At 64.3% G+C, this 200,558-nt stretch carries 187 protein-coding genes, 1 pseudogene and 1 riboswitch; of the genes and pseudogenes, 96 read left to right on the forward strand and 92 right to left on the reverse strand.

Annotated features, from left to right (window positions below; genetic code table 11):
- Positions 1-96: 96 nt before the first annotated feature.
- Positions 97-435 carry a hypothetical protein gene (locus CT676_RS44005; protein WP_167768048.1) on the reverse strand — a complete coding sequence of 113 codons (339 nt, stop codon included), beginning with the start codon at positions 433-435 and terminating at the stop codon, positions 97-99.
- Positions 436-478: 43 nt separating this feature from the next.
- Positions 479-1,237 (reverse strand): hypothetical protein, encoded by a 759-nt coding sequence (locus CT676_RS13965; RefSeq protein ID WP_135214815.1) that lies wholly within the window; start codon positions 1,235-1,237, stop codon positions 479-481.
- Positions 1,238-1,742: 505 nt separating this feature from the next.
- Here CT676_RS13965 and CT676_RS13970 point away from each other — a divergent pair.
- Positions 1,743-2,954: an ABC transporter substrate-binding protein gene (locus CT676_RS13970; RefSeq protein WP_085405136.1), complete on the forward strand. Its 1,212-nt coding sequence runs from the start codon at positions 1,743-1,745 to the stop codon at positions 2,952-2,954.
- Between the two features lie 108 nt (positions 2,955-3,062).
- On the opposite strand, the gene CT676_RS13975 is transcribed toward CT676_RS13970, so the two are convergent.
- A complete protein-coding gene (locus tag CT676_RS13975; protein WP_135214816.1) occupies positions 3,063-3,599 on the reverse strand; it encodes a PRC-barrel domain-containing protein in 537 nt (178 codons plus the stop codon).
- Between the two features lie 237 nt (positions 3,600-3,836).
- A complete protein-coding gene (locus tag CT676_RS13980) occupies positions 3,837-4,415 on the reverse strand; it encodes a hypothetical protein (RefSeq protein WP_085405138.1) in 579 nt (192 codons plus the stop codon).
- Positions 4,416-4,595: 180 nt separating this feature from the next.
- Between CT676_RS13980 and CT676_RS13985 the strand changes: the two genes are divergently transcribed.
- Both CT676_RS13985 and CT676_RS13990 read left to right on the forward strand, forming a co-directional pair.
- The gene (locus CT676_RS13985) at positions 4,596-5,360 is read left to right on the forward strand and encodes a response regulator (RefSeq protein WP_085405139.1); all 765 of its coding nucleotides are present in this window, start codon (positions 4,596-4,598) and stop codon (positions 5,358-5,360) included.
- 13 nt (positions 5,361-5,373) lie between these two features.
- Positions 5,374-6,702 carry an ATP-binding protein gene (locus CT676_RS13990; RefSeq protein WP_085405140.1) on the forward strand — a complete coding sequence of 443 codons (1,329 nt, stop codon included), beginning with the start codon at positions 5,374-5,376 and terminating at the stop codon, positions 6,700-6,702.
- An 8-nt stretch (positions 6,703-6,710) separates the two neighbouring features.
- On the opposite strand, the gene CT676_RS13995 is transcribed toward CT676_RS13990, so the two are convergent.
- Positions 6,711-6,911, reverse strand: coding sequence for a hypothetical protein (locus CT676_RS13995; RefSeq protein WP_028153771.1), 201 nt, complete (start codon positions 6,909-6,911; stop codon positions 6,711-6,713).
- 224 nt (positions 6,912-7,135) lie between these two features.
- On the opposite strand from CT676_RS13995, the gene CT676_RS14000 reads away from it, so the two are divergent.
- The 6 genes from CT676_RS14000 (at position 7,136) to thiC (ending at position 12,616) form a co-directional block, all read left to right on the forward strand.
- Positions 7,136-7,672 (forward strand): lytic transglycosylase domain-containing protein, encoded by a 537-nt coding sequence (locus CT676_RS14000; RefSeq protein WP_085405141.1) that lies wholly within the window; start codon positions 7,136-7,138, stop codon positions 7,670-7,672.
- A 156-nt stretch (positions 7,673-7,828) separates the two neighbouring features.
- A riboswitch (TPP riboswitch) is annotated at positions 7,829-7,957 on the forward strand.
- Complete coding sequence (locus CT676_RS14005; RefSeq protein WP_085405142.1) at positions 7,945-8,955, forward strand: FAD-dependent oxidoreductase; 1,011 nt, start codon at positions 7,945-7,947, stop codon at positions 8,953-8,955. (Overlaps the previous riboswitch by 13 nt.)
- Positions 8,946-9,143, forward strand: a complete 198-nt coding sequence (gene thiS / locus CT676_RS14010; protein WP_028153774.1) for a sulfur carrier protein ThiS — start codon at positions 8,946-8,948, stop codon at positions 9,141-9,143. Before CT676_RS14005 ends, thiS begins: the two co-directional genes overlap by 10 nt.
- A gap of 172 nt (positions 9,144-9,315) precedes the next feature.
- Entirely contained in the window at positions 9,316-10,098 is a 783-nt protein-coding gene (locus CT676_RS14015; RefSeq protein ID WP_135214817.1) for a thiazole synthase, read from the forward strand.
- On the forward strand, positions 10,085-10,693 hold the full coding sequence (locus tag CT676_RS14020) for a thiamine phosphate synthase (RefSeq protein ID WP_085405144.1): 609 nt from the start codon (positions 10,085-10,087) through the stop codon (positions 10,691-10,693). Before CT676_RS14015 ends, CT676_RS14020 begins: the two co-directional genes overlap by 14 nt.
- 24 nt (positions 10,694-10,717) lie before the next feature.
- Entirely contained in the window at positions 10,718-12,616 is a 1,899-nt protein-coding gene (gene thiC, locus CT676_RS14025) for a phosphomethylpyrimidine synthase ThiC (RefSeq protein WP_085405145.1), read from the forward strand.
- 138 nt (positions 12,617-12,754) lie between these two features.
- Here thiC and CT676_RS14030 read toward each other — a convergent pair whose 3' ends face one another.
- The gene (locus tag CT676_RS14030) at positions 12,755-13,246 is read right to left on the reverse strand and encodes a hypothetical protein (protein WP_135214818.1); all 492 of its coding nucleotides are present in this window, start codon (positions 13,244-13,246) and stop codon (positions 12,755-12,757) included.
- A gap of 463 nt (positions 13,247-13,709) precedes the next feature.
- On the opposite strand from CT676_RS14030, the gene CT676_RS14040 reads away from it, so the two are divergent.
- Entirely contained in the window at positions 13,710-14,249 is a 540-nt protein-coding gene (locus CT676_RS14040; RefSeq protein WP_085405316.1) for a mismatch-specific DNA-glycosylase, read from the forward strand.
- Between the two features lie 116 nt (positions 14,250-14,365).
- On the opposite strand, the gene CT676_RS14045 is transcribed toward CT676_RS14040, so the two are convergent.
- Both CT676_RS14045 and CT676_RS14050 read right to left on the reverse strand, forming a co-directional pair.
- On the reverse strand, positions 14,366-15,094 hold the full coding sequence (locus CT676_RS14045) for an SDR family oxidoreductase (RefSeq protein WP_085405317.1): 729 nt from the start codon (positions 15,092-15,094) through the stop codon (positions 14,366-14,368).
- A gap of 182 nt (positions 15,095-15,276) precedes the next feature.
- The gene (locus CT676_RS14050) at positions 15,277-15,714 is read right to left on the reverse strand and encodes a VOC family protein (protein ID WP_085405148.1); all 438 of its coding nucleotides are present in this window, start codon (positions 15,712-15,714) and stop codon (positions 15,277-15,279) included.
- A 166-nt stretch (positions 15,715-15,880) separates the two neighbouring features.
- Here CT676_RS14050 and CT676_RS14055 point away from each other — a divergent pair, with 166 nt between their 5' ends.
- From CT676_RS14055 to CT676_RS14065, 3 genes are all read left to right on the forward strand, one after another.
- Positions 15,881-16,531: a glutathione S-transferase family protein gene (locus tag CT676_RS14055; protein WP_085405149.1), complete on the forward strand. Its 651-nt coding sequence runs from the start codon at positions 15,881-15,883 to the stop codon at positions 16,529-16,531.
- Between the two features lie 185 nt (positions 16,532-16,716).
- Entirely contained in the window at positions 16,717-17,109 is a 393-nt protein-coding gene (locus CT676_RS14060; protein WP_085405150.1) for a hypothetical protein, read from the forward strand.
- Positions 17,110-17,120: 11 nt separating this feature from the next.
- On the forward strand, positions 17,121-17,813 hold the full coding sequence (locus tag CT676_RS14065; protein ID WP_085405151.1) for a glutathione S-transferase family protein: 693 nt from the start codon (positions 17,121-17,123) through the stop codon (positions 17,811-17,813).
- A gap of 110 nt (positions 17,814-17,923) precedes the next feature.
- On the opposite strand, the gene CT676_RS14070 is transcribed toward CT676_RS14065, so the two are convergent.
- A complete protein-coding gene (locus tag CT676_RS14070; protein ID WP_085405152.1) occupies positions 17,924-18,358 on the reverse strand; it encodes a hypothetical protein in 435 nt (144 codons plus the stop codon).
- A 529-nt stretch (positions 18,359-18,887) separates the two neighbouring features.
- Here CT676_RS14070 and CT676_RS14075 point away from each other — a divergent pair.
- The 3 genes from CT676_RS14075 to CT676_RS14085 all read left to right on the forward strand — a co-directional run bounded on the left by CT676_RS14075 (position 18,888) and on the right by CT676_RS14085 (position 20,220).
- Positions 18,888-19,271: a RidA family protein gene (locus tag CT676_RS14075; RefSeq protein WP_085405153.1), complete on the forward strand. Its 384-nt coding sequence runs from the start codon at positions 18,888-18,890 to the stop codon at positions 19,269-19,271.
- A 197-nt stretch (positions 19,272-19,468) separates the two neighbouring features.
- A complete protein-coding gene (locus tag CT676_RS44010) occupies positions 19,469-19,729 on the forward strand; it encodes a hypothetical protein (protein ID WP_085405154.1) in 261 nt (86 codons plus the stop codon).
- A 239-nt stretch (positions 19,730-19,968) separates the two neighbouring features.
- A complete protein-coding gene (locus CT676_RS14085; protein WP_085405155.1) occupies positions 19,969-20,220 on the forward strand; it encodes a hypothetical protein in 252 nt (83 codons plus the stop codon).
- A gap of 106 nt (positions 20,221-20,326) precedes the next feature.
- On the opposite strand, the gene CT676_RS14090 is transcribed toward CT676_RS14085, so the two are convergent.
- Positions 20,327-20,812, reverse strand: coding sequence for a molecular chaperone DnaJ (locus CT676_RS14090; protein ID WP_085405156.1), 486 nt, complete (start codon positions 20,810-20,812; stop codon positions 20,327-20,329).
- A 111-nt stretch (positions 20,813-20,923) separates the two neighbouring features.
- Between CT676_RS14090 and fabG the strand changes: the two genes are divergently transcribed.
- The 3 genes from fabG to CT676_RS14105 all read left to right on the forward strand — a co-directional run bounded on the left by fabG (position 20,924) and on the right by CT676_RS14105 (position 22,756).
- Positions 20,924-21,691 carry a 3-oxoacyl-ACP reductase FabG gene (gene fabG / locus CT676_RS14095; protein WP_085405157.1) on the forward strand — a complete coding sequence of 256 codons (768 nt, stop codon included), beginning with the start codon at positions 20,924-20,926 and terminating at the stop codon, positions 21,689-21,691.
- 204 nt (positions 21,692-21,895) lie between these two features.
- Positions 21,896-22,144, forward strand: coding sequence for a helix-turn-helix domain-containing protein (locus tag CT676_RS14100; protein ID WP_071910270.1), 249 nt, complete (start codon positions 21,896-21,898; stop codon positions 22,142-22,144).
- 108 nt (positions 22,145-22,252) lie between these two features.
- Positions 22,253-22,756, forward strand: a complete 504-nt coding sequence (locus CT676_RS14105; RefSeq protein WP_085405158.1) for a collagen-like protein — start codon at positions 22,253-22,255, stop codon at positions 22,754-22,756.
- Here the strand turns inward: CT676_RS14105 and CT676_RS14110 are convergent.
- Complete coding sequence (locus tag CT676_RS14110; protein ID WP_028152311.1) at positions 22,753-22,992, reverse strand: hypothetical protein; 240 nt, start codon at positions 22,990-22,992, stop codon at positions 22,753-22,755. The two genes, CT676_RS14105 and CT676_RS14110, sit on opposite strands and share 4 nt — an antisense overlap.
- Positions 22,993-23,087: 95 nt before the next feature.
- The gene (locus CT676_RS14115; RefSeq protein WP_085405159.1) at positions 23,088-23,354 is read right to left on the reverse strand and encodes a DUF2277 domain-containing protein; all 267 of its coding nucleotides are present in this window, start codon (positions 23,352-23,354) and stop codon (positions 23,088-23,090) included.
- A gap of 242 nt (positions 23,355-23,596) precedes the next feature.
- Here CT676_RS14115 and CT676_RS14120 point away from each other — a divergent pair, with 242 nt between their 5' ends.
- The 3 genes from CT676_RS14120 (at position 23,597) to CT676_RS14130 (ending at position 25,569) form a co-directional block, all read left to right on the forward strand.
- The gene (locus CT676_RS14120; RefSeq protein ID WP_085405160.1) at positions 23,597-24,658 is read left to right on the forward strand and encodes an alpha/beta fold hydrolase; all 1,062 of its coding nucleotides are present in this window, start codon (positions 23,597-23,599) and stop codon (positions 24,656-24,658) included.
- Between the two features lie 18 nt (positions 24,659-24,676).
- Positions 24,677-25,018 carry an MmcQ/YjbR family DNA-binding protein gene (locus CT676_RS14125; protein WP_085405161.1) on the forward strand — a complete coding sequence of 114 codons (342 nt, stop codon included), beginning with the start codon at positions 24,677-24,679 and terminating at the stop codon, positions 25,016-25,018.
- A gap of 197 nt (positions 25,019-25,215) precedes the next feature.
- Positions 25,216-25,569, forward strand: a complete 354-nt coding sequence (locus CT676_RS14130) for a hypothetical protein (RefSeq protein WP_028152315.1) — start codon at positions 25,216-25,218, stop codon at positions 25,567-25,569.
- Positions 25,570-25,574: 5 nt separating this feature from the next.
- Here CT676_RS14130 and CT676_RS14135 read toward each other — a convergent pair whose 3' ends face one another.
- Positions 25,575-25,817, reverse strand: coding sequence for a hypothetical protein (locus CT676_RS14135; protein WP_085405162.1), 243 nt, complete (start codon positions 25,815-25,817; stop codon positions 25,575-25,577).
- 45 nt (positions 25,818-25,862) lie between these two features.
- Positions 25,863-27,287, reverse strand: a complete 1,425-nt coding sequence (locus CT676_RS14140; RefSeq protein WP_085405163.1) for a S8 family serine peptidase — start codon at positions 27,285-27,287, stop codon at positions 25,863-25,865.
- A 170-nt stretch (positions 27,288-27,457) separates the two neighbouring features.
- On the opposite strand from CT676_RS14140, the gene CT676_RS14145 reads away from it, so the two are divergent.
- The gene (locus CT676_RS14145) at positions 27,458-28,060 is read left to right on the forward strand and encodes a pyridoxamine 5'-phosphate oxidase family protein (protein ID WP_028156299.1); all 603 of its coding nucleotides are present in this window, start codon (positions 27,458-27,460) and stop codon (positions 28,058-28,060) included.
- A gap of 172 nt (positions 28,061-28,232) precedes the next feature.
- On the opposite strand, the gene bfr is transcribed toward CT676_RS14145, so the two are convergent.
- The 3 genes from bfr to CT676_RS14160 all read right to left on the reverse strand — a co-directional run bounded on the left by bfr (position 28,233) and on the right by CT676_RS14160 (position 29,583).
- Complete coding sequence (gene bfr / locus CT676_RS14150) at positions 28,233-28,721, reverse strand: bacterioferritin (RefSeq protein WP_014492874.1); 489 nt, start codon at positions 28,719-28,721, stop codon at positions 28,233-28,235.
- 131 nt (positions 28,722-28,852) lie between these two features.
- Complete coding sequence (locus CT676_RS14155) at positions 28,853-29,125, reverse strand: (2Fe-2S)-binding protein (RefSeq protein WP_063981474.1); 273 nt, start codon at positions 29,123-29,125, stop codon at positions 28,853-28,855.
- Positions 29,126-29,286: 161 nt separating this feature from the next.
- On the reverse strand, positions 29,287-29,583 hold the full coding sequence (locus CT676_RS14160; protein ID WP_085405318.1) for a hypothetical protein: 297 nt from the start codon (positions 29,581-29,583) through the stop codon (positions 29,287-29,289).
- 134 nt (positions 29,584-29,717) lie between these two features.
- On the opposite strand from CT676_RS14160, the gene CT676_RS14165 reads away from it, so the two are divergent.
- Both CT676_RS14165 and CT676_RS14170 read left to right on the forward strand, forming a co-directional pair.
- On the forward strand, positions 29,718-30,044 hold the full coding sequence (locus CT676_RS14165; protein WP_063981473.1) for a hypothetical protein: 327 nt from the start codon (positions 29,718-29,720) through the stop codon (positions 30,042-30,044).
- Positions 30,045-30,255: 211 nt separating this feature from the next.
- Positions 30,256-30,537 (forward strand): hypothetical protein, encoded by a 282-nt coding sequence (locus tag CT676_RS14170; RefSeq protein ID WP_071910256.1) that lies wholly within the window; start codon positions 30,256-30,258, stop codon positions 30,535-30,537.
- A gap of 99 nt (positions 30,538-30,636) precedes the next feature.
- On the opposite strand, the gene CT676_RS14175 is transcribed toward CT676_RS14170, so the two are convergent.
- Together CT676_RS14175 and ettA are read right to left on the reverse strand one after the other, a co-directional pair.
- Positions 30,637-31,863, reverse strand: a complete 1,227-nt coding sequence (locus tag CT676_RS14175) for a lytic murein transglycosylase (RefSeq protein WP_085405164.1) — start codon at positions 31,861-31,863, stop codon at positions 30,637-30,639.
- 7 nt (positions 31,864-31,870) lie between these two features.
- Positions 31,871-33,520, reverse strand: a complete 1,650-nt coding sequence (gene ettA / locus CT676_RS14180) for an energy-dependent translational throttle protein EttA (protein WP_085405165.1) — start codon at positions 33,518-33,520, stop codon at positions 31,871-31,873.
- 236 nt (positions 33,521-33,756) lie between these two features.
- Here ettA and CT676_RS14185 point away from each other — a divergent pair, with 236 nt between their 5' ends.
- Together CT676_RS14185 and CT676_RS14190 are read left to right on the forward strand one after the other, a co-directional pair.
- Complete coding sequence (locus CT676_RS14185) at positions 33,757-33,972, forward strand: hypothetical protein (RefSeq protein ID WP_085405166.1); 216 nt, start codon at positions 33,757-33,759, stop codon at positions 33,970-33,972.
- A 145-nt stretch (positions 33,973-34,117) separates the two neighbouring features.
- Positions 34,118-35,080, forward strand: coding sequence for a D-2-hydroxyacid dehydrogenase family protein (locus CT676_RS14190; RefSeq protein WP_085405167.1), 963 nt, complete (start codon positions 34,118-34,120; stop codon positions 35,078-35,080).
- Between the two features lie 57 nt (positions 35,081-35,137).
- Here the strand turns inward: CT676_RS14190 and CT676_RS14195 are convergent, their stop codons facing one another.
- Positions 35,138-36,334, reverse strand: coding sequence for a L,D-transpeptidase (locus CT676_RS14195; RefSeq protein WP_063986134.1), 1,197 nt, complete (start codon positions 36,332-36,334; stop codon positions 35,138-35,140).
- A gap of 362 nt (positions 36,335-36,696) precedes the next feature.
- Here CT676_RS14195 and CT676_RS14200 point away from each other — a divergent pair, with 362 nt between their 5' ends.
- Entirely contained in the window at positions 36,697-37,467 is a 771-nt protein-coding gene (locus CT676_RS14200; RefSeq protein WP_085405168.1) for a hypothetical protein, read from the forward strand.
- A 2-nt stretch (positions 37,468-37,469) separates the two neighbouring features.
- Here the strand turns inward: CT676_RS14200 and sseA are convergent, their stop codons facing one another.
- The 3 genes from sseA to CT676_RS14215 all read right to left on the reverse strand — a co-directional run bounded on the left by sseA (position 37,470) and on the right by CT676_RS14215 (position 40,156).
- On the reverse strand, positions 37,470-38,324 hold the full coding sequence (gene sseA / locus CT676_RS14205; RefSeq protein WP_085405169.1) for a 3-mercaptopyruvate sulfurtransferase: 855 nt from the start codon (positions 38,322-38,324) through the stop codon (positions 37,470-37,472).
- Positions 38,325-38,510: 186 nt separating this feature from the next.
- A complete protein-coding gene (locus tag CT676_RS14210) occupies positions 38,511-38,924 on the reverse strand; it encodes a rhodanese-like domain-containing protein (protein ID WP_085405170.1) in 414 nt (137 codons plus the stop codon).
- 56 nt (positions 38,925-38,980) lie between these two features.
- The gene (locus CT676_RS14215; protein ID WP_028156289.1) at positions 38,981-40,156 is read right to left on the reverse strand and encodes a VWA domain-containing protein; all 1,176 of its coding nucleotides are present in this window, start codon (positions 40,154-40,156) and stop codon (positions 38,981-38,983) included.
- A gap of 123 nt (positions 40,157-40,279) precedes the next feature.
- On the opposite strand from CT676_RS14215, the gene CT676_RS14220 reads away from it, so the two are divergent.
- Positions 40,280-40,525 (forward strand): GlsB/YeaQ/YmgE family stress response membrane protein, encoded by a 246-nt coding sequence (locus CT676_RS14220; protein ID WP_028152331.1) that lies wholly within the window; start codon positions 40,280-40,282, stop codon positions 40,523-40,525.
- A 92-nt stretch (positions 40,526-40,617) separates the two neighbouring features.
- Positions 40,618-41,460, forward strand: a complete 843-nt coding sequence (locus CT676_RS14225) for a MoxR family ATPase (RefSeq protein WP_085405171.1) — start codon at positions 40,618-40,620, stop codon at positions 41,458-41,460.
- A 66-nt stretch (positions 41,461-41,526) separates the two neighbouring features.
- On the opposite strand, the gene CT676_RS14230 is transcribed toward CT676_RS14225, so the two are convergent.
- From CT676_RS14230 to CT676_RS14260, 5 genes are all read right to left on the reverse strand, one after another.
- Positions 41,527-43,617 carry a hypothetical protein gene (locus CT676_RS14230; protein WP_135214820.1) on the reverse strand — a complete coding sequence of 697 codons (2,091 nt, stop codon included), beginning with the start codon at positions 43,615-43,617 and terminating at the stop codon, positions 41,527-41,529.
- 993 nt (positions 43,618-44,610) lie between these two features.
- Positions 44,611-46,257, reverse strand: coding sequence for a GMC family oxidoreductase N-terminal domain-containing protein (locus CT676_RS14245; protein WP_085405174.1), 1,647 nt, complete (start codon positions 46,255-46,257; stop codon positions 44,611-44,613).
- Between the two features lie 14 nt (positions 46,258-46,271).
- Positions 46,272-46,865: a GNAT family protein gene (locus tag CT676_RS14250; RefSeq protein WP_028147003.1), complete on the reverse strand. Its 594-nt coding sequence runs from the start codon at positions 46,863-46,865 to the stop codon at positions 46,272-46,274.
- A 157-nt stretch (positions 46,866-47,022) separates the two neighbouring features.
- Positions 47,023-47,949 carry an SMP-30/gluconolactonase/LRE family protein gene (locus tag CT676_RS14255; protein ID WP_085405175.1) on the reverse strand — a complete coding sequence of 309 codons (927 nt, stop codon included), beginning with the start codon at positions 47,947-47,949 and terminating at the stop codon, positions 47,023-47,025.
- 240 nt (positions 47,950-48,189) lie between these two features.
- Positions 48,190-49,035, reverse strand: a complete 846-nt coding sequence (locus tag CT676_RS14260) for an AraC family transcriptional regulator (protein WP_085405176.1) — start codon at positions 49,033-49,035, stop codon at positions 48,190-48,192.
- A gap of 170 nt (positions 49,036-49,205) precedes the next feature.
- On the opposite strand from CT676_RS14260, the gene CT676_RS14265 reads away from it, so the two are divergent.
- Positions 49,206-50,309: a mandelate racemase/muconate lactonizing enzyme family protein gene (locus CT676_RS14265; protein WP_085405177.1), complete on the forward strand. Its 1,104-nt coding sequence runs from the start codon at positions 49,206-49,208 to the stop codon at positions 50,307-50,309.
- A gap of 9 nt (positions 50,310-50,318) precedes the next feature.
- Here CT676_RS14265 and CT676_RS14270 read toward each other — a convergent pair whose 3' ends face one another.
- The gene (locus CT676_RS14270) at positions 50,319-50,675 is read right to left on the reverse strand and encodes a hypothetical protein (protein WP_085405178.1); all 357 of its coding nucleotides are present in this window, start codon (positions 50,673-50,675) and stop codon (positions 50,319-50,321) included.
- 185 nt (positions 50,676-50,860) lie between these two features.
- On the opposite strand from CT676_RS14270, the gene CT676_RS14275 reads away from it, so the two are divergent.
- A complete protein-coding gene (locus CT676_RS14275) occupies positions 50,861-51,085 on the forward strand; it encodes a hypothetical protein (RefSeq protein ID WP_041953164.1) in 225 nt (74 codons plus the stop codon).
- Between the two features lie 280 nt (positions 51,086-51,365).
- Here CT676_RS14275 and CT676_RS14280 read toward each other — a convergent pair whose 3' ends face one another.
- Positions 51,366-52,022 (reverse strand): glutathione S-transferase family protein, encoded by a 657-nt coding sequence (locus tag CT676_RS14280; protein WP_085405179.1) that lies wholly within the window; start codon positions 52,020-52,022, stop codon positions 51,366-51,368.
- 169 nt (positions 52,023-52,191) lie between these two features.
- On the opposite strand from CT676_RS14280, the gene phaZ reads away from it, so the two are divergent.
- Entirely contained in the window at positions 52,192-53,415 is a 1,224-nt protein-coding gene (gene phaZ / locus CT676_RS14285) for a polyhydroxyalkanoate depolymerase (RefSeq protein ID WP_094184518.1), read from the forward strand.
- A 42-nt stretch (positions 53,416-53,457) separates the two neighbouring features.
- Here phaZ and CT676_RS14290 read toward each other — a convergent pair whose 3' ends face one another.
- From CT676_RS14290 to CT676_RS14335, 10 genes are all read right to left on the reverse strand, one after another.
- Complete coding sequence (locus CT676_RS14290; RefSeq protein WP_085405180.1) at positions 53,458-56,787, reverse strand: adenylate/guanylate cyclase domain-containing protein; 3,330 nt, start codon at positions 56,785-56,787, stop codon at positions 53,458-53,460.
- Between the two features lie 314 nt (positions 56,788-57,101).
- Complete coding sequence (locus tag CT676_RS14295; RefSeq protein ID WP_063981455.1) at positions 57,102-57,617, reverse strand: hypothetical protein; 516 nt, start codon at positions 57,615-57,617, stop codon at positions 57,102-57,104.
- Positions 57,618-57,814: 197 nt separating this feature from the next.
- Complete coding sequence (locus tag CT676_RS45220) at positions 57,815-58,252, reverse strand: hypothetical protein (protein WP_244623163.1); 438 nt, start codon at positions 58,250-58,252, stop codon at positions 57,815-57,817.
- A 160-nt stretch (positions 58,253-58,412) separates the two neighbouring features.
- Positions 58,413-59,336, reverse strand: a complete 924-nt coding sequence (locus CT676_RS14305; RefSeq protein ID WP_085405181.1) for a helix-turn-helix domain-containing protein — start codon at positions 59,334-59,336, stop codon at positions 58,413-58,415.
- Between the two features lie 272 nt (positions 59,337-59,608).
- A complete protein-coding gene (locus tag CT676_RS14310) occupies positions 59,609-61,477 on the reverse strand; it encodes an ABC transporter ATP-binding protein (protein WP_135214821.1) in 1,869 nt (622 codons plus the stop codon).
- Between the two features lie 9 nt (positions 61,478-61,486).
- Positions 61,487-62,413, reverse strand: coding sequence for a glyoxylate/hydroxypyruvate reductase A (locus tag CT676_RS14315; RefSeq protein ID WP_085405182.1), 927 nt, complete (start codon positions 62,411-62,413; stop codon positions 61,487-61,489).
- 13 nt (positions 62,414-62,426) lie between these two features.
- The gene (locus CT676_RS14320) at positions 62,427-63,755 is read right to left on the reverse strand and encodes an FAD-binding oxidoreductase (protein WP_085405183.1); all 1,329 of its coding nucleotides are present in this window, start codon (positions 63,753-63,755) and stop codon (positions 62,427-62,429) included.
- Positions 63,756-63,798: 43 nt separating this feature from the next.
- The gene (locus CT676_RS14325; protein ID WP_135214822.1) at positions 63,799-64,674 is read right to left on the reverse strand and encodes an ABC transporter permease; all 876 of its coding nucleotides are present in this window, start codon (positions 64,672-64,674) and stop codon (positions 63,799-63,801) included.
- 2 nt (positions 64,675-64,676) lie between these two features.
- Entirely contained in the window at positions 64,677-65,627 is a 951-nt protein-coding gene (locus CT676_RS14330) for an ABC transporter permease (protein ID WP_028147015.1), read from the reverse strand.
- Positions 65,628-65,654: 27 nt separating this feature from the next.
- Positions 65,655-67,346: a peptide ABC transporter substrate-binding protein gene (locus CT676_RS14335; RefSeq protein WP_085405185.1), complete on the reverse strand. Its 1,692-nt coding sequence runs from the start codon at positions 67,344-67,346 to the stop codon at positions 65,655-65,657.
- A gap of 203 nt (positions 67,347-67,549) precedes the next feature.
- Here CT676_RS14335 and CT676_RS14340 point away from each other — a divergent pair, with 203 nt between their 5' ends.
- Entirely contained in the window at positions 67,550-68,182 is a 633-nt protein-coding gene (locus CT676_RS14340; RefSeq protein ID WP_135214823.1) for a cupin domain-containing protein, read from the forward strand.
- 134 nt (positions 68,183-68,316) lie between these two features.
- On the forward strand, positions 68,317-70,173 hold the full coding sequence (locus CT676_RS14345) for an ATP-binding protein (protein WP_135214824.1): 1,857 nt from the start codon (positions 68,317-68,319) through the stop codon (positions 70,171-70,173).
- 11 nt (positions 70,174-70,184) lie between these two features.
- On the opposite strand, the gene CT676_RS14350 is transcribed toward CT676_RS14345, so the two are convergent.
- Positions 70,185-71,210, reverse strand: coding sequence for an AraC family transcriptional regulator (locus CT676_RS14350; protein WP_085405319.1), 1,026 nt, complete (start codon positions 71,208-71,210; stop codon positions 70,185-70,187).
- A gap of 186 nt (positions 71,211-71,396) precedes the next feature.
- On the opposite strand from CT676_RS14350, the gene CT676_RS14355 reads away from it, so the two are divergent.
- The 4 genes from CT676_RS14355 (at position 71,397) to CT676_RS14370 (ending at position 75,725) form a co-directional block, all read left to right on the forward strand.
- The gene (locus tag CT676_RS14355; RefSeq protein ID WP_085405188.1) at positions 71,397-71,846 is read left to right on the forward strand and encodes a cupin domain-containing protein; all 450 of its coding nucleotides are present in this window, start codon (positions 71,397-71,399) and stop codon (positions 71,844-71,846) included.
- A gap of 107 nt (positions 71,847-71,953) precedes the next feature.
- Complete coding sequence (locus CT676_RS14360; protein ID WP_085405189.1) at positions 71,954-73,447, forward strand: NAD(P)/FAD-dependent oxidoreductase; 1,494 nt, start codon at positions 71,954-71,956, stop codon at positions 73,445-73,447.
- 102 nt (positions 73,448-73,549) lie between these two features.
- Positions 73,550-74,623: a hypothetical protein gene (locus CT676_RS14365; RefSeq protein ID WP_085405190.1), complete on the forward strand. Its 1,074-nt coding sequence runs from the start codon at positions 73,550-73,552 to the stop codon at positions 74,621-74,623.
- A gap of 319 nt (positions 74,624-74,942) precedes the next feature.
- Positions 74,943-75,725, forward strand: coding sequence for a hypothetical protein (locus CT676_RS14370; protein WP_085405191.1), 783 nt, complete (start codon positions 74,943-74,945; stop codon positions 75,723-75,725).
- A gap of 116 nt (positions 75,726-75,841) precedes the next feature.
- Here CT676_RS14370 and CT676_RS14375 read toward each other — a convergent pair whose 3' ends face one another.
- The gene (locus CT676_RS14375; RefSeq protein ID WP_085405192.1) at positions 75,842-77,185 is read right to left on the reverse strand and encodes a cytochrome c peroxidase; all 1,344 of its coding nucleotides are present in this window, start codon (positions 77,183-77,185) and stop codon (positions 75,842-75,844) included.
- A 16-nt stretch (positions 77,186-77,201) separates the two neighbouring features.
- Complete coding sequence (locus tag CT676_RS14380; RefSeq protein ID WP_085405193.1) at positions 77,202-78,941, reverse strand: alkaline phosphatase family protein; 1,740 nt, start codon at positions 78,939-78,941, stop codon at positions 77,202-77,204.
- Between the two features lie 268 nt (positions 78,942-79,209).
- Here CT676_RS14380 and CT676_RS14385 point away from each other — a divergent pair, with 268 nt between their 5' ends.
- On the forward strand, positions 79,210-80,385 hold the full coding sequence (locus tag CT676_RS14385; protein WP_085405194.1) for a mandelate racemase: 1,176 nt from the start codon (positions 79,210-79,212) through the stop codon (positions 80,383-80,385).
- Between the two features lie 38 nt (positions 80,386-80,423).
- Here CT676_RS14385 and CT676_RS14390 read toward each other — a convergent pair whose 3' ends face one another.
- The gene (locus tag CT676_RS14390; protein ID WP_085405195.1) at positions 80,424-80,942 is read right to left on the reverse strand and encodes a GNAT family N-acetyltransferase; all 519 of its coding nucleotides are present in this window, start codon (positions 80,940-80,942) and stop codon (positions 80,424-80,426) included.
- A 13-nt stretch (positions 80,943-80,955) separates the two neighbouring features.
- Entirely contained in the window at positions 80,956-81,747 is a 792-nt protein-coding gene (locus CT676_RS14395; protein WP_085405196.1) for an ABC transporter substrate-binding protein, read from the reverse strand.
- A 238-nt stretch (positions 81,748-81,985) separates the two neighbouring features.
- Between CT676_RS14395 and CT676_RS14400 the strand changes: the two genes are divergently transcribed.
- Positions 81,986-83,179: an efflux RND transporter periplasmic adaptor subunit gene (locus CT676_RS14400; RefSeq protein WP_085405197.1), complete on the forward strand. Its 1,194-nt coding sequence runs from the start codon at positions 81,986-81,988 to the stop codon at positions 83,177-83,179.
- Positions 83,180-83,192: 13 nt separating this feature from the next.
- Positions 83,193-86,351, forward strand: coding sequence for a multidrug efflux RND transporter permease subunit (locus CT676_RS14405; protein WP_085405198.1), 3,159 nt, complete (start codon positions 83,193-83,195; stop codon positions 86,349-86,351).
- Positions 86,352-86,631: 280 nt separating this feature from the next.
- Here CT676_RS14405 and CT676_RS14410 read toward each other — a convergent pair whose 3' ends face one another.
- The gene (locus CT676_RS14410; protein WP_085405199.1) at positions 86,632-87,804 is read right to left on the reverse strand and encodes an MFS transporter; all 1,173 of its coding nucleotides are present in this window, start codon (positions 87,802-87,804) and stop codon (positions 86,632-86,634) included.
- Positions 87,805-87,864: 60 nt separating this feature from the next.
- On the opposite strand from CT676_RS14410, the gene CT676_RS14415 reads away from it, so the two are divergent.
- The 4 genes from CT676_RS14415 to CT676_RS14430 all read left to right on the forward strand — a co-directional run bounded on the left by CT676_RS14415 (position 87,865) and on the right by CT676_RS14430 (position 93,285).
- Positions 87,865-88,662 (forward strand): helix-turn-helix transcriptional regulator, encoded by a 798-nt coding sequence (locus CT676_RS14415; protein ID WP_167768049.1) that lies wholly within the window; start codon positions 87,865-87,867, stop codon positions 88,660-88,662.
- A 266-nt stretch (positions 88,663-88,928) separates the two neighbouring features.
- Positions 88,929-90,281 carry a malonyl-CoA decarboxylase gene (locus CT676_RS14420; RefSeq protein ID WP_085405200.1) on the forward strand — a complete coding sequence of 451 codons (1,353 nt, stop codon included), beginning with the start codon at positions 88,929-88,931 and terminating at the stop codon, positions 90,279-90,281.
- Positions 90,282-90,501: 220 nt separating this feature from the next.
- Positions 90,502-91,950 (forward strand): MmgE/PrpD family protein, encoded by a 1,449-nt coding sequence (locus CT676_RS14425; protein WP_135214825.1) that lies wholly within the window; start codon positions 90,502-90,504, stop codon positions 91,948-91,950.
- Between the two features lie 189 nt (positions 91,951-92,139).
- Complete coding sequence (locus CT676_RS14430; protein ID WP_085405202.1) at positions 92,140-93,285, forward strand: DUF418 domain-containing protein; 1,146 nt, start codon at positions 92,140-92,142, stop codon at positions 93,283-93,285.
- Positions 93,286-93,432: 147 nt separating this feature from the next.
- On the opposite strand, the gene CT676_RS14435 is transcribed toward CT676_RS14430, so the two are convergent.
- The 6 genes from CT676_RS14435 to CT676_RS14460 all read right to left on the reverse strand — a co-directional run bounded on the left by CT676_RS14435 (position 93,433) and on the right by CT676_RS14460 (position 97,847).
- A complete protein-coding gene (locus CT676_RS14435; RefSeq protein ID WP_085405204.1) occupies positions 93,433-93,720 on the reverse strand; it encodes a GIY-YIG nuclease family protein in 288 nt (95 codons plus the stop codon).
- 215 nt (positions 93,721-93,935) lie between these two features.
- Positions 93,936-95,105 (reverse strand): D(-)-tartrate dehydratase, encoded by a 1,170-nt coding sequence (tarD, locus tag CT676_RS14440; RefSeq protein ID WP_071910182.1) that lies wholly within the window; start codon positions 95,103-95,105, stop codon positions 93,936-93,938.
- 138 nt (positions 95,106-95,243) lie between these two features.
- Positions 95,244-95,501, reverse strand: a complete 258-nt coding sequence (locus CT676_RS14445; RefSeq protein ID WP_015684132.1) for a DUF3297 family protein — start codon at positions 95,499-95,501, stop codon at positions 95,244-95,246.
- A complete protein-coding gene (locus tag CT676_RS14450; protein ID WP_085405205.1) occupies positions 95,498-95,974 on the reverse strand; it encodes a glutathione peroxidase in 477 nt (158 codons plus the stop codon). The genes CT676_RS14445 and CT676_RS14450 overlap by 4 nt, the downstream gene beginning before the upstream one ends.
- Before the next feature lie 2 nt (positions 95,975-95,976).
- Positions 95,977-97,377 (reverse strand): amidase family protein, encoded by a 1,401-nt coding sequence (locus CT676_RS14455; RefSeq protein WP_085405206.1) that lies wholly within the window; start codon positions 97,375-97,377, stop codon positions 95,977-95,979.
- A 212-nt stretch (positions 97,378-97,589) separates the two neighbouring features.
- On the reverse strand, positions 97,590-97,847 hold the full coding sequence (locus CT676_RS14460; RefSeq protein WP_063981427.1) for a hypothetical protein: 258 nt from the start codon (positions 97,845-97,847) through the stop codon (positions 97,590-97,592).
- Positions 97,848-98,095: 248 nt separating this feature from the next.
- Here CT676_RS14460 and pqqA point away from each other — a divergent pair, with 248 nt between their 5' ends.
- The 10 genes from pqqA to CT676_RS14510 all read left to right on the forward strand — a co-directional run bounded on the left by pqqA (position 98,096) and on the right by CT676_RS14510 (position 108,354).
- The gene (gene pqqA, locus CT676_RS14465) at positions 98,096-98,176 is read left to right on the forward strand and encodes a pyrroloquinoline quinone precursor peptide PqqA (RefSeq protein WP_007595659.1); all 81 of its coding nucleotides are present in this window, start codon (positions 98,096-98,098) and stop codon (positions 98,174-98,176) included.
- A gap of 124 nt (positions 98,177-98,300) precedes the next feature.
- Positions 98,301-99,230, forward strand: coding sequence for a pyrroloquinoline quinone biosynthesis protein PqqB (gene pqqB, locus CT676_RS14470; protein WP_135214826.1), 930 nt, complete (start codon positions 98,301-98,303; stop codon positions 99,228-99,230).
- The gene (pqqC, locus tag CT676_RS14475) at positions 99,227-100,006 is read left to right on the forward strand and encodes a pyrroloquinoline-quinone synthase PqqC (RefSeq protein WP_063981425.1); all 780 of its coding nucleotides are present in this window, start codon (positions 99,227-99,229) and stop codon (positions 100,004-100,006) included. The genes pqqB and pqqC overlap by 4 nt, the downstream gene beginning before the upstream one ends.
- A 12-nt stretch (positions 100,007-100,018) precedes the next feature.
- Entirely contained in the window at positions 100,019-100,330 is a 312-nt protein-coding gene (gene pqqD / locus CT676_RS14480; RefSeq protein WP_085405208.1) for a pyrroloquinoline quinone biosynthesis peptide chaperone PqqD, read from the forward strand.
- On the forward strand, positions 100,327-101,520 hold the full coding sequence (pqqE, locus tag CT676_RS14485) for a pyrroloquinoline quinone biosynthesis protein PqqE (RefSeq protein ID WP_135214827.1): 1,194 nt from the start codon (positions 100,327-100,329) through the stop codon (positions 101,518-101,520). Before pqqD ends, pqqE begins: the two co-directional genes overlap by 4 nt.
- On the forward strand, positions 101,510-102,496 hold the full coding sequence (gene pip / locus CT676_RS14490; protein WP_085405210.1) for a prolyl aminopeptidase: 987 nt from the start codon (positions 101,510-101,512) through the stop codon (positions 102,494-102,496). Before pqqE ends, pip begins: the two co-directional genes overlap by 11 nt.
- 142 nt (positions 102,497-102,638) lie before the next feature.
- On the forward strand, positions 102,639-103,316 hold the full coding sequence (locus tag CT676_RS14495; protein ID WP_135214843.1) for a DUF4286 family protein: 678 nt from the start codon (positions 102,639-102,641) through the stop codon (positions 103,314-103,316).
- A gap of 235 nt (positions 103,317-103,551) precedes the next feature.
- Complete coding sequence (locus tag CT676_RS14500) at positions 103,552-105,351, forward strand: FAD-dependent oxidoreductase (protein WP_085405212.1); 1,800 nt, start codon at positions 103,552-103,554, stop codon at positions 105,349-105,351.
- Complete coding sequence (locus CT676_RS14505) at positions 105,321-107,168, forward strand: 2-oxoacid:acceptor oxidoreductase subunit alpha (RefSeq protein WP_071910167.1); 1,848 nt, start codon at positions 105,321-105,323, stop codon at positions 107,166-107,168. The genes CT676_RS14500 and CT676_RS14505 overlap by 31 nt, the downstream gene beginning before the upstream one ends.
- A gap of 130 nt (positions 107,169-107,298) precedes the next feature.
- Positions 107,299-108,354, forward strand: coding sequence for a 2-oxoacid:ferredoxin oxidoreductase subunit beta (locus tag CT676_RS14510; protein ID WP_063981419.1), 1,056 nt, complete (start codon positions 107,299-107,301; stop codon positions 108,352-108,354).
- Here the strand turns inward: CT676_RS14510 and CT676_RS14515 are convergent, their stop codons facing one another.
- The 3 genes from CT676_RS14515 to CT676_RS14525 all read right to left on the reverse strand — a co-directional run bounded on the left by CT676_RS14515 (position 108,355) and on the right by CT676_RS14525 (position 111,282).
- The gene (locus CT676_RS14515) at positions 108,355-108,801 is read right to left on the reverse strand and encodes a DUF4399 domain-containing protein (protein WP_063981418.1); all 447 of its coding nucleotides are present in this window, start codon (positions 108,799-108,801) and stop codon (positions 108,355-108,357) included. It abuts the gene before it with no gap.
- A 17-nt stretch (positions 108,802-108,818) separates the two neighbouring features.
- Positions 108,819-110,435 carry an SUMF1/EgtB/PvdO family nonheme iron enzyme gene (locus tag CT676_RS14520; protein WP_085405214.1) on the reverse strand — a complete coding sequence of 539 codons (1,617 nt, stop codon included), beginning with the start codon at positions 110,433-110,435 and terminating at the stop codon, positions 108,819-108,821.
- A 262-nt stretch (positions 110,436-110,697) separates the two neighbouring features.
- A complete protein-coding gene (locus tag CT676_RS14525; protein ID WP_085405216.1) occupies positions 110,698-111,282 on the reverse strand; it encodes an STM3941 family protein in 585 nt (194 codons plus the stop codon).
- 229 nt (positions 111,283-111,511) lie between these two features.
- On the opposite strand from CT676_RS14525, the gene CT676_RS14530 reads away from it, so the two are divergent.
- The 5 genes from CT676_RS14530 (at position 111,512) to CT676_RS14550 (ending at position 113,656) form a co-directional block, all read left to right on the forward strand.
- On the forward strand, positions 111,512-111,943 hold the full coding sequence (locus CT676_RS14530; protein WP_244623165.1) for a DsrE family protein: 432 nt from the start codon (positions 111,512-111,514) through the stop codon (positions 111,941-111,943).
- Positions 111,944-112,198: 255 nt separating this feature from the next.
- The gene (locus CT676_RS14535; RefSeq protein WP_028147048.1) at positions 112,199-112,522 is read left to right on the forward strand and encodes a metalloregulator ArsR/SmtB family transcription factor; all 324 of its coding nucleotides are present in this window, start codon (positions 112,199-112,201) and stop codon (positions 112,520-112,522) included.
- Positions 112,519-112,950, forward strand: a complete 432-nt coding sequence (locus tag CT676_RS14540; protein WP_085405217.1) for an SRPBCC domain-containing protein — start codon at positions 112,519-112,521, stop codon at positions 112,948-112,950. The genes CT676_RS14535 and CT676_RS14540 overlap by 4 nt, the downstream gene beginning before the upstream one ends.
- Before the next feature lie 44 nt (positions 112,951-112,994).
- Positions 112,995-113,213, forward strand: a complete 219-nt coding sequence (locus CT676_RS14545) for a hypothetical protein (RefSeq protein ID WP_085405218.1) — start codon at positions 112,995-112,997, stop codon at positions 113,211-113,213.
- A 2-nt stretch (positions 113,214-113,215) separates the two neighbouring features.
- Entirely contained in the window at positions 113,216-113,656 is a 441-nt protein-coding gene (locus CT676_RS14550; protein ID WP_085405219.1) for a DUF1801 domain-containing protein, read from the forward strand.
- 230 nt (positions 113,657-113,886) lie between these two features.
- Here the strand turns inward: CT676_RS14550 and CT676_RS14555 are convergent, their stop codons facing one another.
- The 4 genes from CT676_RS14555 to CT676_RS14570 all read right to left on the reverse strand — a co-directional run bounded on the left by CT676_RS14555 (position 113,887) and on the right by CT676_RS14570 (position 119,630).
- Positions 113,887-115,422, reverse strand: a complete 1,536-nt coding sequence (locus CT676_RS14555; RefSeq protein WP_028147051.1) for a SpoVR family protein — start codon at positions 115,420-115,422, stop codon at positions 113,887-113,889.
- Positions 115,419-116,696, reverse strand: coding sequence for a YeaH/YhbH family protein (locus CT676_RS14560; RefSeq protein ID WP_193560884.1), 1,278 nt, complete (start codon positions 116,694-116,696; stop codon positions 115,419-115,421). Before CT676_RS14560 ends, CT676_RS14555 begins: the two co-directional genes overlap by 4 nt.
- A 28-nt stretch (positions 116,697-116,724) precedes the next feature.
- The gene (locus CT676_RS14565; RefSeq protein ID WP_063981411.1) at positions 116,725-118,668 is read right to left on the reverse strand and encodes a PrkA family serine protein kinase; all 1,944 of its coding nucleotides are present in this window, start codon (positions 118,666-118,668) and stop codon (positions 116,725-116,727) included.
- Positions 118,669-118,967: 299 nt separating this feature from the next.
- On the reverse strand, positions 118,968-119,630 hold the full coding sequence (locus CT676_RS14570; protein ID WP_085405221.1) for an STM3941 family protein: 663 nt from the start codon (positions 119,628-119,630) through the stop codon (positions 118,968-118,970).
- A gap of 303 nt (positions 119,631-119,933) precedes the next feature.
- On the opposite strand from CT676_RS14570, the gene CT676_RS14575 reads away from it, so the two are divergent.
- From CT676_RS14575 to CT676_RS14600, 6 genes are read left to right on the forward strand one after another with little or no spacing between them, the layout of a single operon-like run.
- A complete protein-coding gene (locus CT676_RS14575) occupies positions 119,934-122,783 on the forward strand; it encodes a bifunctional transaldolase/phosoglucose isomerase (RefSeq protein ID WP_085405222.1) in 2,850 nt (949 codons plus the stop codon).
- 12 nt (positions 122,784-122,795) lie between these two features.
- Positions 122,796-123,794, forward strand: coding sequence for a phosphogluconate dehydrogenase (NAD(+)-dependent, decarboxylating) (gene gnd, locus CT676_RS14580; RefSeq protein WP_085405223.1), 999 nt, complete (start codon positions 122,796-122,798; stop codon positions 123,792-123,794).
- A 40-nt stretch (positions 123,795-123,834) separates the two neighbouring features.
- The gene (gene zwf / locus CT676_RS14585) at positions 123,835-125,346 is read left to right on the forward strand and encodes a glucose-6-phosphate dehydrogenase (RefSeq protein WP_085405224.1); all 1,512 of its coding nucleotides are present in this window, start codon (positions 123,835-123,837) and stop codon (positions 125,344-125,346) included.
- Complete coding sequence (pgl, locus tag CT676_RS14590) at positions 125,346-126,095, forward strand: 6-phosphogluconolactonase (protein ID WP_085405225.1); 750 nt, start codon at positions 125,346-125,348, stop codon at positions 126,093-126,095. Before zwf ends, pgl begins: the two co-directional genes overlap by 1 nt.
- Positions 126,082-126,612 carry a gluconokinase gene (locus CT676_RS14595; protein WP_135214830.1) on the forward strand — a complete coding sequence of 177 codons (531 nt, stop codon included), beginning with the start codon at positions 126,082-126,084 and terminating at the stop codon, positions 126,610-126,612. The genes pgl and CT676_RS14595 overlap by 14 nt, the downstream gene beginning before the upstream one ends.
- Positions 126,613-126,637: 25 nt before the next feature.
- Positions 126,638-127,450, forward strand: coding sequence for a Cof-type HAD-IIB family hydrolase (locus CT676_RS14600; protein ID WP_085405226.1), 813 nt, complete (start codon positions 126,638-126,640; stop codon positions 127,448-127,450).
- 56 nt (positions 127,451-127,506) lie between these two features.
- Here the strand turns inward: CT676_RS14600 and CT676_RS14605 are convergent, their stop codons facing one another.
- Together CT676_RS14605 and malQ are read right to left on the reverse strand one after the other, a co-directional pair.
- Entirely contained in the window at positions 127,507-129,309 is a 1,803-nt protein-coding gene (locus CT676_RS14605; protein WP_135214831.1) for a glycoside hydrolase family 15 protein, read from the reverse strand.
- Between the two features lie 30 nt (positions 129,310-129,339).
- Complete coding sequence (gene malQ / locus CT676_RS14610; protein WP_135214832.1) at positions 129,340-131,301, reverse strand: 4-alpha-glucanotransferase; 1,962 nt, start codon at positions 131,299-131,301, stop codon at positions 129,340-129,342.
- A gap of 204 nt (positions 131,302-131,505) precedes the next feature.
- Here malQ and CT676_RS14615 point away from each other — a divergent pair, with 204 nt between their 5' ends.
- Genes CT676_RS14615 through treY form a run of 6 tightly spaced genes read left to right on the forward strand, consistent with a single transcriptional unit; the run spans position 131,506 to position 145,514 of the window.
- Positions 131,506-133,452 carry a maltotransferase domain-containing protein gene (locus CT676_RS14615; RefSeq protein ID WP_085405229.1) on the forward strand — a complete coding sequence of 649 codons (1,947 nt, stop codon included), beginning with the start codon at positions 131,506-131,508 and terminating at the stop codon, positions 133,450-133,452.
- Between the two features lie 10 nt (positions 133,453-133,462).
- Positions 133,463-136,753, forward strand: a complete 3,291-nt coding sequence (gene treS, locus CT676_RS14620) for a maltose alpha-D-glucosyltransferase (protein WP_085405230.1) — start codon at positions 133,463-133,465, stop codon at positions 136,751-136,753.
- A complete protein-coding gene (glgB, locus tag CT676_RS14625; RefSeq protein ID WP_085405231.1) occupies positions 136,746-138,893 on the forward strand; it encodes a 1,4-alpha-glucan branching protein GlgB in 2,148 nt (715 codons plus the stop codon). Before treS ends, glgB begins: the two co-directional genes overlap by 8 nt.
- Positions 138,894-138,896: 3 nt before the next feature.
- Positions 138,897-140,975, forward strand: coding sequence for a glycogen debranching protein GlgX (gene glgX / locus CT676_RS14630; RefSeq protein ID WP_085405232.1), 2,079 nt, complete (start codon positions 138,897-138,899; stop codon positions 140,973-140,975).
- Complete coding sequence (gene treZ, locus CT676_RS14635; protein ID WP_135214833.1) at positions 140,972-142,726, forward strand: malto-oligosyltrehalose trehalohydrolase; 1,755 nt, start codon at positions 140,972-140,974, stop codon at positions 142,724-142,726. Before glgX ends, treZ begins: the two co-directional genes overlap by 4 nt.
- A 1-nt stretch (position 142,727) precedes the next feature.
- The gene (gene treY / locus CT676_RS14640) at positions 142,728-145,514 is read left to right on the forward strand and encodes a malto-oligosyltrehalose synthase (RefSeq protein WP_085405234.1); all 2,787 of its coding nucleotides are present in this window, start codon (positions 142,728-142,730) and stop codon (positions 145,512-145,514) included.
- 3 nt (positions 145,515-145,517) lie between these two features.
- Here treY and CT676_RS14645 read toward each other — a convergent pair whose 3' ends face one another.
- On the reverse strand, positions 145,518-145,835 hold the full coding sequence (locus CT676_RS14645) for a polyhydroxyalkanoic acid system family protein (RefSeq protein WP_085405235.1): 318 nt from the start codon (positions 145,833-145,835) through the stop codon (positions 145,518-145,520).
- 182 nt (positions 145,836-146,017) lie between these two features.
- Between CT676_RS14645 and CT676_RS14650 the strand changes: the two genes are divergently transcribed.
- Positions 146,018-146,182: a DUF3309 family protein gene (locus CT676_RS14650; RefSeq protein ID WP_007595743.1), complete on the forward strand. Its 165-nt coding sequence runs from the start codon at positions 146,018-146,020 to the stop codon at positions 146,180-146,182.
- A 106-nt stretch (positions 146,183-146,288) separates the two neighbouring features.
- Here the strand turns inward: CT676_RS14650 and ligD are convergent, their stop codons facing one another.
- Complete coding sequence (gene ligD, locus CT676_RS14655; protein WP_135214834.1) at positions 146,289-148,955, reverse strand: DNA ligase D; 2,667 nt, start codon at positions 148,953-148,955, stop codon at positions 146,289-146,291.
- Between the two features lie 117 nt (positions 148,956-149,072).
- On the opposite strand from ligD, the gene CT676_RS14660 reads away from it, so the two are divergent.
- Complete coding sequence (locus CT676_RS14660) at positions 149,073-149,957, forward strand: Ku protein (protein WP_085405237.1); 885 nt, start codon at positions 149,073-149,075, stop codon at positions 149,955-149,957.
- Between the two features lie 140 nt (positions 149,958-150,097).
- Here the strand turns inward: CT676_RS14660 and CT676_RS14665 are convergent, their stop codons facing one another.
- The 7 genes from CT676_RS14665 to CT676_RS14695 form a co-directional block, all read right to left on the reverse strand.
- Positions 150,098-150,787 carry a response regulator transcription factor gene (locus tag CT676_RS14665; protein ID WP_028147071.1) on the reverse strand — a complete coding sequence of 230 codons (690 nt, stop codon included), beginning with the start codon at positions 150,785-150,787 and terminating at the stop codon, positions 150,098-150,100.
- Positions 150,784-153,507 carry a sensor histidine kinase KdpD gene (locus CT676_RS14670; RefSeq protein WP_085405238.1) on the reverse strand — a complete coding sequence of 908 codons (2,724 nt, stop codon included), beginning with the start codon at positions 153,505-153,507 and terminating at the stop codon, positions 150,784-150,786. The genes CT676_RS14665 and CT676_RS14670 overlap by 4 nt, the downstream gene beginning before the upstream one ends.
- A gap of 40 nt (positions 153,508-153,547) precedes the next feature.
- On the reverse strand, positions 153,548-154,153 hold the full coding sequence (locus CT676_RS14675) for a K(+)-transporting ATPase subunit C (RefSeq protein ID WP_085405239.1): 606 nt from the start codon (positions 154,151-154,153) through the stop codon (positions 153,548-153,550).
- Positions 154,154-154,210: 57 nt separating this feature from the next.
- Complete coding sequence (gene kdpB / locus CT676_RS14680) at positions 154,211-156,325, reverse strand: potassium-transporting ATPase subunit KdpB (protein WP_085405240.1); 2,115 nt, start codon at positions 156,323-156,325, stop codon at positions 154,211-154,213.
- An 18-nt stretch (positions 156,326-156,343) separates the two neighbouring features.
- Positions 156,344-158,047, reverse strand: coding sequence for a potassium-transporting ATPase subunit KdpA (gene kdpA, locus CT676_RS14685; protein ID WP_135214835.1), 1,704 nt, complete (start codon positions 158,045-158,047; stop codon positions 156,344-156,346).
- Between the two features lie 112 nt (positions 158,048-158,159).
- Positions 158,160-158,249, reverse strand: coding sequence for a K(+)-transporting ATPase subunit F (locus CT676_RS14690; protein ID WP_041953522.1), 90 nt, complete (start codon positions 158,247-158,249; stop codon positions 158,160-158,162).
- Between the two features lie 11 nt (positions 158,250-158,260).
- Positions 158,261-158,485 (reverse strand): hypothetical protein, encoded by a 225-nt coding sequence (locus CT676_RS14695; RefSeq protein ID WP_085965673.1) that lies wholly within the window; start codon positions 158,483-158,485, stop codon positions 158,261-158,263.
- A 380-nt stretch (positions 158,486-158,865) separates the two neighbouring features.
- On the opposite strand from CT676_RS14695, the gene CT676_RS14700 reads away from it, so the two are divergent.
- The 4 genes from CT676_RS14700 to dapA all read left to right on the forward strand — a co-directional run bounded on the left by CT676_RS14700 (position 158,866) and on the right by dapA (position 160,955).
- Positions 158,866-159,333: a hypothetical protein gene (locus CT676_RS14700; protein ID WP_085405242.1), complete on the forward strand. Its 468-nt coding sequence runs from the start codon at positions 158,866-158,868 to the stop codon at positions 159,331-159,333.
- Between the two features lie 20 nt (positions 159,334-159,353).
- Positions 159,354-159,632, forward strand: a complete 279-nt coding sequence (locus tag CT676_RS14705) for a hypothetical protein (RefSeq protein WP_081369150.1) — start codon at positions 159,354-159,356, stop codon at positions 159,630-159,632.
- A 133-nt stretch (positions 159,633-159,765) separates the two neighbouring features.
- Positions 159,766-160,020, forward strand: coding sequence for a hypothetical protein (locus tag CT676_RS14710; protein WP_063981387.1), 255 nt, complete (start codon positions 159,766-159,768; stop codon positions 160,018-160,020).
- 17 nt (positions 160,021-160,037) lie between these two features.
- Entirely contained in the window at positions 160,038-160,955 is a 918-nt protein-coding gene (gene dapA, locus CT676_RS14715; protein WP_135214836.1) for a 4-hydroxy-tetrahydrodipicolinate synthase, read from the forward strand.
- A 36-nt stretch (positions 160,956-160,991) separates the two neighbouring features.
- On the opposite strand, the gene CT676_RS44015 is transcribed toward dapA, so the two are convergent.
- Complete coding sequence (locus CT676_RS44015; protein ID WP_161495938.1) at positions 160,992-161,285, reverse strand: hypothetical protein; 294 nt, start codon at positions 161,283-161,285, stop codon at positions 160,992-160,994.
- Positions 161,286-161,486: 201 nt separating this feature from the next.
- On the opposite strand from CT676_RS44015, the gene CT676_RS14725 reads away from it, so the two are divergent.
- The 5 genes from CT676_RS14725 to CT676_RS14745 all read left to right on the forward strand — a co-directional run bounded on the left by CT676_RS14725 (position 161,487) and on the right by CT676_RS14745 (position 164,712).
- Positions 161,487-161,678 (forward strand): hypothetical protein, encoded by a 192-nt coding sequence (locus CT676_RS14725; protein WP_085405245.1) that lies wholly within the window; start codon positions 161,487-161,489, stop codon positions 161,676-161,678.
- 17 nt (positions 161,679-161,695) lie between these two features.
- Positions 161,696-162,094 carry a hypothetical protein gene (locus CT676_RS14730; protein WP_085405246.1) on the forward strand — a complete coding sequence of 133 codons (399 nt, stop codon included), beginning with the start codon at positions 161,696-161,698 and terminating at the stop codon, positions 162,092-162,094.
- A gap of 90 nt (positions 162,095-162,184) precedes the next feature.
- On the forward strand, positions 162,185-162,313 hold the full coding sequence (locus tag CT676_RS46070) for a hypothetical protein (protein ID WP_256478590.1): 129 nt from the start codon (positions 162,185-162,187) through the stop codon (positions 162,311-162,313).
- Between the two features lie 158 nt (positions 162,314-162,471).
- Positions 162,472-163,107 carry a uracil phosphoribosyltransferase gene (gene upp, locus CT676_RS14740; RefSeq protein ID WP_085405247.1) on the forward strand — a complete coding sequence of 212 codons (636 nt, stop codon included), beginning with the start codon at positions 162,472-162,474 and terminating at the stop codon, positions 163,105-163,107.
- Between the two features lie 33 nt (positions 163,108-163,140).
- Positions 163,141-164,712 (forward strand): AMP-binding protein, encoded by a 1,572-nt coding sequence (locus CT676_RS14745; RefSeq protein WP_085405248.1) that lies wholly within the window; start codon positions 163,141-163,143, stop codon positions 164,710-164,712.
- Positions 164,713-164,742: 30 nt separating this feature from the next.
- On the opposite strand, the gene CT676_RS14750 is transcribed toward CT676_RS14745, so the two are convergent.
- Genes CT676_RS14750 through dctP form a run of 5 tightly spaced genes read right to left on the reverse strand, consistent with a single transcriptional unit; the run spans position 164,743 to position 170,130 of the window.
- A complete protein-coding gene (locus tag CT676_RS14750; protein ID WP_085405249.1) occupies positions 164,743-165,975 on the reverse strand; it encodes an acetyl-CoA hydrolase/transferase C-terminal domain-containing protein in 1,233 nt (410 codons plus the stop codon).
- A gap of 31 nt (positions 165,976-166,006) precedes the next feature.
- Complete coding sequence (locus CT676_RS14755) at positions 166,007-167,173, reverse strand: acyl-CoA dehydrogenase family protein (protein WP_071910096.1); 1,167 nt, start codon at positions 167,171-167,173, stop codon at positions 166,007-166,009.
- A gap of 29 nt (positions 167,174-167,202) precedes the next feature.
- Positions 167,203-168,492, reverse strand: a complete 1,290-nt coding sequence (locus CT676_RS14760) for a TRAP transporter large permease (protein WP_071910094.1) — start codon at positions 168,490-168,492, stop codon at positions 167,203-167,205.
- A 14-nt stretch (positions 168,493-168,506) separates the two neighbouring features.
- Entirely contained in the window at positions 168,507-169,061 is a 555-nt protein-coding gene (locus CT676_RS14765; RefSeq protein WP_028147088.1) for a TRAP transporter small permease, read from the reverse strand.
- Positions 169,062-169,101: 40 nt separating this feature from the next.
- Positions 169,102-170,130 (reverse strand): TRAP transporter substrate-binding protein DctP, encoded by a 1,029-nt coding sequence (gene dctP / locus CT676_RS14770; RefSeq protein ID WP_085405250.1) that lies wholly within the window; start codon positions 170,128-170,130, stop codon positions 169,102-169,104.
- Positions 170,131-170,355: 225 nt separating this feature from the next.
- On the opposite strand from dctP, the gene CT676_RS14775 reads away from it, so the two are divergent.
- From CT676_RS14775 to CT676_RS14790, 4 genes and pseudogenes are all read left to right on the forward strand, one after another.
- Positions 170,356-171,558: a CoA transferase gene (locus CT676_RS14775; protein ID WP_085405251.1), complete on the forward strand. Its 1,203-nt coding sequence runs from the start codon at positions 170,356-170,358 to the stop codon at positions 171,556-171,558.
- A gap of 24 nt (positions 171,559-171,582) precedes the next feature.
- Positions 171,583-172,056: pseudogene (locus CT676_RS14780) on the forward strand (MaoC family dehydratase); the annotation flags it as partial.
- On the forward strand, positions 172,056-172,907 hold the full coding sequence (locus CT676_RS14785) for a CoA ester lyase (RefSeq protein WP_085405322.1): 852 nt from the start codon (positions 172,056-172,058) through the stop codon (positions 172,905-172,907). The pseudogene CT676_RS14780 and the gene CT676_RS14785, both read left to right, overlap by 1 nt.
- A gap of 17 nt (positions 172,908-172,924) precedes the next feature.
- A complete protein-coding gene (locus tag CT676_RS14790; protein ID WP_063981375.1) occupies positions 172,925-173,668 on the forward strand; it encodes a helix-turn-helix domain-containing protein in 744 nt (247 codons plus the stop codon).
- Positions 173,669-173,678: 10 nt separating this feature from the next.
- On the opposite strand, the gene CT676_RS14795 is transcribed toward CT676_RS14790, so the two are convergent.
- From CT676_RS14795 to CT676_RS14840, 10 genes are all read right to left on the reverse strand, one after another.
- The gene (locus CT676_RS14795; RefSeq protein WP_135214837.1) at positions 173,679-174,101 is read right to left on the reverse strand and encodes a hypothetical protein; all 423 of its coding nucleotides are present in this window, start codon (positions 174,099-174,101) and stop codon (positions 173,679-173,681) included.
- A 144-nt stretch (positions 174,102-174,245) separates the two neighbouring features.
- Entirely contained in the window at positions 174,246-175,037 is a 792-nt protein-coding gene (locus CT676_RS14800) for a transporter substrate-binding domain-containing protein (protein ID WP_085405253.1), read from the reverse strand.
- Between the two features lie 83 nt (positions 175,038-175,120).
- Positions 175,121-175,912, reverse strand: coding sequence for a fumarylacetoacetate hydrolase family protein (locus CT676_RS14805; RefSeq protein WP_085405254.1), 792 nt, complete (start codon positions 175,910-175,912; stop codon positions 175,121-175,123).
- Positions 175,913-176,000: 88 nt separating this feature from the next.
- Positions 176,001-176,819: an alpha/beta hydrolase gene (locus CT676_RS14810; protein WP_085405255.1), complete on the reverse strand. Its 819-nt coding sequence runs from the start codon at positions 176,817-176,819 to the stop codon at positions 176,001-176,003.
- Complete coding sequence (locus tag CT676_RS14815; protein WP_085405256.1) at positions 176,819-177,607, reverse strand: SDR family NAD(P)-dependent oxidoreductase; 789 nt, start codon at positions 177,605-177,607, stop codon at positions 176,819-176,821. Before CT676_RS14815 ends, CT676_RS14810 begins: the two co-directional genes overlap by 1 nt.
- Before the next feature lie 9 nt (positions 177,608-177,616).
- Complete coding sequence (locus CT676_RS14820; RefSeq protein ID WP_085405257.1) at positions 177,617-178,588, reverse strand: tripartite tricarboxylate transporter substrate binding protein; 972 nt, start codon at positions 178,586-178,588, stop codon at positions 177,617-177,619.
- A gap of 40 nt (positions 178,589-178,628) precedes the next feature.
- Complete coding sequence (locus CT676_RS14825; RefSeq protein WP_085405258.1) at positions 178,629-180,065, reverse strand: MmgE/PrpD family protein; 1,437 nt, start codon at positions 180,063-180,065, stop codon at positions 178,629-178,631.
- A gap of 17 nt (positions 180,066-180,082) precedes the next feature.
- The gene (locus CT676_RS14830; protein ID WP_085405259.1) at positions 180,083-181,537 is read right to left on the reverse strand and encodes an MmgE/PrpD family protein; all 1,455 of its coding nucleotides are present in this window, start codon (positions 181,535-181,537) and stop codon (positions 180,083-180,085) included.
- Positions 181,527-182,561, reverse strand: a complete 1,035-nt coding sequence (locus CT676_RS14835) for a 4-hydroxythreonine-4-phosphate dehydrogenase PdxA (RefSeq protein WP_085405260.1) — start codon at positions 182,559-182,561, stop codon at positions 181,527-181,529. Before CT676_RS14835 ends, CT676_RS14830 begins: the two co-directional genes overlap by 11 nt.
- A gap of 18 nt (positions 182,562-182,579) precedes the next feature.
- Complete coding sequence (locus CT676_RS14840) at positions 182,580-183,857, reverse strand: cation:dicarboxylase symporter family transporter (RefSeq protein WP_244623167.1); 1,278 nt, start codon at positions 183,855-183,857, stop codon at positions 182,580-182,582.
- Positions 183,858-184,024: 167 nt separating this feature from the next.
- Here CT676_RS14840 and CT676_RS14845 point away from each other — a divergent pair, with 167 nt between their 5' ends.
- Both CT676_RS14845 and CT676_RS14850 read left to right on the forward strand, forming a co-directional pair.
- On the forward strand, positions 184,025-184,993 hold the full coding sequence (locus tag CT676_RS14845) for a LysR family transcriptional regulator (protein WP_085405262.1): 969 nt from the start codon (positions 184,025-184,027) through the stop codon (positions 184,991-184,993).
- A complete protein-coding gene (locus CT676_RS14850; RefSeq protein ID WP_085405263.1) occupies positions 184,990-186,528 on the forward strand; it encodes a hypothetical protein in 1,539 nt (512 codons plus the stop codon). Before CT676_RS14845 ends, CT676_RS14850 begins: the two co-directional genes overlap by 4 nt.
- Before the next feature lie 6 nt (positions 186,529-186,534).
- Here CT676_RS14850 and CT676_RS14855 read toward each other — a convergent pair whose 3' ends face one another.
- Positions 186,535-187,836 carry an MFS transporter gene (locus CT676_RS14855; RefSeq protein ID WP_085405264.1) on the reverse strand — a complete coding sequence of 434 codons (1,302 nt, stop codon included), beginning with the start codon at positions 187,834-187,836 and terminating at the stop codon, positions 186,535-186,537.
- A 375-nt stretch (positions 187,837-188,211) separates the two neighbouring features.
- Between CT676_RS14855 and CT676_RS14865 the strand changes: the two genes are divergently transcribed.
- The 3 genes from CT676_RS14865 to CT676_RS14875 are packed head-to-tail and all read left to right on the forward strand — an operon-like array spanning position 188,212 to position 191,981.
- Complete coding sequence (locus CT676_RS14865; RefSeq protein WP_135214840.1) at positions 188,212-189,426, forward strand: ABC transporter substrate-binding protein; 1,215 nt, start codon at positions 188,212-188,214, stop codon at positions 189,424-189,426.
- A gap of 7 nt (positions 189,427-189,433) precedes the next feature.
- Positions 189,434-191,167: an FAD-dependent oxidoreductase gene (locus CT676_RS14870; protein ID WP_085405266.1), complete on the forward strand. Its 1,734-nt coding sequence runs from the start codon at positions 189,434-189,436 to the stop codon at positions 191,165-191,167.
- Positions 191,168-191,186: 19 nt separating this feature from the next.
- A complete protein-coding gene (locus tag CT676_RS14875) occupies positions 191,187-191,981 on the forward strand; it encodes an IclR family transcriptional regulator (RefSeq protein WP_085405267.1) in 795 nt (264 codons plus the stop codon).
- Between the two features lie 6 nt (positions 191,982-191,987).
- On the opposite strand, the gene CT676_RS14880 is transcribed toward CT676_RS14875, so the two are convergent.
- Both CT676_RS14880 and CT676_RS14885 read right to left on the reverse strand, forming a co-directional pair.
- Complete coding sequence (locus CT676_RS14880; protein WP_135214841.1) at positions 191,988-194,138, reverse strand: ADP-ribosylglycohydrolase family protein; 2,151 nt, start codon at positions 194,136-194,138, stop codon at positions 191,988-191,990.
- Between the two features lie 36 nt (positions 194,139-194,174).
- Positions 194,175-195,230: a LacI family DNA-binding transcriptional regulator gene (locus CT676_RS14885; RefSeq protein WP_085405269.1), complete on the reverse strand. Its 1,056-nt coding sequence runs from the start codon at positions 195,228-195,230 to the stop codon at positions 194,175-194,177.
- Between the two features lie 77 nt (positions 195,231-195,307).
- On the opposite strand from CT676_RS14885, the gene CT676_RS14890 reads away from it, so the two are divergent.
- The 3 genes from CT676_RS14890 to CT676_RS14900 are packed head-to-tail and all read left to right on the forward strand — an operon-like array spanning position 195,308 to position 198,327.
- Entirely contained in the window at positions 195,308-196,648 is a 1,341-nt protein-coding gene (locus CT676_RS14890; protein WP_063981357.1) for an extracellular solute-binding protein, read from the forward strand.
- Between the two features lie 6 nt (positions 196,649-196,654).
- Positions 196,655-197,503: a sugar ABC transporter permease gene (locus tag CT676_RS14895; RefSeq protein WP_135214842.1), complete on the forward strand. Its 849-nt coding sequence runs from the start codon at positions 196,655-196,657 to the stop codon at positions 197,501-197,503.
- On the forward strand, positions 197,500-198,327 hold the full coding sequence (locus CT676_RS14900; protein ID WP_081369148.1) for a carbohydrate ABC transporter permease: 828 nt from the start codon (positions 197,500-197,502) through the stop codon (positions 198,325-198,327). Before CT676_RS14895 ends, CT676_RS14900 begins: the two co-directional genes overlap by 4 nt.
- Positions 198,328-198,331: 4 nt before the next feature.
- Here CT676_RS14900 and CT676_RS14905 read toward each other — a convergent pair whose 3' ends face one another.
- Genes CT676_RS14905 through CT676_RS14915 form a run of 3 tightly spaced genes read right to left on the reverse strand, consistent with a single transcriptional unit; the run spans position 198,332 to position 200,301 of the window.
- On the reverse strand, positions 198,332-199,111 hold the full coding sequence (locus tag CT676_RS14905; protein WP_038934859.1) for an SDR family oxidoreductase: 780 nt from the start codon (positions 199,109-199,111) through the stop codon (positions 198,332-198,334).
- A gap of 57 nt (positions 199,112-199,168) precedes the next feature.
- Positions 199,169-199,759 (reverse strand): thiamine pyrophosphate-dependent enzyme, encoded by a 591-nt coding sequence (locus CT676_RS14910; protein WP_071910051.1) that lies wholly within the window; start codon positions 199,757-199,759, stop codon positions 199,169-199,171.
- Entirely contained in the window at positions 199,759-200,301 is a 543-nt protein-coding gene (locus CT676_RS14915) for a thiamine pyrophosphate-binding protein (protein ID WP_063981353.1), read from the reverse strand. Before CT676_RS14915 ends, CT676_RS14910 begins: the two co-directional genes overlap by 1 nt.
- Positions 200,302-200,558: the final 257 nt, after the last annotated feature.

Raw genomic sequence — 200,558 nt, forward strand, 5'->3', positions numbered from 1 at the left:
CGATCTCATCCTTCGGCCGCCGTCTCAGCAGTGCCCATATTGCCGAAAGCAAATCCTTGAAAAACAGGGGCGCAAACACATTCTGCCAAAGTAGTGCTAGTTGCGTCGGATATGATCTTTCGCGCCGCGGAGCTTGGCCGCGTAGTCAAACGCGGCGCACTTCTCCAGAGAATTCCTCAACTGTTCAAGCTCGGCGAAGCGGGCGATGTCTTCGTTTATTTCTGGCACGGCGTGCTTGAAAGCATCGTAGGCAGCGCGCATCAGTTGCTCGCGCCGCTGATATTCCTGGAACCCTCCGCCCAAACTGGTTTGGTAGGTGCGGCACTCTGTATCGTCGCTATCGCTACCGCGGCAGCGAAGCATTGCGGCATGCATGTCGAAGCTGAAGTTCTGTTTGCTCGCATAGGTCAGGTGCGTGCTCGACAGGTGCTGCATCACCTCTTCGTTCGAGAACGGGGTATACTCAAGCAGCACATCGTCAAATTGGCCTGTTCCTTGTGATGCGCAGCTTGGCGCGAGCGGGCATTAGACCATTGAAGTAGGTGCCTTCATTTGTGAGGTTATCGACTTCCATCGGACGGGTTGTGAAATTGGTGTAGCTGTTTGCGAGCTCGCTGGTCAAAGTGAAGTAGCGTGTCGCGAATTTCTTGACCAGATCATCCATGAGCAAATTAAGAAACACAATGCGTTTGCGGAGGCAGCTGCGCAGGAAATCCTGGTATTCGCCTTTATCGATAAAGTTCATGAACTCGACGTAGTGAACAAACTTGGCAATGTTGCTGATCCTCGTTTCGGCCTCTGCGAGTGCGAAGAACTCGTCCCGGATCTTCTCGAGATCCTGCGGGAAAACGCGATGGGCAGAATTACTGACGAACTTCTGCATGTTTGACTCGATCAGCGCATAATGATCGTTCAGGCGTTCGTCGCGGACGATGTGTTGAATGGTCACAGGTAAGGCGTTCAAAGCATGCAGGATTGCTGCAGCTGTTTGATTTAGAGCGTCGAGCCGGTCACGAATATCGTTGAGCAGATCAATCTGTTGTCTGAGTAGAGCGCGTTCTTTTGCTGCATTGAACAACGACGCAAAGACACTGAAAGCTGTGCTCGCAGCGAACGAGACAGGATTGAAGTTTCCCGAGATCTTTAGAAGGCTCTCAACACTGACGTGGACGCCATCGACTTCAACATTGACGGGGATGCTGCCAATGTTGACGGAATTGCCGTTGAAATCAAACATGTTGCCCCTCACCTGAAATGTTTAAAGGTAAACTTTGGCCCGCCCGCTGTTCGGGTTGCGGATCGTCACTATGATCATTTCTCCGAGGGACCACAACTCCGGCGAGAGACTTGAGCTGCGATGATTGGGCGAAACGAAACCCGCTCGTTTCCGAAGCGGGGCATGATGTGATGACGTGCCGTTCAAATGGGGGCTGGTCTACGCCGCATGCTTGTCAACGTTCGGCACCTCCATCTGCTTGTCCGGCGCGATCGCGTAGTGCTACACGCCGGCTTCGCGGCGCCGCTCGATCGTCTCGCCTTTCTTGAGGGAGTCCCCCTCACCCGCATCGCATCTTCGATGCGCTGCAGCCTCTCCCCGCATGCGGGGAGAGGCGAAGGAAACACCGCCGCGCCCTGCTTATTTCTCCACCCCCTCACGCATCTTTGGCTTAGCTGCCGCGACCGATTGTCGCTAGAACTGTCCCTGCAACAACGCCCCAACAACAACACACAGGGAGAGACATATGCAAAAACTCATCGCCGCGGTTGCGGCCGGCCTCGCTCTCGCCGCCTCGTCAGGCGCGGCGCAGGCGCAGATTTCCGACGATGTCGTCAAGATCGGCGTGCTCACGGACATGTCGAGCCTCTATGCGGACGCGACCGGCAAGGGCTCGCTCGCCGCCGTCGAGATGGCGGTTGCCGATTACGGCGCCAAGGTCGCGGGCAAGCCGGTGCAGGTGGTCGCCGCCGATCACCAGAACAAGCCCGACGTCGGCGTCAACATCGCCCGCAACTGGTACGACAACGACAAGGTCGACGCGATCTTCGACGTGCCGACATCCTCGGTGGCACTGCCGATCTCGGCGCTGACGCGCGAGAAGAACAAGATCAACATCAACTCCGGCGGCGGGTCATCGGACATCACCGGCGTCGCCTGCTCGCCCAACACCGTGCACTGGACCTACGACACCTATGCCCTGTCGAACGTCGCCGGCAAGGCGATGGTGAAGCGCGGCGAGGACACCTGGTTCTTCGTCACCGCCGACTACGCCTTCGGCATGGCGCTGCAGCGCGACGCCGCCAACGTGGTCAAGGAGAGCGGCGGCAAGGTGCTCGGCGAGGTCCGCCATCCGCTCAATTCCTCGGACTTCTCGTCCTTCCTGCTGCAGGCCCAGGCCTCCAAGGCCAAGGTGGTCGCGCTGGCGAATGCCGGCGGCGATACCACCAACGCGCTGAAGCAGGCGGCCGAATTCGGTCTCGTTCAGGGTGGCCAGAAGATGATCGCGCTGCTCCAGGAGATCACCGACACCCATTCGCTCGGCATCAAGGCGACGCAAGGCCTGATCGTCACCGACGCGTTCTACTGGGACATGAACGAGGAGACGCGCGCCTTCTCGAAGCGGTTCAACGAGAAGGTCGGTCATATGCCGACCATGATCCAGGCCGGTCTCTACTCGGCGACCATGCACTATCTGAAGGCGATCGAGGCCATCAAGACCGACGAGGCGCCGAAGGTGATGGAGCAGATGCGCAAAACGCCGGTCAACGACTTCTTCGCCAGGAACGGCAAGATCCGCATCGACGGCCGCATGGTGCACGACATGTATCTGTTCGAGGTGAAGAAGCCGGAGGAGTCCAAGGGCGAGTGGGACCTCTACAAGCTGATCGCCACCGTCCCCGGCGACGAAGCCTTCCGTCCGCTCGACAAGGGTGGCTGCCCGCTGGTGACGCACTGAACGTCTTCTCCCTCTCCCCGCTTGCGGGGAGAGGTGAAAGACGAAAGACACGACAGCGCGCCCGGTGAAAACCGGGCGCGCTTCGTTTCGGCCGTCACGTGAGCAGCATTACTCCGAGTACTTGAACTCGGGCATGTTCTTCAGCTCGTCCTTGCTGGCATTGAACACGGCGTGGTCCGGATACCATTTCGACGTGGACGAGGCGGTCGTAGCCGTCGTCGTCGTGGTCTTCTCGGTGCCGGTCGCAGCGCCGGTGGTCGTGGTCGCCGCAGGCTTCGCGCCCGTGCCGGTGTAGGCGACGGCCTCGTTGACGAACTTCAGCTTCTCGTAGGGGACGGCGACCAGATGCTCGCCCATGCCGAGGAAGCCGCCGACGCCGATCACGGCAATCTTGATGTTGCCGCTCTTGTCCATCAGCAGGTCGTTGATCGAGCCAATGTTCTCGTTGGCGTCGTTGTAGATCTTCAGGCCCGACATCTTCGAGGCACGCCACTCGCCCGACGCAGTCGTCGTCGTTGTGGTGGTGGTGGTGGTGGTGGCCGCGGGCGCTGCCTTGTCGGTGGTGGCGGTCGGGTTTTGCGCGAACGCAACGGTCGCAAGCAGTGCGGTGCCGGCAAGGCCGGCGGCGATCGATTTCATCAACATTGTTGTCCTCTCCTTCAGCAGAAAGCTTATGCGGAGAGAACAGCGGCGATCATCCGCAGTTCCTTTTCTGCGGCAATTTCGTCACGCGATGATGGCGCTGCGCTGCGATGAAAGTTCCTGCGTCACTCAGGAACGTTCGATGAGGAACGTTCCTGATGCACAGTTCCCCGCCGACGATCATGCGCCCTGGGTGAAGCACGATCGCGGCGAGGAACGCGCCGACCTGCGTCGCTCAGGTCAGCTCTTGAAGTCGATTAGAAGTGCGGAGAAATCCGAACCGCCGAATGAGCTGCCGTTGGCGCCGTAGGACGCGCTCGACGATTGCGACTGCTGGAGCGCCTGGAGGAATTGCTGGAGAATGTCCGCCGTGGTCGTGTTGGTCGACGTGCTGCTGGTCGAGTCCGTCGAGGACGAATCCGACGAGCTGTCATCCGGCGGCGGACCGGGCGGCGGTCCGCCCGCACCACCCGGACCACCGGGGCCACCGGCGCCGCCGGGCCCCTTGGCGAAAGCGGACTGAAACACGTTCTTCAGTTCGTCCGCCTGGTCCGAGGTCAGCGTCCCGTTCGACACTTCGTTGGCGATGAGATCGTCGATCTTCGACTTCATCTCGTCCTTGGAAGGACGCGTGCCGCTCGACTGATCGCTGGATCGGCTCGACTGCAAGGCGGTGTCGATATCGGTCAGCGCCGTCGAGAGCGCCGACTGGTCCGACGACGAGATCGTGCCGTCGGAAACGTCCGATTGCAATTGCTGCTGAAGCCGCTGCAGGGGCGACTGGTAGTTACCGGCGGAGGCCGCCGAAATCGAGGTCATAATGGCTCCGTGGCTTTTGCGGGGTTTCGTAAGCGACACCGCCACGGTATGGTTAGCGGCCTTAACGAGACCTTGCCGCTTCCCTGCCCGGGTATTGCCTGCTGTTGCGCCCGGACAGGCAGAAACAATCCGAAACAAAAATCTTCGCCTTTTGGCCCGAATCTTGGACAAACAAAGCGCATGGCCAATCCCAACATCCTGGTCGTCGAGGACGACCGCGAAACCCGGACGTTGATTGCAAAGTACCTGCGCAACAACGCCTGCAACGTCACCACCGTGAGCGATGGTCGGGAGATGTCGCGTGCCTTGGCCGATCACAGGGTCGACCTCATCATCCTCGACGTCATGCTGCCCGGCGAGGACGGCTTGAGCCTGTGCCGCAAGGTACGCTCGGAGGCGCAGACGCCGATCATCATGCTGACCGCGCGCGGCGAGGACGTCGATCGCATCGTCGGCCTCGAGATGGGCGCGGACGACTATCTGCCGAAGCCGTTCAACCCGCGCGAGCTGCTCGCACGCATCAACGCGGTGCTGCGCCGCCAGGCCGCAGCCCAGGCGGCAAGCTCGATCGAGGGCGCCTCCACGCTCGTCTTCGAGGGCTGGCGCATCGATCTGCGCCTGCGCGAATTGCGCAATCCGGAAGGCGCGCGCGTCGCGGTGACCAGCGCCGAGTTCGATCTTTTGCGGACGTTCTGCGAACGGCCCGGCCGCGTGCTGTCGCGCGACAGCCTGCTCGACCTCACGCAAGGGCGCAACACCGGCTCGTTCGAGCGCTCGATCGACGTGCTGGTCAGCCGCATCCGCCGCAAGATCGAGCCCAATCCGGCCGATCCCACCATCATCAAGACGGTGCGCTCCGGCGGCTATCTGTTCACGCCCAGAACCGAAGCGGCCGGGACTGAAGCAGCTGGCAATGAAGCGGTCGCGGCGACCCTGGGCAGTTAGTGGAGCGGTCGTCATGACGCCGTTCCGCTTCTTCCACCTCAAAAGCATCGGTGGACAGATCGCCGCGCTGGTGGTGGCGTCGATCGTCGCGCTGCATCTGATCCTCACCGCCAGCTTTCTGATCAGCCGGCCGGACCGGGCCGAGCCGCCGCCCGACGCCGCCCATCAGCTCGCGGACGCGGCGCTGCTGCTCAACGGCACGGATGCGAGCGAGCGGCCGCGCATCCTCGCCAATATCGTGCGTGCGTTTCCGAAGGCCGGCATCGAGCTCCTCGCGCCGGGGACCTTCTCCGTCGCCGACGACAGGGAGGGCCCGCATCTGCGCAACGTGCGCCGGCATCTCGGCCATCAGTACAAGGTGGTCGCGCTGCCCCCGAATTTCGGCGTGCACCGCGTCGCGGTCGAGCTTCCCGACGGCAGCGTGATCGCAGGCCGCGTCGAGCAGGGCCCGCATCCGCCGCGGTTCTGGGGCGGCCCCTGGATGATAACGCTGCTGTTCGCGCTGATCAGCGTCACGATGCTCGGCCTGTGGGCGGCCTACGCGCTGGCCGCGCCGCTGTCCTCGTTTGCCAGGGCCGCCGAGAATTTCAGCCTGGACGGGGCGGCCGATCCGCTGCCCGAGCGCGGCCCGGAGGAGATCCGCTCGGTCGCGCGCGCGCTCAACCGCATGCATGAGCGGATCGCGCGGCTGATGTCGGATCGCACCCGGATGCTGGCGGCGATCAGCCACGACCTGCGAACGCCGATCACCCGGCTGCGCCTGCGCGCCGAGTTCATCGAGGACGAGGGCAACCGAAGGCGCATGCTGATCGATCTCGACCAGATGCGCTCGATGCTGGAATCCGTGTTGTCGCTGCTGCGCAACGACCGCAAGATCGAGGCGGTGACGCTGGTCGACATCGCGAGCACGCTCCAGGTCATCGCCGACCAGTTCGGCGACATGGGCCATGTCGTGCACTATGACGGCCCCGCTTCGGCTACGGCCGCCGCGCGGCCCGACGAGCTGCATCGGGGCGTCACCAACCTCGTCGAGAACGCGGTTCGCTTCGGCGCCGAAGTGACGATCCGCCTCGACGTATCAGGCACCAGGCTCGTCATCGACGTCGAGGACGACGGCCCCGGCATCTCGGATGCGCGCAAGCAGGAGATGCTGGAGCCGTTCGCGCGCGGCGACGACGCGCGCACCATGGACGAGCACACCGGCTTCGGGCTCGGCCTGTCGATCGCGCGCGCCATCGCGATCGCTCATGGCGGCGAATTGTCGTTGCACGACCGCGCGCCGCACGGGCTGATCGTGCGGATGCAGTTGCCGGTATGGCAGCAGCCGCGGCGGGCGGCGTAAGGCACGCCTCAGGCGGCGAGCGGCGGATGCTCGATCGGGTGCTCATCGAAGATCGCCACCGCCTCAAAGCGGTAGCCGCAGGCGTGGCATTTCCAGAGATAGGAAACGCGGCCTTCGCCCGGCTCGATCCAGTCCGGAGACGGGATCGGTGCCCCACATTGCGCACAGGGGTTCTGCTTGGGGATGTCGCCGATGTCTGCTCGGGTCATGGACGTTCTCCCGAATTTTGAATAGCGATTTTTGGGCGAATGCACGAATAGACAGACCTGCTGTCGCGTAACGCACATCGCCAAGTGCAATCCTAACCTGGGTTTGAGTCGTAAAAACGACGGCCCCGCGAAAATCGCCGCTGGCGGCGTTTCGCCACATCATCGCCGTGTTCCCACGGCCTAACGCGCACGGGTGCAGGTTCGTTCTGCCGAGGAATAATTCAATGAAAATTTTGCGTATTGCCGTGGTCGCTGCGGCCGGGCTGATGTTGCCCCAGGCCGCATTCGCGGGCGAAGCCGAATATGCCGAGATGGTCGCGGCCCATGCCCGCGCCAACGGCGTGCCGGAAGCGCTGGTGCATCGCGTCATCATGCGCGAGAGCCGCTATCAGCCCGGCCTGATCGGTCGCGGCGGCACCATCGGCCTGATGCAGATCAAGCTCGCGACCGCCCGCGGGGTCGGCTACACCGGCGACGCCGCCGGCCTGCGCGATCCCAACACCAACCTCACCTACGCCGTCAAATACCTCGCCGGCGCCTATCGCGCCGCCAACGGCGACCACGCCCGAGCCGTGCGTTATTTCGCGGGCGGCTATTACTACGTTGCAAAGCGGCAGCGTCAGGAGGCCATGCAGGTCGCCAATATGGGCGACACCTGGCTCGAGCCGAACGGCAATCCGCAGCCGATGCTCGGGACGGCGCCGCATAAGAAGCTGGCCCAGCGCGTCAGCAATGCGCGGGCGCAGGTTCCCAACCACTAGCCACCGTCATTCCGGGGCGATGCGAAGCATCGAGCCCGGAATCTCGAGCTTCCCCGGTGCGCAATTGCGCACCCGGGGTTCGGTCCGGCGGACCGCGCCGGAATGTCAGCCCTGTGGCTAGCGCGTTGACCACCCCGTCCCGCTGGCATACATTAGAGCCGTTCCGAGGGGTGCTCCGAGGAGGAGCTGAGATACCGCTAAATGGGTCAGAAGGCCCAGGACCGCGGTGACCCTTTGAACCTGATCCGGGTCATGCCGGCGAAGGGACAGGGATGTTGCAGACCACCAAGCGACCGGATTCCCCGGTATCCATCATCGGCGCAGGCATTGCAGGTGCCTGGCAGGCGCTTTTGTTCGCGCAGGCCGGCCATGCCGTGACGCTACACGAGCGCGGTGACGCCGCGATGACCGATTCCACCAGCCATTGGGCCGGCGGGATGCTCGCGCCCTGGTGCGAGGCGGAGGTCGCCGAACCCATCATCTCCAGGCTCGGCCAGCGCTCCCTGGACATCTGGCGGCGCGAGCTGCCGGACACCCCCTTCAATGGCTCGCTCGTCGTCGCCCACCCGCGCGAGCGCAACGATTTCGAGCGCTTTGCGCGGATGACCGAAGGCCACCGCCGGCTAGACGCGACCAGCCTTGCCGAGCTCGAGCCGTCGCTGGAGGGCCGCTTCCGCGACGCGCTGTTCTTCCCGACCGAGGGCCATGTCGAGCCGCGCCGCGTGCTGCCGAAGCTGCACGAGCGCATCCGCGCCGCCGGCGGCATCATCAAGTTCTCCAGCGACGTCTCCGCCAAAGACCTCGACGGTATCGTGATCGACTGCCGCGGCCTCGGCGCGCGCGACGAGCAGCCGGAGTTGCGCGGCGTCAAGGGCGAGATGATTTTGATCGAGACCGGCGAGGTGCGGCTGGCGCGCCCGGTGCGGCTGATCCATCCGCGCTGGCCGCTCTACGTGATCCCGCGCGAGGACAATCTGTTCATGCTGGGCGCGACCTCGATCGAGGCCGAGGACACCGGCGTCAGCGTGCGCTCCGCGCTGGAGCTGCTGGGTGCGGCCTATGCCGTGCATCCTGCTTTCGGCGAGGCCCGCATCGTCGAATTCGGCTCGGGCTTGCGCCCCGCTTTCCCCGACAATCTGCCGCGCATCGGCATTCGTGGCGGCCAGATCAGCGTTAACGGGCTCTACCGCCACGGCTTCCTGATCGCACCGGCGCTCGCCGAGCTGACGCTGCAATACGTCCAGCGCGGCCAGATCGACAATGAGGTGATGCAATGCGCGTGATCGTCAACGGCGAGCAGCGCGAGGTGAATTCCGCAAGCGTCGACGCGCTGCTGGCCGAGCTCGACTACGAGGGCACCCATTTCGCGATCGCGCTCAATTACGACGTCGTGCCGAAAAGCCGCTGGGCCGAGACCCACCTCAAGGCCGGCGACGAGATCGAGATCATCACGCCGCGGCAGGGAGGGTGAGGGAGATGATGGCACGCTCTCTCCACTTGTCGTCCCCGCGAAGGCGGGGACCCATAACCACAGGGAGCGGTTATGGCGGCCGGTCTCTCCCCACGTGCCCCAAGAGAAATCACGCGGTATGGGTCCCCGCCTTCGCGGGGACGACAGTTGAACTTGAGGAGACACCTCGGACATGGTGACCTTCTACGGCAAATCCTTCCCCTCCCGCCTCCTGATCGGCAGCGCGCTGTATCCCTCGCCTGCGATCATGCAGGCGGCGATCCGTGCCTCCGGCTCGAACATCGTCACGGTATCGCTGCGCCGCGAAGCCGCCGGCGGCAAGACCGGGGACGCATTCTGGAATCTGATCCGCGAGCTCGACGTCAGCGTGCTGCCGAACACCGCCGGCTGCCGCAGCGTGCGCGAAGCCGTGACCACCGCAAAACTCGCGCGCGAATTGTTCGGCACATCCTGGATCAAGCTGGAAGTGATCGCCGACAACGACACGCTGCAGCCCGACGTCGTCGGCCTGGTCGAAGCCGCCACCATCCTGATCAAGGACGGCTTTGAGGTGTTCCCCTATTGCACCGAGGATCTCTCGGTCGCGAACCGCCTGGTCGATGCCGGCTGCAAGGTCGTCATGCCCTGGGCCGCGCCGATCGGCTCGGCCCGCGGCATCACCAACCGCGACGCGCTGAAACTGCTGCGCGAGCGCCTGCCTGATATCACGCTGGTGGTCGATGCCGGCATCGGCGCGCCGTCGCATGCGGCCGAGGCGCTCGAACTCGGCTACGACGCCGTGCTGCTCAACACCGCCATCGCTAAAGCCGCCGATCCCGTCGCGATGGCCAATGCCTTCCGTCTCGGCTGTGATGCCGGCCGCACCGCCTACGAAGCCGGGCTGATGAACGCCCGCGACTTCGCTTCCCCCTCCACCCCTGTCGTTGGGACACCATTCTGGCATGCCGTATCCTGATCGCTTCTATCCCGTCGTCGACAGCCTCAAATGGGTCGAACGCCTGACCAAGCTCGGCGTCGGCACCATCCAGCTGCGCGCGAAAGACCTCAACGATGCCGACGCGCTCCAGATCGTCACCGATGCGCTGGCGATCACGAAGGACACGCAGGCCAAGCTGGTCGTGAACGACTATTGGCGCGCGGCCGTCGTCGCCGGCGCAAAATATCTGCACCTCGGTCAGGAAGACCTGGCGGAAGCGGACCTCAAGGCCATCCGCGAGGCCGGCCTGTCGCTCGGCATCTCCACCCATGACGACGCGGAGCTAGAGACCGCGCGTGCCGCAGAGCCCGACTACGTCGCGCTCGGTCCGATCTTCTTCACCACGCTCAAATCGATGCGCTTCGAACCGCAGGGCATTCCGAAGATCACGGAATGGAAGAAGCGGATCGGCAGCATCCCGCTGGTCGCGATCGGCGGCATCAAGTTCGAGCACGCCGCGGAGATCTTTGCCGCCGGCGCAGATTCCATCGCCGTCGTCAGCGACGTCACCCAAAACGCCGACCCGGACGCGCGAGTCAAACAATGGCTTGGCGATTCCGCCAAAGCCGCCTGAACGAGAGATACAACGGAGGATCCCATGAACATCCGCTCCAACCCCGACAAGACCGTTCCCGCCGTCACCACCGGCCCGCTGCCCTCGTCGCGAAAAATCTTCGCGTCTCCGGACGCTGCGCCCGACATCCGCGTGCCGTTGCGCGAGATCATCCTCTCCGAGGGCGCCGGCGAGCCCAACCTGCCGGTCTACGACACCTCGGGCCCCTACACCGACCCGACCGTTACCATCGACGTCAACGCCGGCCTGTCGCGCAACCGTCTCGCCTGGGTCAAGGAGCGAGGCGGCGTCGAGGAGTATCAGGGCCGCGATATCAAGCCGGAGGACAATGGCAACGTCGGCGCCTCGCATGCCGCAAAGGCCTTCACCGCGCACCACAAGCCGCTGCGCGGCCTCGACGGCCACAAGATCACCCAGCTCGAATTCGCCCGCGCCGGCATCATCACCAAGGAAATGATCTACGTCGCCGAGCGCGAAAACCTCGGCCGCAAAAAACAGCTCGATCGCGCGGAGGCAGCGCTGGCCGACGGCGAAAGCTTTGGCGCCGAAGTCCCTGCCTTCATCACCCCGGAATTCGTCCGCTCCGAGATCGCGCGCGGCCGCGCCATCATCCCCTGCAACATCAACCACGCTGAGTTGGAGCCGATGATCATCGGCCGCAACTTCCTCACCAAGATCAACGCCAATATTGGCAACTCCGCCGTGACGTCGTCGGTGGAAGAGGAAGTCGACAAGATGGTGTGGGCGATCCGCTGGGGCGCCGACACCGTGATGGACCTCTCCACCGGCCGCAACATCCACACCACCCGGGAATGGATTCTGCGCAACGCGCCGATCCCGATCGGCACCGTGCCGATTTACCAGGCGCTGGAGAAGTGCGAAGGCGATCCCGTCAAACTGACCTGGGAGCTCTACAAGGACACGCTGATCGAGCAGTGCGAGCAGGGCGTCGACTACTTCACCATCCACGCCGGCGTGCGCCTGTCCTATATCCACCTCACCGCCAACCGCGTCACCGGCATCGTCAGCCGCGGCGGCTCGATCATGGCGAAGTGGTGCCTGGCGCATCACAAGGAGAGCTTCCTCTACACCCATTTCGACGAGATCTGCGACCTCATGCGCAAGTATGACGTCTCGTTCTCGCTCGGCGACGGCCTGCGCCCCGGCTCGATCGCGGATGCCAACGACCGCGCGCAGTTCGCCGAACTCGAGACGCTCGGTGAACTGACCAAGATCGCGTGGGACAAGGGCTGTCAGGTCATGATCGAGGGCCCCGGCCACGTGCCGATGCACAAGATCAAGATCAACATGGACAAGCAGCTCAAGGAGTGCGGCGAGGCGCCGTTCTACACGCTTGGACCGCTGACCACCGACATCGCGCCGGGCTACGACCACATCACCTCGGGCATTGGCGCCGCCATGATCGGCTGGTTCGGCTGCGCCATGCTCTGCTACGTCACGCCGAAGGAGCATCTCGGCCTGCCTGATCGCAACGACGTCAAGGTCGGCGTCATCACCTACAAGATCGCTGCGCACGCCTCCGACCTCGCCAAGGGCCACCCGGCCGCCCAGCTCCGCGACGACGCGCTCTCCCGCGCCCGTTTCGACTTCCGCTGGAGCGACCAGTTCAACCTCGGCCTCGACCCCGACACCGCCAAGAACTTCCACGACGAGACCCTGCCGAAGGAAGCCCACAAGGTCGCGCATTTCTGCTCGATGTGCGGACCAAAATTCTGCTCGATGAAGATCACCCAGGACGTGCGGGACTATGCGGCGACGCTGAACGACCCGAACAGCGTGGGCATGTCGATGAGCGGCACCGCCGAGGACGGCATGGCGAAGATGAGCGCGAAGTTCAAGGAGATGGGCTCAAGCGTGTATCTGGATGCGGAGAAGGTGAAGGAGAGCAATCGGGTGCTGTGAAGGATATCCCTACTCCATCGAACTCAGGGGCCGGGTGAAAGTCCGGCCCCTCTCATTATGAGACTATCTTGTAACTAGAGCCTCCTACCATCGCTCTTTGACCGAGCGCCTTCGCGGAACGGCTAGCCTTAGCGTCCGCTAGCTCAACTCCAGCGCCCGCATTAGAACTTGATTGGCATTCTCGAAATTTTGGCGTTGATCCCGAATTCCGTAGGCCCACTTTTCGCCGTGGAATAAATTATTCCTCAGCCGATACGTGATCAACAATAACGCCGCAATCATGTCCTTCGGAGTTGGCTGTTCTTGGCTCAGAGCCTCCTCGACCAACTTCCGGCAATCGCTCCGTCCAAATCTTAGTCCTTCGAAGAGATCACCGAAGGTTCCATTCAAGAAATAGCGAGACCTGAAATAGTGAAACGCACCTTCAAATGGATCGCGCTGGAGTCCTCTCGTCGAATCCCAATCCTCTACTTTCCTAACAAGACCCACAGCGTTTGCCCGCGCGTTCATTACCTGTAACTCAAACAGGCCCCATAGAAGAGAAAAGTGCGCAATGGCAGCCCGTTCTCGCTCATTCAGTTGAGCGTAGCCAAGAGCACGATTTGCGAGCCAATTTTCGGGATCAATCACGTTAAGCACTCCAGTCGAGTTAGCAAGCGCAGCCCGGATGAGCGCAGCGATATCCGGGGTCTTTGCTTTCCCGCATATCGCTCCGCTCATGCGGGCTACAACAGCTCAAGCTAAGAATTCGGTATCGAAGGCTCATCGAATGGAGACGTACTCGGCTAGGTTAACTCCCTTTCGAATTTCGGTTCCGTACGATTCGTGGATGCCAGCTCTGATAGCGACCTCCTTACAAGATATTCCTTCGAGTTGACTCGCCCACCGAATGCCGAACAGATGAATAGCTATCACTTTCTTGCCTTCTTCGGCGGTGTCATAGTCTTGGCGCAACTGATCCGCCAACTCTTGAACGATCACGGAGAGCTCCCTCTTAATCTTTTAGTGCGCTTGTTGGTGTCACGGGTTGAATGGACGCATTTGTGACCGGCTGAGCTTTCTTATGCAACTGGCAAACCTAGAAGCTGTCGACTTGCCTGAAATCCCCCACCGCCTCCCCGATCAGCTCCGCCCCAACCTCCGCCTCGTCTTCGTCGGCACCGCCGCCAGCACGCGCTCGGCCGCGGTCGGACACTACTACGCCCATCCCGGCAACCGGTTCTGGCGCGCGATCCATGAAGCCGGCATCACGCCGCGGCGGTATCAGCCGGGCGAGTTCGCCATGCTGCTCGAACTCGGGATCGGCTTCACCGATCTCTCCAAGTCGGGCGCCGGGATGGATCATCAGATCGCGACTGAAACGATCGACGTGCCCGGCTTCAGGGCCAAGATCGAAACATATCGGCCGCGGACGATTGCGTTCACGAGCAAGAAGGCCGCGAGCTTGTTTTACGGCAGGCCGTCGAGTGGGATCGCGCTGGGGCGGCAGCCGCGCGAGGAGAAGCTCCCCGACGTGTTCGTGCTGCCCTCGCCGTCCGGCGCTGCGTCCGGTCACTGGACGCTGGAGCCTTGGCGGGAGCTTGCGGCGTGGATCGCTGCGTTGGACGCTCAACCCCCACAGACCTCATCCTGAGGAGACCGCGCAGCGGTCGTCTCGAAGGATGGCCGCAGGCGACATCCGGGCCTGCATGGTTCGAGACGGCGCTTCGCGCCTCCTCACCATGAGGAGTTAGAACACCCGTTGCCGCCCTAAAGATCGAAATTGGTCGGCAGCATGACCACGTCGCGAATGGTCATGCCGCGCGGCCGTGTCAGCATGAACATCACGACCTCAGCCACGTCACTGGCCTCCAGCAGGCTACCCGTTTCCCTGGCTTCCTTCAGCTTCTCCGGCGGCCAGTCCGCGAGCAATGAGGTGACGACCGGGCCGGGCGAGATCGAGCCGACGCGAATGCCGTGCTTGAAGACCTGGCGCCGCACCGTCTGGACGAAGCAGTTGATCGCCCATTTGGACGACGCATAGACCGGCTCCCAGGGCGTCGGAAAATGCGCCGCCAGCGAGCTCGTGACGATGATGTCGCCGCTCCGGCGCGCGATCATGTGCGGCAGCACGTCGTGCACGTTCTTCATCACGACGTTGACATTCAGGTTCAGCATCCGGTCGATGGCCATAGTGTCGGCATCGACCAGATCGCCGCCGACATAGGTGCCAGCATTCGCATGCAGGATGTCGAGCTGGCCTGCCTTCTCCAGGACGCGCGGCAGCAACGATGCGCAGTCCCTGGGATCCAGGAGGTCGACGACCAGCGGGATCACGGCGTCGCCATGCCTGTTGCTGAGCGCCTTCAGCGCGGCCTCGTCGCGGTCGACCATCACCACGCGCGCGCCCGCGGCCAGCATTGCTTCAGTGCTCGCCAACCCGATGCCCGACGCGGCCCCGGTCACGGCAGCAACCTTGCCTTCCAATTCGTTTCCCATGGGATCACCATCCTGCTGATGGTCGTCAGTATAGCGATGCAAGGCGAATTGGCGATGCGGATGGTTGGCTTCGTAGGGTGGGCAAAGGCGCTCTTGCGCCGTGCCCACCATCTCTCAACAAATCCGGAAGAACGGTGGGCACGGCGCGCGAAGAGCGCGCCTTTGCCCACCCTACGGCACCGTCACCCCGCATACGCCCTATCGAGGTCCGCGATGATGATCTTCCGCATCTCCATCATCGCCTGCATGACGCGGTTCGCTCTGGTACGGTCGGGATCGCCGAGGTAGCGGCCGAGCGCCGACGGGATCACCTGCCAGGACAGTCCAAATTTGTCCTTGAGCCATCCGCATCGGGATTCCTCGCCACCGTCGGCAGTGAGGCGGCTCCAGAAGTAGTCGACCTCGGCCTGCGTCTCCACGCTGATGAAGAACGAGACCGCCTCGGTGAAGCGGTATTGCGGCCCGCCGTTGAGCGCGTGGAAGCGCTGGCCTTCGAGTTCGAACACCGCCATGAGGTCGCTGACGGTCTCGACTTTTGCGTTGGGGAACACCGCTTTGTAGAAGGCGACGGCTTCCTGGACGTTGTTGGCGAACCAGAGGAACGGCGTGATTGACGTCATGAAATTGTATCCTTTCGTCTTGGACCGGACGCGCGACCATCGCTGCAAGGACGAGCGGCGGAACGGTGTTCCGACACGGGCGCCGGACTTTTTACGGCGCCCCTGTCGGAACCCGAGCCGGCCGTTCGTCCTTTGAATGCAACGCCGATCACCCCGGAGCCGCCAGATGCCCACCATCACAGCCTTCGAAAACTCACCCGACCGCGGCAAGGGGCAGGCGCGCGACATGCGCGTTCGCTGGGCGCTCGAGGAAGTGGGCCTGCCCTGCGACGTCCGCCTCGTGTCGTTCGCGGCGATGAAGGACCCCGCCCATCTTGCGCTGCATCCGTTCGGGCAGATTCCGACCTATGAGGACGGCGATCTCGCCTTGTTCGAGTCCGGCGCGATCGTGCTCCATATCGCCGAACGCCATGATGGATTGTTGCCAAAGGATGCGAATGCGAGGAGCCGCGCGATCGCATGGATGTTTGCCGCGCTCAACACGCTGGAGCCGCCGATCGTCGAGTTCGGGATGACGATGCTGTTCGAGCGCGACAAGGGCTGGTACGAGGAGCGGCTGCCGGTCCTGAAGGATCGGGTCCGTATCAGGCTCGGCGAATTGTCGCGTCGCCTCGGCGAGGCCGAGTGGCTCGACGGCGCGTTCAGCGCCGGCGATCTCATGATGGTGACGGTGCTGCGCCGGTTGAATGCATCTCGCCTGCTGGAGGAATATCCCGACCTCTCGGCCTATGTCGCCCGCGGCGAAGCGCGGCCTGCATTCCGGCGGGCGTTCGATGCGCAACTGGCGGTGTTCACCGCCGCATCGACCAGCAGATAGAGGCCGCGCCTCTCACTGAAGCGGTACATCACCCCGAATTAATACGTCGAACGGGCGACGCCGGGCGTCCTCCGATCGAATGACGCTGCGCACAATGCGCAAGGACAGTTGCCAGCCCGTCGCTCCGGCGATACGACTTGAGGTGGAAGAGCCTGATATCAACCGGCCCGCAGGAAGGCACCGCCATGAGCGACGATCTCTCCGGCGTCTGGGATGGCAGCTACATTCAACCGGGCACCGGAATGGTCACCTTCACCGCAACTCTGGTCGAAACCGGCGGCGCGCTCAGCGGAAGCGTGACCGAGCCCTGCTCGAACCCGCGATGCCCGCTGCGCACCCACAACGCCTCGATCGCGGGTCAGCGCTCCGGCAACGCGGTCTCGTTCGTCAAACACTACGAGCCGCCCGGCCACGGCTACGACACGGTCCATTACGAAGGCACGGTGAACGCCGAGGCGACCGAAATCGACGGGCGCTGGCAGCTGCAGGGCTCTTCCGGCGCGTTCCTGATGATCCGCGCCAGCAAGGCCGCGCAAGCGGCCACGACGGAGCAACACGCCAAGGTGCCATCGCGCTGAAGGGAGCGACCATGCTGACCCTCTATTCCTATCCGGAACTGTTCGGCGTCGCCGACAACAACGGCTACGGCCTCAAGGTCTACGCGTTCCTGAAGCTAGCAGGCGTGCCGTTCGTGCACGAGCACGTCTTCGATGCCTCTGCCGCGCCGCGCGGGCAGCTGCCTTACGTCGTCGACGACGGCGAGACCATCGGCGACAGCGAGACAATCATTGCGCATGCGATCGCCAAATATCGTCTGAGCATCGATGCCGCGCTGTCGCCGGACGCACGGCGGACCAATCATCTCGTCACCCGCATGCTGGACGATCTCTACTGGGTGATGTCGTATTCGCGCTGGAAGGACGATCGGTTCTATCCGGCATTCCGCGACGCCTTCATCGCGCAGCATCCGCAGATCGACGCGGCCGGATTCGAGAAAGCCAAGGCCTACAACGCGCAGCGCTATTATTACCAGGGCATCGGCCGCTACACGCCCGAACAGGCCTACGCGCGGGGGCTTGCCGATCTGCAAGTGCTGGCCGAGATCGTGCCTACGGCAGGCTTCGTCCACGGCGCAGCGCCGACCAGCTGTGATGCCGGCATCTACGGCTTCATCGCCAACATCTATTATTTTCCGATCCCGACGCCGCTGAAGGCCTTCGTCGATGCGCACGCCAATCTCGTCGCGCATTGCGAGCGGATTCATGCGGCGGTGAGTTCGTAGTTCGTAGGGTGGGCAAAGGCGCGCTCCTTGCGCGCCGTGCCCACCATGCATCCGCATTTGCGGTACGAATGGTGGGCACGCTTCGCTTTGCCCACCCTACGCCTCGCGCCTTACCGCATCGTGATCGCGAGCCCGCTCAGATCCGCATTCGCCATCAGGCCGGTCTGGTAGCCCGACAGCTCCAGCACCGCGCCCTTCTGGTTGGTCAGCACGATGGCGCGAGCGCCACGGCCGACGGCAAGACCGGCACCGGCCGCGCCATAGACGCCGGCGACGTCGGAAGGACGGTTGATGTTGGAGACGCGGCCACGCAGCACGGTCTTGGAGCCGCCGAACACGAGGCCGTAGTCGAGCCCGCCGGTCGAGAGCCCATACGAGCGACCGCGGAAGTTCAGCACGCCCGAGCCGCCCGAACCGCCGATGATCCAGCCCGCCTTGTAGATCGTCAGCACCACGGTGCCGCCGTCGGCCAGCGCCGAGGTCGAAAGGCCGGCCAGAGCGGCAATGGCGACCAGCGCGGCGCGGAAGGTGGTAGCGAGCTTCATGGGGCGTCTCCGGGGGCTATTTTTCAAGGGAGGATTCGAATCAGACGCAGCGAATGTATCCGATGGATCGCGGCGGCAACATGATGGAGCAGCCGTGAGGCGTCTGCCGCAGCAGCGCATTCAACTGTCATCGCCCGGCTCGACCGGGCGATCCAGTACGCCGAGACGGCAATGAGATGCGAAGAAGCCGAGGCGTACTGGATGCCCCGCCTGCCGCCTACGCTAAAGCTTCGGCGCCCCTGGACCTCAGCCCCGGCGAAGCCTTGGCGTAGCCGGGTCGCGGGGCATGACGGCGGAGTTTGAGGCCGCCTACCGGCACCACCGCCATGATGCCATTCTGCCCCTGTTTTGCCCGACGGAGCAAGCGAATTGTTCGGCTATACCGAATTTGAAACGCTCACGATTTCTACGGTGCATGGGGTTGTTTTCGCGTTTTTGTTTTACCAGCCTTCCCCAATGCCGATTGCAACTCCCCCGCATGTCGCTACGCTCGTGTGGGCGACGCGACCGTTCCATCCGAGGTGATCCCATGTCGATCCAGCATTTCGCACCCCCGCCGCACGTCAAGGCGCCGCCGCTGTCCTTTGCCACGCGTGTCGGCGATCTCCTGTTCGTCTCCGGCATTCCCGGCTTCGACGGCAATGGCGCGCTGCCGGACGGTTTCGAGGCGCAGTTCGCCAACGTCGCCGTCAACATCAAGCGCGTGCTGGACGAGGCCGGCGCGACGGTCCGCGATCTCGTCAAGGTCAACGTGCTGCTCACGCGCGCTTCCGACGTCGCCGCGATGAACGCACTCTATGCCGGCGCGTTCGGCCCGCCGCCCTACCCGGCGCGCACCACCTGCGTCGTGCAGGCCCTGCCCGACCCGAAAATGCTGATCGAGATCGAGGCAATTGCATCACTGGCGAAGTGAGCCACGCTTAGCGTATGTGTCTTGGCGCATGTGTCTTGGCGTATGAGTCTTGGCGTATGTGTCTTGTCGGGCACTCGGCCGAACCAAGTGCACGGCTCCCTCTGACATATCCGTGAAACGGCCGCCCCTCGGCTTGCCAAGGACCTGCTTTTACCGCACGGATTTTCGGGTCCCACATCCCCACAAGGAGATTTTTCATGCGTCGCGTTCTCGCCCTCTGTGCCGTTGCCGGCATCGCCACCTCCGTGTTTGCCGTGCCGGCGTCGGCGGCGGTCGGCTATTACGTGATCCGCTGGGACAACACCGGCATCTGCCAGGTCTGGAACGAGGACCTGAAGTACAAGCCGTTCCAGTGGGGCGCGTCGACCTACAAGGTCGTCAGCAAGCCGGTCCCGACCTTCACCGCGGCTTCGGATCTCCAGATCAAGCTGCGTTCGGAGCGCCGCTGCACGCTCTGAGCGTCACGCGACCAATTTGATTTTGAGGGCGGGCCGCGCGAGCGACCCGCCCTTTTCCTTTGCAGGCGCGCGCTGGTTTTCCGGCTCAAATGACGCATTTCCTGCGCGCACGCTTTGAACCTGATCGGCCGGCGGAGCTACTCACAACTTGTCCGGGGCGCATCCCCAAAAGCGCCCCACACCATGCCTCCCCGTCATTGTCGGGAGGCGCATCACATCTTTCATTTGAGGAGCTGATCATGCGTCGTATTTCCGTGCTGTGCGCTGCTGCCGGTCTTGCCGTCACTGCCTTCGTCGCCGCGAGCCCTGCCGAAGCCAGCTATCACCTGATCCGCTGGCAGGACACCGGCTTCTGCCAGATCTGGGACGAGAGCATCCCGACCGCGCCGTGGCCCTCCGACTACGCCCGCGTCAGCACGACCGTGCCGACCTTCGTCGACGCACTCGTGCTGAAGGATCACGCGTTGAAGAGCGGTCACTGCACCTGGTAAGATTTCGATCGGCGGATCGACGAGCGGGCAAGGGCGCGACGCGTTCTTGCCCGCTCTTTTTTTGCCTGCACAGAGCGGACCGACGAGGCGCAGCGACAGCGCGCCCTCACGCGTCCTTGTGCGCGCCGGGATGGATCAGGATGTCGCGCGCAGCGGCGAGGTCGATGAAGGCTTGCGCGCTTCCGCCCTGGTCGGGATGCTTGCCCTTGGCGGCGCGACGGTAGGCCTGGTTGATGTCGTCGCAGGTGAGCTGCACGGCAAGCGGCAGGCCGAGCATCCTGCGGGCACGATCTTCGCTCGAGAGCTTCTTCGGCATGGCGTTGCGGCGGCCGAAGCGTGGCGCGGTGAGATCATGGACGACCTCGAGGATCACGCCGATGCGGCGCTGGGCCGCCAGCGTGACGCTGTGATCGTCATTGTCCACGGCCTGGCGCAGCACCGGAAGCGCCTGCTCGGCCGCCTGGCGCAGCGTGGCATCCGTGCTCATGCGCACGATCTCGGCGACGAGCCGGCCCGCCTCGGCCCAGCCGGCCGGCTGCGCCGACCGCAGGCGTTCGAGAGCGAGTTTCCAGGATTCAAGCCGTCCCATCATGCGCGCAACGTTTAGCAATGAAGATCAGTATGCCAAGGCGGCCGTTTCCGACCCCTTAATTTCGAGTTAGCCTTTCATGAAACTTCGAAACGAATCCAGGGGGAAATTGTCATGGCATTGCTCGCAAACCATATCGCCGTCGTCACGGGCGCCGGATCCGGCATCGGCCGGGCGATCGCGGCCGGCTACGCCCGCGAGGGCGCGCGAGTGGTGCTGCTCGACGTCAACGCCGACACGGTCGCGGAGGCCGCGCAGGAGATCCGCAAGGCCGGCGGCAAGGCCGAGAGCTTTGCGCTCGATGTCACCAAGCGTGACGACTGTTTTGCGCTCGCCAGGCAGGTCGCCGACAAGGTCGGGCAGGTCTCGATCCTCGTCAACAATGCCGGCATCACCCGACGCAACGCCTTCACCGCGGACACGGAGACGGTGGCGAAGGACTGGAACGACATCATCTCGCTCAACCTCAACGGCGTCTTCAACGTGACGCAGGCGTTCCTCGCGCCGCTGCGGGCCGCCAGGGGCCGCATCGTCAATATCGGCTCGATCCAGTCCTTCGTGCATCTGCGCACGCCGAGCTCGGCGGCGTATACGACCTCGAAGCACGGCGTGCTCGGCTTCACCAAGGCGCTCGCGGCCGAGCTCGGCAAGGAAGGCGTGCGCGTCAATGCGATCGGGCCGGGCTTCATCGAGACCAACATCAACGCCAACGTGCGCGCGACCAATCCGGCGCTGGTGCAGGCCTTCGTCGATCACACCCCGCTGGCGCGCACCGGCAAGCCCGAGGACATCGTGGGCCCCGCGATCTTCCTGGCGTCGGATCTGTCGGCCTATGTCACGGGGACGATCGTGATGGTGGACGGCGGGTACCGGACGGTGTGAGCGGGCGCGCAAAATCGGCCCGCATCGCTATGCATCCCGTGCCAATCGCGGCACCTTCGCGGCAATCCCAAGGTCAATTGGTGCGATCGTCCGCGATTAACCACTCGTTAACCAAACCCGCCCACCGTAGATCTACGGCTAGGGGGCCGTTGGTTCTCGATCGCTTCCAAAGATGGAAGCGGGCGTTGATCGGGAGGTGTGTTGATGACCACTGTTCATGTCGCTGCGTCCGATCCGGGCGCGCAATTTCTTGCCCCTAACCAAATCGTTCCGCTGCTGATCGGCGCGACCGTCGACGAGGTCGAGCGCGAGCTCGTGCTCCAGACGCTCGCACGCTGCGACGGCAACCGCACGCGCGCATCGCGCGTGCTCGGCCTGTCGGTGCGCACGTTGCGCAACAAGATCAGGATCTATGCAGCGTCCGGCATCGACGTGCCCGCGTATCACGACTAGCACGCGGGCACGATTGGTGTTGATCAAGCCCGGCGCAAGGCGTCGGCGGAATTGCTGCTGTCGTCAAACGCCGCTAAGTAGCTTGCTTCCGGTCAAGGGAGCAGCGGCGTGGCAGACGAACAGAAACGGCAGGGACCGCAAGGTCCGCGCGGACGGCAGGGCGAACCCGGACGGCCAGGGCCGCAGGGGCATCCCGGCCGGCGCGGCCCAGACGGCCAGCGCGGCAAGCCGGGACCGCAAGGCAAGCCCGGGGCGGCCGGAAAGGCCGGAGCGCAAGGCAAGGCCGGCCTGCCGGGCAAGCCCGGCGAAGCCGGTGCTCGGGGCGCGGCCGGGCCGCAGGGGCCGCAAGGCCCTCGCGGCGAGCCCGGACCGCCCGGCCAGCTGCCGTCGATCGAGCAGGTGCTGCCGTGGCTCGATCAACTCTTCGACGCCTGGGACGAGCGCCGCCGTCAGCGCGAGCGTGAAGCTGCCGAACGCGAGGCGCTGGAAGCCGCCGTGCACGAGGTTGAAGAGGCGATCGTCGATGACGAGGCCGACGACGGCGAAGGCGAAGGCGAAGGCGACGATCACCGGAAGAAGAAGAAAAAGAAGAAGCACGGCCACAAGGACTAGCCGGGCGGAAGTTGCTTCGACGCCCCGGAGGACTCATCCTTGCGCGGCAGCATGCCCATGCGCTCGAACTGCCAGCGCATGGCGCGGTACCAGAGATAGCCGACCAGCGTGCCGAGCAGCGTCAGGATGACAAGGTTGACGCTGCTGTAGGAGCCGCTCCACCACATCATCCATGCGGTCCACAGCACGGTGAAGGTGACGGCACCTGCTCTGAGAGGAATAAGGGGGCGGCTCATGGTCGTGCTCCGGGCTGTCAAAACCCCGGCGGACGTCATCGCAATTTGAGGCCGCTCTCACCGTGAGCCAGATCACGGAATGGACGCAGGACCGCCTAACCGAACCGCAGCCGCGAACGCTCCTTGGCCTTCTCCGCCTCGATCTCACGGTCGCGCGCCGGCGCATGGGTATGCAGTGAGGTCAGGAGCTTTCGCGCAGTCGCCGACACTTCCGCGACCGCAAGCTCGAAGGCCTCTTCATTGGCCTGAGACGGCTTGTTGAAACCGGAAAGCTTGCGCACGAACTGGAGCGCGCTGGCGTGGATCTCGTCCTCCGTCGCGGGCGGCTCGAAGTTGAACAGCGTCTTGATGTTGCGGCACATGCAGGCTCTCCCGTAGCGGTGTTCCCCTGAGGACGATTGGCGAGGCCGAAATCCTACATCCCGGGCGCAGCCGTGTCATAGGCAGGACCAGCCATATCTGATCCGCAATTATTCCCCTTGCGCGCCGCACCATCGGGGAATGTTTTTCGGGGGGCGATGATGGGTCCGGTCTCGATCCTCCGTGACCAGCTGATAAGATCGCGTCCAACGCGGCCGACCATGAGCCGCATGGGGAGAGAAACATGAAAACGTCTTGCGCGGCGCTAGCGGCCATCCTGCTGTCCATCGCAACGCCGGTTATGGCCGCCGATTATCCAGCGCCGAAGCAAGGCGACTGGATCGCCAAGGACTTCAAGTTGCACACCGGCGAGACCATGCCGGAATTGAAGCTGCACTACACCACTGTCGGCGAGCCCTCTGGCCAGCCCGTGCTGGTGCTGCACGGCACCGGCGGCTCGGGCGCGAGCATGCTGTCGCCCGCCTTCGCCGGCGAGCTGTTCGGTGCGGGACAGCCGCTCGATGCGTCCAAATATTACATCATCATCCCCGACGCGATCGGCCACGGCAAATCGTCAAAACCGTCCGACGGCATGAAGACGAGCTTCCCGAAATACAATTACGACGACATGGTCGAGGCGCAGCATCGCCTCGTGAAGGAAGGCCTCGGCGTCAAACATCTGCGGCTCGTGATCGGCAATTCGATGGGCGGCATGCAGACCTGGCTGTGGGGCGAGAAATATCCGCAGGAGATGGACGCGCTGGTGCCGATGGCCTCGCAGCCGACCGAGATGGCCTCACGCAACTGGATGATGCGGCGGATTATGCTCGACACCATCAGCAACGATCCCGACTACAACGGCGGCAACTACACCAGCCAGCCGCGCATGATGAAATACGCCATCACCGCCTACGGCATCGCCAGCATCGGCGGCACTCTGGCCTATCAGCAGCAGGCGCCGACCGCGGCCAAGGCCGACAAGATCGTCGACGAACGGCTGGCGACACTGATCACGGCGGATGCCAACGACTTCCTCTACCAGTGGGGCTCCTCGCAAGACTACAATGCCGGCGACAAGCTCGAGCAGATCGAGGCGACGCTGCTGCTGATCAACTCCGCCGACGACGAGCGCAACCCACCGGAGACCGGGATCACGGACGCGGCAATGAAGCGGGTCAAGAACGGCAAGCTGTATCTGATCCCCGCGAGCACCGAGACGCGCGGCCACGGCACCACCGGCAACGCGAAATTCTACGTCGAGCAGGTCAGGCAATTGCTGCAAACCGCGCCGCAGCGGACGATGTGAGCCGAGCAGCAAGACCGCATGTCGAACGCTCGCTTTCGCAAGGCTGCGCTGGCGCTTCCCGGCGTCATCGAGGGCGCACATCACGGCCATGCCGACTTTCGTGTCGGCAAGCGCGTGTTCGCGACGCTGGGCTATCCCGATGAAAAATGGGGCATGGTGAAGCTCACTCCCGACCAGCAGGCCGTGCTTATCGACGCGGAACCGGAGATGTTTCGTCCGGTCCCCGGCGCCTGGGGCAGGAGCGGCAGCACGAATGTGAAGCTGGCGAAGATCGATCAGGTCACGTTGCGGAGCGCACTCGAGATGGCATGGCGCAATGTCGCGCCTAAGTCGCTGCTTGCATCGCTTGAGACGCGATAGGAAGGACCGTACGTGCAGGTTCGCACTGTGCGCCTGGCTGGCCGCCCATACCGCAACGCATCATATGCGGCGCCTCTCGCGCCGCATATTATTTGAGCATGCATTGCGCTGACAGCTCGGGCTTAATCGCATCAACGATACGAATCGAACGCGACGCGATCGCGCGCAGTCGGCGCGCGACGCAGGGAGGAGTTCGCATGCACAGGCTCGCGCTGTGCGTTTGGTTGGCCGCGACGATGGCGCAGACGAGCGCCGCGTTCGCGTTCGACAACGGCCAATACGACCACGTGCCGCCCGACATCCGCGCCTGGTTCAAGAGCGTGATCGCGCCGAACGGCGTGCCCTGCTGCGACATCTCCGACGGCCATCGCACCGACTACGATGTGCGAGGCGGCACCTATTGGGTACCGATCGAGGGACAGTGGATGGAGGTGCCCGAGCGCGCCATCATCCGCGATCGCGGCAATCCGGTCGGCCAGGCCGTGGTGTGGTACGTCCACCATCGCGGCGCGATCATCATCAGTTGCTTCGTGCCGGCCGATGCGGTGTAGGCCGCTCAGGCCTTGAGGTCTCGCCTGGGCGAGGCCTCGACATATTCGATGTCATCGCCGAAATCGTCGAGCGCGGCACGAACGGATTTGGCGTCGGCCTCGGCGACGGTGAAGATCGCGGCCAGGTTTTGCCGCTTCTGTCCCGGAAACAGGCTCTCGGCGGCGTAGCCGGCATCGCCTAGGGTCTTGATGATCTTGCGCCGCCGGCGCTGATCGACATGGTCGTGGAATTTGAATTGCACGGACATGCTCAGAAGCTAGCCGTTCGCCGCACCCATTCAAGGTCGCAGAATCTATTTTTGCCTCTTTCGCGCCGGCTTCGCCTTTGCAGTTTTCTTGGCAGTTTTCCTGCCCGATTTCTTGGCCGCTTTCGCGCGGCCGAGTGCAGCGGCAACATCCAGCAGGCCGGCGCCGTATTCCGGCGTAAAATCCTTGCCTCGCATCGCCGGCAATTTGATCGCTGTCGCGATCAGGCGCCTGGCGACCGCAAGCCCGGACGCCCTGGATTTCGGCTTGTTGATGTAGACGAGCGCGGCGGCGCCCGTCACATGCGGTGTTGCCATCGATGTCCCGGGCCAGGAATCGTAGCTGGTATGGTCGGCGAAGCTTGCCTTCACCCGGGGCACCGTCGACAGGATGTTGACGCCCGGCGCCACCAGCTTGATATGCTTCCCCGAATTGGAGAACGAGGCGCGCCGATGGGACTCGTCGACGGCGCCGACTCCGATCGTGTCCGGGTAGCCCGCCGGGTATTCCTTCGGATTGCCGTCCTCGAACTCGTTCCCCATCGCGGTGGAGATGATGACACCGGCCTCGATCAGTTCGGCGAAGGCCGTCGCTTCCGTCTTTGAATGGTCCTCGCCGCCAATGCTGAGGTTGATGACCTTGATGTTGGAATCGAGCGCGGCCGCAAGCGCCTTGCTGTAGAAATCGAAGTTGAAATTCTCGTCGTCGCATGCGCGCTTGGGATCGTCGAACACCTTCCAGCAGTGCAACCGGCAATTGGCCAGGCCTGCGATACCGACCGAGTTATTGACCACGGCCGCGATCGTGCCGCTGACATGGGTGCCATGACCGAGAAAATCACGCGGTCCGTTGCCGTCGTGCCTGTAGTCCTCGATCGCGTCCACGAGATCGGGATGTCCGGCGTCGACGCCGCTATCGAGCACAGCGACATGAACCCGCCCCGCACCTGGCCGCGGTCGATCGAACCATCTGATGGCGCGAAGGCCCCACTGCCGGATCTTCATGGGATCGGCGGCGGCACTGAGCCACCGGTTGGGAACGGGTTCGACCAGATCCACCGCCCTGGAGGCGCGCAGGCGCTTCAGGATGCCTGCATCGACCTTCCCGTCCTTCAACTGCACGATCTGAAATCCGGCCAGAGCCTCCCGCGGCGGCGCCGTTGCGGAGCGTGCTATCGAGCGATGGACCGCGGCCAAAGCCATCGCCTGGGGCTGCGCGGGCGCCTCATCGTCGCCGACCACGAACAGCGGCTTCATCGACTGAAGCCCGAAATTGTCGCGCAGGAAATCGATCGGACCTCTGACGTCATCGGGCATCGCAGCCATCAGCGCGCGTGACGTTGTCGCCTGAAGCGAGGCTGCCGCGATCTGCCGGGCAGCGGCCGGCTTCAACCGAACGATCAATTGTCCCGGGACATGCTTGCGACGGCGTGGCCGATCGCCCGCGACCCGCATTGCCTGCGTTGGGGCCATGACGAATTCCTCGCTTGAAAAGCAACAAAGTACGACACCCGTTATAAGCGAAATTTCTGGTCTACGCCACCTGCGTCATGCCGTGGCTACACCGGGCCGCACCTGCTATTTCGGGGATAGCGGTCGAGCCGGAGAATGCTATCCTGTGCCCCTCAATCAGGGAGACCTTCGTGACCGATCTCTGCGCCGAAGACCTCGCCACCATCTATGCCAAGCCGAGCCCGCGCGTGATCGCAAAGGCGCGTCCCGCGATCGATGCGCATGCGAAGAAATTCATCGAGATGTCGCCGTTCTGCGTGCTCGCTACGTCAGGCGTCGACGGCAGCGTCGATGCATCGCCGCGCGGCGGAGGGGTTGGCTTCGTCCATGTCGCCGGCCCCAACCAGGTGCTGATGCCTGACCGTGCCGGCAACAACCGGATCGACAGTTTTCGCAACGTCGTCGAAGGCTCGGGCTTCGTGCATCTGCTGTTCTTCGTCCCCGGCATCGACGAGACGCTGCGTGTCGGCGGACGCGGCACGCTCTCGGCCGATCCGGACCTGCTCGCATCGATGGTGGAATTCGGCAAGCCGCCGCGCGCGGTCCTGAACGTCGCGGTCAGCGAAGTCTATTTCCACTGCGGCAAGGCGCTGATGCGCTCGAAGCTGTGGTCACCGGAGAAGGTGCAGCGCTCGGTGATGCCCAGCATCGGCCAGGTCATTCACGACCAGACGGGCCTGGGGGAGCCGGAGAGCCAGGAGATCGTGGAAGAGCGCTACAAGACGCAGTTGTAGGTGAGAGCGTTCGCCGCTCGAAAGAACCGTCATGCCCGGGCTAGACCCGCCTGCGCGGCCGAAGTCGCTTCGGCGAGGCGAAGGCCCGGGCATCCACGTCTTCGTCGCGCGGCCAAACGTGGATGGCCGGGACAAGCCCGGCCATGACGAAGGAGAGAGCCGGTGCCGGAGCTTAGTGGCCCTCGCCCTCGAGCCCGCCGACGTGCTTCTGCGTGTAGAGTTCGAGGCCGATGCGGCCGATCAGGTCGAGCTGGGTTTCGAGGAAATCGATATGGTGTTCCTCGTCGCTCATCAGCTTCTCGAACAGGTCACGGGTGACGTAGTCCTTGGCGCCGTTGCAATAGCCGGCGGCCTCCTGGTAGAGCGCCCGCGCGCTCATCTCGGCGGCGAGATCGCACTCGATGATCTCCTTGACGTTCTGGCCGATGCGCAGGGGGTCGAGCACCTGCATGTTCGGGAAGCCGTCGAAGAACAGAATCCGCTCGGTGAGCTTGTCGGCGTGCTCCATCTCCTCGATGGACTCCTTGCGCCAGACCTTGGCCATGTCCCGCAGGCCCCAATTGTCGAGGAAGCGGTAGTGCAGCCAGTATTGGTTGATTGCAGTCAGCTCGTGGCGCAGCGCCTTGTTGAGATAGTCGATGACTTTTGCGTCGCCCTGCATGATGCACTCCAAATCTTGCGTCCAAATCGGCCCTAACCGACTTTAGAACGCTTCTAAATCAGTTTAAGGACGAGAGCAACCGGCCACGGGGACGCAGCCGGGGAAAAGCTCAGCCGAAATTGCGGAAGTTTTCAGCAGGCCGCGAGGGCGAACCGGGGGAGTTCCGCCGTCTCGTCATTGGCGGCCACGGTGTGGCTGTGCGGGCAGCCCGAGCAGCAGGACTTGGCGCAGGGGCCAAGAGTTTCGTCGATGATGGTCTTGATGGTACGGGCGCAGCGGCCGCATTCGGCGCTACAGCCGAGGCATCCATAGACCTGCTTGGCATGACGTACGGCGTCGTCGGACTCGGCGACCGCGGCGCGGATGTCGTCATCGCTCAGCACGTTACAGGAACAAACGATCATGGAAGCGGCAGGCCCTTCGGTGATGCGTCATCATCGATATTTAAGGGGCCGTCCGGATGCAAAGGGAAAAACCGGTATTTGAAGCTATTCCAAACTAGCCCGGAAACAGCCTAGAACGGCTCTAAAATAGGGAGTTGCACTGGATCAAGATCTTGGCGGACCTAGTCACCGCCACCGCCTCCACCACCATCGCCGCCACCTCCGCAATCCCCGCCACTGCTACCGCTATCGCTGCTGGAACAGCTGTCGCTCGAGCTCCCCGAGCTGTCGCTGGAAAACCAGCTCCCCAGCGAGAAGCCGTCGCTGGCCGCTGAATAGCCGTCGCCGCTACTCCCTCCGTCACTACCAGCACCCGCGCGCGAGCGCCGGCCGCGGTTCTGGAGATGGGCGAACCAGCCATAGCCAATCGCGAAAATGACCCCGGCAGCGATCAAAGTATTCATCATCGCGTTGCCCATCGTCGTCTCCCTCGCGGACCTGCGATCCATTAATTGGTCGTCCTCGGCGAAGGTGCCGTTCATTGATCATTCAAACGAAGTATGGAACTTTACCCCCAAAGAGTTCCCGCCTGTTTGTGCGAAAGGTCACGCCAATGAAGAAGTTCTTACTGACGGTCGCCGCCGTCGCCACCCTGGCCCTCACGGCCGGGACACCGGCCCACGCTCAGCGTGGTGTCGCCGCCGGCGTGGCCGCCGGGATCATCGGTGGCGCCATTGTCGGCGGCGCGCTGGCTTCTCCGTATTATTACGGACCCGGTCCGGGCTACTCCTATGGCCCCGGCTACTACCCGCCCCGCTACTACGCGCCGGGTCCCGGCTATGTCGCGGACGACTACTACGGTGACGGCTGCGTCTGGCAGAGGCAGCGCTTCTGGGATGGCTACGCCTGGCGCACCCGCCGCGTCAGAGTCTGTGGCTGAGGCGCGCTGAACCGGTTCACTACGGACGCGCCGTTCATCTCCGGGCCTGAAAAAGACCGCTTTTTCTCGTCACAGCTCCGTGCGCGTTTACCGTGGATTGACCAATTGCGCGCTTCCTAGCTGCACGGTCGATTTCATCAGAGTGTGCGTGAACCTTTGAAACCCGGGCGCTCCTAACAAGGGACGTCCATCTCCCAGGAGAGCCAAGAGCATGAAGAAGACTTTTGTTGCCGCCCTCACGGTTGCGACGATCGCCGGTTCGCTGGTGACCGCCACTCCGTCCGCGAAGGCCCATGACGGCGTCGGCGCCGGCATCGCAGCCGGCCTGATCGGTGGCGCCATCGTCGGCGGCGCCATCGCGTCGAGCCGTCCCGCCTATGGCGGACCGGTCTACATTGCCGAGCCCCCGCCGCCCGCGCCCTGCTACTGGCAGCGCCAGCGCTATTGGGACGGTTACGGCTGGGTCGTCCGCCCGGTTCGCGTTTGCTACTGATCTGATCGCAAGATCCGATCGCATGGCGCATCCGCGCCGCGATCGAAGCCCGGCCGAGCACCTCGGCCGGGCTTTTTCTTTGGCGAAGAGTTAAGGCCGCTACCGCGCCGCCTGGATCGAGCGCAGCACCTCTTCGCTCGGCCAGCAATCGACCTTGAGGCCTGCCGACTTCTGGTAGGCGCCGAGCGCCGCGCGCGTCTGCATCCCGGCCTTGCCGTCGATCTTGTCCTTGTAGAGCCCAACGCGCGTGAGCCCGCGCTGCATGGTCTCGACGTCCTTGGTGCGCAACTGCTTGGAGGCCACCCATTGTGTCGCGAACGGCAGCGGGCTCGTCATGCGGTCGCCGAGATGGCCGACGAACAGCACGTAGAGGTCGGAGAAATTGTACTCCTTGATGACGAAGTAGTTCTTCGTCGTCAGGAACGATGGGCCGTAAATGCCTTCCGGCTGCAGCAGCGAGGCCGGCTGCGCCTGCTCGGCAGCGCTCAGCTTCTCGCCACGCACCGGCACAAAACCTTCGCGCAGCCACTGGCCGATCGGCTTCGTCACCTCGGGCACGCCGCTGGTGCAATCGACCTTGGCCGGCGCCTGCACCTCGTAAGCCCAGCGCACGCCGCTCTGCCAGCCCTTGTTGACGAGCTGCTGCGCGGCCGAGGCCAGCGCATCCGGCACCGAATGCCAGATGTCGATGCGGCCGTCGCCGTCGAAGTCGACACCGTGCTTGTAATATTCGGACGGCAGGAATTGCGTGAGCCCGGTGGCACCCGCCCAGGACGAGCGCATGTCCTTGCGCGTCACCACGCCCTCGCCGAGGATCTTCAGCGACAGGATGAACTCGTTCCGATAGGTGTCCTTGCGTCGCCCGACATAGGCCTGCGTCGCCAGCACGCGCACGAGATCGTAAGGCAGCGTGTAGCGGCCGTAATCGGTCTCGCGGCCCCAGATCGCGAGCATGATGGTGGCCGGCACGCCGGATTTCTTCTCGATCTCGCTCAGCGCCGGACGATATTTTTGCAGCAGCCGCTGCCCCTCGCCCGCAAGCCGCGCGATCGAGGCTTCCTTGACGTAGTCGGCCGGCACCTGCACGAACTCGGCCTGCGACGGTGCGCCGGTCGCGGGCCGTCCGGGCAGGATCAAATCGGGCAGCTTGTAATCAGGCTCGAGCCCGCGCGTCTGCTCATCGAATGTCGCGCGCGACACGCCGGCGGCCTGCGCCTCCGGCCAGAGCGAGGCGATGAACTGCGTGAAGGCGGCATCGGCGGCGCGGGCGGGCGACAGGCCGCAGATGATAGCGATCACCGCAGCTATGAGCGCCCGCCGCATCATGCCGAAATCACCGCGTCAGCTTCTTGTACTTCACGCGGTGCGGAATGATGCTGTCCTGGCCGAGACGGCGCATCTTGTCCTTCTCGTAGTCCTGGAAGTTGCCTTCGAACCATTCGACGTGGCTCTCGCCTTCGAAGGCCAGGATGTGGGTTGCGATGCGGTCGAGGAACCATCGGTCATGGCTGATGATGACGGCGCAGCCGGCGAAATCTTCCAGTGCCTCTTCGAGCGCGCGCAGCGTATCGACGTCGAGATCGTTGGTCGGTTCGTCGAGCAGCAGCACGTTGGCGCCGGACTTCAGCATCTTGGCGAGATGCACGCGGTTGCGCTCACCGCCGGAGAGCGCGCCGACCTTCTTCTGCTGGTCGGCGCCCTTGAAGTTGAACGACGAGCAATAGCCGCGCGAGTTCACTTCCTTCTTGCCGAGCAGGATCAGCTCGTTGCCGCCGGAAATCTCCTCCCACACGTTCTTGTTGCCGTCGAGCGCGTCGCGCGACTGGTCGACATAACCGAGATGCACGGTCTCGCCGACCGTGATGGTGCCCTTGTCCGGCGTTTCCTGCTTGGTGATCATCCTGAACAGCGTGGTCTTGCCCGCGCCGTTGGCGCCGATCACGCCGACGATGCCGCCAGGCGGCAGCTTGAAGGTAAGATCGTCGATCAGCAGGCGATCGCCATAGCCTTTGCTGAGCGTTTCGAAATCGACGACGTTGGCGCCGAGCCGCTCGGCAACTGGGATGATGATCTGCGCGGTCTGGGTCTGCTTCTCGCTCGCCTGCTTGAGCAGATCCTCGTAGCGCTGGTAGCGCGCCTTGGATTTGGCCTGACGCGCCTTCGGCGAGGACGCGACCCATTCCTGCTCGCGGGCGATCGTCTTCTGATGCGCAGCGTCTTCACGGCCTTCCTGCTCGAGCCGCTTCTGCTTCTGCACCAGCCAGGACGAGTAGTTGCCCTCGTAGGGAATTCCCTTGCCGCGGTCGAGCTCGAGAATCCAGCTCGTGACGTTGTCGAGGAAGTAGCGGTCGTGGGTGACGATCAGGATCGCGCCGGGATAGTTGCGCAGATGACCTTCCAGCCACGACACGGACTCGGCGTCGAGATGGTTGGTCGGTTCGTCGAGCAGCAACAATTCCGGCTGATCGAGCAGCAGTTTGCACAGCGCGACGCGGCGGCGCTCACCGCCGGAGAGTTTCGTCACATCGGCATCGTCGGGCGGACAGCGCAGCGCGTCCATCGCCTGGTCGACCTTGCTGTCGAGATCCCAGAGGCCCTGGGCCTCGATCTCGTCCTGCAGCTTGGTCATCTCGTCGGCGGTTTCTTCCGAATAGTTCATCGCCAGCTCGTTGTAGCGATCGAGAATGGCCTTCTGCTTGGCGACACCCAGCATGACGTTCTCGCGCACGGAGAGCGCCGGATCGAGATGCGGTTCCTGCTCGAGATAGCCGACGCGGGCGCCCTGGGCGACCCAGGCCTCGCCGTTATACTCCTTGTCGAGGCCAGCCATGATCTTGAGCAGCGTCGACTTGCCCGAGCCGTTGACGCCGAGCACGCCGATCTTGGCGTCCGGGTAGAACGACAGATGAATGTTATCGAGCACCTTCCGGGTCGGGTAGCTCTTGGTCAGGCCCTGCATGAAATAGATGAACTGGCGCGCCATCGGTCCCGTGAAACCTTCGATTTGAGGAAATTTGCTTGCCGCCGATGTAACGATCCCGCCCCCAAAGGGCAATGTTTTCCCTCCGTTCACCACGGTTGAATACGGGATGGACACCATCCGGCCGCCGATCCGGACAATTGAAACCATTTTTTAATAAAGTGGGCCAAAGCTCGTCATGGCGCCGAAAAAGACGCCACCCGCGGCAGAAGCGACGGGGAGAACAGCGAGGCCACATCATGGCTCTGATCGAGACCAATTCCATCGCCGTTCCGGCACGAGCCGGTAGCGCTTCCGGACTCGTCACGGAGATCAAGGGCTTCTGGAAGCGTTTCTTCGCTACCGCTTTCAACCCTTACCGCCCCGAGCTGCACTACATGCGTGGTCCCGGTCCCGCCTGGCGCGCCAAGCACGGCATTGATACGCCGTTCCGCCTCAAGCAACGCGACCTCTGAACCCTTCCCCCCTATCGGATCTCCTATCGGATTTTTGAACACGTCAGCTGCTTGCGCGCAGGCGTGATTGCGCGCAACCATGGCCAGGTTCCGACGATGGCGCTCCCCGCCTGGCGCCGTCACCTCTCGCCATGGATGAAAGCTGATGACGCGGCTGCGCTGTGCAATTCTCGACGACTATTTCAACCTCGCCCTCGACGTCGCCGACTGGCAAAAACTGTCCGATCGCGTCGACGTCACCGTGTTCAGCCATCCCTTTGCCTCGGAGCAGGCCGCGGCGAGCGCGCTGGCCGATTTCGAGATCATCTGCGCGATGCGCGAGCGCACGGCGTTCCCCAAGAGCCTGTTCGCGTCGCTGCCGAAGCTGAAGCTGCTTTTGACCTCCGGCATGCGCAACGCCTCGATCGACATGGAGGCTGCGAAGGCGCAAGGCGTTGCCATCGGCGGCACGCAATACTCCCGCGATCCGACCGCGCCGCTGACCATGGGCCTGATCCTCGAACTGACCCGCGGCATCGGCCGCGAGAACGCGCGCATGCATGCCGGCGAGCCCTGGCAGAGCTTTGCCGGTGTCGAGATCGAGGGACTGACGCTCGGCGTCGTCGGGCTCGGCAAGCTCGGCAGCAAGATGGCGGGCATCGCGAAAGCATTCGGCATGAACGTGATCGCCTGGAGCCCGAACCTCACGCCGGAGAAATGCGCGGCGGCCGGCGTCGGCTACGCCACCAAGGAGGAGCTGTTCGCCAAGGCCGATATCATCACCATCCATGTGGTGCTGAGCGATCGTTCGCGCGGACTGGTCGGGGCTGCCGATCTCGCGCGGATGAAGCCGACGGCCTTCCTCGTCAACACCGCGCGCGGTCCGATCGTGGACGAGCAGGCGCTGCTCGAGGCCTTGCAGCAGCGGAAGATCGCGGGCGCCGGCATCGACGTATTCTCGGTCGAGCCGCTGCCGGTCGACCATCCCTTCCGCAAGCTCGACAATCTCGTGCTGACGCCGCATCTCGGCTACGCCACCGAGGACGGCTTGCGCATCCATTACGGGCAGATGGTCGAGGCGATCGACGCCTTCACCGGGGGTCGCGAGCTGCCGCGCAAGCTGGCCTGAAACGAAAAGGGCGTGCCGACGGCACGCCCTTCACTGATCTGAATTGTCTCGTAGCGCTTAGCGCACGGTGACCGGCGCGGGCAGCGGCGGCACCACCGTCGGCTGGGTGCCTGGGACGGGGCCAGCCTGGGCAGCCATCGGAGCCGGACCGGCAGCGCCCGACGTCGGCGCAGCGGAGGCGGTCGCCGTTCCTGGCGGCGGGCCACCCGGCATCACCACCACGCGGGTGCCGACTTTGACGCGGTCGAACAGGTCGGAGACGTCCTCGTTCAGCATGCCGATGCAGCCCGACGACACGAACTTGCCGATGGTCGAAGGCTGGTTGGTGCCGTGGATGCGGTAGACGGTCGAGCCGAGATACATCGCGCGTGCGCCGAGCGGATTGCCGGGGCCGCCGGCCATGAAGCGCGGCAGATAGGGCTGACGCTCGATCATCTCGGTTGGCGGATGCCAATCCGGCCACTCGGCCTTGCGGGTGATCTTCTGCACGCCGGTCCAGGTGAAGCCGTCGCGGCCGACGCGGACGCCGTAGCGGATCGCACGGCCGCCTCCGAGCACGTAATAGAGGTAGGTGTTCGGGGTATCGACGATGAGCGTTCCAGCCGGCTCCTTGGTCGCCAGCGAGACTTCCTGGCGGCGCAGGTTCGGCGACAACTGCGCGGGAGCAGCGTCGGGCTGCTCCTCGGGCGGCAGCGAAGCGATCGCCATCGGCCGGCCATCGTTGCCCACGGGCGGCTGGCCGGACTGAACCGTTCCGGTCGCGGCGGGACCACCGACGGCCTCCGGCGGACGCAGGCCGTCCCTGCCGGGTGCCTGACCCGGGCGATCGGCATAGATCACCGCGGGCGGGCCGGCGGGGCGGCCATAGCGGGGATCGTCGGGCGACATCACGGGGCCCTGCGGCGGCGCCGCCGAATAGACCGGCGGAGCGCCAGCCGGACGGCCATAGCGCGGATCATCGGGCGACATCACCGGCCCCTGCGGCGGGGCGGCGGAATAGACCGGCGGAGGGCCAGCCGGGCGGCCGTATCGCGGATCGTCGGCCGGACCAAGCGGCGGCAGCGACGCCTGCGGCATCGCGTCGTCTTCATCGTCCAGCGAGTCGAAATTCGGCGTGCGGTCGCCGGGGCGATATTCGGCCGGAGCGCCATAGCTCGGCGCCTGCTGGACCGGATAGCTCTGAGCCTGTGCGAGCGAGGTTCCCGCCGCAGCGACTGTTGCGGCAGCGCATATCGTCAGAAAATGTTTGATCATCATCGCTCTTGTATAGTCCCCGAGCCCATCCGGACCGTTAACGGCCAGATGACCGAAGATAGCGGCACATTCAAGACATTACAGGCTGATTTGTGCCTGAGTTAGCGATTTGTGATGCAGGCACACACAGTTGCCTCGTTGCATCAGGGGGCGGAAATCGCATCGGGCCGCAGATTGCCGGAGTCTCCGGCCCCGAATTTAAGGGAACGGCGCGGAGGCGTTGCGATATGTTCGAATCAGCCTGATTCGCCTCCGCTCTGAGCTTCTGTCCCTGGCGAACGGCAATCAGTACCGTCACCGCGTTCAGATGGCTCTTGGGTCCCGGCCGCCACCCGCCGGGGCGGAAATTCGTAACCCGTCCGATGCTTCCCGGCTTTCGCTTCCTGTTTGCCGCGATCCTGCTGTCAACCTCCATCCTGGTGTTCGGCCTAGGTGTCGCCGCGCTGCTGCGGGCCACCCACGAGCAGTATGTCAGCAACCCCTCCTGGCGGAACGGCCCACAGGAGAAGGTGTTTGCGCAGGTTTCCGAGCCGGCCCAGCCGGTGCTCGCGGCGCTCCGCGCCGAGCCTGAGGCGGCCGCCGAGCCCACGCCATCGCTGCGCGACCGGGTGCCGACCATCGGCTTGCCGGCGAACGAGCCCGAACAGGTGGCCGCCCTGACGACCGAGCCCGACGTGCCGCCGCAGGTCCCTGAGGCCGCGCCTCCGGTCGCCGAGCCGGTGCAGGCCGAGGCCACGACGGAAGCCATCGCGCCGGCTCCTGCCGACACACTCACCCGGGCCGACACCACGGCATCGATCCCCGAGGCCACGCCTGCCGTGACCGCCAGCGAACCGGCGCCGGCTGATCCCGGTGAGGGCCTTGCCTCCCCGGCGCCCGACATTGCCCCGGCCAAGGTGGCCGCGCTGAACGATCCGGCGGCGCCGGCCTTGAAGGATGCGCCGGCGAAGGCCAAGGGAGACGCGAAGACGGACAGCAGCGCCCCGGACAGCAAGGCGGCCAAGCGCCAGGCGAAGGCGAAGAAGCGGCACCGCATGGTGCAGCGTCCTCCGCCCCAGCAGTTGCGGCAGAGCTATGATCTGTTCGGCCAGCAGCAGATGCTGGCGACAACGGCCACGCGCACGCGCCAGTAAGGCTACGCCGGCCCGGTCGCGACCGGCGGGCCGCCGGCCTGGCCCCATTCCGACCACGAGCCGTCATAGAGCGCGGTGTCGGTGATGCCGAGGCGATAGAGTGCGAGCGTCAACACGCCGGCGGACACGCCCGATCCGCAGCTCGTCACGATCGGCGCATCGAGCTTGACGCCGGCGTTCGCGAAGGCAGCGCGGAGATCGTCGAGCGGCTTCATGGTGCCGGTCGCGGCATCGAACAGCTGATTGTAGGGCACGTTGCGCGCGCCCGGGATGTGGCCGGAGCGGATGCCCGCGCGCGGCTCGGGCGCGCGGCCCTCGAAGCGGTCGGCGGCGCGTGCGTCGATCACCTGCTCCTTGCTGCTTTCGACGTTGGCGATCAGCTGCTGCATGCTGCGTACGCGTTTTGAATCGTAGCTCGCCCTAAACGTCGCGGGCTTCGGCCTCACCTCGCCGCTCTCGACCGGACGCCCCTCGGCGCGCCACTTCTTCAGCCCGCCATTGAGGATGCGCACATTGCTGTGGCCGAAGGCCAGGAACATCCACCAGGCGCGGGGAGCAGCGACCCAGCCGCCGGCATCGTAGAGCACGACGGTGTCGGCATTGGAGATGCCGAGATTGCCCGCGTCACGGCCGAACTGCTCGGCGCTCGGATACATGTGCGGCAGCGGGTTTGAATGATCCGACACCGCGTCGACGTCGAAGAACACGGCGCCCGGCAGATGCGCGGCAAGATAGTCGTCCTTCGGCAGCGGCAGCACGCCCGGCAGCTTGAAGCTGGCGTCGAGGATCTTGACGTTGGCGTCGTCAATGTGGGCGGCGAGCCATTCGGTGGAGACGAGGGGGTCGGTGGCGGTCATGCGAGGTCTTTCTTGTCATTCCGAAGTTGAAGCAATGCGCATCAAACTCCGCTGTCATCGCCCGGCTTGACCGGGCGATCCAGTATTCCAGAGGCGGTTGTGATTGAGTCGAGAAGCTGCGGCGTACTGGATTCCCCGCTTTCGCGGGGAATGACAGCGGAGATTGGCGCGACAGCGCAGCACTTCTCACCCCTTCTTCTTCGGCTCCCACTGCTCCACCGGACCGCCGGCATCGCGCCAGGCGGCATAGCCGCCGGCGATGTGGGCGACGGGCTTCAGGCCCATGTCCTTGGCGGTCTTCGCCGCGAGCGCGGAGCGCATGCCGCCGGCGCAATGGAAGACGAATTTCTTGTCCTGCTGGAAGATCGGCTTCGCATAGGGGCTCTGCGGATCGATCCAGAATTCGAGCATGCCGCGGGTGCAGGCGAACGCGCCGGGGATGCGACCGTCGCGCTCGATCTCACGGGGGTCGCGGATGTCGACGATGACGACGTCACCGTTCTTGGAGATCTCGATGGCCTCCTTGGCGTTGAGCGTCTCGATCTCGGCATTGGCCTCGTCGATCAGCGCCTTGATGCCGCGGGTGATGGTCTGGGGCATGTGGTTCTCCCTCTTGTCGGCCTCTGCGCGGCCGTCCGGACTGACGGCGCGTGCAGCTAGTGCGTCAATTCCTTCATCGCACCCTCAAGACCCTCGATCGTGATCGGGTACATGCGGTTGGCAAAGATGCGTTTGATGATGGTGGTCGATTCCGAATAGTCCCAGTGCTTCTGCTGCACCGGATTGAGCCACACCGTATGCGGATAGGTGCGGATGATGCGGTCGAGCCAGACCGAGCCCGGCTCCTCGTTGACATGCTCGACCGAGCCGCCCGGCACCATGATCTCGTAAGGCGACATCGATGCGTCGCCGACGAACACGACCTTGTAGTCGTGCGGGTATTTGTGCAGCACGTCCCAGGTCGGCGTGCGGTCGGTGAAGCGGCGCTTGTTCTGCTTCCACACGCCCTCATAGAGGCAATTGTGGAAGTAGAAATACTCCATGTGCTTGAACTCGCTCTTCGCCGCCGAGAACAGCTCCTCTACCTGCTCGATATGCGAATCCATCGAGCCGCCGATGTCGAAGAACACCAGCAGCTTCACCGCATTGCGCCGCTCGGGCCGCATGTGGACGTCGAGATAGCCGTGATTGGCAGTCTCGCGGATGGTGGTGTCGAGATCGAGTTCGTCAGGCGCGCCGGTGCGCGCGAACTTGCGCAGGCGCCGCAGCGCCACCTTGATGTTGCGGATGCCGAGCTCGACATTGCCGTCGAGATCCTTGAACTCGCGCTTGTCCCACACCTTCACGGCACGGTTGTTGCGGTTCTTCTCCTGGCCGATGCGGACGCCTTCGGGATTGTAGCCGTGGGCGCCGAACGGCGAGGTGCCGGCAGTGCCAATCCACTTCGAGCCGCCCTGGTGCCGGCCCTTCTGCTCCTCGAGGCGCTTCTTCAGCGTCTCCATGAGCTTGTCCCAGCCCATGGCCTCGATCTGCTTTTTCTCCTCCTCGCTGAGGTATTTCTCGGCGAGCTTCTTCAGCCACTCCTCGGGGATCTCCGCCTTCTCCATGGCGTCGAGCAGGCTTTCCAGCCCCTTGAACACCGTGCCGAAGACGCGGTCGAACTTGTCGAGGTTACGCTCGTCCTTCACCAGCGAGGTGCGCGACAGATAGTAGAAATTCTCGACCGAGTAGTCCGACAGATCAGCGTCGAGCGCCTCCATCAGCGTGAGGTATTCGCGCAGCGTCACGGGGACCTGCGCATCGCGCAGAGAAGTGAAGAATTGCAGGAACATGGGTGACAGATTGCCCGTCGGGGGGCGAACGTCAAGGGGCGCAGCCCGGCGCGGGACGCTGGACCGGTCGGCTTTTTGCTCTAGAATTGACCGTCTCACGGGGTTGTTTTGGGGACGTTTGCAATGGGAATTCTCGCGGCGCTCATCATTGGCGCGATCGCCGGCTGGCTTGCCGGCAAGATTGTCCATGGGGCGGGATTTGGGCTGATCGGCAACATGGTGGTCGGCATCATCGGCGCGCTGGTGGCGAGCTGGGTGCTGCCGCAACTGCATATTGCGCTGGCCACCGGCACGATCGGCGCGATCGTGGACGCCACCATCGGCGCGGTGATTGTGCTCGTCATCCTTTCGCTGATAAAACGGGTCTGAAAGCCTGACCGAACCAGGAACGGCCGCCATGAGCGGCCGTTCCGTTTGTTGGACCAGGGCGATGCCCGGCCGACGACCAACAAGGACGCGCGATGAAATTTACCGGCACCAAGGACTATGTTGCGACCGACGATCTCAAGGTCGCCGTCAATGCCTCAATCGTGCTGGAGCGGCCGCTGCTCATCAAGGGCGAGCCCGGCACCGGCAAGACCGTGCTGGCGGAGGAAGTGGCGAAGGCGCTGAACGCGCCGCTTTTGACCTGGCACATCAAGTCCACCACCAAGGCGCAGCAGGGCCTCTATGAATACGATGCGGTGTCGCGCCTGCGCGACAGCCAGCTCGGCGATGCCCGTGTCTCCGACATCAAGAACTACATCAAGCGCGGCAAGCTGTGGGACGCCTTCACCGCCGAGCAGCGCCCGGTGCTCCTGATCGACGAGATCGACAAGGCCGACATCGAATTCCCGAACGACCTGCTGCTCGAGCTCGACCGCATGGAATTCCATGTCTACGAGACCGGCGAGACGATCAAGGCGAAGCAGCGCCCGATCATGATGATCACCTCCAACAACGAGAAGGAGCTGCCGGACGCCTTCCTGCGCCGCTGCTTCTTCCACTACATCAAGTTTCCCGACGCCGACACGATGGGCCGCATCGTCGACGTCCATTTCCCCGGCATCAAGAAGCGCCTGGTCGAGGAAGCGCTGCGCATCTTCTTCGAGGTGCGCGAGGTGCCAGGTCTGAAGAAGAAGCCCTCAACCTCCGAGCTGCTCGACTGGCTCAAGCTGCTGCTCAACGAGGACATGAGCGTCGAGCAACTGCGCGAACGCGACCCGCGCAAGCTGATCCCGCCGCTGCACGGCGCGCTGCTCAAGAACGAGCAGGACGTGCACCTGTTCGAGCGGCTGGCGTTTTTGAGCCGGAGGGAGGTTTGATCTGCAAGCGCGCAGAGACAACCTGACCGCAATTCCTACCGCTACTCTGGGCCGCGCTTCCCCGCGTCATCTCGGATTCGGATGACCGTCAAGGCGGAGCTGATAAACGAAATAGGTTGGGGTACAGAACCCGATCTTTCGGCTTCTCAAGTTATTCAACGCCGGGGCACTGACGTTGAACCTTACACTCGAGACAAAATCCGGCATCTGCTGGCAAATATAGTCCTCGCGGCAAAACCGCGACGGCGAGCATGTGTTCAGGAGGCCGCGGCCGACGCCAGCGGCGAAAATGCCGCTGTCGAAATATCCCTTGGCCATCTGCTCAAAGCCCTTGCCTCCGACGATCGCGCAGATTTCCTCGGGCACGCTGCCCGGCCGGATCACCGCCAGCGACGCCTCCTCGGGCTTGCAGGGACGCGTGACGCGGCCCAGCGGCACGCCGATCTTCGTTGGACGGCAGTTGTAGCCGTAGCCGCTCAATTTTCCTTCCGACAGCTTGTAGACGAGTTCTTCCTTGCTGACGCGGTCGCTGAACGCGCGCAGGTTGAAGCCGAGCGGGTTGTTGGCGGCGGTCTTCGCTGTGGAGTCCTCGATGACGTTTGAGCGGCAGCTCAAACCGGCGGCGACATTCTGTGCCGCGGCCACGCATTGGCCGAGATTGGAGGAAGTCGCAGCGTTCGTCACCAACGCCTGACAAGTGAGGTTACGCGTGGCATTGCAGCTCCATTTCGCGGCCTGCGCCAGATCCGCATTCAAAGGGCACGGCATGTTGTCGCCGGCGACAACATAGGCCGGATTTCCGCTCTCCCAGGCCGCCGGGGGCGCCGAAGGATGCGGGCGAAAACTGTTCGGCGCCTGACCGAGCGAAACCCGCTCGACATAGTCCTTGCGGCGAACAAGTTCCGCGTAGACATGGGGCGAGAACGGCAATTGCAACTCGTTACCGTCAAGGGCGTTTCTGATGGCGTCCGCGTCGCGGCCGAAATCGAACCGGTCCACGCCGAGAAAATGGAATCCGGCGGTCGAGGATGATTGATGGCAGCCCATGCAGGACGACGTGTTCAGGCGTTCGAGCAGACCCGCGCCGGATTGCACGAATTTTGGTGACCTCCCGGGGACACCCGCCGCCGCGACGATCCGTGCCGCCTGCTCGCTGCCGATTGCGAGATCGAAGGGACGATTGGCCATGCGCGCGCTGCCGGCAGTGGAAAAACTCAGCGCGATATCGGCCTCCAGGCTCTCCGGTATCCTGAAGGTGCCGTTGTCGATCTCGGCGATGTGGCCTGCGAGATAGTCCTGCAACTGCTTCTGTTTGGCGGGATCCTTCAGGATTGCCTGCACATCGGGCGTATTTTCCAGCCGTGTCGGCTGAAACTTGCCATCCCTCAGCGCGAAGATCCGCATCCAGTAGATCGCCTGTCCGGCGAATTTGCGGTTCTCCATGTTTTCGAGGTCTGATGGGAAGCGCACCACCTGCGCATTGATCTCCATCTGCTTGAAGATTAGTCGCGAAAAATCCAGCGGCCCCTGCAGCAGGCGTTGGGCAACCACTGCCGGATCGTCAGTATCGATCCCGGCGACGCGCCAGAGCGAGGCGACGTTCTGGCAATTCCTGCCGTCATCCGCGTAACTGAACACCATGTTCACGGTGAACGGCATGCGCGACGCGTAAGTCTTGCCGTTCATCCTCACTTCGTAGCCGAGCCGGTAGATGAAACGCAATTCGCCGCAATGCGCGGAATTGAAATCGCGGCGGTCCATCCGATTGACTACGCCCGACAGGAGGAACAATCCGTCGCTGGAACCGAGCCATCTCTCGTTAAACACGCGCGCAACATTGCCATTCAGCCGCAGCGTCTTGCCAGCGTCCGTTTTGGCCGACTTCGGGTCGTAGGTTTTCAGGATCTCCTTTTCCCAATCGATGCCGAGTCCCGCTGTGATACGCGTGATGTCGGCGGACATCACGGCAGCAAACTGCGCGTAGGTCCCACTGAATTGAGACAAATCGCTCGCCCGCGTCGGGCCGTCCGCGACCGCCGGCTGCGGCAGCTTTTGCGCGGCGTGAATTTTCCTGAACAGGGTCACCAGCGAAAGCGCGGATGAATTGTCATGATCGAGCACCGCGAGCAGAGGCCCCTGGCTGATCAGGGTCGTCACCTCTGCGGAAGCCCGGGGAGACTGGGCAAAGCAGGGAGAGATCGTGAGAATCAAGAGGCAGAGTATTGAGATGAAGCGCATCTGCTGTTTCTACTACGTCAAGGCGCATCCCGCAATTTAAGGGTGAATGTCCCGAGGAGCCCGCGCTCGAGGAAAGAGGGAAAGCGCACACTCTCCACATCGTCATTGCGAGCGCAGACGCGCCGCAGCATCCTCGCGGCGCATTTCGCCCGAGCTTTGCTGTCTCCGTTACGCCCTCCAGGAAAGAGGGCGCAGGGAAGGCCGGGTGCCGGCTGGCACCCACGGTCCGCTGTGCGAAAGCACACGCAGAAGAACTGCACAGCGGCATACAGGTGAAGCCAAACACACGGCCTTCCCTGCGCAGTGGTCGGACGGCGTATGCCGTGCTCTCCCGGGAGCCGAGTTCGTTCTGGCCTCCCTCACCCCTGCGAAAGTCGCCGACACCGCGCCGGTTGACGCAAATGCCGCATCCGCAAGAGCTTGACCGTAGCAACGACGGCCAGGACCACACGATTTTGCCGTACGCACACAGCGCCGCTCGTCCGCACGAAGCCTCAGGGCTCACGGAGAGCAATCCGCCCTGCCCTTAGCCTCTCGCGCCCGACGCTGCCGCGTCCACCGCAACCCGGCCCGCGTTTCGAACGACTCGCGAACCGCCCCTCTTCCTCGGACCGGGCTGTTTCGATCTATGCCGCAATTCCGAATTTCGGTAAAGTGGAATATTTTTGTGGGAAGGGATTGACGGGTGACGGGGTGTTTTGCCCGACGGGCTAAACCACCGCGACATGCAACGCTCTCGGTGTCCCGGACGCGCTGCAGCGTGCAACGCTGCTGCGCAGAGCCGGGACCCACGCGTACGATCGCGCTCTCGGTCACATGGGCCCCGGCTCTGCAGTGCACCGCATCGGACGATGCTTCGCATCGCCGGGAGCGCTGCGCAGCGTCCGGGGCATGAGACCTTCCTACGCCACCCTACGCCACTGCGGCGTCCGGAATCCGCGCGGCTTCTATCGGCTGCTTGCCGCGGATCAGGTCCGAGGCACGATCCGCGATCATCATGGTGGAGGCGTTGAGATTCGCCGAGATCATGCGCGGCATCACGGAGGCGTCGATGACGCGGAGGCCCTCCAACCCGTGGACGCGGAGCTGGTCGTCGACCACCGCCCACGTGCTGTCCGCCGGGCCCATGCGGCAGGTGCAGCCGGGGTGGAAAGTGGTGGTGCCGCGTTCGGTGGCGGCGGCGAGGAATTCGTCGTCGGTGTTGATGTTGGGGCCGGGGAAATCCTCGTAGGCGTAATAGGGCGACAGCGGCGCACTCTTCAAAAGCCTGCGCGCGAGCTTCATGCCGCCGACGATGACGCGGCGGTCGAGCTCGGCGTCGAGATAGTTGGTCTGGATGATCGGCGGCGCGAACGGATCGTTGGAGCGGATGCGGACATAGCCGCGGCTCTCCGGGCGCTGCTGCCAGGACGCCACCGTCATGCCGGGCTCGTCCTCGAGCTGGCCCTGCACGCCTTCCTTGTAGCTCGCCGGCGTGAAGGTGAGTTGCAAGTCGGACGAGTCCGCGCTCTCGCCGGAGTGCCAGAAGCAATAGACCATGGTCGGCGACAGCGAGAGCAGGCCGCGGCGCGCGGTCGCCCATTTCAGAGCCTCGATCCACAACGAGAAGCCGCGGCGGAGCTCGTTGATGGTCTTGATGTCCTTCACGCGCGCTACGGTGCGCGGGGCGTAATGATCCTGCAGACCTTCGCCGACCGGCAGCGCATGGCGCACCGCGATCCCTTGCGCGCCGAGCAGATCGGGTGAGCCGATTCCGGAGAGCTGAAGCAGCTGCGGCGAATTATAGGTGCCGCCGGACAGGATCACTTCCTTGTTGGCGCGCACTTCGACCGGCGTGCCGCCGCGGCCGCCCTTGCTGTAGCGCACGCCGACGGCGCGCTTGCCTTCAAAAATGATCTCGGTCGCGTGCGCGTGGGTATGCACATGCACGTTCGGGCGCTTCATCGCGGGCTTGAGGAACGCGGTCGAGCCGGAGACGCGCAGGCCCTTGTCGATGGTGCGCTGGCAGTAGGAGACGCCTTCCTGCTTAGCGCCGTTGTAATCGGGGTTGCGGGGAATGCCGAGCGAGACCGCGCCTTCCATGAAGGCCTCGCAGAGCGGATCGCGCCAGTCCATGGTGGTGACGGTGAGGTTGCCGTCGCGGCCGCGATAGGTGTCCTCGCCCTCGCCGACCCGCTTTTCCAGCCGCTTGAAGTAAGGCAGCACGTCGGCATAACCCCAGCCGCGATTGCCCATCTGCGCCCAGGTGTCGAAATCCATCCGCTGGCCGCGATTGTAGATGTGGCCGTTGATCGAGGACGAGCCGCCGAGCGTCTTGCCGCGCGGCGCATAGATGCTGCGCCCGCCGGTGTAGGGCCCCGGCTCCTGCTGGTAGGCCCAGTTGATGCTCTTCATGTGGAAGGTCTTGATGAAGCCCGCCGGCAGATGGATGTAGGGATGCCAGTCGCTCGGGCCCGCCTCGAGCACGCAGACGCTCACGTTCGGATCTTCGCTGAGCCGGCTGGTCAGTACGCAGCCGGCGGAGCCCGCGCCGACGATCACATAATCGAATCTGTCCATGGTGCCTCGGCCGCTCAGCGCGGCTTGTCGTTGAGTTGATAGTTCAAATGCGTCCGCACCGTCGGCCATTCGGCGGCGGTGATGCTGTAAACCACGGTGTCCCGCAGCGTGCCGTTCGGCGTGACCTGGTGGCTGCGCAGAATGCCGTCCTGCTTGGCGCCCAGGCGCTCGATGGCGCGGCGGCTCTGGTGGTTGAAGAAATGCGTGCGGAATTCGACCGCGATGCAGTTCAGCGTCTCGAAGGCGTGGGTCAGCAGCAGAATCTTGCACTGCGTGTTGAGCGGCCCGCGCTGCGCGCTCTTCGCATACCAGGTCGAGCCGATCTCGACGCGGCGGTTGGCGGCATCGATGTTCATATAGGTGGTCTGGCCGACGATCTTGCCGCCGGCATCGAACACGGTGAACGGCAGCATCGAGCCTGCGGCCTGGAGGCCCAAGCGGCGGTCGATCTCCTTGGCCACGTTCTCCGGCGTCGGGATCGCGGTGTACCAGATCGTGTAGAGCTCGCCGTCCTTCACGGCCTCCACCAGCCCCTCGCGATGCTCTTTCGACAGCGGCTCGAGACGGGCGTGCTGCCCACGCAGGGTGACGGGATCAGGCCAGGGCATTTCTCTCTCCATAATGACTGCCGTCCTTCCGAGGCGCGACGACGTCGCGAGCCCGGAATCCATAATCACCGCTCGGGGTTATGGATTCCGGGCCTGCGTGCTGGCGCACGCATCCCGGAATGACGACCGACGCATCGGCACGGCTGCTCAGATACATTCACTTATTCAGAAAGTTCAACGGCAAACCGCAGCGCGGCCAGTCCATGGCGATCAGTTCGCCCTTGCCTGAGAGCGTGATGTAGGCGGTCTTGAGCTCGGGACCGCCGAAGGCGATGTTGGTGGTGACGCGATCGCCGGTCGGGACCTGCTCGACCAGGGTCCCGTCAGGCGCGATCACCGAGATGCAGCCGGAGACCAGGGTGGCGACGCAGACATTGCCGTTCGCCTCCACCGCGAGCGAGTCGAACATCTGGTAGCCGCCGAGGCCGCAGATCGGCTTGCCGCGCTCGCCACGGTAGATCACCTCGCGCGGCTTAAGCGTGCCGGGCGCGGACAGCTCATAGGCCCAGAGCCGCCCCGTCGGGGTCTCCGCGATGTAGACGGTGTTCTCGTCCGGCGACAGGCCGATGCCGTTGGCCGGCAGCACGCCATGCACGACCTCGACGATCTCGGTCATGCCGGGCTTGAGATAATACATGCCGCCGACATCCATCTCGCGGGCGCGGCGCTTGCCGAGATCGGAGAACCAGAGGCCGCCATGCTTGTCGAAGACGAGGTCGTTCGGCCCGCGCAGATCGTGCTCGCCGCATTTGGTCACGACGGTCTCGACCTTGCCCGATTGCAGATCGACGCGCTGGATCGAGCCACCGAGATAGCTGTCCGGCTGCGGGCCGGGCATGATCATCTTGCCGGTCGGAATCCAGGAGAAGCCGCCATTGTTGCAGATGTAGATCTTGCCGTCGGGGCCGAGGGCTGCGCCGTTCGGGCCGCCCGGCACCTTGGCGACGACCTCCTTGCGGCCGTCGGGATGGATTCGGGTCAGGCGCTGGCCGCGAATTTCCACCAGCACGACCGAGCCGTCCGGCATCACCACCGGCCCTTCGGGAAATTCGAGGTCGGTGGCGAGAATGCGAACGTTGGACATGGGGACCCTCCCGGCTGCTTGTTATGGCTTGCACGGGATGTCCGGCACGGGCCCCACACGCAAGATTTGCCGGCGGTTATGACAAAGTCGCCGGGGCTTGCCAAGCAAGCGGGATGGTATGCCAGCGTTGCAACGTAAAGCGCGATGACATATCGCGCTTTAGGTCTTGCTTGAGCATGATCTCTTCGGAAAACCGCTGCGCACTTTGCGCGAACGCGGCCCTTCGGGTCCGGATCGTGCTTACTCCCGCACTGGTATCCAAATCTCGAAGCCGCCATTGCCGGTCGCGGGATCGAATTTCTCGTCATAGCGCTCGAAGTTCGGCGCATCCGCGGCCTTCAGGCCGGACGCCGGCAGCCACTGATTCCAGATCGTGTTGACGGTGCGGCGGATCGAGGCGACGTGCTCGGTGTGGGTGAACACCGCGTAGCGCTGCTCGGGAATGCGGATGCGACCGAAGCGGCGCGGCAGGTCGGAGAAATCGGCGACCTCGACGCCGGCGATGTAGTCGAAATTGCCGGAATCATCGCCGTTGCAGCAGACGCCATAGGCGACTTGAGATTTTCCCTGGCCGACGCGCGCGGGAACGTCGGCGACCTCCTGATGGAAGCGGTGCCACAGCCCCGGAATGGCGGCGCCGTTGTCGCAGGAGATGCGCTCGGCGGGGCCGGCGACGAGGAAGGCCTTCGCGGTTTCGAAACGCGGCGGGACGAGGTGGTCGAGCATGGTGGAGTCCATGAGGATCGGCTCCTGAAGCTTGAGTTTGTCGAGGCGCGTTGCCGCCCGCACCGCTTCGGGTGTGGTGCCAAACTGGTCGCGGAACGCGCGGGTGAACGCTTCGTGCGAGCCGTAATCCGCCTCCAGCGCCAGCGACAGGATGTCCGGCGCGCCGTTCGCAAGACTGCGCGCCGCTTCCGTCAACCGCCGCGCGCGCACGTAGCGCATCACAGGAAGTCCGGTGGCTGCGGCAAACGCCCGCACGATGTGGAACCGCGACACGCCAGATATCGCAGCAATCTCGTCGAGCGTCATCGGCTCGGCCAGATGGCTCTCGATATACCAGAGCGCGCGCTGGGCTGGGTTCATGCGTCAAGGGCCCTCGTTCGAAGCCTGGCGATGATGCGCTGACGGCCACCGCCTCGCTTGATCGGCATTGCTGTCCTTGCATGAGAATAGTTCCGGAATAGCCACTGGCAACGCCCCGGCATTCGCAGCTACACTCATCGCAACCGCTCACCAGAAAGAGGAACCGCGTCATGGAAATCACCGATGTGCGGGCGCACCATATCCGCATCCCCTATGACGCCGGTGTCGCGAGCTTTCGCCAGGGCGCGTCCGCAATCTCCGCGCTCGACATGGTGCTGGTCGAGGTCACGACCGATGCCGGACTGACCGGCTGGGGCGATGCCTTTGCCTATGTCTCCCCCCGCACCACGCGAAGCGCCGTCGAGGAGATGATCGCGCCGCAGGCCCGCGGGCTGAAGGTTCCCGATGCCGCCGGCATTCCCGCGGTGATGGAACAGATCCAGCGCAACCTGCATCTGTTCGGCCGCTACGGCATCACCATGTTCGCGATATCAGGGCTCGACATCGCGCTGTGGGACCTGGCTGCGAAGATCGAGGGCGCGCCGCTGCATCGCCTGCTCGGAGCAAGCAAGCGCTCGAACATCCCCGCCTATGCGAGCCTGCTGCGGATCGGCTCGCCTGAGAACATCACGGGCGAATGCAAGAAGGCGCTCGCGCTCGGCTATGGCGCCATCAAGCTGCACGAGACCACGACGCCGGCGGTGTTTGCCGCGCGCGAGGCCATTGGGCCCGGCATCCCGCTGATGGTCGACATGAACTGCCCGCTCACAGGCGAGCAGGCGATCGCATTCGCGAAGGCGTGCGAGGACGCGCAGCCGATGTTTCTGGAAGAGCCGGTCTGGCCGCCGGAGGATTTTACCACGCTCGCCGAGGTCCGCCGCAAGGGCGGGCTCGGCGTCGCCGCCGGCGAGAACGCCTGCACGGAGTATCAATTCCGCCAGATGATGAATGCAGGCGCGGTGAGCCACGCCCAGCCGTCGGTGACCAAGGTCGGCGGCATCACGGAATTTTTGAAGGTCGCCGCACTCGCCGATCAGCTCGGCGTCAAGATCGTTCCGCACTCCCCGTATTTCGGTCCGGGCCTGCTGGCGACATTGCACCTGCTGGCGACGCGTGACGACGGGTTGGTCGAGATGTTCTATCTGAAACGCGAAGCGTGTCTGTGGGGCGGCCGCGCCGATGTCGATACCACCGGCCACGTCGCGGTGCCCTCGGGACCCGGGCTCGGCTATGAGCCCGATCGCGGCGTGATGGAGCGCTACCGCGTGGCGTGACGGCGACGCCTATTTCGCCGCATCCTTCGGTGGCGGCGCGTCCTGCTTCTTCTTCAGATCGTCCGCGATCTTCACCTGTGCAGCCTGGAGATCGCCCAGCGTCTTCTGCAGGCCGGCCACAGTCGTCTTCAGCGCGTCGATCTGGCGGTTGGCGGCATCGAGCTTCTGCTGATGATCGAGCGTCAGCTTGGTGATCGTCTTCTGCAGGAAGTCGACGTTGCTCTGCAGGCAGCTCGTGCGCCGCTCCATGGTCTTCTCGACGGTACAGATCTCGATGCCGGGCACGTCTTGCGCGCGGACCGGCGCAATCGCCAGCGTGGCGAGCAACAACATCGCGAAACAAACGCCGGCACTTCGAAGCGACATGCAGGTTCCTCGTCCAAATCAATCACGGCAATGTGCGCTTTTTGCTCGCCGACGCCGGAGGCTACCACACTCGTACCGCATTCTCGCGTTGAGCTTGGCTTGTTCCCTTGGACGGGGAGCAGTGAACCGTGCGCGGAAGAAAGTGGGCGCTCTTTCCGCGACTTTGATTAGGGGAGATTTTTGGAATGGCAACGCGCGATAGACGTCTGGCGGAATTCGATGGCGCCGGCGAACCGCCACCTGGCCTGCCGGTGGAGGTGCTGTGCGAGGACCACAGCGGAACGTATCAACTGCCGTTCGCCTGCCGCTATGTCGAGGGCCGCTGGCAGAACGACGCGGCCGGCGTCCCGGTGGAAGCCACTGTGATCGGCTGGCGCGTGCCGCGCGCCAAGCACTCGGGCTTCGCCTAACGAGCGGCGTCTGTCTCAAAATGCAACGGGGCCGCGCTCTGCCTTAACGAACGGAACGCGGCCCGAACGAATCACGTCCGAATCAGCCGGAACGCCGTGTACGCAGCTGTTCACGGCTAGATGTCGCAACAAGCCCGCACGCGTATACAATATCTGCGCAGCACGTGGGCCGGCCCGAGCCGGCTGCGGGTGCTAAAAGTTAACGGCTTCAAAGACATGGCAGCCGGCTGCGGCAGCCCTGGTCTCGCTCCCAAAACAGGCAGGCGGGCGCCAGGCCTGCCTAATATTCGACCTCGAGCTCCTCGATCTCGGCCGGCTCATCCTTGGCCGCCGCGATCCATTCCTTCATCTCGGGCATGGCCATGATGGTATCGGCATAGGCCTTCAGCAGCGGCTCGAGCTTGACGTCATAGGTCACGAAGCGCGTCACCACGGGGGCATACATCGCATCCGCCATGGTGCGCCTCGCGCCGAACAGGAAGGGTCCGCCTGATTTCTCCAGGCAGTCGCGCCAGATGGAACAGACGCGGTCGATATCGGCCTGCGCGCGCGACCAGATCTTGAAGCCGGGGAAGTGCCCCTTCAGATTGACCGGCAGCGAAGCGCGCAACGTTGTGAAGCCGGAATGGATTTCGCCGCAGATCGAGCGGCAATGCGCCCGCTGGACGCGGTCATCAGGCAATAGACCGGCTTCCGGCATCGCCTCGTTGAGATATTCGGCGATCGCCAGCGTATCCCAGACCACGGCGCCGTCGTGGCGCAGGCATGGCACCAGGATCGACGACGACAGCAGCAGGATTTCGGCGCGTGCCGACGCGTCGTCCGGCGCGGTGACGATCTCCTCGAAATCGAGCCCGGAAAATTTCGTCAGCAGCCAGCCGCGCAGCGACCAGGACGAATAGTTCTTGCTGCTGATGGTCAGTGTCGCCTTCGCCATATGGCCCATTCCCTACGCCTGTGACTTGCACGCCGCCCGGCCCGCGGGAGTGCTCATGACCTGTGCTTCCCGCAAAAAGAGGAGCAAGCGATGTGCCAGTTTTGAGGGCGGCAGGGCTCCCGTTTGGCTTCGATATTGCATGACAGCACGGGAAGGTGGGCGTTTCAGTATGATGTCGATGTATTATCAGGCCTTTCAGAACCATATGGACCTCACCGCGCCGTGGCGGGCGGGAGCTTCGTCCGCGCTCAGATTCCTCCATCTGGTGCCGCAGGGCCTATCGGATCAGGTCGTCGGCCGGCTCTCGGCCGCGCTGGAGCTGATCTCGCGCTCCACCCTCACCTATCACCGTCCGGCCTACGGCATCGACAGCGTGATGGTGGGCAACCGCGAGGTCGGCGTCACCGAGGAGGTCGCCTACGCGACGCCGTTCGGCTCGCTGCTGCACTTCAGGAAGGACGGCGTGCCGGAGCAGCCGCGCATGCTGCTGGTGGCGCCGATGTCGGGCCATTTCGCCACGCTGCTGCGCGGCACCGTGAAAACGCTGCTGCAGGATCACGACGTCTACATCACCGACTGGCACAATCCGCGCGACATTCCACGCCGCGAAGGCCGCTTCGGGCTCGACGACTACACCGATCATCTCATCGACTTCCTCGGCCAATTGGGCCCGCGTCCGCACATGGTCGCGATCTGCCAGCCCTCGGTCTCGGCCCTGGCGGCCGCCGCGGTCATGTGCGAGGGCAACCACCCCTCGCGGCCTGCGACGCTGACGCTGATGGCGGGTCCGATCGACACGCGCATCCAGCCGACCAGGGTCAACGAGTTCGCCAAGAGCAGGCCGATCGACTGGTTCGAGCAGAACCTGATCAACTACGTGCCGGTGCAATGCCGCGGCGCGCTCCGCAAGGTCTATCCCGGCTTCGTCCAGCTCACGGCGTTCGTCTCGATGAATCTCGAGCGCCATATCAAGCAGCACATGGATCTCGCCAACCATATCGCCAAGGGCGAGAAGGAGAAGGCCGCCAGCATCAAGACCTTCTACGACGAATATTTCGCCGTGATGGACCTGCCGGCCGAGTTCTACATCGAGACCGTGCGTGACGTGTTCCAGGAGCACCTGTTGCCGCAAGGCAAGTTGATGCACCGTGGCCGTCCCGTGAACACCAAGGCCGTCAGCCGCATGGGACTGATGACGGTCGAAGGCGAGAAGGACGACATCTGCTCGATCGGCCAGACGCTCGCCGCGCAAGACCTCTGCACCGGTGTGCGCGCCTATCGCCGCGTCCACCACATGCAGGCCGGCGTCGGCCACTACGGCGTGTTCTCGGGCAAGCGGTGGAATAACGAGATCTATCCGCTGCTGCGGGATTTCGTGCACGTGAATTCCTGACTGTCATTCCCCGCCCATCGACTGGGGGAAAACGGCAAGTGCCTAATGCACTTGCTCCAGCAGCTCTTTCGCTTCCACGACTTCAGAAAGATTTCGCTCCACATCGAATTCGGCCAGCACGGGAGCGAGCATTTCGGATACCCCGCCTGCTCGGCCATTTCTCTTGTGCAGGCGAGCAAGTCCAAGGGCGCTGCGCAGCTCGAAAGTCTTCGTCTGCTGGTGTCGTGCGATCTCAAGCGCTCGGTTGAGGGAAGCTTCGGCACTGGCTTCGTCCGAAGGATCAAGACGCGACAAAAGCTCGCCGCGGGCGCGATGCAGCTCGGCATCAAGCCAATGCTGGCCGGATTGCCCGGTCCACGCGATCAATTCGCTCAAGATTTCCAGCCCGGTTTCGAGTTGGCCCGACGCTGCGTTCGCCAAGGCGACGTGCATCCCCCAAAACGGCTCACAGAGATAGCAGTCATTCTCGTGCAGCAAAGTCCAGCCGCGACGCATTTCCGTCAGTCCGGTCATTTGGTCGCCTGCACGCCACTTGGCGAGGCCATTCAGATAGGTGCCGGCGGCCACATACAACGGCATCGTGTGGTCGCGCGCGAGACCGAGCGCCAAGATCGTCTCCGTTTGCTGCAACACGCCTCCGCATAGTCCGTCGAACACGGCGCGATGAACCAGCGCGTTGGCCTGGGACAGCGCCCGTTTTTCTCCCGAAGCACTCACCGCTTCGGCGGCGAGGCGGCGTGCGCGCGCGATCTTGCCAAGCGGCCAAAGCACCAGGGCAAGAAACCTCATGATCACGAACGGGAGATCCAGTGCCGAAGCCCTGAACGTCGCGGGATCCGGCTCGGCACCATAGATCTCGAGTGCCTGCTCGAGATGCATCCTCGCGTTCAAGTAATCACCGCCGAACCAGCAGGTAACCCCGCCCGTCCAATGTGCAACGACAGCGGCCACCGGTGAGTCCGGTCGTCGGTCAGCGGCGCTCCTGATGGCATCCGCCAGCTCCAGCATCGGAGCGAGTTCGCCGTGTGTCAGGCAAGCATTGAAGAGACCCGAATGGACCGGCGCGAGTTCAACGGGATCATTGATGTCGGCAGCGAACTGTCGGGCACGCGTCCATGCGGCTACCGTTTCGGGAGCGCTATGGCCGAGGCTGCCTCGCAATGCACGGCCATACTCGATTTGAAGATGCAGCCTGCTCATCATCCGGCGGGGATCATCCGGCACCTCGTCGGCGGACGCAATCGCCTTGCCGAGATGCGCGATCGCCTCGGAATAGGCCGAGCGCTTCAGTGCTTGCTGGCCCGCCTTGCGCCACCATTCGAGGGCGATCTCGCTCAGCCCCGCCTCGGTGAAGTGGTGTGCCAGAACTTCCGGCTCAGTCTCGGCAACGACTGGAAACTTCTCGCGCAGGACATCGCCGATGCGCTTGTGAAGCATCTGCCGTTTGCTCTTGAGCAGGCCTTCATAGGCCGCTTCCTGAACGAGAGCGTGCCTGAAGCTATAGTTTGCGTCGGGCGGTGTCCCGCGACGCACCAGCAGTTCCGCCTCTTCGAGTTGCCCCAGCGCAGCGCTCAACGTCAGATCATCGCGTCCCGTCACATATCTTAGCAGCGCGTATGAAAAGTCGCGGCCGATGGCGGCGCCTATCTGCGCCACCTCCTTGACGGGCGCCAGCCGGTCGAGCCGCGCCATCAGCGAATCCTGCAGCGTCGCGGGAATAGCGAGCGGCGGGAGCGGACTATCGAGGCGGTAGCGTCCGGAATCTTCGACGAGCAGTCCGGACTCCAGCACCATCTTGGTCAGTTCCTCAACGAATAGCGGGATGCCGTCCGTCTTGTCGATGATCTGCTCCATCATCTCGCGCGGCAGCTGGCGGCCAACGGTCACCTGCTCGACCAGCGCACGCGTGTCCTGCCGGTCGAGCCGGTCGAGCCGCAACAGGCTGACGTTGGCGAGGCCCGACCAGGAGGGCTCGAACTCTGGTCGGGCTGTCATGAGCATGAGTATCGGCAGTCCCCTGATCCGGTCGACCCCGAGATCGAACAGTTCAAGTGTCGTGGCATCGGCCCAATGCATATCCTCGCAGATAACCAGCAGGGGCTGCTCTCGCGCCAACCCCTCGAGCTGATCGAGAAGCGAGGCAAATGTCTGTCGCCGCTGCTGCGCCGGGCTCAAACCAAGCGGCGGATAATGGTCGCCGGTTGGAATCGAAAGGAGAGCCGCAATGAGCGGTGTCGCCCGGGCGACCTGTTGCGTTCCAAGCGCCAGCATTGCCTCAAGCTTGTCGAGCTTTTGCCCCGGCGTGTCGTGCGAGCGGATACCGGCTGCGCGCTCCAGCTGCGCGACAAAGGGATGAAGCGCGCTGTTGGTGTGGTAGGGCGAACACTGATATCGCACCCGGCGATGCGCCCCCAACGCGGGGTTTTCGGACAGCGTTGCGACAATGCGCGACTTGCCGATGCCTGCTTCGCCGGAGATCAACACCATCTGGCCCTGCCCCTGCCATGCCAACCGCTGGCGCGAGAGCGTGAATTCGATCTCCTCCTTGCGACCGACAAAGCCGATCGAACGCGCTGCGCGGACCGCCTCGAAGCGACTTTCCGATGCGGCCGCCCCCTCGACCGCCCAGACCGCGATGGGTTCGGCTATCCCCTTGACCTCGCGGCGGCCGAGATTGCGAAAAGTGAAGAGATCGCCAAGCAGCCGGCGCGTCGACGAGGCGACGACGACCACTCCCGGTTCGGCCAGGCTCTGAAGCCTGGCAGCAAGGTTTGGTGTATCGCCGACCGTTGCGTGCTCCTCCGACGCATCGCCGCTGATGAGGTCGCCGATCACCACAAGCCCGGTCGCGATTGCGATCCGCAGTTCAACCCGTTCGGTCGCGCCCGTCCTCAGTCGCCCGACCGCAGCGATGGTGTCGAGGCCCGCGCGCACTGCGCGCTCCGCATCGTCCTCGTGGGCGCGGGGATAGCCGAAATAGACCAGTATTCCGTCACCGACGAACCTGGCGATCCTGCCGTCATAAGCAGCGATGACGCCCGCACAAGCGGCGCGGTAGGCCCGGATCACTTCCCACATATCCTCGGGATCGAGACGCGCGGAGAGCGCAGTCGAGCCGACCAGGTCGCAAAACATAACGGTCAGGTGACGCCGCTCGGCGTCGTGAGGAGGAGCCGGCGATGCGATCAACGCGGCTGGATCGAGGTCGGCAATGGCACGCAGCATTTTGCGGCGATGGCCAAGCAGGACTCCGAGCTTATCGAAGTCCTCGGCCATCAGTTCGGGAAGGACGCCCATGTCGATCCCATTTTGGACAAAACGCTCTGCGTATTGTCCAAGCCCCAGCTTCTCGAGCCACTCCGCAATCTGCATTGGCTCCACCGATCGTGCGGTTGGCGGTTAGCAGAATTTTGGACCACGGCGCGGGGACAATATCCCAACGCCACCATGATGGCACGTCTTGTTTGTTGCGCGATAACTTAGGTTGCTCAGTACCGATGCCGCTTCCAAGCAAGGACATTGCTCGATGCAAACGGTCGCGCTACTAAAAATCGTCTGCACGCAGCGTTGAACGACAGAAGTTGCGATGAGCCGTCAACCACTCGCCTTCAGACCTGACGTCAGCACTGGCACTGGTGCCCACATCACGACGCCAAGCAGACGTTTTTCCGTGAGCACAATTGTCTTCATTCTTCGTCCTTGGGCACTACGTAGTTGCGCGCCATCGTTCCCGCCGCAACTTGAAGCGAAGACCCAACGACCCAACAGCCGGCGAGAAACGCTATCAGCGCATTGGGTAGGCTTTGATCAAGGACAAGGATGCTGACGGACAGAGTTGCTGCAATCGCCGCGCCGAACGTACCGGCCGCACTCATGATCTCAGCAACCTCAGAGCCGTTGTATTCTTCCGAGGTGCTCGAAATCGACCTCCGAGCGACAGACCGGGACAAATCAATTCCAACATAATAGCTGAGAGCTCCGTAGAGCATTGTTAGCAGCACGATCCAGCCGCTTTCAAAAAGCCCGCCTTTCTGACGCAACAGGGTCGCACCCACATAGAGGCCGCAAGAGGCCCCAACGGCTGCTAGCCCAATTCTTTCGAGGAGATGGGCCGACTTGATAAGACTGGAACGGGCGATCCCAAGATTACCGGCGTACCTCGTTAGGGAAAATGCGCTGAAAACTGCGTTGCCTATCTTCATTGGGGGCTCCTCAATAAGTAGCAGCCTACCGGCCGACCCCGATTAGAAGCTGCGTGGACGCGCTTCGCGATGCCCTTGATTCCAATTTCCAAAAGATGTGGCTGAGTGATGGGGCTGGCTTGCTCGTAACCAAGACGAGAGCCAGTCCAAAGCTGCGAGCTCGCGGCTTCGCAGGCATTGCATCTCACCCGTGTCTGTCAGTCAGCTCCGGGTGCAGCAATTTCTTGGGGGAGAGTTAGCTCGAAAAGAGAGTGATGGACTATGAGACTGTTCACATACTCCTGTTCCCTGTCGCTCCATCCAGTCACGATCTCAGGAGGACTAAGTTTGCATCGTTGCATACGCGGGAGCGCAGAAGCGCGAACTGACAGGCGCCGTGAGTTCGCAAGCTGTCCCGCGTTGCGCCACGCCAGATCGATTCGCGCCGTGTAGGCCGCGGCGCGCCGCAAAAATCTCGTCAGGCGGATGGCCGATGCCGTCGGCGAGATTGTCGCGATTGTCCTCGTCCGGCCATCGCTGGTCGCGTCCATGGTGCGATCGCCGGGACGGTCGAGCAGGGCCATCCCGTTGAGGTGGATATCGCCGGCTGGGATGCGCCGCGCGAAATCCTCGTGCAGGAAATCGGCGGACTTCACCCTGGCTTCGTCCTCCCTCGCGCGATGTCGCCGCCTGCTGAAGGAATGGCCGGGATGCTTGCCCTGAAGCGCAGCGCCTCACGAATTCACGGGCACGAAGCGCGCGATCTCGCTGGCGAAGCGGCACTGATTTGGATTCTGATTTTGACGCGAAAACGCTCTACTCGTCCCGCCCGCCATGGGTTTCGCGGCGCCATGCGCCCGGACTGACGCCAACCATCTGGGTGAACACCCGCGTGAAATGGCTTTGATTGGCAAATCCGGCCGAGATCGCAATCTCGGACAACGGCAGGTTGCGGACCGTCATCAGCTGCGTGGCCGCCTTCACGCGCTGGCGCAGCAGCCATTGATGCGGCGGCAGGCCGGTGGAGATCCGGAATGCGCGTGAAAAGTGGCTGACCGAGAGGCCGAGTTCGGTCGCGATCTGCTCCAGCGCGACCTTGCCTGAGAGATCGGAGTCGAGCCGGTCGCACGCGCGCTTCACCTGCCATGGCGCGAGCCCGCCGCGGTTAGGCTCAGCGACAGGCTTCAGCCCGCCATAGGTCTGGGCGACGTGGGCGGTGAGCGCGAGCATCATGTGATCGACGAAAAGCTGGTTGGTCTCGTCAGGCCGACGCAGTGCTTCCTGCAAGCTGGCGCCGATATGACGGATGACCCCGTCGTCATGCCCCACACCGGGCTCGTAATTGAGCTCGCCAATGCGCGGCGCGCCGGGTTGCCTCGCCATGTCGTGAAGGGCCGAGCGCGGCAAATAGAAGAAGAGCGAGTGAAACGGCTTGTCGATCACATAGCGCGGGTCGCGCTTGAGGTCGTACAGATAGGTCGCGCCCGCACGAATATCCTCCCTGGTGACGTAGCGGCCTTCCTCCCAACATTCGCAAGCGGGATAGTCGCGGAGCTTCAGGCTGACAAGGTAAGCATCTTCAGCCGGCAACGAGCCGGAAAGTTCGGACGTCGGCTTGTCATTGCGGACTTCGGTGACCGCGAGCTCCGCGCTGCGCAGCGAGCGCGTGATCAGAACCGGAGCTTCCTTCACGTGAAGGCCCCGCCCGAGCCTCTGCCCGTAGACGCCTGCTTGTGTCATTTCAATATTCCATCCGTGAAAGGCACGTCTGCGACGGCCTTTCCGAGTCGATGCATTATCGGAGATCGACGGCAGACGGTCCAGCTTCGCCGGATTAGCATATAGATTGTGGCAGCCGGTCGCACTCCGCCGCGACGAGGTGAATTCATTGTGATTTCAGCACGATTTCACAGGCTTGGCATCGCGAAGGACAACACCGTTAACGTGTGCGGCAGATCATGGCGCGATTTTATCGTGCGTTCTCGAAAGCATCCGCTGAGCGCCTTCGCGCGCTAGGCCGACCATTCCTCGCCCCAGACCTGGACGACGTGGCTGGGCGAAACTTCGCGATACTGCCGGACTGGCGGCTGATAATCCGGTGCGCGCACCGGGCTTCTGATCTCGTCGTTCGAGGTCTCGCGCTTCGTGCCGCGGCGCGATGGATCGGGCACCGGGACCGCGGCCATCAGCTTCTTCGTGTAGGGATGCTGCGGATTGCCGAACAAGGCTGCGCGCGGGCCGGTCTCGACGATCTCGCCGAGATACATCACGGCGACGCGATGGCTCATGCGCTCGACCACCGCGATGTCGTGGGAAATGAAGAGATAGGCAAGGCCCATGCTGGCCTGGAGGTCGAGCATCAGGTTGACGACCTGCGCCTTGACCGAGACGTCGAGGGCGGAGACCGCTTCGTCCGCAACGATCAGCTTCGGCCCGAGCGCGAGCGCGCGCGCAATGCAGATGCGCTGGCGCTGGCCGCCGGAGAATTCGTGCGGAAAGCGCGCGGCCATATCCGCGGTCAGGCCGACGCGCACGAGGAGGTCGGCGACCTTGTCGCGCGCCTGCGATGCCGTGGCGAGCCCGTTGGCGAGCAGCGGCGCTGCGATCGCCGTCCCCACCGACATGCGCGGATTGAGACTCGCGAACGGATCCTGGAATACGATCTGCATCTGCTTGCGGAAGTCGCGCAAGGTCCGGGCGTTCATGGCGAGGACGTCCTGGCCGTCGACCAGGACGGTGCCGCTGTCGGGCTCCGTCAGCTTGAGGATGGAACGGCCTGTCGTGGATTTGCCGCAACCGGACTCGCCGACCAGCGCCAGCGTCTCGCCGGCGCGCAGGGTGAAGGAGATGTTCTCGACCGCGTGGACGCGGCCCGAAACCTTGCCGAACAAGCCGGAGCGGATCGGAAAGCGTGTGGTGAGGTTGGAGACTTCGAGCAGCGGCCGCTCCGCGGTTGAGACCGTCTCAGGTGTCTCCGTTGGCTCGTCCGAGGTGCCCGTCACCTTGTCGACGATCGGAAAACGCATCGGCCGCGTCCGCCCGCCCATCGAGCCGAGACGCGGTACGGCCGCGAGCAGCGCGCTCGTATAGGGATGCGAGGGCGCAGCGAAGATGCGCGCGGTCGCATCGGTCTCGACCGCCTGCCCGCCATACATCACCACGGTACGGTCCGCGATCTCGGCGACCACGCCCATGTCGTGGGTGATGAAGAGGATCGACATCCCCTCCTCCTGCTGGAGCTCCTTCAGAAGCTCCAGGATCTGGGCCTGGATCGTGACGTCGAGTGCCGTCGTCGGCTCGTCGGCGATCAGCAGCTTCGGCTTGCAGGCGAGCGCCATCGCGATCATCACGCGCTGGCGCATGCCGCCGGAGAAACGATGCGGATGCTCGTGGAAGCGTGACGCCGCCGCGGGAATGCGGACACGATCGAGCAGACGGATGGTCTCGGCCTCCGCCGCCGCGCGCGACAGGCCGCGATGCTGGATCAGCGCCTCGGCGATCTGGAAGCCGATGGTGAGCACCGGATTGAGGCTCGTCATCGGCTCCTGGAAGATCATGGCGACATCGTTGCCACGAACATCCGTCATGCTCGCTTCGGACAGCGTCAGCAGATCGCGGCCCGCGAGCGTGACGCGCCCCTCGACGCGGCCGCTCTCCTTCGGAATGAGCCGCATGATGGAAAGCGCGGTGACGCTCTTGCCCGAACCGGACTCGCCGACGATCGCCACGGTTTCCTTGGCCGCGATATCGAACGACACGTCGCGGACGACGGGAATCCATTGCCGCTCGCGCAGAAAGGACGTGGTCAGGCCCGCGACCGACAACACGGGCGCCTGCGCTTCGGCAACGATCGGATCAGGCCTGCTTGCGCCGGTGCTCATGCGATTGCCCTAATAGCCGCGACTGCGATCGACGCGCCCCGGCAGATCTTCGCCGCGGCGGTGGCGTGCGATGACGTCGAGCACGAAATCGACGGCCGTATCAGGCGTCGTCATGCTGGCATTGTGCGGCGTCAGCAGGATGCGCGGATGGCTCCAGAACGGATGGCCGGCGGGCAGCGGCTCGGGATCGGCAACGTCGAGCACCGCACCGGACAGCGCGCCGCTGTCGAGCGCCGCGAGAAAATCGGCTTGGACGAGATGCGGACCACGCCCGACATTGACGAGCCCTGCTCCGCGCGGCAGGCGCGCGAACAGATCGGCATTGAGGATGCCGCGGGTCTCGTCGGTCAGCGGCAGCAGGCAGACGAGAATGTCGGCCTGCGCGAGAAACTCTGGCAAGGTGTCCGTACCGGCGTAGCAGGTGACGCCTTCAACCTCGCGCGGCGAACGATTCCAGCCGAGAAGCGGAAAGTCGAACGCCTTGAGCCGGTCGAGCACGGCCTGGCCGAGCTGGCCCAGCCCCATCACGCCGACACGACGACGTTTGGCCGGCGTGATCCGGATCTCGCGCCAGACCTGCTCCTTCTGTTGGCTGATGAAGTGCAGGAGATCGCGATGCAGGGCGAGCACGGCCATGGTGACGTATTCCACCATGGTCTCGGCGATGCCGGGCTCCAGCATGCGGACGAGCGGTAGGTGCGGCGGAAGTTTTGTGGCATCGAACTGATCCACGCCAGCACCGACCGAAAAGACCAGCTCGAGATTGGGAAAGGTCGTCGCGATATCGTCCGGCGGCACCCACGCCACCAGGTAGCGCACCTCTGCGGGATCGCCGATGTCGGGCCAGAGCCGGAACGGCACATCGGGCGCGCGTTCCGCGAAGAAGCGCGCCCATTCGGCGCCGCGAACCATGTTGGCCTTGTAGAGAACCGTCATGCCACCAGCACTCTCAGAACGGGCTGACCGGCGCGAGACGCCGGCCGTCGATCATGCGCTTGTGGCTGTAGGCCGCGGGATCGACCAGCGGCGTCGCGCCGGTCACGATGTCGGCGGCGAGCTTGCCGGCCGCAGGACCGATGCCAAAACCGTGGCCGGAGAAGCCGGTCGCGAGGAAGAAGCCGGGCAAGGCATCGACCGGCGAGATCACGGGAATGGTGTCCGGCGTGCAGTCGATCGTGCCGCCCCAGGCTTCCGCGATCTCGATGTCCTTCAATTCGGGATTCGACTTGATCAGCGAAGCCAGCGCCGCGTTGACCAGCGACATGTCGGGTGCCGGATCGCGCACCCGCTCGGTCTCGAACGGCGACGGCTTGTCAAAACTCCAGCTCGTGCCGCGCACGATCTGGTCGAAGAACGACTTGCCGAACGACAGTTTCAGCCCGTTCTTGCGATGCAGGTAGGTCGGCCAGAAGGTGCGCGCGTAGCGGAACAGGTCTGGCGACAGTTCGACAGTCCCGCGGCCGCGTAGCGCCAGTGTAAAACCGCCGTCGAGACGGCGGCGGATACAGTAGAAGTCGGTGCCGAGCGCGCCGGACGTGATCTCAGGTCCCGGCGTGGTTCGGCATGCGGTGGCGTTGACGAGGCCGATCGGGAGCTCGATGCCGTGACGGCGGCAGAACAGCGACGACCACGCGCCGCCCGACAGCAGCACGGACTGGGTGCGAATGGTGCCCTTCTCGGTGACGACGGCGCTGACCCGTCCGCCCTGCGTTTCCAGCCCGCGTGCAGCGCAGCCCTGGTGGATGGTCACGCCATGCTTGCGTGCAGCGGTGGCGAGCGCCGGCACGGCCATCGACGGCTCGGCGCGCCCGTCGCTCGGCGTGTGCAGGCCGCCGACCCATTTCTCGGAATTGCCGGGCAGGCGCTCGGCGACTTCCGCCGGCGTCAGGACGGTCGAGTGGACCTGCATCTCGCGCGCCGTTGCGGCCCATCGCTCCCAACTGGCCAGCTCGTCCTTGCTTTTGGTCAGGAACAGCACGCCGGTGCGGCGGAAGCCGGCATCGACACCGGCGTCGTCCTGCATGTCCTCCCACAGCCGGAGCGCCTCGCGGGCCAGCGGGATCTCCTCACGGGCGCGGCCCTGCTGGCGGCACCAGCCCCAATTGCGGCTCGACTGCTCGCCGCCGACATGGCCTTTCTCGACCAGTGCAACGGAGAGACCCTTCTTCGCCAGATGATAGGCCGCGGACACGCCGATGACGCCGCCGCCGATGACGACGACGTCCACCTGCGCCGGCAGGCGTTCGTCGCTGTTTATACGGGTGAGCGGCGGGGACATGGGACACTCCAGCTATTCAGTTCGATCGAAGCAAGTCGGCTCGTCATGGGCTATTCGTTCGCGGATCGAGCGCATCGCGCAGGCCGTCACCGAGGAAATTGAAGCTCGTCACCGCGAGAGTGATGGCGACGCCCGGCACGATCGCAAGCCACGGCGCGCTGGTGAGATAGATCTGCGCGTTGTTGAGCATGTTGCCCCAGCTCGCGGCCGGCGGCTGGATGCCGTAGCCGAGATAGCTGACATAGGATTCGAGCAGGATCGCCTTGGCGACGTTCAGCGTCGCCGCCACCACGATCGGCGCGATCGCGTTGGGCACGAGCTCGCGAAACATGATCCGCAGGTTCGACGAGCCGAAGGCGAGCGCGGCGACCGCGAATTCGCGCTCGCGCAGCGAACGCACCTGGGCCTCGACGACGCGGGCAACGCTCATCCAGGCGGTCGCCGCGATCAGCACCGTCGTGGTGATCAGGCCAGGTTCGGTGAGGGCGGCCAGCGCAAGCAGGAGGAAGATCGTCGGAAAGCACAGCACGGCGTCGACCAGCCGCATCAGGACCGCGCCGACCACGCCGCCATAGAAGCCGGCGAAGGCGCCGACGGCGATTCCGACCGCCATCGCGATCACCATCGCGACGATGCCGATCGAGAGCGAGATCCGCCCGCCCATCATCAGCCGCGCCAGCACGTCGCGGCCAAGCTCGTCGGTGCCGAGGATGTGCGCGCCCGACAACGGCGGCGCGAACCGCTTCATGATGTCGATATAGGTGTCGTCGAACGGCAGCAGATAGGGACCCAACGCCGATCCGAGGACGAGAACCAGAATAATGACAGCACCCGCAAGCGCAAGGCGATGTCGGCGAAAGCGCCGCCATGCGGCCTGGCCGGGCGCGAGCTGAGCGGTCGAGAGGGTCGCAGCCGTCATTCCTAGCCCACCCGGATACGCGGATCGACGACGGCATAGAGGATGTCGGCGAGCAGCGAGCCGATCAGCACCATGGTCGCCGAGAACATCAGGATGCCCATCACCACGGGATAGTCGCGGTAGCCGATGGAATCCAGGAACAGCCGGCCCATGCCGGGCCAGGTGAACACGGTCTCGGCGACCAGCGCGCCGCCGAGCAGCGTCGGAAACTGGAGGCCGGCCACCGTGATCATCGGCAGCAGGGCGTTGCGCAGCGCGTGTACGGTGAGGATGCGCCATTCCGGCATGCCCTTGGCGCGCGCGGTGCGGATGTAGTCCTGGTTGATCACCTCGAGCATGGAGGAGCGCATGAAGCGGCCCCACATCGCGGTCTCGACCAGCGCCAGCACCAGCGCCGGCGCAATCAGATGATGCAGCAGGTCGAGGAAGGAGCCATCGCCGACGGTTTGGCGATTGCCGGCCGGCAGCCAGCCGAGCTTCACCGAGAACACGTAGATGGTGACGAGGCCGAACCAGAAGGTCGGGATCGACAGCGCGATCATGGCGCCGACGGTCGCCAGCGTATCGAACAGCGAATAGCGGCGCAGCGCGCCCAGCACGCCGATCCAGCAGCCGAGCAAAACCGCGATGATGGTCGCCGTCGCCATCAGCTCCAGCGTGGCGCCGAGATGGGAGGAGATCACCGACAGCACCGCCTCGCCGTCGCGATAGGACTTGCCCCAATCGCCTTTCAGCATGCGGCCGAACCAGTCGAGATACTGGATCGGCAACGGGCGATCGAGGCCGAGCTGCCTGGTGACGCGGTCGAGGTCCTCCTGCGTCATCTGCGCGGACGCCGCGTATTGCGACAGCGGACCGCCGGGGGCCAGATGCAGGATGGCAAATCCGATCGCGGAGACGATCACCAGCAGCATGATCGCCTGCGCCAGGCGGTTGGCGACGTAACGGGCCATCTCAGGCGATCCAGTGCGCCAGACGCATCAGGCCCAGTACCATTCGCGGATGTTCCAGCAATTGATCGAGGTGTTGATGTTGGGACGGAAGCCTTGCAGCCCCTCCTTCACGCCTTCGGCAATAAAACCCTGGAACAGCGGCAGGATGGCGAGGTCGTTGCGGATCAGCTTTTGCAGATCGCCATAGGTCGTCTTGCGCTGGGCGAGATCGAACTGTCTGGCGCCCTCGGCGAGCAGACGATCGGCCTCGGCGCTGTTGTACTGATAGGTGTTGAAGCCACGGCCGCCCTTGGCAGGGATAGCGCCGGAGCCGAAGCGCGGCGTCACATCGGGGTCGCTGCCGAGCATGAAGTTCACGGACACCAGCACCGAATTGAATTTCGACTGCTGCCAGAAATCGCCCCAGATCACGGCGGCCGGCATGTTGTTGACCCGCATCGCCGCGCCGATCGCGCGCCAGTCCTGGATCAGGAGCTGCTGGGTCTGCTCGCGCACCGCATTGCCCGACGTCGTCGAGTTGGTGAATTCGAGCTTGACGCCACCCTTCTCGCGGATGCCGCCGGAGCCGCGGGTCCATCCGGCCGCGTCGAGCAGCGCGTTGGCCTTGGCCGGATCGTATTTGTGCTGCGGCAGGCCCTGCTGGAACGACCAGGCCTGTTGCGGCACGAAACTCTCGGTCTGCGTCGGCAGGCCGTAGTTCAGCGCATCGATGATCGCCTGCTTGTTGATGGCAAGGTAAAGCGCCTCACGCACCGTGCGATCGGCGAAGGGCCCGAATTCCAGGTTGGGCGCGACGTGCTCCACCGAGGACGTCGCCGAGACGAAGATCTTGCGGCCCTTCAGCGTCTTCGCCTCCTGCACGAAGTTCGGCAAGATGCCTTGCAGGCCGGTGTAGTCGACCTGCCCCGTGCGGAACTGGGTGTAGAGGACGGTGAGATCAGGAATGTATTTGAAGACCACGCGTTCGACGTACGGTCCTTTGCCGTGGTAGCCGGTATGGGCATTCAATTGAATGTGGTCGCCGGGCACGCGCTCGCCCCAGCGGAACGGCCCGGTGCCGACTGGCGCATTGTGGAACGGCGAGGCGTTCGGATCCGACAGCTTCTCCAGGATGTGCTTCGGCACGATGAAGGTGAGCGACAGGATCGACATGTAGGGCGAATAGGGAGCTTCCATCCGCCAGTGGATCTCGTCGGGCGCGACGACCTTGATGTCCTTGACGAGGTTGTGGCCGACGCGGTTGCGGACGCGGAAGTCGGGATTGTTGATCAGGTCCAGCGAGAATTTCACGTCCTCGGCCGTGAACGGCGTGCCGTCGTGCCATTTCACGTCGCTGCGCAGCTTGATCTTCCAGGTCAGGCCGTCGGCCGACAGGCCGCCATTCTCGACGGTCGGGACTTCGCGCGCGAGATCAGGGACGAACTTGCCGTCGGGTTCGATGAACCACAACGGCGAGAACACCTGCCACCAGATGCCCTGATCGACCTCGATCCCCGGCATCAGCGGATGGAAGACGGTCGGCTCCTGCGACAGCGCCGCGATCACCTGCCCGCGCGGCTTGTCCGGCGGATTGGTCGGGCGTTCGCTCTGCGCAAAGGCGTTGCCTGCAAGGGTCCATCCCGCCGCGGCGCCCGCGCCGAGCTGGAAGAATTGTCGGCGATTCGGAATGCCGAGATGATGCAGTCCGCCAACGCCGAACTTGCCGGTGCTGTCTGCCATGACCAGTCTCCGTTCCCGCACACGGCACCGTCTCCCGCGCCCCCGAGACCCGGCAAAGGGACAGGAGTGGGCTTTAGTGCTTCTAAATTTTTCAGTCAAAAGTTCATCATGACTAAATACAGCTGTCAATCACATTGCTAGGATGCGCGACCTTTTCACGCCGCCGGCCATTCCGGCGGCGAGGCAATGCATGGGAGAGCGACATGGATGGTCGCGGCGAGACCAACGGCCCGAAGGATGCCCCGGCGATCGAGGCTGACGATGCGGTCGACCAGCGGCTCGGCGAAAACGTGCGGCTGCTGCGGCAGCGCGCCGGCCTCTCGATCCAGGACGTCGCCACCAAGACCGGGCTCTCCAACGGCATGATCAGCCAGCTCGAACGCGCGCGTGCCATGCCGTCGATACGGACGCTGCGCCTGCTCAGCATCGCGCTCGACGTTCCCATCTCCTATTTCTTCGAGACCACCGATCCCGCCGACGTACAGCGCTACATCGTGCGCAAGAACAGCCGGCGCCTGTTGCGGCTCACCGCCAGCGGCGTCGTCAAGGAAGCGCTGACGCCGGCAGACGAGGGCCAGCTCGAACTCTATGAGCTCACGCTCAACCCCGGCGCCTCGTCCGGCACCGACTTCTTGCAGCACACCGGCGAGAAGGCCGGGTACATCCTGTCCGGCAGCCTGCGGCTGTGGCTCGACAACCAGGCTCATCTGCTCGAGGCCGGCGACAGCTTCCGCTTTCCGAGCATCGTGCCGCACATGTTCGACAACCCGACCCAGCAGGCCGCGCGTGTGATCTGGGTCACGACGCTGCGCCAGACCGATTCGCCGGCAGGTTGAGCGCGAGGAACGCCGGCGCCCCGCCGGAAATTGCCCCTCGACGCAGGCTCGCGGAGCCTGTAGCTGACGTGAAGCCGGAGCAATCTACAGCGCGAACGCGAGGGTCCCGCGATTGACGTCGCTGGTGTGAGACCATGAAACTCAGACCGCTTCTGACACTCGCGCTGGCCGCGCAGGTCGCCGTGACCGCCGCGGCCCTCCTCGCCTCCTATGCCGCGACCGGGACCGGGTTCGGCTTGGCCCAGATCATCGCTTTGCTGGCAAGCGGCGCCGTTGCGGTGCTGCTCGCACGGCTGTGCACGCGCGCGATCGAAACGGCGCAGGACAAACGCGCCGCCGCGCAACTGGCCGAGCAGGCCCAGGCCGGCGCACAGATGACCCAGGCCGTCATCAAGACCGCGCTCGACGCCTTCGTTCAGACCGATGCGAACGGCATCGTCCTGGAGTGGAGTGTCCAGGCCGAGGCCCTGACCGGATGGACCCGCAAGGAGGCGCTCGGCGCCGACGTCGTCAACCTCCTCATCGCCGAGCCGCTCCGCGACGGCTTCAGGCAACGCATGATGCGGCTTTTGCCGGAACTGTCGGATACGCCGATCGGCATCCGGTTCGAAGCGACGCTGCTGCACCGGAACGGCGACCAGATCCTGATCGAGGCGTCGAGCACGGCGCTCCAGCTCGGCGGGCGCACCATCATCAACAATTTCGTCAAGGACGTCACCCAGAAGCGCGCCGCCGAGGAGCAACTGATCCAGGCCCAGAAGATGGAGGCGGTCGGCCAGCTCACCGGCGGCATCGCGCACGAATTCAACAACATGCTCACCGTGATCACGGGCACGATCGAGATCCTCGCCGACGCCGTGAAGGACGACCCGCCGCTTGCGACCATCACCAAGCTGATCAGCGAAGCGGCCGATCGCGGCGCCGCGCTGACGTCGAGCCTGTTGTCCTTTGCCCGCAAGCAGGCGCTCCAGCCGGCCGAGATCGACGTCAACGAGCTGCTCGAAGAGGTCGCAAAGCTGCTGCTGGCGACCTTCGACAAGAAGATCGAGATCGTGTCCAGGCTTGACCGCAACGTCTGGCTGGCTTTCGCCGACCGCGGCCAACTGAGCGCGGCGCTGCTCAACCTCGCGATCAACGCCCGCGACGCGATGCTGGATGGCGGCAAGCTCACGCTCACGACGCGCAACGTGGTATTCGGCGTGCGCGAGGCCGTGGCGGTGGGCGCCGGCTATGCCGGCGACTATGTCGAGATCGAGGTCGCCGATACCGGCACGGGTATTTCGCAAGCCATTCTCGAACGCATCTTCGATCCGTTCTTCTCGACCAAGGATGTCGGCAAGGGCACCGGGCTCGGTCTCAGCATGGTGTTCGGTTTCGTCAAGCAGTCCGGCGGCGGCATCAAGGTCACTTCCGAAGAAGGCCGCGGCACGATTTTCACGATCTACCTGCCGAAGGCCGAGACCAGCACGCTCCGTCCGGCTGGCTATGACGAGCGCAAGGTGGTGGGCGGCACGGAGACAATCCTCTGCGTCGAGGACGATCGCGACGTCCGCCAATATGTCACCGTCCAGCTAAAAAGCCTCGGTTACCAGGTCATTTCCGCCGCCAATGCGACCGAAGCGCTCGCCATCGTGGCCGAAGGCACGCCGTTTGATCTGCTCTTCACCGACATCGTGATGACTGGCGGCGTCAACGGACGCGAGCTCGCCGAACAGATGGTGGCTGCGCGGCCCTCGCTGCGGGTGCTGTTCACGTCGGGTTATGCCTACGATTCGCTGCACGCGCAGGGACGCGCCACCATGGGCGCGCCGCTTCTGGCGAAGCCGTACCGAAAGGCCGAGCTCGCGCGCATGCTGCGCCGCTCCCTCGACACCGCCGTCGACGCCGCGGGCGATCCGATCCCGACGCCGTACTCGGTGCAGGCGGATGTCGAGGGCTTTTTACGCAGGCAGGCGGCTGAAGACAGCGGCACGACGCGATCGCGAAAATAGATGCCTGCCGCCTAGCTCATCCTTCGCCGCAGCGTTGCCGACGGCGTCTCGCCGAATTTTTCGCGGTAGGCACCCGCCATGCGGCCGAGATGGGTGAAGCCGAGATCGAAGGCGATCTCGGTGATGGAGACATCCGGCGAAGCCTGCGCGAGCCGGGCGTGCAGAGCAGCGAGGCGCATGTCGAGCAGCATCTCCGAGATCGATACGCCGAAGTGGCGGCGGAAGCCGAGCTGGAGCGCGCGGACGCCGATCCCGGACGCGCAGGCGAGCTGCGCGAGGTCGAGCGGCTCACCGGCATTTTCCGCAAGATGGTCCCGCGCGGCGCGCAGTGCACGCGGCAAACGCTCGGCTTGCCCCGAGAACCTCCTGATGGCATCCGACAGGCCATGCCGCCGGCCGTTGAGGAGATGATCGAGCAGCACCTCGCGCCAATCGGCCATCGCGACCGGTGAAAGCCTGCCGGACGGCCCGAGACGCTCGGCGAGCAGCATCAGCTCGGCAAGGCTGGTCTGCAGGGCCTGCCCCGCCGGTGCGTCGAGGTCGATCGCGGCATCAAACTCGACTGGGCCGGCCGCCCTGCCCGACAGCGACGCAGCGCGTTGCTCGACCATGCGACGGTCGAGCAGCAGGATCGCCTGCGCACAGTCGCTCCACATCATCCGGGTCGGGATGGTCGGCGACAGCAGCGACGCCGTCCGGCCCGGCGCAGCATCGATTTCGCTGACGCCGGCACGAATGCGGGCGGTGCCGGTGAGCGGGACCTGTACCAGGAAGAAGCGCTCGAGGCAGCCGGGATCGATGCTCACCGACCCGCCATAGGCGACATAGTTGATCGAGAAGCCGTCGAACGCCGCGCAATTGTGCCGGGCTGAGAACCCCGGTCCGCGCGGCCGTACCGGCTTGAGATCGTGCGGGCAGAAGATGCGTCCGATCTGCTCTGCCGCTTCGTCGACATCGTCCGTGGTGACGCGGGCGAAGTCCGCAAGCCGTTCGGCTTCGGACCGCCGCGTGCTCATTTCCAGCTCGGCTGCGGACATCGTCGACCACGCCTCGGGCCACGGAGTTGCTTTAAGCCTATAATAGTTCCCGGGATGCGAAAAGAGCCGCGTCGCAAAATCGTCGTGCTGCATGGCAACAGCCGCATCCGGATTCGTTTAGCGGATAGACAGCGACCGTCGACGGGCCGAAGCTCCATCCTCGCCGGAATCCATGAGGAGTGAGCCATGACTGCACTCGAAAAGGGCATAACCGCTGTTGGCACGGGCTATGGCGGAAAGAGCTGGAACATCCTTGGCCAGGTCTATTTTCCCAAGGCCATCACAGATTCCACCTTCGCGTTCGAGACCAACAGCGAGCCCGGCCAGTTCGTGCCCGTGCACATTCATCCGACCCAGGACGAGTTCATCTTGGTGCAGGAAGGCACGCTCGACCTCAAGCTCGACGGCCAATGGGTCAAGGCCCATGCCGGGGATCTCGTGCGCATGCCGCGCGGCATCCCGCACGGCTATTTCAACAAGTCCGACAAGCCGTGCCGCGCGCTGTTCTGGGTCTCGCCGATGCAGAAGCTGGAGGCGCTGTTCAACCAGCTCCACAATCTGACGGACCCCGCCGAAGTCGTGCGCATCTCGGCGCTGCACGAGGTCGACTTCCTGCCGCCCGAGGCCAACGATTAGGCGGCCAGCCTTCTCGTCCAGTTTCATCTGCCTGCAGGTCCGCCGGGCGCGCATCGCGGCCGAGCGTGGTCGCTTGCGCCCGAAACACATTGATTGCGAGGAATCCCATGGTCAGTCCCAAGCATGTCTGCGTGATCGGCGCCGGCGTCTCCGGCCTCGCCGCCGCAAAGGCGTTTTCCAGCCACGGCCACCGCGTCACCATCGTCGAGCGCAGTGCCGATCTCGGCGGCGTCTGGGAGCCGGCGCGCTCCTATCCTGACGTGCAGACCCAGAGCCCGAAGGAGCTCTACCGCTACACCGATCGCGCCATGCCGGACAGTTATCCGGAATGGCCGACCGGGCCGCAGGTCCATGCTTATCTCTGCGACTATGCGAAAAACTTTGGCCTCGACCGCATGCTGCGCCTCAACACTGGGGTCGCCGGCATGGAGCGCCGCGCCGATGGCAAACCGGGCTGGACGCTCACGCTATCAAGCAAGGACGGCGCGACCACGAACGAGAATTTCGATTTCGTCGCGGTCTGCACCGGGCAGTTCAACGAGCCGCGCGAGCTGCATTGCCCGGGCGAGGACGGCTTTCTGGCGCAGGGCGGCCAGATCCTGCATTCGTCGACATACAGCGATCCGACGCTGGCGAAAGGGCGGCGCGTCGTCGTGCTCGGCGGCTCGAAGTCCGCGACCGACATCGCCGTGAACGCGGTGAAATCGGGCGCGCGCGAGGTTACCATCGTGATGCGCGAGCCGGTGTGGCGCATCCCCTATTTCATTGGCGGGCTCGTGAACTTCAAGCGCATCCTCTACATCCGCGCGCAGGAGGAGATGTTTCCGGGCTGGGGCGCGAGCTCCATGGCACGGCTCGCGCACCGCATCGCCGCGCCGCTGATCTGGGCGAACTGGCGCGGGCTGGAGAGCCTGCTGAAGGCGCAGCTCAAGCTGAACCGGTGCAAGATGGTGCCGAAGGAGCGGATCGAGGACGGCGTCAACTGCTCGGTGCCGATCGCAACGCCGGACTTCTACCCGATGGTCGCCGACGGCCGCATCAAGGCGGTGTTCGGCAGCTTCGACCACTATGAAGGCGACAGCATCGTGATGAGCGGCGGCGAGCGCGTCGCGACCGACGTCGCCGTGCTCGCGATCGGCTACAAGCTCGGCGTGCCGTTCCTGCCCGAGGCCTATCGGCAGAAACTTGTCGATGCGGACGGGCAGTACCGGCTCTACCGCCTGATCGCCAACCCTGATCTGCCGGAGATGGGCTTCGTCGGCTTCAACTCGTCGTTCTGCACCGTTCTCTGTGCTGATCTGGCGGCGAACTGGCTGGTGCGCTATGCCGACGGACAGCTCGCGAACCAGCCGACGGCACAAGCGATGCGCGACAATGTCGAGATGATGCTGCACTTCAAGCGGGTCGAACGGCCGGCTGCCGGCGTCTATGGCGGCCTCTGCGTCGCGCCCTATCACTACCGCCATTTCGACGAGCTGATGGCGGACATCGGCGCCAGGAATCAGAAGCGCGGCGGGCTCGCCGGACACTTCCAGCCGCCGGATGCGGATGCCTACGCGAAATTCCTGGCGACGGCGCCGGATTACCGGGCCACAGCGTAAGGTCGGAGAACCCGGGCTGTGCGTGATTTGCAACTCGCCAGTCCGCGCGTTTGATGTTTACGATCCCGTGACCGACGAATCTCCGGCACATGGGAACCCGCCATGGGACGACGATGTCATGCCGCCACGGCCCTGGCGGTGCTTGGGCTGATCCTCACGACGTTCACAGTCAGCCGGGCACAAACGCTTAACGCAAAGCAATCGGAGGCGCTCGCTACCTACGATCGCGCGCTCGGCGATTTCAAATCCATCCTTGCCGAGCGGCGCCGACAGATCGAGGCGAAGGAGCCGCTGCCGAACCTGCCGGGACAGGCGCTCTATCTGGCGCGCGTCGCGGTCATCAGTGCTTACAAGGATCTCACCGACGCCATGCCGTCGCGAATCGGCAAGCCCAACAAGTTCGAGATACCACCGGCCTATTTCGACGCCGACATCGAGCCGCTGATCGACGAATATTCAAAGCTGTTCGACGTCATGGAGGCGCCGCCCGCCGGCGCGCAGAACTCGGCGACGCCGTTCAAGGACGTCGTCGATCTCGCCACAGCTATCGCACGCGCCAAGGGGCTTGCACCGGCTCACGCCGAAGCTGCGGGCCGGATCAGCCTCGGGCTGTTCTTCGCCGAGACCAACGGCAAGCAGAATGTCCGCAACGGGCGCTCGAACACCTATATGGGCAGCTTCCAGACCGGCCCGTCCGAGGACCGCAACGGCCGCCGGAAGTGGGAAGCCATCAAGGGAGACATCGCGGCAGCCGACCCAGAGCTGAGCGCGCGCGACGACAAGGAAGAGGCACGCGCCCGCGGCACGGACTATCGCTTCAACCACTGGACCAACGTGCGCGACGGCCTGATGAACGCGCACGCGGAGGTGTTTCGGGAGATCCCGGGAATCGTGAAGACGCTTCCCGATCCGATCGACCAGATGAAGTTGTTCGAACTGATCCAGATCGTTCCCACCCCGACGCGGTCCGCGCTCAAGTCCGGCGATCTCCTGAATTACAGGGTGTCCAGTCCAACGATTATGAAGCACCTGCGCAACAACAGCATCTTCGCGTTTGGACAGGCCGACCGGGCGCGGACCTCGGCCAGCTTCCGCGAGATCCTCGCTGCGATGTGGCTGTTCAACCGGAAGTTCGAGCGCGCGATGGTGAAATATTCGGAGATCAAGGGGCGCTGAGGACATACAGAAGGGCGACGCCCCGCGAGACTCAGCACAATTATAGATAGAGTGTGAGCTAGTTCATATCAGCGACCCCATGCCGGGCGTAGTTTTGCAAGGAGATGTCTCGCGTCCCGGCGCCAAAGCGTTGCGGGTTTCCGGACGTCAAGCCGAGCGAACATCTGTCAATCCATAGGAGGACAGGCCATGAAGTTCGCAGCACTGCTTTTTGTCTTCACTCTCGCCGCACTCACGACGACTGTTCCTGCAGATTCGGCCAACGCGTGCGCGCGCCCCTGCGGACACTATTGTTGCGGATAATCGGCGGAGAATTCCAATGCGCCCATTGGTCAAGTGGGGGGCATTAGTCGCGATCGTGAGCATCGCACCACTGGCATCCGTGGCCGCGATACATCTACGCACACCCCCAAATAAGCTCAACGAAGCAATCACCGCTATCGGCTTTCACCCGATAACGCCACCGGTCCTCCTGCGCGCTCCAGGCTCCATCTATCATGTCTCTCCGAACGGCCAGGATTACGACATGCTGTGCGAAGTCTCGCCGGATCGGCTGGTCGGCGTCACTCGTACTTCATCTTCAGCGACCCAGGTCACTTCGGAGCTACGAAAGACACAGTATTCGCTCGACTCAAAAGTCGTGCGTTCGATTCAGTCACATACCGATGCAAAATTGGCAGAAGCTGTAAAGCTCGAGCTTGATGACGTTCAAGTGTTGGAAATCTCACTTGAAGATCTATCAATCATCGCGGAGGAGCTGTTCCGCCGCGAGTCCTGCGATCGGGAAGTGAAACGTTATCTGGAAAACGGGGAATACGTTTGCCAGGGACAGCGGGTTCTCAAGGCATCGACGAAATACGTCGCGGCCTATGACAATTCAGCGGCGGGCTCCGTGGAGCAAACGACGGACTTGATAAAGAATAATTTCGATCCGACTGTCAGCATACAGGGCGGTCAGAGCCTCTCTGGAGCGAACCTCTATTATGGAATGAGACTGGCACCGCGGTGCCTGTCCCTCCAGGAGGCCAAAAGGCAGCCACGGCCGCCGTCCTCGCTCTGGGACAGACTGGTCAATCACTTTCCTTCGCTTGAGTTCTTTTGAATACGGCCACGCGATCCGACACGGCGGCGGCAGGAGTGTTCATGCAGGCGATGACTGACTTTTTCGCCGCATCCGCATCCCGGAATCATGCGTCGACACTCTAATTCGTCGGCACTCTAATTCTCCGGCTTGTAGCCGTCCGTCAGTGTCTTCAGAAACGCGATGATGTCGGCTTCGTCCAGCTCCGTCATCGCCGGCTTGTCGCCGGGGTGGCGATCGAAGGGCGGATCGGTGACGTCGACATTGGCATGATATTTTTGCGGCAGGTCGTCGTATTTCCGCACCGCGCCGTCGGCGCCGCGCGGAAAAACCTTTTCCGGATTGGTGTCGCGAAGATTGTAGAAATCCAGAGCCTGCTCGAGGGTACTGAAAACGCCATTATGGAAGAAGGCGCGGCGCGTCGCCGTGTTGCGTAGCGTCGGCGTCAGGAACATGCCGCAATATTGCGTCTGCTCGGGAATGTCGGTGCGCTGCGGGCCGCAGACGCCGAGATCAAAATGGTTGGGATCGCGATTGCCGGCGAGCGCGGCATTGCGCGGCGCGCCGAGCGCCTCGTATTGGTGATCGGTGAACAGCGGCGGCAGGCCGTCGCGGGTCGGCGCCGAGGTGTGACAGCCGGCGCAATTGGCCCTGTCAGGATCGTTGAACGCTTGCAGGCCGCGCAGTTCGGTCTCGGTGAGCCGCGCCTTGCCCTCGAGCCAGTAGTCATACTTGCTGGTGTAGGGATGGAAGCTCGGCTCCTCCACCTGATAACGCGCCACCGCGAACATCGCCTCCGCGATCAGGAGCCGCTGATTTCTGAGCACGCCGGCGCCGAACAGCTCGACGAAGCGATAGGCGTAAGGCGCACGGCGCAGCTTGTCCGCGACGATCTCGGCACTGCCGCCGTCCATCTCGTTGGGGTCGAGCAGCGGGAACAGCGCCTGGTCCTGGAGCGTGTCGGCGCGGCCGTCCCAGAACAGGCCGCCTTGCGGCACGATGTTCGCCGATGCGCCGCTGCCGCCGGCGGTCTTCGTCGTACGCGCGGCCTGCTGGCCGATTGCAGCCATCTGCGCGAGATCGATGACGTTGTCGTCGTCGCCCTTGTCGGGGCCGATGCTGAAATTGGGATGGCGATCGAGATAGGTCAGCGACGGCACCGCGCGTGCGCCTTGCCGCGACAGGGCGGCGCCGCCGAGCATCACCGGCCCGTCGTTGGGCGGGCCGTAGGCGTGATCCGGGCTGTGGCAGGATGCGCAGGACAGCGCGCCGGACGACGACAGCGACGCGTCGTAGAAGATCTCCTTGCCGAGCTGCGCCATCGCGGACAATGGCGCGACGGGCGGGCGCATGAGGCGAACCGGATTCGGGTTCGCGCCGAGCTGGCTCGTCTCCGCAAGTCCTTGCGTCCCGGCTGCAAAGACGGCGCCGGCCAGACAAAGCAGGCCGGCGCCGAGGAGCCACATGGTGCGGCTGTTCATCAAGCGTCCCGTTGGACTAGTGGTGGTGATGCTCGTCCGGCGGGCTGGTGATCGCCGTGCCGGAGGTCGGATCGAGGAACAGCGCGTCGGTCCGGTAGTCATGGCTGTGATCCTGATCGAAGTCGAACAGGTCCATGATCGAGCCGGAGCTGGCGTCGAACGAGCCGCCACCGATACGCTGGCCGCGCAGCCAGTTGTCCTCGATGAACCGCACCACGGACGCCTGCGAGATGTAGGTGCTGCTCACGTGGTTGGTCCTGGCGTAGGGCGAGACCACGATGAACGGAATGCGCGTGCCCGGACCGCAGCGGCCGTTCACCGGTTTGCCGGAGAGACCCTTCGGTGCCGGCTGCTTCTGCGGGCCGAGGCCGCACAGGCCCGGACCGTTGACCTGATCGGCGGTCGGATCGTAGGAGGCGGTCTTCGGCGCAACGTACTGGTGGTCGTACCATCCGTCGGAGTCGTCATAGGTGATGATGACCGCGGTTTCGCGCCACTCCGGCTGCTTCTGGAGGAAGTTGATCAGCTCGACGTTGCCGACCTGCTCGTCGAGCGGATCGGAGTTGCCGGCGTGACCGTCCTGGTAGGCCGACATCTTGATGTAGGAGACGGCCGGGAAATTGCCGGCCTTCACGGCGGCGTAGAAGTCCTCGAGGTCGTAGGCGTGGTTGGCCGGATCGACGGTCTTGCCGCCCTTCTCGTAGGTGTGGCCGATCGCATCGACCGAACTCGGCCGCGCATGGGTCGGGTTGGCGGTCGACTTGTAGTACTGGAACCAGGCGTGGTGCGGGCTGTAGTCCACGATCGTGCCGTTCACGTTGCTGGAGAAGGTGGTGCGCGCGCAGCCGGTGGTGCCGTTGGCATTCTTGAGCGTCAGGTCAAAGCCGCCCATGAAGCTGCCCCAGCTGATGCGCCCGTCGTTGAGCAGGTCGCCGATGTTCTTGCCTGTCATCAGCACGGTGCTGCTCGTGCTCGAGCAGGAATCGTAGGCCGGGTCGGTGTCGCCGATCAGCGTCAGGCCGCCCTGGCCGTCGGCGATCGACGCCGAGGTGCCGACGATGTTCTGCGCGCCATTGGTCTGGCCAGAAATCACCGCGAGCGCGCCCTGCGTCGACGGACCGAAAGTGTCGGTCCAGGCATTGTCGCTCATGGCGAAGTGCTGGGCGTAATTCCAGAAGGCGGTGGTGGTGTTGCCGTCGAAATAGCCCATGACCTGACCGTTGGTGCCGAACGCACCGGCGCCGCCGGCGGTGCCGCGGCCGGTGAATTTCGGAAACAAGTCTTCCTTGCCGTTGTCCACGGCCTGTTGCTCGGGCGTGTAGGAGTGGTTCTGCGAGCGCGTGTTGGCCTGGGTGCGGTCGAGGCGGAACGGATCCGTCGCGCCGGTGCCGTTGGCCGCGCTGTTGTTCGGATTGTTCACCAGCAAATGCGCGTTGGCGAGATTGTTGACCTTCGGCGTATGCGGCTTCGGCACGAAGGGGATCGAGCCGGACGGATTGGCCGCGTTCGGATAGGTCGCGAAGTAATGGTCGAACGAGCGGTTCTCGTTGAAGATGATCACGAGATGCTTGATCGGCGTCTCGGTGTGGATGTCATGCGGATGACGGTGATGATCACGGTCGTGATCGTTGTCGCGACCTTGATCATGCCCGTGATCGCGGTCACGGCCGAAGTCGTCCGCAAGGACGGGAAGAGTGCACGCGAGCGCGCTCGCGGCCGCGACAATCGCAGCCGTCGTCAGTAGTCTCGATTTCATTTTTTTGACGCCCCGGAAATGAGGATGTTTACGATCAGAAACGTTCTAAACATCGCGACTGACAGAGCCGTGTCAGTTTGACGCACGAGACACTTTGCGCAGTGGTCGAGGCATAATTTTTTATGCAGCCACCCGCTTCGCTTCACCGGGGCGCGTCTTGCCGTTTTATTCCAAGGGCGAAGACAAAAATGATCACGGGCAGGTTGTTGCGTGATGCACCGGGTTGCATTTAGCTTTGCCGGACAAGAACAAAGTCTCAGGGGGAAACATGAAAGCCGCTGTTCACAGGCGCACGCGCGATGTCGCGTCTGCTCTGGTCGCAACGTCCTTTGCCGGCTTTGCAAATTTCGCCGCTCATGCCGAGATCGTCGTCACCGCCAATGACGGCAAGATGATGCTGGAGAACGGCAATGCCGTGGTGCGCAAGCAGCCGTTGCCGGACACGGTCAGCGTCATCGATCTCACCGATGGCGCGCTGAAGCTTTTGGGCGAGGTGCCGGCACCCGCCAGCGTAGTCGGGCCGCCGCCGAGCGTCGCGATTGCGCCGGACGGCTCGCTTGCGCTGGTCACGGGGGCGATGAAGCTCGATCCCGCGGATACGACCAAGACGGTCCCCGACGACAAGCTCTCGGTGATCGACCTCAAATCCACCCCGCCAAAGGTGCTTGCGACATTGCAGGCCGGACCAGGCGCCGCCGGCGTCTCGATCAACCGTGCCGGCACGCTGGCGCTGGTTGCCAACCGCAGCGAGGGCACCGTCTCGGTCTTCGCGATCAGCGGCAATACGCTGACCGCAGGCGGGAAGATTCAACTCGGCGATGCCAAGTCGGGCCCCAGCCATGTAGTGTTCTCCCGCGACGGAGCCACCGCGCTGGTCACCCGCGACGGCGACAGCAAGATCTCGCTTCTGAGCGTGGACGGGACCAAGGTCGAATACACCAAGCGCGACCTCTCCGCCGGCATCCGCCCCTACGACATCGACCTCACCGGCAGCGCGGTGGCCGTCGTCGGCAATGTCGGTGCCAGCAGCGGCGACAGTGACACGATCAGTCTGATCGACATGACCGCCAAGCCGATCCGCGTCGTCACGACGGTTACCGTTGGACAGACACCTGAGGCCGTGAAGATGTCGCCGGACGGCAGCCATGTCGCCGTCACCGTCATGAACGGCTCGAACAAGCCCTCGGCCTCGCCCTTCTTCAACGATTTCGGCCTGCTCAAAGTCTACAAGATCTCGGGCACCGACCTCACGCCGGTGGCGGAGGCCAAGATCGGCCATTGGTGCCAGGGCATGGTGTGGTCAAAGGACTCAAAACATGTCGTGGCGCAGTGCATGGTCGAGAACGAGCTGATCGCATTCTCGTTCGACGGCAAGGCGCTGACCAGGACGTCGACGCTCAAGCTGCAGGTGAGCCCCGCAGGCATTCGCACCGCGGAGCCGTGAGTCAGCCCTAATAACGGGCGAAGCGCCCCGAGATGCCGTCAGAGCCGCTTGGTGAAATGGTAGCGACGAATGCCACCACCTAGCGTCTTGTTGCTGGCGGCATCGGCGATCTCTTCGCGTACATTCTCGTATCCCGCGTTTCGATACAGCGTCAGCGCATCCTGCTGAAGCTCGGACGTGCTCAGCTGCAATTCTGGACGATTGCGGCGGCGGCACTCCCCTTCCGCAAACGCCAGCATCTTTCGCGCGATACCCCGGCGCCGCGCGCCGGGAGCAACGTACATGCGCCGTAACTCCATCGCGTGTTCGCCAGAGGCCTCCAGTCCAAACATGCCGACGATTTCATCGTCATCGACGGCGACCCAGAAACCGCCGCTCCGACCCGAATAATAATCGGCGAGACGATCTATCTCCTCCGCGAGGGAGCGGGTGATGTATCCTTCAAACGCCTCCGCCAAATGCACCGGCGCCAACAGGCGATTGACCTGGATGAACAGCTCGCGCACGGCGGCTGCATCGGCGGGCAAGAAAGCGCGGATCCGAATCTCGCTTGCCATGGAGGCGGCGCCGCTATTCCGTCCGGATCGGCGTGTCCTTCAGGCCGTTGTTGTCATAGGCCTTGCGCAAGGTGCCGTTCGTCGTGGCTTCCGTCATGAACCTGGAAACGAACGTCAGCGCCTGGGGATGACCGAGCGGGACGGCGACGGCCGTCACCGTTTTCTTGAAGGTCTCGTCCAGCACCTTCGTGCCCGGGATCTTCTGCGCCATCTTGTTGAGCTGGTCGCGCGACAGCGCGAAGGCGTCGATCTCGCCGCTCTTCAGGAAGCCGAATATCTCGTCATAGGTCTGATAGCCCGTGACTTTCGCATTCTTCAGATGCGCGATCGCGCCGCGCATGGTCGTGGTGGCATTGACGGCCGCGACCTTGATGCCGGGCTGGTCGAGGCTGGCGAAGTTGGTGACGGCTGAGCCGGGCTTGACGATGTAGGTGGCATCCGCGACCTCGTAGATCGGGCCGAACATCATCTTGGTCTCACGCTCGGGATCTTTTGGCAGCCAGGTGACGTCCCAGGTCCCCTTGCCGGCCGCGTCGGTGATCTGCCCGGAATTCTGGTGCACGACATATTCGACGGGCACGCCGAGTTGGCCGGCCATCTCCTTGCCGAGGTCGACCGGCACGCCGGCATAGCCGGCTTCGGTCTTGGTCGACCAGAACGCGCCGCCCGCCGGGCTGATCGCGATCGCGACCCGCAGCTTGCCGGTCGGGGCGATCTCGTCCTTCAGGCCATCGGCTAGCGCGGGCATGGCGACTGCCGCTGCGAAAACGAGGCCGGCAAGGGCCGCCTGGAGGGACGTGGGCATGTCATGTTCTCCTCACCTTTTCTTCTCTGCTTCTCGACCGCTTCGTTTCCGTCACTCGGCCTTTGACACAATTCTGGTCGATCATGCACGATGAAAAGCGGTTTGCCATGACAAACGTGTCAAAGGCCACTGCGCCATTTGCAATGCAAGGCTGGTGACCGCCATGGCTATGGTGTTCCACGGCCGGGCATTTGTTGGTAGCCTGCCACACCGACAGACAATAATCGGGGGCCACCGAATGACCTGCGCGAATCCCGCTGATCTCGCACAACGGAACGGAGCGTGGAGACATGTCGGGCGCGCACTCGTTGCCGCAGCGGCCGTGGTGGCGCTCGCCGGCTGCGAGGACAAGAACACGTTCGTGGCACCGCCGCCGCCGAAGGTGGACGTCGCGGCGCCCGTGCAGCGCGCGGTGACGCGCTATGTCGAAGCCACCGGCAACACCGCGCCGGTCAAGAGCGTCGATCTGGTGGCGCGCGTGCAGGGCTTCCTGCAATCGATCGACTATCAGGACGGCAGCTTCGTCAAGCAGGGCACCCAGCTTTTCTTAATCGAGCCTGAGACCTACAAGCTCAAGCTCGAGCAGGCGCAGGCGGCCGAGGTCGGTGCGCAGGCCACGCTCAAGCAGGCCGAGGCCGATTTCAAGCGGCAGGTCGACCTCGTGCAGCGCCAGGCTGTCTCGCAGGCGACTCTCGACACCTCGACATCCACCCGCGACAACGCCCAGGCCAGTCTCCAGCAGGCCCAGGTCAATACGAGGCTCGCCGAGGTCAATTACGGCTACACCAAGGTGAGCGCGCCGTTCGACGGCATCGTCAGCGCGCACCTGGTCTCGATCGGCGAGCTCGTCGGCGTCTCCTCCCCGACCCAGCTCGCAACCATCGTCGCGCTGGATCCGATCTGGGTGAACTTCACGGTCAGCGAGCAGGACGTCCTTCGCATCCGCGCCGAAGCGGCCCGTCGCGGGCTGACCGTGGCCGACCTCAAACAGTTGCCGATCCAGGTGGGCCTCCAGACCGAGACCGGCTATCCGCATGAAGGCCACCTCGACTACGTCTCGCCGACCCTCAATACATCAACGGGCACGCTCGCGGTACGCGGCGTCTTGCCCAACGGCAAGCGAGCGCTGCTGCCCGGCTATTTCGTCCGGGTCCGGGTGCCCTTCGACCAGGACAAGAACGCCCTCCTCGTCCCCGACACCGCGCTCGGCAGCGACCAGGGCGGCCGCTATCTTCTGGTGGTCAATAGCGACAACATTGTCGAGCAGCGCAAGGTGCAGATCGGTCAGGTCGACAACGGCCTGCGCGTGATCGAAAGCGGCTTGAAGCCGGACGATCGCGTGGTGATCGCGGGGCTACTGCGCGTGATCCCGGGCCAGAAGATCGATCCGCAACCGACGAAGATCGACCAGCCGCAGGCGTCGGCCAAGTGAGGGGTCGCCAGCCATGATCTCGAAATTCTTCATCGAACGGCCGGTCCTCTCGAATGTCATCGCGCTTCTGATGATCCTGATCGGCGGCGTCGCGCTGTTCAACCTCGCGGTCGCGCAATATCCCGACGTGGTGCCGCCAACGGTGCAGGTCACCACGCGCTATCCCGGCGCCAGCGCCAAGACCGTGATCGACACCGTCGCGCTGCCGATCGAGCAGCAGGTCAACGGCGTCGAGGACATGCTCTACATGCAGTCCTACAGCGGCTCCGACGGCACCTATACGCTGACCGTGACCTTCAAGATCGGCACCGACCTCAACTTCGCGCAGGTGCTGGTGCAGAACCGTGTCTCCAGCGCGCTGTCGCAGCTGCCAACCTCCGTGCAGAACCAGGGCGTCACCGTCCAGAAGAAGTCGACCTCGATCCTGCTGTTCGTGACGCTGACCTCGCCGGACAGGACGTTCGACAGCCTTTATCTGAGCAACTACGCCACCATCAACATCCGCGACGAGCTTTCGCGTCTGCCCGGCGTCGGCAACGTCACGGTGTTCGGCGCCGGCCAATATTCGATGCGGGTGTGGCTCGATCCGAACAAGCTCCAGGTCCGCGGACTGATGCCGTCGGACGTCGTCACGGCGATCCAGCAGCAGAGCCAGCAGGTCTCGGCCGGCCAGGTCGGCGCGCCGCCGACGCCGCCGGGACAGGCGTTCCAGTACACGCTCAACGTCAACGGCCGGCTCGACGACACCACCCAGTTCGAGAACATCATCGTCAAGACCGGCACCAGTGGCGACGTCACGCGCGTGCGCGACGTCGGCTGGGTCGAATTGGGCGCGCAGACCTACAGCCAGATCTTCTCGCTGAACAATCAGCCGGCCACCGGCATCGGCGTGTTCCAGTCGCCGGGCGCCAACGCGCTCCAGGTCGAGCAGGCCGTCGAGAAGAAGATGGCGGAGCTTGCAAAGCGATTCCCCGAAGGCATCAAATACGACACGCCGTTCGACACCACCAAATTCGTCGAAGCCTCGGTGCACGAGGTCTACATGACGCTGATCGAGGCCGGCCTGCTGGTGCTGGTCGTGATCCTGGTGTTCTTGCAGGACTGGCGCGCAATGCTGGTGCCGGCGACCACCGTGCCCGTCACCATCATCGGCGCCTTCGCGGCGATGGCGGCGCTCGGCTTCACCATCAACATGTCGACGCTGTTCGCGATCGTGCTCGCGATCGGCATCGTCGTCGACGACGCCATCGTCGTGGTCGAAGGTGCCGCGCACAACATCGAGCAGGGCATGAACGGCCACGACGCCGCGATCAGGGCAATGGACCAGCTGTTCGCGCCGATCGTCGGCATCACCCTGGTGCTGATCTCGGTGTTCCTGCCGGCATCGTTCCTCGCCGGCCTCACCGGGCGCATCTATTCGCAATTCGCGCTGGTGATCGCGGCGACCGCGCTGCTGTCCGCCATCAACGCGGCGACGCTGAAGCCGACGCAATGCGCGCTCTGGCTGCGGCCCACGGTGCCGCCGGAGCAGCGCAATTTCTTCTACCGCGGCTTCAACGCCGTCTATGACCGTGTCGAGCGGGGCTACACGCGCCTCATCGGCGTGCTGTGCAGGAACAGCACGATCTCGGTCGCATTCGCACTGGTGCTGATCGGGATCGGCGGCTACGGCCTGTCGCGGGTGCCGACCGGCTTCCTGCCGATCGAGGACCAGGGCTACCTGATAGCGGCCGTGCAACTGCCCGATGGCGCCGCGCTGGAGCGGACCCAGACGGTGCTCGACAGGGCGAGCGAGCTGATCAAGGACACGCCTGGTGTCCAGCAGGTCATCACCATCGCCGGTATCTCCGCGCTCGACAACAGCGCCAGCCTTGCCAATGCCGGCGTCGCCTACATCATCCTGAAGGACTGGTCGGCGCGCAAAGGGCCCGGCGAGGATCTGCGTTCGCTGGTCTACGGGCTGAATGACAAGCTCGCGACCATCATGGAGGCGCGCACCCTGGTGCTGCCGCCGCCGCCGATCCAGGGCATCGGCAACGCGGCCGGCTTCTCGATGCAGATCGAACTGCGCGACGGCAACAGCGATTTTGCAAAGCTCCAGGCCATCACCGGCGCGATGGTTTCCAACGCCCAGAGCCAGAGCGCGCTGCAGCGCGTATCGTCCTCGTTCCGCTCGTCGGTGCCGCAGTTCAACGTCGAGATCGACCGCATCAAGACCCAGACGCTGCACGTCACCACCGATCAGGTGTTCGCGGCGCTGTCGACCTATCTCGGCTCGTCCTACGTCAATCAGTTCAACAAGTTCGGACGCGTGTTCCAGGTCTATACCCAGGCCGATCCGGCATTCCGCGTCACCGAGCGCGACATCGCCAACATGCAGGTACGCAACTCGAACGGCGACATGATCCCGATCGGCACCGTCGCCACGATCACGCCGGCCACCGGCCCGTCGCTGATCAGCCTCTACAACCTCTACCCTTCCTCGACCATCGTCGGCCTGCCGGCGCAGGGCTACTCGTCCGGCCAGTCGCTGCAGCTGATGGAGGAGATCGCGGACAAGACGCTGCCGCCGGGCACGGGCTACGAGTGGACCGCGATGTCCTATCAGGAGAAGGCCGTCTCGAACCAGATCTACTGGGTGTTCGGCCTTGCCATGCTGCTGGTCTATCTCGTGCTCGCCGGCCAGTACGAGAGCTGGTACGCGCCGATCTCGGTGATCCTCGCGGTGCCGCTATCGCTGATCGGGCCCATGCTCGTCCTCAACGCCTTGAAGATCGACAACAACCTCTATTGCCAGATCGGCCTGATCCTGCTGATCGCGCTGTCGGCCAAGAACGCGATCCTGATCGTCGAGGTCGGGCTCGAGCTGCATAACCGCGACGGCAAGCCGGTGCTGGAATCCGCGATCGAGGCGGCGCGCGCCCGCTTCCGGCCGATCCTGATGACGTCGTTCGCCTTCATCCTCGGCGTGGTGCCGCTGGTGATCGCGACCGGCGCCGGCGCCAGCGCCCGCAAGTCGATCGGCATCACCGTATTCTCAGGCATGCTGGCCTCGACCTGCCTTGCGGTGCTGTTCGTTCCGGCCTTCTTCGTGGTGGTGCAGCGCTTCGAGAACTGGCGCACGTCGAAGAAGGCGCCGAAGGCAAAGACGGTGGCCGAGGTGAAGCCGTAGTTTTTCCGCGGAGGGCGGGCTGCCGACAAACAAAAAAGTCGAAAACAACCCCATGCACAGTAGAACGGCGTTGATGGCATTGGGCTTTTTTGAGCGTTCCGGTGCTTTGACACGTCGGGCAAAACACCGGCAGAATGGCATGATGGGGGTATGGGCGACCTCCCTCCTCATCACCCGTCATTGCGAGCGCAGCGAAGCAATCCAGAGTCCCTCCGCGGAGGCAGTCTGGATTGCTTCGTCGCTACGCTCCTCGCAATGACGAGCGGAGAGAGCCCCGGCCTCACGCCGCCGCCGGCGTCCTGATCTCGCGCGGCAGGATGATGGCGGCGGCGATCGCGAGAAGGCAGAGCGCGGCGAAGGCGTGAAGCATGGTGACGAAGCCGCCCTGTTCGTAGAGCCAGGCGACCAGGCCGACGGAGGCGCCCGCGGCGGTGAAGCCGATGAAATAGCGCACCGCATAGGCGCGCGAGCGCCATTCCTCGCTGGTGTATTTGCCGACCATGGCATCGTTCACCGTGACCTGCCCGAACGCACCCATGACGATGCCGATCGAGACCAGGATCAGCGGCAGATTGGACAGGCTCGCGGCGAGATAAAGGAACGGCGCCAGCATAAAGGACAGCGGCAGCGCCACCGTCTTCAGCGAGTAGCGGTCGAGCAACCGGCCGATCGTGTACTGGGTCATCGCGCCGAACACGTAGACGCAGGCGGCGATGACGCCGAGCAGCGCCGGGCTTTTCGTCAGGTCCGCAAGCCGTTCCGCGAACAGTTTTGGCAGCGCGACGGTGACCGCATTGAACGTGGTCGAGATCGCGATGACCACGATCAGCAGCGACAGGATCACGCGCCACATGTCTTTCTTCGCCACGCGCGCTTGAGCTGCCGCCTGCTTCGAGCCCTTGCGGTCCTCGTGCACGACCATCATCGCAAAGGCGATGCCGATCAGGATGGTGACGACACCGGGCACGATGAAGGCAAAACGCCAGCCGAGATACTGGCCGATCACGCCGGTAACCAGCGCGGACGACGCAACGCCGAGATTGCCCCAGACGCCGTTGATCCCCATCTCGCGGCCGAGCCGGTCGGCATAGGACACGATCATCGCGGTGCCGACGGGGTGATAGATCGAAGCAAAAATGCCGATCGCGAACAGCGCCGCGCCAAGCTGTGCCGGGGTCTGCACGAAGCCGACCGAGATCATGGAAGCACCGATGCCGACGAAGAAGATCAGCATCATGTGGCGGCGGCTCCAGCGGTCCCCGAGCCAGCCGGTGAGCAGCGAGCCCGCGCCGAAGGCGACGAAGCCCGGCGTCGCATAGGGCAGAAGTTCCGAATAGGCCATGCCGAGCGCCGGCCCCATGATGATTACGGCGGCGGCGAAAATCAGCATCGCATAATGGTCGATGAAATGGCCTGCGTTGACGAAACTGATCACCCGGCTGGGGCTGTTCATTCCGAATCCTCTCTTGCTCCGAAATGAGTTATATGTCGGACCCATGACGGGATGCCGCCAATGAATGTCTTGGAAACGCCAATCCTCCGGGAGGTCCGGAGCAACCATCTCTCGCCCGCGGGCGTGCACCTGGTTGCACGCGACTATCCCAAGGGCATGCGGATCGATCCGCATATGCACCGCGAGTCACAGCTCATCTACGCGGCCAGGGGGACGATGCAGGTGACGACGCCCGCGGGGCGCTGGCTGGTGCCGCCGGACCGCGCCGTCTGGGTGCCGGCCGGGCTCGAGCATGCCCTCGACCTGCTCGCCGACATCGAGATGCGCACGCTGTATTTCGACCTGCCCTGGCTCAAGCGCGAGCAACGCTATGAGGGGCTGACCAAGGAATTCGTGGTGCGAGTATCGCCGCTGCTCAACCAGGCGATCCTCGCGCTGTTCGACACACGCAACACCGAGGAGCGGACCGAGCTGCTGGTCCGCCTGGTGATGCTGGAATTGCACCAGGCGGAGGATTCCGCGACCTTCGTGCCGCTGCCGCATGAGCCGCGCTGCCGGCGCGCCGCGATGATCGTGCTCGACGATCCCACCGGCCTGCACGACATCGACACGCTGGCGCGCGAGGTCGGAACCTCCGTGCGTACGTTGTCGCGGCTGTTTTCGACCGAGACGCAATTGAGCTTCAAGAGCTGGTGCCAGCGCGCAAGGGTTGCGGCAGCGATCCAGCGGCTGTCGACCGACCCCAATGTGTCGGTGAAGCAGCTCGCCACCCAGCTCGGCTATGCCAGCGTGCCGGCGTTTTCGGCAGCATTCCGTCAGGTCACGGGGCGGACGCCGACGGAGTTTGCGGGGAAGTAGTCACGGTGTCGTCGCCCGGCTTGACCGGGCGACCCAGTATTCCAGACGGCCGTGATTGAGCCGAGAGGCCGCGGCGTACTGGATGCCCCGGTCAAGCCGGGGCATGACAGCTTTGGTGGCACTCTCGCCCTCGCGGGGCATGACAGCTTTCCTGGTGGCGCATGGCACCACGAAAGATACAAAATTCCCCTGCTTGATTGTGATCGGCTTCCGCCTAAATCCCGTGTAAGCTTCCGCAGCGCACAAACCGGAATCGAAACGACCAGATGGCCAACGCCTTCTTCTCAGACCTGCTCGCCACCATCTCCGATCGCGGCCGCACGCTGCTGCGCCGCGGGGATTCCGACGACACCAAGCACGATGCCGACGGGCTGATCGAGCTCTGCGGTGCGCTGCTGTCGGGCCGGGGCGAAGCTTCGGGCACTGCCATGGCGCGTGAGGTGCTCGACATCTACCAGGAGCTGGATGCGGCAGGACGCCGCGCCTTCTTCGAAGCCCTGGTGCGCGATTTCGGCCCCGATCGCGAACGCCTGTCCAAGGCGATCGAAAAATGGCGCGCCAAGCCCAGTGACGAAGACGCGAGCTCGCTGCACTTCGCCTCCGAGCCGCGCCGGCAGGAGCTGATCCGCCGCCTCAACCGCGCGCCGGGCGGCACCGGCGATCTCGTCAACATGCGCGCCGATCTGCTCGGCATGATGAACGGGCACACCGATCTCGCCGCGCTCGATCGCGACGTCTCGCACCTTCTCTCGTCGTGGTTCAACAGGGGGTTTCTCGTGCTGCGCCGGATTGACTGGTCGACCCCGGCCAACATCCTCGAAAAGATCATCCGTTACGAAGCCGTGCACGAGATCAGCGACTGGGACGACCTGCGCCGCCGCATCGATCCGGTCGACCGGCGCTGCTACGCCTTCTTCCATCCCGCGATGGTTGACGAGCCCCTGATCTTCGTCGAGGTGGCGCTGACCGAGACGATCCCCGGTGCGATCGCGCCGCTGCTGGCGGTCGACCGCCAGCATCTGCCGATCGAGCGTGCGCGCACCGCGGTGTTCTATTCGATCTCCAACACCCAGCGCGGGCTTGGCGGCATCTCCTTCGGCAGCTTCCTGATCAAACAGGTGGTCGAAGAGCTGCGCCGCGAGACGCCAAAACTCGACACCTTCGTGACGCTGTCGCCGGTGCCGGGCTTCATGCAATGGGTGAAGCAGGACAGGGACCTGCCGCTCTCGGACGAGGACCGCGAGGTGCTGAAGCGCCTCGACGATCCCAAATGGTTCGAGAACCCCGAGACGACGACGCTGCTCCGCACCGTGATCGAGCCGCTCGCGGCCTATTACTTCCTGAAGGCGCGCACGCCGAAGGGCAAGCTGATCGATTCCGTCGCCCGCTTCCATCTCGGCAACGGCGCACGGCTCGAGCGCATCAACTGGCTCGGCGACCTCTCGCCGAAAGGCGCACGCGAGTCCGCCGGCGTGATGGTCAACTACCTCTACCGCCTCGACGACATCGAGAAGAACCACGAAGCCTACGCCAACGACGGTGAGGTCGTGGCGTCGAGCGCGGTGAAGAAGCTGCTGAAGGGCGAGGGGCGCAGGCTGCTGGATATGCGGCTGTCGTAGGGGCAGCCCTGCTCGCGCCCCATCGTCATTGCGAGGAGCTCTTGCGACGAAGCAATCCAGATTGTCTCCGCGGAGAGAGACTGGATTGCTTCGCTGCGCTCGCAATGACGGAGGATGTGGTGGCACCCAGGGCGCTTCTGGCGCCAGCGTCGGCTACTAGACACGCGGCTGTCCTAAGCGCTAGACGTTTCATCAGTTCCTGCACCAAAGACGGGACACCATGAAACGACGCGACTTTCTCGGCCTGACCGCAGCGGCGGCAACCAGCCTCTCGCTTTCGCCCGCACGGAGTTTCGCGGAGGGATCTGGCTCCGGGCCAGAAATGACGGCGCTGTGCGACTACATGAGCGCTGCGAAAACCCGCGCGCTGCCACCCGAAGTCGTCGAACAAGCAAAGCACCACATCCTCGATACGCTGGCGTCGATGGTATCAGGATCGGAGCTGCCGCCCGGTCAGGCGGCGCAGCGCTACATTCGCGCCAATGCTGCGCAGGGGACATCGACCATTGCCGGCACATCGCTCACCGCGTCGCCAGTCGAGGCCGCGCTTGCCAACGGCGTCATGGCGCATGCCGACGAGACCGACGATTCGCACAGCCCGTCGCGCTCGCATCCCGGCTCTTCGACTGTTCCCGCGGCACTTGCGCTCGGCGAACACCTCGGAATCGACGGCGCCCATTTTCTGCGTGCGGTGACGCTGGGCTACGACGTCGGCACGCGCGTGGTGATGGCAATGGGCGGGGCCGATTTCAGCTATGAGAGCGTGCTGAGCACGCACAGCATTGCCGGCACGTTCTGCGCCTCGGCTGCTGCCGCCTGTGTCGCCGGCTTCGATGCGCGCCGGATGCGCTGGGTGCTCGACTATGCCGCGCAGCAATCCTCCGGCTTCATCGTGTGGCGGCGCGACGTCGACCATATCGAGAAAGGGTTTGTGTTCGCCGGCATGCCGGCCCGCAACGGCGTGACGTCAGCACTGCTGGTGCGTTCGGACTGGAACGGCGTCGACGACGTGTTCTCAGGGCCAGACAATTACTTCCTGGCCTATGCGCCGAAGGCTGCGACCGGCAAACTCGTGGAGAAGCTTGGCGAGCGTTACGAGATCGCAGGCACCGACATCAAGAAATGGACGGTGGGTTCACCGATCCAGGGACCGCTCGATGCGGTCTACGCCATCCGCAGCAAGCAGGCGTTCGAGGCCGATCAGGTCAAGCGCGTGACCGTGCGCCTCGCGCCGTCCGTCGCCGAGGTCGTGGACAACCGCGACATCCCCGACATCTGTCTCCAGCACATGGTCGCCGTGATGCTGCTCGACAAGACCGCCTCCTTCCACGCCGCCCACGACAAGCCGCGCATGCAGGACGCGGCGGTTTTGAAGGAGCGCGCCAAAGTGAATTTGGTGCGCGACGAGGAGCTGGCCAAACTATTGCCGGTGCGCGTCGCCGTCGTCGAGATCGAGCTCACTGATGGAAGCCGCCTCTCCGAGCGCGTCACCGCCGTGCGCGGCACGCCGCGCAACCCGATGACGCGCGACGAGGTCATCGACAAGGCACGCGATCTGATTGCCCCAGTGGTCGGCGGCGAGAAGGCCGAGCGGTTGATCAAGTCGGTGTATGAGATTGAGGCTGTGACCGACATCCGCAGCTTGCGGCCGCTGCTGCAACGCGTGTGAGGAGCGAAATTTCGTAAGGGATGGCAGACTTTCGCCACATCGTCATTGCGAGGAGCTCTTGCGAAGAAACAATCCAGACTGCCTCCACAGAGAGATTCTGGATTGCTTCGCTGCGCTCGCAATGACGGAGCGTGTGGCAGGCATCTCGCCCCGCGCCACGCGTCGTCGAGCTACAATTGGAATTCTTCCATGACATCCGATGGTGCCGCATCTCCTCGGGCAATAAGCCCCTCGGACCGGATCGACGCCATCGACGTGCTGCGGGGCATTGCCCTGTTCGGCGTCATGGCCATCAACGTGGTCATGGAATTTCGCATTTCGATCTTCGAGCAGTTTCTTGGTGCCAGGACGCTTGCTTCGCCGGTTGATCGCGCTGTCGAAACGATCCTGACGCAGGCCGTGGAGCTCAAGGCGTTTGCGCTGTTCTCGCTGCTGTTCGGCGCAGGCCTTGCCATTCAATTCGACCGGCTCGCGAACAGCGAGCGCCGCACTTTCCTGCTCCTGCGGCGGCTCGCTGTGCTGCTGGTGTTCGGCGTCATTCATTTGTGCCTGATCTGGAACGGCGATATCCTCACCGAATATGCACTGGCGGGATTCATCGTGCTGCCGTTCCTGTTTGGCCCGCGCTGGTTGCTGACGCTCGCCGCGCTGGCGTCTCTCGCGCTGTATCTGGCCATGCAGGCCTTTCCGCCCGCGGGGTTGTTTCCCGGCAGGACCGCGATCTGGCGGGACGTCATGGATGCAAATCGCATCTATGCGACGGGCGGCTTCCTCGACGTGCTGGCGTTTCGTCTCCGCGAAATTCCTCTCATCGCGTCCCTGCACGCGTTCGTCTTCTTGCGCACGATCGGGCTGTTTCTCGTCGGAGCGCTGGCCTGGCGGAGCGGCATTCTGCAAAATGCCCGCGGCCTGCTCGTCATCGCGCTTCCGGCTATCTGTCTCGGCGCGGCCTTGCTTTACGTCGGCATCGAGCCGCTCGGCAACATCCTGCTGGCGCTGGGCTATGGTGCCGCCATCCTCTTCATCGCCAGTTTCGGACGCGGCAAGAGGCTGCTCGGCTGGGCCGCGCCGCTCGGCCGGATGGCATTCACCAACTACATCGCACAATCGCTCATCTTCGGCTGGATCTTCTACGGCTACGGCCTTGGCCTGTTCGGACGGCTCGGCATCACCCAGGCCCTCGCTATCGGCATCGCCGTCTACGTCGGACAGGTGCTGTTCAGCGCATGGTGGCTGCGCCACTACCGACACGGCCCGATCGAATGGCTGTGGCGCACGCTGATGTATGGTGCACTGCAGCCGATGTTGTTGTCACGGGTGGAGGGCGTGCAGTGACCAAGGTCCCTCCGCCGTCATTGCGAGGAGCACTTGCGACGAAGCAATCCGGATTGCCTCCGCGGAAAGATTCTGGATTGCTTCGCTACGCTCGCAATGACGGGATGAGTGGCGCCCTCTCGCCTACTACCGCCACTCCCCCTGTAGTCAGATCAGCGTCTCGTAGAGATCCGTCCAGTCCGGATTGGCGCTCTCGATCAGCGCAAGCTTCTTCGCTCTGCTGCCACCCTTGATCTGCTTCTCACGTACAATCGCATCGGTCATTGTCGCGTGCAGTTCGTACCAGACGAGAAGCTTGCAGCCGTATTTCGACGAGAAGCCCTTCACCAGGCCCTCATGATGCTCGAACGCGCGGCGCGGCGGATTCGAGGTGACGCCGACGTAGATCGTCCCATTGCGACGATTGGCGAACATGTACACGCAGGGCTGCTTCATGATTATTCTCGATCAACGAGAGCGTTCACGATATCACAACCAAGAGATGATCGCGAGCAGCATTTGCAATAGGCGTGACAGAACGCAGCTCTCTCCGCCGTCATTGCGAGGAGCGCAGCGACGAAGCAATCCAGACTGCCTCTGCGAAAAGACTCTGGATTGCTTCGCTGCGCTCGCAATGACGGAGAGTGTCGGCGCGGCCGTCGAGCCCAATCCTACTCCGCCAGCGCCTTCATTTCCTTGTAGAGATCCGACTTGCCTTCGAAGCCGATGCCCGGCAGGTCGGGCATGGTGATGTGGCCGTTCTCGACGCGCACGCCATCCGGGAAGCCGCCGTAGGGCTGGAACAGGTCGGGATAGCTCTCGTTGCCGCCGAGGCCGAGGCCGGCTGCGATGTTGAGGGACATCTGGTGGCCGCCGTGGGGGATGCAGCGGCTCGGCGACCAGCCGTAGGTTTTCAGGACCTCCAGCGTGCGCTGGTATTCGCAGAGGCCGTAGGATAGCGCGCAGTCGAATTGCAGCCAGTCGCGGTCGGGACGCATGCCGCCGTAGCGGATGAGGTTGCGCGCGTCCTGGTGGCTGAACAGGTTTTCGCCCGTGGCCATCGGGCCCGGATAGAATTCGGCGAGCGCGGCCTGCAGCGCGTAGTCGAGGGGATCGCCGACCTCCTCGTACCAGAACAGCGGATAGTCCCGCAGCATCTTGGCGTAGGCGATGCCGGTCTCGAGATCGAAGCGGCCGTTGGCATCGACCGCGAGCTGCGCGTCCTTGCCGATCTCCTTCAGCACCGCCTCGATGCGGGTGCGGTCGTCTTCGATCGACGCGCCGCCGATCTTCATCTTCACGACGTTGTAACCGCGATCGAGATAGCCGCGCATCTCGCCGCGCAGCATCGAGAGATCCTTGCCGGGATAGTAGTAGCCGCCGGCGGCGTAGACGAACACGCGCGGATTGGCTTTGACGCCGTGCCGCTCGGCGAGCAGCCGGAACAGCGGCTTGCCTGCGATCTTCGCCACCGCGTCCCACACCGCCATGTCGATGGTGCCGACCGCGACCGAGCGCTCGCCATGGCCGCCCGGCTTCTCGTTGGTCATCATCGCGCCCCAGACCTTGTCGGGGTCGAGATTGTCACCGGCCGCATTCAGCAGCGACTTCGGATCGGCCTCCAGGATGCGCGAGGCAAAGCGCTCGCGGATCAGGCCGCCCTGCCCGTAGCGACCGTTGGAATTGAAGCCGTAGCCGACGACGCGCTTGCCGTCGCGGACGACGTCAGTGACGACGGCGACGAGGCTCGTCGTCATCTTGGTGAAGTCGATATAGGCGTTGCGGATCGGCGAAGAGATCGGCTTCGTGATCTCGCGGACGTCGACGATGCGGACGGACATGGGATTGGCTTTCGCTAACGGTGAGAAACGTTCGTCATTGCGAGCGGAGCGAAGCAATCCAGACTGTCACCGCGGAAAGACCCTGGATTGCTTCGTCGCTGCGCTCCTCGCAATGACGAGGACAGAGTATACGCGCGCTTACTTCTTATCCCTGAAATACGGCTCGACCGGACCATGCACCTTGATCGTCAGCGGATTGCCGTGGCGGTCCTTGGCGTTGCCGGCGGTGACGCGGACCCAGCCTTCGCTGATGCAATACTCCTCGACATTGGTCTTCTCGACACCCTTGAAGCGGATGCCGACGTCGCGCGAGAGAATATCCGCGTTGTAATAGGGGCTGTTCGGGTCGACCGACAGGCGGTCCGGAAATTCGTCGCTCATGATTGTCTCGCTCATAACAGGGTCTCGATTTGATTCCGCAGTCCTTCCGGCCGTGCGGTCGGCGCGTAGCGCGCGATCACCTTGCCGGCACGGTCCACGAGGAACTTGGTGAAATTCCATTTGATGGAGGCGCCCAGCAGGCCGGATTGCTGGCGTTTCAGGTAGTCATACAGAGGGTGCGCATGGGCGCCGTTGACGTCGATTTTCTCGAACAGGGGAAAGGTGACGTCGTAGTTGGTGGAGCAGAAGGCTTGGATCTCGCTCGCCGGCCCCGGCTCCTGCGCGCCGAACTGGTTGCAGGGAAAGCCGAGCACCGAGAAGCCGCGCGGCGAGAGGTCGCGATAGAGATCCTCGAGCCCGCGATATTGCGGCGTGAAGCCGCATTTGCTCGCGGTGTTGACGATCAGCAGCACCTGCCCCTCGAAACGGCGCATGGGCACCTCCTCGCCGAGAAGCGAGTTGGCCTTGAAGTCGTAGATCACAGACATCACTAACCCACGGGATCGATCGGCGACGGCGGCACGCCGCCCGCCTCGATCGCTTCGCCTGCGAGCAGACACAGATCCTCGCGATAGCGGCCGGACACGATGTGCACGCCGACAGGCGCCTTGCCGACCAGACCGGTGGAGACCACCAGGCCCGGCAGTCCCATGAACGGGGTCGCGATTTGCGGCATCTGCGCCTCCCAGACACGCTCGAAGGACTCACTGTCCTTGCGGTCGAGATGATCCGGGAACGGCAACTCGCCGGACACCGGCGTGAGCACGACGGCATATTTCTCGAAGAACAGCATCCAGTCGCGGGTCAGTGCGGCGCGGCGCGTGAGCGCCTTGGCGTAGTCCGCCTGGTCCATCGGCGTGACCTTGGCGCGATTGCCGCGCAGGCAGGCCAGCGCACCGGGATCGCCTTCGCGCTCAGCCATCTCCAGCTGCGCCTCATAGCCGTCGCCAAGCCAGAGTTTCCTCTGCCACGCGACCGCCTCGCGCATCGGCGGCGTGTTCTCGATGACCTCGACAGTCCAGCCGGCGCGCTCCAGCCGCTTGCCGGCGTCAGTCACGGCCGCCTTCACCTCCGGTTTGGTCGCAAGCCCGTCCGGATTGAGGCAGAGCGCGGCGCGCTTCGGCCGCGCGGGGCCCTCCAGCGGCGCCGGCACGAACCAGGGGTCGCGGATGTCGCGGGCCGACATGGCTTCGAGCGAGATCCTGAGATCGTTGACCGTGCGCGCCAGCGGGCCCGAGACGGCCATGATCTGCGGCCCGATCGGACGCTCCGGCAGCGCCGGGTTGAAGGCGGGGATGCGGCCGAGCGTCGGGCGCAGGCCGTGCACGCCGCAGGCATAGGCGGGATAGCGGATCGAGCCGGCGATGTCGGTGCCGTGGGCGATATGGCCGATGCCGGCCGCGACCGCCGAGCCGGCGCCGCCGGACGAGCCGCCCGGGGTCAGCGAGGCATCGCGGGGGTTCTTGGTGTCGCCATGGACCAGATTGGTGGTGAACCAGCGATAGGAGAAGGCCGGGCAATTGGTGCGGCCAAGCAGAATGGCGCCCGCTTTGCGGAAATTGGCGACCACCGGATTATCCTCGTGCGCGATCAGGTCGCGCTGGAGTTTCAGGCCGTTGGTGGTGGCAAAGCCTTCCTGGTCGACATTGGCCTTGATGGTGACGGGCACGCCGGCGAGCACACCGGGGTCTTCTCCCCGGGCGATGGCGGCATCGACGGCGTCAGCCTGCTTGAGCACGTCCTCCGGCCGGTGGTCGATCACCGCGTTGAGCTGGGGATTGACGGCGTCCAGGCGGGCGAGGCCGGCCTTGGCGGCCTCCCGGGCGGACACCTTTTTGGCCTTGACGAGGGTGGCGAGGTCGGCGGCCGACAGGCGCCAGAGATCTTGCATGGCTTGCTCCGTTTAACCGGCGTCTTTTAGCGCCGGGAACGCGGCAAAGCCATGCGGATTTCGCGGGGAGGAAGAGCGGGTTTGGCGCCGGGTGGCGCCTCATTCTCCGTCATTGCGAGCGCAGCGAAGCAATCCAGAATCCCTCCGCGGAGACAGTCTGGATTGCTTCGTCGCAAGGGCTCCTCGCAATGACGGGGGAGAGCGCGGGGGCCTCAATGCCTGGTCGCGGACTGATCCGGGATGTCCAGCAGGGCCTCGGTGAACGGGAATTCGAGCACGATCTCCCCGTCGTCGTCGGTCACCTCGATCACGGCCTCCATGAGCGCCGGCTGGGCGCCCTCCGACTTCACCACCTCCAGGATCATCTGGCGGGCGACCTCCCAGGCGCGATCGGGGTTACGCAGGTCCTCTCCGTCGGGATCCACGATCAATTCGTCGCCGATGCGGGTGTTGAAGAAGTATCTGGGCATCACGAGGGTCCAAATTGGGAGGCCTGTACCGGATTGAAAGCTGCACTGCACTCACAACTGCTTTATCAGGACAGGGTTCGCGACCGAATGCGCCACGCGCAAGGCAGCATCACGGGAAGTGATGTTCCAACATCATTTTCGCGGCGCAACATGGCTTTCTCGGGAAGATTTCACTAGCGAAGTTTTCCGCTCGCATTACTTTAACCGTTGGGCGGATACGTCCGAATTCGTGAAAATGGAGAGCCAAAATGGCTTGGAAAGCCCCGAAGATCGTCGAAGTGCCCTGTGGCATGGAAATCAACATGTATGTGAGCGCCACCCGCAAGTAAGCGGTTGGTGGTTTCTGCGCAGGTGGATCTTTCGGTCACGATCGGTTTCCGGAAGACACGAGCTTTGTCGGCATCCGTGTCGGCCTGAGATCCACCTCGCGACGTTCCCTCCAGGAGACGTATTATGCTTCGCGTCGTCGTCCTGGGCGCCGGGGCCGGCGGCGGAGTCCCGCAATGGAACTGCGGGTGTGAGGGCTGCCGGGCGGCCCGTGAAAATGGCCAGGAGCTTCAGAGAACCCAGGCCTCGGTCGCTTTCAGTGGCGACGGCGAGCACTGGTTCCTGATCAACGCCTCCCCCGATCTTCGCCAGCAATTGAACGCCACGCCGCAGCTGCATCCCAAGGCCGGCGCGCTGCGCCATACACCTGTTGCAGGCGTGATCCTGACCAACAGCGAGGTGGATGCGGTCGCGGGCCTGCTGTCGATGCGCGAGGGATCGCCCTTCACGGTCTATGCGCATACGAAGGTGCTGGCGATCCTGAAGAGCAACAGCATCTTCAACGTCCTGAACGAGAAGAACGTACAGCGCCAGCCGATTTCCATCCACGAGCCGTTCGAGCCGCGGCTGCCTGATGGCGCGCGCTCAGGACTTGAGGTGCTGCCCTTCGCGGTGCCCGGCAAGTCGGCCTGGTATCTGGAAGGCAAGGCGCATCCCGGCGGCGAGAGCGGCGACGGCGATACGCTGGGGCTCAAGATCACGGACAAATCAACCGGCAAGTGCTTCTACTTCATCGCCGCCTGCGCCGAGGTGACCGACGCGCTCAAGGCCGAGATCGACGGCGCCGCACTGGTGTTCTTTGACGGCACGGTCTGGCAGGATGACGAGATGATCAAGGCCGGGCTCGGCCACAGGACCGGCAAGAGCATGGGCCATGTCGCGATGTCCGGTCACGATGGCGCGATCGCGCGCCTCGCCGACCTCACTCTCGACAGGAAGATGTTTCTGCATATCAATAACTCGAATCCGGCGCTGCTGCCCGATACGCCCGAGCGCAAAGCGCTTGAAGCCGCGGGCTGGCGGATACCCGCCGACGGAACGGAGATCGTGCTGTGAATGCCGCGTCACTGACTGGAATGACCGCGCTCTCTGTTGGCAAGGACATCAGGCTCAACTCGGCCGAGGAGCTTGAGGCGACGCTGCGCCATATCGGCGCGACGCGCTATCACAGTCTGCATCCGTTCCATAAGCTGCTGCACGGCGGCAAGCTGAACAAGGGCCAGGTGCAGGCCTGGGCGCTCAACCGCTACTATTACCAGAGCACGATCCCGATCAAGGACGCCGTCGTGATCTCGCGCTTCCGCGACCGCGCTACGCGGCTGGAATGGCGCCACCGCATCGAGGACCATGACGGCGACGTCGGCAGCGAGGGCGGCATCGAGCGCTGGCTGAAGCTGACCGAAGGCCTCGGCCTCGACACGGCCTATGTGGAATCGACCGAAGGCATCCTGCCGGCGACGCGCTTCGCGGTCGAAGCCTATGTCCATTACTGCCGCGAGAAGAGCCCGCTGGAGGCGATTGCCTCCTCGCTCACCGAATTGTTCGCGCCGAACCTGCACGAGGAGCGCATCTCCGGCATGCTGGAGCACTACGACTTCGTCAATCCTGATATCATGAGCTACTTCAAGCGGCGGCTGGCGCAGGCGCCGCGCGATGCCGGCTTCGCGCTCGACTACGTCAAGGCGCATGCCACGACGCCGGAGCAGCGCGCCTCCGTCTGCAACGCGCTGATCTTCAAGACCAACGTGCTGTGGGTGCAGCTCGATGCGCTCCAGCACGCCTATGTCGAGGGCCACATTCCACCGGGCGCGTTCGTGCCCAAAGCGAGCTGAGGGACAAGCGCAATGGTCGGGCCGCGGAACATCAGCGTCAGCGAGGCAAGCCGCCCTGTGCTGCCGCGGCATGCCAAGCTGAAATATGACGAGACGCGCAAGGTCTGGGTGATCCTGGCGCCGGAACGGGTGCTGGCGCCCGACGAGATCGCGGTCGAGGTCTTGCAGCTCTGCGACGGCGAGCGCAATGTCGGCGACTTCGCCGACCAGCTGGCCGCGAAATACGCCGCGCCGCGCGAAGCGATCCTGGCGGACGTCATCGTCATGCTCCAGGATCTCGCCGACAAGGGCTTCCTCACCGAGGCCCGGGAGAAGACGTCATGAGCGACCTGCTCGGCAATCTTCCGCCCGACATCAGCGACAGCCTCGCGGTGCTGGAGAAGAGCCGCTCGACGGCGGAGGCGTTTGGCATTCCGCTCGCCGTATTGCTCGAGATCACCCATCGCTGCCCGCTGCAATGCCCCTATTGCTCCAACCCGGTCGAGCTCGATCGCTCCGGCAAGGAGCTGACGACCGAGGAGTGGAAGAGGGTCTTGAGCGAGCTCGCCGAGATCGGCGTGCTCCAGGTGCATTTCTCTGGCGGCGAGCCGACGGGGCGGAAGGACCTCGTCGAGCTGGTCAAACATGCCAGCGATGCCGGCCTCTACACCAATCTGATCACCTCGGCCGTGCTGCTGACGCGCGAGCGGCTCAGCGCGCTCGCGGACGCCGGCCTCTGCCATGTGCAGATCAGCTTCCAGGGTGTCGAGGAAGGCATCGCCGACCGCGTCGCCGGCTACAAGAACGGGCATCGCAAGAAGCTCGAAGTGGCGAAATGGACCCGCGAGCTCGATCTGCCGCTCACCGTGAACGCGGTGATGCACCGGCAGAATTTGCACCAGCTCCCCGACATCATCCAGATGTCTGTTGACCTCGACGCCGACCGGCTCGAGGTCGCCAATGTCCAGTATTACGGCTGGGCGCTGAAGAACCGCGCTGCCTTGATGCCGACCGTGGCGCAGCTTGACGAGTGCACCCGCCTCGTCGAGGAGGCGCGCGAGCGGCTGAAGGGCACGCTCGCCATCGACTATGTCGTTCCCGATTATTACGCGCTGCGGCCGAAGAAATGCATGGGCGGCTGGGGCCGGCAGTTCTTCAACATCTCGCCGGCCGGCAAGGTGCTGCCCTGCCACGCCGCCGAGAGCATCACCGGGCTCGAGTTCGAATCCGTGCGCTCCAACCATTCGATCGCCTGGATCTGGCAGAACTCGGATGCCTTCAACCGCTATCGCGGCACCGGCTGGATGAAGGAGCCGTGCAAGACCTGCGAATTCCGCGAGATCGATTTCGGCGGCTGCCGCTGCCAGGCCTTTGCGCTGACGGGCGATGCCGCCAACACCGACCCCGCCTGCGCGCTGTCGCCGCTGCACGAGACCATCTTCAAGCAGGCCGAGCGCGAGGCCGAGGGCGAGACCAACCGCTTCCTCTATCGCAATTTCGCCGGCGGCACTCTGGAATCCGGGAATGATGCCTGACGCCGACGCGGCCGCATCCGCCAAACGCGCCGATCCCTTTGCGCCGCTGACCTCCGACATGCTCGACGTCGGCGACGGCCACGAGCTCTATGTCGAGAGCGTCGGTCGTGCTGACGGCGTCCCCGCCATCTATCTGCATGGCGGGCCCGGCAGCGGCTGCCAACCCGACCATCGCAAGCTGTTCGATCCCGAACGCTTCTGCGCGGTGCTGTTCGACCAGCGCGGCTGCGGTCGCAGCCGGCCCAAGGGATCGCGCGAGCACAACACGACGGCGCATCTGATCGCGGACATGGAGAATATCCGCGAGAAATTTGGCTTCGACCGCTGGATGGTGGTCGGCGGCTCCTGGGGGGCGACGCTGGCATTGGCTTATGCCGAGGCGCATCCCGAGCGTGTCTCCGGCATTGCGCTCCGCGCAACCTTCCTGGGCACCCGCGCCGAGGTCGAAACCGCTTTCACATCGCGCCTGTCACAATTCTATCCGGCGCTCTTCGAGGATTTTCTGAGCGTGCTGCCGGTCGATGAGCGCGCACACCCGGTGGACGCCTATTGGCGCCGCATCCTCGATGCCGATCCGGCTGTGCACGGTCCTGCGTCGCGGGCCTGGCACGACACCGAGCGCGCTCTGTCTGAGCACAAGGCGGCAAAGACACGGCTGGACCTGGCATCGCTGAACGTGTGGCGCACGCTGCCCGCGACGCCATTCATGGAGGCGCATTATTTCGTCCACGACAGCTTCATGACGGATAACCAGCTGTTGCGGAATGCGGGCAAGCTCGCCGGCATTCCCGGCATCATCGTGCAGGGCCGCTACGATCTGTTGTGCCCTCCTGAGATATCCGAGCGGCTTGCGAAAGTTTGGCCGGGTTCCGAGATTCGGATCGTGGAAGAAGCCGGACATTCGCTCTATGATGCCGGCGTGCGGGACGCGGTCATGAAGTCGATCGCCGATCTCGCGTCGAAAGCCGCGGGCTAGATCGATCTCCTCATCCCGAGGAGCGCTCCAAAAGGAGCGCGTCTCGAAGGATAAGGGCCGGATCTAGCAGCGGGCCTTCATGGTTCGAGATGCCACTTCGTGGCTCCCCGCCATGAGGGTCTGAATGGGAAGGACAAGAACAATGCCGCTCGCCGGGCAAGGCATGCTGCTGACGTCGATGAACATCGACGTTCCAGATGAGGCCGATTTCAACCGCTGGTACGATCGCGAGCATCTGGAAGAGCGCGTCGCGATCGAGGGTTTCCTGGAGGCGCGGCGCTATGTCGCGCATGCCGCCAATCCCAAATATCTCTCGCTGTACTCGACCGCGACGCTCGACGTGCTCGACAGTCCCGCCTACCGGGCCCGCCTCGCCAACCAGACCGAATGGTCGCGGCGGACCATGGCGCATTTCAAGAACATGCTGCGCGTCGTCGCGCGCATCACCATCAGCAAGGGCACTGGTCGCGGCGCAGCACTCGGGCTGGTGCGGCTGCGGCCGAGCGCCGACAATGCCGGGACATGGCGTGATGCACTGCACGAAAAGCTGACGCCCGGGGAGCGCGAGGGCATCATCTCGATGCATCTGCTCGAAAGCGAGCCGGAATTGTCGGGCGCGACGGCCGACATTCCAGCGGTGCGCAATGAGGGCGCGCGCGACTGGTTCGTGCTGATCGACGGCACGCATGTCGGCGCGGTCTCCGCCGTCATTGCTGAACGCTTTACCGGCCCCGCCGCATCGCCCTTCCCGCTTCCTGTCTCCGTCGGCACTTACAGCCTGATGTGGGATCTCGCGAAGAGCGATATCGCGCCCGGCTAGCGGCCATCCGCAACGCAACATATTGCACCGCACGCATCTTGCGCGCGGCCGTTAATGCTGAGCGCGCGCAGCACCTATGAAAGCAGGTGATCGCGTAAATTTGCCGTTGTACTTCGGAACGGTTCTAATAAGCTAACCCAATGACGTCATTCATAAACCAGATCGACGCGCATTAGCGTTCGCCAAGCTCAAGAAAAGGCCGCCGGGTCTTTGGGCCTGTGCGGACAGGGTAGGAATGAAACCGACCGACATCGCGGCCCCCGACTACTTTCACAAAGTGGTCGATTGCCAGTGGGCCTGTCCTGCACACACCCCGGTTCCCGAATACATCCGACTGATCGCACAAGGCCGCTACAGCGACGCCTACATGATCAATTGGAAATCGAACGTGTTCCCAGGAATTCTGGGACGCACCTGCGATCGTCCATGCGAGCCGGCGTGCCGTCGCGGACGCGTCGAGGAAACGCCGGTGGCGATCTGCCGCCTCAAGCGCGTCGCCGCCGACTTCAAGGACGACATCAGGCAGCGCCTGCCGCGCCCCGCGCCGAAGAACGGCAAGCGCGTTGCGTTCGTCGGCGGTGGCCCCGCCTCGCTGACGGTGGCGCGCGATCTTGCTCCGCTCGGCTATCACTGCACCGTGTTCGACGGCGATCCCGAAGCCGGCGGTATGATGCGCACGCAGATCCCGAAATTCCGCCTGCCCAATTCGGTCATCGACGAGGAGACCGGCTACATCCTGGGTCTCGGCGTCGAGTTCAAAGGCGGTCATCGCATCGAGAGCATGAAGGCGCTGCTCGCGGAGAAATACGACGCGATCTTCGTCGGCTCCGGCGCACCGCGCGGACGCGAGCTCGACGTTCCCGGCCGGAAAGAAGCTGCCGCCAACATCCATATCGGCATCGACTGGCTGTCCTCGGTGTCGTTCGGCCATATCGACAAGATCGGCAAGCGCGTGATCGTGCTCGGCGGCGGCAACACGGCGATGGATTGCTGCCGCACCGCGCGCCGCCTCGGCGGCGCAGACGTGAAAGTCATTGTGCGCTCCGGCTTCGAGGAGATGAAGGCCTCGCCCTGGGAGAAGGAAGACGCGATCCACGAGGACATTCCGATCCTCAACTATATGGTGCCGGTGGCATTCAAGCATGTCGCCGGCAAGCTCATCGGCGTCACCTTCCAGCACGTCAAAGCCGAATACGACGCCAAAGGCCGCCGCAATCTGGTGCCTTCGGGCGACCCCGATCAGACCATTCCCTGCGACGACGTGCTGGTCGCGGTCGGCCAGGAGAACGCCTTCCCCTGGATCGAGCAGGATTGCGGCATCGAGTTCGACAAATGGCACATGCCCAAGGTCGATCCGAAGACCTTCGTCTCGACCAATCCGAAAGTGTTCTTCGGTGGTGACGCCGCGTTCGGCCCGAAGAACATCATCTGGGCCGTGGCGCAGGGCCATGACGCCGCGCTGTCGATCCACAAGATGCTCTCGGGCGATGACATCACCGAACGGCCGCTGCCGGAGGTGCAGATCTCCTCGCAGAAGATGGGCATCCACGAATGGAGCTATGACAACGACATCTCCAACGACAAGCGCTTCAAGGTTCCGCATCGCGACAAGGTGATTGCGCTGAAGGACATCCGCACCGAGGTCGAGCTCGGCTATGACGTCAAGCTGGCGCTGGGCGAAGCCGAGCGTTGCCTGAACTGCGACGTCCAGACCGTGTTCTCGACCTCGCTCTGCATCGAGTGCGACGCCTGCGTCGACATCTGCCCGATGGACTGCATCACCTTCACTGATAATGGCGAGGAAAGCGACCTACGCCAGCGCCTGAAGGCGCCCTCGCCGCATCCGGACCAGGACCTCTACGTGTCCTCTGATCTCAAGACCGGGCGCGTGATGGTTAAGGACGAGGACGTCTGCCTGCATTGCGGGCTGTGCGCCGAGCGTTGTCCCACCGGAGCCTGGGACATGCAGAAATATTTCATCGAGATGACTTACGCAGGTTCGACATGTCCGACAAAAAGCCGCTCAGCAGCGTAAACGACTTCGTCGTCCGCTTCGCCAACGTCAACGGCTCGGGCTCGGCCAGCGCCAACGAGATGTTCGCGCGCGCGATCCTGCGTCACGGCGTTCCGGTCTCCCCCCGCAACATCTTCCCCTCCAACATCCAGGGCCTGCCGACCTGGTACGAGGTGCGGGTGACGGAAGACGGCCATCTCGGCGCCCGTGGCGGCGTCGACATGATGGTGGCGATGAACCCGCAGACCTGGGACAAGGACATCGCCGGCATCGAGCCCGGCGGCTATCTGTTCTACGATTCCACCAAGCCGATGCCGTCGACCAAATTCCGCGACGACATCACCGTGATCGGCGTGCCGCTCACCGCGATCACCAACTCGACCTACACCGATCCGCGCCAGCGCCAGCTGTTCAAGAACATCATCTATCTGGGCAGCCTCTCGGCGCTGCTCGACATGGACCCGAAGCTGATCGAGCAGCTGATCGGCGAGCAGTACAAGGGCAAGGAGAAGCTGCTCTCCTCCAACGTCCATGCGCTGCATCTCGGCCGCGACTGGGCGCTGCAGAATTTGAAATGCCCGATCGGGCTGCGGGTGAAGAAAACCGACAAGGTCGGCGACCGCATCTTCATCGAGGGCAACAGCGCCGCAGCGCTCGGCGCGGTCTATGGCGGCGCCACCGTGTGCGCCTGGTATCCGATCACGCCGTCCTCGTCGGTGGCGGAGGCCTTCACCGCCCACTGCAAGAAGTACCGGCATGATCCCGAGACCGGCAAGGCGAAATACGCCATCGTGCAGGGCGAGGACGAGCTGGCTTCGATCGGTATCGTCATCGGCGCCTCCTGGAACGGCGCCCGCGCCTTCACCGCGACCTCCGGCCCCGGCATCTCCTTGATGACCGAGTTCATCGGCCTCTCCTATTTCGCAGAGATCCCGGCCGTGATCATGAACATCCAGCGCGCCGGTCCCTCGACCGGCATGCCGACCCGCACCCAGCAATGCGACATCATCGCCTGCGCCTATGCTTCGCATGGCGACACCAAGCACGTGCTGCTGTTCCCGGAAGATCCGGCTGAGGCCTTCGAGTTCGCGGCGGCCGCATTCGATCTTGCCGAACGGCTCCAGACCACGATCTTCCTGATGCTCGACCTCGACATCGGGATGAACCACCGTCTTTGCCGCCCGCTAAAGTGGGACGACGCGAAACAGTATGACCGCGGCAAGGTGATGACCACGGAGATGCTGGAGGAAGGCCGCGACTTCGGCCGCTATCTCGACGTCGACGGCGATGGCATTCCCTACCGCACCTATCCCGGCACGCATCCGACCAAGGGCTCCTATTTCACCCGCGGCACCTCGCGCGACCGCTATGCGCGTTACTCCGAGGAAGGCTCGGTCTATGCCGACAACATGCAGCGCCTGGTGCGCAAGTTCGAGACCGCGCAGGACCTGGTCCCGCGCCCGCTCCAGGCCAACGCGGAACGGCCGACCAAATATGGCGTGATCTATTTCGGCTCGACCTCGCCCGCGATGGACGAGGCGATCGGCCTGCTGGAGGCGCGCGGACATCAGCTCGACCGCCTGCGCATCCGCGCCTTCCCGTTCCACTCGAGCGTGGCGAGCTTCCTCGCCGAGCACGACTTCGTCTACGTGGTCGAACAGAACCGCGACGCCCAGCTCCGCCAGCTCATCGTCAACGAGAACGGCATCGACCCGGTGCGCCTCGTGCCGATCGTGCATTATGACGGCACCCCGATCACCGCCCGCTACATCGCGAAAGCCATTGGCGACCACCAGGATCACCTCAAGGTGACCCCGCTCCGCAAGGCCGTGTCATGACCTACGCTTTGCTCTCTCCACCGTCATGCCCGGGCTTGACCCGGGCATCCACGCCTTCCTTCTCTCCGGCCAAGACGTGGATGGCCGGGTCAAGCCCGGCCATGACGATGCTGGGACTGCAGGTGCGCGCATGACCTACATTGCAAAGCCGAAATTTCATCATCCGGGCCTCAAGAAGAACGAGCTCGGCTACACGCACCGCGACTACGAGGGCAAGATCTCGACCCTGTGCGCCGGCTGCGGCCACGACTCGATCACGGCCTCGATCATCGAAGCCTGCTACGAGCTCTCGATCGAACCGCATCGGGTCGCGAAGATTTCGGGCATCGGGTGCTCGTCGAAGACGCCGGACTATTTCCTCGGCAACTCGCACGGCTTCAACTCCGTGCACGGCCGCATGCCGTCGGTCTTGACCGGCGCCAACCTCGCCAACCGCGATTTGATCTATCTCGGCGTCTCCGGCGACGGCGATTCCGCCTCGATCGGCTTCGGCCAGTTCGCGCATTCGATCCGGCGCGGCGTCAACATGACCTATATCGTCGAGAACAACGGCGTCTACGGCCTGACCAAGGGCCAGTTCTCGGCGACCGCCGACCGCGGCTCGAAGTCCAAGAAAGGCGTGACCAACACCGACAACGCGATCGACCTCGTCGCGATCGCGCTGCAGCTAGGGGCCACCTTCGTCGCGCGCTCGTTCTCCGGCGACAAGAGCCAGCTGGTGCCGCTGATCGCCGCCGCGATCGGCCACAAGGGCGCATCCTTCATCGACGTCATCAGCCCCTGCATCGCCTTCAACAACCACGCCGGATCGACCAAGAGCTTCGACTATGTGCGGGAGCACAATGACGCCGTGAACCGGCTCGACGTGCTGGTCGGCCGCGATCCCATCGCCGTCGAGTATGCGCCGGGAACGGTGCAGGTGGTCGAGCAGCACGACGGCAGCAAGATCGCGCTGCGCAAGATCGACGCGGATTACGACCCGCACGACCGCCTCGGCGCCCAGACCTTCCTCCAGAAGCACGCCGCCAAGGGCCAGATCGTCACCGGTCTGCTCTACGTCGATCCCGATGCGGAAGACCTGCACACGCATCTCAACACGGTCGAGACGCCGCTCAATACGCTGGAGGCGGACACGCTGTGCCCGGGCTCGGCTGCGCTGGACAAGTTCAACGCCAGCCTGCGGTGATCATCGACCGCGCTCGACCGGCTGCCTGACACGTATGGTGATCTTCTCCGATACGACAGGCGGCTCGAACGGATAGTGCTTCGCGTCGCCCAGCACCAGCTGCAGCGTGTGCATCCCGGGTGGAAGTTCGAGCAAGGTTTCGGTCTGCCCCGCCCCGAAGTGCAGATGCGACTTGTCCTGCGGGATCGGCTCCTTGGGATCGATGGGATCGTTGACGTCGACCAGCAAATGATGATGGCCGGCGTTCTGGTACTCGTCGCCGGCGTGCGTCACGCCCATGTTGCGCAAGCCGAACCGGACCCAGAACCCGCCCCGAACCTTCTGCCCGTCACGCGGGGTGATGAAATAGAGCTTGGCATCCTTAGGAGCGGTCTTGCCCTGCGGATAGGCGACGCCTGGAAGCAATGCGAGCGCCGCCGCCAGGGCGGCGCAACGAATGATCTGCATCGAAATGACTCCACCACTTAAGGACTTAGCGCAACGCGGAATCCATGCGTCGGATAACGAACATTGGTATCGTAGCCATCGCGGTTGGACGGCCTCACATATCTCGAATCGTTCTTCCATGAACCCGAGCGCAGGACATGCGACGAGCAGTCCCCGCCGGTCCATGCCGAGCCGTCACCGGGTGCGCCCTGATAGGTCCTGCGCCAGCAGTCCTCGACCCACTGATCGACACCGCCACCCATATCGTGGAGGCCGAACGGATTCGGCTTGAAGCTGCCGACCTTCGCCGGCTGCTCGGCCGCGAGGTCACCGCAATCCTTGCATCCCGCCACGCCCGGCTGGAGCTTGTCGCCCCACCAATATTTCGTCTGCGTCCCGCCGCGCGCGGCGTATTCCCATTCGGCTTCGCTCGGAAGCCGATACGACTTCTTTGTGGTCCGCGCGAGCCAGGCCGCATATTGCTGCGCGTCGGTCCAGCTCACATTGGTGATCGGCGCATCGTCCTTGCCAATGGCGGTGAAGCCGCACGCCTTTGCAGCCGCGCATTCGTTCCATTCCTGCACGGTCACCGGATATTTGCCGATCGAGAACGGCTTGACCGTGACCTGGTGGACCGGACGTTCGGTCGGGTCGTCATTGCTTCCCATCGCGAAGCTGCCGCCGCGAATGGCGATCATCTCGGGTTCGCGGAACGGCGTGGCCGATGGGCTTGGTGCTGGACTTGACGTCGAAGCACTTGACGCCGAAGCACTTGGCGCGGAAGCACTTGGCGCCGGAGCACTTGGCGCTGAAGCACTTGGCGCCGGAGCGGGCGATGGAGACGATGCCGCCAATGAAGGAGACGGCTGCGGCGTTTGTGTCGCGGCTTCTCGCGGCGCAGGTTGCGGGCTCGGTGATGCGACCGGAGCCGCAGTTGGCGCGGCGGCCTGCTCCTTCACCCTGCCCGACGGCTGCGCCAGCAGATACCACAACACACCGGAAGCGATCACGAGGAGCGTGACGCCCAGAAGGAAGATCAGGGTATTCTCGCGCCGGCCTCGCGTCCTCCCGACCGCATCTGCGTCCGGCAGCACGCGATAGACGCGCACCGGATCGGTGATGTTCTTGACCTTGCGGTCGCCGAGCGACTCATAGCCGCACACCACCTTGTGCTTGATCTGCTCATAGATCGCGCCGGAGATGTAGACCTGACCGGGCTCGGCGATCCCCTCGATGCGCGTGGCGATGTTGACGCCGTCGCCGTAGACGTCGTCCGGCTCCACGATGACGTCACCGAGATTGACGCCAATCCGATATTCGATCCGGGAGTCCTTCGGAAGCGAAGCGTTGCGCCCGACGAGATTCTGCTGAATGACGATGCTGCAGCGAACGGCCTCGACCGGACTGTCGAAGATCGCGATGAAGCCGTCTCCCGTCGTCTTCACCAACGTTCCATGGTGTTCGACGATGCTGGGCTCGATGAGATCCCGCTCGATCCGCTTGACGCGAACATGCGTGCCTTCCTCGTCGGCCTGCATCAAGCGGCTGTAGGAAGCGATGTCACCGACGATGATTGCGGCGAGACGACGAGGCATCGAGCCGTGTGGAGGCGGCTCGTCATGATTTCCGGATCTGAAGTTACGAATCTCGCCCATTGCGGGGAACTCCACAAACGCGGGTGAGCTTACGACATCGAATTTCTGCTGTCTGTGAAGACTATCACATTGATGATCCGCGACAATCTCGCAGAAATCAGCGGCGCCGAGTTCCCGGGCGGAATCGCGGCAAGGATTGAACCTTCGCGGACCGACGGCGGACTAAGGCTCGCGCGACGACCCGGCAGCGCAGCCTATGCCTGCTTCGACCGCCGCTGCGATGCGCGGCATCTTACCCGATGCTGGCGATTCCTCGCCCGCTTCAGCTGACAGCCTCGGGCGCCGGTTCAGGCTCCGGCACGGAGTGGTCCGAAGGGGCCGGTCGTCCGGCGCCCCAATATTGCTTGCAGGTCTCGAGCAATGTCTTGACGTCCATGGTCAGGCCGCCCGCATTGACGATCACGCTGTCAGCGCCAAGCGTCTTGTTCATCAGCGACAAGGCACGCCCCAGGAAGCCCCCGGAGAACCGCCCGGCGACAAGAGGATCGAGCTTGAGCACCACGAACTTCTGCAGGCGCTGCTCCCAGATCTGTATCTTCCGCACGGAGCTCCAGGCGATGGTCTCGTCGGCGAGCCTGAGGTCGCGAATGCCGACACGGCTGATGAAGACGACCGGCGACCTGGCCGAGATCAACCTCCAGAGCATCCTGAAGGTGGCGAGGCCGAAAAACACCGCGCCGACATAGCAGGCGGCGACCTCGAACGTGGTGATGTTCTTGCCTTGCTGCCACATGAATGCGAGCGCAGCGCAGAGCAGCGTCAGCAGCAGACCGGCGCCGAAAAACACCAGCAGCCGTCCCCGGGAATAGCCGATCGTAATGTTGGGCAAGTTCTGACCTACGGACATGTTCGACCGCCACCAGCCTTTTGCAGCAACCCTGGGTTTACGAACGCCCCTTCTCCCGAGTTATTAGGACTGGAACCTTGCGCGAGGCTGCCCACGGGAATGCAAGGCATCGGCACTTGAACGCGCGGCGTTCGGCTTGCGACTAACCGCCAGTCGGCTCTCACCCCCCTCCGATGCGGCCGTCAATGGTTCACGCGCCCGGTGCGATCATGAAAACCGCCGGAGCATCTTGTGGAGCGCCGTCTCGGCCCTGGGCGCGGCGCTTGGCGGCTCCAGCGCGAAGGCCGCGACGGAAGCCGGCGCGGGCGACAAGCTCAAGGTCGTCTATCACCTCAGCGACGCCGAGAGGGTCAATTTCGTGCTCGGCAACATCCAGAACCACATTGACGGCGTCGGCGGCCCCCAACACGTCATCATCGCGCTGGTGATTCACGGGCCGGCGCTGAAGGCGTTTCGCCGGGCACCGGCCAACCCCGACGTCGGCAAGCGCGTCGGCGATTTCTCCAGGGACGGTATCGAGCTCGCGGCGTCCGCCAACACCATGAAGGCGCAGAACGTCACGCTGACGGGTTTGCTGCCGGGCTTCGTCAGCGCGGAGAAGGGCGGCGTGGTCCGCCTGGCCGAGCTCCAGTCGCAGGGTTATCTCTACCTGCGGCCTTAGGGCTGCCCGCGGCGCCGCCACATTCTCCGTCATTGCGAGCCACCGGGTCCGCGCGGAGCGCGGCCCGATGACAGGCTCCGCGAAGCAATCCAGTCCCTCCTCGGAGGCAGACTGGATTGCTTCGTCGCAAGGGCTCCTCGCAATGACGGCGGATAGGGGTGCGTCAGCGAAGCGCCACATCCTTCCATCGCACTTGACTTACCCATAACTCTGCGGTTATGAATTAATCCATAACTTATGGGTTATGGATTTCACATGTCCGCCGCGCACGATCTTCTGTTCAGGACGCTCGCCGATCCGACCCGGAGGGCGATCTTCGAGCGGCTGTGCCGGGAGGGCGAGCAGACGGTCGGGGCACTGACCGCGACTTCAGGCGTTTCCCAGCCGGCGGTCTCAAAACATCTCGGCGCGCTGAAGCAGGCCGGGCTGGTGCGCGACCGCCATGCAGGACGCCAGACCCATTACAGCGCGCAGCCCGGCGCGCTCAATCCGCTGATCGACTGGACCGGCCAGATGGCCGGCTTCTGGCAGAACCGGCTCGATGCTCTCGACGATCTCCTGAAGAGGATGGACCAATGACCGAAGCTGCCGCCGAGATGCGCTCCGTGGTGATCGAGCGCGAATTTGCCTTTCCGGCCGAGCGGATCTGGCGCGCGCTGACGCAGCCGCATCTGATCGAGGAATGGCTGATGAAGAACGACTTCAAGCCGGTCGTCGGTCATCGCTTCAATCTTCGCGGCGAATGGGGCGGCGTGCTGGACTGCGAGGTGCTCACCCTCGAGCCGCAGCGCGCGCTCGCCTATACCTGGAATTTCTCGCATGAGGACGCGGCGTTCGATCTGAAAAGCGTGGTGACCTTCACGCTGACGCCGACGAACGCGGGCACGCATTTGCGCGTCGAGCAGGCGGGCTTCAGCCCGACGCAGAAGCAGGCCTATGGCGGCGCGCATGCCGGCTGGAAGCAGTTTTTCGCCAAGCTGGACGAGGTGCTGGCGCGAGCTGACTAGGTCCGTCGCCGGCCTTCATCCGATCATCTCAAGAGGAGGTTTCATTGACCGGGAATATGTGGGTTCGACAAATCCATCGCTGGCTGTCGCTTGCTTTCACGCTCGCCGTGATCGCGAACATTGTTGCCCTGACGCTGCAAATCCAGGCCACGTGGATCGGGCTGCTGGCATTCGTCCCGCTGATTCCGTTGCTCGCGACCGGGCTCTACATGTTCGCGCTGCCCTATGTCAGCCGTCGCAGCGGCGCGCGGCAAGAGGCGTGATCATGAAGAAGGCTGTGACCGCGAAGACAGGCAGCGCGACCAAGACGGACGGCGCTTCGCCTTCCAGGATGATCGACGGCAGGATCAAGGAGCTCGGCGACTGGCGCGGCGAGATGCTTGGGCGCATCCGCGGCCTGATCAAGGAGGCCGATCCTGACGTCGTCGAGGAATGGAAATGGCGCGGCGTTCCCGTGTGGGAGCACGACGGCATCATCTGCACCGGCGAGACCTACAAGGCCGTCGTGAAGCTGACTTTTGCCAAGGGCGCGGCGCTGGACGACCCGGCCGGCCTGTTCAATTCGAGCCTCGACGGAAACGTGCGCCGCGCGATCGACATTCGCGAAGGCGAAAAGATCAACGAGAAGGCGTTGAAGGCGCTGATCCGCGCGGGGGTGGAGCTGAATGCGTTCAAGAAGAAGCCGGCGAAGAAGCGATCGACTTAGACCACGTCAAGTCGATGCAAATTCTTGGTGACGGCCTGAGCAAGCGCCTCGTCCTTCGAGACGACCGCTCCGCGGTCTCCTCAGGATGAGGCTAAGCAGAAGCGCTGTCTGTCGACATAGCTCCCGCACACTCCGTCCTCATCCTGAGGGCCCGCCAGAGGCGGGCGTCTCGAAGGATGGGCCGCGGGCGAGCTACCGCCACGTCGATGTTCTAGCAGCTACCAGCCGTCTCAGGCCGCCGCCGGGATCGGGCGCGGGCTCACGACATATTCGCGCAGGACCTTGTCGTTGGCGTCGACCTCGATCAGCGAGACGTCGTAAGTCCAGAGATCGGCAAGGTGCTGGAGCACGCGCTTGGCGTCGGTCTCGTTGAGCTGCGAGCCCTTGATGACGTGGTGATGCAGGATCAGCCGGCGGTCGCCGGAGAGATCGACGTCGACCACTTCGATATTGGCGTCGATGAAGCCGACATCATGCTGCCGCGCCAGCTCGCGCCGCACCCGGCGGAAGCCGCGATCGTCGTGAATGGCATCGACCCGGATTCCGGCGCGCTCCTCGGGATCGTCGTGCAGGTGGAACATGCGGAAATGCCGCATCAGCTTCGGGCTCAGGAACTGCGCGATGAAGCTTTCATCGCGGTAGTTGGCCCAGACGTCGCGCAGCACGCCCATCACGTCGTTCTTGCCGGCAATGTCGGGGAACCACTCGCGGTCCTCGTCCTCCGGCCGGGTGACGATGCGCTCGATGTCCTGCATCACGGCAAAACCGAGCGCATAGGGATTGAAGCCGGAGAAGCGCGGATCGTCGAATTCGGGCTGGAACACCACGTTGGTGTGCGACTGCAGGAATTCGAGGAAATTGCCGTCGGAGATGCGGCCTTGCTGATGCAGCTTGGTCATGATGCGATAGTGGACGTAGGTCGCCGTCCCCTCGTTCATCACCTTGGTCTGGCTCTGCGGATAGAAATATTGCGCGATGTGGCGGACGATGCGCAAAAGCTCGCGCTGCCAGGGCGCCAGCCGCGGCGCGCTCTTCTCCAGGAAGTAGAGCAGGTTTTCCTGCGGCAGGCCGAGCAGCTTGCGGCGGCGTTCGATGCTGAGCGCGGACCGGGTCTTCGACGCCCCCTTCGGCACGGTGCGCCAGAGGTCGTTGAAGACTTCCTCCTCGTGCTGACGGCGGCGCCCTGCCCGCTTCTCCTCGGCGCGCAGATCCAGCTTCTTCTTGCCGGGATAGCGGTCGATGCCGTGCGACATCAGCGCATGCGCGGCATCGAGCGTGCGCTCGACCTCGACGCGGCCGTAGCGCTCCTCGCAGGTCATCACGTAGTTCTTGGCAAAGTCGAGATAGTCCAGAATGCCGTCGGCGTCGGTCCACTGCTTGAACAGATAGTTGTTCTTGAAGAAGTGGTTGTGGCCGAAGGCGGCGTGGGCGATCACCAGCGTCTGCATCGTCGCCGTGTTCTCCTCCATCAGATAGGAGATGCAGGGCGAGGAGTTGATCACGATCTCATAGGCAAGCCCCATCAGGCCCTTGCGGTACGAGGCCTCGTGGAACGCGAAGTGCTTGCCGAACGACCAGTGCTTGTAGAACAGCGGCATGCCGACGGACGAGTAGGCATCCAGCATCTGCTCGGCGGTGATGACCTCGATCTGGTTCGGATAGACGTCGAGCCCGAGATCCTTCGTCGCCACCTCCTCGCAGGCATCGGTGATGCGCTGCAAGGTGTGGAAATCCCAATCGGCGCCTTCGAACAAGCGTTCCGTCATGGAGCGGCTTTCTCCTGGGAGTTTTCGCGGCGCTGGAACAGATCGTGGAACACCGGGAAGATCTCGCTGCGCTCGCTGACCTTGCGCATCGAGAGCGGTGCGCCGCTGTTGCGCAGGCGGTCGTAGAGGGTCCAGAGTGAGGAGTCGGAGAGATCGAAGGCGCTGCCGCCGGACTCCCCGACCTCGAGATAGGCAAAGAACTGGCAGACCGGCAGGATCTTGTCGGTCAGCAGCATGCCCGTGAGCTCGCCGTCGGAATAGGAATTGTCGCCGTCGGAGGCTTGCGCGGCGTAGATGTTCCAGTCCGCCGGGTTGAAGCGCTCGCGCACGATCTCATGCATGGCGTGGAGCGCGCTGGAGACCAGCGTGCCGCCCGAGGCCGGACCGTAGAAGAAGGTCTGCTCGTCCACCTCCTCGGCGCGGTCGGTGTGGCGGATGAAGACGATCTCGACATGCTTGTAGCGCCGCTTCAGGAACACGTAGAGCAGCATGTAGAAGCGCTTGGCGAGATCCTTCATGTGCTCGGACATCGAGCCGGAGACGTCCATCAGGCAGAACATCACCGCCTGCGCCACCGGCCGCGGCACCTTCTCGTAGCGGCGGTAGCGGATATCGAGCGGATCGACGAAGGGAATGCGCTTGGTCCTCGCCTTCAGCCTTTCGAGCTCGGCGAGCAGCACCACACGCTCGTCCTCGTCGGTGCACGCCGCGATCGCGGCTTCCAGCTCCTCGATCTCCTCCTTGCGGGGACGCTTGAGCGCGATGCGCCGCGCCAGCGCGAGCTTCACCGTCCGGCTGACCGAGATGTTGGCGGGCGAGCCGGACGTGGTGTAGCCGGCGCGCTGGATGCCCTCGCTCTCGGTCTGCGCGATCTTGCGCTTGGCAAGATCCGGCAGCTCGAGGTCGTCGAGGAACAGATCCACGAACTCGTCGCGGGAGAGGACGAAGCGGAACGCGTCCTCGCTGTCGCCTTCGCCGGGACCGGAATCCTTGGCGCTGCCCTGGCCGGATCGCTGGAGGTAATCGCCCTCGATGAACTTCTTGTTCCCGGGCAACACCATGTCGCGCGTTCCGCCTTCACGGCGGAAACGCGGCTCGTGCATGCCGTCGAGCGGTATCGTGACCTCACCACCCTCCAGGACGTCCTTGATGTCGCGTTCCTGCGAGGTCTTCTTGACGGCGCCCTGCACCAGGGATTTGGCCCGACGCAAGAACCGCTGCCGGTTCTCAAGACTCTTGCCGCCTGGATTCAGGCGCCTGTCAATAATGTGAATGGGCACTTTTCCATCCGCTCCATCCGCCTCAACCGGCCTGCTTCACACGCATGTACCATTCGACGAGCCGGCGAACCTGACGCTCGGTGTAGCCGCGCTCCACCATGCGTGCGACGAACTCGCCGTGCTTCTTCTCCGTCTCGCCGTCCTTCTTCGACCCGAAGGAGATGACCGGAAGCAGGTCCTCGACCTGCGAGAATATCCGCTTTTCGATCACGTCGCGAATCTTCTCGTAGGAAATCCAGGTCGGATTCTTGCCTCCGTTCTGGGCCCGCGACCGTAACGAGAATTTGACCACCTCGTTGCGGAAGTCCTTCGGGTTGGCGATACCCGCCGGCTTCTCGATTTTGGTCAGTTCCTGGTTCAAAAGCTCGCGATCGAGCAGCTGGCCGGTGTCGGCATCCTTGAAGTCCTGATCCTCGATCCAGGCATCAGCGTAGTCGACGTAGCGATCGAACAGATTCTGGCCGTAATCCGAGTAGGATTCGAGATAGGCCTTCTGGATCTCGTTGCCGATGAACTCGGCGTAGCGTGGCGCCAGGTCCGCCTTGATGAATTCGAGATAGCGCTTCTCGACTTCCTCCGGGAGCTGCTCGCGGCGGATCGACTGCTCCAGCGCGTACATCAGATGCACGGCGTCGGCAGCGACTTCCTGCGGATCGTGGTTGAAGGTCGCAGCCAGGATCTTGAAGGCAAATCGGGTGGAGACGCCGTCCATGCCCTCGTCGACGCCGGCGGCATCGCGATATTCCTGGACGCTCCGTGCCTTCGGATCGGATTCCTTCAGGCTCTCGCCGTCATAGACCCGCATCTTGCCGAACAGCGTGGAGTTCTCATGCTTGCGCAGGCGCGACATCACCGAGAACCGCGCCAACGTCTCCAGGGTCGAGGGTGCGCACGGCGCGGCCGCCAGCTCCGAGCCCTGGATCAGCTTTTCGTAGATCTTCTGCTCTTCGGTGGCCCGGAGGCAGTACGGCACCTTGATCACGCAGATGCGGTCGATGAAGGCCTCGTTGTTCTTGTTGGCCTTGAAGCTCGACCACTCGGCTTCGTTCGAGTGCGCGAGGATCACGCCGGTGAACGGGATCGCGCCGATATTCTCGGTGCCGATGTAGTTGCCCTCCTGCGTTGCGGTGAGCAGCGGGTGCAGCATCTTGATCGGCGCCTTGAACATCTCGACGAATTCAAGGATGCCCTGGTTGGCGCGATTGAGGCCGCCCGAATAGCTGTAGGCGTCGGGATCGTTCTGCGCGTAGGTCTCGAGCTTGCGGATATCGACCTTGCCGACCAGCGAGGAGATGTCCTGGTTGTTCTCGTCACCAGGCTCGGTCTTGGAGACCGCGATCTGGCGCAGCCGCGACGGCTGGATTTTTGCGACTCTGAACTGAGAAATGTCGCCGCCGAAGGCTTCCAGCCGCTTGTAGCACCACGGGCTCATCAGGCCGGTGAGACGCCGGCGCGGAATGCCGTACTTCTCTTCCAGCATCGGTCCGAGATGATCGGGATCGAACAGGCTGAGCGGGCTTTCAAACACCGGGCTCAATTCATCGCCGGCTTTGAGCACGTAGATCGGCTGCACTTCCATCAGCGACTTGAGCCGCTCGGCGAGCGAGGATTTGCCGCCGCCGACCGGGCCGAGCAGATAGAGGATCTGCTTGCGCTCTTCGAGCCCCTGCGCCGCGTGACGGAAGAAACCGACGATGCGCTCGATGGTTTCTTCCATGCCGTAGAAGCCGGCGAAGGCCGGATAGGTCCGGATGGTGCGGTTCAAAAAAATACGGCCAAGGCGTGGGTCCTTGGCCGTGTCAATCGTCTGAGGCTCACCGATCGCTGCTAGCAGTCGTTCGGCCGCGTTCGCGTATTTCATGGGATCGCTTCGACACGATTCCAGATATTCCGCCATCGACATGTCGTGTTGGCTTCTCGCCTCGAACGACTTAGCGAAAGCGTTGAATAGAGAATCGTTATACATGATCCCTCTCCGCGTGAGTTCCGCCACAAGCTGAAACGAAAGCAGTTACCGGACCGTTCCTCAGGCCATTTCGAATCAGCGTGAGCACATGACGATCATTGGACACCCTGGTGCCAACACGACGCAACGCACAACGTAGGCACTCGTTGAGTTACGAACAGGCACATGCCTGTAATTTGTGCGAATCTGTATCTATCTTCGCTCATTTCCAGAAAATGTCACTTGGTCGCAACATCCGGGCATTACCGGGGATGAGCCCATCCGGCACTGCAACATGGAGCGATCTGCGAGCGGCAATCTTATGACGCTTGTACGGCGAAGCCTTGCGTGCCGCGTTCATCTTCCTGCTGCAATGCGGTGCGCGCAGCGCTCGCAGCATGACAATCGCGGCAAGCGCGCAGCAGTGTATCAAAATCGGTCGCCAAACCCTCGGAGCGGATGACAATCCGTTCATTCTGCCGTTCATTCTGCGCACGGGGCACCAAGGTGCTGATGGTGCAGAGCTGCCGCTGCAAGGCCGGCGTCAGCGTCAGCACGATCGCCTTGTGGCCGCGGCCTTCCTCAGCCGAAATCTCCGCAATCGAGTCCCACAGCAGAAATTCGTTGCCGATGCGGAGGTCGCGGATGCCATAGGGGGTGACGATCACCACGGGTCCCCGCTCGGCGGGCAGCAGCCAGATCAGCCGGCCGGTCACCAGGCCGAACAGCACGACGCCGGCATAGCCGACCGTCGTATCGTAGTCGCCCAGACCGTCCCACCAGTCGAAGGCAAGGGTCGCGCTGAACAGGGTCAATGCGAAACCCGCCGCGACCAGCAGCCGCAGCTGGGTCGTACATGGACTGATTTCGAGATCGTGGGTCGCATCGATGCATGCGGCCGGCGCGACCGATTGCGGGCTGTCGGCAACGGCGAGCGTCAGGCGGTCATGATGTGCGTGCATGCTTTTCCCCAGCATGGCCATTCGCGGCCGAGCGACGATCTATCAGGCGGACCGTAATCCGCTGATGACACTCCACGCAGACTGGGCTGACGAGACGAAGCGGCTACGTTGGTAACGAGCCCCTGGCCATTGCTCCGGCCGACGACTTTTTACGCAACACGGCTACTTCCGCCTGGATCGCCATGATCGCGACGGAGTTACACTGGAGGGTAAGACGCCTATCCCCTTGATTGGTTCCCTCCCGGGAGCATGTAGGCTAGAGGATAGCGCGTCAGGACCGGCGCGGAAACCCCTCGCCCGCAGGCTTGGAGATAAATAAACATCATGAATCCCGTCAAAGAACTGGAAAAGCACGGACAAGCCGTCTGGCTGGACTTCCTGGCCCGTGGCTTCATCGCCAAGGGCGACCTGAAGCGGCTGATCGACACCGACGGCGTCAAGGGCGTCACCTCCAACCCGTCGATCTTCGAGAAGGCGATCGGCAGTTCGGACGAGTATGATGCGCCGATCGGCAAGGCGCTGAAGCGCGGCGACCGGACCGTGGCCGACCTGTTCGAGGCCGTCGCGATCGAGGACATCCAGAACGCCGCGGACGTGCTCCGCCCGGTCTATGACCGCCTGAGGGCCGGCGACGGCTATGTCAGCCTGGAAGTTTCGCCCTATCTGGCGATGGACACCGCCGGCACGGTCGCCGAGGCGCGGCGGCTCTGGAAGGATGTCGACCGCAAGAACCTGATGGTGAAGGTGCCGGCGACGCCGGAGGGCCTGCCGGCGATCGAGACGCTGATCGGCGACGGCATCAGCATCAACATCACGCTGTTGTTCGCCAGGGACGTCTACCTCCAGGTCGCCGAGGCCTATCTCGCCGGTCTGGAAAAATACGTCGCCGGCGGCGGCGACCCGTCGCACGTGGCGAGCGTCGCGAGCTTCTTCGTCAGCCGCATCGACTCGGTCGTCGACAAGCAGCTCGACGAGAAGATCGCCCGCGCCAACGATCCATCCGAGAAGGAGCGGCTCGCCGCGCTGAAGGGCAAGGTCGCGATCGCCAACGCCAAGGTCGCCTACCAGGATTACAAGCGCCTGTTTTCCGGCCCGCGCTGGGACAAGCTCGCTGCCAAGGGCGCCAAGCCGCAGCGGATGCTGTGGGCCTCCACCGGCACCAAGAACAAGGACTACAGCGACGTCCTCTATGTCGAGGAGCTGATCGGTCCCGACACCATCAATACCGTGCCGCCGGCGACGCTCGACGCGTTCCGCGACCACGGCAAGCCGCGCGACAGCCTGGAAGAGAACGTCGACGACGCCCGCCGCGTGCTGGAAGAACTGGAACGCTCCGGCGTCTCGCTCGAGGCGATCACCGAGGAGCTCGTCAAGGACGGCGTCAAGCAGTTCGCCGATGCCGCCGACAAGCTCTATGGCGCCGTCGCCCACAAGCGGGCAACCGTGCTCGGGCCCGCGATCGACCACCAGCTTCTCTCGCTCGGCGACGGCCTCGGCAAGGCGGTGGCCAAGAGCACCGAGGAATGGCGCGCCTCGGCAAAGATCCGCAGGTTGTGGCAGCGCGACAAATCGGTCTGGACCGGCACCGATGAGGACAAATGGCTCGGCTGGCTCGACAGCGCGGCGAAGGCCGACGTCGCCGACTACGAGGACTATGCGAGCCGCGTGAAGGGCCAAAAGTTCTCCGATGCCGTCGTGCTCGGCATGGGTGGATCGAGCCTTGGCCCCGAGGTGCTGGCCGAGACTTTTGCGCGGAAGTCCGGCTTCCCGAAATTGCACGTGCTGGATTCCACCGACCCGGCACAGGTCCGGGCAATGGAGGCCAGGATCGACATCGCCAACACCGTGTTCATCGTGTCCAGCAAATCCGGCGGGACCACCGAGCCGAACGCGATGAAGGATTATTTCCACGAACGCGTCGCACAGGCGGTCGGGCCGAAAGTGAAGACCGGCCATCGCTTCATCGCGGTGACCGATCCCGGCTCGTCGCTGGAGAAGGCGGCGAAGAGCCTCAACTACGCCCGCATCTTCCATGGCGAACCCTCGATCGGCGGCCGCTATTCGGTGCTCTCGCCGTTCGGCCTGGTGCCGGCGGCAACCGCGGGCATCGACGTCAAGACGCTGGTCAAACACGCGCTCTCCATGGCCCGCTCCTGCGGACCCGACGTGCCGCCAGGTGAGAACCCGGGCGTCCAGCTCGGCCTTGCCATGGGCCTCGCCGGCCTCGAAGGCCGCGACAAGGTGACGATCCTGTCGTCGAAGAAGATCGCCGATTTCGGCGCCTGGGCCGAACAGCTGATCGCGGAATCGACCGGCAAGGAAGGCAAGGGCCTGATCCCGATCGCCGGCGAACCGCTCGGCGAGCCCGCGCTCTACGGCAACGACCGTTTCTTCATCGACATTCGCACCGAAGGCGAAGCGGACGCCGCGCATGACTCCAAGCTCGCCGCGGTCGAAGCCGCCGGCCATCCCGTCGTGCGCATCGTGATGAAATCGATCGACCATCTCGGTCAGGAGTTCTTCCGCTTCGAGATGGCGACGGCGGTCGCGGGCAGCATCCTCGGCATCAACCCGTTCGACCAGCCGGACGTGGAAGCGGCCAAGATCAAGACCCGCGAGCTCACCGCGTCGTTCGAGAAGACCGGTGCATTACCGGCCGAACAGCCGGTGGTCAGCACCGACGAGGCCGATCTCTACACCGACGAGGCCAACGCCACGGCGCTGCGCGCCGCCGGCGCCAACGGCGACCTCACCTCGTGGCTGAAAGCGCATCTCTCCCGCTCGGGTCATGGCGACTATGTCGCCCTGCTCGGCTACATCGCGCGCGACAAGGCGACGATCGACGCACTCCAGACGATGCGTCTCGAAGTGCGCGAGAAGCGTCACGTCGCGACCTGCGCCGAGTTCGGACCGCGCTTCCTGCATTCGACCGGGCAGGCCTACAAGGGCGGGCCCGACAGCGGCGTGTTTCTCCAGATCACGGCCGACGATGCCAAGGACTTGTCGGTGCCGGGCCAGAAGGCGAGCTTCGGCGTGATCAAGGCCGCGCAGGCGCGCGGCGACTTCGACGTGCTCACCGAGCGCGGCCGGCGCGCGCTCCGGGTCCACCTCAAGGGCGGACTCAAGAAAGGTCTCGCGGCGCTCAACGCGGCGCTTAACGATGCGCTGAACTAAGGGAATCTCTCGATGCAACTCGGCATGATCGGCCTCGGCCGGATGGGCGGCAACATCGTTCGCCGCCTGATGCGCCACGGTCATACGACCGTGGTCTACGACAAGGACACCAAGGCCGTCGCGGGTCTCGCCGCAGACGGCGCACAGGGCTCGGCGACGCTGGAAGAGTTTGTCGCCAAGCTGGAGCGGCCGCGCGCGGCCTGGGTGATGCTGCCGGCCGGCCACATCACCGAGACGACGATCGACACGATTGCAGCCGTGATGCAGGCCGGCGACGTCATCATCGACGGCGGCAACACGTTCTGGCAGGACGACGTCCGCCGCGGCAAGGCGCTGAAGGAGCGCGGCATCCATTATGTCGATGTCGGCACCTCAGGCGGCGTCTGGGGGCTCGACCGCGGCTATTGCATGATGATCGGCGGCGAGAAGCAGGTGGTCGACCGGCTCGATCCGATCTTCGCGGCGCTTGCGCCCGGCGCCGGCGACATTCCGCGCACGGAGGGACGTGAGGGGCGCGATCCCCGCATCGAGCAGGGCTACATCCATGCAGGTCCCGTGGGCGCCGGCCATTTCGTCAAGATGATCCACAACGGCATCGAATACGGCCTGATGCAGGCCTATGCCGAAGGTTTCGACATTCTCAAGAATGCCAACATCGAGGCCTTGCCGGCGGATCATCGCTACGATTTCGACCTTGCCGATATCGCGGAGGTGTGGCGGCGCGGCAGCGTGATCCCGTCCTGGCTGCTCGACCTCACCTCGACGGCGCTCGCCGACAGCCCTGCGCTTGCGGAATATTCCGGCTTCGTCGAGGATTCCGGCGAAGGCCGCTGGACCGTGAATGCGGCGATCGACGAGGCCGTGCCGGCCGAAGTCTTGACCGCGGCCCTCTACACACGTTTCCGTTCCCGCAAGGAACACACCTTCGCCGAAAAAATTCTCTCCGCAATGCGCGCGGGTTTCGGCGGCCACAAGGAGCCGAAGCAGCCGGGCGCTTCGAAACCCAAATAAGAGCCGAAGTAACAAGTAACAGAGCGAAGGCCGATCATTCGTGACAAAAGACCCGCAGGCCAAGCGCAAGCCCGAAAATTGCGCCTTCGTCATCTTTGGCGCGACCGGTGACCTCACCCATCGGCTGGTGATGCCGTCGCTGTACAATCTGGCCGCCGAGCACCTGTTGCCGGAGAAGTTCTGCGTCGTCGGTGTGGCCCGCAACCGCCAGTCGGATGACGAGCTGCGCGACAGCCTGTTGAAGGGGCTGCGCCAGTTCGCAACCCGTCCCGTGGACGACGACATCGCCCGGAAGCTGCTGGAATGCGTGACCTTCGTCGAGGCCGATCCGAAGGATCCCCCGTCCTTCGACCGCTTGCGCGCGCATCTGGATTCGCTGGAATGCGCGCAGGACACCGGCGGTAACCGACTGTTCTATCTGGCAACGCCGCCCGCCGCGTTCGCGCCGACTGCGCGCGAGCTCGGCCGCACCGGCATGATGAAGGAGAACGGCGCCTGGCGTCGGCTCGTAATCGAAAAGCCGTTCGGCACCGATCTCGCGTCAGCCAAGGCGCTGAATGCCGAGCTCTTGAAGATCATGGACGAGCACCAGATCTACCGGATCGATCATTATCTCGGCAAGGAGACGGTGCAGAACATCCTGGTGCTGCGCTTTGCCAACGGCATGTTCGAGCCGATCTGGAATCGCAACCATATCGACCACATCCAGATCACCGTGGAGGAGAAGCTCGGCGTCGGCCATCGCGGCGGCTTCTACGATGCCACCGGCGCACTGCGCGACATGGTGCCGAACCATCTGTTCCAGCTGATGTCGCTGGTCGCGATGGAGCCGCCGGCGCGGTTCGATGCGCATTCCGTGCGCTCCGAAAAGGCCGACGTGCTGACGTCGATCCAGGAGCCGACCCGGGAAGAGGCGCTGAAGAATTCGGTGCGCGCGCAATATCTCGCCGGCCGCATCGGCGACGACGAGATCACGGACTATCGCAAGACCGAGGACGTCAAGCCCGGCAGCACCACCGAGACGTTCGTCGCGCTGAAGCTGATGATCGACAATTGGCGCTGGGCCGGCGTGCCGTTCTATCTGCGCACCGGCAAGGCGCTCGGCCACAAGCGCACGGAAGTGGCGATCAAGTTCAAGCAGGCGCCGCTGTCGATGTTCTCAGGCACGGATGTCGACCGCCTGTCGCAGAACTTCCTCACCATCGGCATCGCGCCGACCGAAACCATCGAGCTGCAGTTCAACGCCAAGATCCCGGGGCCGAGCATCACCATCGACGGCGTCGAGATGAAGTTCAAGTACGGCGACTATTTCCGCGCCGATCCCTCGACCGGCTACGAGACTCTGATCTACGACTGCATGATCGGCGACAACATCCTGTTCCAGCGCGCCGACGGCATCGAGGCCGGATGGCAGGCGGTGCAGCCGTTCCTGGACGCCTGGAAAAGTGAAGGCACCAACGGCATCGAGACCTACTCCGCCGGCAGCGACGGCCCCGCCTGCGCCGATGAGTTGCTCCGGCGCGACGGGCGAAGCTGGCGGAAGTTTACGTGATGGAAGCGGCCGACCAGCCGAAGCTGATCGTCGAGGCCGACGCCGAGGCGCTGGCGCAGGCCGCAGCCGAACGGGTGATGGCGCGGATATCAGCCAATCCCGGGCGGATCGCGATCTGCCTCACCGGCGGCTCCAGCCCGAAAAAGCTCTATCAATTGCTCGGCAGCGACGCGTATCGCGGCAAGATCCCGTGGGACCGCGTGCACTGGTTCATCGGCGACGAGCGTTTCGTGCCTTCGAGCGATCCCCTCAACAACATGGCAGTCGCGCGCGCGACCTTTCTCGACCGCAATGCGCCGTCCGGGCATATTCACCCGATCCCCACCACGGCTGAAAGCCCCGAAGCGGGTGCCGAGGCCTATGCGCGCGAGCTTCAGTCCTTCTACGGCGCCAAAAGCCTCGATCCGGCACGGCCGCTGTTCGACATGGTCCTGATGGGCGCGGGCCCGGACGGCCACACCGCCTCGCTCTTCCCCGGCTACCCCGCGATCGAGGAGACCACACGCTGGGTGGTCGGCGTCCCCAAGGCCAATGTCGCGCCGTTCGTGCCACGGGTCTCGCTGACCCTGCCCGCCTTGGCCTCCTGCCGCGAAATGCTGTTCGAGATTGCCGGGCACGACAAGCAGCCGATCTTGACGCGCCTGCTCAATGGCGAGACTCTGCCGGCTGTACGCGCGCGCTCGAATGGTGAGACCGTCTGGCTGGTCGACCAGGCCGCGCTTCCGGAGGGAATTCGTGGCGGGCGTTGAAGCACCTTGTGCGTTGATCGTGATGGGCGTGTCGGGTTCAGGCAAGAGTACGGTTGCGGAGGCGCTCGGGCAGCGGCTCGGCTGGCGTTTCGAGGACGGCGACAGCTTTCACCCAGCCAGCAATGTCGAGAAGATGCGAGCCGGCCAGCCCCTCACCGACGAGGACCGCTGGCCCTGGCTCAACGCCATCGCCGACGAGATTGCGCGGGTTTGCGATAAAGGCGAGCACGTGATCATCGCCTGCTCGGCGCTGAAGCACACCTATCGCGACGTGCTGCTGCGCGGACGCGACGACGTCCGCTTCGTCTTCCTGAGGGGCACCAGGGAGCTGATCGCCGCCCGCCTCGCGCAACGCAAGGGCCATTTCATGCCGCCCGAACTGCTGACGAGCCAATTCACGACGCTGGAGCCGCCCGAGGCTGGCGAGCACGTCGTCACCGTCTCGATCGATGAATCCGTCGAGGCGATCGTTGACGGCGTGGTCCGGCAATTAAAGCTGAGCGGGGCGAAACGCTGAGGCCGACAAACCCTGAGGTCCTGCCATGACGAAAATCTCACTGGTCGTCTCCGACGTCGACGGCACGCTGCTGACCAAGGACAAGACGCTGACGGAGCGCGCGCAGTCCGCGGTGCAGCGGCTGCACAAGGCCGGGATCGGCTTCACCATCACCTCCAGCCGCCCCGCGATCGGCATGCGGTTCCTGGTCGAGCCGCTGGCGCTCTGGCTGCCGATCGGCCCGTTCAACGGCTCCTCGATCGTCGATCCCGAGATGCATGCGGTCGAGCAGCACCTGATCCCGGCGAGCGCCGCCGAACGGTCCTTGCAGATCCTCCGGGAGTTCGGCGCCGACATCTGGCTCTTCACCACCGACAAATGGCTGATCGACAACCCTGATGGTAAATACGTCGCGCACGAGCAGCACACGATCCGTTCTGATCCCACCATCGTGACGGATTTCTCGCCGTACCTTGCAAGCGCCTGCAAGATCGTCGGTGCCAGCGCCGATGCCGCCGGCCTTGAGCGCTGCGAGAAGGCGATGCAGGAAGCGCTGGGCAGCGCGGCCACCGCGGTGCGCTCGCAGACCTATTATCTCGACATCACCCCGCCCGGCTTCGACAAGGGCACCTTCGTGCAAGCCATGGCCAAGCGCCTTGGGATTTCCACCGACGCGGTCGCCACCATTGGTGACATGCAGAACGACCTTGCGATGTTCCGCGTCAGCGGCACCTCGATCGCCATGGGCAATGCCACCGACAGCGTCAAGGACCAGGCCACCCACGTCACCGCGACCAATGAGCAGGACGGCTTTGCGGAGGCGATGGAGGTGGTTTTGAAGCGGAACGGGGTGGGCTGAGATCTGATGAGATGAGACTCGACTGACGCCGCGACGGAGGTGCGTTCCCTCCCCCCTTACTTCGACCGCTGAACCGCCGGCTTCTCGCTCTCCTGCCTCGCGGCCGAGAGATTGTGCGCGGTGTTGATCAGCGCGATGTGGGTCAAGGCCTGCGGGAAATTGCCGGTCTGGCGTTGGGCGCCTGAATCATATTCTTCGGCCAAGAGGCCGACGTCGTTCGCGATGCCGACCACGCGGTCGAGCAAGGCTTGCGCCTTGTCGAGATCGCCCGCCAGCACATGCGCGTCGGCCAGCCACAGGCTGCACGCCAGGAACGCGCCCTCGATCGGCTGCGTCTCCTCGGACACTTCGCGGGGGTCGTGGCGCAGCACAAAACCGTCGCGCATCATGTGTTTCTCGACGGCGGCGATGGTGCCCCGAATGCGCGGGTCCGATGGCGGCAGGAAGCCGACGGCCGGCAGCAGCAGCACGCTGGCATCGAGCAGCTTTGAACCATAGAAGTCGACGAAGGCATTCTCCTCCGCGTCAAATCCCTTGTTGCAGACATCGCGATGAATGGCTTCGCGCAGGGCACGCCAATGCAGCAGCGGCGCCTTGAAGCCAAAGGTCTCGGCGCTCTTGATGCCGCGGTCGAAGGCGACCCAGGTCATGACCTTGGAGAACACGTAGTGCTTCGGCTGTCCACGCAGCTCCCAGATGCCGTTGTCGGGATGGTCCCAGACCTCGGCGAGATGGTTGAGCACGACGCATTCCAGCGCCCAGGTCGTCTCGTCGTCGAGCTTCAGCTTCGCCATGCGCGACTGGTGGAAGGCGTCGATCAGTTCGCCGTAGACGTCGAGCTGGAGCTGCGCATGCGCGGCGTTGCCGACGCGCACCGGTTGGGCGCCCTCATAACCGTCGAGCCAGCCCGCTTCCCATTCCAGCAGACGCCGCTGGCCCCAGATGCCGTACATGATCTGCATGTCCGCCGGCGAGCCTGCCGCCGCGCGCAGCAGCCAATTGTGCCAGGCCAATGCTTCCTCGGTGTAACCCGAGTTCATCAGCGCCAGCAGCGTGAAGGTCGCATCGCGCAGCCAGCAGAAGCGGTAATCCCAGTTCCTGGCGCCGCCGAGCTTTTCCGGCAACGAGGTGGTGGGCGCCGCGACGATGCCGCCGGTGGGGGCGAAGGTCAGCGCCTTCAGCGTGATCAGCGAGCGTACGATCAGATCGTGATATTCGCCGTCGCGGGTGCAGCGGCTGCACCATTCGTTCCAGAATTTCTCGGTCTCCCGGAAGGCGATCTCCGGATCGATCGGCGCGGGCGGATCGAGATGCGAGGGGCCGTAGGTCAGCACGAACGGCACCGTCTCACCCGCCTTCACATCGAAGTCGGAGACCGTGGTCAGATCCTCGCCGCGGGTCTCCACCGGGGTGCGCAGCACCGTCATGTCCTGGCCGGCGATCGCCAGCAGCGAATGGTCGATGCGTCGCACCCAGGGAATGTCGACGCCGAAGCCGAAGCGGATGACAAGCTCCATCCGCATCTTCACCGTGCCCGTGAGGCCGCGGACCAGCCGCACGATGTCGGAGGCCTTGCCGCGCGGCGGCATGAAGTCGATCAGCGCAACGGCGCCGCTCCTGGTCTCGAAACGCGTTTCGAGGATGAGCGTGTTGCCGAGGTAGCGGCGCGAGATACCGGTGATGTCTTCGCCCGGCGCGATCAGCCAGCGGCCGTTCTTGTGCGTGCCGAGGATCGCGGCAAAGCAGGCATCGGAATCGAAGGCCGGCCAGCACAGCCAGTCGATCGAGCCGTCGCGCCCGACCAGCGCTGCGGTCTCGCAATCGCCGATCAGCGCATAGTCCTCGATCCTCTGAGCCAATGTGTCACGAGCCCCGGAAAATCCGCCGTTTCAACTCCCGCCGGTCAACGAGCGTTCCCGCGTCGCCGCCTTCAAGGCCGTAACATCGACCTTGGCGGCGATCTTGTCGAGCGCCACCGGCAGGCGCTGGCGCCAGTTCGGATGCTCATCGATCGTACCGGGAATGTTGGGCTGGTCAATCACGCCGAGCAGATCCTCCAGCGACACCGCCAGAAGACGCGACGGCGTCCGCGACAGGAAGGCGAGCACCGAATAGAGATCGTTGGCGTTGATGCCGTTCTGGCGCAGGATCTCGTCGAGCCTGCCGAGCGCATCCCAGCGCGCCTGGTCGTTCTCGCCGGGGTCGAGCCCGAGCGAGCGCTTCATCTTGAGATCGCTGAAGGAGCGCCAGCCGGCATAGGTGCACAGATCATGCGTGTTCAGCGTGACCAGCGCGTTGGGCCGGTAATGGTCGGCATTGCGGAAACGGCCGGCATCGTCGCGCTCGAACATCATGACGAGGTAGGACCAGATGCCGAAATCCTGCATGGTCTCGCGGAAACCTTCCGGCACGGTGCCGAGGTCCTCGCCGATCACGATGCATTTGTGCGCCGCGCTCTCGCGCACCACGGCGCCGAGCAGCGCCTCGAACGGCATCTGAACATAGGCGCCGTTGTCCGGCTTGAAGCCGCGCGGCACCAGATACAGCCGCTTCAACCCCAGCACGTGATCGAGCCGGATCGCGCCGGCATGGCGCATCGAGGCGGCCAGCATGTCGGCGAACGGCACGAAGGATTGCGCCTCCAGACCACCGGCATTGAAGCCGGCGAGGCCCCAATCCTGTCCGACGGTGTTGAGCACGTCGGGCGGCGCGCCGACGGCGAGATGGCGCGAAATCGCCATCTGCTCGTTCCAGGCGTCGAAGCCGTTGGACTGCACGCCGACGGCGACGTCGAGATAGAGCCCGACGCGCATGCCGAGCTGGCCGGCCAATTCCTTGGCGGCATGCAATTGGCTATCGGCCGTCCATTGCACGAATTCGACGAACTCGACCTCGCGCTTGTCGGGGCCGTTGCGGAGCTCGGCGCATTTGGCTTCATCCGGCTGCTGCCACTCTTGCGGCCACTCCCACCAAGGCCCGGAGAAGCGATGCCGCAGCACCTCGAAGCAGGCAAAGCGGGACAACAGCGGCGCACGGTCCGCGCAGAAGGCGTCGAATTCCTTGCGGCGCGCCTCGCTCGCGCTCGTCACGAAACTGTTGTAGGCGGCGCGCAGGCCGAGCCATTTCAGCGCCGCCATGTCCGCATAGGGCACGCGATCGCCTTCGCGCAGCCGCGCGGCGGTCGCAGCCGCGTCGGGGACGAGGTCGGCGGAAAATTCCGGGATCGCCTCGACGTCGATATAGAGCGGGTTGAGAAACAGCCGGCTGTTCGGCGAATAAGGGCTGCAATCGGCGGGGTGGTTGTCGAACAGGACATGCAGCGGATTGAGCCCGACGCCATCGGCGCCGAGCTGCCTGGCGAGCCGGACGAGATCGGCGAGGTCGGTGAAATCGCCAATGCCCCAATTGCGGTCCGAGCGGACGCTGTAGAGCTGCACGGCAAGCAGCCAGCCACGGGCGAAATCGCCGCCGAAGGCGCGTTCGGGCGCCACGATCATCGGCACCTCTTCCGCAACACCCTTGGCGTCGGTCAGCGTCAACCGGTGATAACCGAGCGGCAGGCCGGCGGGCCAGGCGATCACGGGCTCGTGGGTCTCGCCTTGCGCGATCACATTGCCGTTTGCGCGCAATGTCCATTGCAGCGGCGGCGCGCCGATTGTCCTCAATTCGGTGCGCGGATGTCCCAGGGCGCGCACCACCACGGGCCCGCCGACGAAGCGGTAAACCCGCTTCTCCGGCAGGGCCTCGAGGATGGATTTGAGGGCCACGGGATCGGTGACCCGCAGCTTTCCGAGGGCATCGACGAATTCGGACTGAACGCCCTTGATCCGGGCTTGAGCTAAAAGATCCATTCGGCACGCAGCTTGCAGGCCGTCATCCGGCCGGGGGCAGGGAATTTAACGAGGTCGTGGAAGAGGTTAGTCAGGGCTAACTCGCAGACCGTGCCTGCCGTTCCCAAGGGAACCAATGACACACAAGCGGCTTTCTATATTGGTATCAAGCGTAGGTTCCCGACAAGGGAAACGGGCTCCTGCTTTCTTGTCAATGGCATCACCGTGAACAAGACAATTCAAACTGTCGAGAGTGCCGCAGCCGGCGGTGCTTTCCTCATCGAAGATATCTATCCCTCGATCGACGGCGGCCGTTTCGCCGTGAAGCGTATTGCGGGTGAACGGGTCGACGTCTGGGCGGACATCTATCGCGACGGCGACGCGGTGATCGGTGCCGCGCTGATCTGGCGAGGAGAGCAGGACCGGGAATGGCGGAGCGAGCCGATGATCCATCACGGCAATGACCGCTGGTCCGGCGCGTTCACCCCCGTTGAGCCCGGCCAATATGTCTATGCGATCGAGGCATGGACCGACGAGTTCGCCACCTGGTCGCACGGGGTTGAGCGCAAGCGGCGCGCCGGCGCGGACGTCAACCTCGATGCGATCGAGGGCGCCGGCCTGCTGACCAAGGCACATGGCGCCCGGCAGGACGCCGCGGCGGTCATCGTGAAGCAATGCGAGGACTATCTTCAGACCGGCGATGTCGGCTCGCTGCTGGCAGCCGATCTCGGCGCGGCCATGGCTGAGAGCCAGTCGCGGCCCGACCTGACCCGCTCGCAGAACTTCCCGCTGATCGTCGACCGCGACAGAGCGCGCTTCGGCGCCTGGTATCAGATGATGCCGCGCAGCCAGGGCCAGAGTCCCGGCCGGCATGGCACGCTGCGTGACTGCATCGCGCGCGTGCCCGACATCGCCGCGATGGGCTTTGACGTGCTCTACTTCACGCCCATCCACCCCATTGGCCGCACCCGCCGCAAGGGCCGCAACAATGCGCCGGTGGCGACCGAAGGCGATCCCGGCTCGCCCTATGCGATCGGCACGGCCGAGGGCGGGCACGATGCACTGCATCCCGAGCTCGGCACGATCGAGGATTTCCGCGCGCTGGTCGCGACCTGTCTCGAATACGGCCTCGAGCTCGCGCTCGACTTCGCCGTGCAATGCTCGCCGGACCATCCCTGGCTGACGCAGCATCCGGAATGGTTCAAATGGCGGCCGGACCGCTCGGTGCGGACGGCGGATGATCCCTATTCGGACATCGTCATCCCCGATTTCGCCTCCGTCGACAGGGCCGGGCTGTGGAACGCGTTTCGCGATGCCATGCTGTTCTGGATCGACCACGGCGTCACCATCTTCGCCATCGACAATCACGACACCGCGCCGCTTCCGTTCTGGGAGTGGCTGATCAGCGACATCCGCCGCCGCCATCCCGAGGTGATCCTGTTCTCCAAGACCTTTGCACGACCGAAGCTGATGCAGGGCCTCGCCAAGCTCGGCTTTGCACAGTCCTTCAGCTATTTCCCCTGGCGCACGGCGAAGTGGGAGCTGGAGCAATATCTGGGCGAGCTGACCCGCTATCCCGAGCGCGATTTCTATCGGGCGAATCTGTTCGTGAGCACGCCCGACCTGCTGCCCTATCATCTCCAGGGCGGCGAGCCCTGGGCGTTCAAGTCGCGGGTCGCGCTGGCCGCGACGCTGTCCGGCAGTTACGGCATCTACAGCGGGTTCGAGCTGCTGGAGCATGACGCGATTCCCGGCCGCGAAGAATATCTCGATTCCGAGAAATACCAGATCAAGCCGCGCGACTGGGACCGGCCCGGCAACATCAAGACCTACATCGCCGCGCTCAATCGCATCCGCAACGATAACGCCGCGCTTCAGCAAACGGAGAATCTGCGCTTCCTCGGCGTCGAGGACGGCGAGACGATCGCCTTTGCCAAGGAGGCGGCCGATCCAGCCAACACCGTCGTCGCGGTCATCGCCCTCTCGGGCCATGTCCGCGAAGTCTGGTTGCCGCTGGGCGACCTCACCATCGACGCCGGCGGCGCACGCCGCCACGTCACCGCACTCGAAAATCTCATCACAGGCGAACTGTCCCGCATCGAATGGGGCGGGATCAGATTATATATCGATCCCGACCGCGACCCGGCGCTGCTGTTCCGCTGCCTGGCGTAAGGATCACGCCATGAATGTTTTGTCTTCCGTCGACACCCAAAAAGCCGAGGCAGCCGAGATCGTGGATGAACTCTGGTACAAGGACGCAATCATCTACCAGCTCCACGTCAAGGCGTTTGCCGACAGCAACCATGACGGCATCGGCGATTTCGCCGGACTGACCGAGAAGCTGCCCTATCTCCAGGAGCTCGGCGTCACCGCGCTGTGGCTGCTGCCGTTCTATCCATCGCCCGGGCGCGACGACGGCTACGACATCGCCGACTACGGCTCGGTCAATCCCGATTTCGGGACGATGAAGGACTTCAAGCGCTTCATCCAGGAAGCGCAGAAGCGCGGCCTGCGCGTCATCACCGAGCTCGTCGTCAATCACACCTCCGACCAGCACAAATGGTTCAAGCGCGCGCGCCGCAGCCATCCGGGCTCGAGCGCCCGCAACTGGTATGTCTGGAGCGACACCGACCAGAAATACCAGGGCACGCGGATCATCTTCACCGACACCGAGAAGTCGAACTGGACCTGGGACCACGAGGCCGGGGCGTTCTACTGGCACCGCTTCTTCTCGCACCAGCCGGACCTCAATTTCGACAATCCGCGCGTGGTCAGCGCCCTGATCCAGGTGATGAAGCGCTGGCTGGATGCCGGCGTCGACGGATTCCGCCTCGACGCCATCCCCTATCTCTGCGAACGCGACGGCACCAACAACGAGAACCTCCCCGAGACGCATGCGATCATCAAGCGCCTGCGCCAGGAACTGGACTCCTACTCCAAGGGCAAGCTGCTGCTGGCCGAGGCCAATCAATGGCCGGAGGACGTGCAGGAATATTTCGGCCGCGGCGACGAGTGCCACATGGCCTACCACTTCCCGCTGATGCCGCGCATCTACATGGCGATCGCGCAGGAAGACCGCTTTCCGATCACCGACATCTTGCGCCAGACGCCGGACATTCCCGCAAGCTGCCAATGGGCGCTGTTCCTGCGCAACCACGACGAGCTGACGCTGGAGATGGTCACCGACGTCGAGCGCGACTATCTCTGGACCACCTACGCCAACGATCCCCGCGCCCGCATCAATGTCGGCATCCGCCGGCGGCTGGCGCCGCTGATGGACAATGACCGCCGCAAGATCGAGCTGATGAACTCGCTGCTGCTGTCCTTTCCCGGCACGCCGATCATCTATTACGGCGACGAGATCGGCATGGGCGACAACATCTATCTCGGCGACCGCAACGGCGTACGCACGCCGATGCAGTGGAGCCCGGATCGCAATGGCGGCTTCTCCCGCTGCGATCCGGCCCGCCTCTATGCGCCGCTGATCATGGACCCCGTCTACGGCTACGAGTCGGTCAACGTGGAGGCGCAGTCGCGCAGCCTGTCCTCGCTTCTCAGCGCCACCAAGCGCCTGATCTCGGTGCGCAAATCGACCCTCGCCTTCGGCCGCGGCACCATGACCTTCATCCGCCCGGCCAACCGCGCCGTGCTGGCCTATGTCCGGCAGTACAACGACGAGGTGATTCTGTGCGTCGCCAACCTCTCGCGCGCAGCCCAGGCGACCGAGCTCGATCTGTCGCCGTGGAAGGACCGCATTCCGCAGGAGATGCTCGGACGCACGCGTTTTCCGCCGATCGGCGAGGTGCCCTACATGATCACGCTGGGGCCTTACGGCTTCTACTGGTTCCAGCTCACCGAGCGCAACAAGTCCGAGCCGGTGACGCCGCGCGCGGTGCCTGAATTCGAGACGCTGGTGGTGCCGGTCAATTCGACCTGGGTGTCGCTGGCGCGCGAGCGCGGCGTGTTCGAGCACGAGGTGCTGCCAGGCTTCCTGTCGCGCACGCGCTGGTATCCCGAGCAAGATCCCAAGCAGATCAAGCCGACGCTGACCTCGGCGGTGCCGTTCTGCGACATCGGCGACAACAGGCCCTGGATCGCGGTCTTCGAAACCCCGCAACAGGATGCCACGGCGCGCTACGTGCTGCCGATGCAGATCGAATGGGTGCGCTTCGACCGCGAACGCTTCAACCCGAAGGCGCTCGCCGCCGTGCGTCAGGGCGCGCGCGAAGGTACGTTGCTCGACGTCGCGACCGAGCAGATCTTCATCGGCCTGTTCCTGCGCAATCTGTCGCAGAACCTGGTGGTGGAAGAGAACAATCTGCGTCTGGAGTTCAAGGCGACCAGCCGGTTCGCAGATTACATCATCAAGGAGCCCGAACGCATCCGCGCCATCGAGCAGTCGAACAGCACGGCGCTGGTCGACAACCAGTACGTCGCCAAGATCTATCGCCAGCTCGAAGGCGGCATCAATCCCGAGATCGAGATCGGCTCCTACCTCACCGACGTCGCGCACTTTGCCAATACGCCGGCGCTGCTCGGCAGCGTCGAGCTGGTCGAAGGCGACAGAAGCAGCGCGGTCGGCGTGCTGCACGCCTATGTCGAGAACCAGGGCGACGGCTGGGCCGTCACCACGGGTTATCTCGACCGCTATATCGACGAGCAGCGGTTGGCGCCGATGAGCGAAGCGCCCCGAGAGACCCAGGAGCAGGCGCCTTATCTGCACTTCATGGCGCAGATCGGCCGGCGGCTCGCCGAGCTGCACGTGGCTCTCGCCGCCGCAAGGCCCGACAATCTCGCGCCGGAGCCGATCGGCCCCGCACAGGTCGAACGCTGGGCCTCCGACCTCAAGGCACGGGCCGAGCGGGTTTTTGAACGGCTCGCCGACAGCCGCGACGGCCTGCGGGAATCCGACCGGCCGCTGATCGATCAGCTCGTCGCGGTGCGTGCGACCCTGCCCGACCACCTCGACGCCCTCTTGCCATCCGGCATCGGCGGGTTGAACATCCGTCATCATGGCGACTTCCGCCTCGGGCAAATTCTGATCGTGAAGGACGATATCTTCATCATCGACTTCGACGGCAATCCGCATCTCGCGCTGGCCGACAAGCGGCGCAAGGCACCGGCCGCACGCGACGTCGCCGGCCTGATCCGCTCGATCGAGCTTTCGGTTAACACAGCGCTTAGCCGCGCGCTGACGGGCGCATCCGACGAGCAGGACCGGCTCGCGACCGCACTCGGCGAATGGCGCGAACGCGCCGCCGCGACATTCCTTAGCGCTTACCGCGAAGCCATGACCGATCGCCGGCTGTGGCCGGAAGATCGGCAATCCGCGGAAGGCCTGTTAAGGTTTTTCCTGCTTGATCAAGCCTTCGACGAAGTAGAGTACGAGCTGTCCCACCGGCCTGAGGGGCTCCGCGCGCCGCTGACCGGACTGCTTCGCATTCTGTCCAATGAGAGCGAAGCCCATGCCTAAACTGCCAGCCGAGGCCTACGCGATCATCGAGGGCCGCCACCCCGACCCCTTCCATTATCTCGGGTTGCATCCCGAGGGCGGCACGAGCGTGGTGCGCGCGTTCCTCCCCGAGGCCACCAATGTCGAGGCGGTGGGCGAACATGGCGAGGTGGCGAAGCTCGATCGCGTCCACGCTTCGGGCCTGTTCATCGGCGCCTTGCCGAACGGCTCGAAGCGCTATCAGCTCCGCGCCAGGTTCGGCGACAACATCGTCGAGTTCGAGGACGCCTATCGCTTCCCGCCGATCCTGACCGATTTCGATCTCTATCTGCTCGGCGAAGGCACCCATCAGCGCCTCTACGACAAGCTCGGCGCGCATCCGATGCGGCTCGAAGGCATCGACGGCATCGGCTTCGTCGTGCTGGCGCCGAATGCGCGGCGCGTGTCCGTGGTCGGCGATTTCAATTTCTGGGACGCGCGGCGCCATCCGATGCGGGTCCGCGGTGCCGGTTATTGGGAATTGTTCATCCCGCACGCCAAGGGCGGCGACCACTACAAGTTCGATATCATCGGGCCGCACGGCCACCAGTTGCCGCTGAAGTCCGATCCCATGGCCTTTGCGAGCGAGGTGCGGCCGAAGACGGCTTCCATCGTGTTCGACGAGGCACATCTCGCGCGCCCACGCCCGGCGCCGGATGGCATCAACGCGCTCTCGGCGCCGATGTCGATCTACGAGGTCCATCTCGGCTCCTGGCGCCGCAAGAACGGCGACGAATGGCTCACCTATCGCGAACTGGCCGAGCAGCTGCCGGCCTATGCCCGCGACATGGGCTTTACCCATCTCGAATTCCTGCCCGTCAGCGAGCATCCGTTCGACGGCTCCTGGGGCTATCAGCCGACCGGCCTCTATGCGCCAACCAGCCGCTTCGGCGGGCCTGAGGATTTCGCCGCGCTGGTCGATGCCTGCCATCGCGAGGGCGTCGGCGTGCTGCTCGACTGGGTGCCCGGCCATTTCCCTGACGATCCGCACGGGCTCGGCAGCTTTGACGGCACCTCGCTCTACGAGCATGCCAATCCGCTCCAGGGCCGCCACCTCGACTGGGGCACGCTGATCTACAATTACGGCCGCACCGAAGTGACGAACTTCCTGGTGTCGAACGCGCTGTTCTGGCTCGAGCGTTACGCGATCGACGGCCTGCGCGTCGATGCGGTCGCCTCCATGCTCTATCTCGACTACAGCCGCCCGCCGGGCGCCTGGATTCCGAACCAGTATGGCGGCCGCGAGAACATCGAGGCGATCGCTTTCCTGCGCCGCTTCAACACCGAATTGTTCGCGCGCTTCCCGCAGGCGACCACGGCGGCCGAGGAATCCACCGCGTGGCCGCAGGTCTCGCGCCCGGTCGAATTCGGCGGGCTCGGCTTCGGCTACAAGTGGAACATGGGCTGGATGCACGACACGCTGAACTACATCAGCAAGGATCCGATCCACCGCAAGCATCATCACGGCGATATCCTGTTCGGCCTGCACTACGCTTTCTCGGAGAACTTCATCCTGCCGCTGTCACATGACGAGGTCGTGCACGGCAAACGTTCGATCCTCGGCCGCATGCCCGGCGACGAATGGCAGCGCTTTGCGAATTTGCGCGCCTATTACAGCTTCATGTTCGGCCATCCCGGCAAGAAGCTGCTGTTCATGGGCGCGGAGATCGCGCAAAGCCGCGAATGGAATCACGACCAGTCGCTCGACTGGCACCTGCTCGAATACAAGTATCATTCCGGCATCCAGGCGCTGATACGCGACCTCAACCGGCTCTATCGCGCGGTGCCGGCGCTGCACCAGATGGATTGCGAACAGGGCGGATTCGAATGGCTGATCACGGATGACGCCAACCGCAACGTGTTCGCCTGGCTGCGCAAGGGATTCGACGAGCACGCACGGTGTCTCGTGATCATCAACTTCTCACCCAACGTCTATCGCAACTATCGCGTCCCCGTGCCCTTTGCCGGCAAGTGGAAAGAGGTGTTCAATTCGGACTCCGCCCATTACGGCGGCACCGATGTCGGAAACATCGGCGAGGTTCATGCCGCTGGCGGCAAGGCGCCCGAGCTTCGCCTCACCGTTCCGCCGCTCGCCGCGATCTTCCTCGTTCCGGAAAGCTGACCGATGCGCCTGACTGCCGGATCGCCCGCACGCCTCGGCGCAAGCTGGGACGGACGCGGCACCAATTTCGCGCTGTTCTCCGCCAATGCGCAGAAAGTCGAGCTGTGCCTGTTCGACACGCAGGGAAGGCGCGAACTCGAGCGTGTCGAGCTGCCCGAGCGGACCGAGGACGTCTGGCACGGCTATCTCAACGACATCTCGCCGGGCCAGCTCTACGGCTATCGCGTGCACGGCCCCTACGAGCCCGAGCACGGCCACCGCTTCAACGCCAACAAGCTGCTGCTCGACCCCTACGCCAAACGGCTCGCCGGGCGGCTGGTCTGGAGCGATGCCCATTTCGCCTATCGCACCGGTTCGCCGCGCGAGGACCTCTCCTTCGACCGGCGCGACAACGCGCGCGGCATGCCCAAGGCGGTCGTCGTCGACGAGACCTTCAACTGGGGCCGCCGCGAGATCAGGCCGAACATCCCCTGGGAAGACACCATCATCTACGAGGCCCACGTCAAGGGTCTGACGCAGAAGCGCGACGACGTGCCGCCGAATTTGCGCGGCACCTATGGCGGCCTGTCGTCGCCGGCGATGATCGAGCATTTGAAAACGCTCGGCGTCACCACCGTCGAGCTGCTTCCGATCCACAGCTTCATCGACGACCGCATTCTGGTCGAGAAGAAGCTCGTCAACTACTGGGGCTACAACACGCTGTCCTTCTTCGCGCCCGAACCGCGCTACGCCCAGGACAATGCGCTCGATTCCTTCCGCACCACGGTCGCGCGCCTGCACGATGCCGGCATCGAGGTGATGCTCGACGTCGTCTACAACCACACGGCCGAAGGCAATCATCTCGGTCCGACCCTGTGCTACCGCGGCATCGACAATGCCTCCTATTACTGGCTGAACCGCGAGAACCCGCGCTATTACGACGACTTCACCGGCTGCGGCTCGTCGGTGAACCTCACCCATCCGCGCGTGCTCCAGATGGTGATGGATTCGCTGCGCTACTGGGTCGAGGTCTGCCATGTCGACGGCTTCCGCTTCGACCTCGCCACCACGCTCGCGCGCGGACCGAACGGCTATGATCGCGGCAGCTCGTTCCTGACGGCGATCCGGCAGGACCCGGTGCTGGCGGCGGTGAAGCTCGTCGCCGAACCCTGGGATCTCGGGCTCGGCGGCTACCAGGTTGGCGCATTCCCTTCCCAATGGTCGGAGTGGAACGATCGGTATCGCAGCGCCATGCGCCGCTACTGGAGCGGTGAAGGCAGCCTGATCGGCGACATCTCGAGCCGCATGACGGCGTCATCCGACCTGTTCAACCATGACGGACGGCGGCCGCGCGCCGGCATCAACCACATCACCGTGCATGACGGCTTCACGCTCGCCGACCTCTTCAGCTACAACGAGAAGCACAACGAGGCCAATGGCGAGGACAATCGCGACGGCTCCAGCGACAACCACAGCAACAATTGCGGTGTCGAGGGTCCGACCGACGATCCCGGGATTCTCGGGCTGCGGCGGCAGCTTCGCAAGAACGTGCTGGCCTGCCTGATGCTGGCGCAGGGCGTTCCGCTGATCCTGGCAGGCGACGAGGTCGGCAATTCGCAGTCCGGCAACAACAACGCCTATTGCCAGGACAACGAGGTCGGCTGGGTCGGCTGGGACAATCTCGGCAAGGATGGCGACGACATGATCGATTTCGTCGCCGGGCTCGCCGAGATCCGCCGCCGGTTCTCGCAGCTTCGCAGCCATCGCTGGCTCGACGGCCGGCCCAAGGACGGCGTCTCCTACGGCGCGCTGTGGCTGACGCCTGCCGGCGACGAGATGACGGAGAACGACTGGAAATTCCCGGAAGGGCGGTTCCTCTCGTATGTGATGGGGCCGATGGAACCGGGGAGCGCCGCGATCTTTATCGTACTGAACGCCGCCCCCGAAGAGATCGCATTCAAATTGCCCAAAATGGCCGAGTACAAAAGCTGGCAGCAGATCCTGAACACCACTGATGCCAGGCCGAACAGTGTTGATCTGCAGCCCGGAAGCGACAGCAAGGCGCCGCCGCGCTCCGTGCTCGCCTTCGCGGGGGCGCTATGAGACCATCCTTCGGGGCGAGGCCGACCAAGGACGGCGTGTCGTTCCGGCTGTGGGCGCCCGGTGCTCGCCGAGTCGATCTCCTGCTCGACAGACGGCACGCGATGCAGCGCCGGCAGGATGGCTGGTATGTCGCCGAGATTGCCGGCCTGCCCGTCGGCAGTCCCTACCAGTTCAGGATCGACGACGAGATCGACGTGCCCGATCCCGCATCGGCCTTCCAGCCGGAGGACGTTTTTGGCCCGAGCGAAGTCGTCGATCATGATGCCTTCGCGTGGCGCGCGCGCGATTGGCGCGGACGTCCCTGGGAAGAGACGGTGCTGATCGAGACCCATGTCGGCACCTTCACGCCTGAGGGCACCTACCGCGCCATGATCGACAAGCTCGATCATCTCGTTGCGACCGGGATCACCGCGCTGGAATTGATGCCGCTGGCCGATTTCGCCGGCCGCCGCGGCTGGGGCTATGACGGCGTGCTGTGGTACGCGCCCGACAGCGCCTATGGCCGGCCCGAGGACCTGAAGACACTGATCGACGAGGCGCATCTGCGCGGGCTGATGGTGTTCCTCGACGTCGTCTACAATCATTTCGGCCCCGAGGGGAATTATCTCGGCCGCTATGCGCCGGCCTTCTTCACCGATGCGCATACGCCATGGGGCAGCGCGATCGATTATCGCGTGCCGCAGGTCCGGGCCTTCGCGGTCGAGAACGCGCTGTCCTGGCTCACCGACTACCGCTTCGATGGCCTGAGACTGGATGCCGCCAATCACATCATGGCGATCCCGGGCGAGCAGTCGATGTTGCAGGATCTCAGCGTCGCCGCCGGCGAGCTTGCCAAGGCCACCGGACGGCATATCCATCTCGTGCTGGAGAACGGCGACAACCGCGCCAGCCTGCTCGATGCCGCGCAGGATCCGCCCAACGGCAAATATCGCGCGCAGTGGAACGACGATTATCACCACGTCTGGCACGTGATGCTGACCGGCGAGCTCGCGGGCTATTACGCCGACTACCAGACGCCGCGCATGGATCTTGCGCGCGCGCTCGCCTCGGGCTTCGTCTACCAGGGCGAGACCTCGGAGTTCTGGGGCAAGAAGCCGCGCGGCGAGGCGAGCGGCGAGCTGCCGCCGGCGACCTTCGTCAACTTCCTGCAAAACCACGACCAGATCGGCAATCGCCCATTGGGGGACCGGCTCGAGAGCCTGGCATCACCGCGGCAGATCGAAGCCGCGCTCGTGGTGACCCTGCTCGCACCGATGGTGCCGATGCTGTTCCAGGGCGAGGAATGGGGCTCCACGGTGCCCTTCCCGTTCTTCTGCGATTTCCAGGGTGGCCTTGCCGATGCCGTGCGCAAGGGCCGCAAGCAGGAATATGCCTGGGCCTCCGAGAAATACGGCGACGAGGTCCCCGATCCGCTCGATCCCAAAACGCTGCAATCGGCCGTGCTGGATTGGACCGGCCACACGCCGGGGCAGGATGCGCGGCTGGCGCTGGTGCGGGAGCTGCTCGCGCTGCGTCACAAGGAGATCGCACCGCGCCTGAAGGGTGCGAGGTTCGGCGATGCCGCGACGGCCGATAGCGGCCTGCTCACCGCACATTGGCGCATGGGCGACGGCGCGAGGTTGCGCCTGACCGCCAATCTCTCGGACAAGGACATCGCACGTCCCAGCGACGCGACAGGCACGCCGATCTGGGGCTCCGTCAGCGGCGATCGGCTCCCACCCTGGTCGGTGATCTGGCATCTCGGAGGTTAGCATGCCTCCTGCCATTCCTCTTGCGACCTATCGGCTTCAGCTCACCGCGGATTTCGACTTCGACAAGGCCGCCGCGGTCGTGCCTTACCTCAAGGCACTCGGGATCACGCATCTCTACGCCTCGCCGGTGATGAAGGCGCGCAAGGGCTCGACCCACGGCTACGACACCGTCGACCACAGCCAGTTCAATCCCGAGCTCGGCGGCGAGGCCGGCTTTGCTCGATTGAGCGATGCCCTCACGCAGCACGACCTCGGCCTCATCATCGACTTCGTGCCGAACCATGTCGGCGTGCACTTTGCCGACAATCCCTGGTGGCTCGACGTGCTGGAATGGGGCCAGGCCTCGCCGCATGCGGTTTCCTTCGACATCGACTGGGATCAACTGGCCTATCGCGCCCGGGGCGGCGTGCTGCTGCCGATCCTCGGCTCGCCCTATGGCGAGGCGCTGGAGCGCGGCGACATCGAGCTGCGCTACGATGCCGATGAAGGCAGTTTTTCCGCCTGGTATTTCGAGCATCGCCTGCCGATCGCACCGGAACGCTATGGCGAAATGCTGCGCGTGATCGTGAAGGAAGCCGACGCCGCCGAGACCGAGGCCGGCAAGCGCCTGCTCGCGCTCGCGGCCCGCTACACGGGGTTGCGTCGTCCCAACCGCAGGGAAGCGCCCGGCTTCAAGGCGGAGCTCAAGGAGATCGCCGGCAGCGCCGACATCATCGAGCGCGGCCTCCCCGCCTATCGTTCCGCCAAGGATCGTCCGGCGCAGACGCTGGCGCTGCATCATCTGCTGGAGCGCCAGCACTACAAGCTCGGGCACTGGCGGCTTGCCTCCAGCGACATCAACTATCGCCGCTTCTTCGACGTCAACGGGCTTGCGGGCCTGCGCGTCGAGGACGCGAGCACGTTCGCCGCCACGCACCGGCTGGTGAAGCAGCTCATTGCCGACGGCAAGCTGCAAGGCATCCGCCTCGATCACATCGACGGCCTGCGCGATCCTGCACAATATTGTCAGCGGCTGCGCCGGCTGGTGCGCGACGCGCAAGGCAACACAAAGCCGTTCTATACCGTGATTGAGAAGATCCTGTGCGAGCACGAGCGCCTGCCGCATTTTGCCGGCGTTCAGGGCACCACGGGCTATGAGTGGATGAATGTCATCACTCAGGTTCTGGTCGACGCGAAAGGGCTGGAGGCGCTGAACGAGACCTGGCGGCAGATCAGCAACCGTCCGCCGCGGCTGGCTCCTTACGTCAAGGACGCCAAGCGGCGCGTGCTGGAGACGCTGCTGACCAGCGAATTCACCGTGCTGACCCGCCTGCTCGCGCGCATCGCCAACGGGCATTACTCGACCCGCGACTTCTCCGCCGACAGCCTGCGGCAGGCACTCGAATTGTACGTGCTGCACTTCCCGGTCTATCGCACCTATTTGACGCATAGCGGCCCGACCGCGCTCGACCGCAAGCTGATCGACGACACCATCGAGCGGGCCCGCGCGGAATGGTTCGCCGCGGATGAAGGCATCTTCGACTTCCTGCGCGACGCGCTGACCATGGACCTGCTCAAACCCGGCCGTCCCCCGCACAGCGCCCCGCGGGTGCGCCGTTTCGCGCTGAAGGTGCAGCAGTTCACGGGACCGATGATGGCGAAGTCGCTGGAGGACACCGCGTTCTATCAATTCCACCGGCTGCTCGCCCTGAACGAGGTCGGCGGCGACCCCGCGAGCAATGGCCTCACGATACCTGCCTTCCATGAGGCCATGCGCGCGCGTGCCAACGAATGGCCGCAAGGGATGACGGCGACCGCGACCCACGACACCAAGCGCGGCGAGGATGCCCGCGCGCGCATCGCGGCGCTCAGCGAGATTCCCGGCGAATGGACCAGCGCGGTGGCACGCTGGAAGGTGCTGAACGCGCCGCACCTCGCGCTCGACGGCAATCTGCGCGCGCCGTCGGCGACGTTCGAATACATGCTCTATCAGACCCTGCTCGGCGCCTGGCCGCTTGAGGAGACAGCCGATGCCGGCTTCGTCGAGCGCATCCAGGCCTATGCGCTCAAGGCCGCGCGCGAGGGCAAGGAGGAGACCAGCTGGCTCAACCCGCACGAGGCCTATGAGAACGGCGTCGCGAGCTTCATCGGGAAGATCCTCGATCCAGCGCAGTCCAGCGAGTTCCCGGAGGCGCTGCAAACCCTGGCACGCCGTGTCGCGCTGCTCGGCGCCTTGGATTCGCTGAGCCAGCTCACGCTCAAGGCGATGCTGCCCGGCGTGCCGGACTTCTACCAGGGCACCGAATACTGGGACCTGTCGCTGGTCGATCCCGACAACCGCCGCCCGGTGGACTTTGCCGCGCGGCAGACGGCGCTGACGTCACTGGATGCGCCGGACTGGCGCGGGCTGATCAAGACCTGGCCGAATGGCCAGCTCAAGCTGGCCTGGACGCGGCACCTGCTCAAACTGCGCAACGAACTCGCCGATGTGTTCGCGCAGGGCGAGTATCAGCCACTGCAGGTCCAGGGCGCGCACGCACACCACGTCATTGCCTTTGTCCGCCGACACGGCCGCACGGCTGCGATCGTCGTGGTCGGGCGCCAGTTTGCGCCGTTCACGCAAGAGGGCCGACAATGGCCCGCGTTCGAGGGTGTTGACGCGACGATCGACATCACCGGCTACACCGGGCCGGGCTTTGCCGGCAATCAATTGCCGCTTGCGCAAGCCTTCCGGGATATTCCCGCTGCGGTCATCGAAGCACGCGCCGCAAGCACGGCGAGACCCAGGCAACAGCGCGCTCGTAGCTGACGGCTACTTGCCCCCGTCCTTGGTCAGCAGCAGCTGCCCGCGCTTGCGGATGGTCGCCTGCGCCATCTCGGCGAAGCGCTGCAACAGCCACGGCAGCACCACCTCAACCTTGACGTGGTCGTCGGCGACATCGACCTGACCGCTCGCGATCTGCCCGAGCGCGCGGATGCGAAAATTCATGCTGTCGCCGTTCCAGCGCTCCTCCTCGACCTGCATCACGGGAATGCTGGCTGCGGCGCGGCCGAGCCCGGTCTTGAGCCGGCGCACGGCTTCCTCGCGGCCGAGACGATGCGGAATGGAGACGACAAGCGGTGCTGACATGGCGCTGCCCTGTGGTGACTGATCCTCACATAGTCATGCCGCCTGGACTGGCAAAGGTTCCATGCAAGTTGGCCCCGTTCGCCGTGTTTCATCGTGGGAACTATAGAACCTGCGGCAAGTTGCCCTCGCACCACGGGACAGGTGCAAACGACCCTTTCAACAAAGGGCTGGAGGAGACTAGCATGTCTATCGGTACGATCATTCTGATCATTTTGGTCATCGCGCTGCTCGGCGGCTTCAGCGGCATCGGCGGCGGCCCGTTCTACGGCACCGGCTATTACGGCGGCGGCGGCCTCGGGCTCGTCATCGTCATCCTGCTGATCCTGCTGTTGCTCGGACGGATCTAGCGCAAGGAGCTGTAGCGGCCTCGTAGGGTGGGCAAAGGCGCAACGCGCCGTGCCCACCTCTTCGCCGCAATAAGAAAGCTGGTGGGCACGCTTCGCTTTGCCCACCCTACTTCTTCTTCCCCGCGAGCTTCTTCGCCGCCGCAGTGATCGATGTGGCCGCGTCGTCATAGCCATCCCAGGCCTTCGAGCGCGCCAGCAGACCCGGCACCGTCCGCACCGTGTACCGCTTCGGATCGAGATCGCCCTTCACCTGCGCCCACGTCACAGGCATCGACACGGTCGCGCCATCGCGCGCACGGGGTGACAGCGGAGCTACCGCCGTCGACAGGCGATCGTTGCGCAAATAATCCAGGAAGATCTTTCCGTTGCGCAGCTTCTTCGACATGTTGAGCAGATAGCGCTCGGGATCGTCGTCGGCCATCCACTGGCAAACGCCTTGCGCGAACGCCTTGGCCTCCTTCCAGCTCACCTTGTCGCGCGCGCCATGGAGCAGCGGCACCACCACGTGCAGGCCCTTGCCGCCGGTGGTCTTGCAAAAGCTCTCCATGCCGACGTCGGTGAGGCGCTGCCGCATCTCCTTGGCGGCGTCCACGACATCGGCGAATTTGACGTCCGGCGCGGGATCGAGATCGAACACCAGCCGGCCCGGCGTATCGTAGGCGTCCGGGGCACAATTCCAGGGATGCAGCTCGACGCCGCCGATCTGCGCGACCGCGGCGAGCCCCTCGACGCGATCGATCTGCAGGTACGGCTTGCGATCGCCCGAGACCTTTGCGAGCTCCAGCAGGTTCGACGTGCCCTGCATGGCATGGCGCTGGAAGAATTTTTCGCCGCCGATGCCGTCAGGCGCACGCACGATCGAACAGGGCCGGCCCTTGATGTGCTCGATCATCCAGGCGCCGACGGCCTCGAAATAGCGCGCGAGATCGAGCTTTGTGACGCCCGCGCCGTCGCCGCCATCCGGCCACAGCTCCTTGTCCGGCTTCGAGATGACGACACCGATCACCTCGGCCGTACCGGCATCCTTCCGCTTGCCTGCCTTCGGCACAGCAGGCTTCCTGGTCGAGGGTTTTGCGAGTTCGGTATCGACGGGTGTTTCCGCCTCGACCTCCTCGGCCGGCTTGTCCTGCCGCAGGCCCTTGAAGGCGGCCTGGCGGATATTGCCGTCGGCGGTGAACCCGGCGAACTCGATCTCGGCGACGAGCTCCGGCTTCAGCCAGTGCACGTCGCGCGTCTTTTTCGGCGCGTTCTTGCCGCCGAAGGGGCTTTGCCTGGCCTCCATGGCTTTCAAGGACGGCATGATGCGCCTGACCGTGTCCGCGCCGAAGCCGGTGCCGACCATGCCGACGAAGGCAAGATGATCGCCGCGGTGCACGCCGGCCATCAGCGAGCGGAATTTGCCGTTGGTGGTCTTCCAGCCGCCGATCACGACCTCATGGCCGGCGCGGCATTTGGCCTTGGTCCAGCTTTCCGTTCGCCCCGACCGGTAAGGCGCATCGAGCTTCTTCGACACCACGCCTTCGAGCTCGAGCTTGCAGGCCGATTGCAGCACGGCATCGCCGCTGCTCTCGAAATGCTCGACATAGCGGATTTGGCTCGATTTCTTCTTGCCTGCTTCCAGGAGTTGCCTGAGGCGGTCCTTGCGCTCGCCAAGTGGCAGGCGCCGGCAATCGAGCCCCTCGGCGAACAGGAGGTCGAAGGCAAAGAAGATCAGGTCCTCGGTCTTGCCGTCCGACAGCGCGGCCTGGAGCGAGGAGAAATTCGGTGCGCCGTTGTGATCGAGCGCGACGATCTCGCCGTCAATCATGGCGTCGGGAAGCTCGCCCGCCTCCTTCGCGATGGCTGCGAACTTGTCGGTCCAGTCGAGGCCCTTGCGCGTCTTCAGCGTCGCCTCGCCGTCCTCGACGCGGAGCTGGACGCGATAGCCGTCGAACTTGATCTCGTGGCACCAGCCGTCGGCCGCCGGCGGCCGCTCGACCGGGGTGCAGAGCTGCGGCGCGACGAAGTCCGGCATCTCTGAGACTCTTTTCGCGCTTGTCGCGGTCGTCGCTTTCGTCTTTGCGCCCGTCCCGCGCTTCAACGTCGCACCGGGCGCCGGCCTGACGGTGCGCCCTTTCGGCTCCTCGACACGATTGGACTGCCAGACCGCATCGGCCTTGACCTTGGCACCCTTCGCCAACATGAACGGTTTTGGCGCGCGACCCTTGCCATCGGCGATCTCTGCCATCGCGCGGCCGGAGGCCACCGACTTGTCCTCGCTGAGAATGTCGTCGCTCTCGCTGGCATATTCGTCGCGATGCTTGATCAGGAGCCAGTTGGTGCGCTTGCCGCCGGTGCGGTCATGCCTCATCCGCACCAGCACCCAGCTTCCATGCAGCTTGTCGCCGTGGAGCGTGAACTTGAGGTCGCCCTTTTGGAAGCCGCGCTCGGGATCCTCGGACTCCCAGGTGCCGCGGTCCCAGAGCATGACCGTGCCGCCGCCATACTGCCCGTCCGGAATCGTGCCTTCGAAATCGCCATAGTCGAGCGGATGGTCCTCGACCTCGACCGCCAGCCGCTTGTCATGCGGATCGAGCGAGGGTCCCTTGGTGACCGCCCACGACTTGAACACGCCGTCGAACTCGAGCCGCAGATCATAGTGCAGTCGCGTCGCATCGTGCTTCTGGATCACGAAGCGCCGCTGCGCCGATGGCGCCACCGCGGTCTTGCCCGACGGCTCCGGTGTCTTCTCGAAATCGCGTTTCTGTCGGTAGGTGGAGAGTTTTCGCAGCACGACCGGTCCCGCATTCTCTTTCGGCGTTGAAGCCTATCACGGCGGAAGTCCCACCCGGAACCAAAACCCGATGGGGCTGTTGGGGTTCCAAAATGCCTTGAAACGCTGGAGAACGGAATGGCCCCGCGCGCCTATTGGAAGGGAACGTTAAAGCTCTCGCTGGTCAGTTGCCCGGTCGCGCTTTATCCGGCGACCACCGCGGCCGAGAAGACGCGGTTTCACATGATCAACCGCGAGACCGGAAACCGGCTCAAGCAGCAGATGGTGGACTCCGGGACCGGCGACGTGGTCGAGAGCGGCCAGAAGGGGCGCGGCTATGAGCTGCGCAAGGGCAAATATGTCGAGATCGAGCCGGAGGAGCTCGAGGCGGTCCAGATCGAAAGCAACCACACCATCGACATCGAGAGTTTCGTGCCGAGCGACGAGATCGACCAGCGCTATCTCAATCATCCCTATTATATCGCGCCCGACGGCAAGGCTGCGGTCGATGCCTTCGCCGTGATCCGCGACGCCATGAAGGACCAGGACCGCGTGGCGCTCGCCAAGATCGTGCTCACCAACCGCGAGCACATCATCGCGATCGAACCGCTCGGCAAGGGCCTGCTCGGCACCACGTTGCGCTTCCCCTATGAGCTTCGCGACGAGGACCAGTTCTTCGACGGCATCAAGAGCCCCAAGATCACCAAGGACATGGTCGAGCTCGCCGGCCACATCCTGCAGACCAAGGCCGCGCATTTCGACCCGAGCAAGTTCAAGGATGAGTACGAGACCGCGCTGAAGGCGCTGGTGAAGCGCAAGGCCAGCGGCAAGACAATCGAGCTGCCGGAGCGCGACGAGCGCCCGAGCAACGTCGTCAGCTTGATGGACGCGCTGAAGCAGAGCCTGAAGGGACGCGGTGGGAAGAAGGCGGTGGCGAAGTCCCATGCGCGTCGTGCCACCGGCCGCCCGCGCAACGCGAAGAAGACGCAGCGCTCGACGACGCGGCAGAGGAAGGCGGGGTGATTTCGCCGCGCGCCCCACTCTCTGCCCTCATGGTGAGGAGGCGCGAAGCGCCGTCTCGAACCATGCAGGCCTCGCTGCCGCAGCCGGGCCTTCATCCTTCGAGACGCTCGTTCCGCGCTCCTCAGGATGAGGATCGAAAGCTAATCCCCCGCCTTCAGCCGGTACCCGATCCCGGTCTCCGTCAGCACATATTGCGGGCGTTCGGGATCGGCTTCGATCTTCTGGCGGAGCTGGCGGACATAGACGCGCAGATATTGCGCGTCGGTGAGCTCGTCCCAGAGCTCCTTGAGCAGGAAACGATGGGTCAGCACCTTGCCGGCGTGCTGCACCAGCACGCGCAAGAGATCGTACTCCTTCGGTGACAGCTTTATCTCGCGCTCGCCGACCTTGACGATGCGGCGCACGAGATCAACCGAGAGATCGCCGGTGCGGAACACCGGACGCTCGCCCTTGACCTGGAGCTGGTGCCGCAGCGCCGCACGCAGGCGCGCCAACAGCTCGTCCATGCCGAACGGCTTTGTCAGGTAATCGTCGGCGCCGAGATCGAGCGCCTGCACCTTGCCGGCCTCGTCGCCGCGGCTCGACAGCACCACGATCGGCACGCCTTCGTTGCGGCCGCGGATGGTGCGCAGCAATTCGTGGCCCTGGATGTCCGGCAGGCCGAGATCGAGAATGATCAGCGCGGGTTCTTCCGCGAGCTTCTCGAGCGCGGTCTTTCCGTTCGACGCTTCCAGGATCTCGTAGCCCTGCGTCGAGAGTCCCATCCGCAGCAATTTTCGGATTGGCGGCTCGTCGTCGATGACCAGAACCTTGATCGGGGCGGCACTCATGCGGCTGTATCCAATGCGTGGGTCCGTGCCGGAACGGGCAGCCGGATGGTGAGGATCGCGCCGCTGCGGTCGCCGCGGTTGGCGGCCGAGATCGTGCCCTGCATCGCCTCGACGAAGCCGCGGGAGATGGCGAGCCCCAGCCCGGTGCCGGGACGGACATGGTCGCCCTTCTGCACGCGATAGAACTTGTCGAACACGCTCTCGAGCTCGTCAGGCGGAATGCCGCCACCCTGATCGGCGATTTCTAGCACAACATGATTTCCCTCGCGCCGGCTGCGGATCGAGATCGTTGTATCGGGCAGCGAATATTTCGCGGCATTGTCGAGCAGATTGAACAGCACTTGCTCGAACAGCACGGCATCGAGCTGAAGCATCGGCAGATCGGCGGCCAGCACCAGCTCCACTTTGTGCGCCGTCAATATCTTGCTCGCACGCCGCAGCGCGCTGCCGACGATCTCGCCGAGATCGTGCAGTGCCGCGTTGGGCACGATGGCGCCGGATTCGAGCTTTGTCATGTCGAGCAGATTGGCGATGAAGCGGTTGAGGCGCTCGGACTCGTCGATCACGGTGGCGAGCAGATCGCGCTTCTCGGTGTCGGACAAGGCACCGGCGAGATCGCGCATGGTCGAGGCCGCGCCGAGCACGGAGGCCAGCGGCGTCTTGAGATCGTGCGAGATCGATGTCAGCAGCGCGGAGCGCAACCGCTCGGATTCGACGGTGCGCTTGACGCGATCCACGTCCTCGACCAGCAGCACGCGCTCGATTGCCAGTGCGCCCTGGTCGACGAGTGCATCGAGCAGCCGGCGCTGGTCCGGGGTCAGCAGCGGACCGGTGCGATCATTGTCGATACCGATGACGCCGATCGGACCACGCCCGGTGCGCATCGGCAGGAACAGCCGTTTGGCACCGGGCAGCGTGTCCGAGCCGCGGCCGGCGGGACGATCATTGCTCCAGGCCCAATTGGCGGCGGCGAGATCGGCCTGGTCGATCTGGTCCTCGGGCGGATAGCCGGACTTCACCGTGAGCAGGCCTTCCTCCGGCAGCAGCAGGACCACGCGAACCTTCAGCATCAGCGCAGTTTGATAGGCAGTTGCCCAGAGCACGTCGTCGAGCGTCCCGGTGCCCGTGAGCTTGCGGCTGAACGCATAGAGCTGCTCGGTCGTGCGGATGCGGCCGAGCGCGGTGTCCGCCTGCGTGCGCACCCGCCCGGCGACGTTCGACACCACGAACGCGATCAACATGAAAAAGAAGAACGCCGCGACATTGGTCGGGTCGGTAATCGTGAAAGTGTAGACCGGCGGCAGGAAGAAGAAGTTGTACGCCAGCGACGCCGCGACGCTCGCAAGGAGCGACGGCCACAACCCGTAGCGAACAGCCACGGCGACAACCGCGGTCAGGAACATCAGGTCGACGTTTTCGATGCCGAAATACGGCTTGATGGCCACCGCTGCGGCAAGGCCGAGCGCGGTGATCCCGAGCGCCTTCAAGTAGGGACGTGCATCAAACGCCTCTGCCCGTGCCGCCGTCTGAACCGCCGTCTTCGGCGCCGGCTCGGCCGCGAGCTCATCGCCGGGAATGACGTGAACGCTGATATTGCCGGAACTGCGCACGAGATCATGCACGACGGAGCCGCGCGTCAGTTCGAACCACCGCGAGCGCGTCGATTTCCCGATCACGATCTGGGTGACGTTGTTGCCTTGCGCGAAGTTGATGACGTCGTCGGCGATGCGGCGGCCGACAGCGGGGATGGTCAGCGCTTCACCGCCCAGCGATTCGGCAAGCCGCAGCGTATCGGCGAGACGATCGCGCTCCTCGTCCGAAAGCTGGAGCGACCGCCGGGTCTCGATCGAGATCGCGGTGAATTGCGCATGCAGCCGGTCGGCTAGCCGCTTGGTGTAGCGGACGAGCCCGGCCGCGCGCGGATCCTCGCTGATGCAGACGAGGATGCGCTCGCCCGCGGCCCAGGGGCCGGCGATGGCATTCGCCTGCATGTGATTGAGAAGCTGCTCGTCGACCCGCTCGGCCGTACGCCGCAGCGCCAGTTCGCGCAGCGCGGTCAGATTGCCCGGCGAGAAATAGTGCTCCAGCGCCCGCTCGGCCTGCTTGGGCACATAGACCTTGCCCTCCCGCAGCCGCTGGATCAAATCGTCGGGCGTGAGGTCGATCAGCTCGATCGCATCGGCGCGGTCGAATACCGAGTCGGGCACGGTCTCGCGCACCCGCACATGGGTGATCTGGGCGACGACGTCGTTCAGGCTCTCGATATGCTGGATGTTGACGGCGGTGTAGACGTCGATGCCGTGGGACAACAGCTCCTCGACGTCGAGATAGCGCTTGGGATGGCGGCTGCCGGCGGCATTCGTGTGAGCGAGCTCGTCAACCAGCGCGATTCGAGGGCGGCGCTCGATCACGGCATCGAGGTCCATCTCCTCGACGCTCTGGCCGCGGTAGTCGAACCTCTTGCGCGGCACCACCTCGAGCCCGCGCACCAGCGCCTCGGTCTCGGCGCGGCCATGGGTCTCGACAAAGCCGACCACCACGTCGATGCCCGCCTTGCGCCTGGCATGGGCGCTTTGCAGCATCTCGTAGGTCTTGCCGACGCCGGGGGCGGCGCCGACGAAGATCTTCAGCTTGCCGCTCGCGCTCTCCTCCCGGCGCGCGGCTTCAAGCAGCGCCTCAGGGGACGGACGTTGTTCGGGATCGCGGCGCTCTCGGACCATCAGGCCAATATAATCATCCGCCCGCCCCCAGCCTAGACCGCTACTTCGCGGTGGCGCGATCGAGCGCGAGGTTCAGTGCCAGAACGTTAACCCGCGGTTCGCCAATCAGGCCGAGCAAACGGCCCTGGGTGTTGGAGGCCACGAGCTGCTTGACCTGAGCGTCCGGCAGATTCCGCGCCTTCGCCACCCGCGGCACCTGAAATTCAGCCGCTTCCGGCGAGATGTCCGGGTCGAGGCCGCTGGCCGAGGTGGTGACCAGGTCGACCGGCACGGCGGCGTTCGGATTTTCAGCCTTCAACTTGTCCACATCCTCCTTGAGCCGGTCGGCCAGCGCCTTGCTGGTCGGGCCAAGGTTGGAGCCGCCCGAGTTGGCCGCGTTGTAGGGCGCCGACACCGTCTTGGTCGAATCATTCGGGTCCGGCGCCAAAGTCGCCGAAAGGCGGCCGTGGAAATATTTGTCCTCCTTGAACTCCTGCCCGATCAGGGCGGAGCCGATCACCTTGCCGTCCCGCTCGATCAGGCTGCCCTGCGCCTGTGAGGGGAAGATCGCACCGGCAATAGCGGTCATTGCGAGCGGATAGGCCAGGCCGGTGATGGCGGTGAGCACCAGCAGCAGGACGATGGCGGGGCGAATTTCTCTGAGCATGTTAGGTCTCCAAATCTTTCGTCACTGCGCGGGGCGCGGTGCGCCCCGCGGCGACGATCAAGCCAGATGCAAGGCGGTGACGACGAGGTCGATCGCCTTGATGCCGATGAAGGGAATCACGATGCCGCCGAGGCCGTAGATCAGGAGGTTGCGCCTCAGCAATGCGCCGGCACCGACCGCGCGATAGGCCACGCCCTTCAGCGCCAGCGGGATCAGCGCGATGATGACCAGCGCGTTGAAGATGATCGCCGACAGGATGGCGCTCTGCGGGCTCGACAGGTTCATGACGTTGAGCACGTTGAGCTGCGGGTAGAACGCCAGGAACATCGCCGGGATGATCGCAAAATACTTTGCGACGTCGTTGGCGATCGAGAACGTGGTCAGCGCGCCGCGCGTCATCAGCAGCTGCTTGCCGATCTCGACCACCTCGATCAGCTTGGTCGGGTTGGAATCGAGGTCGACCATGTTGCCGGCCTCGCGGGCGGCCTGGGTGCCGGTGTTCATGGCGACGCCGACGTCGGCCTGGGCGAGCGCGGGCGCGTCGTTGGTGCCGTCGCCGCACATGGCGACCAGCTTGCCCTTGGCCTGCTCGTCGCGGATCAGCTTCAGCTTGTCCTCGGGCGTTGCCTGCGCGAGGAAGTCATCGACGCCCGCCTCCGCCGCGATCGCAGCGGCTGTCATCGGGTTGTCGCCGGTGATCATGATGGTGCGGATGCCCATGCGGCGCAGTTCTGCGAAGCGCTCGCGGATGCCGCCCTTGACGATGTCCTTGAGCTGGATGACGCCGAGCAGCTTGCCGTCCTTGGCGACCGCAAGCGGCGTTCCGCCTGCTTTCGAGATCTCGTCGGCAATGGTCTGGACTTCACGGCCGGCGTCGGAAAGCACTGCAGGCTGGATGGCGCGCGCGGTGTTGCCGGAGGCAACGGCCAGCGGCGCACCGCCGCCGACATAGTTGAGCATGGCATCGACCGCGCCCTTGCGCACCGACGAGCCGCCGGCATCGACACCGCTCATGCGGGTTTGTGCCGTGAACGGAATGAAGGTGGCGCCAAGCTCGGCCATATCCCGGCTGCGAATAGAATACTTCTCCTTCGCCAGCACGACGATGGAGCGGCCTTCCGGGGTCTCGTCGGCGAGCGAGGCGAGCTGGGCTGCGTCCGCGAGCTCCTGCTCGGTGACGCCGCGCACAGGACGGAACGCGGTGGCCTGACGGTTGCCGAGCGTGATCGTACCGGTCTTGTCGAGCAGCAGCGTGTCGACGTCACCGGCAGCCTCGACCGCGCGGCCGGACATCGCCAGCACGTTGAAGCGGACCAGGCGGTCCATGCCGGCGATACCGATCGCCGACAGCAGCGCGCCGATCGTGGTCGGGATCAGCGTCACGAACAGTGCGACCAGCACGACCACCGAGATCGAGCCGCCGGCATAAGCCGCATAGCTCGGAATGGTGACGGTGGCGAACACGAAGATGATGGTGAGGCCGGCGAGCAGGATGTTGAGCGCGATCTCGTTCGGCGTCTTCTGCCGCTCGGCGCCCTCGACCAGCTTGATCATGCGGTCGATGAAGGTCGAGCCTTGCGCGGCCGTAATGCGGACGCGGATCCAGTCGGACTGCACCTGCGTGCCGCCGGTCACCGCCGACCGGTCGCCGCCGGACTCGCGGATCACCGGCGCGGACTCGCCGGTGATGGCGGCTTCGTTGACGGAGGCCACGCCCTCGATCACCTCGCCGTCGGATGGGATGACGTCACCTGCCTCGACCAACACGATGTCGCCGACCTTCAGGCTGGTGCCCGGCACCAGCGTGAAGGCCTGGCCCGCGCCGCTCAGGAGCTTGGCCTGGCTCTCGGTGCGGGTCTTGCGCAACGATTCGGCCTGTGCCTTGCCGCGGCCTTCGGCCACCGCTTCGGCGAAATTGGCGAACAGCACCGTGAACCAGAGCCAGAGGATGATCTGGAAGGTGAAGCCGAGATTCTCGCCGCCGGCGACGAGGTCGCGCAGGAAGATCACCGTGGTGAGCGCGGCCACGATCTCGACCACGAACATCACGGGGTTCTTGATCATCAGCCGCGGGTCGAGCTTGGTGAAGGACGCGCTGATCGCGGGCAGAACGATCTTGGGATCGAGCATTGCCGACATCGGGGCACGTTTTTGCAGTTTCATCGTATCCATGGAGGTCACTCCAAACAATCAGAAGACGTTGCCGGCGTTCATCGCGAGTTGCTCGACGATCGGGCCGAGCGCGAGTGCCGGGAAGAAGGTCAGGCCGCCGATGATCAGGATCACGCCCACGACGAGGCCGACGAACAGCCCACCCGTGGTCGGGAACGTGCCCGCCGACGGCGGGATCGACTTCTTGGCGGCCAGCGAGCCCGCAATCGCCATCGCCGGAACGATCATGAAGAACCGGCCGACGAACATCGCGGACGCGAGCGTGAGGTTGTAGAACAGCGTGTTGCCGGTGAGGCCCGCGAAGGCCGAGCCGTTGTTGCCGGTCGCCGAGGTGAAGGCGTAGAGCACCTCGGTGAAGCCATGCGGGCCGGCATTCGCCATGGAGGCGACCGCCGCCGGATAGACCACGCCGACCGCGGTCCAGCCGAGATACATCAGCGGCAGCACCAGGATCGCGAGCATCGCCATCTTGACCTCGCGCGCCTCGATCTTCTTGCCGACATATTCCGGTGTGCGGCCGACCATCAGGCCGGCGACGAAGATCGCGAGCACGACGAACAGCAGCATGCCATAGAGGCCGGCGCCGACGCCGCCGATGATGACTTCGCCGAGCTGCATGTTGATCAGCGGGATCATGCCGCCGAGCGCGGTGAAGCTGTCATGCATGGCGTTGACCGCGCCGCAGGAGGCAGCCGTGGTCACCACGGCGAACAGCGAGGATGCGACGATGCCGAAGCGGACTTCCTTGCCCTCCATGTTGCCGCTGGTGAGGCCGAGCGCATGCATCATCGAGGTGCCGTTGGCTTCCGCCCAGTAGGTGATGGAGACACCGGCGATGAACAGCACGCCCATCACCGCGAAGATCGCCCAGCCCTGGCGCTGGTTGCCGACCATGCGGCCGAACACATTGGTCATGGCCGCGCCGATCAGGAAGATCGAGAGCATCTGCACAAGATTCGACAGCGCGGTCGGGTTCTCGAAGGGATGGGCGGCGTTGGCATTGAAGAAGCCGCCGCCATTGGTGCCGAGCATCTTGATCGCGACCTGCGAGGCCACCGGGCCGACCGCGATGGTCTGCTTGGCGCCTTCGAGCGTCGTAGCCTCGACGTAATCACCGAGCGTCTGCGGGATGCCCTGCCAGACCAGGAACAGCGTGTAGACGACGCAGATCGGCAGCAGCACGTAAAGTGTCGTGCGGGTGACGTCGACCCAGAAATTGCCGACCGTGCGCATCGAGGCGCGCGAGAATCCGCGGATCATGGCCACCGCGAGCGCGATGCCGGTCGCCGCCGACAGGAAATTCTGGTGTGTCAGGCCGAGCATCTGCACGAGATAGGATACCGTGCTCTCGCCGCCGTAATTCTGCCAGTTGGTGTTGGTGATGAAGGAAATCGCGGTGTTGAAGGAGAGATCCTGGGCGACCGCGCCCTGCCCGGCCGGGTTGAAGGGCAACACCGCCTGAAGCCGCATCACGCCGTAGATGATGAGGAAGCCGCCGACATGGAACAGCAGCATCGAGACCGTGTAGGTCAGCCAATGCTGCTCGCGCCTCTCTTCGACGCCGGAAAACCAGTAGATGCCGGCCTCGATCGGCCGCAGCACCGGCGACAGGAACGTCCGCTCGCCGTTGAACACAGCCGTCATGTATCCGCCGAGCGGTTTTGTCAGCGCGACGATAATCGCGCAAAAGAGAATGATCTGGAGCCAACCGATCATAGTCATGGCATCAACCCTTTAGGACGTTTGACCTGCGCAGGAGCGGCAGGATCAGGGCAAGCAGGCACGCCACCAGCGCGGCGTCCGCGAGCAGCAATTCGAGAAGCAGCAGCACGGGTCAGAACCGCTCGGGCCGCAGCAGCGCATAAGTGAGGTAGAACAGGAGACCGAGCGAGACGACGGCGGCGAGCGAATAATCGAAGGTCATGGTCCGCTCCCTCACAGCCGTTCGCAGGCGTAGGTGTAGCCGATCGCGAGCGCGAAGAAGCCAAAGCCCAGCGCCAGCATCAGAATGTCCATCATGGGAATGCTCCTCGTTGCGGCTTTATGTCGGACGCAACCGTTTCTCAGGCGTCCGGCGAGCGCGTGGAACGAAGGAAATGCAAAGCATTTCCACGGCACCAGCCGGGACTTTTGACCGTGTTGAAGTGCCACCACCGGCATAGGTTTTCGAGATGAGGCCTATGGCGAAGTTATATGAATTCCATAAAGGCCGGCACGTCGTGGCTGTCCGCCATGTGGCACCGACACTGTATTCCGGGCGGCCGTTCCGAGCAGGCAGCGCAGCGACACAAGCCACCGTTGCTTTCACTACCGTTGTTAAGGCAGGCCATGGCCAGGGTCTTTTCAAAAAGCCCTGCTTCTATAAGCCTCGACCTTCGGCGGCGACGGCGGCCGAGGATCTGTCGCTCTTATCCGGAAGATTCCGTGCACTTATGAAATCCTTATATCTCCCGTCCCGTCCCCATCTCGTTTTCAAATGCGCTTCCAGCCATCTTGGAGAGGCCGGCCGACTGACCGACGCCAATTCCAGGAGGCCAGACATGACCGCCGTTCTCCGACGCCTTGCCCCACCTTCCCTCAACCAACTGCTTCGCGCGGCACCGGCAATGACGCGTCCGCTGATGCTCGACATCATCGATCAGGCCTGCCGGCGCTTCCCGTCGCGCGGGCGGAGCGAGCGCAGTGCGCGCATCATGCGCCTGGTCGATGCCGAGGCCTGGACCGACGCCGCGCTGGCGCTGATCGAGTTCGAGCTGCCGCTGTGGCAGGTCCGCCGCATCGCCTATGACGAGGGCGAGTGGCATTGCGCGCTGTCGCGCGAGCGCGAATTGCCGGACTGGCTCGACGCCGCTGTCGAAGCCCGGCATGCCGATCTCGCACTTGCCTTGCTGTCGGCCTTCATCGAAGTACAGGCATTGGCCGTGGAGGTATCGCGGCCGAGCGTTCCCACCGTGCGCCCCGCCCCGGACCCGCTCTATCAGCCGGTCGCTTGCGAGAATTTCAGCTAGGCCAAGCGGAGGTTCGCGCCTTGCCGCAATCTTCAGACATGTCGCGGGGCCTCAGCCCGACGCGGTTGATCGCGCGCTTTGCCGTCCGCATCGCACTGCTCGTCGCCTTTGCAGCCTTCGGCAGCGTCGGCTTTGCACGCAGCCTCTCCGCCCTGCTCTGGATGTCGATCATCCTGTGCGCCCTCGCCGGCCTCGTCAGGCGCGAGCCGCTGTTCGGTGCCGTCCTTAATCATTGGGACGAGGGCGTTGCCTTCGGCGCCCTGTTCGCGCTGGTTCAGGTCGTCAACGAGCTGGCCTGAACATCGGGCTTTATGACCTTCCTATGAGATCGTCGCGCAGCCTCACTCGAAATCATATTCGCTTGAAAAGATATTGATCGGGTGGTCGCGGGACACGCACCCGCCGCCCGCGTCAATCGGAAGGAATACGAAAGTGAAACTCGTCGAACCTCCCTCGTGCAGCTCTCCCTCGACCATCGTCTTCATCGGCCGCAACCACAGGGGACAGTGGGTCGCCCAGCAGCAGAACGGCCTCTACGGTGGCCTCTTCGTCAACCGCGCCCAGGCCATCAAATATGCGCTGTTCGAAAACGGACAGCATCCCGAGACCATCATCGAGCTGCCACGCGAGATCGAGCTCGACATGGGCAGCAGGCCCGATGCCGCCGCTCCCAAGCGCGCCGCCTGAGTTCCTCGGCAAAAACCATGTTCATCCCACCCTCCGCCTGGTTCACCGGGTTCATACCGGACCTGCCGACGCCGTTCGATTCGGCCGACGCGATCGACCTGAAGGCGTTCGCCGCGCTCTGCGAGCGTCAGATCGCAGCCGGCGTACCCGCGCTGGTGGTGTGTGAGACCGCCGGCGAGGCACCGACGCTCTCGCCGGCCGAGCAGGCGCTGATCATTCGCACCGCGGTCGATGTCGCGCGTGGCCGCGTGCGGATCATCGCCGGCGCCGTGTCGAATTCAACGAGCCACGCCATCGAACTCGCGCGGCGCGCGGAGGCCGCCGGCGCCGATGCCGTGATGTCGGTGGTGCCCGCCTACAACAAGCCGATGCAGGACGGAATGCTCGCGCACTTCCGCGCCATTGCCGGCGCGATCGGCCTGCCCGTGATCCTGCACGACGTACCCTCCCGCACGCTGCGGCCGCTCGCCGACGAGACGCTTCTGCGCCTCGTCGAATCGCGCCAGTTCGTCGGCCTGCGCGATGCGACCGGCGACATCACCCGCCCGATGCGCCTGTCCCGCCGCCTGCCTGCCGGCTTCCGCTGTCTATCCGGCGACGACACCACCGCATTCGGCTTCATCGCGGACGGCGGCGATGGCGCGATCTCGGAGGTCGCCAACATCGCGCCGGATCTCTGCCGCACGATTTTTTCACATGTCAGGCAGGGCCGGCTGCAATCCGCCCGGTACCTGCACAGGCGCCTGATCCCCTTGATCGCCTGCCTCGGGAAGGAGAGCCCGGCCGCACTTAAATGTGCACTCGGCGTGCTTGGCCTGATGTCGCCCGCCACAAGGCTTCCGATCGTTCCGCTGGACGCAGCCGCGCAGAGGGAAGTGGTACGCGCATTCGCCGCGATCGCCGACGAGGAGCTGATCGACCGCGTCGGCGCCTGAGGCGTCGCACGGCATCCGGGTATCCCCATGCGGCAATCAATCGAAAGGCCTCACAGGCTGCTCCGCGCCTGGCAGCTCGCGCTGCTGCGATTTGCCGTGACGCTCGATGAGTCCGACAGGCTTAATGTCGCCGCGCTCGCGGCGGACCTCGATCATCTGGGCGGCGGCGCCAGGGACTCCCTCCACTTCTTTCGGCGGACCAGCTCGCAACTCTGTGCGGCCATCAGCGGGCAGCGGCAGAGTGTGGAAGCGACGCTGGAATGCTTCTGCAAGCAGATCGATGAACCGCGGCTGCGGAACGCCTTTGCCGCAGCGATCGGGATGACGCATTTGGATCCTGCGCCGTCTCAGGCCCGGCCGAAGCGGAACCCCGGTCTCTTCAGAGGGCTGCCGGCGCGACGGTCGGCATCATTATAGCATTCCTATACTGGTGCCTCGGCGCTCATCTCGCAATCCTACGCAACGATGGACATCATACGAGGCAGATTGCGGCGGCCTCGGCCACCGCCACGCTGACGAAGGAATGCAGACATGTCGATGCTGACACATGGCGCTGAGCGCTCCCTTGGCTGGGCCGAACGCCCCGCACGGATCTCGCCGGAGCGCAAGGCACAGCTCAAGCGCCTCGCGCTCAGCGCGCTGACCCTGCTCTCGATGGGCAGCGTGCTCGCAGCGCTGATCGCGCTGAAGACCGCGATCTATGTCTGGCACCTCCACGCCTGACGGCATGGGAGACCATCATGACCTTGCAGATGTGTGAGGAAGCCGCCATGGCCGCGATCGCCCTTCAAGCCGCGCGTCGCCAGCCCGAGCGACCGACAATCGCCGCGTCCGCGGCGTGCCTTGGACCGATCGACCCGGATGTCATCAGCACCGCCATCCCCGCCTTCTTCATCGGGCGCAACGGCGCCGGCCTCTGGGTCGCGCGCGAGGCGCATGGACGCATCGGCGGTCTCTTCCTGTTCAAGAGCTCCGCGGTCGACTTCGCCAACCGGCAGAGTGGGCCCGCAAGATGCGCGCTGGTGTTTCCCGCCGAGACCTTCGAGCTCGATATCGAGAACCGCGGCAATCCGCTGATTGCGCTGGCGGAGGGCGCGAGGCGGCTCCTGGCCCGCGCGGCGGCAAGGCTGCGGACATGATCGAGCTCAAGATCGCCATCCTGGTTGCGGTGATGGGTGCATTGCTGCTCGGCCTGCGCATCGGCGTCGCGCCTGCCACGGACAAGTAGCATGCAGCTCCTCAAGGGAAATCTGGAGCAGGCGGTCACGACAACGATCCTGACCATGACGCTGAGCCTGATCTGGGGCGCGGTCCTGACAATCGTGATCACGCTCGTGGCACGCGGGCTGGGAGTTTAGAACCCGGCACATCGATGGACCGTGAATTGACCATGGCTGCCTACGAGGCGAGCAGCTGGGTACGTAGCGCCGTCGCGATGCCCGCGTGAGGCCGCGTATCCCCGCGAAAAGATCTGGCCGATCTGGCGCTATTTCACGGAACCGTGTAGATCGGTTTCATGAGCACAAGCAGCGTCAACGTCGTCGCCCACCCCCTGGTCCAGCACAAGCTCTCCCTCATGCGGGAGAAGGACCGCTCGACCAAGAGTTTTCGCGAGATCCTGAACGAGATCGGGATGCTGCTCGGCTACGAGGTGACGCGCGATCTGCCTTTGGAGCTGGTGGAGATCGAGACGCCGATCTCGCCGATGCGGGCACCGAAGATTGCCGGCAAGAAGCTCACGCTGGCGCCGATCCTGCGCGCCGGCGTCGGCTTCCTCGACGGCATGCTGGCGCTGATGCCCTCGGCGCGCATCGCCCATATCGGGCTCTACCGCGACCCCGAGACATTGCAGGCCGTGGAATATTACTTCAAGGCGCCGCAGGACCTGTCCGACCGCACCGTGATCCTGATGGACCCGATGCTGGCGACCGGCAACTCGGCCTGCGCCGGCGCCTCCCTGCTCAAGGCGCGCGGCGCCCGCGACATCCGCTTCGTCTGCCTTCTGGCCGCGCCCGAAGGCATCGCGCAGTTCCAGAGCGAGCATCCCGACGTGCCGATCTGGACCGCCGCGATCGACGAGCGGCTCAACGACCACGGCTACATCGTGCCGGGCCTGGGCGATGCCGGCGACCGGATGTTCGGCACCAAGTAGACAGGTCTGCGCGATCGGGTTAGTCCGGTTGCCATGAGCGTCAACCAATTTTCGCTTCAATCGCTGATCGGCACCGAAGGCGCCGAGCCCGCCTTCGTGTTTGACGGCAGGCCGGTCTCGCGCGCGGAATTCTCCGGGAAGGTCGAGCAGACCGCCGCATGGCTTGCCGCGCAAGGCATCGGCCGGGGCGACGTGGTCGCGGTCTGGCTGGTCAACCGGGTCGAATGGATCGCACTGCTGTTCGCCGCCGCCCGCTGCGGTGCGATCGTCGCCTCGGTCAATACCCGCTACCGCAGCGCGGAAGTCGGCCATCTGCTCAAGGTGTCCGGCGCCAGGCTGATGGTGGTCGAGGCCGCGTTCCGCTCGATCGATTTTGCCGCCATCCTCGCCGGGGTCACCAGGGACGAAGTGCCCGCGCTGCAAAGGCTCGCGGTGGTTGGCGGGGATGCGATCCCCGCACACTGGCCCTGTGTGCGCTTCGATGCGTTCGAGACGTCCTATCCGCCAGCACCGCCGGCGCGGGACGAGGTCGATCTGCCGGTGCTGCTCTACACGACATCGGGCACGACCAAGGGACCGAAGCTCGTCGCGCATTCGCAGCGGACGCTCGCCACGCACGCCGCCTCCGTCGCCAAGGCGCTGAAACTCTCGCCACAGCGCCATTCGCTGCTGGCCATGCTGCCGTTCTGCGGCACCTTTGGCATGACCAGCCTGCTCGGCTTCATCGCAGCCGGCGCGACCATCCATGTGCTCGATGCTTTCGAGGCGGCATCAGCGTCGAAGGTCCTTGGCGAACACAAGATCACGCACGCCTTCGGCTCCGACGAGATGTTCCGCCGCATCCTCGCGCTCGCCGACACACCACGGCCATTCCCGCATCTCGAAGTCTGCGGCTTCGCCGCGTTCCAGCCCGGCTGGCGTGAACTCGCCGCGGAGGCCGAGGCGCGCGGCATGCCGCTGTTCGGCCTCTACGGTTCGAGCGAGGTGCAGGCGCTGTTCTCGATCGCCCGCTCCGGTGATGCCTTCGCCGCTCGCATCGAAGGCGGCGGCTGGCCGATGTCTCCCGACGCGAAGGTGCGCGTGCGCGACACTGAGACCGGGGAGCTGGCGGCGCAAGGCGTCTCCGGCGAGATCGAGATCAGCGCGCCCTCGCGCTTCCTCGGCTATTTCAACAACCCGGATGCGACGCACGACGCGATCACCGCGGACGGCTTCTTCCGCACCGGCGACATCGGCCGGATGCGCAGCGACGGCGCCTTCGTCTACGAGACCCGCGCGGGCGATGCGATGCGGCTCGGCGGCTTCCTGGTTGCGCCCGGCGAGATCGAGGACGAGCTCAAAGCCTGCACGGGGGTTGCCGACGCCCAGGTTGTCGCGGTCGATCTTAGGGGTCAGGCGCGCTGCGTCGCCTTTGTGATTCCGGCCGAGGAGCCGCCGCAGCAGGAGATGCTGGTGGCCCGCCTGCGCGAGCGGCTGGCCGGCTATAAGGTGCCGGCACGAATCTATATCGTCGACGCTTTCCCCGTCACCGACAGCGCCAACGGTGTGAAAATCCAGCGCGCCCGGCTTCGCGCCATGGCAATGGAACGGATCGCCGCCGAATAGGCCCGCCTGTTTCAGATGGCTCGCCAGATTCTAGCGCGCGGCGCGAAGTTGTGCCGACAGCGCATCGCGGTGCCCGGGCGCCGCGATCGCGACCATGCGGCGCGCGCGCTCGGCAAGTCCGCAACCACGCAGCTCTGCAACGCCCCATTCGGTCACGATGGCATCGACATCGGCGCGCGGCGTCGTCACGGTCTCCACATGGACGACAATGCGGCTGGTCCCGTCGGACGCCGTCGCCGGCAGCGCGATGATCGCCCTGCCCCCGGGCGATGCATTGGCACCGCGCACGAAATCGAGCTGCCCGCCGATGGCGCCGATCGCGACGCCGTTAAGCGTTTCGGAGTTGACGCTGCCATCGAGCCCGACCTGGAGCGCCGAGTTGATCGCGACCAGCCGGTTGATCCACGCCAGCACATTCTGGCCGTGCGTATATGACGTCGGCCGCACCGAAACCGCCTTGTTCTCGTGCACGAAGCGATAGAGCCGCTTCGTGCCGATCACCTGGTTCGTCACCGTGGTCCCGGCATCGATTCCCTTCTCTGCATTCGTCACCGCGCCGCGCTCGATCAGGTCGACAACGGCGTCATTGATCAGGCCGGAATGGATGCCGAGATTGCGGGCATGGGAGAGCGAGGACAGGATCGCGTCCGGAATGCGTCCCACACCGAACTGAAGCGTACTGCCGTCGGCGATCAGGCTCGCCGCATGCGCGGCGATCAGCCGGGAGATGTCATCGATCGGGGGCGAGGCCAATTCCACCGGCGGGCGCCGGGCCGGCACACGCAAATGGATCGGCACGTCCTCGGGCCATTCCGCCCCGAACGTAAGGGGCGCATCCGGATTGATCTCGGCGATGACCACTCGCGCGCCCCGTGCGGCATCGATGACATAATCGTTGGAGAGGCTTGCGCTCAATCGACCATCGCCGGACTCGGCGAGTTGCACCAGCACCACATCCGCACGATGGCGCCGTGAGGCGAAATCGGCGCAGAAGGCGCTGTAGTTGCTCGGGATCACGTCGAGCCGTCCCGCTTTCGCGAGCCGCCGCGCATTCCCGATCACGCCATAGCTCTGGAACGAGATGTTGGGCGCGCACGCGGCGGAAAACGTGTCGGAGAATATTGGACCGACCATCATGCGGAACGCCGGCAGATGCCCGGCTTGCGCGACCAGCGCTTCGGTCAGGGTGACCGGCTCAGCCGTTGCCTGCCCGCACACGACACGGTCGCCCTCCCGGATCAGGCCGGAGAAGTCGAGGTTCATTGGCGTCCCCGCTAAGCGATCCGCGCGAAGACTAGTAAGACTTCGCCAGCCCGAGCACCTTTTCCGCGATGAAGCTGAGCGCGAGCTGCGGGCTGACCGGCGCGATGCGCGGGATCAGGACCTCGCGCAGATAACGCTCGACGTGGAATTCCTTGGCATAGCCGAAGCCGCCATGGGTCATCACTGCCTGCTCGCAGGCATGGTAGCCGGCTTCGCCTGCGAAATATTTCGCGGCGTTCGCGCCAGCGCCGCAAGGCAAGCCCTTGTCGTATTGCCAGGCTGCCTGCATCACCATCAGCCAGGCCGCCTCGAGCTCGACCCAGTTCACCGCGAGCGGATGCTGGATGCCCTGGTTCTTGCCGATCGGACGGTTGAACACCACGCGCGTCTTGGCGTATTCGGTCGCGCGCGACAGCGCGAGCTTGCCGAGGCCGACCGCTTCCGCCGCGATCAGGATACGCTCGGGGTTCATGCCTTCGAGGATGTACTGAAAACCCTTGCCCTCTTCGCCGATGCGGTCCTCCATCGGGATCTCGAAATCCTCGAAGAACAGCTCGTTGGAATCGACGATCTTGCGGCCCATCTTCTCGATCTCGTGGACCTTGATCTTCTTGCGGTCGAAATCCGTGTAGAAGAGGCTGAGGCCATGGGTCGGCGACCGCACGTCCTCCAGCGGCGTGGTGCGCGCCAGCAGCAGGATCTTGTGCGCGACCTGCGCGGTGGAGATCCACACCTTCTGGCCGTTGACGATGTAGCGGTCGTTCTTGGCGACGGCACGGGTCTTGAGTTGCGTGGTGTTGAGGCCGGTGTTGGGCTCGGTGACGGCGAAGCACGCCTTCTCGCGGCCCTCGACCATCGGCGGCAGCATGCGCTTGCGCTGCTCCTCGGTGCCGAACACCACGACGGGGTTGAGCCCGAAGACGTTGATGTGCACCGCGGAGGCGCCGGACATGCCGGCGCCGGATTCCGCGATGGCGCGCATCATGATCGCGGCCTCGGTGATGCCGAGCCCGGAGCCGCCATATTCCTCCGGCACGCAGATGCCGAGCCAGCCGGCATCGGCCATCGCCTTGTGGAAGTCGTGCGGGAAGCCGCCGTCGTGGTCCTTCTTCAGCCAATAGGCGTCGGGAAAGTCCTCGCAAACTTTTGCGACGGCGGCACGAATGGCTTCCTGCTGATCGGTGAGCGCGAAATCCATGATGGTCTCCTTATGGAGGCTCGTTGGGCCTAGCGCCCCATCTGCGAGGGCAGCCAGAGAATGATCGAGGGAAACGCCACCAGGATCGCGATTGCGATCAGGTGCGCGATGAAGTGCGGGAAGGTGCCGTGGAACACTTCCGCCACCGGCCGCTTGGCATAGCGAGCAACGATGAAGCAGTTGAGCCCGACCGGCGGCGTGATCATGCCGACTTCTGCGGTGACGATTTTGATGACGCCGAACCAGATCGGATCAAAGCCCAGCGTCTTGATCAGCGGCAGCACGATCGGCACGGTCAGCACCAGGATCGCGATCTGGTCCATGAACGAGCCGAGCACGATGTAGCCGCACAGGATCAATGTAATGATCACCCAGCGCGAGGCCGGAAGGCTGCCGATCCAGGCGACGAGGTCCTGCGTGACATGGGTCAGCGTGAAGAAATAGCCGAAGATCGAGGCACCGACCAGGATCATGATGATCATGCAGGTGCCGTGGCAGGCGCGCAGCAGCGTCGCATAGAGCGAGGACGGCGTGATCTTGCCCTTGACGATGGCGAGCAGGAAGGCGCCGAACGCGCCGAAGGCGGAGGCTTCCGTCGGCGTTGCGACGCCGAGATAGATCGTGCCTGTCACGATCGAGAACAGCACCACCATCGGCGAGACCTGCCACAGCAGCGCAAACTTCTCGCGCCACGGTACAGACTTCGCGGCCGGTGCGCGCGAAGGATCCTGCCAGACCAGGAAGTAGATCGTGGCCATGATGGTGAACGTGACCAGGATCGCCGGGATGATGCCGCTGATCAGCAGCTTGCCGATGTTTACCTCCGCCAGCAGGCCGAAGATGACGAGCGCAACGCTGGTCGGCAGCAGCATCGACAACGTGCCCGAGATCGCAACGACGCCGGCCGCCATCTTCGGCTCGTAGCCCTGGCGGATCATCGCCGGCAGGCTGGTCGAGGACAGCGTCGCGGCGGAAGCGGTCGAGGTGCCGCAGATCGCGCCAAAACCGGCGCCGGCGAGCGCGGTTGCCATGCCGAGGCCGCCGGGAATGCGGCCGACCCAGGCCGAAGCGGTCTTGAACAGATCGTCCGCGACACCCGACAGCAGCACGAGGTCTGCCATCAAGAGAAACATCGGAATGGTGATCAGCTCGTAGGCCGAGACGGTCGAGAGCGGCGCTGTCTGCAGGATGCCGAACAGCGTGGGCCATCCGCCAACCATGACGAGGCCGACCGAGCCGGAGAAAGCCATGGCAAAGCCGACGGGCGTGCCGAGGGCAAGCAGGCCGAACAGCAGGGCGAGAACGATGAAAGGTGTCATGGGGATATCGCCCGTTACTCGAAGCCGCGTGCTTCGCCGACGCCGGTCACCGGCGGCAGCGGATAGAGGTCGCGGCCGCTGACGAGGCTCAGCACATTGCCGACGAGCTGCAGCGCCAGCCGCAGCACCAGCACGCCGCAGCCGAACGGCACCAGCGCCGCCGAAATCCAGGTCGGCCAGGGGATCGCGCCGGAGAGCACGTCGTGCTGCTCGTAATTCTCCAGCGCGCGCTCGAACCCGACCTTGCAGATCAGGATGAATACGAACAGGCCGGCGAGCGCCGTGACGATCTCGGACAACCGTCGCCCCGTCAGCGAGAAGCGCGACAAGAGGATGTCCACGCCGACATGGACATGCTCACGCAGCGCGTCCGACAGCGTGAAGAAGAACACGCCAGCGAGGAGATAGAGCCCGATCAGATCATAGGTGAAGGAGAAAGGGCTGTTCAGCGCGTAACGCATGAACACGTCGGTCACCACCAGCAGCATGATCACGAACATGAACACCACCGCGATCACCGTCAGCGCGCGCTCCAGCGCGCCGAGCACATCTCCTGCCCGTTTGATCACCTCTAGCGCCTCCCTGTTGGATGTCGGACTACCTGGCGCTCTACTTGGCGCCGCCCGCGGCGAGCAGATCGTCGAACTCCTTCAGCGCGGCAGACGCCTGCTTGCCGCGGCTGTCGAGCCCGCTCGCCCACTCCTTGCCGACGCCCTTGAGCTTGTCCTTGATCTCGGTGCGCGTCGCCTCCGGCAGCGGATCGAAGCTGATGCCTTCGTCCTGCATTTGCTTCCTGGTGACTTCGCCTTCCTTTTCGACGCCGGCGCAGGCTTGCGGCGTAATCGCCTCCGAAGCCTCGTTCATCGCCTTCTTCACGTCGTCGGGTAGCTTGTCCCAGACCGACTGGTTGATGGAGTAGGCAACGATGAAGCTGCCGAAGCTGACGCCTTCGGTGGCGTGCTTGACCAGCTTGTCGAGGCCGTATGAGACGACGCTGTCGAGCGGGAACAGCAGGCCGTCCATGGTGCCGCGCGACAGCGACTCATAGGCATCGGGCGCAGCCATGCGCACCGGCACGGCGTTGAGCGCACGCAGCGTCAGGTCCTGCGCGCCGCCGGTGGTGCGCAGCTTCAGGCCCTGCATGTCCTTGGTGGTTTCCACCTTCGACTTGACGGTCCACACCTGGTAGGGCGGCAGCACTACGGCGAGCAGCAGCTTGATCTTGTTCGGCGCGTATTCCTGCTTGGCCAGAATGCCTTCGCGCGCAGCCTTCCAATAAGCCATCGTGCCCTGGCACGCAGTCTCGAACGCACCCGGCAATTGCGCGACCTCCGACAGCGGCATCTTGTCGGAGACGTAGGACGGTCCGATGTAGCCGATATCGACCACGCCGGACTGGGTGAGCCGCAGCATGTCCGCCGCCTTGCCGATCTGCTGGTTCGGATAATAGGTGAAGGTCACCGCACCGTTGGTGCGCCTTGTGACGTCGTCCATCCAGGGCTTCAGCATCAGGCGGACGAGATAGTGACCGGCGGGGAAGCTATCGGCGACCTTCAGCTCCAGGGCCTGCGCCTGCAGCGTCGAGACCGGCAGCGAGAGAGCGAGCACTGCTGCAGCCCGGACCAGATTCTTCTTCATGTCGTTCTCCTTGACGCGTCCCCACGCCGAACGCGGCAGCGAATTGCTGCGGCGCCGTCCGGCCCTCGCTCTATTTCTTGCTTGAAAATGTACATATAGGTGAATTTATCTGTCAAGTATATGAATTATTCATGGAGCCATGCGCCGTAAACTGGAGTCGCCGAATTGACACCGCTATTTTATGAACTCTAACTTCACGTATATGAATTTATCCAACGAGGCCTCATGGGACCGCTCGCCGGCTTCACCATTCTCGACCTGACCTCGGTGCTGATGGGCCCCTACGGCACCCAGGTGCTGGCGGACATGGGCGCCGACGTGATCAAGGTCGAAAGCCCTGAGGGCGACATCGTTCGCCAGATCGGTCCCGGCCGCACGCCCGGCATGGGCGGGATGTTCCTCAATGCCAATCGCGGCAAGCGCAGCATCGTGCTCGACCTGAAGAAGACGGAAGGCCGCGACACCTTGCTGCGGCTGGCGAAGCACGCCAACGCGCTCGTCTACAACGTGCGCCCACAGGCAATGGCGCGGCTCGGCCTCGACTACGAGACACTTCGCGAGATCAACCCCGCGCTCATCTATGTCGGCGCGTTCGGCTACGGCCAGTCCGGGCCCTATGCCGCAAAGCCCGCCTATGACGATCTCATCCAGGGCGCCGCCACGATTCCGACGCTGCTTGCGGCGGCCGGCGACGGCACGCCGCGCTACGTCCCCGTCACCATCGCCGACCGCATCGTCGGCCTGATGTTGGTCAATGCGATCATGGGCGGGCTGATGCATCAGAGCCGCACCGGCGTTGGCCAACGCATCGACGTGCCGATGTTCGAATCGATGACGGAGTTCGTGCTGGTCGATCATCTGGGCGGCCTCACCTACGATCCGCCGCTCGACCATGGCGGCTATGCCCGCCTGCTGTCGCGCTATCGCCGCCCCTACAAGACCAGTGACGGCTATCTCTGCGTCCTCATCTACAACGACAAGCACTGGCGCAGCTTCTTCGAGGCGATCGGACAGCCGCATTTCCTCGATCAGCCGCGCTTCGCCAACCACGCCGCGCGGACGAAGCACATCGACGAGATCTACGAGGAGATCGGCCACATCTTCCTCACACGCACCACCGCAGAATGGCGCGATCTGCTCGAGCGCGCCGACATTCCGGTGATGCCGATGCACACGCTGGAGACGATCCTCGACGATCCGCATCTCAATGCGATCGACTTCTTCAGGACGGTGGATCATCCCGTGGAAGGCCGGATCCGCCAGATGCGCGTGCCCTCCACCTGGAGCGTAACCCAGCCGGAAGCCGCCGGCCCCGCACCGACGCTCGGCCAGCATGGCCGCGACATTTTGCGCGAGGCCGGCTTCTCGACCGACGAGATCGAGCAGCTCGCAGAGCAAAAAGCAGTTCACCTGGCCGCGCCGCCCTAACGGCAGCGCTGGCCAGAATCGCAGCTATACAGGGAGGAAACCGCGATGGCCGGGCTTTATTTCGAGGACTTTTCTGTGGGCCAGGAGTTCAGGCATCCGCTGACCCGGACCGTCACGGAGATGGACAACACCATGTTCAGCCTGCTGACGCTCAACCCGCAGCCGCTGCATATCGACGCGCATTTCGCTGAAAAGACCGAGTTCGGCCAGCGCATTTTCAACAGCCTTTACACCCTCGGCATCATGATCGGCATGACGGTCTATGATACGACCATGGGGACCACTGTTGCCAATCTCGGCATGACCGACGTCACGTTTCCAAAACCGGTCTTCCATGGCGACACCTTGCGGGCGACGACGAAGGTGCTTTCGTTGAGGGAATCCAAATCGCGCCCGAGAGCGGGTATCGTCGAGTTCGAGCACCACGCCTTGAACCAGAACGACGAGATCGTCGGCAAATGCCGCCGCATGGCGATGATGCACAAGAGGCCGGTCTGATGCGTTCGATGCTGTTCGTGCCGGGGGATTCCCCGCGCAAATTCGAGAAGGCGAGCGAAGGCAAGGCCGACGCGCTGATCATCGATCTCGAGGATTCCGTCGTCACCGACAAGAAGCCGGAGGCGCGCACCCTGACGCTTGCGATGCTGAAGGGCCGCCCCGGCCCGCATCAGCTCTATGTCCGCGTCAACGCGCTCGACACCGGCCTGACGCTCACCGATCTCGCCGCGGTGATGCCCGGCAAGCCCGACGGCATCGTTCTGCCGAAATCGCAAGGCGGCGATGACGTGCGCCAGGTTGCAACCTGGCTCGAAGCCTTGGAAGCCGCGGCCGGCATCACCGTCGGCGCGACGCGCATCGTCTGCGTCGCGACGGAGACAGCCAGCTCGATCTTCGGCCTCGGCAGCTACAAGGGCTGCTCCCCCCGCCTCGCCGGATTGATGTGGGGTGCGGAGGATCTCTCGGCTTCGCTCGGCGCCACGGAAAAGGCCGCAGGCGGCGTGTTCCACAGCCCCTACCGCCTCGCGCGCGATCTTTGCCTGATGGCCGCGGCCGCGGCCGAGGTCGCGCCGATCGACACCGTCTATACTGACATCGATAATCTCGCCGGCCTCGAGCAGGAAACGCGCGCCGCGCGGCGCGACGGGTTTTCGGCGAAGGCGCTGATCCACCCGAAACATGTCGACGTCGTCAACGCGGCGTTCGAGCCGACCGAGGCTGAGCGCACCTGGGCGGAAAAAGTGATCGCCGCATTCGCGAGCAATCCGAACTCCGGCACGCTGCGGCTCGACGGCCAGATGATCGACAAGCCGCATCTTCGCGCCGCGAAGAAGATCCTCGGCCAGACCTAGATCGGAACGCCGCCACCATGATCGTTCGCCAAGCCGCAAACGTCCTGGAGATCATGGAATTCTTCGCGCAAACGAGGAAGCCGGCGACGCTTGCTGAGATCGCCGATCATTTCGGCTGGCCGCGCTCGTCGACCTTCAACCTGCTCGCGACGCTGTCGGAGAAGGGGTACCTCTATGAGCCGCGGCCGCGCGCCGGTTTCTATCCGACGCCGCGCTGGCTGGCGATGGCGCGGATGATCTCCGAGGTCGAGCCGCTGCCGCCGTGGACGCATCAGCTGATCGCAGATCTCTCGGCGGAGACCGGCGAGACCGCATCGATTGTGGCGCCGGCGGGCGTCATGGCGGTGTTCATCGACGTCGTCGAATCCCAGGCCGCGATCCGCTATTTCGCGACCATCGGGCACCGCGTTCCGATCCACGCCACCGCCAGCGGCCGCGCGCTGCTGCTGCAATATTCACAGGAAGAGCGCGACTCCGTCTATCGTAAGATCGAGTTCAAGCAATACGGCCCGTCGACGCCGATCAGCATCGAGGCCGTCGAGATCGAGCTGCGCAATTCGATCGCGCGCGGCTATTGCCAGAGCTTTGCCGATTACAGCCGCGATCTCGCCGGCGCGGCGATCCCGCTGCCGATCGGTGATCGCCGGCTCTCGGTCGTCGTCGCAGGGCCGGAATTTCGCATTGGTCCAAAAGTGCCGGAGGTGGCCGCGCTGATCGCACGGACCGTCGACCGGCTGCGGCCGAAGACGACCGCGGCCTAAAGCCGGAGCCTCATTCGAGTCCCTGAACGGGCGGGGTCGAAGTCTCCGCCGGCGGAGCCGGGGCAGCTTGAACTGGCTGCACCGGAGGCGCGGCTTGAGCCGGCGGATTCGGATTGCTGGCGGCTCTGATCTGGCCGTTGGCATTCATCGCCTCACGTGCGCTCGGCGGAGCGCCGGTTGCGGCTGCGCGGTACGCCTCGCGGCGTGGCGGCTGCTGGTGTCTTGCCGACCGCGAACCTCTCACGCCCCATGACCTCGCGATTGAAGGACCGGCGGTATAGCCAATCACTGCACCCGCGACCGCACCGACCGGACCGAGCACGACGGCCCCGGACACGGCGCCTATCGCCGCAGCACCAGCGCGCTCCTGCGCAACGGCGCTCGCAGGCACGCCAGCCAGCAGCACGACCGCAGTGATCAGAACTTTCTTCATCGCAAGCGCCTCCCTCTCGGGAGATCACTCTTACTCAAATATGGCCGCACGAGGTTTGTTCGTTGCCCAACACGGGGCAATGGCCGATGGAACTCCGGCAATTCAAAGACCTCCGCCGCCACTCGCGGTTCCAGCGGGGCCAGATCACGGCGCGATCTTGTCGCTGGTAAATCCATTACCATCGAGCGCACGACGCACGGTGCCGTCTATCTTGGCTTCATCCAGGAAGCGCGCCGCCCAGGTCTTCGCCACGGCCTTGCCCTTGGGAACGACCACGACCACGCCGGTCGACTGGATCACCTCATCCAGCACCTTGGTTCCGGGCAGCTTTCGCGAAAGGTCTTCCAAGGCTCCCATTCCCATGGCGAGAGCATCGAGCTGCCCCTTGCCGATCAATTCGGCCGCCTCTTCCGGCTTCACGAACTTTGTCAGCTTCGCCTGCTTCAAGGATTTTTCGACCGTGCGTGACGTCGATGTCCCTTCGATACAGCCGACCCGCATGCCGGCGCGATCGACATCCGCAACGATCCGGATGTCCGATCCGGCGCGGGTGAGATAGCCGCTCATATAGGCGACGTAAGCGGGCCCTTGGTCCACGAACTGCTCGCGCTTGACGTCCGCCGGCATGAAAGAGAGATCCCAGACGTCCTTGCTGCCGGCGGCGGCGATCTCGTCGGAGCTCGGGTATTCGACGAGCTGAAGCGGAACGTGCAGCTTGTCAGCGGCAGCCTTGGCGAGTTCGACCGTAACGCCGCGCGGTTTTCCGGTCGATGGATCGCGCGTCGTCCAGAACGCCGACGCGGCCGGGCCGACGGCCACCGCCACGCGGAGCGCTCCCGTCGGCGCGATGTCGACGGGGCCTTCGGCTTTCGAGCTGGGAATGGAGGTCATGATGAAGACCAAGCCCAACGCAGCAATCAGACCACGCCGCAACATTTAGCGCCTCCAAGATTGGACAATCCGTCGACAAGCTGACGGCGCGCTCCCTCGCCCCCGTTCTTACGGGGAGAGGTAAAGAACTACACGATCTTGATCGACATATCCGGCAGGCCCTCGAGCTTGCACAGCAGAACGTCGCCCTTCACCACCGGGCCGACATTCTCCGGCGTGCCGGAATAGATGACGTCGCCGGCCTTCAGCTCGAACGCTTCGGAGAGCTTTGCGATCTGCTCGGCAACGCTCCAGATCATCTTGCTGAGATCCGAGTTCTGTTTCACCGTGCCGTTGATCGCGAGCGAAATGGCGCCCTTCTCGAAGTGGCCGGTTTTGCTCACGGGGTGGATAGGGCCGATCACCGCGGCGTGGTCAAAGCTCTTGCCGATCTCCCAGGGCTTCTTCTCCGCGGCCATGCCGTTCTGGAGATCGCGCCGGGTCATGTCGAGGCCGAGCGCGTAGCCATAGACGTGATCGAGCGCCTTGTCGGCCGGGATGCTGATGCCTCCCGATTTCAGCGCGGCGACCAGCTCGACCTCGTGATGATAGTTCTTGGTCAGCGACGGATAGGGGTGGTCGGCAACCTCGCCGATCGCGACGTTCTGGATCGCGTCCGTCGGCTTCTGGAAGAAGAAGGGTGGCTCGCGGTTCGGATCCGACCCGCGCTCGATCGCGTGCGCGGCATAGTTGCGGCCGATGCAGTAGATGCGGCGGACCTGGAACACCTGGGTCTCGCCGACGATCGGAATCGTGACCATCGGCACCGGGAAGATCGGCTTCGGTCCGGCCTGCGCGGCGGCCGGCGCCGCCTCAGTAAGGCCTGCCGCTGTCATCGCGGCTGCGGCCGTGAGCACGCTGCGTCGCGTGGTTTTTGTCATGGCTTCACTCCCTGATATTTGCCGTTTCTTGTCGAACGGTAGTCTTAGAGCCAAATGCGGGGCGGGCCAATGGCCCGCCCTGTACGTCTTAAGTCGCGACGCGATCGAAGAACGCGCGAACTTTTTGCGCGCACGCGTCCGGGTCAGTCGCGGCGACGTGATAGGAATCGCCCGGTAGCACTTCCAGCTTCGAGCCTGGAATCGTTTCCTGCCATGCCTTCACGGAGGCGACGTCGCCGAGACCGGAGCCGGTCGTGGTGATCACCAGCGCCGGGCGCTTGATGGACGGAAGCTCGCCGGTGACATCGACCGTCGGCACCATCTGCAAAAACGCCTCCAGCGTCGAAGCCTTGGTCTTCGACATCAGCTTGATCCACCAGTCCAGCGCCGCCGGCGGCAGCGACGAGCCGAGCCGGCCGGCCGTGGTCTCGCGCACCCAGGGCTCGACGCCCTGCTCGCGGATCTGCTTGCGCCAGGTCGGCGCCCGCTCGTTGAACGAGGTGAGCGAGGCCGGCGCACCGACCGCGGCGACTGCGATCACGCGATCCGGGTGTTTTGCGGTCAGGTGCATCGCCAGGGTGCCGCCGATCTTGCCGCCAACCAGGAAAACGCGATCGAGCTTCAGCACGTCCAGCATCCGGATGATGTCGTCGCCAAGGCCTGCGAAGCGATAGACATAATCGCCCTGCATCGGCGTCGAATCGCCGTAGCCGCGCAGATCCGGGCGCACCACGAGGTGATGCGTGGCGAAATAGGGCACCCAGCGCCGGAACGCCTCGCCGCTCTCGGCGAGCCCGTGCAGCATCACGACCGGCGGTTTGACGTCCCATGGCAGCAGATAATCATCGATGCGAACCGCAAGCTCGCAATCCTCGCTGACACCGATCTTCCGCAGTTCGCTACCCATCAGATACACCTCGTTCCGCCGCCATCGACATTGATGCAGGTACCAGTAATGAAGGACGCGCGGTCTGAACAGAGGAACGCGACGATGCCGGACACCTCGTGCGGCTGCCCGACGCGGCCGAGCGGAACCGAGGCGATCGCCGCAGCATTGGTCGCGCCCTGATCTTGCCCGGCGATCGCCGCACCTTGAGAGATGAGGCTGTCCCAGCGGTCGGTCTGCACCGGTCCGGGATTGACGCCGGTGACCAGCACATTGTCGGGCGCGCATTCCTCGGCGAGCGCCAGCGTGAAGTTCAGCAGCGCCGCGTTGACCGCGCCGCCCGCCATATAGGCCGCGCGCGGCTGGTGGCCGCTGCGGCCGATGATGTTGATGACGCGGCCCCAGCGGCGGTCGCGCATTTCCGGCAGGACATTGCGCGCACAGCGCATGTAGCCGAGCAGCTTCAGCTCGATCGATTTGGCCCAGGTCGCATCCGGCGTCTCCGCGATCCGGCCCATCGGAGAGGCGCCGGCGTTGTTGACGAGGATATCGATGCGGCCGAAGGCCTCGCGCGCGGTGGTCATCGCTCGCGCGATGTCGTCGGGCTTGGTCATGTCGCCGGCACAGGCGATCACACGCCGGCCGGTGTCCCGCGACATTTCCTGTGCTGACGCCGAAAGCCGCTCGGCATCGCGGGCGACGATGACGACATGCGCCTGCTCGCGCGCGAGTTCGGCGGCGATCGCGCGGCCGATACCGATGCTGCCGCCGGTAACGACGGCAACCTTGCCGCCCAGATTGAGATCCATGACGCTACCCTAATCCACTGTGGCGCCGGACGCCTTGACGAGCTTGCCCCACTTCGTGGTTTCGTCCGCCATGAACTGCCCGAACGCCGGCCCAAACACCGTGCCGGGCTCGGCGCCAAGCTCGGCAAGCCGCTTCTTGACGTCGGGCATCTTCAGAATGGTCTCGAGCTCGCCGCTCAGCTTGGCGAGCGCGGGTGCTGGCGTCTTGGCCGGCGCCACCAGCCCAAACCAGGACGAAGCCTCGAAGCCGGGAATGGTGTCGGCCACGGTCGGCACGTCGGGCAGTGCTTCCGCACGCTTGGTACCAGCAACCGCGATCGCATTGATGGCCCTGCCCTGCACCTGCGGCAGCACCGCCGGCATGTTGTCGAACATGAAGGGGATCTGGCCCGCGAGCAGATCGTTCATCGCTGGCGCGGCGCCGCGATAGGGCACGTGGACGATGTCCACGCCGGCCATGCTCTTGAGCAATTCGCCCGCCAGATGATTCGTCGAGCCGATGCCGGACGAGCCGAAATTGAGCGAGCCGGGCTTCGCCTTGGCCAGCGCGATCAGCTCACCCACGTTCTTCGCCTGCACCGACGGATTGACGACCAGCACAATCGGCACCGAGGCGATCAGCGCCACCGGCGCAAAGGCCTTGGCCGGATCGAACGGTAGCTTTTTGTAGAGGGAGCCGTTGATCGTCAGTGGAGGCGGCGCGGTCAGCAGCAGGGTGTAGCCATCGGGCTCTGCGCTCGCGACCGTCTCGGCGCCGATATTGCCACCGGCGCCGCCGCGGTTCTCAACGAGGAAGGTCTGGCCGTTCCGCTCGGTCAGCTTCTGCGCGACGATGCGGGCGATGATGTCGTTGGACCCACCGGCCGGGAACGGCACGATGATCTTGACGGGTCGGGAGGGATAATCCTGCGCTACCGCGAAGCCGGAGAACAGAACGGCCGCACAGGCGGCCACAAAGGTGCGTCGCATAACCCCGCGCATGGGCACTTCCTTGATGTTTGTCTTGTTGTTGATTGATTCATCACGCCGTCAGCAATGGCCTCAACTTGCCGACGTCGTCAAGCCGTTCGAGATTGCCGATCTGGTCGATCAGCCTCTCGGCCCTGTCACTGCCCAATACCGGTGCAATCAGATCCCGCGTCTTGGCCGCCACTGCTTCCGTGCTCAGCGGATTCTCCTTGGTGCCCGGCGGATACTTCGTGAAGTGCTCGACCTTCCTGCCATCGGTCAATGTCACCTCGACGACAGCACCGCGCGGCGCCGCCGGGTCCATCAGCGCCTTGTCGCCGGCCAGCGTCACCTTGGCGCGCTGCTCCAGGATCTTTGGATCATGCATCAACGCGACGTCGTGACTGTCATTGAACGACACGGCGCCCTTGACCAGCGCGACAGCCGCGAGATGCTGGCAGTTGACGTCTGGCATCGCGCTCTCGCCCACAATTCCCATCGCATCGGTCGGCAGCTTGACTAGAATATTACGCACATTATCTGGCGTGAGGCTGTGCTGCTTGCGCAACGTCAGCATTGCATCCAGGGGCGACTGGATGGGATAGCCGACCGAAAATGTCTTGATCGCCGTCTCCGTGACATAGAAGCGCTTGCCGAGATCCTTCACCATCTCTTCCGGCTTCGGATCGGTCGACAGCGCGATGAAGAGATTGTGGGTGCCATCGAGCACGTCGTCGACGCCGGTGAGGCCCGCTTTCACCATGTCGACCGCCATGACGCCGTTGCGGGCCCCCATGCCGGCAAAGTCGAACGCCTTCTCGATGTGATCGTGATCCTTCACCCAGCTCCACAGGCCGGACACCTGCTGCGACGAATAGGAGATCGCGTAGCGCATTCCCTTTTCATCGAGCCGCGCCAGCGATGCGGCGGCCCCGAGCGCGCCAAACGTCGAGGACGTCCCTTCGGCACTCCGATGCGAACCGCGGACGAGGTCGGGACCCAGAGCGAACAGCAGCCGGCAGGTCAGGTCGTAGCCGAGCGCGACGGCGCGAATGACGTCCTGTCCGCTGCGATGCTCGCGCTCGCCAATCGCGAGTGCAGCCGGCACGACCGAACACCCAGGATGCGCCTTGGTGACGGGCTCGAAATCGTCGGTCTCGTCGGCATGCGCACACATCGCGTTCGCCAACGCCGCGTTGACAGCCGTGGTCCGGAAATCGGAGCCGACGACGGACGCCTGTGCATCGCCGCCGAGGGTGCGCACATATTTCAGCGCCATTTCGCCCGGCCGCATGCGCGAGCCCGAAACCATCGCGCCGAGCGTATCGAGAATGCGGTGCTTGCATTCACGCAGCACCTGCTCCGGCAGCTCCTGGTCGCGCGCGACGACCATGTAGCGGGCGAGACGCTCGGTGACACCTGGGCTCGCCGCGAGAGCCGCACGGCCGCCGGTGGCGACCAAGGCGGCAACCGAACCGGCGGACTGCAGGAAACGGCGGCGTGACGGCATGCTGTTCTCCTCCGCGGTCAGGTTGCGACCGACATCCTTGCGATCTCCGCCGCGTTCGGCAGGTTCTCGACATTCCAGCAGGCGTCCATCACGCGCCGGATCGTCGCAGCAGGGATGATACCCTCTGCAAGGTCCGAGAATTTGGTTTCGAGCTGCTTGTCCGTCATCGGCACCTCGACGCTGCCGATCGCATGCTCGATGTAGCGGTTGAGCTTGCGGCCGTCCTTGAGCACGATGGTGAGATCGACCTGCTCCGGCTTGATGCCGGGTGTGATCACCGGATTCACCTTGCCGCGCAGCGCGACGACGGTCGGATCGGTCACGGCCCGGTCGCTGAACTGCTTCTCGCCGCCGGCGCCCTCGACGATGGCGACCGCGACCGCGTGATAGATGCTGAACTTGCCTTCGAGGCCCGCCTTCGGCGTCTTCTTGCCGGTGAGTTCCAGCACCAGGGGATGGACCTTGAGGTCGACGCGCTCGATCTGGTCCGCAGTCACCTTGCTCTCGTTGCGGAGCTGGATCGCGGCGTCGATCGCCGGGTGCATGACGATGCCGCAGGCGAATGGCTTGTAGGTATTGAGCGCGGCCTCATAGCGTTTGCCGAGGTCGCCGAGGATCTCGTTGTAGTCCTGCTTGGTGCTGATCGTGTTGGCCCAGCCGCGCTTGGCCTCGATCATGGCGTCGGACGAGGTGAAATTCTTCGAGGCCAGGATCGCCGCGAAAATGCCGCTTGATGCGGCACGGCCTGGATTGAAGCTCTTGTTCATCGAGCCGAAGGATTCCCGCAGGCCCACCGGCTGGGATGCGGCCAGTCCGAGCGCCCATGTCATCTGCTGCTCGTTCAGCTTCAACAGCTTGCCGACGGCCGCGGCCGAGCCGAACACACCGGCGGTGCCGGTGATGTGCCAGCCGACATCGTAATGGTTCGGATAGACCGAGTTGCCGATCCGGCACTCGGTCTCGACGCCGAGCACCAGCGCGTTCAGGAAATCCTTGCCCGATACCGGCTGCATCTCCGACAGCGCGAGAATGGCCGACGCCACGGGACCGGCAGGATGGATGATCGTCTTCAGGTGGGTGTCGTCATAGTCGAAGATATGGCTCGACACACCGTTGATGAAGGCCGCGTTCATGATGTCGAACCGCTCGCGCCGCCCGAACAGCGAGGCCTGCTGCGGCCCGGAGAACGGACCGAGCGCCGAGACCGCGATATCGACCGTCTCGTGATGCGATCCGCCGATGGCGACGCCGACCCAGTTCAGCAGCGTGCGCACGCCTTCCTTGCGCACATTGGCCGGCAGGTCGTCATAACTCGCGGTCACGAGATAATGCGCCAGCGCACGCGTCACCTCCTTGGGTGGCGCTGCTGCGGGCGTTGCGGCCGGCGTCTGCGCGAAGGCGGCGTTGGCGCCGACGGTTGCGAGCGGCAGCGCGGCCGCCGCCTGGAGCAGGGTCCTGCGATCAGTTTGCATGGGCAGCCTCCTTGACCTTGATCGATACCAGTTGCGCTGCAAGGCGGACCGCGCTTTCGAGCGCGCCGGTCTTGGCGACGCCCGTGCCGACGATGTCGAACGCGGTGCCATGCGACGGCGTAGTGAAGACGGTCTCAAGGCCCGCCGTGACGGTGACACCGCGGTTGAAGCCGCGCAGCTTGGTCGCGATCTGGCCCTGGTCGTGATACATCGCGACCACGCTGTCGAACTCGCCCGCGAAGGCGCGGATATAGACGGTGTCAGCGGGATATGGCCCGGTGCACGCAATGCCGCGCTTCGCAGCGGCTTCGACGGTCGGTCGGATCATCTCGATCTCGTCGCGGCCGAACAGGCCGTTCTCGCCGGCATGCGGATTGAGCGCGGCGACCGCGATGCGCGGCCTGGCGACGCCAGCCCTCCGCATCATGCGGTCGACCAGCTCGATCGAGTCCGTGATGCTCTCCGGATTGATGCCGTCGAGCGCCTCGCGCAGCGATTGATGCCCGGTGACGCGCGACATCCACTGGCCGTCGAGCACGTTCATCTCAGAGAAGTAAGTCTTATGCCCGAGCAGGCTCGCGAACATCTTGTGCTCGTCGGGGAACTTCCAGCCGCCGTCGAACATCGCGCGCTTGTTGAGCGGCGCGAAGGTAATGGCGTCAACCTCACCCGCCTTGGAGAAGTCGATCGCGCGCGACAGCGTCTCGCCGGTCAGCCGGCCGGACTCGGCGCTGGCTTTGCCGATCGGGAATTTGGCGGGATCGGTGTTGCCGAGGTCGACGAGCTGCACCGTGCCGCGGCCCCAATTGGCCGCCTTGGGCGAGGCAATCCGCTCGACCTTCAGGTTCACGCCGGCATGCGCCATGCCCATCTCGAGCACGCGGGCATCGCCGACAACGACGAGGCGGGCTGCGTCAGCAAGCCGGTCGTCGGAGAGGATGCGCGCGATCTGTTCGGGGCCAATGCCGGTACAGTCGCCAGGGGTCAGCGCAATGACGGGCAGTTCGTTGGTGTTGGTAGCCATATTGAAAGCCTTGGATCCTTACTTCACTGCTTGGATTTGAGCGGCGGACTGGGCCCAGTCCTCGCGGTTGAATTCTCCATCCCACTTCGCGACCACGATGGCGGCGACCGCGTTGCCGATGGTGTTGGTGATGGCGCGCGCCAGCGACATGAAGCGGTCGATGCCGAGCAGCAGCGCCAGTCCCTCCGCCGGCAACCCCGCGGCGATCACCGTCGCGGCGAGCGCGGCGAAAGCGCCGCCGGTGACGCCCGCGGCGCCTTTGCTGGTGAACAGCATCACCACGAACAGGCTCAATTGCTGGCCGGCCGACAATTCGATGCCGTAGACCTGGGCGACGAACATCGTGGAGAGCGGCAGCGTCAGCGCGACACCATCGAGATTGAAGGAATAGCCGGAGGGAATGACGAGGCCAGCGACTGCCCGCCCCACACCCGCCTTCGGCAGCTTCTCCATCATGCCGGGGATGGCAGTCTCCGACGAGGAGGTGCCGAGCACGACGAGCAGCTCGTTGCGCAAGAGGCGCAACAGGTCCATCAGGCGGATGCCGGCGAGACGGCAGATCACGTTGAGAATGACGAAGATGAAGAACGCCATCATCGCCCAGGCGGTGCCGACCAATAGCGCCAGCGCATAGAGCGTGGCGGCGCCGAACTTCGCCACGGTGAAAGCCATGGCACCAAAGGCGCCGATCGGCGCCAAGGCCACCACGACATGCACGACGCTGAAGACGAGTTCGGTGATCCGCTCAAGGCCCGTCCGCAGCGGAGCAGCCTTTTCGCCGAGCAGCAGCAAGCCGATGCCGCACAGAAGCGCGAGCACGAGAACCTGGAGCACGTCGCCGGCCGCGAACGCGCCGACAAAACTCTCCGGGATCATGTGCTGGATGTAGGCTGACAGCGACCCGACATGAGCCTGCGAATAGCGCGCGACGGTCTCGGCCTGCTGCGCGGTGGCATGCGCCACGCCGGCGCCGGGCTGCACCCAGCGCACCACCACGAAGCTGATCAACAGGCAGATCGTCGTCACGGCCTCGAAATAGGCAAAGGCCTTGAGGCCGATTCGGCCAACCGCCTTCATGTCACCGACCTGCGCGATGCCGGTGACCACCACCAGGAAAATCAGCGGCGCGATCGTCATCTTGATCAGCGAGATGAAGGCATCGCCGAGCGGCTTGAGTTCGACCGCGAAGGCCGGAAACAGAGCGCCGAGCAGCGCACCCAGCGCGGCGCCGGCGACCACCAGAACATACTGCTCGCGCCAGAGCGGCTTGCGGCGCCGTTCGGAAACCGGGCTCAATATAGGCTCCGACAGCGGAGTTGCGGCGATCTGCAATTGATTTCCTCCAACGCATCGTCGCGCCATGCGTAGTGGCGCCTTGTTCTGGTTTTGCGCTGTTTACATTGGACCAGCAGCGCCCGAGGCGCTAATGCCGTATCGGTATGATTTGAGGACAAAACCGCATCATGGACCTGGTCTGGCTGGAGGATTTCCTTGCCATCGCCGAGGAAGGCGGGTTCTCGCGCGCGGCCCAGCGACGGCATGTGACCCAGCCGGCGCTGAGCCGCCGCATCAGGTCGCTCGAGGAGTGGCTGGGAACACCGCTGTTCGAACGTTCGACCCACACGATCACGCTGACGCCGGCCGGCGAGAGTTTTCGCCCCGTCGCGGAGGACGTGCTGCGCCGGGTCCTGGTCGGACGCGAGGAAGCGCTCGAAGTGGCGCGGCTGAAGGCCGAGACCATCACCTTTGCCGCCACGCATTCACTGTCGCAGACCTTCTTTCCGGAATGGATTCGCAACTCCGACAGCGCGCGGGCCGACTCGGCCGTTCAGCTCGTCGCTTCGAATTTCGCCGGCTGCGAGAAGCTACTTCTGGATGCGCAGGCCCATTTCATGCTGGCGCACTACCATCCGACGCTGGTGAGCCGGCTCGACATGGACCGCTTCCAGCGCGTCGATCTCGCGACCGACGTGCTGATCCCGATCAGCGCGCCGGCCGCAAAACCGGGCCGCGGTGGACGCAGCAGCAAAAAGGCACAGCCTCGTTATGCCCTGCCCGGCGCATCGGGCGCGCCGCTGCCCTATCTCGCCTATCACCCCGGCTCGGGCGTGGGGCGGCTCGTCACCTCGTTCCTGGCCGCGAAGGATTCGACGGCGTGGCTGGCGCCCGGCTTCGCCGCGCCGGTCATGCTGCTGGTCGACATGGCGCGCGAAGGGCGCGGCGTGACGTGGGCTCCGATGAGCCTCGTCCGCGCCGATCTCGACAGCGGCCGCCTGTTGCGCGCCGGCGGCGCGGATTGGGACATTCCGATCAGCGTCTCGCTGTTCCGCACGCGGGCCCGCATGACCCGGGCGGCCGAGAATTTCTGGAATTCGGTGCGCAAGGGCCGGCCGGGAGGGAAATCCATCGCCCCCGCGCCGCGGACCAGATGACCGTGTCGCGGATCAAGTCGGCCTTCGGACTGCTTCGGCCGCAGATGCTGCTGATGAGCCTGCTCGCTGCCACAACGTTAGACGCGGCGCACGCCGGCGGCGCCTCCATCGCACCCGCCGAGCTGAAGGCGATCGGGACGATCGATGCGCGCTTTCAATCCTACAATATCGAGATGGTGGAGGTAACCGGCGGCTGGTTCTGGAAGCCTTATCCGCGAACAATGCGCGCGCTCGATGAGCGGGATCGTTACGGCGAGAGGCCGCCGATCGATCTTGCCAATGCGCGGCTGCGCAAGCTCGCCGCCGCTTTGGCGCCGGCCTATCTGCGCGTGAGCGGCACCTGGGCCAATGCGACGTTCTTTGCCGACACGGACCATGCGCCAGCCAAGCCCCCGCCGGGATTCAATGACGTGCTCAGCCGCAACCGATGGCGCGACGTCATCGACTTCGCGCGCGCAGTCGACGCGGAGATCGTCACCTCCTTCGCGATCAGTCCGGGCAGCCGCGATGCGGATGGCGTGTGGAAGACCGATCAGGCGCAGCGCCTGATCGACGCGACGCGTTCGCTGGGTGGCCACATCGCGGCGGTGGAATTCATGAACGAGCCGACGCTTGCGGCGACGAACGGCGCACCGCCGGGATATGATGCGGCCGCTTATGGCCGGGACTTCAGGATCTTTCGCGAATGGATGCAACGCGCGGCGCCCGAGACGTTGATCGTCGGTCCGGGTTCAACCGGCGACGCGCCGTTGCCATCCGGGTCGGGCATCACCACGCGCGATCTGCTGGCCGCATCCGCCCCCGGCATCGATCGCTTCTCCTATCATCACTACAACACGCTCTCGCCGCGCTGCGGCGGCCGCGACGATCCGGCGCAGGCGCTCTCCGCGGACTGGCTGGCACGCACCGACGCGACGTTCGCGACCTATCGGGCCCTGCGCGACGCATTCGAGCCGGGCAAGCCGATCTGGCTGACGGAGACGGCAAACGCCGCCTGCGGCGGCAATCCATCGGACAAGACCTTTCTCGACACATTCCGCTATCTCGACCAGCACGGACGCCTGGCGAGGGCCGGCGTCCAGGTGGTGATGCACAACACGCTGGCCGCCAGCGACTACGGCCTGCTCGACGAGGGAACGTTCCGTCCGCGGCCGAGCTACTGGGCTGCGCTGCTCTGGCATCGGCTGATGGGAACGATCGTGCTCGACGCGAACCCGGTCGCCGCGCCAGATCTCCATCTCTACGCGCATTGCCATCCGGGCATGCGGGGCGCCGTGTCCATGCTCGCAATCAACGCGTCGCGGCACGCATCATTGACCCTGACGCTGTCACACCCCGCCGAGCGTTACACGATACATGCGAGGCGGCTGCAAGACGCGACAGTTCAGCTGAACGGCAAGACGCTCGCGCTGAGTGCCGACGACGAACTGCCCCGACTTGAGCCGCGCGCAACACCTGCGGGGGCGATCCGGCTGGTGCCGGCGACCGTCACCTTCCTGGCGTTTCCGGACGCAGCAAACCCCGCCTGCCGGTGACGGCCCTTACGACTTCAGCGCGTCGCGCGCCGTCTCCGGCGCCATCAGCGTCGCGATGATCGTGATGACCGACAGCGCGATGATGTAGACCGACACCGGCCAGTAGGCGCCGGCCCATGCGAGCAGCGCCGTTGCGATCAGCGGCGAGAAGCCGCCGCTCAGCGCCGCCGCGACATTGGCGCCCAGCGAGGCGCCGCTGTAGCGCACCTGGGTGCGGAACAGTTCCGGCATGAACGCCGCCTTCGGCCCGAACAGCAGGGCGTGCGTCAGCGTCATCGTGACGACGAGCGCGAACGTGATCAGCGCCGGCTCCCTGGTGTCGAGGAACCAGAACAGCGGAAACGCCAGCGCCACCGAGAACACCCCGCCGGCGAGATACAGCGCCCTGCGGCCGAAGATATCGGAGAGCCAGCCGGCGAGCGGCAGCGTCGCGAACTCGACGAGCGCGGCATAGACCACCGCGTTCAGGATCACCTGGCGAGGCAGGCCGAGTTTCGTCGTCGCATAGACCACGGTGAAGACGGTGAGGAGATAGGCGAGCCCGACCTCCGACACCGTGATGCCGATCGCGAGCAGAAAACTGCGCCAGTCGCGGCGCAGCACCTCCAGCACCGGCTGCGCCAGCACTTCCTTGCGCTCGACGACTTCCTTGAAATGCGGCGTTTCCGCGAGCTTGAGCCGCACGATGAAGCCGACGCCGACGAGCAGGATGCTGATCAGGAACGGCACGCGCCAGCCCCAGCTCAAAAAGTCCGCCTCGGGCAGTTGCGTCATCAGGCCGAAGATACCGGTTGAGGCGGCGACGCCGACCGGAAAGCCGATCTGAACTAGGCTGCCGTAGAAGCCGCGGCGATCACCGGCGTGCTCGATCACCATCACGACCGCGCCGCTCCATTCGCCCCCGAGCCCGATGCCCTGGACGAAGCGCAGGATGATGAGCAGGATCGGCGCCCAGACGCCGATCTGGCTGTAAGTCGGCAGGCAGCCGATCAGGAAGGTGCCGAGCCCCATCGCGATCATGGTCGCGACCAGCATGGTCTTGCGGCCGAGCCGGTCGCCGTAATGCCCGATGATCGCGCCGCCGATCGGACGCGCCACGAAGCCAACCGCATAGGTCGAGAACGCCACCAGCGTTCCGACGAAGGGATCGAAGCTCGGAAAGAACAGCTTGTTGAAGACAAGTGCAGCTGCCGTGCCGTAGATCAGGAAATCGTACCACTCGATCGCGGTGCCGAGTGCGCTCGCCCACACCACATGCGCCGTCGTCGATCTCTCCGTCGCCGCGGAGACCCCCGTTGCTGCCGTCATGCCCTGCCCCAAAAGATTCCTGGCGGCATCATGGCTAATCGCGATGGCGGTTGCAACCTGCGGAGGTGTGATCTCTGTGCGAGACTACGATGCGAGATTTTGCGCGTCGCTGCTCCCGCACTCCGTCATTGCGAGGAGCTCTTGCGACGAAGCAATCCAGGCTGCCTCCGCGGAGAAAGTCTGGATTGCTTCGCTGCGCTCGCAATGACGGGTGTGGCGGCAGTTGCGCGCACGCCTCCGGCAATGTCTCCCGGGCGACCATGGAACTCATCGACCCCCCTTATTCGCCATTGACAAACTCATTCGTTAATATCTAACTAACCGCCAACTGATAACCGGCCGCGCCAAGCGGCTCATAAAAGAGAGGGATCGACGATGAGAGGGCTTTTGGCCTGCACCTTGCTCGCGGCCATGACTTCGGCTGCCATGACCACGGCGGCGCGCGCGCAAGTCTCCGACGACGCGGTGCGGATCGGCGTGCTGACGGATCTGTCGAGCTGGGGCCGTGACAACAGCGGGCCGGGGTCGGTCGAAGCCGCCAAGATGGCGGTCGAGGAATTCGGGCCGACCGTACTCGGCAAACCGATCGAGATCATCAGCGCCGACCACCAGATGAAAACCGACGTCGGCGTACAGATCGTGCGCGGCTGGTTCGACAACGGCAAGGTCGACGCCGTCGTCGACATCCCCAACTCCGGCATCGCGATCGCCGTGCACAACATGGTGCGCGAGCGCAACAAGATCGCGCTGCTCTCCGGCCCCGGCGCGAGCTCGCTCACCGACGAGCTGTGCAGCCCGAACACCGTGCACTTCACCTACGATACCTACGCGCTGTCCAAGGTGACGGCCTCCGCCGTGATCAAGGAAGGCGGCAAGTCCTGGTACTTCATCACCGCGGACTACGCTTTCGGCCAGCAGCTCGAAAAGGACGCCACGCGGTTCATCAACGAGATGGGCGGCAAGGTGCTGGGCGGCGTGAAGCATCCGACCAACACAGCCGACTTCTCCTCCTTTGCGCTCCAGGCGCAGAGTTCGAAGGCCGACGTGGTGGCGTTCGCCAATGCCGGCCAGGACACCGACAACGCCATCAAGCAGTCCGGCGAGTTCGGCCTGGTACAGGGCGGCCAGAAGCTGGTCGGTCTCCTGATGTTCGACACCGACGTGCATGCGGTCGGCCTGAAGGCCGCGCAGGGCACCTACATGACAACGGCGTCCTACTGGAACATGGACGAGGCGACGCGCGCCTGGTCGAAGAAATTCTACGAGCGCACCAAGGTGATGCCGACCATGATCCAGACCGGCGTCTACGGTTCGGTGCTGCATTATCTGAAGGGCATCAAGGCCGCCGGCACCGACGACCCCGCCAAGGTGATGGCAAAGATGCGCGAGCTGCCGATCGAGGATACCTTCGTCCATGGCGGAAAATTGCGCGAGGACGGCCGCGTCATCCGCGACATGTATCTCGCCAAGGTGAAATCGCCCGAGCAGTCCAAGGAGCCGTGGGACTATCTGGAGATCGTCAAGACCGTGAAGGGTGAGGACGCCTTCCGCCCGGTCTCCGAATCCAAATGTCCGCTGCTGAAGAAATGAGGCCCGCATGACCGGCAACGAGCGCAACGCAATTGAGACTTACGAGTGCGATGTGCTCGTGGCCGGATCGGGTGCCTCCGGCATGTCGGCCGCGATCACCGCGGGTTATCGCGGCCTCGACGTGCTGATCGTCGAGAAGGAGCCGCGCTTCGGCGGCACCACCGCCCGCTCCGGCGGCTGGCTCTGGATCCCCGGCACCTCGCTGGCGAAGGCCTACGGCATCGAGGAGACGCCGGAGCAGGCCCGCACCTACTTGCGGCACGAAGCCGGCAACAACTTCGATGCCGCGCGGGTCGATGCATTCCTGAGTGCGGGTCCGGAAGCGGTCGATTTCTTCACCACCAGGACCGCGCTGCGCTTCGACATGCCGCTGGTGTTTCCCGACTATCACGCGGAAGCGCCGGGCGGCGCGCAGGGCGGCCGCTCCATGGTGACGCGCCCGTTCGACGGCCGCGAGCTCGGTGACCAGATCAAGACGCTGGGTATGCCGCTGCCCGAGCTGACCGTGTTCGGCATGATGCTCGGCTCCGGCAAGGAGATCATCCATTTCATGCGCGTGACGAAGTCGCTGACCTCGGCGGTATACGTCGCCAAGCGCCTGTCACGGCACCTGATAGACGTGCTGCGGTATGGCCGCGGCATGACCTTGACCAACGGCAACGCGCTCGCCGGGCGCCTCGCAAAATCCGCGCAGGATCTGAAGATTCCGATGTGGCTGTCCTCGCCGGTGCGCGAGCTCATAGTCGAGAACGGCGCGGTCACTGGCGCCATTGTGACTCGCGAAGGACGCGAGATCCGCATTCGCGCGCGCCAAGGCGTCGTTCTCGCTTGCGGCGGCTTCCCGCATGACGTCGAACGCCGCAAGAAGATGTTTCCACACGCACCGACCGGCCATGAGCACTATTCGCCGGGACCGACCGGCAACACCGGCGACGGCCTGCGCCTTGCAGAGAGCGCTGGCGGGCACGTCGAGGATCGCCTGCCGAACGCGGCGGCCTGGGTGCCGGTGTCGGTGACCAAACGCAAGGATGGTTCGAGCGGCGTGATGCCGCATTTCATCGACCGCGCCAAACCTGGCGTGATCGCGGTGATGCGGGACGGCAAGCGCTTTGCCAATGAGGGCAATTCCTATCACGACTTCGTCCAGGCCATGATCAAGGCCGCGAAGCCCGGCGAGGAGATTGCGGCGTATCTCGTCTGCGATCACCCGACGCTGCGCAAATACGGCCTCGGCTGCGTGCCGCCGTTCCCGATGCCGCTCGGTCATCACCTCGATACCGGCTATCTCATGCGTGGCGACACGCTGGAGGCGCTCGCGGCAAAGGCCGGCATCGATGCGACGGCGTTCACCGAGACGGTCAGGCAGTTCAATGCGACTGCGCCGCAAGGGCACGACGCCGCCTTCGGCAAAGGTTCAAAAGCCTATAACCGCTACCAGGGCGACGCCATGCACGGCCCGAATCCCTGCATCGCACCGATCAAGAACGGCCCGTTCTACGCCATCAAGATGGTGATCGGCGATCTCGGCACCTATGCCGGCATCGTCACCGACGAGAACGCGCGGGCGCTGGACGCCGAAGGCCGGGTGATTCCCGGGCTCTATGCCGCGGGCAACGACATGGCGAGCATCATGGGCGGCAATTATCCCGGTGCCGGCATCACGCTTGGGCCGGCGCTGACCTTCGGCTACATTGCCGGCCGTCATCTCGCCGACAGCGCCGCCAAGCGCAACGCGGCGTAAGCCACGCGCCAGGAGACGCATGAAGAGAGAAAGCCGCGGCATCCAGTCGATCGAGGTCGGCGGAGAATTGCTTCGCGCGCTCGCGAGATGCGGCGAGCCGATGATGCTGCGCGATCTCGCGCGCGAGGCCGGCATGACGCCGGCCAAGGCGCATCCCTATCTCGCCAGCTTCTCCCGCATCGGGCTGATCGAGCAGGACGAGACCACCGGCCGCTACGAGATCGGCGCGCTGGCGCTGGAGCTCGGCCTGATCAGCCTGCGCCGCCTCTCCGGCGTGCGGATCGCGCGTCCGAAGATCGCAGGCCTCGCGAGCCAGATCGGCCATGCCGTCTCGCTCGCGGTCTGGGGCACCCACGGCCCGACCGTGGTGCAACTGGAGGAGCCCGGCCAGCCCGTGCACATCGTGATGCGCGCTGGTTCGGTCATGGCGCTGCTGGAGACGGCTACAGGCCGGGCGTTTGCTGCCTTCCTACCGGAGAAGACGATCAACGCCGCGCTCGAGAGCGGCCTCGACCGTCATGGCGTCGGCTACAATCCGAAGCGGGCGGTGAAGGGCGCGAAGGTCGCCGAGATGCTCACGGAGGTCCGCAAGCACGGCCTCGCCCGCGCGCTCGGCGATCCCCTGCCCGGCGTCAATGCATTCTCGGCACCGGTATTCGACCATTCCGGCCATGTCGCGCTGGTGATCACCGCGATGGGGCCGGAAGGCACTTTTGATGCGCGCTGGGACAGCCCCATTGCCCATGCCCTGCGCGACTGCGCCGGTGGGATCTCGAAGCGGCTGGGCTACGGGATGACGATCGCGGCGGAGTGAGGCCTGTTAGGCCGGCGACACGCGCACCTCCTCCGCGGAGATCGATCCGCTGTCGACGACGAGCGCGACGGCGCCGCTGGTCAATGGGAGATCGCCCGTGTCCTGAACGCTGAAGAGTTTTTTACCATCGACATGGGCTTCGATGTCGGTTCCGGCCACGCGCAGCTCAATCCGATATCTCCGGTCGAGCTGCCAGTCGAAGCGTTCGCTGGCGAGCACGAGTTCGTCATGCACGCGCTTGACCAAACGGACGCGGCCGCCCTCGGCACGGTCGAACATCAGCGCGTAATAGCGCTCGCGTCCCTGCACCCGCGCCGCGAGGCCCCAGGCGTTCGCCAGCAGCGGCATGATCTCGGACGTTACGCGATAATCCTTCCAGTCGCGCGTACCTTGCGCGATGAAGCCAAGCCCGTCGCCATTGGTAACGCGCAGGCCCTCCCAGCGGGTCTGGAACTGGCTGACATTGTTGACCCAGGCGTGCTTCCACATCGTGCTCAGATTGTTGTCCGGCCGTTTCAGCACGGTGTCAGGCGCGCCACCCCAGGTCAGATAGTCGAGATAGAGCGTGCCATCGACGCCGAGCGGATCGCGCGTTTCGATCTCCACCCCGATCTCGAAGATCGGATAGGCATGGGTCTCCGGCACCTCCCAGCTCAGCACGGCGTGACAGCCGCCGGTCAGTTCCTGCGCATCGCCGTAGATCTGGATCAGCTCGTCGTGCTCGTCATAGACGCTGGAAAACAGTCGCACCGCCACGGTGCCGCTATCCGCTTCCGATTCAATCCGGCACTCCACCCGTTGCCCCGAATACAGCGTCGGACAGGCCACAAGCTGGTAGGTCGGCATCGTAAACACCTCCTTGTCGAAGAAGGTGGGGCTCGCAACGCGTGCCACGCGTCCGGGCGCCAGACGGCGGAAGTCGATCGCCAGACTCCGCTCCCCAGTGCGGCTGTGGCCGGCGACATTGCTGAGCTCGACCTCGTGGAGCCGTGCGGGCGAGCCGCCCTTCACGTGGAAGCCCTGCAGGCTGCCCGGAAAGTTGAAGTTGAAGCGCGCGCCGTCCTTGGCGACCGCCAGCGCCGGCGCACCGGCGAGCGCAAGCCCGGCCGCGACCAGCGACTGCGTCTCGATCACGGCGTCGGAGATCGCAGCGCCACCATCGGCCGTCGAGATGTACATGCGGTCGGCGATGGGGGTGCGGAAGTCCGGCCCGGCGTCGAGGCCGGCAAGTCCGGTGCGGATGCCGAACAGGCAGCCGACATTGCCGGCATTGCAGTCGGTATCCCAGCCGGCCGTGTTGGCGATGCGCATCGCCTCCTGAAAGCTGTTCCCGCCGTAGAGCGTCGCCAGAATGATCAGCGCGTGGTTGGGCACGACATGGCAATTGCCGAGGAATTTGTCGTAGCCGTAACGTTCGGCGATCAGCGCACGGGTCCGTTCCCAGTCGTTGCCGTTGTCGCCGGCGTGCCATTCCCGGACGTCGTTGACGACGCGCCGGATCAGCGCGTCCTTCGGCACGAAGCCGAGCCCGACATCGATCAGCTTCTGCACGTCGTGCTCGACGAAGGCCAGCGCCTCCATCGCCGCGAGCAGTTTTGCGGCATGCACGGATTCACCATCATGGCTCACGCGCCCGGCCTGCTCGGCCAGATAAGCGGCCTGCTCCGGATTACCCGGGCTCACCATCGCCCAGCCGTCGATGAAGATTTGCGCACCGATCTGCTCGGCTACGGTCGTGCCGTTCAGCGCAATCGAGCCGCTCTGCGGCGCCGGGATACCGGACTTCAGCCGCAGATAGGCGGTGTGCTCGGTGGAATTGCCGATGCCACCCCACCACAGGATGGCGCGCTCCTCGACGATGTAGTTCAGCCAGGCTTGCCCGATCTGCCTCGAGGTGAGACGCTTCGGATAGCCATTGTCGGCAAGCGCGCGGGGAAACGCAAACGTGCCGGAGACGTCGTCGTCGGTGACGACGAGATGATGGGATCGCAACGCGACGTCACGACGCTCGTTGACATAGTAGTTGATCGGCCCGAGCTCCTTCATGATACGCTCATAGGTCCAGCCCTCGAAGGGCCGGCCGAGGTAGACACCGATGAGCTTGCCAAGCACGCCGGCATAGACCCGCTCCGCGTAGTCATGAGGAATAGCTGTCACGAGTTCACTCCCATATCCAATTGCTTGGCCCGCGGGTCAGACCGACGAGCGCTTCATGATCTCGAATTTCAATTCATGGCTCTGGCCCGGCGCCGCGAGCCCGCCCGGTTGCAACCGCTTGACCAGCGTCTCCGCCGCAAGCGCGCCGAGATCGAACTCCGGTTGCCGCACCGTGGTGAGCCCGAGCAGCTTTGCGACCGGGATATCGTCGAAGCCGGCGATTGCAATGTCGCTGGGGATCGAGAGCCCGGCTGCACGCGCCGCCTCCATCGCACCGAGCGCCAGCACGTCGCTCGCGCCGAACACGGCGGTCGGGCGATCGCCCTTTCTTTCGAGCAGCCGCTTCATCGCACGCGCGCCGGATTCCTCGGAATAGGCGCTATCGGTAATGAAATCTGGCGCAAGTCCTGCTTCCCGCATCACCGCGCCGTAACCCTGCGCGCGCCGCTGACTCGGGCCGAACTCGGCCTGGATCATGGCAATGCGCCGATGCCCGCGCGCAATCAGAAGTCGCGTCATTTCCGCGGCCGCTTCGGCATTGTCGATATAGACGCTGTCGATCGCGAGCGGTCCGTCCGGCTTGTGCTGGCTCTCCAGCCGCACCAGCGGGATGCCCTTACGCGCGAGCACGGCGAGCTGGGGCGCCCGCAGATGAAAGAACGTTGCGACGACGCCGTCGGCCCGTCCCTGGAGCAGCCAGTCGATGGCGCGGGCCTCGCCTTCCGGCCGCCCGTCGGTGTCGAAGATCAGGACGTCATAGCCAGCCGGCGCCGCGACCGTCTGCAATCCCCGGACGAGGCCTGGATAGAACGGATTGGTGATATCTGGAATGACACAGGCAAACGTCATGGTCCGCGCGCTGCGCAGCATCCGCGCCGGATGGTTCGGCTGATAACCCAGCTCCTGTGCGACCTGAAGAATGCGCGTGCGCGTCGCAGGCGGAACGGACGGCGTCTCCGTCTTGTTCAGGACAAGCGACACCGCGGCCTGCGAAACACCGGCCGCGAGCGCGATATCCTTCTGCGTGGGGCGGGCTGGCGCCTGTTTGTCGCGCCCCTTCCCCCGCTTCGTCCTCGTTGTTGACGTCGCCATTTGGCTTAGTTATACGTATTACTAAAGGAAAATCAACAATCACCGCCAATGACCTGAGGAAACCGAGGTTCATCGCCATGACCATGACCCGACGCCAGCTTGTTGCCGCCATCCCCGCTGCCGCGCTTGCCGTTAGCTTGCCGCGCGACGTTCGCGCCGAGGACGGGCGCAAGGTCGTGACTTTCTGGTTCGGCCAGGCGAATTCGGACGGCCAGGCCGCGCTGCGCAACGATTTGGTCGAGGCGTTCAACGCCTCGCAGGACAAATATCTGCTCCAGCTCGAGGTGAAGGGCGCCGCCGTCAACAACCTCCTGAAGGTCGCACTCGTCGCCGGTAACGGCCCGGACATCGTGCAGACAGCGGGTCCCGCCTATCTCACCGCGATCGCGAATGCCGGCCAGGTGCTGCCGCTCGACGATTTCGCCGAGAAGTACAAGTGGAAGGATCGCTTCCTGGCACCGCTGCTCAACACCAGCGTCTACGGCGGCAAGCTCTACGCGCTGCCGCGCGACTACGAGTCGATGCACCTGTTCTATAACAAGGAGCTGTTCAAGCAGAACGGCTGGAAGCAGCCGACCAACCGGCAGGAGATGGAGGCGATCGCAGACGCAGCGCTCGCCAAAGGCATCATCCCCTTCGGCGCCGGCAATGCCGACTGGAAGGGCGTGAACGAGTGGCTGATGACGGTGTTCTTCAACAACGTCGCTGGCCCCGACAACGTGCGCAAGGCACTTGCCGGCGAACTGCCCTGGACCGCGCCGCCGTTCGTCGAGGCGGTCGAACTGTCAAAGGCGTGGTACAACAAGGGCTATTTCGGCAAGAACTATTTCTCGCTGACCATCGAGCAGAGCTTCCTCCAGGTCGTCAACGCCAAGGCGGCGATGGCGTTCAGCGGCACCTGGTCGTTCGGCACCAAATCCTACGGCATGTCGAAGCCCGATACCGTGATGGACGTCATGCCGACGCCGACCCTCGGCTCGGCCTTCACGGGATCACTGGTACATCTCGCCTGCGGCGCGACGCTGTCGATCGCCAAGAACTCGCAGAATGCGGAAGGCGCAGCCGCAGTGTTCGAGTTCATGCTGACGCGCAAGTTCTACGAGACCATGAACCGCGACTGGCCCGGCAAATGGGCACTCCCGGTGAAGGACCTGCCGCCGGACATGCTCCAGGGCATCGGCTATCCCCTATTCGAGAAGACGATCGCGAATCTGCACGAAGCGTTCAGCAAGGGGCAGTACGGCTTCACCACCTGGACGTTCTGGCCCGGCGCCACCAACTCCTATCTGATCGAAGGCATCGAGCAGGTCTGGCTCAACAAGATTACGCCGGACGCTTACCTCACGCGGATGCAGACGCTCTTCAGCCAGGAAGCAAAGGAAGGCAAGGTGCCGCCGCTGCCGCCGCGGACGGCCTGACGCACGATGTGGCTCTTCGCGCTTCCAGCGCTCCTGATTAACGTCTGCATCATCCTGGTTCCCGCCGTGCTGACATTCACGGCGGCGTTCTTCATGTGGGACGGTGTCGGAAAGCCGGCGTGGGCGGGACTGGCCAACTTCCAGAACATGTTCGCCGATCCCGTGTTCTGGTCGGCGCTGACAAATAACTTCATCTGGACGGCGATCTTCCTCACCGTGCCGGTCTGCCTCGCGCTCGTGATGGCAGCCGCGCTGCTGATGGCGCCGAAGGCGCGCATCGTGGTCCAGTCCATCATCTTCCTGCCGCGCATCATCGCTGTCGCAGTCACGGGCCGCATCTTTCAGGGCACGATCTTCAGCCCCGCGACCGGCGTCGTCGCCTGGTTGAACGAGCACGGCTTTTCGATCTCCGATCCCCTCGCCGATCCCGACCGCTCGCTCTATGCTGTGGCCGCGGTCGACATCTGGCACTGGTGGGGATTTCTCGCGGTCGTGTTCCTGTCGGCGATGCGGCAGATCAGCATCGACCAGATCGAAGCCGCGCGGCTCGACGGAGCCGGCTTCTTTGCTTTGTTCCGCTACGTTCTGATCCCGGGCATCCGCCCGACCCTGACCTTGATGCTGATCCTGACCGTGATCTGGTCGTTCCAGGTCTTCGAATTCATCTTCATCGTCACCCGCGGCGGCCCCGCCTATGGCAGCGAGGTGCTGGCGACGTTTGCCTACCGCCACGCCTTCTTCGAAGGCGACGTCGGCCAGGCTGCAGCCGCCGCCTGCGTCATGAGCCTGTTCGGCCTGTGTGCCACCGCCGTCTATCTCTGGCTCCAGATCACCGACGACGCGCAATCGACATGATCGGGGATCGCTGGAGCAGGACATTCAGCCTCGGGCTGATCGGCATCGCATCGTTCAGCTCGCTGCTGCCGATCGTGCTCGCCGTGATGAACGCACTGAAGACGACGGTCGAGATCGGCAGCAATCCGCTCGCGCTGCCGACCCAGTTGCACTGGGAGAATTTTTCCTCCGCCTGGCGCAACGCCCAACTCGGCCCGAGCCTGCTGCACAGTGCCGAAGTCGCGATCCTGACCATTCTGATGGTGTGCGTCACCGCGACGCCCTGCGCCTATGTGCTTGCGCGGCAGAAGGGAAAATTCTGGCGCTTCATCACCTTCTACTTCATGGCCACGATCACCGTGCCCGTGCAGCTCTATCTCTACCCGCTCTACTTCATCTTCGCGAAGCTCGGGCTGGTCAATTCGATCCCCGCGGTGGCGCTGATCTACACGGCGATGTTCTCGCCGTTTGCGATTTTCCTCTTGCGCACCTACGCGCTCGCGATTCCCGTCGCGCTCGAGGAAGCAGCCCAAGTTGACGGCGCAAAGCCGTGGCAGACCTTCTGGTACGTGATCCTGCCGATGATGCGGCCCGGGCTGCTCACGGTCGCCATCATCGTCGGGCTGAACGCCTGGAACGAGTTCGTCATCGCCGTGACGTTCCTGCAGAACGACAGCAACGTCACCGCGATCGTGCGCTTCTACAATCTGACCGGCCAGTATTCGACCGACTGGGGCGAGATGCTGGCCGCAGCCGTCACCATCGTGCTGCCGATCGTTGCGATCTTCGTGCTGCTGCAGCGTCAGTTCATCGACGGCATGACGTCGGGCGCGGTGAAGTCTTGAAGCCCTACTTCTCCTTCACCGGCACCGTGTAGTTCAGGATCAACCGCCCGCCATCCGGATAGATCGTCTGCCCGGTGATGTAAGACGCATCATCACTCGCCAGGAACGCCACGACGGAGGCCACCTCGCTCGGCTCACCGCCGCGACCCGCCGGCGTGCGTGACATCACCGTCTTGCGGGCATCCTCCGAGGTGTAGATGGACGACGCCACCATGTCGGTCAAAATCGTGCCCGGCCCGACCGCCACGACGCGGATGTTGTGCGGAGCGAGCGCGACGGCGGCGACCGAGGTCAGCTGCTTCATGCCGCCCTTGGAGATGGCGTAGGTCGCAAGCGTCGGGATCGCCAGCAGCGCGTTCACCGAGGACATGTTGATGATGACCCCGCCGCCGCCCTGCGCGATCATCTGCTTGGCCGCCGCCTGGACGCCGAAGAACGCGCCCTTCAGATTGATGCCGATGATTTCGTCGAATTCCTCTTCCGAAATCTCCAGGATGTCGCGGTTGCGGGCGACGCCGGCATTGTTGACCATGATGTCGAGCCGGCCGAATTCCCTGACCGCGGTCGCCACCGCGCGATCGACGTCCGCACGCCGCGCGACGTGACATGGCACGGCATACAATTCCTTGGGCTTGCCCAGCTCGTTGACCGTCTTCTCGAGCTCATCCGTATCGACGTCCGAGATGACGACCTTGACGCCGTCGTCGAGGAACCGCTTTGCGCACGCCTTGCCGATGCCGCGCGCTGCGCCGGTGATGACGGCGACCTTGCCGGATAGTTTCATGGGTCTCACTCCAGGATAGCTGCTTGGGCAGCGAGCTATCCCGGAGAGGACCCCGGTTCAAGCCGCCGCGAAGCCGAGATGAGCACGGAACCGGTTCTTGATAAAGACGGCATCGCGCGAGGGCAGCGAGCGCGGCGGATTTTCCGCCAGAACCTTGATGACAAAAAGCCGCGGGCCGTCGGCCGGTCCGGCGATCTGCGCGGCGAGGCGCTGCACCTCCTCGAGCGTCCGCACGGTCCCGGTCGCGGCGAAGCCGCAGGCGGCGGCAATTGCCGTGAGATCGACGCCGCGGCCGGTGTGGCTCGCCTGCATGCCGGTCTCGCCAAAATGCTGATTGTCGATCACGACGATGTCGAGATTGCGCGGACGCGCGACGCCGATGGTGGCGATGCCGCCGAGACCCATCAACTGCTCGCCATCGCCCGTCAACGCAAGGACGCGCTTGCCCGGCTGCGCCTGCGCGAGCCCAAGCGCGATCAACGCGGCACCACCCATTGCGCCCCAGAGATAAAAATTGCCGTCGTGATCCCCCACGGAATGCAGGTCGTAGGTGGGCGAGCCGAGACCGGAGACGACCAGCGTGTCCTTGCGGTCCTTCAGGAGCGCGGCGACAGCGGCGCGACGATCGAGTTGAGCTTGCATCGGCATCACCACTTCTTCTTGCCGATCAGGCGCTGCCCGATCAGGACCGCAATCTGCTGATCGGACTCGTAGGCGAGCGATGCCGCCGATTCGACGGTCTCGACCAGATCCTCCGCCGTCTCCGCGCGCATCACTTTCAGGCCGATCGCTTCCAGCGACGGCTGCGTCGCCCGGCTCATCGGCACCTGCCACGGATTGAATTCGGCCCATTCGCCGCGCATGGTCACCAGCATCAGCAGCGGAAAGCGCCCGATCGCCGACAGCGACAGCATGTTGATGCAATTGCCGACGCCGCTCGACTGCATCAGCAGCACGCTGCGCTGACCGCCGAGCCAGGCGCCGGCGGCGATGGCGATGCCCTCCTCCTCGGTCGTCAGCACGTTGGTGGTGACGTCGCGGTCGGCCGAGAACATGCGGATGAGCTGGCTGTGGCCGGCATCCGGCACGTAGGACATCTGCCTGACGTCGGCGGCTTTGAGGATACGATAGAGCTCGGACGGCCAGTCGTCGCTGCTGCGCGTTTCAGGATTCGGTTGAGGGCTGTGCACCGCGAGGTCTCCGTGAAATTCGAGCGGACCCTAGCGATTATTCCGCGCGACGGCTCTGACCGTCTGGCACGATCAGGTATTGAAGGATTGTATAGCTGCCTTTTCCGTTGTCGCCTGGACCAGAGCACGATGCGCATGACTGCGCCCTCTCCCCTTGTGGGCCTGTTGCGTAATTCGTCAATTGTGATTCCCTAGGGCAAAGCCTTGGAGGGTAGCGATGGCGGTCAAGCGGACGGGACAGCCGAGCTTTGTGGAAG

Source organism: Bradyrhizobium sp. MOS001 (genome assembly GCF_004634465.1).
In the GTDB taxonomy this organism is placed as follows: Bacteria; Pseudomonadota; Alphaproteobacteria; order Rhizobiales; family Xanthobacteraceae; genus Bradyrhizobium; species Bradyrhizobium barranii.

Coding starts and splice junctions, on each gene's coding strand:
- sseA (WP_085405169.1), bottom strand. CDS start 38,324: ATGACCGCCACCGACCCCCTCGTCTCCACCGAATGGCTCGCCGCCCAC.
- CT676_RS14495 (WP_135214843.1), top strand. CDS start 102,639: ATGCCGCTCGCCGGGCAAGGCATGCTGCTGACGTCGATGAACATCGAC.
- CT676_RS14460 (WP_063981427.1), bottom strand. CDS start 97,847: ATGCCCAGATACTTCTTCAACACCCGCATCGGCGACGAATTGATCGTG.
- CT676_RS14905 (WP_038934859.1), bottom strand. CDS start 199,111: ATGAAACTATCCGGCAAGGTCGCCGTCATCACCGGCGCAGCGCGCGGC.
- CT676_RS14090 (WP_085405156.1), bottom strand. CDS start 20,812: ATGATGGGACGGCTTGAATCCTGGAAACTCGCTCTCGAACGCCTGCGG.
- phaZ (WP_094184518.1), top strand. CDS start 52,192: ATGATGTCGATGTATTATCAGGCCTTTCAGAACCATATGGACCTCACC.
- CT676_RS14910 (WP_071910051.1), bottom strand. CDS start 199,759: ATGCCGATGCAAGCTCAACTCGATCGTCGCGCCGCTGTCGCCGCGCTC.
- CT676_RS14700 (WP_085405242.1), top strand. CDS start 158,866: ATGACCGCCGTTCTCCGACGCCTTGCCCCACCTTCCCTCAACCAACTG.
- CT676_RS14320 (WP_085405183.1), bottom strand. CDS start 63,755: ATGTCCCCGCCGCTCACCCGTATAAACAGCGACGAACGCCTGCCGGCG.
- CT676_RS14420 (WP_085405200.1), top strand. CDS start 88,929: ATGGCCAACGCCTTCTTCTCAGACCTGCTCGCCACCATCTCCGATCGC.
- upp (WP_085405247.1), top strand. CDS start 162,472: ATGAGCACAAGCAGCGTCAACGTCGTCGCCCACCCCCTGGTCCAGCAC.
- CT676_RS14570 (WP_085405221.1), bottom strand. CDS start 119,630: ATGGCCATGCTGGGGAAAAGCATGCACGCACATCATGACCGCCTGACG.
- CT676_RS14515 (WP_063981418.1), bottom strand. CDS start 108,801: ATGCAGATCATTCGTTGCGCCGCCCTGGCGGCGGCGCTCGCATTGCTT.
- CT676_RS14790 (WP_063981375.1), top strand. CDS start 172,925: ATGATCGTTCGCCAAGCCGCAAACGTCCTGGAGATCATGGAATTCTTC.
- dctP (WP_085405250.1), bottom strand. CDS start 170,130: ATGAAGAAGAATCTGGTCCGGGCTGCAGCAGTGCTCGCTCTCTCGCTG.
- CT676_RS14255 (WP_085405175.1), bottom strand. CDS start 47,949: ATGTCCAACGTTCGCATTCTCGCCACCGACCTCGAATTTCCCGAAGGG.
- CT676_RS14540 (WP_085405217.1), top strand. CDS start 112,519: ATGACCGAAGCTGCCGCCGAGATGCGCTCCGTGGTGATCGAGCGCGAA.
- CT676_RS14815 (WP_085405256.1), bottom strand. CDS start 177,607: ATGGATCTCAATCTGGGCGGCAAGGTTGCCGTCGTTACCGGCGGCAGC.
- CT676_RS14405 (WP_085405198.1), top strand. CDS start 83,193: ATGATCTCGAAATTCTTCATCGAACGGCCGGTCCTCTCGAATGTCATC.
- CT676_RS14330 (WP_028147015.1), bottom strand. CDS start 65,627: ATGGCCCGTTACGTCGCCAACCGCCTGGCGCAGGCGATCATGCTGCTG.
- CT676_RS14115 (WP_085405159.1), bottom strand. CDS start 23,354: ATGTGCCGCAACATCAAGACGCTGTTCAACTTCGAGCCGCCCGCGACG.
- CT676_RS14065 (WP_085405151.1), top strand. CDS start 17,121: ATGCTGACCCTCTATTCCTATCCGGAACTGTTCGGCGTCGCCGACAAC.
- CT676_RS14865 (WP_135214840.1), top strand. CDS start 188,212: ATGAGAGGGCTTTTGGCCTGCACCTTGCTCGCGGCCATGACTTCGGCT.
- CT676_RS14675 (WP_085405239.1), bottom strand. CDS start 154,153: ATGCTCAGAGAAATTCGCCCCGCCATCGTCCTGCTGCTGGTGCTCACC.
- CT676_RS14550 (WP_085405219.1), top strand. CDS start 113,216: ATGAAGAAGGCTGTGACCGCGAAGACAGGCAGCGCGACCAAGACGGAC.
- kdpB (WP_085405240.1), bottom strand. CDS start 156,325: ATGGATACGATGAAACTGCAAAAACGTGCCCCGATGTCGGCAATGCTC.
- CT676_RS14450 (WP_085405205.1), bottom strand. CDS start 95,974: ATGTCTGTGATCTACGACTTCAAGGCCAACTCGCTTCTCGGCGAGGAG.
- CT676_RS14340 (WP_135214823.1), top strand. CDS start 67,550: ATGGATGGTCGCGGCGAGACCAACGGCCCGAAGGATGCCCCGGCGATC.
- CT676_RS14885 (WP_085405269.1), bottom strand. CDS start 195,230: ATGGCGACGTCAACAACGAGGACGAAGCGGGGGAAGGGGCGCGACAAA.
- CT676_RS13985 (WP_085405139.1), top strand. CDS start 4,596: ATGGCCAATCCCAACATCCTGGTCGTCGAGGACGACCGCGAAACCCGG.
- CT676_RS14810 (WP_085405255.1), bottom strand. CDS start 176,819: ATGGGTAGCGAACTGCGGAAGATCGGTGTCAGCGAGGATTGCGAGCTT.
- CT676_RS14200 (WP_085405168.1), top strand. CDS start 36,697: ATGCTTCCCGGCTTTCGCTTCCTGTTTGCCGCGATCCTGCTGTCAACC.
- treZ (WP_135214833.1), top strand. CDS start 140,972: ATGAGACCATCCTTCGGGGCGAGGCCGACCAAGGACGGCGTGTCGTTC.
- CT676_RS14055 (WP_085405149.1), top strand. CDS start 15,881: ATGCCCACCATCACAGCCTTCGAAAACTCACCCGACCGCGGCAAGGGG.
- CT676_RS14390 (WP_085405195.1), bottom strand. CDS start 80,942: ATGGCAAGCGAGATTCGGATCCGCGCTTTCTTGCCCGCCGATGCAGCC.
- CT676_RS14425 (WP_135214825.1), top strand. CDS start 90,502: ATGAAACGACGCGACTTTCTCGGCCTGACCGCAGCGGCGGCAACCAGC.
- CT676_RS14645 (WP_085405235.1), bottom strand. CDS start 145,835: ATGTCAGCACCGCTTGTCGTCTCCATTCCGCATCGTCTCGGCCGCGAG.
- CT676_RS14085 (WP_085405155.1), top strand. CDS start 19,969: ATGCGTCGTATTTCCGTGCTGTGCGCTGCTGCCGGTCTTGCCGTCACT.
- CT676_RS14555 (WP_028147051.1), bottom strand. CDS start 115,422: ATGACGGAACGCTTGTTCGAAGGCGCCGATTGGGATTTCCACACCTTG.
- CT676_RS14665 (WP_028147071.1), bottom strand. CDS start 150,787: ATGAGTGCCGCCCCGATCAAGGTTCTGGTCATCGACGACGAGCCGCCA.
- CT676_RS14195 (WP_063986134.1), bottom strand. CDS start 36,334: ATGATCAAACATTTTCTGACGATATGCGCTGCCGCAACAGTCGCTGCG.
- CT676_RS14245 (WP_085405174.1), bottom strand. CDS start 46,257: ATGGACAGATTCGATTATGTGATCGTCGGCGCGGGCTCCGCCGGCTGC.
- CT676_RS14785 (WP_085405322.1), top strand. CDS start 172,056: ATGCGTTCGATGCTGTTCGTGCCGGGGGATTCCCCGCGCAAATTCGAG.
- CT676_RS14175 (WP_085405164.1), bottom strand. CDS start 31,863: ATGATGCGGCGGGCGCTCATAGCTGCGGTGATCGCTATCATCTGCGGC.
- CT676_RS14225 (WP_085405171.1), top strand. CDS start 40,618: ATGAAATTTACCGGCACCAAGGACTATGTTGCGACCGACGATCTCAAG.
- thiS (WP_028153774.1), top strand. CDS start 8,946: ATGCGCGTGATCGTCAACGGCGAGCAGCGCGAGGTGAATTCCGCAAGC.
- glgB (WP_085405231.1), top strand. CDS start 136,746: ATGCCTAAACTGCCAGCCGAGGCCTACGCGATCATCGAGGGCCGCCAC.
- CT676_RS14215 (WP_028156289.1), bottom strand. CDS start 40,156: ATGTTCCTGCAATTCTTCACTTCTCTGCGCGATGCGCAGGTCCCCGTG.
- CT676_RS14210 (WP_085405170.1), bottom strand. CDS start 38,924: ATGCCCCAGACCATCACCCGCGGCATCAAGGCGCTGATCGACGAGGCC.
- CT676_RS14725 (WP_085405245.1), top strand. CDS start 161,487: ATGTCGATGCTGACACATGGCGCTGAGCGCTCCCTTGGCTGGGCCGAA.
- CT676_RS14365 (WP_085405190.1), top strand. CDS start 73,550: ATGGGACGACGATGTCATGCCGCCACGGCCCTGGCGGTGCTTGGGCTG.
- CT676_RS14250 (WP_028147003.1), bottom strand. CDS start 46,865: ATGCCCTGGCCTGATCCCGTCACCCTGCGTGGGCAGCACGCCCGTCTC.
- CT676_RS14850 (WP_085405263.1), top strand. CDS start 184,990: ATGACCGTGTCGCGGATCAAGTCGGCCTTCGGACTGCTTCGGCCGCAG.
- CT676_RS14325 (WP_135214822.1), bottom strand. CDS start 64,674: ATGACGGCTGCGACCCTCTCGACCGCTCAGCTCGCGCCCGGCCAGGCC.
- CT676_RS14400 (WP_085405197.1), top strand. CDS start 81,986: ATGACCTGCGCGAATCCCGCTGATCTCGCACAACGGAACGGAGCGTGG.
- CT676_RS14075 (WP_085405153.1), top strand. CDS start 18,888: ATGTCGATCCAGCATTTCGCACCCCCGCCGCACGTCAAGGCGCCGCCG.
- CT676_RS14395 (WP_085405196.1), bottom strand. CDS start 81,747: ATGCCCACGTCCCTCCAGGCGGCCCTTGCCGGCCTCGTTTTCGCAGCG.
- CT676_RS14660 (WP_085405237.1), top strand. CDS start 149,073: ATGGCCCCGCGCGCCTATTGGAAGGGAACGTTAAAGCTCTCGCTGGTC.
- CT676_RS14270 (WP_085405178.1), bottom strand. CDS start 50,675: ATGTCGCTTCGAAGTGCCGGCGTTTGTTTCGCGATGTTGTTGCTCGCC.
- CT676_RS14445 (WP_015684132.1), bottom strand. CDS start 95,501: ATGAGCGAGACAATCATGAGCGACGAATTTCCGGACCGCCTGTCGGTC.
- CT676_RS14130 (WP_028152315.1), top strand. CDS start 25,216: ATGCACAGGCTCGCGCTGTGCGTTTGGTTGGCCGCGACGATGGCGCAG.
- CT676_RS14500 (WP_085405212.1), top strand. CDS start 103,552: ATGAAACCGACCGACATCGCGGCCCCCGACTACTTTCACAAAGTGGTC.
- CT676_RS14650 (WP_007595743.1), top strand. CDS start 146,018: ATGTCTATCGGTACGATCATTCTGATCATTTTGGTCATCGCGCTGCTC.
- CT676_RS14600 (WP_085405226.1), top strand. CDS start 126,638: ATGACGAAAATCTCACTGGTCGTCTCCGACGTCGACGGCACGCTGCTG.
- CT676_RS14305 (WP_085405181.1), bottom strand. CDS start 59,336: ATGACACAAGCAGGCGTCTACGGGCAGAGGCTCGGGCGGGGCCTTCAC.
- CT676_RS14290 (WP_085405180.1), bottom strand. CDS start 56,787: ATGCAGATTGCGGAGTGGCTCGAGAAGCTGGGGCTTGGACAATACGCA.
- CT676_RS14015 (WP_135214817.1), top strand. CDS start 9,316: ATGGTGACCTTCTACGGCAAATCCTTCCCCTCCCGCCTCCTGATCGGC.
- gnd (WP_085405223.1), top strand. CDS start 122,796: ATGCAACTCGGCATGATCGGCCTCGGCCGGATGGGCGGCAACATCGTT.
- CT676_RS14565 (WP_063981411.1), bottom strand. CDS start 118,668: ATGTATAACGATTCTCTATTCAACGCTTTCGCTAAGTCGTTCGAGGCG.
- CT676_RS14135 (WP_085405162.1), bottom strand. CDS start 25,817: ATGTCCGTGCAATTCAAATTCCACGACCATGTCGATCAGCGCCGGCGG.
- CT676_RS14380 (WP_085405193.1), bottom strand. CDS start 78,941: ATGAAATCGAGACTACTGACGACGGCTGCGATTGTCGCGGCCGCGAGC.
- CT676_RS14410 (WP_085405199.1), bottom strand. CDS start 87,804: ATGAACAGCCCCAGCCGGGTGATCAGTTTCGTCAACGCAGGCCATTTC.
- CT676_RS14845 (WP_085405262.1), top strand. CDS start 184,025: ATGGACCTGGTCTGGCTGGAGGATTTCCTTGCCATCGCCGAGGAAGGC.
- CT676_RS14820 (WP_085405257.1), bottom strand. CDS start 178,588: ATGCGCGGGGTTATGCGACGCACCTTTGTGGCCGCCTGTGCGGCCGTT.
- CT676_RS14100 (WP_071910270.1), top strand. CDS start 21,896: ATGACCACTGTTCATGTCGCTGCGTCCGATCCGGGCGCGCAATTTCTT.
- CT676_RS14695 (WP_085965673.1), bottom strand. CDS start 158,485: ATGCCGGTGGTGGCACTTCAACACGGTCAAAAGTCCCGGCTGGTGCCG.
- CT676_RS44010 (WP_085405154.1), top strand. CDS start 19,469: ATGCGTCGCGTTCTCGCCCTCTGTGCCGTTGCCGGCATCGCCACCTCC.
- CT676_RS14360 (WP_085405189.1), top strand. CDS start 71,954: ATGGTCAGTCCCAAGCATGTCTGCGTGATCGGCGCCGGCGTCTCCGGC.
- CT676_RS14455 (WP_085405206.1), bottom strand. CDS start 97,377: ATGCAAGATCTCTGGCGCCTGTCGGCCGCCGACCTCGCCACCCTCGTC.
- thiC (WP_085405145.1), top strand. CDS start 10,718: ATGAACATCCGCTCCAACCCCGACAAGACCGTTCCCGCCGTCACCACC.
- CT676_RS46070 (WP_256478590.1), top strand. CDS start 162,185: ATGCAGCTCCTCAAGGGAAATCTGGAGCAGGCGGTCACGACAACGATC.
- CT676_RS13975 (WP_135214816.1), bottom strand. CDS start 3,599: ATGTTGATGAAATCGATCGCCGCCGGCCTTGCCGGCACCGCACTGCTT.
- CT676_RS14670 (WP_085405238.1), bottom strand. CDS start 153,507: ATGGTCCGAGAGCGCCGCGATCCCGAACAACGTCCGTCCCCTGAGGCG.
- CT676_RS14140 (WP_085405163.1), bottom strand. CDS start 27,287: ATGGCCCCAACGCAGGCAATGCGGGTCGCGGGCGATCGGCCACGCCGT.
- CT676_RS14275 (WP_041953164.1), top strand. CDS start 50,861: ATGGCAACGCGCGATAGACGTCTGGCGGAATTCGATGGCGCCGGCGAA.
- CT676_RS14170 (WP_071910256.1), top strand. CDS start 30,256: ATGAAGAAGACTTTTGTTGCCGCCCTCACGGTTGCGACGATCGCCGGT.
- CT676_RS14060 (WP_085405150.1), top strand. CDS start 16,717: ATGAGCGACGATCTCTCCGGCGTCTGGGATGGCAGCTACATTCAACCG.
- CT676_RS14295 (WP_063981455.1), bottom strand. CDS start 57,617: ATGAAGATAGGCAACGCAGTTTTCAGCGCATTTTCCCTAACGAGGTAC.
- CT676_RS44015 (WP_161495938.1), bottom strand. CDS start 161,285: ATGCGTCATCCCGATCGCTGCGGCAAAGGCGTTCCGCAGCCGCGGTTC.
- malQ (WP_135214832.1), bottom strand. CDS start 131,301: ATGGATCTTTTAGCTCAAGCCCGGATCAAGGGCGTTCAGTCCGAATTC.
- CT676_RS14020 (WP_085405144.1), top strand. CDS start 10,085: ATGCCGTATCCTGATCGCTTCTATCCCGTCGTCGACAGCCTCAAATGG.
- CT676_RS14000 (WP_085405141.1), top strand. CDS start 7,136: ATGAAAATTTTGCGTATTGCCGTGGTCGCTGCGGCCGGGCTGATGTTG.
- CT676_RS14430 (WP_085405202.1), top strand. CDS start 92,140: ATGACATCCGATGGTGCCGCATCTCCTCGGGCAATAAGCCCCTCGGAC.
- CT676_RS14125 (WP_085405161.1), top strand. CDS start 24,677: ATGTCGAACGCTCGCTTTCGCAAGGCTGCGCTGGCGCTTCCCGGCGTC.
- CT676_RS14435 (WP_085405204.1), bottom strand. CDS start 93,720: ATGAAGCAGCCCTGCGTGTACATGTTCGCCAATCGTCGCAATGGGACG.
- CT676_RS14220 (WP_028152331.1), top strand. CDS start 40,280: ATGGGAATTCTCGCGGCGCTCATCATTGGCGCGATCGCCGGCTGGCTT.
- CT676_RS14535 (WP_028147048.1), top strand. CDS start 112,199: ATGTCCGCCGCGCACGATCTTCTGTTCAGGACGCTCGCCGATCCGACC.
- kdpA (WP_135214835.1), bottom strand. CDS start 158,047: ATGACTATGATCGGTTGGCTCCAGATCATTCTCTTTTGCGCGATTATC.
- CT676_RS14745 (WP_085405248.1), top strand. CDS start 163,141: ATGAGCGTCAACCAATTTTCGCTTCAATCGCTGATCGGCACCGAAGGC.
- glgX (WP_085405232.1), top strand. CDS start 138,897: ATGCGCCTGACTGCCGGATCGCCCGCACGCCTCGGCGCAAGCTGGGAC.
- CT676_RS14805 (WP_085405254.1), bottom strand. CDS start 175,912: ATGACAAAAACCACGCGACGCAGCGTGCTCACGGCCGCAGCCGCGATG.
- CT676_RS14800 (WP_085405253.1), bottom strand. CDS start 175,037: ATGTTGCGGCGTGGTCTGATTGCTGCGTTGGGCTTGGTCTTCATCATG.
- CT676_RS14260 (WP_085405176.1), bottom strand. CDS start 49,035: ATGAACCCAGCCCAGCGCGCGCTCTGGTATATCGAGAGCCATCTGGCC.
- CT676_RS14120 (WP_085405160.1), top strand. CDS start 23,597: ATGAAAACGTCTTGCGCGGCGCTAGCGGCCATCCTGCTGTCCATCGCA.
- CT676_RS14005 (WP_085405142.1), top strand. CDS start 7,945: ATGTTGCAGACCACCAAGCGACCGGATTCCCCGGTATCCATCATCGGC.
- CT676_RS14730 (WP_085405246.1), top strand. CDS start 161,696: ATGACCTTGCAGATGTGTGAGGAAGCCGCCATGGCCGCGATCGCCCTT.
- CT676_RS14830 (WP_085405259.1), bottom strand. CDS start 181,537: ATGCAAACTGATCGCAGGACCCTGCTCCAGGCGGCGGCCGCGCTGCCG.
- tarD (WP_071910182.1), bottom strand. CDS start 95,105: ATGTCCGTCCGCATCGTCGACGTCCGCGAGATCACGAAGCCGATCTCT.
- CT676_RS14160 (WP_085405318.1), bottom strand. CDS start 29,583: ATGGGCAACGCGATGATGAATACTTTGATCGCTGCCGGGGTCATTTTC.
- pip (WP_085405210.1), top strand. CDS start 101,510: ATGATGCCTGACGCCGACGCGGCCGCATCCGCCAAACGCGCCGATCCC.
- CT676_RS14825 (WP_085405258.1), bottom strand. CDS start 180,065: ATGCCGTCACGCCGCCGTTTCCTGCAGTCCGCCGGTTCGGTTGCCGCC.
- ettA (WP_085405165.1), bottom strand. CDS start 33,520: ATGGCGCGCCAGTTCATCTATTTCATGCAGGGCCTGACCAAGAGCTAC.
- CT676_RS14350 (WP_085405319.1), bottom strand. CDS start 71,210: ATGTCCGCAGCCGAGCTGGAAATGAGCACGCGGCGGTCCGAAGCCGAA.
- CT676_RS13970 (WP_085405136.1), top strand. CDS start 1,743: ATGCAAAAACTCATCGCCGCGGTTGCGGCCGGCCTCGCTCTCGCCGCC.
- CT676_RS14165 (WP_063981473.1), top strand. CDS start 29,718: ATGAAGAAGTTCTTACTGACGGTCGCCGCCGTCGCCACCCTGGCCCTC.
- CT676_RS14505 (WP_071910167.1), top strand. CDS start 105,321: ATGTCCGACAAAAAGCCGCTCAGCAGCGTAAACGACTTCGTCGTCCGC.
- CT676_RS14525 (WP_085405216.1), bottom strand. CDS start 111,282: ATGTCCGTAGGTCAGAACTTGCCCAACATTACGATCGGCTATTCCCGG.
- CT676_RS14310 (WP_135214821.1), bottom strand. CDS start 61,477: ATGAGCACCGGCGCAAGCAGGCCTGATCCGATCGTTGCCGAAGCGCAG.
- CT676_RS14190 (WP_085405167.1), top strand. CDS start 34,118: ATGACGCGGCTGCGCTGTGCAATTCTCGACGACTATTTCAACCTCGCC.
- CT676_RS14520 (WP_085405214.1), bottom strand. CDS start 110,435: ATGGGCGAGATTCGTAACTTCAGATCCGGAAATCATGACGAGCCGCCT.
- CT676_RS14375 (WP_085405192.1), bottom strand. CDS start 77,185: ATGAACAGCCGCACCATGTGGCTCCTCGGCGCCGGCCTGCTTTGTCTG.
- CT676_RS14855 (WP_085405264.1), bottom strand. CDS start 187,836: ATGACGGCAGCAACGGGGGTCTCCGCGGCGACGGAGAGATCGACGACG.
- dapA (WP_135214836.1), top strand. CDS start 160,038: ATGTTCATCCCACCCTCCGCCTGGTTCACCGGGTTCATACCGGACCTG.
- CT676_RS14890 (WP_063981357.1), top strand. CDS start 195,308: ATGACCATGACCCGACGCCAGCTTGTTGCCGCCATCCCCGCTGCCGCG.
- CT676_RS14070 (WP_085405152.1), bottom strand. CDS start 18,358: ATGAAGCTCGCTACCACCTTCCGCGCCGCGCTGGTCGCCATTGCCGCT.
- CT676_RS14835 (WP_085405260.1), bottom strand. CDS start 182,561: ATGGCTACCAACACCAACGAACTGCCCGTCATTGCGCTGACCCCTGGC.
- CT676_RS14185 (WP_085405166.1), top strand. CDS start 33,757: ATGGCTCTGATCGAGACCAATTCCATCGCCGTTCCGGCACGAGCCGGT.
- CT676_RS14510 (WP_063981419.1), top strand. CDS start 107,299: ATGACCTACATTGCAAAGCCGAAATTTCATCATCCGGGCCTCAAGAAG.
- CT676_RS13980 (WP_085405138.1), bottom strand. CDS start 4,415: ATGACCTCGATTTCGGCGGCCTCCGCCGGTAACTACCAGTCGCCCCTG.
- CT676_RS14335 (WP_085405185.1), bottom strand. CDS start 67,346: ATGGCAGACAGCACCGGCAAGTTCGGCGTTGGCGGACTGCATCATCTC.
- CT676_RS14750 (WP_085405249.1), bottom strand. CDS start 165,975: ATGAACCTCGACTTCTCCGGCCTGATCCGGGAGGGCGACCGTGTCGTG.
- CT676_RS14760 (WP_071910094.1), bottom strand. CDS start 168,492: ATGACACCTTTCATCGTTCTCGCCCTGCTGTTCGGCCTGCTTGCCCTC.
- CT676_RS14385 (WP_085405194.1), top strand. CDS start 79,210: ATGAAAGCCGCTGTTCACAGGCGCACGCGCGATGTCGCGTCTGCTCTG.
- CT676_RS14370 (WP_085405191.1), top strand. CDS start 74,943: ATGCGCCCATTGGTCAAGTGGGGGGCATTAGTCGCGATCGTGAGCATC.
- pqqA (WP_007595659.1), top strand. CDS start 98,096: ATGGCTTGGAAAGCCCCGAAGATCGTCGAAGTGCCCTGTGGCATGGAA.
- pqqE (WP_135214827.1), top strand. CDS start 100,327: ATGAGCGACCTGCTCGGCAATCTTCCGCCCGACATCAGCGACAGCCTC.
- CT676_RS14575 (WP_085405222.1), top strand. CDS start 119,934: ATGAATCCCGTCAAAGAACTGGAAAAGCACGGACAAGCCGTCTGGCTG.
- CT676_RS14315 (WP_085405182.1), bottom strand. CDS start 62,413: ATGACGGTTCTCTACAAGGCCAACATGGTTCGCGGCGCCGAATGGGCG.
- CT676_RS14870 (WP_085405266.1), top strand. CDS start 189,434: ATGACCGGCAACGAGCGCAACGCAATTGAGACTTACGAGTGCGATGTG.
- CT676_RS14355 (WP_085405188.1), top strand. CDS start 71,397: ATGACTGCACTCGAAAAGGGCATAACCGCTGTTGGCACGGGCTATGGC.
- CT676_RS14265 (WP_085405177.1), top strand. CDS start 49,206: ATGGAAATCACCGATGTGCGGGCGCACCATATCCGCATCCCCTATGAC.
- treS (WP_085405230.1), top strand. CDS start 133,463: ATGAATGTTTTGTCTTCCGTCGACACCCAAAAAGCCGAGGCAGCCGAG.
- CT676_RS14690 (WP_041953522.1), bottom strand. CDS start 158,249: ATGACCTTCGATTATTCGCTCGCCGCCGTCGTCTCGCTCGGTCTCCTG.
- CT676_RS14895 (WP_135214842.1), top strand. CDS start 196,655: ATGTGGCTCTTCGCGCTTCCAGCGCTCCTGATTAACGTCTGCATCATC.
- CT676_RS44005 (WP_167768048.1), bottom strand. CDS start 435: ATGCAGCACCTGTCGAGCACGCACCTGACCTATGCGAGCAAACAGAAC.
- CT676_RS13995 (WP_028153771.1), bottom strand. CDS start 6,911: ATGACCCGAGCAGACATCGGCGACATCCCCAAGCAGAACCCCTGTGCG.
- CT676_RS13990 (WP_085405140.1), top strand. CDS start 5,374: ATGACGCCGTTCCGCTTCTTCCACCTCAAAAGCATCGGTGGACAGATC.
- CT676_RS14415 (WP_167768049.1), top strand. CDS start 87,865: ATGAATGTCTTGGAAACGCCAATCCTCCGGGAGGTCCGGAGCAACCAT.
- CT676_RS13965 (WP_135214815.1), bottom strand. CDS start 1,237: ATGTTTGATTTCAACGGCAATTCCGTCAACATTGGCAGCATCCCCGTC.
- CT676_RS14875 (WP_085405267.1), top strand. CDS start 191,187: ATGAAGAGAGAAAGCCGCGGCATCCAGTCGATCGAGGTCGGCGGAGAA.
- pqqD (WP_085405208.1), top strand. CDS start 100,019: ATGGTCGGGCCGCGGAACATCAGCGTCAGCGAGGCAAGCCGCCCTGTG.
- CT676_RS14900 (WP_081369148.1), top strand. CDS start 197,500: ATGATCGGGGATCGCTGGAGCAGGACATTCAGCCTCGGGCTGATCGGC.
- CT676_RS14110 (WP_028152311.1), bottom strand. CDS start 22,992: ATGAGCCGCCCCCTTATTCCTCTCAGAGCAGGTGCCGTCACCTTCACC.
- CT676_RS14755 (WP_071910096.1), bottom strand. CDS start 167,173: ATGGATTTCGCGCTCACCGATCAGCAGGAAGCCATTCGTGCCGCCGTC.
- CT676_RS14050 (WP_085405148.1), bottom strand. CDS start 15,714: ATGACGTCAATCACGCCGTTCCTCTGGTTCGCCAACAACGTCCAGGAA.
- CT676_RS14775 (WP_085405251.1), top strand. CDS start 170,356: ATGGGACCGCTCGCCGGCTTCACCATTCTCGACCTGACCTCGGTGCTG.
- CT676_RS14045 (WP_085405317.1), bottom strand. CDS start 15,094: ATGGGAAACGAATTGGAAGGCAAGGTTGCTGCCGTGACCGGGGCCGCG.
- CT676_RS14795 (WP_135214837.1), bottom strand. CDS start 174,101: ATGAAGAAAGTTCTGATCACTGCGGTCGTGCTGCTGGCTGGCGTGCCT.
- CT676_RS14155 (WP_063981474.1), bottom strand. CDS start 29,125: ATGATCGTTTGTTCCTGTAACGTGCTGAGCGATGACGACATCCGCGCC.
- CT676_RS14280 (WP_085405179.1), bottom strand. CDS start 52,022: ATGGCGAAGGCGACACTGACCATCAGCAGCAAGAACTATTCGTCCTGG.
- pqqB (WP_135214826.1), top strand. CDS start 98,301: ATGCTTCGCGTCGTCGTCCTGGGCGCCGGGGCCGGCGGCGGAGTCCCG.
- pgl (WP_085405225.1), top strand. CDS start 125,346: ATGGAAGCGGCCGACCAGCCGAAGCTGATCGTCGAGGCCGACGCCGAG.
- treY (WP_085405234.1), top strand. CDS start 142,728: ATGCCTCCTGCCATTCCTCTTGCGACCTATCGGCTTCAGCTCACCGCG.
- bfr (WP_014492874.1), bottom strand. CDS start 28,721: ATGCAGGGCGACGCAAAAGTCATCGACTATCTCAACAAGGCGCTGCGC.
- fabG (WP_085405157.1), top strand. CDS start 20,924: ATGGCATTGCTCGCAAACCATATCGCCGTCGTCACGGGCGCCGGATCC.
- CT676_RS14345 (WP_135214824.1), top strand. CDS start 68,317: ATGAAACTCAGACCGCTTCTGACACTCGCGCTGGCCGCGCAGGTCGCC.